This window comes from Streptomyces geranii (genome assembly GCF_002954775.1).
Taxonomy (GTDB): domain Bacteria; phylum Actinomycetota; class Actinomycetes; order Streptomycetales; family Streptomycetaceae; genus Streptomyces; species Streptomyces geranii.
The window spans coordinates 227,116-457,184 of sequence record NZ_PJME01000004.1; the positions used below are offsets into that span (position 1 = coordinate 227,116).

Sequence of the window (230,069 nt, forward strand, 5' to 3'; positions counted from 1 at the left end):
CGCCAGCAGACCGGCGCAGACGAGACTCGCGTGTGCGAATGCCGTGCGGGGACTGCCCGTTGACCCCGTGGTCCCGTGCAGATAGCTCCCGGAGACGGCGCTCAGGGCGACGGCCGCCGCGATCCGCTGGGCCATCTGGAGGATGCCGCCCGCTACTCCGGCGGCCTCGGCCGGGGCGTGCTGGAGGACCAGGGCCTGGTTGGGGGCGATGGTGAGCCCGGCGGCGGCGCCGGACAGCAGTTGTACGGCGGCCAGTCCCAGGGGAAGCGCGGCGCGTGGCGCGGTGAGGGCGACGGCCGCGCCGCCGAGGAGGGTGAGGATGCCGAGTGCGAGACCGAGCGTGACGGTGTGCGGGCCGAGCCGGCGCACCACACGCCAGGCCACGGCCGAGGACACCCCCATGGCCACGGCCGAGGGGAGGGTGACGAGGGCGGCGGTGAGCGCGGACAGGCCGAGGCCGCTCTGCAGGAACATGGTCAGGACCAGCGTCGCGGCCAGCGAGGAGCCGAAGGAGGCCATCGCGACGGCCGTGCCGAGGGTGTAGGGGCGTGAGCGCGGCAGCGACGGATGGACCAGCGGCACCCGGCCGGATCGCATCCGTGAACGTTGCTCCAGGGCCAGGCAGCAGGCGAGTCCGACCGCGCCGCCGGCCCACAGCGCGGCCTGCGGGGCGCTGTCCGGCGTACTGATGAAGGGCAGCATCAGGGCCAGCGTGAGCGCGCCGGTCCAGGCCAGGCCCCACCAGTCGAGGCGGCTGCGTCCGGCGGTGCGGCGCGGCGTCGGAAGCCAGCGGAACGCCAGCCAGAGGGTGACAAGGCCGCACGGTGTGTTGAGGAGCAGACACAGCCGCCACCCCGGCTCGGGGCCGAAGGCCGCGACCAGGGTGCCGCCCAGCGCCGGTCCGAGCGCCGCGGCGACGCCGCCGGTGACGGCGTACAGGCCCAGTGCGCGGGCCCGGTCCAGGCCGCGGAAGACGTCCTGGATGGTGCCGATGACCTGGGAGTTGACCAGCCCGGCCCCGGCGCCCTGCACCAGCCGGGCCGCGATCACCACGTCCGGCCGGGTCCCGGTGGCGGCGACCGCGCCGAACAGGACGAACGCCGACAGCCCCACGAGGAACAGCCATTTGCGCCCGTGCACATCGCCGAGGCTGCCGCCCGGCACCAGCATCAGGCCGAAGGTCAGCGAGTAACCGGCGACGATCCACTGCACATCGGTGGCGCCCGCGTCCAGCGACCGGCGCAGCGCCGGTACGGCGATGTTGAGGACCGACTGGTCGAGCAGGGTCGTGGCCCCGGCCGCCATGCACACCATCAGCACCCGCCGGGCGGCGCGATCTTCTCCCGGGAGCATGCGCACATGGTCACACCGGTCACCGTCTCCTGTCTCCGGTCACGGTGTCCTGTTCGCAGAACGGAAACACTCCGTTCGCAGGCGGCGAGGATTCACGCTCCCGCAATGATCAGTGCCGGGCCCGGCTGGTAGACATGCGGAGCGTGCCGTCGCTCCCGCTCCGCCGCTCGTCGCGCTCCCACCAGGAGTTCCCGTGAAGTTCCTGCTGAACGACATCGTCGCCAACACCCCCGACGCCGCCACCGGCATTCGGCCCACCCAGCGTGACCGTCTCCGCTCCGTCGTCGAACGGGCTGTCCAGGCCGAGGAGTTGGGCCTAGACGCCGTGTCGGTCGGGGAGCGGCACGGTGGCTACTTCCTGTCCTCCTCACCTGCGGTCCTCCTCGCCGCCATCGCCGAACGCACCAGCAGGGTGCGGCTGTTGACGGGCGTCACCGTGCTCAGCATCCTCGACCCGGTGCGGGTCGCCGAGGAGTTCGCGACCCTCGACAACCTCTCCGACGGCCGCGTCGAACTGATCGTCTCCAAAGGCAACCACCCCGACCAGTACGGCCTGTTCGGCCTCGACGAGTCCCTCCAGTGGGACTACCTCGCCGAGAAGTACGAGCTGCTGCGCCGCCTTTGGGAGCCGGACCCCGTCACCTGGTCGGGCCGGTTCCGCACCCCGCTGACCGGTGTCACCACCCAGCCGCGCCCCCTCCAGCCGCGCATCACCGTCTGGCACGGCAGCGCCACCAGCGAGCGTTCCACCGACCTCGCCGCCCGCCACGGCGACCCCCTGTTCACCGCCAACGGCTTTCACCGCAGGGCGCGTTACGCCCGTCTCGTCGACCACTACCGCGAGCGCTGGGCCCACTACGGCCGGGCCCCGGAGGACGCCGTGGTCGCCGCCAGCTTCCCGAGCCTGCTGGTCGCCGACACCTCGCAGAAGGCGCTGGAACTCTTCCGCCCGGTGTGGGAGGCGTTCGCTTCGAGCCCCACGTTCAAGCACAACAAGTCCGAGATCACCACGGTGGAGGAGTTCGTCGGGGAGGGCTCGGCGCTAGTCGGAAGCCCGGCCCAGATCATTGACAAACTCGGCGAGTACCACGAGCTGTTCGGCCACGAACTGACCGGCGTTTCCGTCGAGCACACCCCGGCCGGCCTCAAGGAGGAGACCCTGGAACGGTTCGCCACCGAGGTCGCCCCGACGGTACGCGCGGTTCAGCCGAGCCGGGTCTGGGCCGACTGAGCGCCGGGCACCGACCGTGGGCGTCCCGCACAGCCGCCGCCCCTCCCCGCGCCCCCTCCCTGATGCCTGAACATCCGGCCGACCCACAGGAGTTGCAGCCATGGCCGCCACCACCTCCGCCGCGCGCAGGAACGCCGCCGAAGTACCCGTCGAGGGGGAAGCCGAGCCGCTTCTCGACACCGCCCCCGATGCCCAGCCCGGACTGCGCGAGTACCTGGAGGTCAAGCGGGCCGCCCTGCTCGCCAAGCGGGAGGCCCAGCGGACGGACCCCCTGACGGAACCACACAGGCTGCGCGCCCGTACGAAGGCGGAGGAGCGCAGCGGCGTACGGCGTATCCGCATCCGGCACCACCAGATCCTCAGCGACTCCCCGCTGGACTTCGCCGGGTACGACCTCGGGCCCGCCTCCCCGGAGATCCAGCTCGGCGTGCTGTCCAGCTGCCTCACCCACATCTTCCTCATCCAGGCCGCCGACCTGCGGATCCCGCTGGATTCCCTGGAGGTCGAGGTCCAGGCCGACCAGGACCCGCGCGCCGGCCAGCCAGGCTTCGAAAAGGTGCCGATCCACCCCCACAACATCGCCTACACCGTGCACATCACCTCACCCGCGGGCAAGGACCGCATCCGCGAGCTGCACGAAATGGTCGAGCGCAAGTGCCCGATCTACAACCTGCTGATCAACCCGCAGTCCATCACCGGCCGGGTCGTGCTGACGGGCAGCCCGGAGGAGGTCTGACGGTGCCGAACCGAGCCGGGTCATGACGTCGGTCGCGTCTCCTGGGCCTCCGGGGTCTCCTGAGCTTCCGGGGTCCCCGAGGTGCGCTGGGCATCCGGGGTGTTCTGCGCGGGCTTCCGCGCCAGGTGTGCGGCGACGGCCATGACGACGACGGCGGTCAGGACGATCCCGGCGCCGACGTAGAGCGGCGAGGTGTAGCCGAGGCCCGCGGTGATGGCCAGGCCGCCGAGCCAGGCGCCGAGGGCGTTGCCGAGGTTGGACGCGGACACATTGGCACTGGCGGCCAGCGCCGCGCCGTGGGCGTAGTCGGTGACCCGGGTGATCATGCCGGGCACACCGGCGAAGCCGAACACGCCCAGCAGGAAGGTCAGTACGACCGAGGCGGCGGGGTGGGCGGCCAGCAACCCGAACAAGGTCAGGGTCACGGTGAGCCCGAGCAGCGCGAGCACCAGGGCGCGGTCGCGGTCGTGGTCGGCAGCCCGGCCGCCGACCAGGTTCCCGACGACCAGGCCGGCGCCGTACACCATCAACAGCCAGGCGACGTCCCCGGACGAGAAGCCGCCGACCTCGGTGAAGGTGTAGGCGAGGTAGCTGAACGCGCCGAACATCCCGCCGTAGCCGAGCGCGGTGGCCGTCAGCGTCAGCCAGACCTGCCAGGACCGGAACGCCCGCACCTGGGCACGCAGGCTGGTGGGTGACGCCGGAGTCGGAGTCGGCGCTGACGCTGGCGCTGGCGTCGAGTCGCCGCTCTTCACCAACGGCCCGTACCCGTACCGGGACTTGGGCCCAGATGCAGCGCCGTCCGCCCGGCCAGGTACGAGGGCGGCGATCCCCGCCAGTGCGAGCACGCCGATCGCGGTGACCGCCCAGAAGGCGGCCCGCCAGCCCCAGCGCTCGCCGATCAGCGCACCGAACGGCACGCCCAGCACGTTCGCCAGTGTCAGCCCGGCGAACATGACGGCCACCGCGCGGGACTTCTTCTCCGGTGCGACCAGGCCGCGCGCGACCAGCGAGCCGATGCCGAAGAACGAGCCGTGGCACAGTGCTGCGACGATCCGCCCGAGCAGCATCACCCGGTAGTCCGGCGCGACGGCGGACAGCAGGTTGCCGACGACGAACAGCGTGACCAGCCCGACCAGGACCCGCTTGCGGGGCAGCCGTACCGTCGCCGCCGTCAGGACGATCGCGCCGACGGCGACACTCAGCGCGTACCCGGAGATCAGCCGCCCCGCCGCCGCCTCGGACACCGCGAAACTCGCCGCCACCTGCGGCAGCAGCCCGGCGATCAGGAACTCGGTCAGCCCGATCCCGAAACCGCCCAGTGCCAGGGCGACGAGCCCGACCGGCATTCGCCGCACGCCACCGCCGGCCGCGCTGAATTCGCTCATCGCCACACCCTCACGCCTGGCGGCGGACCCGGTCCATGGACAAAGACCGACAACGCTTGGACATAGGACGGTCCCTCGCGTCGAACTGGAGTGCGCCAATGGCCACAACCCGCACCCGCACCTGGACCCGCACATGACGTCCCGTGCGGCTCTGCCCTCAGCAGACCGGGTGGACGGCACAACGAGGCCTGCCCAGGATGGCCGTATGGGGAAAACCGCGGCGGTGCGTCGACTCGACCTGGGGTACTTCATCCGGCCGGCCTCGGAGACAGGCGGCCCGGAACCGAGAGTCGAACCTGTGCTCGCCTACCTGGTGAGACATGACCGCGGCCTGCTCCTCTTCGACACCGGCATCGGCAGCGCCGACCCCGGGACCGAAGCGCACTACCGACCCCGACGCCGTCCGCTGCGAGAGGCGTTGTCGGCGGCGGGAGTCACCCTCGGCGACATCTCCCTGGTCGTGAACTGCCATCTCCACTTCGACCACTGCGGTGGCAACCCCCTCTTGGCGGGCAAGCCGATCCTGGTCCAGAAAACGGAGTTGGCCACCGCCCGCCGAGGCGGCTACACCATCGACGAACTCGTCGACTTTCCCGGCGCGGTGTACGAGGAGTTGGCCGGTGAGGCCGAGATCTGGCCGGGTGTCTGGATCGTCCCGACCCCCGGACACACCCAGGGGCATCAGTCGTTGGTCCTCCGGCAGGCCGACGGCACGGTGATCCTCGCAGGCCAGGCGCACGACTTCGCATCCCTGTTCGCCTCGGGCGTGCTGGCCCGCCAGGCCGCCCTCGACGGCGTCGAAGAGCCGCTGCCCGCCTATGAGCACTGGCTGGACCGGCTCGCCGAACTCGACCCCCGACGTGTCTACTTCGCCCACGACTGCTCGGTCTGGGAGCCTGCAGCCCCCGCCTAGACGGCCGCTACGCCCAAGTCGAGCCGCTGCCCGCCCTGTTCGGCGTCGCCCGGTGCTGGGTGGCGGGCGCCTCACCGACGGCCGCCCTGCAGAAACTCCCCCGGACCTCGGACGCGACCCCGGAGACGGTCGGCAGCCTCGGTGCCTGGCCGTCCCTGCTGGTGGTCGCGGTGGGCACGGCGGACACGGTGGCGTTGCTGCTGCTGGCCGGGGTGACCTGCACCCGGGTGTGGGGCGGAAGAGCGGCCCCTGACGCGCCGACCGGGCTACCGGTCGGCGAATCCGTCGGCCAGGGTCCAGCGCAGGGTGGTGTCCCTCCCGAAGACGACCTCGCGTCCGTCGTCGGAGACGGAGACCTTCTCCCAGCCGTCGAAGTCCTTCGTGACGTCGATGTCCCAGTCGGTGAGGTCGCCCGTGCCGACGGCGGCGAGGGATGCGGCCGGGGGCTCGCCGTCGTAGCAGTAGGGGCCGAAGTCCGCGACGGCCGCGACCGTCCCGCCGTTCGCGCGCAGCTCGATGCCCTGGCACGCGTCCACGTCGGTGCGGTGGATGACCGTCGCCGCCGTCCAGGCCTTCGCCTTGGGGCTGTAGTGCTGCTCGACAAGACCCTTGCCCTGCCGGTAGTACATGGCCACCCGGCGGCCGTCGTCGAGTCTCACTTCGGCGTTGTACGGGCTGGGACCGTCGCTCCAGGGCAGATCGCTCCGCTGCAGTTCGGAGGCGTAGGTGGAGGAATCCTGGAAGGGGCTGGGAGACGGGTCGTCAGCCACCGGGTCCGCGTGCCCGCAGGCCACCACCGCCGTCATCACCCAGACGCACAGCGAACCCCAGGCCAGCGCCTGGCCAGCAGACTTACGCACGCGCACCCTCTTCTCCGTTTCTCCGATCACCTCACCTCGGCGCAGCATAGGCGGCCGGCCTTCGGCCGACGGGTCACGGACGACGCCCACGGGTCGGCGCCTCGCCCCGTACGGCCAGCGCCTGGAGCCGGTACTCGGTCGGCGGCACCCCGTATGCGGTACGGAAGGCGCGGCTGAAGTCGGCGGGGCGGTGGAGGCCCCAGCGGGCGGCGATCGTGTGTACCGGGGTGGTGCGGAGGGCGGGGTCCGCCAGGTCCCGGCGGGCGCCCTCCAGGCGTTGGCTGCGGATCCAGGCCGCCACCGTCTCGCCCCGGCCCTGTTGCTGGAAGAGGCGGTGCAGATAGCTGAGGGAGATGTGGTGGGCGGCGGCGATCACCGGCGGGGTGAGCTGCGGGTCGTGGAGGTTCTCCAGGATGAAGGCCCGTATGTGCGCGGTCAGGGTTCTGTCGCGGATCTCCGGGGGCAGCGCCGACTCGGTGTCGAGCACCTGCGCGAACCAGGCCCGCAGCAGGTCGAGCAGGGCCGCGCCCAGGCGTGGTGCGTCGGCCGGCTGAAGGGAATCGGCCTGCTGGTTCAGCCCGGTGAGGAACCCGGCCAGCAGGGCGCCCACCCCCTCCTGCCCCGACAGCCGCCTGCCCAGCAGCTGTCCGACCTGCTCCGGTGGCATGGGCAGCAGCACCTTGGGGAACTCCACGCCCACCCCCGTGACGACCCGACGGTCCCGGTCGTCCGGCGGCCTCACGTCGTACGGGCGCGAGGTGTCGATCACGTACAGGTCCTGCGGGCCGTGCGTATCGGCCCGCCCGGCGTGGTCGACGCCCAGCCCGCCGCCGAGCACCAGCGACACGTGGTAGAACTCCGGGTCGGACTGCCGCACCATCCGCGCGTCCCGCAGAAACCGCGTCGGCCGGAACGACGCCGGCCACACCGTCACCTGCCCAAGCTCCAGCAGGCGTTGCTCCGCCCAGAAGTCGGTGGCGTACTCACTGCTCATGTCACTGGGCGCGTGTGTCCGGCCGATCAGCTCACGCCAGTAGTCGAAGCGGTCCTCTGCTGCCACGTCCTCGCTGCGGAACTTTGCCCCGATCATCGCCGCTCGTCTCCCTTCGTCCGGTGCGGGCGGAGTGGGTGTCCGTCAGACCGATTGTTCTCCACCAGGTGGCGGATCGCTGCGGCGGGGCGCCCGGCGTCGGCCGGAACGCCCCGCTGGTGCGTGTCGGTCAGGAGGGCGAGCCGGCGTCGACGGGGGTCAGCTTCGTGGTGCTCAGGGTCGTGGCGGCACTGGTGGGGCTGGCTGCGTACAGGTAGAACCTCTCCCAGGAGCCACTGACCGCGCTCGAACGGGCCCGCAGCACATTGGCGTTGTAACCCGTGTAGTCCGCTTCGGCGGAGACGAAGCGCCCGTTCGCCACCGAACGGAATGACCAGGACTTCGTGTCCTGGTCGTAGCAGGCGTCGAACTTCTCCCACGACCCGGTGATCGTGGTGGACCGGGCGCGCAGCATGGCCTGGTTCTCGCCAGATGTGTCGATCTCCGCGGCGACGAAGCGGCTGTTACCCAGGTTCCTGAACGCGACCTGGTCTGTGGTGGTGTTCTCCCACACCTGGAACTTCTCCCAGGAGCCGTTCGAAGAGGCAGCCCTGGCGCGGAGCATGCCGTAGTTGCCGTCCTCGTAGTCCAGTTCGGCGCTGACGTAGTTGCCGGTACGGGCGGACCGGATCGTGATGTACGAGGCGTCGATCGAGTGGCCGCACGTCACCGCCGAGGCCGAGACGTCGGCCGCGTTCGCGGAGGTGGATCCGAGTGCCGTCAGGCCCAACAGGCTGGTGACGCTGAGGGCGAGCGAGATGAGCTTTCGCACGTGATCTCCTACGGAGTCGATTGAGAGAGGTCCGGTGTGCTTCCCTGACCGATCTCAGCGGGCCAGGAGTTGTCCGGCAGCCCCTCTTCGCCACTTCGGACAATCGTGTTGTGCCATGTCAGGGCGCCCGGTTCGGTGGTCAAGTGGCTGAAGGGGAGGCGTTGTTGTGGTGTTCTGGCGCGTCTAGCGTGTCGTGGTCATGTCGGTTCGGGGGTGGGGGAGTGGTTGGGGTGGGGCGGCGGGAGGGCGTGCTGGAGCCGGGGGGCGGTCCGGTGCAGGCGTTGGCGCACGACTTGCGGTTGCTGCGGCGCAAGGCGGGTGGGATCACGTACCGGGCGATGGCGGAGCGTTGCGCGTACTCGGCGGGGACGCTGGCGGATGCGGCGGCGGGGCGCAGGCTGCCGTCGTTGCCGGTGTTCCTGGCGTATGTCGGGGCGTGTGGTGGGGAGTTGGGGGAGTGGGAGCGGCGCTGGCGTGAGACGTCGGGGGAGGAGGCCGCGCACCCGGTGCGGTGCGAGGGTGACGGTGAGGGGGTGGCGCCGTATCGGGGGCTGGCGCGGTTCGAGCCGGGGGACCGGGAGTTGTTCTTCGGGCGCGGCCAACTGGTCGGCGATGTGCTGGAGTTGGTGGGCAGGGCGCGGTTCGCGGCGGTGGTGGGTGCTTCGGGGACGGGGAAGTCGTCGTTGTTGCGGGCCGGGTTGATTCCCGCGTTGCGGGAACGGCCGGGGGTGGTGGGCGGGTTGGCCGCGGTGCGTGTCCTGACCCCGGGGGAGCATCCGTACCGTACGCATGCGCGGCGGCTGGTGCCCGGGGACGGGGTGGGGGACACGCTGGTGGTGGTCGACCAGTTCGAGGAGGTCTTCACCCTCTGCCACGATGCGGCCGAACGCGCGCGTTTCATCGACCGGTTACTGTCCTGTGCCGACGACGGCAGCCGGCTGCGGGTGGTCATCGGTGTGCGGGCGGACTTCTACGGCCGCTGCGCGGTCCATCCCGGGCTGGCTGCCGCGTTGCGGGACGCGGGTCTGCTGGTCGGGCCGATGGGGCCGGCGGAACTGCGCGAGGCGATCGTGCGGCCGGCCGCGGCGGCGGGACTGATCGTCGAACGCGCCCTGACCGCCCGTATCGTCGCCGAGGTCGCCGACGAACCCGGTGCGCTGCCGTTGATGTCCCATGCCCTGCTGGAGACCTGGCGCCGGCGTCGCGGACGGGCTCTGACCGAGGCCGCCTACGACGCGGCGGGCGGACTGCGCGGGGCCCTCGCGCAGACCGCCGAGACCGCCTACGCCGCCTTCTCACCCGCCGAGGCCGACCACGCAAGGCGGGTGCTGCTGCGGATGGTCAGCCCCGGCGAGGGTGTCCAGGACACCCGCCGTCCCGTCGAGCGGACGGAACTCGGCCCCGACAGCGGCCCGGTCCTGGAACGTCTGGCCACAGCCCGTCTGATCACCCTCGACGCCACCACCGCCGACCTTGCCCACGAGGCCCTCATCACGGCCTGGCCACGCCTGCGTGGCTGGGTCGACGAGGACCGTGAACGCCTGCGTCTGCACCGCCACCTCACCGACGCCGCCCGGTCCTGGGACCAACTCGGCCGCGACGCAGGGGCGTTGTACCGGGGTACCCGGCTGGCCGCTGCGGAGGAGGTGTTCGCGTCGGCGGACGTCCGCGCGAGTCTTACCCCGTTGGAGGCGTCCTTCCTCGACGCCAGCATCACGGCGCGTGAGGAGGAGCGCCGTGCGGTCATCCGTACGGCCCGGCGTCTGCGGGTCTTCGCGGGTGCCGTGTCCGTCCTGCTCGTCCTGGCCGTTCTCGCGGCGGGACTTGCCTACGGGCAGCGGCAGAACGCGCTGGCGCAGCAACGCACCGCGCTGTCCCGTCAGTTCGCCGCGCAGGCGACGGCGCTGGCGGACAAGAATCCGGATCTGGCGGCGCTGCTGGCCGTGGAGGCGTACCGGACGAGCCCCACGCGGGAGGCCGAGGCCCTGCTCTACGCCATGGACAGCAGGCCACTCGTACGCGCGTTCACCGGCTGTGTCAGGTGCCGTGGCGCGGTGTTCCGCCCGGACGGTCGAGTCCTGGCCGTTGATTCGACGGGGGTACGGCTGCTGGACCCGGCCACCGGCCGGGTCACCACCGCCCTGGCGGACTACGAACTCCCCCTGGAACTGCTGGCGTTGAGCCCCGACGGGCGCACCCTCGCCACCAGCGACAGCTCCCGTTCCGTGCGGCTGCGTGATCTGGCCACCGGCCGTGACCTGGCCACCTTCCGCAACCTCGAAAGGCCGCCCACGGAGCTGGTGTTCAGCCCCGACAGCCGTACCCTCGCCACCGTGGTCGGCCGCGGATCCGTCCTGCTGTGGGACGTGGCGGGCGGCCGGGCGAAGGCGGTCCCGCGCAGACCCGCCGACGAGCGGGTGCGCACCGTGCGCTTCAACCCGGCGGGACGCGCGCTCGCCGTCGGCTACGGAAAGTCCGGGCTGCGGGTCTGGGACGTGGCCACCGGCCGCACCCTGCTGTCCCCCGCGCCCGATCTCCGTGATGTCTGGGCGCTGGCACTCAGTCCGGACGGCCGCACCCTCGCCACCGTCGAGGGCGAACAGGCCACGCGCCTGTGGGATCTGACCACCGGCCGGGCCAGAACGATCCGCGTCGACCGGATCGACAGAGGAGTGTCCATCCTCTTCAGCCCCGACAGCACCACCCTGCTCACCAGTGGCAACGAGGCCGCGATGTACCTGTGGGACGTGGCCACCGGCCAGAGCCGGGCCGTCTCCACCCACCCCTCCGGCTATCTCTCGTCCATGGCCTTCAGCCCCGACGGACGCACGCTGGTCGTGTCGGAAACCGAAGGTCCCGTACGGCTGTGGGACACCACCGGCCGGGCCCGAGCCACGCGCACGGACCCCACCCAGACGGTCAGCTTGGTCGCCTTCGGCCCGGACGGCCGGAGCGTCGTCATCGCGCACAAGGGAACAAGCCGCAGGAAGGCCGAGGACACCGGATACAGCCTCTGGGACCCGGCGGCCGACAGCACCCGACTCCTGTACCGCCCGACGGACTTGGACGTGTACTCCAGCGCGTACGACGCGCGGGGAGGCGTGCTCGCGCTGGGCGGCGACGACGGCACCGTACGCCTCCAGGACGTGACAACCGGCCGGACGCGGGCCACCCTCACCACCCACCACGGAACCGTGACACGCGTGCGGTTCAGCCCGGACGGCTCCTCCCTCGCGACCGTGACCTCGCGCGGAGGCGACTGGCGCAGCACGAGCGAGGTGCGGCTGTGGGACCTGTCCACCGGCGGGACCACCACCACCTTCGACGAACGTTCCGCAAACTCCCTCGTCTTCAGCCCGGACGGCCGCTACGTCGCCACTCACCACCAGGACCGCATCAGTGTGCGGGACACCGCTTCGGGCCGGGTCGAGGCGGCCATCCGCATCAACGGAACCGCGCGCGGCGTCCAAGGCGTGGCCATGGCCCCGGACGGCCGTACCCTCGCGGTGGGCCTCGACGACGGTTCCGTACAGCTCTGGAACATGTCGGCGGGCGACTTCGAGGCCACCCTCGACAACAGGACCACCACCGGCACCGACACCATCACCGCGCTCGCCTTCAGCCCCGACGGACGTACCCTCGCCGTCGGTCACGACGGTGCCGGGCAGTCCGTACAGCTGTGGGACGTCGCCACCCGCTACCTCCGCGCCACGATCCAGGGAGACCGGGACATGGCCGACCCGCTCGGGTCCGCTTTCGATGTGCTGGCCTTCAGCCCGGACGGCCGGACGCTCGCCACCGCCAGTGTCCACGGAACCGTTCGTACCTGGAACGCCACGATGCCCGCCCCGGCCGCCGTGATCCGCCGGATCCAACGGGCCGTCAACCGCGAACTGACGCTCCAGGAACGCTCGGTGTACCTCCCGGGTCAGGGGACGGAAGCCGCCCTGCCGGGTTCGACGACCAGGACTACCAAGGGCCGTGGTCGAGCAGACCCAGCGTCAGGGCGGCCAGCGCGGTGGCGAGGAAGACGATTCCGCCGACGATGTTCCGGGAGCCCACCCGCAGATGGGCGATGATCGCGCCGACGAAGTAGAGCACGAGGCCGGAGGCGGCGAGGGTGCCCAGGAGCGGCACGGCGAGCCCCGCCAGCAGGCCCACGGTCCCCGCCGCCAGCAGCATGCCCAGCACCGGCACCCACTTCCGGTCCAGGCCCTTCATGTCCGCCTGGGTCTTGGGGTATTCGTGGCCGACCAAGTAGGTGACGGCGGCGGCGCCGTTGAAGACCGTGCCGAGGACGGTGACCGTGAGGTAGGCGGCGAACAAGTTCTCTTCCGTTTCTCTGGGGAATGGTGCGGCCGGCACCCCGCTGTGGGATGCCGTTCCCCTGGACGACGGATCGGCGCCGCGATTCGTGACATCGGAGGCTGTCGGCGTCTTCTACGGCTCCGGGAACACCAGGCGTACGCCGTACAGTTGCTCGGCGGCGCGCAGGGCCGGGACGAGAGTGGTGCGCAACGCCCGTACGGCGGCTGCGTGTTCGGGGGCCGCCAGGAAGCGGGTGCGCAGCTCGGTGCGGGCCGGCTCGCGCACCGCCTCGACCGGGCGCATGCAGGCGGCGTACGCCTGGCCCAACCGGCTCTCCTGTGCGGGGAGTTCGCTCGCGTCGGCGCTCTGCATCAGCCGGTCGGCGAGGGCGAAGTAGGCCTGCTCGTCGGCGGCTTCGATGCCGTGGCGGGCGAAGCAGTCCGGCAGGGTGCGCAGGGCGCGGGCGGTGGCGGTGGCGTCGTCCTGGCTCAGTGAGGCGATCGTGCCGAACCACTGTCCCTGCACTTCGGCGTACCGGTCGCGCAGGGCCTGGGCCTTCGCCGTTCCCCGGGCGAGGCACGTCCGTGTCTCGGCCGCCGTTCCGGTCCGGTCCGGGGCCGGGCTCGACGGCGGCGCGGGCACGGTGGCGCTCTCGCTGAAGCCGTGGCGGGCGATGAAGTCCAGGTCGGGGACGTCGGAGAAGCGGATGAAGGCGACCGGGATCCGGCCGGGCAGGGCGAAGCCGTGCTCGCGGGCGCAGGAGGCCGCCACGGCCTGCCGCACCTGCTGGGTGAACACGTCAAGCCCCTGTGTCCAGCGGGACTCCGCGCCGGTCGCGGGCAGGACCATGCGTACGGGGTCGGCAGGCAGGGTCTCGCTGAGCCGCGCCGGGGTCACGGTGGCCGCACGGGGGCCGTAGACGGGCCGCTCGGCCGGAGCGGCCGTGCACGCGGTGGCCAGGGTGAGTGCGGCGAGGACGATCGCGGTGAGCGGCGGGCGGGGCGAACGGAACATCCGGATCCTCGGGTTCATGGGTCCTGCCTGCGGAGGAGCGGTGCCGTGATCGGCTCGGGCCACGGCACCGCTGGAGCCGGACCGGTCTCAGTGCGTGATCACGACCCGGTCGCCACCGCCGAACCAACTGTCCACCGAGAAGCGTGCGTTGTCCTTGACGCTGGAGCACAGGACGTAGGTGTCGGTGGCGTACGTGCCGTTGTTGATCCGCAGATAGCCCGCGCTGCAGGTCTTCCAGGTACTGGTGGAGGTGTAGTAGAGACGGCCGGCGTACCAGTCGTACGTCGTGGCCGTCAGGTTCTGCGCCTCGGTCAGGTTGAGGTCGCTGCAGGTGCTGGTGGCCGACTTGAGCGCCTGGCTGCCGTTGTCGTCCTCCCAGTCGCCGGTGATGAGCACCACGTTCCGGCACGCGTCCGGCGCCGCGGACGCGGTGGGCGCGAGCACCAGAGAACCGGCGGCACAGGCGAGCGCGAGCGCACTCGCGGCGATGGCTTTCCTCATGTTTCCCCCAAGATCGGGTCGGAGCGGATCGGGCACCCGAAACGCTCGCAGACCCCCCTCCCCGGCGACCACGCTCTTCGACGCAGCTCTAAAGTCCCGTGTCACACGCCGGAATTGGCGCTTCCGGCGGTGCGCGGGACCTCGGTCGGCCTGAGCAGCGCGGCGCCCAGCGGGGTGAGGGTGTGCAGCACCGTGTTGTGGTGGCGGTGGCTGAAGACCAGGCCCGCGTCGCGCAGCACGGTGGTGTGGTGGGAGACCGTGGGCATCGACACGCCCAGCAGCGCGGCCAGTTCGGAGGTCGTAGCGCCCAGTGCGAGGGACCGCAGCACGGTCGCGCGGGTCCGGCCGAGCAGTGCGGCGAGCGAGGCGTCGGGCGGGCGTTCGGGCGCGGGGGCGCGCAGACCGTGCACGGGGTAGACCAGGAGCGGCTGGAGGGCGTCGTCGGCCATCGAGATCGGCGTCCGCCAGCAGAAGTAGGAGGGGACCAGGCGCAGTCCGCGGCCCGCGAGGTGCAGGTCGCGGTCCTCGACGTAGTCGACGTGCAGGACCGGCGGGTGCCAGCGGACGGCGGGCGACAGGCCGGCGAGCAGCCCGTCGAGTCCGGTCGCGAGGGAGTCCCGGCCGCGCAGGGCGCGATCCGAGGCGACCGTGGCGAGCACACGGCTCTCGTGGGGCGCGATGACCGCGTCGTGGTAGGCCCGCAGGAGCCCGGCCAGGTCCTCCCGGGCCGTGCGCTCCACCAGCCGGAGTGTCCAGTCGGGGGCGCCGCTCGACCGGTCCAGCATCCGTATCTCCTGGGCGACCCGCTCCGGCGGTGTGTCGACGATCGCCGCGAGCCCCCGCTCCAGCCCGTCGGCCGCGTCGTGCGGGGTGAGGAAGTCGGGCATGTAGAGGGCCCTGGGCAGCACGGGGACGAGTAACCGGCTTACGGCTGCGCCGAGTTGGGTGCCGGCGAGGACGGTCCGGGTCTCGCGGTACCAGTCGGCGTACGCCCAGCGGCCCCGCGTGGTCTGCAGCCGGTGCAGGCTGCAGGCGATCTCCCAGAGCGGGTCCGGGGCGCTCGCCACCCGGACGCGGGTCAGGTCCTGCGGCGTGAAGTGGATGCGCAGCACGAGCACCGTCCCCAAGCCGAGTCGTCGTCCCACAGTGGAAGCAGCTTGGGGCACAGGGAACCTAGGGACAACAAAGAGACCACCAGGACGGTACTTCCGGGGGCCGGTGTTCCGGCAGGCCGCGCGCGGGGTACCGACCCCGGCGGGCCGGTCGGAGTCAGCTGTCGAGCAGGTCCCGTGTCCGCACCGGGCCGCCCGACTCGAAGGACCGGTTCGCGGCCAGGCCCGTGACCAGGGAGCGGGCGCCGTCGGTGGCGTTCGCCGCCCGGCCCAGGGGGTCGGGGGCGGGCTCGCCGAAGAGGTCCGCGAGCATCCGTACGTCGCCGCCGCCGTGGCCGCCCTCGCCGGTCGGTACCTCGATCTCGCGCGGCGGCTCCCAGAACCGGCGCAGTGTCAGCTCCGTACGGCCCGCCGTGTCGCCCGCCGACTCGCCGTGCAGCACCGCGCTGTCACCCGGCACGGCCACCTCGGACCGGGTCCAGGTGGACTCTTCCACCAGCAGTTCCAGCCGCCCCTCGCTGCCGTTGAAGGCGATCCGGTAGCCCTCCCAGGGGGCGTACGCCGTGAGGTGGTAGGTGAGGGTTGCGCCGGTCGCGTACCGCACGAGGACCGCCATGTCGTCCTCGATGGTGACGCCGGGGCCGAACACGTTCTGGTCGCGGTGGTAGCCGTCCTCGGCCTCCGCGTCGAGGTACAGCGCGCTGAGCAGGGGCGAGTCCTTGAGGTGTACGGCGAAGGGGTCGTCCTTCGCGGCCGGGGAGCCGTGGGCGCGGGTGTAGTCCCGGGCCAGGCCCCGGCGGGCGCCCGCCTCGTCGCCGTAGAAGAACAACCCGCCCTGCGCGTACACGGTTTCGGGTTCGGTGCCCAGCCACCAGTTGACCAGGTCGAAGTGGTGGGTCGCCTTGTGGACCATCAGGCCACCGGAGTTGGCCTTGTCGCGGTGCCAGCGGCGGAAGTAGTCGGCGCCGTGCCGCAGGTCGAGCAGCCACTCGAAGTGCACGGAGCCGACCTCGCCTGTCGCGCCGGACGCGAGCAGTTCCCGTACGGCCGAATGCACCGGGTTGTAGCGGTAGTTGAAGGCGACCCGCACCTCGCGGCCGGTGCGGTGGACGGCGTCCAGGATGCGGCGGGCCTTGTCGGCGTCGGTCGTCATCGGCTTCTCGGTGACCACGTCGCAGCCCGCCTCAAGGGCGCGCACGATGTAGTCGTCGTGGGTGCGGTCCACGGACGTGACCACCACGAGGTCGATCCGTTCGCGGCGCAGCAGTTCGCCGAAGTCCTCGGCGGCGTACGAGGGTACCGAGGCGTCGATCCACTCGTTGTGGACCGCCATCCGGTGGGAGTTGACATCGCAGAAGGCCGCCGCTTCGATCCGGTCCGAGTAGGGACCGGCGAGCGCCTGGGTGAAGAGCCGGGCGCGGGCGCCCAGTCCCACCACGGCGGCGCGGCGACGTGCGGTGTCGGCAGGCATGCGGTCTCCGATCGGATGGGGGAGAACTCGGAGGACAACGACCGGCAGGACGGGGGCGGGGGACATGGCCGGCAGCGCGGCTACCGCGCCGGCCGACCCCGCCAACAGTACGGGCACCAACGGCTGCTCCGGCAGCGAGCGGAACGCCGCCCCGGCGACCGCCCGCCAGCCCGCTGCGCGCGGCCGGCCCTCGTCCGCCGGGCGCGGACACGGCCCGCCGGTGGTCCGGCGGGCCGTGTCGGTGGGGGAGCGGGGGTGGTGGTAAGAGGGCTACATGTGGACCACGGGGGCCGCGTCCGGGTTGTGGACGGGGGCGCCGCGCCGGTAGAGGAGGACGCTGATGACGAGTCCGACGGCGAAGAAGGCGGCGGACCACCAGTAGGCGGTGGAGTAGCCCTCCAGACTGGCCTGGGCGATGACCGTGGGGTCCTTGGGGTTCCTGCCGTCGATGTAGTCGGTGACGGCGCTGGAGAAGAGGGTGTTGAGGAGCGCGGTGCCGAGGGAGCCGCCGACCTGCTGCATCGTGTTGACGGCGGCGGAGGCGACGCCGGAGTCCTCGGCGCGGACACCGTCGGTGGCCAGGCTCATGGCGGGGGCCATGATCAGGCCGAAGCCGAGTCCGGCGATGACCAGCGGCGGCATGATGTGGGCGGTGTAGGTGCTGTCGAGGTCGAGACCGGTGAGCCAGACCATGCCGGCCGCCGCGATGCCCATGCCCAGCGGCACGACCGGCTTGGGGCCGAAGCGGGGGACGAGCACGGTGGTGGCGACGGTCGAGGCGACCATCAGCCCGGCGACCATCGGCAGGAAGGCCAGGCCCGTCTTCACCGGGGTGTAGCCGAGGCTCTGCTGCAGGTAGTAGGTGAGGAAGAGGAAGACCCCGAACATGCCGGCCCCGATGAGCAGGACGGAGACGAAGGAGGCGCCGCGGTTGCGGTCCAGCAGGATGCGCAGGGGCAGCAGCGGGTTCCTGGCCCTGGTCTGCCACCAGGTGAACGCGGCCAGCAGGATGCCGCCGGCGACCAGGAAGCCCCAGGTCCGGACCGAACTCCAGTCGTGGCTCTCGGCGTTGGAGAAGCCGTACACCAGACAGAACAGACCGCTGCCGACCAGGAGAGCGCCCGGGACGTCGATCTTGGCCGTCTTGTCGCGGCTGGTGCGCTGGAGGAGGAGCACCCCGCCGACGAAGGCGGCGGCGGCGAAGGCGAGGTTGACGTAGAGGGTCCAGCGCCAGGTGAGGTACTCGGTCAGTACGCCGCCCAGCAGCAGGCCGACAGCGCCGCCGGCGCCCGCGATGGCGCCGTACACGCCGAACGCCTTGGCGCGTTCCTTGGCGTCGGTGAAGGTCACGGTCAGCAGAGACAGCGCGGCCGGGGCGAGGAGCGCGCCGAACAGGCCCTGCCCGGCCCGGGCGACGATCAGCATCTCGAAGCTGGTGGCGGCACCGCCGAGCGCGGACATCCCGGCGAAGCCGACGAGGCCGACCAGGAAGGTCATCTTGCGGCCGAAGAGATCGGCGATACGTCCGCCGAGCAGCAGCAGGCTGCCGAAGGCGAGCGCGTAGGCGGTGACGACCCATTGCCGGTCGCCGTCCGAGAAGCCCAGGTCCTGCTGGGCCGAGGGCAGCGCGATGTTCACGATGGTCGCGTCCAGCACGACCATGAGCTGGGCGATGCCGATGACGACGAGGATCCACCATCGGCGGGGAGGGGGTGCCTCGGCGGACGGGGATATGGACACGGCGGGGGTGCCGGACGCGTCGGTCGTGGTGTGGGACATGACGGAACTCCAGAAGTGGTCGGACGGAGGGAGGGGGTGGTGAAGAGAGGGGGTGGTGCGAGGTGGGACGGCTGCTGGAGGGAACAGCCGACGGGGTGGAGATGGGATGAAGGGAGGGTCAGGCTGCGGGGACGCTCCGGTGGCCGTCCCTGGCCGCCCGCCAGTTGACGACGGGGCCCGGGAGGACGGCCGCGATGGGATCGCGCCCGTGGCTGGGTCCGGGTCCGGGTCCGGGTGCATGGCCAGGTCCGGGGCCAGGTTCAGGCTCGGGTTCGGACAGCGCGCGGATCCGGGCCTCTCCCGCCGAGGCGGGGGAATAGGTCTGCCAGTAGCGGGCCTCGCGGTTGAGGCTGCCGACGAGCGGCATGAGGTCGGTCGCGGCGGGCAGCGGGATGCCCAGGCGGTCGGCCGTGCTGTCGCCGAAGGTGCGCCGCAGCACGCCGTGGGTGAGCACGCGCAACTGCTCCTCCGCCAGGACCGCGCCCGGCGCGGCGGCCATCGCGCGGGCCTGTGCCTCGACCACGGCCGCCGTCAGTTCCCGTGAGCTGTCGTCGGGCGCGGGCGAAAGGGTGTCGAGCCGGTCCCGCAGCCGACGGGCACCGGCGTGGTCGGTCACGTCGCTCCAGAGCCGCTCGTCGAGCCCGAGGAGATGGGCGACGTGGGACCAGTACCCGTACAGGGACCGCTCCTCGTCGGCGGTGGTGTCGATGCCGACCGCCGACAGGGCCTGGAAGGCGACGAGGGTGAAGCCGAGCCAGGTGCGGGCCAGGTCCAGCCGGCCGACCGGCAGTCCGGGTACGCCCGCGTCCCAGGCCCGCAGCGCCCTGGCCCGCATACGGGCGTGGCGCAGCCGGACCTCGACCGTGGCCACGTATCCCGGCCCTCCGCGCAGCAGCCCGCCCGGCCGGATGGTCTGCCTCGCCCATACGCCGGTCTCCGTGAGCCTGCGCGTCGCCGTGTTCGCCGGGCGGGCCGCGCGGGTCAGCGCGCGGGCGACGGCCGGGGACGCGTGGACGTACGTGAGGGCGCTGGTGACCGAGCAGAGGCCGAACCACATCGGGGGCACGGACAGGCTCACCACGTCACCCCGGTGGGGCAGCAGCGGGTTCGTCCCTGGAGGCGGGGACTCCACCTGCCTGAGCAGGGCGGCCACGGCTTCCGGCGGCCGGGCGTCCAGGTTCGCCAGGCCGTGCCGGAGGCCGGCGTCGAGGGCGTGCTGCGCCCGCGGGCCGACGAGGTCCAGTTCGGCGACGACGGCGTCGGCGAGGGGGTCTCCGGCGGTGAGCAGGGTCACCAGGTCTGTGGTCATGTGGCTCACTCCCAAGTGGGGGGCGGACAGGCCGGGCACGTTGCGCCCGACTCGGCCTCGGGGTGGCGCGAGGCTGTCTGACACACGTCAGATTACTCGTAATCTGACACCCGTCAAGTAGAGTGTTCGCGGACCTCTGGTGGGTCTCAGTCAGGGAGGCAGCGATGGGAGCAAGAGCCGAATCCGCCCGCGGACCGGGACGGCCGGGTGCGGGTACCCCTGCGGTGCCGGAAGGGGAGAGCGTCCTGCTGCGGGGCCTCGAAGCCTTCGCCGAGCTGGGCTACGACCGGGCATCCGCGCGCGAACTGGCCCGCCGCCTCGGGGTCAGCCACAACTTCATCAACGACCGGTACGGGTCCAAGGCGGCGTTCTGGCGGGCGGTCGTCGACTGCGCGTTGGGGGCGCAGCTCGCGCGCATGCCCCGGCCGGACCCCGCCGCCGACGAGGCCGGGCAACTCCGGCAGTTCATCACCGGCTTCTACTGGAACGCCGTGGACACACCCCTGATCGGCCGGCTCATGGTGGACGAGTTCACCCGCGACACCGAGCGGCTGGACTACCTGTTCGAGCGGTACATCGACCCGATGCTGGAGCTGATGAGGCCGGCCGTCGAGCGGCTCGTGACCTCCGGACGGATGGCGCCGGTCCCGGCGGACGTCCTGTTCTTCGCCATCATGGGCCCCGTCTGCGGGATGCTGGAGGTGCCCTTGGCGCTGCGTCTGGGCAGACCCGAGAACGCCTCGCCGCAGCAGCTCGCGGCCACGGCGGAACTGCTGGCGGAGCTGGTGGTCAACGGCTTGCTGGCGACAGGCGGGGGAGTTTCGCGGAGCGGCGGAGGCCTCAACTCACGTGCTTCGTCAGCCGGTGCGCCTCCTCCAGGAGCAGCCGGCCCAGAACCTCCTGGCGATCGGGGCGGAAGCGCGGCTCGATCCCGGTGAGCGTCAGCGCCCAGCCCGGCGCCCCCGCGCTGTCGAACACCGCAGCCGCCATGCCCCACGAGCCCTCGACGATGAGCCCGGGGTTGAGCGCCCAGCCGTGCGCGCGCGTCGCCGACAGCCGTTCCCTGACCCGCGCGTCCGAGTACGGCTCGCCCCACCGCGCGGCCAGGTCCGCCTTCCGCAGGTGGTCGTCCACCTTGCTGTCCGGGAGGTAGGCCAGGACCGCGATCCCGGCAGAGGCGACGCCCAGCGGGAAACGGGCGCCCTCGTGGAGGACGTACGACCGGATCGGGAAGTCGCCGTCCTCCCTCAGGAGCACCACCGTCTCGTCTCCGCGGCGGACCGAGAAGAAGGCGCTCTCCCCGGTCTCCCTGGCCAGCCGGAGCACGCTCGCGCGCGCCTCGTCGCTGAGGTCGTAGCGCGGCGCCGACGCCATGCCGAGCACGTACGTCTCCGGACCGAGAAACCAGCGCCCCGAGCGCGCGTCGCGGTCCACCAGCCCCTCGGCGGCCAGCGATTCGAGGAGCCGGTGCGCCGTCGCACGCGGCAGGTCCGCCTCCTCGGCGACCTGGGTCGTGGTGGCCCCCGACGCGGTGTGGCGGGACAACTGCCGCAGCAGCGCCGCCGCACGCGCCACGACACTCGGCGATTCGCTCATGTCTCTCAGATTAGCGTCCACTCAGTGGACGCGGTTCACTGCGATGTCCGTCGAGTGGGAGATGTGAGGACCTCCATTGACTGTTTCCGGCCCCTGTTGCCATAAAGAATCATGACCGCTGGGTGGACGCTCAGTGGTCGTCGTCTTCCGGAAGGGCAACGGCCATGACCATGCTGCGAGCCAGTGCGCGGGACGCGCTGGCGGAAACGCTCCGTGACGGGATCACCATCGCGGTGGGCGGCTTCGGGCTCTCCGGCAACCCCGTCGACCTCATCGAGGCCGTACGCGACTCGGGCGTACGCGACCTGACGATCGTGTCGAACAACATGGGCGTCGACGGGAAGGGCCTGGGGCTGCTCCTGGAGAGCAACCAGGTGTCCAAGGTCGTCGCCTCGTACGTCGGGGAGAACAAGCTGTTCGCCCGGCAGTACCTGGACGGGACGCTGGAGGTCGAGTTCTGCCCCCAGGGCACGCTCGCCGAGCGGCTGCGCGCGGGCGGCGCCGGGATCGCCGGCTTCTACACGCGCACCGGCGTCGGCACGCTGGTGGCCGAGGGCAAGCCGCACGCGGAGTTCGACGGCCGGACCTGGGTCCTGGAGCGCGGCATCGTCGCCGACCTCGCCCTCGTCCACGCGCACACCGCCGACGCGGCGGGCAACCTGCGCTATCGGCGGACGGCCCGCAACTTCAACCCCCTGGTGGCGACGGCCGGGCGGGTCACGGCGGTCGACGCCGAAGTGGTGCTCGACGGACACCTCGACCCCGACGACGTGATGACTCCCGGCATCTACGTCGACCACGTGGTCCGGGCCGCCGACCGGCCCAAGGAGATCGAACGGCGCACGGTACGGCAGCTGACCGCCGTCGGACAGGAGGCCTGACATGCCCTGGACCAGGGACGAGATGGCGGCCCTCGCCGCGCGCGAACTCAGGGACGGCGACTACGTCAACCTCGGCATCGGCATTCCGACACTGGTGGCCAACCACCTCCCCGAGGGCGTGAACGTACTGCTGCAGAGCGAGAACGGCCTGCTCGGCATGGGGCCCTTCCCGTACGACGGCGAGGAGGACGCGGATCTGATCAACGCCGGGAAGCAGACGGTCACCGCCGTGCCCGGGGCCTCGGTCTTCGACTCCGCGACCAGCTTCGGGATGATCAGGGGCGGCCATGTGGACATCGCCGTCCTGGGCGCGCTCCAGGTCTCCGCTACCGGGGACCTCGCCAACTGGACGGTCCCGGGCAGCTTCGTCAAGGGCATGGGCGGCGCCATGGACCTGGTGGCCGGCACCCGCCGGGTGGTCGTGCTCACCGATCACGTGGCGCGGGACGGCTCGCCGAAGATCGTCGAGAAGTGCACGCTCCCCCTGACCGGACTGGGCGTCGTGCACCGCGTCATCACCGACCTCGCGGTCCTCGACGTCACCCCCGACGGTCTCGTCGTACGCCGACTCGCCCCGGATGTCGGCCTGGACGACCTCCGGGCGGTCACCGGGGCACCCGTGGAAGCGGCCGTCTGACGGGCGTCAAGTAAGGTGTGGACGTCCGTGGACCGCGAGGCGCGCGGGCGAGACCGAGGAGACGCGGAGGCAGGGATGGGCGGCGCGAAGGCCGAATCGGTGCGACGCCCGGGACGCCCGGGTGCGGACACCCCCGCCGTGCCCAAGGAACAGAACATCCTGCTGCGGGGCCTCGAAGCCTTCGCCGAACTCGGCTACGACCGGGCCTCCGCACGCGAACTGGCCCGCCGCCTCGGCGTGAGCCACAACTTCATCAACGACCGCTACGGCTCCAAGGCGGCGTTCTGGCGCGCGGTGGTGGACTCCGCGATGGGCGCGCAACTGTCGAGCATGCCGCCGGTGGACCCCTCGGCGGACGACGCCGAGCAGCTCCGGCAGTTCATCACCGGCCTCTACCGGACCTCGGTGGACACACCCCTGCTCGGGCGGATCTTCGTCGACGAGTTCTCCCGCGACACCGAGCGCCTGGACTACGTGTACGAGCGCTACATCGGGCCGACCCTGCAGACCGTGGTGCCCAGCATCGACCGCCTCGTGGCCTCCGGCCGCATGGCCCCCGTACCGATGGACGTGCTGTTCTTCGCGATCCTCGGTCCCATCTCGGGAATGCTGGAGGTCCCGCTGGCCCGGCGCCTGGGCCGCTCCGAGGCCGAATCGCCCGAGCAGCTCACGGCCACGGCGGAACTGCTGGCGACGCTGGTGGTCAACGGACTCCTCGCGACGGGTTCGGGCGGCCACTGACCTCACACCACCGTGACCGGATAGGGGCGCCGGAACGTATGGCGGCCCGCGCCGATCTCCAACGGACCCTCGCCGTCGGGCAGTTGGACCTCGGCGCGGGTGTTCGGCGGGATCAGCGCCTCGACCACGAGAGTGTGCCCGCCGGCTCCCTCCCCGTCCTCCTCGACGCGCCAGCCCGCCTCCGCCCTGCCGTACGGCGTGTCGTGCGCCGCCTTCGCCCAGGTCAGGTCGCCGCCGGGCACCGGGGCGATACGCAGCCGCCGCCAGCCCGGTTCGGCGGCGGCCAGGCCTGCCGCCGTGCGGTGCAGCCAGTCGGCCACGGCGCCCAGCGCGTAGTGGTTGAACGACGTCATCTCGCCCGGGTTGACCGTGCCGTCGGGCAGCATCGCGTCCCAGCGCTCCCAGACCGTGGTGGCGCCCATGGTCACCGGGTACAGCCAGGACGGGCACTCCTTCTCCAGCAGCATCCGGTAGGCGAGCTGAGGCTCACCCGCCGCGCACAGGGCGTCGCAGATCAGCGGCGTACCGGTGAAGCCGGTGGCGATCCGGAAGGACGCCCGGCGCACGATGGCCGCCAACCGCTCACCCGCGCCCCGCCGTTGACGCTCCGTCGGCAGGAGCGAGAAGCACAGCGCCAGGGCGTACGCGGTCTGCGCGTAGGAGGCCAGCAGGCCGTCCGGCGTCACGAACCGGTCGGCGAACCGCTCGCGCACCGCCCGTGCGTGCTCCCGGAAACGGGTCTCGTCGGCGTCGTGACCGAGGAGCGCGGCGGTGTCGGCCAGCACCTCGGCGGTACGGACGACATACGCGTTGGCCACCAGGTCGCCGTCGGTGCGCGCGTCGCCCGGCCGGTCCGGGGGCGCCGCCGGGTCGAGCCAGTCGCCGAGCTGGAACTCCTGCCGCCACAGCCCGCCGCCCGCCGCCACGAGCCGGACGGTCGCCTCGCCCCAGGCCAGCATGCTCGGGTACTGCGTGCGCAGCAGCTCCAGATCCCCGAACCGCTGGTACAGCGTCCACGGCAGCTGCACCGCGACATCCGCCCACACCGCCTGCGGGCCGAAGTCCGGGAAGACGTCCGGCAGTACGTCCGGCACGACGAGGGGCGGTGTGCCGTCCGGCCGGGCCGACTGCTCGGCGGACAGGTCGCGCAGCCAGCCCGTCAGCATGCCGGAGCAGTCGTGGAGGAAGGACGCGGTGGGTCCGAACACCTGGAGATCGCCGGTCCAGCCCAGGCGTTCGTCACGCTGCGGGCAGTCCGTCGGCACGTCGACGAAGTTGCCGCGCATGCCCCAGACGACGTTCTCGTGCAGCCGGTTCACGAGCGGGTCGGAGCACTCGAACCAGCCGGTGCGGGCCATGTCCGTGTGCAGCACCACGGCTTCGATGTCGGCGGGGTCCAAGTCACCGGGCCAGCCGTCGACTTCGGCGTAGCGGAAGCCGTGGAAGGTGAAGTGCGGCTCGTACGTCTCCACGCCCTCACCGCGCAGTACGTAGCTGTCCGTGGCCTGCGCGAACCGCAACGGCCGGGTGCTCAACTCCCCGTCCTCCAGGACCTCCGCGTGCCGCAGGGTCACCGTGTGCCCGGCCGGGCCGGAGACCCGGATGCGCAGCCGTCCGACCAGGTTCTGGCCGAAGTCCAGGACGGTCCGCCCGGAGGGCGTGGTGAGCACCCCGACCGGGGCGAGGGTCTGGACGCGTCGGACCGGCGGACCCGTCGGCGCCACCAACTCGGCTGCGGGAGGCGGGAGTTCACGAACAGGGAGCCAGCCGGCCGAGTCGTGTCCCGGCGCGGACCAGCCCGCGCGCCCCAACCGGGCGTCGTACGCCTCGCCGTCGTAGATCTCCGAGCGCAGGAGTGCCCCGGTTGCCGTGCTCCACCGTTCGTCGGTGCCGACGGTGGCCGTGGTCCCGTCGGCGTACACGACCTCCAACTGGGCGAGCAGCGCCCGCTGTTCGCCGTAGAGGTCGCGTCGGCCGCCGCCGAAGCCGAGGCGTCCGGTGTACCAGCCCTCGCCGAGCAGCGCGCCGAGGGTGTTCGAGCCGGGGTGGAGGAGGGAGGTGACGTCGAACGTCTGGTAGCGCAGGCGGTGTCGGTAGGAGGTCCAGCCGGGGGACAGGACGTGGTCGCCCACCGGCCGTCCGTTGATCTCGGCCGAGTAGACGCCGTACGCGGTGATGTACAGCCGGGCCGAGGCGACCGGGCCGGTGAGGTTGAGGTCGCGGCGCAGCAGTGCGGCGGGCAGCGGCTTCCCGGCGGCGGGGCCGAGGTCGGGCGTGACGGGGCGGGCCGTCCAGTCGGCGGGGTCCAGGAGACCGGCCTCGACGTGGGCGACCGGCGACCAGGGCGAGGGCTCGGTGTCGCCCTCGCCCCACACCCGCACTCGTACGCCCGCCCGTTCACGGGAGCGGAGGGGCCCGCCGGGCCACGGCACCAGGACCGACTCGCCGGACTCGACCCGCCCGGTGTCGGCGGTGACGGTGCCGTCGGCGGCGCTGATCTCCACCTGGTGGGCGGCCTGCCGCCAGTCGGGCGCGTCGGTGAGCGTCCGCCAGCTCAGCCTGGGCGCGGGCTCGCCGATGCCCAGGGGCTCACGGTGATGCTCGAAGACGGGCGGTGTGACGGTGAGGCGCACGGTGGTCAACTCCGGGGCGGGGCAAGGCGGTCATGGGTGACGTGGGCGTACCGATCCTCAGCGTGGTGGCGGGTCCTCACCCCGGTAGCGGAACCGGTCGAAGGCGACGGAGCCTTCGGTGGCGTACATCCCGACGACCCGGCCGGTGAAGGCGGCGGCGGTCTCCGCCGAGACGTAGCGGCCGTCCAGCGCGGCCAGTTCCACCCGGCCCGCGTCCGTCTCGAAGGAGAGCCGGACCAGGTCGGGGCCGAGGGCGTCGGGCCCTGTCCCGCCGAGCGGCTCGGTCTCGATCCGTACCGTCACCTCGCCGGTTGTCGTTGCCGTCGTCGGGAGCGGGTGTTCCCAGTTCTGGCCGATCCCGCCCACCCGGGCCCGCGCCCGGGCGACACCGGCGCCCACCTCGATGTCGTAGTGGTGGAGTTCGTCGATGCGCAGGCTGAGCCCGCCGATCCCGCCCGAGCAGTCCACCCGTACCGAGAACTCGGCGGCCTGGTGCTGCTGGCGGCGGCCGACGAAACGGGGGCACGGGTCGTCCATGGTGGAGCCGTCGGCGTGCACGACCAGCCGCCCGGGGCGTTCGGTGAGCGAGGACCAGTCGGCGGCCGGGGTGCGCACCGAGAGCCATTCCGGGGCGAGGGAGGGGGCGGTGAAGTCGTCGGTGTGTTCGACCGGGGGGCCGGGCGGGCTCGGCTCGACCGGCCGGATCACCGGCCAGCCGTAGACCCACTCCACCGGGGCGCTGAACGTCTCGCGGCCCATGGGGGAGAAGGCCCGGGTCAGCCCGCGTGGCCGCATGCCCAGCATGACCATCGCCCAGCCGCCGTCGGGTGTCCGTACGAGGTCGGCGTGGCCGGTGTTCTGGATCGGGCGGTCGGTGCTGCGGGCGCTGAGGACCGGGTTGGCGGGGCAGCCCTCGAAGGGGCCGTCGGGGCGGGTGGAGCGGGCGATGCTGACGGCGTGCCCGCGTTCGGTGCCGCCCTCGGCGATCAGCAGATACCAGGTGTCGTCGATCTCGTAGAGGTGCGGGGCCTCGGGGAACATCAGTCCCGTCCCCGACCACAGCGACCGGGGCTCTTCGAGGGCCCGGCCGGTCTCGGGGTCTATCCGGACCTGCTGGATGCCCAGGTGGTCGCCGGGGCTGTCACCGTCGAGGCGTAGGCCGGAGTAGGTGACGTAGCAGGTGCCGTCGGCGTCCCAGGCGATGTCCGGGTCGATGCCGGACACGCCCTGCATGACGATGCCGTCGGACCAGGGGCCCTCGGCGCGGTCGGCCGTGAAGAGCAGGCTCCCGCGTCCCATGGCCTCGGTGACGACCAGCCAGAAGCGGCCGTCATGGTGGCGGATGGTGGGCGCCCAGGCGCCGCCCAGCGTGGGTATCTTCGCCAGGGCGAGCTGGCCGGGGCGGTCCAGGGCGTTGCCGATCTGCGTCCAGTGCGCGAGGTCGCGGCTGTGGAAGACGGGCAGGCCGGGCAGGTACTCGAAGCTGGAGCAGACGAGGTAGTAGTCGTCGCCGGCCCGGGTGACGCTGGGGTCCGGGTGGAAGCCAGGGACGGTGGGGTTGGGCAGGGGTATCGCTGTCATGCCGGGTCGCCCTTCGCTCCGGTGGTGTCGACGGAGCCGACGGAATCGGTGACGGAGCCGACGGAGTCGTCGACCGGTTCGCCGGCTTCGGCGAGTCGGCGCCGTTCGGCCCTGCGGGCCGCCTGCCGTTCCGGGTCCGGTACCGGCGCGGCGAGCAACAGGCGCTGCGTGTAGGGGTGTTCGGGAGTGCTGGTGACGGTGGCCGCGTCGCCGGTCTCGACGATCTCGCCCCGGTACATGACCGCCACCCGGTGACTGATGTGCCGTACGACGGAGAGGTCGTGGGTGACGAACAGATAGGCGACGCCGGTGCGTTCCTGGATCTCGACGAACAGGTCCAGCACCCGGGCCTGGGTCGACAGGTCGAGCGCGCTGACCGGTTCGTCGCAGACCACGATCCGCGGGTCCCGGGAGAGCGCCCGGGCGATGGCGACGCGCTGGCGCTGGCCGCCGGAGAACTCCCGGGGCAGCCGCTGACCGGCGTCGGCGGGCAGCCGCACCTGGTCCAGCAGGTCCTTCACCCGCCGCTCGGCCTCCGTACGCGAGGTCCCCGCGACCATCAGCGGCTCGCTGAGGATGTCGGTCACCGTCATCGCCGGGTTCAGGGAGGTGTACGGGTCCTGGAACACGACCTGGATCTCGCTGCTGAGCGCCCGGCGCTGCTTCTTGTCGAGGCCGGAGATGACCCGGCCGCCGTACCGCACACTCCCGGAGGTGACCGGGGCGAGGCCCAGGATGGCGCGGCCCAGGGTCGTCTTGCCGGACCCGGACTCGCCGACCAGCCCGAGGGTCTCACCGGCGCCGATCGTGATCGACACGCCCTTCAGCGCCCTGAACGGCGCCTTGCGCCAGCCCTTCGCCGGGTACTCCACGACCACCTGGTCGGCGACCAGCAAGGGCTCCGCCGAGGCGGGCGCGGGGGTCGGCGCGGGCCGGTCCTTGTCCAGTGTCCCGGTCATGCCCGGCCCTCCTGATGTGCGGTGTTCGTGGAGCCCGCGGTGGTGGTCGCGGGGGTGCGGCCGGGTGCGGGTCGTGGCTCGGCGTCCTCCAGCGTCGACGCCAGGAGCATGCGGGTGTACGGGTGTTGCGGCGCGGCGAACAGTTCGGACGCGGGCGCCGACTCCACCACGGCGCCGGTCTGCATCACCGAGACCCGGTCGCAGATGTCGGCCACCACCCCGAAGTCGTGGGTCACCAGGACCATGCCCATGTTCCGTTCACGCTGCAGCGACCGCATCAGGTCCAGCACCTCGGCCTGCACGGTCACGTCCAGTGCCGTGGTCGGCTCGTCGGCGATCAGCAGGTCGGGGTCGCAGGACACCGCCCCGGCGATCAGGACGCGCTGGGCCATACCGCCGGAGATCTGGTGCGGATACGAGGCGAACACGCGCTCCGGGTCGGCGATACCTACCCGCTCCAGCAGCCCCAGGGTCTTGGCCTTGGCCGCCGCCCGCGACAGCCCGAGGTGTCGCCGGACCGGCTCGACCAGCTGCGACCCGATACGGAAGGAGGGGTCGAGGTTGGACATCGGCTCCTGCGGCACGTACGCGATCCGGCGACCGCGCAGCCGGTTCATCTCGGCGCGGCCGAGACGGGCGAGGTCGGTGCCTTCGAACACCAGCCGCCCGGTGGAGACCTGGGCCTCCGGCGGCAGCAACCCGAGAACGGCGAAGGCGGTCTGGCTCTTCCCGGACCCCGACTCCCCGACCAGCCCGAGGACTTCCCCCCGCCGCACGGTCAGCGAGACCCCGTCGACGACGGTCTTCTCACCGCCGGCGGCCGGATAGGAGACGGTCAGCCCGTCGAGGACGAGCAGGGCGTCGGTGGCGGTCCGGGAGCCCGGTCGGGCACCGGCCATGGAGCCGGTCTCGGTGCCTGTACCGGTGGCTGTCCCGGCGTCCGGCCGGGAGTCTGTCCGGGGCTGCTGCTCGGCGTCCGGACCGGTGTCCGCCACGGACTTCGTTCCGGCGTCCGCCGTGGAGATTGTTCGTGCGTCCGGCCCGGCGTCTGGCTGGGGCGTGGAGTCCGGCCCTGTGTGCGGCTCGGAGCCCGCCGTCGCCGTGTCTGTCCCGGACCTCGGTCCGTTGTTCGGTCCGGGGGTCGGCGTCGAGGTTGCCTGGGGATTCGTCCCGGTCTCCGGTGCCGAATCCGTTGGGGAGGCTGCTTCGGAGCCGGCCCGAGTCTCCGTACCGGATCCCGTTCCCGTTCCCGTTCCCGTTCCCGAGTCCGAGTCCGAGTCCGAGTCCGTGTCCGTTCCGGGCGTCTCCTGGGCGACCGTCCGTGCCGCCGTCGGCTTGCGCTTGCGGGTTGTTCGGCGGGAGCGGCGGGTGGTGTTCGCGCTCGCGTCCAGTGCGTCCCGTAGCGCGTTGCCCAGCAGGCAGAACGCGGCGACCGTCAGGGCGAGGGCGGCGCCGGGCCACAGGAGCAGGATCGGTTTCGTGTAGATGTTCGCGAAGGCGTCGTTGAGCATCGAGCCCCAGCTGGCCTCGCTCGCCGAGCCCAGGCCGAGGAACTCCAGGCCGGACTGGATGACGATGGCGAGCCCGAGCATCTGGGCGGCCTGGATGATCGTCGGCGCCTGCACGACGGGGAGGATGTGGCGGCGTACGATCCGGCCGTCGGTCAGGCCGGAGACGCGGGCCGCGTCCACGTACAGCTCCTCGCGCACCGAGATGACCGACGCGCGGATCAGCCGGAACACTCCCGGTGACAGGAGGACGCCGAAGACCGCCATGCCGACGTAGGTGTTCTGGCCGATCGCCGACATCACGACCAGCAGGACGACGATCGCCGGCACCGCCATCAGCAGGTTGGCCAGCCAGCTGCCGACGGCGTCGAACCACCGGCGGTAGTAGCCGGCCACCAGACCGGCGGGGACGCCTATCACCAGGGCGACCGACACCGCGATCAGGGCTCCCAGGAGGCTGGTGCGTCCGCCGTAGAGGAGGCGGGCCAGGACGTCGCGGCCTACGCCGTCGCCGCCCAGCAGATGCTTGCCGCCGGCCGGGGCGAGCGTTTCGGTGAGGGAGGAGCGGGCCGGGTCCTGGCTGGTCAGCAGCGGTGCGAAGACGCTCGCCAGCGTGATGACCGCGAGGATCACCAGGCAGGCGACCGCCACGGGGTTGCGCAGCAGCCGGCGTACCAGGCCCGCCCGTACCGGGGTGGCCGTGGCGACGGCGGTCAGGTCCGCCTCGGACTGGGGGAGGGTCATCCGACACGCACCTTCGGGTTGAGCCAGCCGTACGCCACATCGAGCGCGATGTTGACCACGACGACGATGGCGACCATGACCACGACCACGCCCATGACGACGGGGGTGTCGCCCTGGGAGCCCGCGCTGGTCGCCTGACTGCCGATCCCGTTGAGACCGAACACCTTCTCGACGACCACCGCGCCGCCGACCAGGCCGATGAACTGCAGGGCCAGCACGGTCAGCGCGGCCGGGGCCGCGTTCCGCAGCGCGTGCCGGAACAGCAGGCTGCGCTCGCTGATGCCACGGGCGCGCAGGGTACGGACGTAATCCGCGCGCAGAACGTCCACCATGGAGCCGCGTACCTGCTGGGCGGTGGCGGCGATCGCCCCGACGGCGAGCGACAGCGCGGGCAGGGTGATCGACTTGAGCCAGCCGCTCGCCGAGTCCGCCAGAGGGATGTAGCCGGTCGCGGGCAGCCAGCCCAGGTCGACGCCGATGACCACGGCGAGGACCAGGGCGACCAGGAAACTCGGTACGGCGAAGCCCACCACGGCGAGCAGCTGCACCAGTTGGTCCAGCGCGCCCCGGCGGACCGCGGCGGCGACCCCGAGCAGGGTGCTCAGCACCGCGGACAGCAGCAGCGCGGCCAGCACGATCGACAGCGTGACCGGCAGCCGGTTGGCGAGCGAGTCCGTCACCGACTCCCCGCTGAACCACGAGGTGCCGAGATTGCCCTGCACCGCGTCCGTCAGCCAGTGCCAGTAGCGCTCGACCATGGGCTGGTCGAGCCCCAGCTCGGCGGACTTCGCGGCCACCTGCTCCTTGGTCGCGGTCTGTCCCACGATCTGCCGCGCCGGGTCGGAACCGGTGAGGCCCATCAGCGCGAACGTCGTGGTCGCGATCACCACGACCAGCGCCAGTCCGGCGGCGACGCGCCGGGCCACGAAAACGATCACTGGTCTCTCCTCCTTTCCTTCCTGCTTCTCCCCCTGGCCGGCCGGGTCAGCCGGCGGGCTTGAAGTTGTAGATCGGCGGCACGGCGGCGAACTGCTGCGGGGTGAAGGTGACGTTCTTGCTCGTCGCGTAGTTGTTCTGCACCGAGTCCCAGGGCGCGTTCCAGGCCTGGTCGACGAGGTAGGTGTTGATCTCCTTGAACAGCGAGTCCTGCGCCGCCCCGGTGGCCGCCTGCGCCTTCCCGATCAGGGCCTCCAGCTTCGGGTCGTCGGTGTGCAGCGGGTTCCACAGCGAGGCCTTGGCCACCTGGAGCTGGATGGTGTCCCAGGGGCGGAAGGAGGCCAGCACCATGTACGACATGGGGTACTTGCCGGCCAGCAGCTTGGTGAGGACCTGGTCGGTCGGCACCTTGTCCAGCTTGACCTTGACCCCGATGTCCGCCAACTGCTGGGTCATGGCGGCCTGTTGGTCGGGGAATACCGCGGAGAAGTCCGGCATGGTGACGCTGAAGCCGTTCGCGTAACCCGCCTCCGCGAGCAGCTGCTTCGCCTTGGCCGGGTCGTAGGTGTACTTCGAGTCCAGCGACTTCTCGAAGGCCGAGCCGGCCGGGTTGAAGATCTGGGTCGTCGCCTGGCCCAGACCGCCCTTGGCGGTCTTGACGATGGTCTCCCGGTCGAAGGCGTAGTTCAGCGCCTGCCGGACCCGGACATCGCCAAGTGCCTTGACCTGCTTGCCCGCCCGGTCCCAGATGTACAGGCCCTCGACGTCGCCGGAGGTGTACTTGGTGATCGTCAGCCCGCTGCTCTTGGCCGGCGCGACGTTCTTGGCGTTGGTCAGCACCGCGCCGTTGATCTGTCCCGAGCGCAGCGCGTTGAGGACGGCGGTGGGGTCGGTCAGGGGCTTGAGGACGATCTTGTCGTAGGGGAACGCGGCCTTGTTCCAGTAACCGGGGTTGCGCACGAAGGTGTACGTGCTGCCCGTGGTGGTCGCCGACTTGTCCAGCGTGTACGGGCCCGAACCGACCGGCCCCGACTTCAGCGTCCCGGCGGTGATGGCCTTGGGGCTGGCGATCATGCCGGCCACGTTGCCCAGGTTCGCCAGCAGGGAGGGGTCGGGAGCCGAGAGGTTGATCGTGAACGTGGACGCGTCGGTCACGTCCACCCCGCTGATGCCCTTGAGCTGGCCCGCGGCCTCGTTGGTGCCGTCCTTGGTGTGCAGCAGGTTCGCCTTGACCGCGGCGGCGTCCAGCGCGGTGCCGTCGGTGAACTTCACCCCGGTGCGCAGCGTGACGGTCAGCTTGGTGTTGGTGGCGTCGTACGACCACTTGGTGGCCAGGTTGGGCTTGACCTCGGCGGTCGGGGAGATCCGGAACAGGGAGTCGTAGACGGGCTGGTAGTACTGCGTGTTGTTGCCGAGCCCGGCGTCGGCCAGGTCCCAGGGCTGGGCCTGGACGAGGGGCGCCAGGGTCAGCGTGCCCCCGGTGGCACCTCCGCTGCCGCTGTCCGATCCGGATCCGCAGGCAGTCGCGCCCAGGGCCAGGGCGACCGCCACGGCCGTCAGCGTCATTCTTCGCATGGGTAGCTCCGCGTTCGTGGAGGGCGGCGAGGCAGAACCGCCCGCGGTGACTGATGGAGAAGGGGGGAGGGAGGAGGGGGGAGGTGCGTTGCTGGGGGAGCGAGGTGGGGCGGGGGCAGGGGCGGGGCGCGTGTTCTCATCGGTGTCTCACTCCTCGGTCACTGCTCGTCACCCCTCGGTCGCCCGGAGGCGGACCGCGATGTACGGGCGGGCGGGCAGCGGCAGGGTGAAAGCGCCCTCGTACGTGCCCGGGAGCCGGGTGACGGTCATGTTCCAGGTGTCGATGACCTCGGCCTCGTAGCGCACGCCCGGGGTCAGCGCGAAGGTGCGGTGCCGGGGCTGCATGAAGCCGAAGTAGACGAGGCGGTAGCGATCCTCGATGCCGCCGGCCGGCACGTCCCAGTCCGTGGGCAGCGGGTCGATGCCGTCGCCCGGGGTCTCTTCGAGGATGTCCCGCAGGAAGGCGATACGGGCCGGGCTCTCGCCCTTCAGCTCGCCGCCCTTCGACCACCACAGGACGTCGTCGTCGGAGAGGTAGGTCTCGCCGTGGGTGACGTATCCGCCGCGCACCGTGGCCTCCCAGAAGCGCCGGACCAGTTCCTGGGGGGTGAGGTTGCCCCAGCCCTGGTCGATGTCGCCCTCGTAGCCGACCTCGTCGATCACCACGGGCTTGCCCCAACGGGTGCGCCATTCATCGGTGTTCTCGGCGGTGCGGTAGACGTCGACGCGCTGCACGCTGGAGTGGGTCACCCAGTCGACACTGTTGTCCCAGAACTCCCGGCAGTTGTGGACCCCGAGCAGATGACCGTGCGGATCGCACTCCCGCACGGTCGCGGCGGAGCGGGCCCAGTGGCCGGAGTCCTTGGCCCACATCAGGTCGTACTCGTTGGCCAGCGACCACCACACGTTGGGGTACGCCGCCAGCCGGGACACCACGTACCGCAGATAGCGCTCGTCGGCGACGGGCCCCATGTCGGAGAAGCCCCAGCGGTCGTACGGGTGGAAGAGGATCAGGTCGGACTCGATGCCCAGTTCGCCGAGCTGGGCGATGCGCTGCTCAAGGTGCCGGAAGTACGCGGGCACGGGCCGCCGGAAGTCCCAGCCCTCCTCGGGCGAGCCCTCGAACGGGTAGAGCGGCGGCTCGTTGGTGTTGTGGAGGTAGGCCTTGGGGAAGACGCACATCCGCACCTTGTTGAAGGGGCTGTCGGCCAGACTCCGCAGGGTCTGTTCCTCCAGCTTGTCGCCCTGGTGGGTCCAGGCGTACGCGGTGGTGCCGACCGGCAGATGGCGGGTGCCGTCGGCGTGCCGGAAGTGGAAGGTGCCGTGCACGCGCACCGGGCCGTGGGCCCCGGCGGTGGCCGGTCCGCAGGCGAAGGCGCCCTCGACCGCGTCCAGCGAGCGGGCGTTGCTGGTCGTACGGAACGACCAGTCGCCCTCCTCGTCGGGCAGGAACCGGACCCGGTGGACGCCGTCGCCGTCGTAGAAGCCGTGGGCGGTCAGGACGCGGTCGCCGTGCCGGAACTCGACGCGCAGCTCGACGTCCGTGAAGGGGTTGCCGTGCGAGGGCCCGTGGAGTTCCAGCTCGAAGGTGCTCCAGCGGGTGGCCGTCCCGGCAACCACCAGCCGGGCGCTGCCCACCTGTACGTCCGCCGGCTCGTAGTCGGGGGACGGGGTGACCCGCTGCTCGGCCGGGTGGGGCGGCTCGGCGGCGGACTCGTCGACGGCGGCCAGCTCCGCGTAGAAGGCGTCACGGGCGGCGGGGTCGGCCCGCATCGACTCCAGGAAGCCGGTCACCTGCTCCAGCGGGGCGTACCGGAGCTGGATCTCCAGGGGCGCGTTGACGATTCCGCTGAGGTGTTTGCGTACGACGGCTTCGGCCTGCTTGTTCCGCAGGACCTCTCCGAGGAGGGAGGAGGGACCGTAGGGCATTGCTGCACTCCTGGATGTGTGGTTCTAACCGAGCAGTGCCGTACGGACGATCCGCTGGACGGCCATCGCGTCGTGGGCGGCCTGGGCGGCGCGCAGCGCGTCCAGGGGCAGCAACTCGGCCTTGGCCTCCAGCGCCCGCAGGGTCGCCACCGACTCCCGAACCGCCTCGCCCGCGTCCTCCCGGTAGGGGAACAGGTCCAGCTTCAGCGGCTTCTCCCAGCCGATCTCCCGTACCACGTGCAGGAATTCGAGCGTTTCCACGAGGTGCAGCGCGCCGGCCGTCAGGTCGTCGTCCCACTCGCGGTAGTTGTCGTCCAGCTCGATGTCGACCAGCCGGCCCATGGAGTGGGCCAGGGTGAGCGCCTCGGCCGGGTTCTCCTTGGCGAAGAGGGAGTGGCCGAAGTCGACGACCAGGCCGACGTTGTCCACGCCCATCTGCTCGATGGCGAGCAGGCTCGCGGCGGCGGTGGACCAGAAGAGCCGGTTGCGGGGCTCCTTGAGCTTGTACTCGATGGCGAAGGTGACGTCCGGGAAGGCCCGTGCCACGTCCCGGATGCCCTCGATCGCGTGGCGGCGCAGGGTCGCGTAGTCGACCTGGAAGGGGTAGTCGTAGCCGTCCTGGCCGGGCCAGAACTTCACGTAGCCCGCGCCCAGTTGGCGGGCCGCCTCCACCGACTCGTGTGCCAGGTCCAGCGCCCGGGTGCGGGTTGCGGCGTCCGGCGCGGTGAACGAGCCGCTGCGGAAGCCGCGGTCGTAGATCACGGGGGTGACGCAGACCGCCGACAGGCCGTGTGCCGTGAGGGACTTGCCCACGTCGTCGACCGTCGTCCCCTGGTCGAAGGGGTAGTTGAGGTCCAGGCCGACCAGTTCGCCGGAACGGGCGGCCAGTTCGATGGTTTCCAGTGTGGGGACGACGGGGCCGTAGCCGTCCGTCGCGTACCGGTCGATGATGCGGCCGAAGGTCCACATGCCACCGGTGAAGGTGCGGGGAGCCGGATGGGGAGCCACAACAACTCCTTCTGAATATTTATTCACGCAATGTTACCTTTGATGGCCGGGACCGTAAAATCTGCCGACCGCCGGTGTCAAGAGTGGCGTAGCTATGAATATCGGGCGGACCGTGCGTGCTCAATGTGCTCATTCCACCCTTGCGTTCGACCCCTTGACGGCCTCGGGTGGCGAGGCGCATCATCGCGGCGAGTAGAAATTAAAGTGCTGAATGGATATTCATATGCTCGCTGTCGATCACTCCACCGCGGCGGACCATCACGCACTGCGCCGGGCCGTCCGCGCCGCGGAACCCCCGGAAGCGGTGCGCCTGTTGCGGACCCTGTCCACCGAAGTCCGTCTGACGATCGTCGACATGATCAGCCGGGCCCGGATGGGTCACATCGGCGGTGACCTCTCGGTGACCGACATCCTCGTGACCCTCTTCGGCGCCGTCCTCGACGTCGACCCCGAACACCCGAGGGCACCCGGCCGGGACCGGCTGATCCTCAGCAAGGGCCACTGCGCCGCCGCCCTGTACGCCACCCTGGCCCGCTGCGGATACTTCCCGGCGGCCGAGCTGGCCACCTACATGGCCCCGTACTCCGCCCTCAACGGCCACCCCAACCGCCAGAAGGTCCCCGGCGTCGAGACCAACACCGGCCCCCTCGGCCACGGCTTCCCGGTCGCCGTCGGCTGCGCCCTCGGCGCCCGGCTGCGCGGCGACGGCGCCCGTACCTTCGTGGTCCTCGGCGACGGCGAACTCCAGGAGGGCAGCAACTGGGAGGCCGCGATGTCCGCGAGCCACCACGGCCTGGACCGGCTCTGCGCCGTCGTCGACCGCAACCGGCTCCAGCAGGGCGCCCGTACCGAGGACACGGTCCGGCTCGACCCGCTGGCCGACAAATTCGCCGCGTTCGGCTGGGAGGTCCGCGAGAGCGACGGACACGACCACGGCGCCCTGCTCGACGCCTTCGCCCCCTCCACCACCGGCCGGCCGGTCGCCGTCATCGCCCACACCGTCAAGGGCAAGGGCGTCTCGTTCATCGAGGACCGCGTCGAGTGGCACCACAAGGTGCCCACCCCGGACCAGGTGCACGCCGCCATCGAGGAGCTGACCCGTTGACCGAGACCCGCACCCCGGCCCGCACCGACGCCCCGGTGACCCCTGCGCCGGGCCCCGATGCCCCGGTGTACGACTGCCGCACGGTCTTCGCCGAGGAGCTGGCCGCCCTCGCCCGCGAGGACGAACGCGTGGTCGTCGTCTGCAACGACTCCGTGGGCTCCAGCAACCTCGTCGGCTTCCGCGAGGAGTTCCCCGACCGGCTGATCAACGTCGGCATCGCCGAACAGAACATGGTCGGCGTCGGCGCGGGCCTCGCCAACGCGGGCCTCGTCCCCTTCGTCTCCGCCGCCGGACCCTTCCTCACCGGACGGGCCCTGGAGCAGATCAAGGCCGACTGCGCCTACAGCGGCTTCCGGGTGATCCTCTGCGGCCAGAGCCCCGGCATGGCGTACGGCGAACTCGGCCCCACCCATCACTCCGTCGAGGACCTGTCCTGGCTGCGTGCCGTGGCCGGCCTCACCGTCGTCGTCCCCGCCGACCGCGCCCAGACCCGGGCCGCCCTGCGCTGGGCGTACGCCCACGAAGGCCCCAGCTATCTGCGCATCCCGCGCTTCAAGGTCCCCGACGTCACCCCGCCCGACGCCCCCTTCGAGCACGGCCGCGCCCAGGTGCTGCGGGAGGGCGACGACGTCACCCTCGTCGCCATCGGCACGCTCGTCTCCCGCGCCCTGACCGCAGCCGAGCGGCTCGCCGCCGAGGGCGTCTCCGCGCGCGTCCTCAACGTCCCCTTCGTCGATCCGCTCGACACCGCCGAGATCCAGCGGGCCGCCGAGGAGACCCAGGGCCTGGTCGTCGCCGAGGAGGCCACCCTCAGCGGCGGTCTGGGCGCCGCCGTGGCCTCGCTCACGGGACGGCACCGTCCGGTCCCGCTGAGACTGCTGGGCGTCACCGGATTCGCCCCGACCGGCAGCCCCGAAGGGCTCCTGGAACACTTCGGACTCACCGCCGACGGCGTCCACGCCGCCGCCCGCGACGTCCTCGGCCTGCCATCCTCGACGTCATGAACCAGCCGCTGCTGCTCGCCGTCGACCAGGGCACCTCCGCCACCAAGGCGCTCCTCGTGGACGCGTCCGGTGCCGTCGTCGCCTCGGCGTCAGCCCAGCTCGCCATCGACCACCCGCGCCCCGGCTGGGCCCAGCAGTCGGCCGAGGACATCTGGGACAGCGTCCTGGAGGCCGTGGCGAAGTGCCTGGCCGGACAGGACCCGAGCCGGGTCGCCGGAATCGGCCTCTCCAACCAGCGCGAGTCCTGTCTCCTCTGGGAACGCGCCACCGGACGCCCCCTCGGCCCGGTCATCGGCTGGCAGGACCGGCGTACGGCCGACCGCTGCGCCACCCTCCTCGCCGACGGCCTCGACGCGGACGTCCGCCGCACCACCGGGCTGCCCCTGGACCCGATGTTCAGCGCGCTCAAGGCCCAGTGGCTGCTCGACACCCACGACCCGGACCGCACCCGCTCCCGGCGCGGCGAGCTGTGCCTCGGCACGGTCGACTCCTGGCTGCTGTGGCGCCTGGGCGGCGGCTGGGAGCACCTGATCGAACTGGGCAACGCCGCCCGCACCCAGCTCCTCGACGTCCGCCGCCGCGACTGGGACGAACGGCTCCTCGACGTCTTCGGCATCCCCGCCGGGACACTGCCCAGGATCACCGCGTCGACGGGCCCCTTCCCCGCCGTACGCGATGTCCCGCCCCTCCCCGACGGCACCCCGGTCCTGTCCGTGCTCGGCGACTCGCACGCCGCCCTGTTCGGGCACGGCGTCTTCGTCCCCGGCAGCGTCAAGGTCACCTACGGCACCGGATCGTCGGTCATGGGCCTGATCCCCGGGCCCGAGCGCGCCGAGGGCTCCCCGCTCTGTCTCACCCTGGCCTGGGACGACGGGACGCCCGCCTACGCCCTGGAGGGCAACATCCGCTCCTCCGGCGCCACCGTGCGCTGGCTTGCCGGACTGCTCCGGCTCGGCGAGGCGGAACTGGCCGGTCTCGCGGCACCCGACTCGGCGGGCGTGCACCTGGTCCCGGCCTTCGGGGGACTGGCCGCCCCCTGGTGGGACAACGACGCCACCGGCCTCCTCTCCGGGCTCACCTTCGCGACGGGCGTGCCCGAACTGGCGCGGGCCGCCCTGGAGTCCGTCGCCTTCCAGATCGAGGACGTGGTGGCCGGGCTCGACTCCGCGACCGGCCGCGTCACCGCGCTGCTCGCGGACGGCGGCGCCACCGACAACGCCGCCCTCATGCAGCTCCAGGCCGACACCTCCGGACGTATCGTCCGCCGACCCCGCAACCGCGACCTGTCCGCACTGGGCACGGCACACATGGCGGGCTGCGCCCTCGGCATGTTCACCAAGACCCGGCTCGCCGGTCTGCCCCGGGGCGAGGAGGTGTACCGCCCACGACGGCCCGACGACGAGCGCGAGCGCGCACTGGGCGCCTGGCACGAGGCGGTGGCCAGAGCGCGCGCCGACGCCGGTACGGCCCCAGGGAGCCTCACGACGGACTCCGAGGGTGTCGGCACGGACCCCGGGAGTGCCACGGCGTCCCGCGCGCGGGTGGCCGTAGAGGATGAGCACCGCGACTCCCGGCGCCGGGCCCAGTAGGGTGCGTCCTGTGTTCCAGCATGCCGACCTGAGCAGCCACGAGTCTGCCGACAAGCTCAGGCTGATCGTCCGCGTAGCGCGCATGTACCACGAGCGCGGGCTGCGGCAGGCCGAGATCGCCAAGGCTCTCGGCCTCTCCCAGGCAGGCGTGTCCCGACTGCTGCGCCATGCGGCCGAGCGGGGGGTCGTCCGTACGATCGTCGTGTCGCCGCCGGGCATCCACAGCGAACTGGAGGACGCGCTCGCCGCGCGCTACGAGATCACCGACGTGGTCATCGTCGACAGCGACGACCTGCCCGACCACCCGCGCACCCTGCTGCGGGCACTGGGCTCGGCAGCCGCCACCTATCTGGACGCCGCCTTCCGGCCGGGTGACGTGGTCGGCGTCTCCACCTGGAGCGAGACCCTGCTCGCGGCCGTCGAGGCGATGCAGCCCTCCCGCATGCAGGGCGCCGAGAAGGTCGTACAGCTGATGGGGGGCATGGGAGACCCGCAGGGCCAGGTGCAGGCGACCCGGCTCACCGCCCGGCTCGCCGAACTCATAGGCGCGGGACCGCTGTTCGTCCGGGCCCCGGGGCTGGTCGGCTCGGCGCAGGCCCGCCTGTCACTCCTCCACGACCCGGCGGTGCTCGAAGTGGGCCAGGCCTGGGACCGGCTGACCGCCGTCCTGGTCGGCATCGGCAGCCTCCGGCCGTCCCCCCTGCTCCAGCTGAGCGGCAACGCGGTCGCCGAGGCCGAGATCACCCGGCTGCGCCAGCTCGGCGCGGTGGGCGACATCTGCCAGCGCTTCTTCGACGAGGACGGCGTCCATGTCGACGCGGGCCTGGGCGAGCGGACCATCGGGGTCTCCGTGGACCAGCTCCGCAGCGTTCCGCGCCGGATCGCCGTGGCGGGCGGCGACCACAAGTACACCGCCGTACGGGGCGCGGTGCGCGGCAAATGGATCACCGCACTGGTGACGGACATCAAGACGGCGCGTCGGCTGCTCGACGAGTCCTGACCCCCGCCCGCCCGGTGGGCACCGGACCACAACCGGACCTCAAGCGTTACGCCCCCGAACCAGCCTCCGAACGGGGAGGCAACGCGCCCGGCCGATCGTGGAGCCTTCACGAGCCGCCGGCGGGAAGTCTCCGCCGGGACAGCGAGGAGGCCGCGCGTTGGGGACCGAGCAGTTGTCCATGTACGGATATGCGACCAAGGCCGAGGTCCTCGCGGACGCGCGGCGGTACTGGAACCCCGGCAAGACGGAGTTCTGGCAGGACGAGGGCGTACCGCTCGTCATCGGGGAACGGTCCGGATACCGGCTGACGGACGTCGACGGCCACGAGGTGATCGACGTCCACCTCAACGGCGGCACCTACAACCTCGGCCACCGCAACCAGGAACTGGTGGCCACGCTCACCCACGCGCTGCGCCATCTCGACATCGGCAACCACCACTTCCCCACCCCCGGCCGCGCCGCCCTGGCCCGGCGGCTCGTCGAGGCGACGCCCGGCGCCGACAAGGTGGTCTTCGGGTCCAGCGGCGGCGAGGCCGTCGACGTGGCGCTGAAGAGCGCGCGGTACGCCACCGGGCGGCGCGGGATCGTGTCGGTCGTCAAGGCCTACCACGGGCACACGGGGCTGGCGGTGGCCGCGGGCGACTCCCGGTTCTCCCGGTTGTTCGGGTCGGACAGCCCCGCCGAGTTCGTGCAGGTGCCCTTCAACGACCTCGCCGCGATGACGGCCGCGCTCGCCGGGCACGACATCGCGGCGGTGATCATGGAGACCGTCCCGGCCACCTACGGCTTCCCGATGCCCGAGCCCGGCTACCTGGCCGGCGTCAAACAGGCCTGCGAGGCCACCGGCACCCTCTACATCGCGGACGAGGTGCAGACCGGCCTGGGCAGGACCGGCGACCTGTGGGGCATCCACGGCGAAGGCGTCGTCCCCGACATCCTCGTCACCGGCAAGGGGCTCGGCGGCGGCCTCTACCCGATCAGCGCCGCCCTGCTCGGCCCGGCGGCGAGCGGCTGGCTGGACCAGGACGGCTTCGCCCACATGGCCACCTTCGGCGGCGCCGAACTCGGCTGCGCCGTCGCCGACCGGGTCCTGGAGATCACCGGGCGGGCCGACACCCGCGAGAACGTCCGCCTGCGCGTCGACCAAGTCGCGGCCGGACTCGCCGAACTGCGCGCCGACCTCCCGCACGCGCTCACCGGCATCCGGCAGAAGGGCCTGGTCATCGGCCTGGAATTCGGCGCCACCGGCGCCAAGCCGGTGATGACCGAGCTGTACCGGCAGGGCGTCTGGGCGATCTTCTCGACGCTCGACCCGGCCGTCCTCCAGTTCAAGCCGGGACTGCTGCTCACCGAGCAGGAGACCGCCGAGATCCTCGGCCGACTGCGGCTCGCCGTACGGAAGGTGGCCGCCGCCCATGACTGACACCCTCGCCACCACCCACCCCGGCCTCACCTGGGACCGCCAGGTCGGCGCCGCCCTCACCGCCTACGGCCGGGCCGGCACCCTGGCCGAAGCCCGGCTGCTGAGCCTCTCCGAGAACGCCACCTACCTCTGCACCTTCACCGACACCCCCGAACCGCTCGTCCTGCGCCTGCACCGGCCCGGGTTCCGCACCCTCCCGCAGATCCGCAGCGAGCTGATGTGGATCGAACGGCTGCGGGCGGACGGCGCGGTCGCCACCCCCGCCGTGCTGCCGACCCCGTCCGGCGAACGGGCCGCGAGCTTCCCCGGCGCGGACGGTACGGTCCAGCACGCGGCCCTGTTCGAATTCGCGCCCGGCGCCGAACCCGACACCACGGACTTCACGGACGTGATGGAACTGGTGGGCCGGGAGACCGCCGCCCTGCACACCCACGCGCTGGAGTGGCGACGCCCCGACGGCTTCACCCGGCCCGACTGGGACCTCGACAACCTGATCGGCGCCGCCTCCCTCTGGGGCCGCTGGCGGGACAACCCGGACGTGGCGCTGACCTCCGGCGGCATCCAGGTCCTGGAGCGGGCGGAGGCGAAACTCACCCGCGAACTCACCACCTACGGCACCGGCGCGGCCGTCTTCGGCCTCATCCACGGCGACCTGCGCGCCGCCAACCTGCTCGTCGCCCCCGACGCGGTCCGGCTCATCGACTTCGACGACTGCGGCACCGGCTGGTTCCTCTACGACCTGGCCTGCGCCCTGTCGTTCGCCGAGCACGATCCGCGGGCGGCGGGCTGGGTGGCCGCCTGGCTGCGCGGCTACGAGTCACGGCGATCGTTGCGCGATGAGGACGTACGGGCCGTGCCCGCCCTGGTGATGCTGCGCCGGCTGATGCTCGTCGCCTGGGTCCACAAGCGCGGGGACACCCCCTTCGCCGCCTCGCTCCGGCCCGCGTTCGCCGCCCAGACGGTGGAACTGGCCCGCGGCTACCTGGCCGACGGCTACCTCACCGCCGTACGCCATGGCCGCTGAACCCGCCGACACCCCGCTCGGACCGGCCGCCGGGCGGATCGCGGAGGGTGTGCTCGCCATGATCGGACGCGGCGAGGTCCGGATGGGCGGACGGCTGCCCACCGAACGCCGGCTGTCCCAACTCTTCGGCGCGAGCCGGGAGTCGGTCCGGCGGGCCCTGCAACGGCTCGAAAGCCAGGGCGAGGTGCGCCGGGTGCGCGGCCGGGGCGGCGGGACCTTCGCCCTGCACGCCAACCCGAACTGGCCCGTCTACGGCTGGAGTCGCCTCGCGGACGGCGACCGGCGGGTGGTGGCCCGGCAACCGGGCGTCGACGTGAACGTCCCCGAACTGCTGCGGCACCAGCACTTCGAGGTCGCGACCCGCGTCCTGTCCGCCGAGCAGCGGCGGGCCGGCACCGAGGTGCGTACCGCGCTGGGCCTGCCGCCCGGCTCCGAGGCACTGGCGATCGAGCGGGTGCGGTTCGCGGACGGCGTCCCCCTGTCGTGGGAACGCCTGTTCGTGCCCGCGCGGCGCTTCCCCGGCCTCCTCGACCTGGACCTGACCGGCTCCCTGTCCCAACTCCTGCGCGACCGCTACGGCGTCACGGCCGCCGAGGTCCGCGAACGCATCCGGGTCCGCCTCGCCGAGGACCACCACACGCACCACCTGGACGTGTCCGTGGGCCAGCCGCTGCTGGCGATCACGCGCGTCTCCCACGACCAGTACGGCGAGCCCCTGGAGTTCTCCCACGACCTCTTCCGGGCCGACCGCACCGAACTCCACGTCTCCTCGACGCACGGCGCCGGGTGACGGCCCGTCGTTGAACCCGCAGACGCCCAGGAACCGAGACCACCAGATCACGAGGAACGACATGAACGCCCAGCACCGATCCCGTTCGGAATTCCAGTTCCAGGCCAGGAAGGTCGCCGTCGTCGGGGGTACCCGTGGTATCGGCGCGGCGATCGTCTCGACGTTCGTGCGCGCCGGGCACGACGTACTGCTCACCGGGCGGACCGTGCCGGACGCCGTCGTGGAGAAGTTCCGTTCCGAGGCGACGCGGGAGGGGCAGACCGTCGAGGCGCTCGCCCTGGACTCGGCGGCTCCCGACTCGGCGGAGCGGCTCGCGACGGCGGCCTCGGCGCGGATCGGCGGGCTCGACGTGCTGTGCCTGAACGCGGGCGTCTTCCCGAACAGGCCGCTCGCGGAACTGACGTACACGGATATCCGTGAGGTGTTCGCGGTCAACGTGGAGAGCCAGATGCTGGCCGTCGCCGCCTGCCTGCCGCTGCTGCGGGAGTCCGCGGCTGGCCGGGTCGTGTTCACCTCGTCGATCACCGGCCCGGTCACCGGCTTCCCAGGCTGGAGCCACTACGGCGCGAGCAAGGCGGCCCAACTCGGCTTCATGCGCACGGCGGCGCTGGAACTCGCGCCCCACGGCATCACCGTGAACGCGGTGGCCCCGGGGAATGTGGCGACGGAGGGTCTGGACGGGATGGGGGAGGACTACTTGGCCCAGATGACGGCGACGATCCCGCTCGGGCGCCTGGCCCGCCCCCAGGAGATCGCCGACGCGGTCGAGTTCCTCGCCGGTGAGCGGGCGTCGTTCATCACGGGCCAGGTCATCACGGTCGACGGCGGCCAGACCCTGCCCGAGTCGCCGGAGGCGGTGCTGCCACTCCCGACGGGGTCGCCTCGCTGACACGCCGATGCCGGGGCACTCGTGGACGACGCAGATCATTGATGCGCTCGTAGGTTGAGTCTTTGGTGCCTCAGGCATGTCGAGAAGACGTCACCGGCTCCGTCCCAGGGGTATCAGCGGCTGCCACCGGCCGCGCGGGAAATAGTTGGTAAATAGCAGGAAATGGGAAGAGGTCGGCATGGGAATTCAGCGGATGGACAACGTCGGCATCGTCGTCGAGGACCTGGACGCCGCCGTCGCGTTCTTCGTGGAACTCGGTATGGAACTGGAGGGCAGGGCGGAGATCGAGGGCCTCGTCGCCGACCAGTGCACCGGACTCGACGGCGTCCACTGTGACATCGCCATGGTCCGGACCCCGGACGGTCACAGCCGGTTGGAGCTGGCGAGGTACCGCAGCCCGGCGGCGACCAGCACCGGCCCGCGCGACAAGCCGCACAACATCCTGGGCACGCACCGCGTCATGTTCGCCGTCGACGACATCGAGGACACCGTTGCCCGTCTGCGCCCTCATGGCGCCGAACTCGTCGGTGAGATGGCCCGGTTCGAGGACAGCTATCTGCTCTGCTACCTGCGCGGCCCGGAGGGCATCATCGTCGGACTGGCCGAGCAACTGCGCTGAGGGTTCGCCTCGCCGAAACCCCGGTCATTGCCCGGGTACCCTTCCGGGATGACGCAGCGCCCCACGCCGGACGAGCGGCGGCCCCCCAACCAGGGACCGAAGGCTGCCGCCCGCAACCGGGCCGCTCTGATCGTCGCCGCCCGGGAGGTCTACGCGGAGCACGGACTGCATGCCCCGCTGTCCCTGATCGCGCGTCGGGCGGGAGTGGGCCAGGGCGTGCTGTACCGGCACTTCCCCGACCGGGCCGCCATCTCCACCGCGGTCCTGGAGGAGAACGTACGCCAGGTCGAGGAGGCGGCGGCAGCGGAGAACGCGAGTCTCCCCGGGGTGCTGGGGGTGATGACCTGGCATGTGACGGAATCAGCGGCGTTCATCGGCATCCTGCTCGTCGACAGCCATGGCGAAGGCGAAGGCGAAGGCCCAGGAGAAGGCGAAGTCGGAGGCAAGGGCGGAGGCCGAGGTGACGACTCCGACACCCGTACCCGCACCCGTACGCACGCGCTTGCCCTCTCCGAACGGGTCGAGCGAGCCCTGCGCGGGCACCTGCCGGACGGTCACCCCCTCGCGGCGGCCGACGATCTGATGCTCGCCGTCTCCATGGTCTCCGGTGCCGCCACCGGCCACAGCCGCGAGGAGCGGGAGCGCCGGGCGCTGGCGTCCTGGCGGCTGCTCGGCGTCGAGGTGGGACCGGTGCGGCCCTTCCAGGGGTGAGTACGGGGGCGGAGCGGTGTCAGCCGCCGTTGGACTGCCGGACGCCTTCCGCCAGCGCGTCGAAGGAGTACAGGAACCCTCCGGCGGGCCCGCTGACGGTCATGTAGGCCTTGGTCCCGCCGGGCGTGATCGCTACGTTCGTCGCCGACTCCAGCCCCGCGGCCCGGCCGGGAGGAACCTCGACCGTCGCCAGACGCTCGCCGTACTTGTCGTACACGACCATCGCCGCACGGCCGTGCAGGCCCTGGTAGAGATTGCCGTCCGCGTCCACCGCGATCGAGTCGGTCTGGGCGATCCCGCCGTCGACGCGGATGGCGGTGTGCCGGGAGGTCACCTTTCCGGCTCCGTCGAGGCGAAGGTAGGAGATCCGGTTCTGGGTCAACTCGCTGACCCACAGCCCGCGGTAGCCCACATCGAACGAGACGCCGTTCGTCGCGGCCAGTTCCCCGGCCACAACGGTTGCTGTCCGGCCGTCGCGGTCGATCCGGACGACGCGACCCAGCGGCTCGTCCCCGGACGGGGCACGTGAGTCGCTGACGTACAGGTTGCCCGCCTCGTCGAAGGCGATGTCGTCGGCGTTCATCCGCGCCCCGTCGACCTCACCGGAGAAGAAGGTCCGCGGATCGCTCCCGTCCGCGGCCAGGCTCACGATGTCGCCGTGGACGTAGTCGGTCAGGTAGATCCGTCCGTCGTACGGGCTGAACTGCGCCGAGGTGTAGGCGCCCCGGTCGTCGGTGTGGACCGGCCGCGAGGTCTTCTTCGCGACGTCGACGCGTATCACCTTCGGCTTGCCCGCCGGAGCGGTGACGTCGACGACGAGCAGTCTGCCGTTCGCGTCGAAGGTGGGGCCCTCCAGCAGGGTCATTCCGGTCTCTTCGTGCACCTTCGTCAGTTGCATGACCTGCTGGGCGCGGATGGTCCTGCCCGCGCCGACGGAGGCCGTGCTGTCGCCGGGGTCACCCGTGTCCGTACCGCATCCGGTGAGGGCCAGGGTGGCGAGCGCGGTGAGTAAGGCGAGGGACGGGATCGGGAGCCGTCGCATGGGGATCGACCTTCCTTGTCTGCTGTGGGCTGTGGGCTGTGGGCTGTGTGGGGGTGCTGTTGCCGGGGGTGGGTGCGGGTGCGCCGAGGGTCCGGAGGCGCTGTGTCCTGATCTCGCGGTGCTCCCGTCCCTCCAACCGGACACCACTGTCCGGTTGTTGCTACGGTAGCGGACGGCCGCCCGCTTGAGTGCGGGTGGCCGGCAGGGCAGCAGATCGACAGGATTGAGGTCCCCCCATGACGACAACCCCTCAACAACTACCCGCCGCCGCCGAACTCGCCGCGCTGAGGCAGCGCTACCGCCTCGAACGTGAGCGTCGTGTCCGCCCCGACGGCGCCCGCCAATACCGTTCCGCCGACGCGGAGTTCGGCTACTACGCCGCCGATCCCTACGTGGGCGAGGTGGCCGGACGCGAGCCGCTGCGCGACACCGTCGACGTCGCCGTGGTCGGCGGCGGCTTCGGCGGCATCCTCGCCGGGGCGCGGCTGCGCCGGGAGGGTGTGGAGAGCGTCCGGATCGTCGAGAAGGGCGGCGACTTCGGGGGCACCTGGTACTGGAACCGGTACCCGGGCGTCCACTGCGACATCGAGTCGCACGTCTACCTGCCGATGCTCGACGAGACCGGATACGTCCCCGAGTGGAAGTACGCCCCAGGCGAGGAGATCCGTCGCCACGCGATGCGGATCGCGCGCAAGTTCGACCTGTACACGGACGCCCTGTTCTCCACCTCGGTCACCTCACTGACCTGGGACGAGGAGTTGGGCGCGTGGATCGTGGCCACCGACCGGGGCGACGAGTTCCGGGCCACGTACGTCGTCACCGCCACCGGCACCCTGTCCGAGCCGAAACTCCCCGGGATCCCGGGCATCGAGGACTTCCAGGGCCACACCTTCCATACCTCGCGCTGGGACTACGCCTACACGGGCGGCACCCCGGACGGCGGCATGACCGCCCTCGCGCGCAAGCGGGTGGGCATCGTCGGCACCGGCGCCACCGGCGTCCAGGTCATCCCGATGCTGGCCGAGGACGCGGCCCACGTCTACGTCTTCCAGCGCACCCCCTCGACGGTGGACGTACGCGCCAACCGCCGTACCACCGCCCACGATGTCGGCGCCGACCACGACGGCTGGGCACGCGAACGCCGCGAGAACTACCTCCGCATCGTCTCCGGGGAGACAGCCGAACGAGACCTCGTGGCCGACCAATGGACAGTGTCGGCGGGCTTGTTGGAGAAGCTCCTGCCCAGTTTCCGCCGCCAGGGCGAACGGCAGGACTTCGAAGCGGTCTACGAGGCTGCCGACGCAGCCAAGATGAACGAACTGCGCGCCCGCGTCGAACAGACCGTCACCGACCCGGACACGGCGCACAAGCTCAAACCCTGGTACCGGTACGCCTGCAAGCGCCCCACCTTCTCCGACCGGTACTACCCGGCGTTCAACCGGGCCAACGTCACCCTGGTCGACACCGCGGACACCCACGGCATCGAACGCGTCACCGCTGACGGGGTCGTGGTCGGCGGCACGACGTACGAACTCGACTGCCTGGTCTTCGCCACGGGCTTCTCCGTCGGAACGTCCGGCATCCACTCCGGCAAGCTCCCCGTCCATGGCAGGAACGGAACCCAACTCCTGCGCGCCTGGGCGCAGGAGGGCCCGCGCACCCTGCACGGCTTCACCAGCAACGGCTTCCCGAACCTGATCCAGCTGGGAATCCTGCACAACGCCAGCAGCGTCAACTTCACCCACATCCTGGACGAACAGGCCGTCCACGCAGCCGCCCTCGTCGCTGCCGCCGAGGCAAAGGGCGCGGTCGTCGAACCGTCCCGCGAGGCCGAGGACGCCTGGATCGCCGCCCTGGCCGAAGACGCCCCCGACCACGAGTGGTTCCACGCGGAGTGCACCCCCGGCTACTACAACCGCGAGGACCGAGGCCGCCCGAACGGCCCGACGGCCTACCCGCACAGCGCGGTGGCCTTCCACGAGATCCTGAAGCACTGGCGTGAGCATTCGATGGACGAGATCCTTCGGGCCAGGGCCTGCACGCGAGCGTAGAAATCCGCCGGGCCGGCCCATCGCGGCCTGCTCGGGCGATACGAGGGGGAATTGTGGAACACGGAACGCACAGAGGTGTTCTGCGGAGATGTGCGGCGGTCCTGTTCGGCCTGCTCGGACTCCTGGCGGGCCTGCTGGTGGCGCCGACCGTGGCGCAGGCCGCCCCGACGCTCCCGGGCGGCAAGGCGAACTGGGTCGTCTCCGTCGGCGGACTCGACATCCCGGGCAACAACAACTACCGGAACTGGGTGCGGCTGGGGTACTACACCTTCCAGGCGGACGGCACTGTCACGACCGACTTCTGGGCCTGGAACCAGCGGGATCAGCCCATCCGCGTCCCCGCCGTCACCGACGCGAACTGCGGTGCTCCCGTTCCCACATGCGACGTCCGGACCGTCGACGGCTTCGGCAGCCGTCCCGGCCAGGGCTTCAAGGGGACGTACGCGCACGCCGCCGGGGGCCGGGTCGTCGTGACGTGGACCAAGGACAGGTCCGGGGCCGCTCTCGACGATCCGCTGACCGAGTCCTGGATCCTGGAGTCGGCGCAGCTGGCCGGCGGGGGTGTGGCACGGATGCGCAGCTCGAACTACTACGCCGAGCAGTTCGATGCCACTGTCCCCGGGCCCATTGACCAGTTCTCCGACTACGGAGCCACTTTCGGGATCGCGTACGGCTCCAACGCCGGCATGTCGAGCCGCGTGCCCATGGAACAGCTGCTCACCGACGACGAGTACAGCACGGAGAAGTACAAGGGCTCCTTCATCACCGCCAACGGCGGTGTCGTGCGACGTGAGGGGACAGGCGGCGACTGGACGTTCAGTGGCGAGGGCGCAGGCGCCACCAACTCGGGGAAGCCGTGGCAGGCTTGCGCGGGCGACGCCGAGTGCATGGGCTATCTCCAGCCGGGAACCAGTTGTCAGCCGCAGGGCGGGAACAACTCCAAGAACCGGGTCCGCTACCTGGCCGAGTTGGGCACCGGTCGGCAGAACACCGAGGAGTACTGGTGCGAATCACTCCTCGGTACAGGCGACAAGACGTGCTACACGTACAACTCGCATCCCCGGCCCATGCTCCAGGTCATCGACGACGCCGGACGCTTCCAGGGCTGGGTGGGCGTGGAGGCGTTCACACACGTGGAAACCCGTGATCCGCAGACAGCGACAAAAGAATGGAGCGGACACTACTGGGGTGTCTTCGACATGGTGTCGGAATCCCAGCTCCGGCCCGACCTCTCCGAGCCCGGCACGGTACGGAAGTTCCGGCTGGCCCATGGCAACAGCGGCGTCGACAACGGCACGCTGGACTGGGGAGCCCGCAGCGTCACCTTCGCGGGGACCAACCATGTGGTCAGCGGCTGCCGCAAGGTCGAGATCATCGCGATGACGCCGAACGGGCTCACGGATGTCGCGACGACGTCCAAGCTGTGCGCAGGAACGGCGGACAGACCCTTCTCCGGCACGGTGACCATCGACGTACCCGGCGGCCCCAACCGCGTCCAAGTCGCCTATCTGGTGTCGGACGACGGATCGGAGCCCAGCACGCCGAAGTACACCATGCTCTGCAGCCGCAGCGGCTGCGCCTACACCGGCTACCAGGAGCCCACCCCGAACTTCCGGGTCGCCCACGGCCAGAGTTACGCGGTCGGCGAGCTGAACTGGTCGGCGCGCAGCGCGGTCTTCTCGGGCGACAACCATGTCGCCAGCGGCTGCCGGTACGTCGAAGTGATCGCCTCGGCTCCGGACGGCACCACCGACCGGGGCACCTCCAGCCCGCTGTGCGTCGGCATGGAGGCCGACAACACCCGGCCGTTCAACGGCACCGTCACCATCGACCTGCCGGGCGGTCCGAGCAATGTGCAGGTGACGTACTGGGTGTCCGAGGACGGCGGCCTCACCTACTCGACCAAGGAGACGGCGACCTGCACCCGGGTGCGGTGCTACACCACGGAGGAGCGTGACCCGATCACCGAGTTCCGGGTCGCCTACGGCAACAGCGTCGCCACCGGCAGGGTCACCTGGCTCGAACGGTCTGTCAGCTTCTCGGGCAACAACCATGTAGTCACGGGCTGCCGCTACGTCGGACTCGCTGCCATCGCGTCCGGGATCGACCGGCGTGCCAATTCCAGTCCGCTGTGCGTCGGAACGGAAGCGGACAACACCCGGCCCTTCGCCGGCACGATAAGTCTCTCGGAGGTGGAGGGCGGCGCCGCATACGTCGACATCTCGTACCTGGAACCGGTCACGGGCGGGAACCCCCGGGTCCTGGACACGGCGAGGTGCACACCCGACGGCTGCGTCTAGGAACGGGTCTCGGGTACCGGTCTCCATGAAGGGCAACTGGCCGGGCGATCGTGATCGGGGCTACGCACATCTCGGGGAGTCAGGTGAGGAGCCGGATGCCGGGAGTATGGGCACTCGTGGCGAGTGGATGGTCACAGTGGGTACAAGTGCTGGTTACCGGCCGCACCATGTTGGTTTGAATGGTGAACGTTCCCGGCTGTTGGGATTTTGGGCAGTAGTACCCGGCGTGCAGGCGGACCCAGGGTGCACCTGTCAGGGCTGTGGCCGACTGGTCCCGCTTTGCGTCGTGGAACGGCGCCCACCAGTAGTCGACAGTGGTCCGAAGCGTCGTCCGCTCCCGTTCGTCGGTGACGTCGAAGCCGGCGATCCGTGCGGCACTGGGATGCTCCGGGCGTTCCCTGTCCGACGAGCAGATTGCGTGCTCCTGGCCGTGCAGGAAGGAGGTCGTGCGCCCGGTGCGCCCGCAGATGAAACAGTCCAGGCTCAGCTCCAACTTCCGCTGCCAGTGCAGGTTGTGGAGGCTCTCGCCTCGGATGGGGCAGGTCAGTTCGGCGGTGATCTCTACGCTTCGCAGCACATGGCGATCATTTCAGACAGCTTCAGGCTGCCGTCGGTCATGGGCAGGCCGGTGCAGAGGGCTGTGCCCTTGCCTCGCGATCGCGGCCAAGCCGCGCTTTCTGTGCTTCCTGTTCTTCGTCCTCCAGGCCGACTGGCAACCGGATACATCCACGGTCTGTTTTGCTGTTGTCCTGGTCGCTGGATTGTGGCTGACTGGCGGCGATACAGAGGGGGAGTGGGCATGGGTAACTGGGCTGCGATTGTGCAGTACTTCAACGGTGAGTCGCACAGCACCGAGTTCATCTGCCACGGGCGGGAGACGAAGGCCCAGGCGCTGGAGGAGCTCCGCGCTGTCCTCCATACATACGTACCGAGCAAGAACATCGTCGAGAAGCGGCGCCGTGTGTACCGCTTCGCCGACCACGAGTCGTACCTGGTGGTGATCAAGGGCAGGCTGACTGAGTGGGAATGCACCCTGCGCGTCGTGGAGTTGATCTCGGACTCGACCGATCCGGCCGTGGCGGAGAAGGTGCGGTGGGAGCAAGGCGCAGCGGACGTGGCTGACGGTCCGCAGGACCGGCTCCCGCCCGGCTACTGACCGGCAGGTCGAACTCCACGGGGATCGGCCGCCGATCGACTGGTGGGAAGCCAACGTGTACCGCAGTTGATCCCGGTATCGCTCGTCTGCCGGACGGTAAGACTGTGGTCCCCCAACGTGGGGGAGACCCGAGACCGGGTCGGTTTTGTGGTTCCAGCCTGTCCAGACCCCGTTGGTCCGGACGGCGAACCGGCACCGCCCGGTTCTGCAGTGCTGCCTCTCCTGCCTGAAAGTCGCACGGGCGCAGCAACAAGGCCTCCTTCGCGCCAAGAGCACCCCCGTCTCCGTACTCGGGTCTCGCCGCGATCGAGCCTCCGGTGGGCCTGGCGGAAGGGGCGCCTTCCTTCCGGAATCAGACGCTCCGGTGGCCCGCTCCGAGGTAGGCACTGATCCCCGTGCCGCCTCGCCCGGTCCCCGTGTCGCCCCCTGTCGCCCGCCGTCGGCTCGGGAACCCTGCCCCTTCCGGCGCCCATCGCCAGGCCCCTGAACCGACTCGTCCGACGTCAACGTTTCGTCATGTGTCGACGCACTGTGATTAATCCTGCGTCAGGAGCAGCGGTGGCGAGGTGCTGGTTCCCGTTAGGGTCGTAGTGAGCGTGTGCTTTTTGTGCAGGCAGTCGGAGCAGGTCGCTGTCGGCCGGGCCCGGTCGAGCGGGTGGAATCGGGGATGGGGCGGGATGGGTCGGGGAGTGGCGGGGCGGGCCGCCGTACTGGATGTCGGGTGCCACAGCGCGCTGCTGACGGTGGCCGGGTGGCAGCCGGGGACCGGGCTGGAGCAGGTCTTCTCGTACAAGGTGCGGCTGCGGCTGCAGGAGGCGGTCGACCGCCGGGGGCGTATGCGTGAGGCCGGGATCGCCGATGTGCAGCGTGCCGTGGCCGAGGCGATGGGTGCGGCCCGGGGTAGCCGCCCGCCGACCGTGTTTCCTTTCGGGACCTCGGTCATCCGGGACGCGGCCAATCGGGACCAGGTGATCGCGCGGGTCGCCCGTGCCACAGGTGTCCGGCTGCGGGTCCTGGCCGGTGAGGAAGAAGCCCGCCTGGCTTATGTGGCCGCGCGGAAGTGGGCGGGGTCCGAGAGCGGCCCGCTGCTGATGCTGGACATCGGCGGTGGCACCGTGGAGCTGGCCATGGGCCGGGGAGCGCAGCCGAGCAGTGTGCTGTCGCTGCCGCTGGGTGCACGGCGGATCACCAGGGACCGGCTCCCGGGCGGTGTCCTCGCCTCCTCGGGGCGTCTGGAGGAGGTCCGGGAATATCTTGGGCATGCCCTGAGCACGACGCCGGGGCTGCCGGTGGCCGCGCGGGACGGGCGGGTCGTCGCCTGTTCGAAGACCTTTGAGCAGCTCGCCCTGCTGGCCGGAACGTCACCTCGGCGCGGGAAGGCCCATCGTGGGCGGCAGTTGACGCTGTCCCAGTTGCGGCCGTGGATTCCGGTGCTGGCCCGCACGGACCCCGCCCGGCGGATCCGGCTGCCGGGCATCTCGCGGCATCGTGCGGGGCAGGCGCTGGCCGGCGCGTTGGTCGCCGAGGCGCTGCTCAAGGCGTGCGAGGCCGAGAGTGTCGACATCTGTCCTTGGTCGACCAGGGAAGGGTTGCTGCTGGAGGATCTCGGCGTGGTTGCCGCGGCGCCCCGGCACGACTTCCCCTCCCCGGTCGGCCGACCGGTGGCTCGTGGTCAGGTCAGTTGAGGGTCCAGCGCTGGTTGGTCTGACCGTTACAGGTCCACAGGAGCAGCTTGGTGCCGTTGGCGGTCGCCGCTTCCTCGGCGTCCAGGCACAGCCCTGACAGGTCGTTGGTGATGGTGCCGTCGGCGTGGACGGTCCATTTCTGGTTGGTGCCGTCGTTGCAGTCCCAGATGATCACCTTGGTGCCGTTGACGGTTCCGGCGGCGTTGGCGTCCAGGCACTTGTTGCCGTAGACGACGAGTTCCCCGCGCGAGGTCTGGGTGAAGGTCTCGTTCCGGCCGCCGAAGCAGTCCCACAGGATGGCCTGGGAGGCGTCTGTGATGGTGTTCTTCTCCAGGCCGGCGCAGCGGTTCGAGGCGGTGCCGACCAGGGCCACGCCGTTGGTGCCGGGGATTCCCTGGACCCGGATCGCGTCGATGTCGGGCTCGGTGCTGCCGGAGACCGTCGCGAAGCGCACGGTGTTGGTGCCCTTGGCGAGGTGGGCCAGCACCGACACGGTCCGGTACGTCGTCGCCGAGCCGGTCGGCGGGAAGGAGACCACCGACGTGTACTGGCCGTTGACCTGGACGGTCGCCTTGCGGGCCGTGCCGCCGCCGTTGGCGTAGGTGATGTCCACCAGCTTGGTGCCCGCCGCGCCCGTCGTGACGGCGCCGAAGGTGGGCGTGGTGGCCGTGGTGGTGTCCTCGTAGGTCGACCCGGACGCCTCGGTGCCGGAGACGGTGAGCAGGACGGCGTCGCCCGCCGGGACGGTGGTGGAGTAACCGGTCGCGTACGAACCGGCGCCGGTGCCCGTCCAGGCGTTGCGCACCGACGCCGAGGCGCCGGTCAGCCCGAGGTCGGCCCAGCGCACGGTCATGGACGCCGACGACGACGTGCGGTTGAGCAGCAGCACCGCGCGCTTGCCCGTGCCGGCCAGGACCTTGCCGTACACCTGGAGGTTGCGGGTGTCCTCGGCGACCTTGACGCCCTGCAGTCCGCGCGGGTCCTGGTCGATGGCGACGACCTCGCGGTTGGTGAGGATGTCGCGGGTGGCGGTGCTCATCGTGGCGAGGTCGTTGCCGGCCAGCAGCGGGGCGCCGGAGATCGCCCACAGGCCCATGTGCAGCCGGTTCTGGGCGGCGGTGAGGCCGCTCATGCCGACCATCAGCATGTCGGGGTCGTTGTAGTAACCGGTGTGCTGGGCGGCCGGGTGCAGGCCCCGGTCGAAGTTGGTGAGCATCATGCCGGTGGTCGGGGTCTGGCCCCACAGGATGACATCGGTGCTGGTGCGCCACAGGTCGCCGTAGCCGGTGGCCCAGTTCCACGGCAGTCCGCTGCCCCACTCGCAGAAGGACAGCACCAGCCTGTGGCCGGTCACGGCGGTGGCGGCCTCGTTGGCGGCGGCGATCGCCTTGTACGTCGTCTCCGGGTCGAGGCCCTCCACCCGGCCGCCGCACCAGTCGATCTTCACGTAGTCGAAGCCCCAGCGCTGGAAGGTCTCCAGGTCCTGCTGGTAGTGACCCTCCATGCCGGTGTTGGGGGCTGCGGGGCGGGTGGTGGGGTAGTAGTAGCCGCAGCCGTTCTTGCCCGCGTCCGTGTAGATGCCGGCCTTCAGGCCCTTGCTGTGGATGTAGTCGGCCATGGCCTTCATGCCGCCGGGCCACAGGGTCTCGTCGACGGCGATGGAGCCGTCCGCGTTGCGGTCGCCCTGCCACCAGCCGTCGTCCAGGTTGACGTACTCGTAGCCGGCCGCCGCCATGCCGGAGGAGACCAGGGCGTCCGTCTGCTGCTTGATGACGGTGGAGTCGATGCTGCTGGCGAAGCTGTTCCAGGACGCCCAGCCCATCGACGGCGGTGTGACCCCGATCTGGCTGGTGCTGACCGCGACGGGCTCGGCGGACAGCGGCGCCGACGGCTCGTGGCCGGTCAGGGCTGTCAGGCCGGACAGTCCGAGGGCCAGTGCGAGGGCGCGCACGGTGATGCGTCTGGCCCAGCCACGCGGGGAGTTGCTCGGCATGCGGGTGCCTTCCATGGTCTGGATAGTGTGCTGGCGGTCGGGTGGAGGCCGTGGCCTGTCGGAAGGTGGTCAGTTGGCTGGGCAAGGGTCCGTCAGGCGTTCTGTCGTGCCCGTGCCCGTGCTCGTGCTTCTGCCGTGCGCCCTGCGGTGAGTCGTTCTCGCCCCGGAGGGACAGCGACTCACCGCAGGGCGGCGGGAGGAGGGTCAGCGCTGGGTGAGGAAGGTCAGCGCTGGGTGTAGATGAAGCCGACCTTGTCGACCTCGTCGCCGGTCCGGCCGTGGAACCCGGCGATCTGCCAGCCCGACGGCGCGGTGCGGGTCACGCAGTCCGAGGTCGTGGTGCCGCCGGCCAGGGTGCGGCCGAGGTTGGTCGTGAACTTCGCGTAGAAGATCCGCGTCTGGTCGTTGTACTTGGCCTGGCACAGGTACGCGGTGGTCACGTACTCGGTGCTGCCCAGGGTCAGTGAGGAGGCGGTGCCGCCGGTGCCGCCGTGGGCGAGCGTGGTGCCGTTCGACAGGGTCACGCTCACCTGGTCGACCCGGGAGCCGGCGCGCAGCGCGATGGTGGTGGCGCGGGCGGCGGCGGGCACGCTGTCGATGTCGTTGTAGTAGTCGCCGTGCGGTCCGCCGAACTGGTCGCTGAGCTGGAACGCGGAGTTGCGCGACCAGGTGAAGCCCGCGGTGAGCGGGTCGTGGTCGGAGAGCATCAGGTTGGTGCCGGACTCGAGGAACTTGGAGTGCTCGTTGTTGTACGACGTGGCGTTCAGCGAGACCAGCTTGCTGCCCCGGTAGAGGATCTTGTCGACGACCTCGCAGGTGTTGGGGACGGTGGTCCCGGTCTGGTCGCAGACCAGGGCGTCGCTGCCCTTGGTCGGGGCCACGCCGCCGCGGATCAGCTGGACCCACGCGTCGGTCAGGCCGTTAGCTGCGGCGAACTCGGCGATGGTGTCGCCGGATCGCGTGTAGCGGGTGTTGGTGTCGCCCATGACCACGACCGCGTTGCCGGCGGAGTGGGTGCCGATGAAGGCGGTGAGCTGGCTGAGGTTGTCGGCGCGGGCGGCGAGGTCGTCGGCGTTGGTCCCGGCGTTGGTGTGCAGGTTGTAGAAGTCGACGTACACGCCCTCGGCGAGGCGCTCACGCATGAAGGTGAAGCCCTTGGGAGTCAGGCAGTCGCCCGAGCCGTACGTGCAGGTGTTCCAGCCCACCCGCTCGAAGTCGTCCCCGTCGTAGGAGATCTTCGAGAGGGTGTTGAGGCCGCTGCCGATGCCGGCGCCGCCGCTGGTGGCGGTGCGGTAGGCGTGCGCGGTGTCTGCGGCGTAGAGGTAGGCGTGGTAGTTGAAGTCCTCCTGGACGTTGACGATGTCGTACGGCGCGATCCGCTGGCCGATCGTCGTCGTGGAGGTCTCGCGGTCGGTCGACGCGCTGGAGATGATCTCCGGCAGTCCGGCCACGTTGTAGGTGAGGACGTTGAAGGTGCCGGAGTCGGCGGCCGACGCCGAGGGGGCTGCCGCGGTGAGCCCGCCGAGGACGGCTGCCGCCGTCGTCAGACAGGCGAGGAGTTTACGCATGGGGGTGTGGCTCCTGGGGAGGGAAAGCGGTTGCAGTGGGGACGGGGCTGAAGTTACCGCTGGTTACCTGGGGTCTGTCGAGACTTCGGGCGTACTTTCACAGGAGCCGCCGTCCGTACATGGACGGTTCGGATCCGCGTCGGGCGTGGTTCACGGCGTCGGGAGGGAGCTGTCCTTCGCCGTGCACGGTCGACGTGTCGAACGTTGTTCGCGCTGCCGGTCGACCGTCGGGGGCGGGAGACACCGCCGTCGACAACCGGGCAGGCGTGAACGTAGCGGTGGGCCGAGGTGATCGTCAACGATTTCGCCGACTTTCACAGTGATCCCCGGCTTTGCGGGAGAGGGCGGCCACGTGGACGTCCAGGCCGAGTTCGCGCAACCTCGTCAGCAGGGGACGTGTACCGCTGTCGGCGTCCACGACGAGCACACGCGGCGGTCTGGGGGACGAATTGCGGGTCCACGAGGTGGCGCGGGCGGCCCCCGGGTCGCGGAACCCGGGGGCCACGTCGTCAGGAACCGACGCGCTCGACCGTCGTTGTGCCGGAGCCGACCGGACCGATCCGCAGCACGGTGCCGGTGAGGTCGGTGACCCGTCCGACCGTCGCGCGTCCGCGTCCGCCGGGCGCGTTCGCCCGCACCCGGTAGTCCGCCGGGTCGGCGTCGCCGATCTCCACCTCAAGCACCGCGCGGGAGTTGGGCGGCACCGTCACCCGTGTCGTGTGGGCGTCGGCCGACCGGTGCACGGCCACCTCGACCGGACCGCGCACGGACGGGACCCTTCCCGTCACGTCGGTCAGGGCGCCGGTCCTGGGCCGGATCAGGAACTCCGCCGCCCCCGGGGCGGTGACACGGACGCCGAGCACATGCCGGGGGATCGCGTTCGCCGGAGCCGAGGCCCAGGCGTGGGAGAGCGTCATGTTGGACTTCAGCGCCGGGTCCCAGGCCTCGGTGACGATGGTCGCCTTGAGCGTGTCGAGCATGTGCAGCCAGGAGTTGGTGGCCGTGGACGTGAGCAGGGCGAGCGCGGCGTCGGCGCGGCCGAGCCGGAAGAGGGCGTCCAGGAGGAACTGCGCCCCGTAGACGCTCACCCGCATACCGCCGGCCGCGAGGGTGTCGCCGAGCCGGGCCCGTACCTCGTCGTCGAGGGTGTCCGCGACGCCGAGCGCGACCGGGAAGGCGGTGGCGTGCTGGGCGCTGTGCGTGGTGCCCTCACCGTCCAGGAACCGGCCGGACGCGCTGTCCAGCAGGGCCGTACGCATGGCCGTGGCCAGGGTGTCGGCACGTGCGCGCAGGGCCGTCGCGTCGTCGGCCTTGCCGAGCACCGAGGCACACTGCGCGAGGGCGTCGAAGGCCGCGTACTGGAAGGCGTTGACGACGGTGTTGACGTTCGTGAAGACGTAGCCGTCGCGGCTGGCGGTCGGCCAGTCGACGAGGTCGCCCAGATCCTGGCTGCTGCTGCCGGGCGCCTTGCGGACCAACCCCCGTGAGTCCAGGTACGAGGTGAGGTTCTTCGCCGCCAACAGGTCGTAGTCCTTGGCGAGTTGACGGTCGTCGCCGGTGGCGAGGTAGTCCTCCCAGGCGGACAGTGCGCACATCAGCCGGTACTCGGTGGGCCAGGTGCCCTTGCGGACCAGGTAGTCGTTGGACCAGCGGGCCAGCGCGTAGGAGCGCTGGACGCCGTACTCGGAGAGCTGGTTGATCAGCGCGTCGCCCTCGTACGGGCCGCGTTCCCGGGTCGGCGTGTCGGTGTAGAGGTCGCCGCGCGTGGCCTCGATGGAGTACCGGCACAGCTCCCAGACCCGGTCGAGATCGGGGTCGGAGCTGCTGAAGGAGGCGTCGGTGTCGTCCCAGTCGAGCCGCCACGCCCGCCCGGTGACGACGGCCCCCGACAGGTCCAGGCCCGTGCGCAGTTCGGCCCAGCGGAAGCCCCGGTAACCCCAGTGCTCGACGCTCTGCTCGCCGTCGCGCAGGGTCCACACCTCGCGGTAGGTGTTGGTGGCGCGCAGCTGGTACTTGACGGTGCCGTCGGAGTTCAGCTCCTCGCCGAGCCGCACCTCCACGGTGTCGCCCGCGCTCCCGGTGACCTCCAGGGACAGCCCGCCGACGATCTCCCGGCCGAGGTCCACCAGCCAGCGGCCGTCGGCGACCTTCGTGACGGAGGCCGGGGTGACGTCGTGCAGTCCCGGTGTCTCGATCGGCGCCGGGACGAGCCCGCTGATCGCGGTGCGGACGACGGGGGTGAGCCAGCCGCTGTCGTCGAAGCCGGGCCGGGTCCAGCCGACGGGCTCCTGACGCAGGTCCCAGTACTCCTGCGGAACGGTGAAGTAGCTGCTGCCCGCACTGCCCTTCGCGGGCAGCAACCCGGCCTGGCGACGCGCCTTCCAGTGGTCGCCCGAGGAGACGGTGGTCCGGCTGCCGTCGGTGTACGTGATCTCCAGCTGGGCCAGGAACCTCTGCTGCGAGGTGGTCCAGCACAGCGCGGCGAGCGCGTTCGGGCCGCCGTCCGCCCGCAGGGTCGAGGTGATGTCGAACGCCTGGTACGCGGTCCCGCTGCCGGAGCGCACGGAGGCGTGCCCGACCACGGTGCCGTTGCTCCACACCTTGGCCACGTACTGCCGGGCCGGGTCGGGCGAGGTCGCGGCGACGTAGAGGACACCGGCGGCGATCTTCCTGCCCGCGGTCGTGCCGTACTCGTGGCGCAGCAGCGCCCAGGTGTCGTCGGCCCCGTAGGAGGAGAGCGAGGAGGCGCCGGTGGGGAAGGTGAGCGTGCCGCCGGAGACCGTACCGGCCGAGAAGGTGCCCTTGGCGGAGGCGAAGTCGTCGTCGAGGAGGACGGTCCCGTCGGCGGCGGTGAAGGTGACGCGGTCGTATACCTGTGACTCGGTCAGGCCGTTGCGCAGACCGATGTTGCCGGAGGCGTAACGGGTGTCGGTCGTGGTGTCCACGACGGTGCCGTTGACGCTCGTGGTGAAGGTGGAGCCGGTCATGGTGACGGAGAGGTCGAGCCACTCCCCGGTGACGACGGCGGACGGCAGCCTCACCTCGCCGAGGACGGTGTAAGTGCCGTTCACACAGACGTGCTTGCGCAGCACGCCGGGGCTGCCGGCGCGCAGCTGCCACATGTAGTTGTTGGCGGTGCTCGCGGCGCGGAACCACACCCCGGCGGCCACGGCGGTGATCCTGAGCCGGGCGGCGAAGGTCCCGTCCGTCATGACCGGCCCCGACGGCACCCAGATCGGCTCGGCCTCCCACTGGTCCTCGACCGAGGTGGCGAGCAGCACGGGCGCCGACCAGGAGGAACGCTGCTCACCCCAGCTGGCGACCCGCCACCAGTAGGCGGTACGGGGCTGCAGGGCCGGCCCCTCGTACGGTACGGCGGTGGAGTCGGCGGACCTGCGCATCCCCGAGTCCCAGACGAGCCGGCGGTCCTTGAAACCGCCCGGAGCGGTGGCCAGTTGCAGCTGGTACGCGCGCTGCAGGGTGCCCGCGCAGAAGTCGGGCACCTGCCAGCTGAACCGGGGGCTCTGCCCGGCACTCGTGACGAGTGCCTGCGGGAGCAGGTCGGCGAGCATCCCGGTCGGCACGGGCGGCTTGCCGGGGAGCGCCGGGACCCGCGCGTCGCCGGCCGCGAATGCCTGCGGCCCGGTCAGCACGACGGAGGCGGCAGTGGTGCCACCGAGTTGGAGAAGTCTTCGACGCGACAGGTCCCAGGACATGGTGCACCCTCGGCTCGTGAAAGGTTTCAAGGCGATTGCCCGGAGGTTAGGGTTCCGCGTCCTCCTGGTCAATGCCTGAGGTGAGAATGCGTCCGGCTTGTGTATGAATCGATTTAATCGAGGTTCGCGTCGTGTTCTCGAACGGGTTCAGTCTCACTGTTGGTCAGCTGCTGGTCAGCTGTTCGAGGAAGTGAGGCTTCTGGCTGTCTCCCGGATGGTCGGGTGGCGGTACAGCTCGCGCAGACGCAGGGACGGCAGCCCGCGTGCGCGCAGTGCCGCGCCGATGCGTACGGCGAACAGGGAGTTGCCGCCGAGTTCGAAGAAGTCGTCGTCCAGGCCGACCGGCCTGCCGAGGACCTCGGTCCAGATCTCTAGTAGGCGATCGGTGAGGTCGTCGTCCGTGGCGGGGGCGGCGTCCCGCGTCGGCGCGACGGGGGTCACGGGTGCGGGGAGTCGTGCCGTGTCGAGTTTTCCGTTGGCCGTCAGGGGGAGTGCGTCCAGGGCGGTGATCGTGGCGGGGAGCATGTGGTCGGGCAGGATGCCCGCGGCCCGTTTGCGGATCGTGGACGGGTCGCCGCCGGCGAGGACCACGTACGCGTGGATGCCGGCGGTGGCGGCATCGGCCGGGTCGTCGCGGCGCACGGTCACGGCTGCGGTCCGTACATCCGGGTCCTCCAGCAGGACGGTGCGGATCTCGTCGAGTTCGATCCGGAAGCCGCGGATCTTGACCTGGCTGTCGATCCGCCCGAGGTGTTCGAGTCGCCCGTCGGGGCGCAGCCGCCCGAGGTCGCCGCTGCGGTACATCACTCCGCCGGTGAAGGGGTCCGGCACGAACCGACGGAGCGTCAACTCCGCCTGGCCGAGGTATCCGAGGGCGACCCCGGCGCCGCCGACGCAGATCTCGCCTGCCACGCCGGGTGGCAGGAGTCGGCCCGCGTCGTCTGTCACGTACAGGTGCCAGCCGGGCAGGGCGTGACCGACGGAGCGGGTGGCGGCGAGGGCCAGTTTCCGGGTGAGGGTCTGCTCGGTGACGTGGACCGTCGTCTCGGTGATGCCGAACATGTTCACCACGCGGCAGACGGACTCCGGGTGCCGGTCGAACCACGGCAGCAGCATCCGCGCGTCGAGCGGCTCGCCGCCGAACACCACCAGACGGACCCCGACCCGGGTGTGGTCGAGGGCCAGCAACTGGCCGAAGGCCGACGGGGTCTGGCTCAGCACGGTGACCTTCTCGGACAGCAGCAGGTCGCGGAAGCTGTCGGGTTCCCGGGAGACGAAGTACGGCACCACGACCAGCCGTCCGCCGGTCAGCAGGCAGCCCCAGATCTCCCACACGGAGAAGTCGAAGGCACTGGAGTGGAACCACGTCCACACATCCGACCCGCCGAGTCCGTACTCGTCGCGGGTCGCGTCGATCAGGGCGACCACATTGCGGTGCGGTACTTCGACGCCCTTGGGGCGGCCGGTGGAGCCGGAGGTGTAGATGACGTAGGCGGCGGTCTCGGGAGCGACGGTCGGGAGGGTGACGGTGTCGCGGAGCTTCGGCGTCGCGTCGAGCAGGTCGTCGGGTGTCACGGGCACACAGCCCGGTACGTCCGGGAACTCGGGCAGCCGGGTGATCACCACACCCAGTCCCGCGTCCCGCGCGGTGTGGGCGATGCGGTCCGCCGGGTAGGCGGGGTCGACGGGCACGTAGGCCGCGCCGGTTTTCAGCACGGCGAGCAGGGAGACGACCAACTCGGCGGTGCGCTCCAGGCACACGCCCACCCGGTCCCCGGACTCGACGCCCCGTTCGCGCAGGCCGTGTGCCAGGAGGGTGGCTCGCTCGTCGAGTTCGCGGTAGGTCAGTCCCGCGCCGCCGTCCGTCAGGGCGATGCGGTGCGGCGTCGCGGCCGTGATCCGCGCGAACGCCTCCGGCAGGCTCAGCTGTGTGGTGACCAGACGGCGGGGCGGCCGGCCGAGCGCCGCGACACGGTCGCGTTCGGCCTCGTCCAGCAGTTCGACGTCGTGGACCCGGGTCTGTGGCGCGCTCAGTATGTGCTGGTGCACGCGTACGAGGTGCTGGGTGAACTGCGCGGCCATCTGCGTGGAGACGTGGGTGCCCAGGTGGTCGCAGCGCAGTCGCCAGCCGTCGGTGTCCTTGAAGACGGACACGGTGAGGGGGAACGGAGGCGCCAGGCAGGGGACGTACGCGCCGGGCACCTCAGCCTCGTCGAAGAGCAGGCCGACGAGCGCGGGACCCTCCGCGGGTGAGGGCCTCAACTCGCCGAGTGTGGGCGCTTCTTCGACGGTGAGGGAGCCGTGGTCCGTGCCGATGACGGGGGTGCTCTCGGGGTCGTAGCGGCGCAGGGTGACGGCGAGGGCCGCGAGCCAGGTCGCCTCGTCGCCGCCGTCGGTGAGGGAGAAGAGGTGGGGGACCGTGGGGCCGCCGTCCGCCAGGCCCCAGGCGGGCGCGGGGGCGGGCGGGGTCGCCGGTGCGTCGGAGGCGTCGTGGTCGGTTCGCGGTGCGACGGAGTCACCGGCCGTCAGCCGTCCGAGGGCCGTACGGTCCCAGCGGTCGCGTGGGGCCACGACGATCAGGTCGGCCACGCCGTCGGCGTACCGGAGCAGGACCCTGCGTATGTCCTGGGCCGGGCGGGCGAGTTCGGCCTCTCGGCGACGCTCGGCGAGCGGGTCGGTAGCCGGTACGGGGACGTCCTCGGTCCACAGCCCCGGAGCTGCCGCCGGGGCCTGGGAGCGGTCCGAGCGGACGCGCACGGCGTGGCAGCGGGCTGCGGGCTGGAGGGGGCCTGACACGGTGGTACTCCTTGTCGTTCAGGGGAGGTCGGACGGTGTGCGGGCTCGGTCAGCGGATGCTGAAGCCGCCGTCCACGGTCAGGACCGATCCGGTGATCTGCCGGGATTCGTCCGAGGCCAGGAACACGATCGCGGCGGCGACGTCCTCCGGCTCGATCAGCGCGTTCATGGGCTGGGCCTCGGTGAAGGTCTTCTCGTGCTCGTGGACCGGGACTTCGAGTGCCCTGGCGATCTCGGCGAGCATCCGCCCCTCGGCCCCCGCGTCATCGCGGACCGAGCCCGGGCAGACCGCGTTGACGCGGACCTTCGTCGGCGCGTAGTCGAGTGCGGCGGCCTTGGTGAGGCCGACGACGGCGTGTTTGGCGGCGACGTAGGCGGCGAAGTGGCGGTAGCCGACGAGCCCGGCGGTGGAGGCGACGTTGACGATGCTGCCCGCGCGCCGGGCGCTCATCGCCTTGCCGACCTCGCGGATCACCCGCCAGGCCCCGGAAAGGTCAACGTCGATCATCAGGGACCACTCGTCCTCGTCGATCTCGTGCACCGGCTTGCCCGAAGGGGCCGCGATACCCGCGTTGTTGACGGCGACATCGATCCGCCCGAACCGGTCCTCGGCCCGCGTCACCGCCTCCCGTACGGCACGCAGGTCGCGGATGTCGGCCGTGGTGGTGAGGACGGCGGCGCCCGCCTCCCGGCACAGCGCGGCCGTGTGCTCCAACTGGCCCGGTGTGCCCAGCGGGTAGGGCACGCCGGGCAGGTCGGCGCAGATGTCCAGGAGGGTGAGATCGGCGCCCTCGGTGGCACAGGCGACGGCCGCTGCCCGGCCCAGTCCACGGGCGGCACCGGTGACGAGGACCGACTTGCCGTGCAGACGCATGGTGAACTCCTTGCAGAATCAGGCGCGTTGGGGGAGCAGTTGGAGCAGGGCGGGGAGTACGGGGCTACAGGACCGTCGAGACGATCAGCCGGACCAGCGCGGGCGCGGCGTCGGTGAGGTACATGTGGCCGCCGGGGACCTCGACGTGCTCGAAGTCCCGGCCGGCGACCTTGCTCCAGGACTCGGCGTCGTCGTAGCCGACGAGGTCGTCCTCCTCGCCCCGGACGACCGTGAGCGGGGAATCCAGCGGGAGGCCGGTGGAGGGCGTGTAGTTCTCGTGCATCTCTACGTCCGCGCGCAGGGCGGGCAGGATCATCTCGCGCATCTCCGGGTCGTCCAGGGCGGGATGGTGGTAGCCGGCGAACTCGCCTACCTGGGCGAGGAACTCCTCGTCGGACAGACCGGTGGCCCGCCGCTCGCGCCCCCGGGCCGGTTCGGGCGACCCGCTGACGAACAGGTGGACCAGTTCGACGCCGGGCTCGGCGGCCAACCGGTGGGCGAGTTCGTAGGCGAGCACCGCGCCGAGGCTGTGCCCGAACAGGGCCACCCGGCCCCCGTCCGAGCCGAGCCGCTCCCGCAGTTCGGCCATGAGGCCGTCGACGGCCTGGTGGGCGTCCCGGTAGGGCTCCTCGTCGATCAGCCGCTCCCGGCCCGGCAGTTGGAGCGCCACGATCTCCAGAGAGCCCCCGGCCAGTGCCGTCCAGGGCCGGAAGAAGGAGGCGCCCGCCCCGGCGTACGGCAGGCAGATCAGCTTGGTCGTGTCATGCGTGGTCATGGGTGAGGGCCTCTCCTTGTGAGTGGGGTGCTTCGTGCGTGCCTTGTGGGCGAGGGGTTCCGGAGCGAGGGTCGGACGCGAGCAGACTGGCCAGCTCCGCCGCCTCGACGGCGATGCGCAGCGCCCCGGCGGCACGGTCGGGGCCGGGCAGCCCGGGGCCGACCGGCATCACGTTGAGCGTGGTGGCGCCCGCCTCGGCGAACGCCGTCATCCGCTCGGCGATCCGCTCACGCGGCCCCAACAGCGAGGTGGCGTCCAGGAATTCGAGCGGTACGGCGGCCATGGCGCCCGGGTAGTCACCGGCCAGGAACCTCTCCTGCACGGCCCGCGCCTCGGCGCCGTAGCCCATGCGCTCGGCCAGCTGCGTGTAGTGGTTGTCCTCCCGGCCGCCCATGCCGCCGAGGTACAGCGCGGCGTACCCCCGCACCCGGCGTGCGCAGGCCCGCCAGTCGGGGCCGGTCACCAGGGGTACGCCGGGGGCGATGTCGAAGCCGTCGAGGGTGCGCCCCGACTTCGCGAGGCCGGCCTTGAGGGGCCGGAGCTGCCGGTCGGCGTGGGCGGGGGAGAAGAACACCGGGAGCCAGCCGTCGGCGATCTCCCCGGCCAGCTCCAGGTTTCTCGGCCCCAGGGCGGCGAGGTAGACCGGGATCCGCTCGCGCGGTGGCCGGATGGTGAGGGCGAGCGCCTTGCCGGGGCCGTCCGGCAGCGGGAGCGTGAAGTGGCGGCCCGCGTACTCCAGGGGCTCGCGGCGCAGAGCGCGGCGCACCAGATCGACGTACTCCCGTGTACGGCCCAGCGGTGAGCCGAATCCGACGCCGTGCCAGCCCTCCGAGACCTGGGGCCCGGACACACCGAGGCCGAGTCTGAGCCGACCGCCGGAGAGGGTGTCGAGGGTGGCCGCGGTCATCGCCGTCATCGCGGGCGAGCGGGCCGGGATCTGCAGGACCGCGCTGCCGACGTCGATGCGGCTGGTGCGGGCGGCTATCCAGGACAGCAGGGTGACGGCGTCGGATCCGTAGGCCTCCGAGACCCACACCGCCGAGTAGCCGAGGTCCTCGGCGAGGTTGGCGAGCGGGAGGCTGGAGGCGTCGTTGCCGCCGACCCAGTAGCCGAGGTTGAGGCCGAGCCGCAGGGTGGGGCGCGGGGTGGGGACGGTCATGGGGGCTCCTGTGGGGCGGGCGCGCGGGTCGTCCGGGTGTCGCGGACGCGGTCGGGTCAGCGGCTCGTGCGGGCGCGGTAGCACCAGGTCGACAGGGTGACGAAGACGGCGATGAGCAGCGCCGAGCAGGCCGCCGTGTACAGCGCGGGATGCTGGGCGGGCCAGTCGTGCGGCACCCGGAAACCCGGCGGGGGAGTGTTGCCGAAGAAGTGGCGCAGGGCGTTCGCGAGCGAGGTGATCGGGTTCCAGACGGCCACGGTGGACAGCGGGCCGGGCAGCGAGGAACCGGAGACGAACGCGGAGGAGATGAACGTCGCCGGGAACAGCCAGATCAGGCCGAGACTGCCGGCCACCTGGGCGTTCGGCGTGACGAGGGCGACGAACACGCCGATCCAGGACATCGCGAAGGAGAACAGCAGCGCCAGCAGGAACCCGGCGGCCACCTCGAACGGGCCGGCGTGCGGGCGCCAGCCCATCAGCAGCCCGCAGGCGGTGGTGACGGCCATGCTCGCCACACAGGTCGCCAGGTCGGACGTGGTCCGACCGAGCAGCAGCGCCACCCGGGAGATCGGCAGGGTGCGGAAGCGGTCGACCATGCCCTGCTCCAGGTCCCTGGAGAGCCCCACCGTGGTGAAGGTGGTGGTGAAGGCCACCGTCTGGGCGAGCAGCCCGCCCAGCATGTACGAGCGGTAGGCCGGGCCGCCCAGGCTGTTGCCGAAGACGTACCCGATGAGCATGGCGTACACGACCGGCTCGACCAGACACGTGATCAGCAGTCCCGGAGTGCGCCGCAGATGCAGCAGGTTGCGCAGGGCCAGGTCGGCGCTCTCGGCGAGCACGCGCAGGACGGGACTCCGGCGGGCTCGGGTGGGGGAGGCGCCGGTCGGCGGGGCGCCCTGTCCAGAGGGGCTGGCCGTTCGCGTGTCGGTGGTCGCCGTCATAACGCCGCCCCCTGTCGGTTGCGGCTGGTCAGGCCGAGGAACACGTCGTCGAGGGTGCAGCGGCTGAGGCCGATCTCCAGCACCTCGACCTGCTCGCCCTCAAGTGCGGTCAGGGCGCGGGCCAGTGCGGCCCGGCCGTCGGCGGCCGGCGCCTCCACGCGCCTGGCCCGCCGGTCCACCGTCGGGGTGGCGCCGGTGGCCTCCCGTACGGCGCGTGCCGCCGCGTCGAGCTGGCAGTCCTCGGCGACACACACGACGAGCCGGTTGCCCGCGGTCGCCTTCAACGCGTCGCTGGTGCCCTCCGCGACGACCCGGCCCCGGTCGATCACGGTGATCCGGTCGGCGAGGCGGTCCGCCTCCTCCAGGTACTGGGTGGTCAGCAGGATGGTGGTGCCACCGGCGACCAGTTCGCCGACCGCCTCCCAGGTGTCGAGCCGGCTCTCCGGATCGAGCCCGGTCGTGGGCTCGTCCAGGACGACCAGGGGCGGGGAACCGACGAGCGCGGCGGCCAGATCCAGCCGTCGGCGCATACCGCCCGAGTAGGTACCCGCCGGGCGGCCCGCCACGTCGGTGAGGCGGAAACGAGACAGCAGGTCGTCCGCCAGACGGCGGGCCGTACGGCGGCCCACACCGCGCAGTTTCGCGATGAGATACAGGTTCTCGAACCCGGTGAGCAGTCCGTCGACCGTCGAATACTGGCCAGCTATTCCGATCGTGGACCGGACCTTTTCCGGCTCCGCCGTCACATTCCAGCCATTCACCAGAACGTGGCCGGAATCCGGCTTCAGAAGGGTCGTCAGAATCTTCACCAGCGTGGTTTTTCCGGCTCCGTTCGGACCCAGAAGTCCCAGGACCTCGCCCGGATGTACCTCCAGGTCTATACCACGCAGGGCATGGCTCTCCCTGAATTTCTTTCTCAGTCCCTGTACGGCGACGGCCGACGTGATTGGGGTATGCACAGATCCGTTCTACGGCCACCGGTGATCGAAGTCGATCATGAAGCGTTCAAGGTTTCTTGTGTGTCTCATGGCATTTCTTGGCGATTTCGTGAATGTATCGCTACTGGTTCGAGGACCGTCATTCCGTACGGTTTCCGTCGTGCGAGAATTACTCACGACACTGAGGGAACAGGCAGCGCGTAATCCGCAGCAGCCGGCCGTGACCTTCGTCTCCGACTTGAACGACCTCAAACGATCCGTGCGCACCCGCGCAGAACTCGATCTGCATTCCAGGCGCATCGCCTCCTGGATACAGGAGCGGCTCTCCCCGGGCGACCGGGCCCTCCTCCTCTATTCCCCGGGAATCGAGTTCGCCACCGCCTTCTCCGCCTGTGTGCACGCCGGTGTCATCGCCGTCCCGGCACCCTTGCCGGGCCGCTACCGCCACGAGCGCCGCAGACTCGCCGCCATCGCCCGCGACGCCGGGGTGCGCGCCGTCCTGACGCAGGAGAGCGATCTCCAGGACGTCGAGAAGTGGATCGCCGAGGAAGGCGTCGTCGGCGCGGTCTGCCACCCGACCGACGCCGGGGACGGAGACCCGGACGCCTGGACCGCCCCCGAGGTGTCGCCCGACACCCTGGCCCTGCTCCAGTACACCTCGGGTTCGACCGGCGATCCCAAGGGCGTCATGGTCACCCACGGCAACCTGGCCGCCAACGTGGACCGCATGGCCGCCATGTTCGGCAACGACAGCAACACGACATACGGCGGCTGGATACCCCTGTACCACGACATGGGGCTGATCGGCCTGCTGCTGCCCGGCCTCCTGTGCGGGAGCGGATACGTCCAGATGGACCCCATGTCCTTCCTGCGCCGCCCCTACCACTGGCTGCGCATGCTGGACGCCTGCGACGTCAACTTCACCGCCGCACCCGACTTCGGCTACGAGATGTGCGTACGCCGGGTCACCGACGAGCAGTTGGCCACACTCGACCTGTCCCGGCTCAAGGCGGCCGACGGCTCCGAGCCCGTCCGCGCCGACGTGGTCACGGCCTTCACCGAACGGTTCGCCGCCGCCGGACTGCGGCCCGACGCGCTCATCCCCGTGTACGGCCTGGCCGAGGCGACACTCATGGCCTCCGGCACCTCCGGCCGGCCGGCCCGGTGCACCGATGCCGACGCCGCCGCCCTGGAGAACCGCGAGCTGAAGCCCGCCACCGGCACGCGGCCGTCCCGCGTCCTCGTCGGCTGCGGGGCGCCGAGCGGATCCGACGCGCTGATCGTCGACCCCGACACCGGCGACGCCCTGCCCGACGGCCGCATCGGCGAGATCTGGCTCGACGGCCCCTGCGTCGCCGCCGGTTACTGGGAGAACGACGACGCCACCGACGCCACGTTCCACGCCCGCACGAGCGACGGACGCGGCCCGTTCCTGCGCACCGGCGACCTCGGCGGCCTGATCGACGGCGAGCTGTACATCACCGGCCGCCGCAAGGACGTCCTCGTCCTGCACGGACGCAACCTGCACCCCGCGGACATCGAATACGAACTGCGCTCCCAGCACGAGGAGTTGGCCGGTCTGCACGGGGCCACCTTCATGGTCGGGCACGACGACGCCGTGGCCACCGCCCCCGCGATCGTCGCCGTGCACGAGATCCGCGCCCACTGGGGTGCCGAACGGCTCGGCGAGATCGCCGTCGACATGAAGCAGACCATCGCCCGCGAGTTCGGCGCACCGGTCGCCGCCGTAGCCCTCGTCAGGCCCGCAGGCGTACGACGCACCACCAGCGGCAAGGTCCAGCGCTCCGCGATGCGCGCCCTCTACCTCACCGGCGAACTGGACACCCTGCACCTCGCCGAGGACCCACTCCTCACCGCCGCCCTCGCCGACCACCGGCGGGTGACCGCACGATGACCACCACGGCCGACCTGGAGACCCTGCTCGCCACCCACGAGGACGACGTCCTCGCCCCCGACACGCTCGCCGGACTCGACGACCGCGAGGAGTTCCCCGACGACGCCGTCCGCCTCCTCGACGCCGCCGGACTGCCCGCCCACTACGTCCTCACCCCCGACGGCGACTTGAGCCGCACGGTACGACTGCTGCGGGCGGTCTCCCGCCGCGACCTGACCGTGGCCATCGCGCACGGCAAGACGTTCCTCGGGTCCGCCCCGGTGTGGGTGGCCGGCACCCCGGACCAGGCGGCCCGGCTCGCCGAGCGCGTACGGGCCGGCGAGGCGGTCTGCTGGGGGCTGACCGAGCGCGACCACGGGGCCGACCTGCTGGCGAGCGAGTTCGCGGCGGTGGCCGACCCGGACATGAACGCGGCCGATGGCACCGGCACCGACAGCGGCACCGACACTGGAAATGCCAACGGTCATGAAGACACCGGCAACGGCGGCAGTGTCGGCTGGCGGCTCACCGGCGAGAAGTGGCTCATCAACAACGCCACCCGCTCCACCCTCGCCTGCGTCCTCGCGCGCACCGACCCGGCGGGCGGCGGACGCGGCTTCAGCCTCTTCCTCGTCGACAAGAACCAGTTGCCGGAGGGCAGTTGGCGCAACCTGCCGAAGATCCGGACGCACGGCATCCGTGGCGCCGACATCAGCGGGTTCGCCCTCGACGACGCCCCGGTGCCGGCCGACGCACTCGTCGGTGAGCGGGGCGACGGGATCGCCGTGGTCCTCAAGACGCTCCAGCTCACCCGAATCGCCTGCACGGCGCTCTCCCTCGGCGCAGCCGACCACGCCCTCCGCCTGGCCCGCGACTTCGCGACGGGACGCGAACTGTACGGCCGCCGCCTCGCCGACGTCCCACATGTCCGCCGCATCCTCGGCCGGGCAGCCGCCGGCGCACTGACCGTCGAGGCCGTGAGCCTGCTGTCCGCCCGCTCGGTGCACACCCTGCCCGGTGAACTGAGCGCGATCTCGGCGCTCACCAAGGCGTTTGTCCCGACCCTCACCCAGAACACCCTCACCTCCCTGGGCGAACTCCTCGGCGTACGCGGCTTCCTCACCTCACCGCCCGGCGACGGCTTCGCCAAGCTGGAGCGCGACCACCGTATCTGTGCGATCTTCGACGGCAGTACGGTCGTCAACCGAGCCGCCCTTCTGAACCAAATGCCGCGCCTGGCACGGAAGTTGAGCCACCGCCGCACGGACGCCGAAGGCCTGCGAGCAGCTGCGGACCTGACCGCCCCCCTGCCGCCGTTCGACCGCGACCGGCTGACGATGCTGTCGGTGACGGGATGCAGTGCGGTGCAGGCCCTGCCTGACCTGGCGGCGCGCATACGTGACCAGGGACCACCGCGGGCGGCCCCGCTCATCGACCGACTGCTTGCCCAACTCGACCGCCTGGAAAGGGAGTCGGCCGACTTCGTCCCGGTCGCGGGCGGACTGCCCAGCACGGCGTTCGGCATGGCCGAGACCTACGAACGCGCCTACGCCGCTGCCGCCTGCCTCCTGCTGTGGCTGGAGAACCCGCCCCTGCGCACGGGCCGACTCGGTGCGGACGGCCTGTGGCTACGGGCCTGCCTGACCGTCCTGCTCGACGAGGAGGGCGGCGACGGCAGCCAAGGCAGCGGCGGCGGCGATGACGGCAGCCACGACACCGACCACGGCGACGGGACCCACGGCAGTCACGGCGCCGATGACAGCGACGCCACCGCCCTCTTCGACGCCCTGGCCGACGTCGTACTCACCACACCCGCAACGGAGTTCACCCTCTGGGGAGGTGCCGCATGACCATCACCACGACCGGCCTCGCCCCCAAACGCGCCGACGAACTCGAACACCTCCTCGGCAGCCTCGCCGACCCGGCCAACCCCACCGGCGCCACCGCGATCCTCGCCGCCGACGAACGCGCCGAGATGCTCACCGCCGGAGAGTCCCTGCTGCACTCCTACGGCCTGAACGCCGAGTTCGTCCCGCCCGAACTCGGCGGACGTCTCGAACGGGCCGACCACCTCGCCGAGGTGATGCGCTCCCTCTACCGCCGTGACCCCGCGCTCGGCCTCGGCTACGGCGCCAGCTCGCTCATCGCCGGTGTCACCCTGTGGACCGCGGGAGCCGCACCCCAGCGCGAACACGCCGCCCGCCTGCTCCTCGACGGCCACCGAATCGCCATCGCCTTCCACGAACTCGCGCACGGCAACGACATGGCCGGCACGGAGTTCGAGGCGACCGCCGCACCGGACGGGCTGCGCCTGAGCGGCCGTAAGGAGGTCGTCACCAACATCGCGCGCGCCGACGCCATGGTCGTCCTCGCCCGCACCGACCCCGGCTCAGGGCCGCGCAGCCACTCCCTGGTCCTCGTCGACCGCGCGAGCGCCGACCCCGCCCGCCTGACCGATCTGCCGCGCTTCAGCACCGTGGGCATGCGCGGAGTCCAGCTCGGCGGGCTGCGCTTCGACGACCTGCCCGTGCCCGCCTCCGCCGTCCTCGGCCCGGTCGGCTCCGGCCTTGAGACGGCCCTCAAGGCCCTCCAGATCACCCGCACGGTCCTGCCCGCGATGGCCACCGGCATCCTCGACACCGGACTGCGCCTCACCGTCGACCACCTGAGCGCGCGCCGACTCTACGGCGGCCCCGCCACCGCCCTCCCGCACGTCCGGTCGGTGCTGGCCGGGGTCTTCGCCGACCTGCTGCGGGCCGAGGCCCTCGGCGCGGTCGGGGCCCGCGCGCTGCACCTGGTGCCCGGTGCGGCGAGCGTGTACGCCTCCGCGGTCAAGTTCGAGGTGTCCCGGCTGCTGCTGGAGGCCATGGACCGGCTCGCCGAACTCCTCGGCGCCCACTTCTATCTGCGCGAGGGCCCGACCGCGCTGTTCCAGAAGCTGCTGCGCGACCTCGCCCCCGTCGGTTTCGGCCACATCGCCCGGGCCGCCTGCCAGATGAGCCTGCTCCCGCAGCTTCCCCTGCTGGCCCGCCGCACCTGGACCCGGCACGGCACGGCAGCCCCCGCCGACCTGTACGCTCTCGCGGAGCCGCTGCCGCCGCTGCCGTACGACCGGCTGGCCCTGCACGCCGGGGGCCGCGACCCGATCGCCGGTTCGCTGCACACGCTCCTCGACGAGCCCTGGGCGCCCGAGGACGCCGACCTGCGGGACGCCGTCGCCGCCGATCGCGCGAAACTGGCCCAACTTGCCTGTGAGTGCGGTCAGTTGTCGCCGGTGGAATTGGGTGTCGGCGCCCGCCCCGAGTACTACGACCTCGTCACCCGGTACGTCCGCCTGCTGTCCCGGACCGTCTGCGTCCAGGTCTGGCGGCACGCCGAGCCGGGGAACTTCCTCGCCGACCCCGCCTGGCTGCGCGCGGCCCTGCACCGCTCGGCCCGCGAGCCGCACCGGCCGGGCCCGCTGCCCGCCCAGGTCGAGGACACGCTCCTCACCGAACTCCTCGACCGCCGCGACACCGGCCGCTCCTTCGGCCTGACCGGAAGACCGCTCGCCGTCTGAGGCCCACCGGCCACCTCAACTCCGTAACTCCGTAAGCGGTCCTGCCCGTTCGCCCTCGTCGACGCGGCTTCGCCGCCCCGCGCCCCGGACCGCTCCTCAACTCCCCCCTCCGAGAAAGCGAACCCCCCTCATGACCGCTGGCAACCGTGACGTGCACACCTGGCTGACCGAGCGCGTGGCGACCTATCTGCGCCGTTCGCCGCAGGACATCGACACGTCCAGGCCGCTGGCCGACTACGGCCTGGACTCCCTGACGGCGCTGGCCATCACCGCCGACATCGAGGACGAGTTCGAGGTGACCGTCGACGACGCGCTGACCTGGGACCACCCCACGGTCGACGCGCTCAGCGCGGCCCTGTCGGGGCTGGTCGGCGAGAAGCGGGTCTGACGATGAACACTGCGCCATCCCCGCTGTCCCTGACGGCGGCACAGCACGGCGTCTGGGTCGCCCAGCGGCTCGACCCCGACAGCCCCATGTACACCTGCGGCATCTACTTCGACGTCCCCGGACCGGTGGACCGTGCCCTGCTGGCCCACGCCGTGGAGCGGGCAGTGGCCGAGACCGAGGCCCTGCGGGTCCGCTTCCACGAGACCGACGACGACGTACGCCAGATCCTGGACCCGTCCGTGACCGGCGAGTTGGCGTACGTCGACGTGAGCGGCGAGAGCGACCCCGCCGCTGCCGCGCGGGCCTGGATCGACGCCGGGCAGACCCGGCCGATCCGTCTGGACGCCGACGGCGAGCGGCTGTTCCGGCACACCCTGCTGCGGCTGGGACCCGACCGGCACTGGTTCCACTTCGCCTACCACCACATCCTCCTCGACGGCCGCGGCCAGGTGCTGCACCTGCGCCGGGTGACAGAGACGTACTCGGCGCTCGTCGCGGGCGAGGAACCGCCCGCCTCCGGCTTCGCCACCCTCGGCGAGGTCCTGGCCGAGCAGGACGCATACCGCGCCTCCGGGCGCCGGGAGCGCGACGCCGCCTACTGGCAGGGCGAGTTCGCGGATCTGCCCGACTCCACGGAACTCGGCTCCGGCACCTCCGCCCTCGCGCCAAGCCTGCCCAGCGCCAGCGGCCGGCTGCCGAAGGAAGTGACCCACCGCCTGCGCGACTTCGCCGGGTCCCGCTGGTCCCTGCCCGTGATCGCCGCCATGGCCGCCTACACCCACCGGGTCACCGGCGCCCACGACGTCCTCGTCCGGGTGTTCATGGCCGCCCGGCTCAGCCCGCACGCCCTGGCGACGCCCGCCATGCTCGTCAACGAGGTACCGCTGCGCGTTACCGTCGACGGCTCCACCAGCTTCACGGAACTGCTCGACCGGGTCACCGCCCGCCTGAGCGAGGCCACCCGGCACCAGCGCTATCCCCAGGAGGCGCTGCGCCGCGACCTGACCGCCGCCGCCCACCCGGGAACTCTCGGCGGCCCGTCCGTGAACATCCTGTCGTTCGCCTCCCCGCGCGTGCCCTTCGGTGCAGTCGAGGCCGAGGCCCGGCAGCTGGGCTCCGGTCCCGTACGGGACCTGGCTCTGCACGCGTTCGGTGATCCCCGGGTCGCCGAGGGCATCGAACTCGTGCTCAACGCCCACCAGGACCGCTTCACGCCTGACACGGCCGCCGAGCACCGTGCGCGGTACGTCCGGCTGCTGGCCGCCGTGACCGAGCACCCCGAGCTGCCCATCGGCGCCCTCGACCTGCTCGACGACGCGCAGCGGGAGCGCTTCCACGCCCGGAACACCACCGGCCGCGCGACCGATCAGCGCTCGCTGGTGGAGCTGTTCGAGGACCAGGACCCGGCCGCCGAGGCCGTCGTCTGCGAGGGCGAGCGGCTGACGTACGGCGAACTCCACGCCCGCGTGAACCGCCTCGCGCACGCCCTGCGCGCGAGGGGCGTGGGACCGGAATCGCGGGTGGCGGTGAAGCTGCCCCGTTCGGTGGACCTGATCGTCGCGCTGTGGGCGGTGCTCAAGAGTGGTGCGGCTTACGTGCCCGTCGAGACCGGCTACCCGGCCGAGCGGATCGCCCACATCCTCGCGGACGCCCGCGTGTCGTTCGTGCTCGACGAGGACAACGTACGGGTCCTCGGCGAGGGCGAGCCCGACACGAACCCCGGCGTCGTCCCGCGGGGGGACCACGCCGCGTACGTCATCCACACCTCGGGCACCACCGGTCGCCCCAAGGGTGTCGTCGTCACCCACGCCGGCATCTCCAACATGTTGGCCTGGATGCAGGACGAGTACGGGCTGACCCCGGCGGACCGGGTCGTGCACAAGACGCCTGTCGGGTTCGACGTGTCGGTGTGGGAGGTCTTCTGGACGCTCACACATGGCGCGAGCCTCGTCGTCGCTCGGCCCGACGGGCACCGTGACCCGGCCTATCTGGCCCGTCTGGTTCGCGACGAGCGGGTCACCGTCATCCACTTCGTCCCGGCGATGCTCGGCCCGTTCCTCGACGAGTACGTGCCTGTCGACTCGCTGCGGATGGTGAGCTGCGGCGGCGAGGCCCTGCCCGCCGGGCTCGCCGAACGTTTCCACCGTGAATGCGGTGCCCGGCTCCACAACTCCTACGGGCCCACCGAGTTCTCGGTGACCGCCACCTCCCACGCCTGCGCCCCCGGCGTGCCCGTCACCATCGGCACCCCCACCCACAACTCCCGCGCCTACGTGCTCGATCCGGCCCTCCAGCCGGTCCCGGACGGCGTCACCGGCGAGCTGTACCTGGCGGGCGTGCAACTGGCTCGCGGTTACCTCGACCGCCCCGGCGCGACCGCCGAGCGGTTCGTCGCCGACCCGTACGGCCCGGCTGGCACCCGGATGTACCGCACCGGCGACCTGGTCCGTCAACTGGCCGACGGAGAAATGGAGTTCGTCGGTCGCGCCGACGATCAGATCAAGATCAACGGTCAGCGGGTCGAACCGGCCGAGGTCGAGGCCGCGCTGGCCGCCGTGCCCGGCGTCGACCAGGCAGTGGTCCTCGTCCACGACTCGGCGGCGGGCTCACGGCAACTCGTCGGCTACGTCTCCGGCATGCCGGAGACCGACCCCAGGGCCCACCTCGCGGAGCGGCTGCCCGCCCATATGGTGCCGGTGAGCGTGTTCGTCCTGCCGTCGATCCCGGTGACCCCCAACGGCAAGATCGACCGCCGCGCACTGCCCGCTCCGGCCGGGCCGGTGAGCGGACGTGTCCCCGTCACCGCCACCGAGCGCACCCTGCACACTCTCGCCGCCGCACTCCTCGGCCGCCCCGAACTGGGCGTGGACGACGACCTGTTCACCCTCGGCGCGGACAGCATCCACGCCATCCAGCTGGTCAGCCGCGCCCGCCGTCAGAGCCTGCACTTCACGCCCCAGGACGTCTTCGACCACCCGACCGTCGCCCGCCTCGCCACCGTCGCGACCACCGCACCGGCGTCCGCGCCCGTCGAGGACGACCCGGTCGGCGAACTCCCCGAGACACCGATGGCCCGGCGCCTCGCCGAACGCGGCGGCCCCACCGCCGGGTTCGCCCAGTCCCTCCTCCTCGCCGCCGGGCCCGGCCTGTCGTACGACCGGCTCGGCGCGGCCCTGCAACGCGTCCTCGACCGCCACGACGCCCTGCGCCTGCGAGGCCGGCACATCCGTCCCGTGGGTGCCGTACGGGCCGAGGACTGCCTGACCCGCGCCCGGGACGAGGACGTGGCCGCGCACAAGGAGGCCGCCCGGCGCGAACTGTCGCCCGAGGACGGCGAGATGGTCCGGGCCGTGTGGTTCGAGTCGGGCCAACTGCTGCTCGTCCTGCACCACTTGGTCGTGGACGGTGTCTCCTGGCGCATCCTGCTGACCGACCTCGCCGAGGCCCTCGCGGACGGCGACCTGTCCCCGGCAGGCACCTCCCTGCGCCGCTGGGCCGACCACCTTCAGGCCCCCGGCGACGAACTCCCGCTGTGGACCGACCTGTTGTCCATCCCGGAACCCGTCCTCGGCGCCCGCCCCCTCGACCCCGCCCAGGACGTCCACGGCGCCGCCCGCTCGATCACCGTCACGGTCCCGGCGGACCTCACCGGCACCCTGCTGACCACGCTGCCCGCCGCCTACCGGGCGACCCCGGACGACGTCCTCCTCGCCGCGCTCTCGGCCGCCGTACAGCGCCACCGGGGCGAGGGACCGGTCCTGGTCGACCTGGAGGGCCACGGACGCGACCACCTCCCCGACGGCATGGACCTGTCCACCACGGTCGGCTGGTTCACCCGTATCCACCCGGTCCGCCTCGCCGCCGGGACCGAGACCGGCCCCGCCCTGCTCAAGCGCACCAAGGAGGAGTTGCGCGCGGTCCCGCACGGCGGTCGCGGCCACGACCTGCTCCGCGACCGTCTCACCGGTCTGCCGGCACCCCAGATCTCCTTCAACTACCTGGGCCGCCTGGACGCACAGGACCTCGGCGGCTGGCGCCTCGCCGACGACGCGACGGCCGTGGAACTCCTCGCCGACGACGGCCTCGCACTCACCCACGCCCTCCAGATCGACGCCCACGTCCGCGACGGCGAGCTGACCGCCGAGTGGACCTACCCCTCGGGCGTCCTCACGGAGACCGAGGTCCGCGCCCTCGCCGAGGCCTGGACCGAGGCCCTCACCGAACTCGCCGTCCACACGCGAGGCGGGCTCACCGTCTCCGACGTACCGCTCGTCCGGATCACCCAGGAGGAGCTGGACCGGTTCCGCGGCGCCACCGACGTACTGCCGCTCTCCCCGCTCCAGGAGGGCCTGCTCTTCCTCGCGCTGTACGAGCCCGAGGACCCGTACGTCGGCCAGCTCGTCCTGGAGATCGACGGCGGCTTCGACGCCGGACGGATGCGGGCCGCCGCCACCGCGCTGCTGCACCGCCACCCCAACCTGCGCGCCGCCTTCCGCAGCCGCTCGACGGGCGCTCCCGTGCAGGTCGTCCCCGCCGAGGTCAAGGTGCCGTGGGAGGAGCGCGACGAGGAGGATGTCGAGGCGTTCCTCGCCCGTGACCGGGCGCGCGGCTTCAGCGTCGTACGGCCGCCCCTGCTGCGGTTCACCGCCCTCGGGAACCGGCTCGTCCTGACCCACCACCACCTGTTGCTGGACGGCTGGTCCCTGCCGCTGCTGGTCCGTGACCTGTTCAACCTGTACGGCGGCGCCGACCTGCCTCCGGTCGCCCCCTACCGCGACCACCTGGCGTGGCTGGGCGGCCGGGACCACGAGGCCTCCGCCGAGGCGTGGCGCGAACACCTCACCGGTCTGACCGCACCCACCCTGCTCGCCCCCGCCGACCGCGCCTCCGACGGCCACGACGTCCACGAACTGGTGCTGCCCGAGGCGCTCACCGAGGCACTGTCGGCGACCGCCCGCGCGCACCGGATCACCCTGAACACCGTCGTACAGGGCCTGTGGGCCCTGCTGTTGAGCGGCTTCAGCGGCCGTGACGACGTGGTGTTCGGCGCGACCGTCTCCGGGCGCCCGCCCGAGCTGCCCGGCGCGGAGTCGATGGTCGGGCTGTTCGTCAACACCCTGCCGGTCCGCGTGCGGATCGACCCGGACGAGTCGTTGGCCGCGCTGCTGGCCCGCGTCCAGCACGAGCAGCGTTCGCTCGACGCCCACCAGCACGCCTCCCTGGCGGAGTTGACGCGCGCGTCAGGCTTCGACGCGCTGTTCGACACCATCGTCGCGTTCGAGAACTACCCGATGGACGACGGCATCGAGGCCGGCGGACTGCGCCTGGCCCACGCCGACCTCGTCGAGCGCACCCACTACCCGGTGAGCCTGTCCGTCTTCCCCGGCGAGCGGCTGCGGCTGAGGTTCTCCTGCCTCACCGGCGCCTTCGACGCGCCGGCCGTCGCGCGCGTCGCCGACCACCTGGCAGACCTGCTCGGCCGGGCGGCAGCCGAACTGGACGTCCAGGTCGGCGAGTTGGCGGCGGTGAGTGAGGAGGACCGGCTGCTGGTCACCGGCGTCCGTACGGCCGACGCTCCCGCGAAGGTCGTGGCCACCGCCACCGGCGCCGAACCCGTTTCGCCCGAGGAGCGGAAGCTGTGCGCCATCGTCGCCGACGTGCTCGGCGTCGAACAGGTCGGCGTGCACGACGAGTTCTTCGCGCTCGGCGGCACCTCGATCCTGATGATCCGTCTGGTCCACCGCGTCCGCGACGAGTTCGGCGTCGACCTGTCCCTGCGAGATGTCTTCGCCGGGCCGACCGCCGCAGGCGTCGCCGAACGGCTGACCCGGCTGGCCCCGCAGGCCAAGCGCATCACGGCCGAGGAACGGCCCGGCCGCGTCCCGCTGTCGTTCGCCCAGGAACGCATGTGGTTCCTCCAGCGACTCCAGGGCGCCTCGGGGACGTACAACATCCCCATCCAGGTCCGGCTCACCGGCCCGCTCGACGCGGACGCGCTCGGCGGTGCGCTCGCCGACCTGGTCGCCCGCCACGAGGCGCTGCGCACCCTGTACCTGGAGGACGCCGACGGCCCGTACCAGGTCGTCCTGCCCCCGGACACCGGCTTCACCATGGAGGTCGTACGGGACGCGGGCCCCGCCCCCGACCTGGCCGCCTCCGCCGCCCGCTCCTTCGACCTCACCCACGACCTGCCCCTGCGGGCCACGCTCTACCCGACCGGCCCCGACACCCACGTCCTGCTCCTCGTGGTGCACCACATCGCCACCGACGGAGCCTCGCTGCGGCCCCTCACCGAGGACCTGTCCGCCGCCTACCGCGCCCGGCTCGACGGCGACGCGCCCCGGTTCCCCGAACTCGCCGTCCAGTACCCGGACTTCGCGATCTGGCAGCGCGAGACGCTCGCCGCCGACCTGCCGCGCCAGATCGACTTCTGGAAGGAGCACCTCGACGGCCTCCCGCCCGAGGTCACCTTCCCCGGCGACCGGCCGCGCCCGGCGGTGGCCACCCACCGAGGCGACCACGTCGAGTTCCCGGTCGGCCCCGAGCTGTACCAGCGGATGCTGGACCTGGCCGGCCGTACCCGCACGACCCCGTTCATGATCCTCCAGGCCGCCGTGTCCCTGCTGCTGACCCGGCTCGGCGCGGGCGAGGACATCCCGCTCGGCGGTGTGATCGCCGACCGGCCCGACTCGGTGCTCGACGACGTGGTCGGCGTCTTCATCAACACCCTCGTCTACCGCATGGACACCTCGGGCGACCCGACCTTCGAGGAACTCCTGGTCCGCGTCCGCGAGACGGGCCTCGCCGCGTACGCCCACCAGGGCGTCCCCTTCGAGCGCCTCGTGGAGGAGCTGAACCCGGAGCGCTCCCGCTCCCGGCACGCCTTCTTCCAGGTCATGCTGGCCTGGCTGGACCTCACCGAGGCCCGCTTCGACCTGCCCGGCGTCACCGCCGACCCCGGCCCGGTGACCAGCGGCACCGCCAAGTTCGACGTGCACTTCGACTGCCACGTCCACGAGGACGGCGGGCTGCTGTGTCGCCTGGAGTACGCCACCGACCTGTACGACCGCCGGACGGCCCGGAGCTTCGCGGCCCGCTTCGTACGCATCCTGGAGGCGGTCACCGCCGACCCCGGACAGCGGCTGTCCCAGGTGGACGTGCTCGGTACCGACGATCGCGCCCTGGTGCTGCACGGCTGGAACGACACCAACCTCGCCTGGGACGACGGGCGTTCGATCGTGGAGCGCTTCGAGGCCCAGGACCCGGCCGCCGAGGCCGTCTTCTTCGAGGGCGAGCGCGTCACGTACGGCGAGCTGAACGCCCGCGTGAACCGTCTCGCGCATGCCCTGCGCGACCGGGGCGTCGGCCCCGAGTCGAGGGTCGCGGTGATGCTGCCGCGCTCGGTGGACCTGATCGTGGCGCTGTGGGCGGTCGTCAAGGCGGGCGCCGCGTACGTGCCCATCGACACCGGCTATCCCGCCGACCGGATCGCGTACATCCTCGACGACTCCGGCGCGGCCCTGCTCGTATCCAACCGGTCGGTTGACGGGTTCGACCGGATCGCGCCCGACGGTGGCTCATCGGTGACCGAGAACCCGGGCGTTCCCGTCCACGGCGACAACGCCGCCTACGTCATCTACACCTCCGGCTCCACCGGCCGCCCCAAGGGCACCGTCAACACCTACGCGGGCCTGGGCAACCGCCTGTGGTGGATGCAGGACGACCACGAACTGACGCCCGGCGAACGGGTGTTGCAGTCCACCCCGGTGAGCTTCGACGTGTCGGTGTGGGAGGTCTTCTGGACCCTCACCCACGGCGGCACCCTCGTCGTCGCCCGCCCCGACGGCCACCGCGACCCGCTCTACCTGGAGCGGCTGATGCGCGAGGAGCACGTCGGCGTCGTCCACCTCAGCTCCTCGATGCTGGGCGCCTACCTCGCCGAGACCCGGCTGCCGGACTCGGTCCGCCTGGTCGTCTCCGGCGACGAGGCGCTGCCCGCCGAACTGGTCCGCCGGTTCCACGAGCACTCGGCGAACGAGGATGCGGTACTCCTCAACGCGTACGGCCCCACCGAGGCCGCCGTCGACGTCACGACCTGGCCGGCCGGTCCGGACACCGAGACCGTGCTGATCGGCGGTCCTGTCCCCAACACCCGTATGTACGTGCTCGATGCCGACCTCGCACCGGTCGCGCCGGGCGTGCCCGGCGAGTTGTACTGCGAGGGCGTCCAGCTCGCGCGCGGCTACCTCGACCGGCCCGCCCTGACCGCCGAACGGTTCGTCGCGAGCCCCTACGGCCCGCCCGGATCCCGCATGTACCGCACAGGCGACGTGGCCCGCTGGACGGCCGACGGTGAGCTGGAGTACCTCGGCCGCGCCGACAACCAGGTCAAGCTCCGCGGCTTCCGCGTCGAACTCGGCGAGATCGAGGACGCATTGACCGACCATCCGGCCGTCGCCCAGGCCGCCGCAGCCGTCCACGGCCAGTGGCTCGTCGGCTACGTCGTCCCCGCCGATCCGGGCGCCCTAGGGGGCCAGGGCGTCCCGCTCGACACCGACACGGACGCCGACATCCGCGACCGGCTCGCCTCCCGGCTGCCCGAATACATGGTCCCGGCCCAGATCGTCACCCTCGACGAGCTGCCGCTCACCCCCAACGGCAAGCTCGACCGCAAGGCACTACCGGCCCCCGACCTCACCCACACCGGCGGGCGGGCACCGCGCACCCCGCAGGAGGAGATCCTCAGCGGCCTGTTCGCCGAGGTGCTCGGCGTGCCCGAGGTGTCGATCGACGACGACTTCTTCTCCCTCGGCGGCCACTCCCTCCTGGTCACCCGGCTGGCCGGCCGAATCCGCGCCGCCCTCGACGTCGACATCGAACTGTCCGTGCTGTTCGAGGCGACCACCGTGGCGAAGCTCGCGGCCCGGCTCACCGGAAGCGGACCGCGCCGCACCGGCATCACCGCCCAGCCGCGCGAAGGGCGCCTGCCGCTGTCGTACGCCCAGGAACGGCTCTGGTTCCTGCACCGCTTCGAGGGCCCGTCCCCGACGTACAACCTGCCGGTCGCGCTCCAGCTGACCGGCGAACTCGACAAGGCCGCGCTCACCGCCGCCCTGGCCGACCTGGCCGCACGGCACGAGGCCCTGCGCACGGTCTTCGCCGAGGACGCACACGGCCCCCACCAGATCGTGCTGCCGTCCGTGCCGCCGCTGAGCGTGGTGGGCGTCGACGAGGAGGGGCTCGCCGCCCGACTGGCCGAGGCTGTCGGCACCCCGTTCGACCTCACCGCCCAACCGCCCCTGCGGGCAACCCTGTTCGACCTCGGCGAGAGCGCGTACGTCCTGCTCCTCGTCCTGCACCACATCGCAGGCGACGGCGCCTCCATGGCCCCGCTCGCCCGCGACCTCGCCACTGCCTACGCGGCCCGGACCCAGGGCGAGGAACCCGACTGGGCCCAACTGCCCTTCCAGTACGCCGACTTCGCGGTGTGGCAGCGACAGACCCTGGGGGAGTCCGACGACCCGGAGAGCGTCCTCTCCCGCCAGCTCGACCACTGGCGGACCACACTCGCAGGGCTGCCAGAGCAGTTGGAACTGCCCTTCGACCGACCCCGGCCCGCCGCCCCCACCCATCGCGGCGACACGGTGCCCTTCGCCGTCGCGCCCGAGGTCCACCAGGCCCTGGTCCGGCTCGCCCGCGAACACCACACGACCGTCTTCATGGTCGTGCACGCGGCCCTCGCCACTCTCCTCCACCGGCTCGGCGCGGGTGACGACATCGTCATCGGCTCGCCCGTCGCGGGCCGCGCGAACGACGCCCTGGCACCCCTGGTCGGCTACTTCGCCAACAACCTCGTCCTGCGCACCGACCTCACCGGCGACCCCGACTTCACCGAGGTGCTGCGCCGGGTACGGGCCGCCGACCTGGCCGCCTACGCCCACCAGGACGTGCCGTTCGAGCGGCTCGTCGAAGCGGTCAACCCGGTGCGCTCCACCGCCCGTCACCCCCTGTTCCAGACCGGCCTGAACTTCAACAACGCCGACCAGCAGACGGCCCTCGACCTCGCCGTCGAACTGCGCGGACTGTCGGTGAGCGTACGGCCGGTGGCCTCACCGGCCGCCAAGTTCGACCTGTCGTTCTTCCTCACCGAGCGGCCCGAGGGCGGGGTGAGCGGGCTCCTGGAGTTCGCCACCGACCTGTTCGACCGCGACTCGGCCGCACGGATCGCGGACCGCTTCACCCGGCTGCTCACCGACGTCAGCGCCGAACCCGGCCGCCCTGTCGGGGAGTTCGACGTCGTGGACGAGGCCGAGCGGCGCCTGCTGCTCACCGACTGGAACGCCACCGACCACGAGGTCCCGGCCCATACCCTCACCGACCTGATCGAAGCCCAGGTGGCCGCTACGCCGGACGCCCCCGCCGTCGTCTTCGGCGCGACCGCGCTGTCGTACGCCGAACTCGACGCCCGCGCCGACCGGTTGGCCCGCCGCTTGAGCGCCCTCGGTGCCGGTCCCGAGCGGTACGTCGCCGTACTGATGCCGGTCTCCGAGGAGATCCCGGTGACCCTGCTGGCCGCTCTGAAGACCGGGGCCGGCTATCTGCCGCTGGACCCGGCGCACCCGGCCGACCGGCTCGCCTTCATGCTGGGCGACATCGCGCCGGTCGCGGTCGTCACCACGGTCGAACTGGCCGAGTTCGTAAGGCCGTTGACCGTCGTCGCTGTCGTCCTGGCGGACGATCCCGCGCTCGCGGACCAGCCCTCCTCCCCGCTTACTGAAGTGGTGCGTCGGCCCGAGCACGCCGCGTTCGTCATCTTCACCTCCGGCTCGACCGGGCGCCCCAAGGCGGTCGTCGTCGAACACCGTTCACTTGTCGCCTACTTGGCGTGGGCGACGGCCGAGTACGCGAGCCTGCGCCGCCGTGTCCTGGTGCACTCGCCGGTCTCCTTCGACCTCACCGCCACCGGCATGTTCGGCCCGCTGATCTCCGGCGGCACCGTGGAGTTGGTCCGCTGGACGTCCAGTGGACCGGACCCGGACGCCCAGGTCACCCGGCCCGACTTCGTCAAGGCCACCCCCAGTCATCTGCACCTGCTCGGCGCGGTGCCCGAGGAGTACTCGCCCGAGGGTCAACTCGTCCTTGGCGGCGAGTCGTTGCTCGGCGACGTGCTGGACGCCTGGCGTGCCCGCCACCCCGGGGTGACCGTCCTCAACGAGTACGGCCCCACCGAGACCACCATCGGCTGCAGCCTCTTCCGCATCGAACCCGGCGACGCTGTGCCGCCCGGCGTCATCACCATCGGAACGCCCGCCTGGAACACCCAGATGTACGTCCTGGACGCCCTGCTGCGCCCGGCCCCCGTCGGCACCGCGGGCGAGCTGTACGTCGCGGGCGACCTCGTCACCCGCGGCTACCACGGCCGCCCCGGCCTGACCGCCGGACGGTTCGTCGCCAACCCGTACGGCCTGCCCGGATCCCGGATGTACCGCACCGGCGACCTGGCCCGCTGGACGGCCGGGGGACGGCTGGAGTTCGTCAGCCGCGTCGACGACCAGGTGAAGATCCGGGGCTTCCGCATCGAACTCGGCGAGGTGGAGGCCGTTTTGACGGCCCAGCCCGGCATCGACGCGGCCGTCGTGGTCGTCCGCGAGGACACCCCCGGCGACAAGCGCCTCGTCGCCTACGTCGTGCCGGAGCAGGAATCGGAGTCGGATCATTCGGTGGATTCGGTGGATTCGGTGGATTCGGTGGATTCGGCGGGCTCGGCGGGCTCGGCGGGCTCGGTGGACTTGGCGGACCCGGCCGCGCTACGCGCTGCCGCCGCGCGGGCCCTGCCCGACTACATGGTCCCCGCCGCGTTCGTCGTGCTGGAGACCCTGCCGCTGACCGACAACGGCAAGATCGCCCGCAAGGCGCTGCCCGCCCCGGACTTCGGCACCGAGGGCTCCCGCCGACCCTCCAGCGAGGGCCTGGAGCAGCGGGTGGCGGACCTCTTCGCGGCCGTCCTCGGCGTGCCCGACGTGGGCGCCGACGACGATTTCTTCCGCCTCGGCGGCCACTCCCTGCTCGTCGCACGGCTGGTCAACCGCGTCCGGGCCGAGCTGGGCGCCGAGCTGTCCATCCGGGACGTCTTCGAGCACTCGACCGTCGCCCGACTCGCCGAACTGCTCTCCGACCGCCCGACGAAGGCCCCACGGCCACCGCTCGTCCGGCGCGCAGGAACCGATCGGCCCGAGCGGGTGCCGCTGTCGGCGGCGCAACGGCGGATGTGGTTCCTTGACCGGCTCGACGGCCAGACGCAGACGTACACCATCCCCGTCGTCCTGCGCATGACCGGCAACCTCGACCCGGACGCCTTGCGGGACGCCTTCGGCGACCTGGTCCGCCGCCACGAAGTACTGCGCACGGTGATTGCCGACGGGCCGGACGGACCGCACCAGGCCGTCGTCGACACCGAACCGCCTTTCGCCATCCGGTCGTTGAGGCCTGTCGACTTCGCCGCAGCGGTGGCGGAGGCCGCCCGGACGCCCTTCTCCCTCGACCACCAACCACCCATCCGCGCGGAGCTGTTCACCGACGGCGACCGCGAACACGCCCTGCTGCTGCTCCTGCACCACATCGCGGGCGACGGTGCGTCCATGCGGCCACTCGCCGACGACCTCTCCACGGCCTACGCCGCCCGACTCGCAGGCCACGCCCCCGACTGGGCTCCGCTGCCCGTCCAGTACGCCGACTACGCGCTGTGGGAGCGCGAACTGCCCGCGAACCGGCTCGACTTCTGGACGCGGGAACTGGCCGGAATCCCCGACCAGACCGAGCTGCCCACCGACCGGCCCCGGCCCGCCGTCGCCTCCCAGCACGGCGGCACGGTGCCCTTCACCGTGTCGGCCGCACTGCGCCGCCGTATCGACGCGCTCGGCCAAGGCCGGGGCGCCAGCGCCTTCATGGTGCTCCACGCCACCCTCGTCACCCTCCTCAACCGACTCGGCGCAGGCGACGACATCGTCATCGGAACGCCCGTCGAGGGCCGCCCGGACACCGCGCTCGAAGACCTCGTCGGCCTGTTCGCCAACACCCTGGTCCTGCGCGTCGACACTTCCGGTGACCCCACCTTCGACGAACTCCTCGACCGGGTGCGAGCGGCGGACGTGGCGGCCTACGATCACACCGACGTGCCCTTCGAGCGGCTGGTCGAGGTCCTCAACCCGGCGCGCTCACGCTCCCGACACCCCCTGTTCCAGGTCATGCTGACGGTGAATCAGGAGGCGGTAGCGCCCACGCTGCCCGGACTTGAGGTGACCGTCGGGGACGTGCCGGGCGACCGGGCCAAGTTCGACCTGTCGCTGACCCTCACCGAGAGCGGGGAGGGCGGCTGGTCGGGATGGGTCGAGTACGCCTCCGACCTGTTCGACCGCGCCACCGCCGAGAGCGTCGCCGCCCGCTATCTGCGGCTGCTGGAGGAGGCGACAGCCGACCCTGCCCGACCTCTGCACGCCCTGCCCCTGCTCACCTCCGCCGAACGTGAGGACGCGCTCGCTCGTCGGGGCGGTACCGTCCGGTCGCTGCCCGCGGCATCGCTGCCGGAGCTGTTCGAGGCGCAGGTGGCGCGTACCCCGCACGCCGTTGCCGTCGTCGCGGACGGTACGGAGTTCGCGGACGGGACGCGGTTCTCGCAGGGTTCGAAGTTCGCGGACGGTACGACGCTGACGTACGACGAGCTGAACCGGGGCGCCAACCGGCTCGCCCGGCACCTGGCCGCGCTCGGGGCCGGACCGGAGACCGTCGTCGCCGTGGTCCTGCCGCGCCGCCCGGAGGTGATCGTGGCGCTCCTCGCGGTACTGAAGACCGGGGCCGCCTACCTGCCCATCGACCCGGCCAACCCCCAGGCCCGGATCGACGCTCTCGTCGCCGACGCGGGTGCCACGATCGTGCTCGACGAGGACGCGCTCGCCGCAGTCCCGGACACCGGCGCGGACGGCGACCTGGGCGTCCCGGTCCACCCCCGCCAGGCCGCCTACCTGATCTACACCTCCGGATCGACCGGCCGCCCCAAGGGCGTGGTCGTCGAACACGGTTCGCTCGCCGCCTATCTGAGCGAGGCCGTGGCGATGTACCCGGCCGCGTCCGGCGAGTCCCTGGTGCACACGTCCCTCGCCTTCGACATGCCGGTGACCACGCTCTTCACGCCGCTGATCACGGGCGGACGGGTGCGGTTCGGGGAACTGGACGAGGACACGCCCACCCCCGACCTGCTCAAGGTCACCCCCAGCCACCTACGGGTGCTGGAGTCGCTGCCCGACCGCGTCAGCGACGCCCGGAACCTGGTCATCGGCGGCGAGGCCCTCGACGCCACGGCCCTCCAGGCGTGGCGCGAGCGGCACCCCAAGGCCGTGGTGATCAACGAGTACGGCCCCACGGAGGCGACCGTCGGCTGTGTCGTCCACCGGCTCGAACCGGACGACGTCCTCGGCGCGGGACCGGTGCCCATCGGCCGCCCCATCGCGGGCGCCCGCGTCTACGTGCTCGACGACCACCTCCAGCCCGTCCCCGACGGCGTGTGGGGCGAGTTGTACCTCGCCGGCAACGGCCTGGCCCGTGGTTATGCCGGACGGCCCGGCCAGAGTGCCGAACGCTTCGTCGCCGACCCGTACGGCCCGCCCGGCACCCGCATGTACCGCGTGGGCGACCGGGCCCGCTGGAACCGCGCCGGGGTGCTGGAGTACGCCGGACGCGTCGACGACCAGGTCAAGATCCGGGGCTACCGGATCGAACCCGGCGAGATCGAGACCGCGCTGACCGCGCTCGACGGGGTGGCCCGGGCGGCGGTGATCGCCCGAGAGGACCGCCCGGGCGACCGTCGGCTGGTCGCCTACGTCGTGCCCCGAAAGGGGCGCGGGGAACTGCGCGGCCAGCCCCAACGCACCCGCAGTGAACAACCGGCCCAACCAGCGGAGCGCCACCCCTCGCTCGACCCCGACGACCTGCGAACCCGCCTCGCCGCGACACTCCCCGCCCACCTCGTACCGACCGCGTTCGTCGAGGTCGACGCGATCCCACTGAACGCCAACGGCAAGCTCGACCGCAGGGCACTGCCTGCCCCGCCCGAAACCGCCGCCGGTACCGGCCGGGCGCCGCAGACCGCACAAGAGGCCCTGCTGTGCGGGCTGTTCGCCGAGGTACTGGGAGTACCCGAAGTCTCCGCCGACGACGACTTCTTCGCACTGGGCGGTCACTCCCTGCTCGCCGTCCGACTGGCCGGCCGTATCGGTGAGGCGCTGGCGGTCCGCTTCAGCCTGTCGGCGCTGCTCGAAGCGCCGACCCCGGCGGGACTGGCCCGCCACCTCACGGAGGGCGGCCAGCACGCAGTCTCGTCGGTGCCGGACTCGGAGTCCGAGCTGAGCCCCGCCCTGCGCTTCACATCACGCACACCCCTCGCGGATTCGCCCGACTCGCCCGACGCACCGCCTGCTGGTGCTCCCCGGGAGATTCTGCTGACCGGGGCCACGGGGTTCGTCGGAGCCTTCCTCCTGGCCGAGTTGCTGCACCGGACACCAGCGCGGGTGCACTGCCTCGTCCGCGCGCGGACCGACGCCGAGGCGGCAGAGCGGCTGACCGAAGTCATGCGGCGCTACGGCATCGACCTCGGGTCGACGCCGGACCAGCCACGGCTGAATGTCGTCCGGGGAGACCTGGCGGCAGCGGACCTGGGCCTCGACGCCGCGAACTGGACTGAGCTGCGCGAGCGGATCGACACGATCGTCCACAGCGGCGCGAACGTCCACCACCTCTCGCCGTACGCCCACCTCAAACCGGCCAACGTGGAGGGCACTCGGACCCTGCTGCGCCTGGCCGCCGAAGGCCAGCCGAAGGCGTTCCACCACCTCTCCACGCTCGGTGTGTTCACGCCCGGCCACAACTCCCGGCTGGTCACGGAGGATTCACCGATCGACGGCGAGAACCACCCGTTCGGCAACGGGTACGCGGCGAGCAAATGGGTCTCGGACCGGCTGGTGGAGCGTGCCTTCGAGCGGGGGGCCACCGGCGGCATCCACCGGCTCGGCCGAGTCTGGGCGCACACCTCGACCGGTGCCGTCAGCGCGGACGACATGTTCTCCCGGCTGCTCACGAGTTGCGCCGCGCTCGGCTGCCATCCGGTCGGACCGGAGCTGGCGGAAGCGCTGCTCCCCGTCGACGTCCTGGCCCGCGCCGTCGTGGAACTGATCCTGACCGGGCCGGGAACCGCCCGTGTCCACCACCTCCACCACCCGCGCAGGGTCACTGTCGGTGCCTTCATGAGCGGCTACGACCGGCTGCGCGGGACGGAGTCCGAACCGGTAACGCTCACCGAGTGGCTGCACCGCCTGCGGCGCGCGAGCGAACGAGGACAGGACCTCCCGATCCTGCCCTACCAGGCGTATCTCGAAGAGCACGCGAGCCGCGCACCGGACCCACGGCAACCGACCCTGGAGTTCGAGAACGACAGGACGCTCCAGCGCCTGCGGAATCTGGCGGTCGCGATCCCGGACATCGACGAAGCCGCGATCTCCCGCTACTGGGACTTCGTCGAACGGTGACGTGAGCCGCCCGGACCATCAGCCGACACCGTGGCCCAACTCTCCTCCACCGGGAGGCACTTCGCCTCCCGGCTCCCGAAAGGAACACCGAAACGTCATGACGACCAACCCCTTCGAGAACCCCGACGGCACCTACCGGGTCCTGGCCAACGACGAGGGCCAGCACTCCCTGTGGCCCGACTTCACCGCAGTGCCCGCCGGTTGGACCACCGTCTTCGGTCCGGACAGCCGTACCGCCTGCCTGGAGTACGTCGAACGCGAGTGGACGGATCTGCGTCCCAAGAGCCTCGTCCGGGCCATGGGCGAATGAGCCGCCGGATTGAGCGGATCAAGCGGATCAAGCGGGTCGAGCGGATCGATCGGATTGAGTGGAACGAGTGGAAGGGAACACGCACGTGAACAGCGTCGGTATGACGCAGGCACCGTACGCCCCGGCGACCGCCGACGGCACGGTGCGGTACGACTCCCGCACCCTCGCCCGGCTGGGCCAGGTGGCGTCGGACCTGCTGGACCACGCGGGGGACCGGGTCGACGACCCGGCCTGGGTGGACCACGCCCGCCACGCCTGGGAGGACGGCCCCGCCGAAGTACGGCGTACCGTACGGGAGTTCCGCAGGCACTCCGGACCCGACGGGAGTCTTGTCCTCGGCCGGCTCCCCATCAACGCCCGGGCACTGCCCCCGACCCCTATGGTCAAGGGCTCCGTCCAGCACACGCCCTCCCTCCCTGCCGCGATGCTGCTGCTGTTCGCGGCGGGGCTCGGCGACCCGGCCGCGTTCGCGGCGGAGAAGTCCGGGGCGCTGGTCCAGGACGTCGTGCCGGTGCCCGGCCAGGAGGAGGTGCAGGGAAACGTCGGCTCGGTCGAACTCACCTTCCACACCGAGAACGCCTTCCACCCCCACCGCCCCGACTACGTGATGCTGATGTGCCTTCGCCCCGACCACGAGGGCGTCGCCGAACTGCGCACCAGCTGCGTACGCCGGGTCCTGCCGCTGCTGAAGCCCGGCACCCGGGAGGCGCTCGGACGCCCCGAGTACGTCACCGAGGCACCGCCGTCCTTCGGCCCGGCCGGCGAGGGCACCGCGCACGCCGTGCTCACCGGCGACCCGGACGACCCCGACTGGTGCTTCGACGAGGCGGCCACCCGAGGTGTGACCCCGCAGGCCCGGTCGGCCCTCGCCGAACTCGCCGAGGTGGCGCACCGCACGTACACCGGGGTGCTGCTGCGCCCCGGCGACCTCGCCGTCGTCGACAACCGGGTGACCCTGCACGGCCGTTCGGCGTTCACACCGCGCTACGACGGCCGCGACCGCTGGCTCCAGCGGACCTTCGCCTTCAGCGACCTGCGCCGTTCCCGCGACCACCGTCCGGGTGACGGAGCGGTGTTGGTCAAGTGACCCCTCAAGTGGCGTCGTCCCGCGACGCGTTACGAGAACCGTTGACATGAAAGGTACGTGCTGACATGGCCGAGACCGAGCGGACGCCCCTCACGGTGTTCGAACGTCACGAGTCGAACGTACGCAGCTACTGCCGCGACTTCCCGGTGGTCTTCGAACGAGCCGCCGGACACCACCTGTGGGACACCTCGGGGCGCCGCTACGTGGACCTGCTGTGCGGGGCCGGCTCGCTCAACTACGGCCACAACCCGCCCGAGATCGTCGAACGGGTCACGGCCTACCTCACGGCCGGTGGCCCGGTGCAGTCGCTCGACCTGCACACCACCGCCAAGGCCGACTTCCTGGAACGCTTCACCACCCTCATCCTCCAGCCACGCGGCCTCGGCGACCACGTCGTCCAGTTCCCCGGACCGGCCGGAACGCTCGCCGTCGAGGCCGCCCTGAAGCTGGCCCGCAAGGTCACCGGGCGCACCGAGGTGATCGCCTTCACCGGCGGTTTCCACGGCGCGTCCCTCGGCGCCCTCGCCGCCACGACCTCCCCGCTGCTGCGCGGGGGAGCGGGGGTACCCCTGACCGACGTCACGATCCTCCCGTACGGCGACGCGGCCGAGCCCGATCCGTTCGCCGCCCTCGAACACGCCCTCGGCCCGGGTGCGGCGACGCCTCCGCCCGCCGCGATCCTGCTGGAGACGGTCCAGGGCGAGGGCGGACTGCACACCGCGCCCCGCGCGTGGCTGGCCCGAATCCGTGAACTCGCCGACGCCACCGGCGCGTTGGTCATTGTTGACGACATCCAGGCGGGCTGCGGACGCACCGGCACCTTCTTCAGCTTCGAGGACGCCCCCGAACTCCGCCCCGACCTGGTCTGCCTGTCGAAGTCCCTCAGCGGCATCGGGCTGCCGATGGCGGCGCTGCTGATCCGGCGCGAGATCGACCGCTGGGCCCCCGGCGAGCACAACGGCACGTTCCGTGGCCACAACCTCGCCTTCGTGGCGGGCTCCGCGGCACTGGACCACTGGACCGACCCGCACTTCACCCACCACGTCACCGAACTGGCCGCCGCGATCTGCACCAGCCTCGCGAGCATCACCGACGCCCTCCCGGTGGGTGCCGCCGAGGTCGTCGGCAAGGGAGCGATGAGCGGACTGAGATTCCCCGCCTCCGCGACGGCAGACCGGATTCGGGCGGCGCTGTTCCGCGCGGGCATCGTCGCCGAGACCTCGGGGTCGGGGCATGTACTGAAGCTCCTGCCACCCCTGACGATCTCCCTCACCGAGTGGAAGGAAGTGGCGGACACCTTGGGCGACACCGTCCAGGCACTGGCTACGGCGTAGCCCGCCCTACGGTCTGGGGACGAGCCGGGCCGAGCGGCCGTGGCCGTCCCCAGACCGTGCCCGTCCCCAGCACCGCGCAGAGACGTATGGCTAGAGGCGTACGCCGCCCCCTGTCACCAGGCGAAGGCCTCCGGAGACGGTCCCGGTCCCGGGAAGATCTCGTCCAGCCCGGCCAGCAGTTCCTCGCTCAGCTCCAACTCGATGGCGCGCAGGGCGGATTCGAGCTGTTCCGCCGTGCGCGGGCCGACGATCGGGCCGGTCACGCCGGGGCGGGTGAGCAGCCAGGCCAGGGCCGCCTCGCCGGGCTCCAGACCGTGCTTGTCGAGCAGGTCCTCGTACGCCTGGAGCTTCGCGCGTACCTCAGGGCCGGACATGGTGCCCGCGGCCAGCCCCTCGCCGCGTCGGCCGCCCTCGATCTCCTTCCTCAGCACACCGCCGAGCGCACCGCCGTGCAGCGGCGACCACGGGATGATGCCGAGGCCGTACTCCTGAGCGGCCGGGATGACGTCCATCTCGGCGCGGCGCTCGTAGAGGTTGTAGAGGCACTGCTCGCTGACCAGGCCGATGGTGCCGCCGCGCCGGGCGGCGGTCTCGTTGGCCTGGGCGATCTTGTAGCCGGGGAAGTTGGAGGACCCGACGTAGAGGATCTTGCCCTGCTGGACCAGTACGTCGACGGCCTGCCAGATCTCGTCGAACGGGGTGTCCCGGTCGATGTGGTGGAACTGGTAGACGTCGATGTAGTCGGTCCGGAGCCGCTTCAGCGACGCGTCAACGGCACGCCGGATGTTCAGCGCCGACAGCTTGTCGTGGTTCGGCCACGCGGCGTCGTCCTCGCCCATGTTGCCGTAGACCTTGGTGCCGAGGACGACCTTGTCGCGCCGCTCGCCGCCCTTCGCGAACCAGTTGCCCATGATGCTCTCGGTACGGCCCTTGTTCTCGCCCCAGCCGTACACGTTCGCCGTGTCGAAGAAGTTGATGCCCGCGTCCAGTGCCGCGTCCATGATCGCGTGACTGTCGGACTCGTCGGTGTGCGGACCGAAATTCATGGTGCCGAGGACGAGTCGGCTGACCTTGAGTCCCGTGCGTCCGAGCTGCGTGTACTTCATGACTGCCCAGCCAACGTCGTGGAGTGCGCTCTAGGCAAGCGCCCAACTCCCGTTCCCGCACTGCTTTTACGCATCCTTGCCTCGCCGTGGTCGGCGCGCTCGGTGAACGTCCGGGAGCCGGAAGCGTTCGTCAGGCCCATGTTCTAACAGGATTATCATCGAAATTGTTAACAATTCTGGGATCCGGTCGGCAGTCTGAGACGCGAACGAGCAGCACGGTCCGATCTACAAGGAGTTTTCGCGTGGACATCAACCGCAGAACTGTTGTCCGGAGCGCCACGGGCGTCGCAGCCCTGGCCGCGTTCGGAGTCGCCGAGGGCGTGGCGGGCCAGGCCTTCGCCGCGACCCCGTCGTCGAGCGGTTCGTCGACCACGTCGTCCGCGTCGACCACGCCGTCCGGGTACTCGCTGGAGTTCGATTCCACCGCCTGGTCGTACGACGCGACCAACGACGTGTACTACCAGCTCGGGAAGATCTACGTCACCGCCCCGGCCGCGACGGACTACGAGCACCTGTCGATCTACGTACCGGGCGCCTATCTGAAGGCCACCGCGAACAGCGACGGGACCACCTACACCGCGACGGTCGACCCGAAGGGCACCGTCGGCGCCTACTCGGGACGCACGGCGCCGATCGTGATCCCGGTCAACACCCCCGGCTACGCGGGGCAGAAGCCCGCCACGTCCTACAGCTACAGCAGCGTGTCGCAGTACCTCGCGGCCGGGCACATCTACGTATGGCCGGGCCTGCGCGGCCGGGACAGCTCGACCAGCACCCGCTCGGACGCGGCCCCCTGGGGCGTGACCGACCTGAAGGCCGCGGTCCGCTTCCTCCGGTACAACCGGAGCGTCCTGCCCGGCAGCACCGACGACATCGTCCTGTTCGGCATGAGCGGCGGCGGCGCCCAGGACACCGTCGCGGGCGCCTCCGGCGACAGCCCCCTGTTCCAGCCCTACCTGCGCACGATCGGCGCGGCGATGGAGGACGCCAAGGGGCGGCCCCTCAGCGACGCGGTCGCCGGCGTCATGGCCTGGTGTCCGATCACCAGCCTGCACGAGGCCAACCTGTCCTACGAGTGGAACATGGGCCAGTTCGCCTCGACCGGCACGCGTGCGTCCGGTACGTGGACCAGCGCCTACTCGGCGGACCTCGCGAAGGCGTGGCCCAAGTACCTCAACCGCCTGGACCTGCGCGACGAGCGGGGCAGGCGACTGAAGCTGACCGAGTCCAGCAGCGGTACCCACCTGGCAGGCAGCTATTACGACTACCTGATCGAGGTGATCACCACCTCGCTGAACCACTTCCTGGCCGACAACACCTTCCCGTACACGGTCACGACGATGGGCGGCCCGCCCGGATCGGGCTCGACGGGGTCCTCGACCACGTACGCGACGGTCGCCGACTACATCGCCCACCTCAATGCCAACAGCAACTGGGTCACGTACGACTCCACGACCAACACCGTCACGGTGTCCGGCCTCGAAGGCTTCGTCAAGAGCCAGAAGACCGCGAGCAAGCCGGTCGGCGCGTTCGACGGGTACTCACGCGGGCAGACCGAGAACAACGTCTTCGCGATGGGCCTCAACGCGCCGTCGCACTTCGCGCCGCTCACCCGTGACGTCATCAAGGCGAACCAGGCGACGTACGCCACCTACTCCGACTGGAACTCCGCCTACGGCTCCTCGGCGTACGACAGCGACTTCGCCCAGAAGGACAGCGTGGGCAAGGACATGGCCTGGCGGGGCGACGCGTACAACCCGCTGTACTACCTGCTGCCCGCCTTCGGCGGCCATCGCCGGTCGAAGGTGGCGCCGCACTGGCGCATCCGCACCGGCATCATGCAGGGCGACACGGCCAGTACGACCGAGATCAACATCCTGCTGGCCCTGCGCAACTACGGCATCCGTGACGTCGACTTCGCCACCGTGTGGGCCCAGGGCCACACACAGGCCGAGCGCACCGGCGACTCGACGACGAACTTCATCAACTGGGTGGAGTCCGTCGTCAAGAAGTGACCGTCGCTCCGGGCAGCCCGGCGCACCGGCCACAGGCGGCTTCCCGTCAGCCGCGCCGTGGCTCCCGAACCACCGCGATCCCACCCGGTGCGAGCGTCACCGAGCCAGGTGCCGGTCTCCCGGTGAGGAGTTCGACCGCGTCCTCGGCGACGGCGATCCGCGCGCCGTCGCCCGAGTGGTCGATCAGGAACAGGTAGTCCGCGGCGGGCGACCGGCGGCGCACCACTTCCACTCCCTCGGGCGCCGCGCGGACGGGTTCCACGCCCGCCTCGGTACGGATACGGGTCAGGAGGGAGGCGAGGGTGGCCGGGTCCGGACGGGTGGCCAGGTACCAGGCGGCGCCCTCGCCGTACGAGTGCCGGGTCACGGCGGGTACGTCCGCCAAAGGGCCCTCCGTGTACGAGGCCACGGCCTCCGCGCCCTCCAGCCGCAGTCGTTCGGACCACAGTGACGCCGTGCCGCCCCCGCTCAGGCCGAGCGTCTCGCCCGCCGGAAGCGGGAAGTACTCGTCCGACCTGATGCCGAGGGCCTCCCGGAACGCCCCCGGGTAACCGCCCAGCCGTACATGGCAGTTGGCGTCCACGGCCCCGCTGTGGAAGCCGACTGCCAGTGTGCCGCCGCGCTGCGCGAAGCCGGTGAGGTTGGCGGCGCCCTCGTCGTCGACCAGGTACAGGCTGGGTACCAGTACCAGCCGGTATCCCTCCAACCGCGCCCCGGGGCGTACGAAGTCCACCGCCACGCCCGCCCGCCACAGCGGCTCGTACCAGTCCCGGACCAGCCCCTCGAAGCGGACCTCCGCGCTCGGCTGGGCGGGAGCCTCCAGGGCCCAACGGGCCTCCCAGTCCCAGACGATGGCCACGGAAGCCGTGCCCGTGCTGCCGCGCACCTCGGCCAACGCCTTCAGATCCGCGCCCAGTTGGACGACGTCACGCCAGATCTGACTGTCCGTGCCGGCGTGCGGGACCATCGCCGAGTGCCACTGTTCGGCGCCCGCCTTCGACTGCCGCCACTGGAAGTAGGCGATGCCGTCGGCGCCGTGGGCCACATGCGCGAGGGCGTTGCGGCGCAGCTCACCCGGGCCCTTCGCGCGGTTGACGTGCTGCCAGTTCAGCGCCCCGGTGGAGTGCTCCATCAGGAACCACGGACCGCCCGCCAGCGAACGCATCAGATCACCGTTCAGCGCGACGTCGATCTCCGGCTCGGGGTCGTCGTACATCAGGTAGTGGTCGTTGGCCACCACGTCCAACTCCGGGGCCCAGCGCCAGTAGTCCATCTTGTCGGCGCCCCGCATCACCATGAAGTTGGTGGTGGCGGGGATCGCCGGAGCAGCCGCGCGCAGCACGTCGCGCTCCGCCTTGTACAGCGACAGCAGCTCGTCGCTGCAGAAGCGGCGCCAGTCCAGCAGCTGGGTCGGGTTGGGACCGGCGGCGGTCGCGCGCGGGGGCAGGATCTCGGCCCAGTCGTAGTACCACTGGCTCCAGAAGGTGGTGCCCCAGGCGTCGTTGAGCGCGGCCAGGTCGTCCCCGTACTTCGCCCGCAGCCAGCGGCGGAAGGACTCCGCGCTCGCCTCGCAGTAGCAGGCGGGGTTGTGGCAGCCGTACTCGTTGTGGACGTGCCACATCACGACCGCCGGATGCTCCGCGTACCGCTCCGCCAGCGCGCCCGCGATCCGCAGGGCCGCCTCCCGGTAGGCCGGGCTGGACGGGCAGAAGGTCTGGCGGCTGCCGTACGACAGTCGGCGGCCGTCCCTGTCCACCGGGAGCGACTCCGAGTGTGCGCGGAAGAACCACGTCGGGGGCGCCGCCGTCGGGGTCGCGAGGTCGGCCGCGATGCCGTTCTCGTGGAGGAGGTCCAGGAGTCGGTCCATCCGGGCGAAGTCGTAGACGCCCTCGGCCGGTTCGAGCAGCGCCCAGGCGAAGATGCCGACGCTGACCATCGTCACCCCGGCCTCGCGCATCAGGCGCATGTCCTCGGCCCAGACCTCCTCGGGCCACTGCTCGGGGTTGTAGTCGCCGCCGTACGCGATGCCGGGGACGGAGAGGGCTGGCTTCGGGGTCACTGGGCGGCTCCGGAGGAGATCAGGCGGACGGAGTGTGAGTGTCCGGGATGCGGCGCGTCGTCCGTCGGGCCGGTCACTTGAGTCCCGACGTGGCGGTGCTCGTGATGAAGCCGCGCTGGAGGACGAGGAAGAGCGCCAGCACGGGCACGATGTACATCACCGAGCCCGCCGCCACGAGGGTGAAGAGCCCGCTGCCGTGTTCGTTGACATAGCCGGTGGCGATCTTGACGGAGAGGGTGGTGCGGTCGTCGTCCAGGAGGAGGGCGGGGGAGATGTAGTCGCCCCAGCTCCAACTGAACGACAGGATCAGGCCGGTGGCGATCACAGGCCAGGACTGCGGGAGGAAGATCCGCCAGAAGATACGGATCTGCCCGCAGCCGTCGAGGACCGCGGCCTCCTCCATCTCCTTGGGCATGTTGGTGAAGAACTGCCGGAAGAGGAAGATCAGATAGGGGGCGCCGCACAGGCCCCACAGGATCCACGGAATGTACGTGTTGACCAGGCCGACCTTGGCGAACAGCAGGTAGGTCGGGATGAGGGTGATGATCTGCGGGGTCATCATCGTCGCCAGCATGAGACCGAACACGAACCGCTTGCCGGGTGCCTGGAGGCGGGCGAAGCCGTAGCCGGCCCAGGCCGAGGCCAGGGTGATCAGCACCGAGTAGAGGCCCGCGATCGTCAGGGAGTTGCGGGCGTAGCCGAGGTAGTCGAAGAGGGTCAGGGCCTGGGAGAAGTTGTCCAGGGACGGGTGGTGCGGCCACCAGTGGATGGGGACGGCACGCAGCTCGGACGGGGCCTTGAACGCGGTGATCAGGAGCCAGCCGAAGGGGCTGAGGAGGAGCACCAGCGCCGCGATCAGCAGCAGGTAGACGACTTTGCGTCGGGCCAGGACCATCAGTTGTCTCCGATCGTCCGGGTCTTGGGCTTGGCCTGTTCGGGGTCGACGGAGTAGAAGACCGCGCCCTTGCTCAGGCGGAAGACGAGCAGAGTGACGAGCATGATGAAGAGGAAGAGCACCCACAGCAGCGCGGAGGCGTAGCCGTAGCGGCCGTTGGCGAAGAACTGGGAGAAGACGTCGATCATGATCAGGTAGTTGCTGTCGGGGACCGCGGAGACGCCCTTGGGGGAGGGGTCGAGCGAGATGAGCAGCGGGACGAAGGTCTGCAGCGTCATGATGAGCTGGGTGACCACCTGGAAGAACAGCACGGGGGAGAGCAGCGGCAGCACGATCCGGGTGAAGGACTGCCACTGGCTCGCCCCGTCCACCCGCGCCGCGTCGAGCAGTTCACCGGGGATGTCCTGGAGCCCCGCCAGCGAGATGATCATGACGTTCCCGCAGCCCCACACCGTGAGCATGATCAGCACGTAGCGGGCGTACGGATCTCCCAGCCAGGTCAGTCCGTTGACACCGAGCAGGTCCAGCACACCGTTGGCCGAGCCGGAGTCACGGTCGAAGATCAGCTTGAAGGTGAGGGCGGCACCGACCGGCGGCACCACGGCGGGCAGATACAGCAGGGTGCGGAACAGACCGCGGGCCCGGATCGGCTGGTTCAGCAGCACTGCGAGGACCAGTCCCGCGACGATCGTCAGCGGCACGGTGATCGCGGCGAACAGGCCGGTGCGGGCGAAGGACGCCAGGGTGTCCGGGTCGGCGAAGACCTCCCGGTAGTTGGCCAGGCCCACGAAGCGGGCGTTGGGGGAGAGGCCGTCGGAGTTGGTGAAGCTCAGCCACAGCGCGTAGCCCAGCGGGAAGACCGTCAGGCCCAGGAAGCCCAGCACCCAGGGACCGGCGAACACATAGAAGGCCCCGGCCCGGCGGGCCTGCTGCGAGCCGTGCCGGGGAGCCCGGCGTCCGCCGGGCTCGCCGCCCGCCGGACGGGCCGGGGAGGGCGCGTCCGGCGTGGCGTCCGGTCCGGTGAGCTGTTCGGTACTCACCCCACCAACTCCTTGCCCCGCGCGAGCTGTTCGTTCATCCGCGAGTTCAGCGCGTCGGCGATCTTCCCGGGCTTGGTGCCGGACCTGATCGCGTCGGGCAGCACCTTGCTGAGCACCCCGTTCAGGGCGTCCGTCTGCGCGTACGGGCTGACGGGCAGTACCGAGAAGTACGCCGCCTCCTGTTCCTGGACCGCGTATGCCTGCTTCTGGAAGGCGTTCTCCTTGGGCATGCTCGCGCGCAGCGAGTCCAGGGAGGGCAGGCCCCAGCCCGCCGCCGCCCGGTCCTTCGCGGGCTGTCCGGCGAAGTACCACTCGAAGAGCTTCCAGGCGGCCTCCTTGTTCTGCGCGTCCTTGGGCATCCAGAAGCCGGTGCCGCCGAAACAGGGGCTGACACGGTGGCCGCCGAGCTGCGGCGCGGGCGCGAACCTGGACACCTCGGTCAGCTTCGGTTCGGCGGCGATCACTCCGCCGAACCAGAAGCCGCTGCAGCTCATCGCCATGCGGCTGGCCTGGTAGGTGGGCCCGTCCCAGCCGTCCGGGTTGGGGTTGAGGAGGCTCGGGCCGATGTCGGCCTTCGCGTACCTGGCGTACCACTGGATGGCCTTGAGCGCCTCGGGCGAGGAGAAGTCCACCGAGGCCATGTCGTCGGCGAAGACGCTGCCGCCGGCCGACGCGGTCATCCACATGAGCTGGGAGAAGACGCCCATGCCGGTGGCGTTGAGTCCGTACACCTTCACTTTGCCGAGCCGGCGCCTGGTCAGCCGCTCGCCGAGGTCCAGCCACTCGTCCATGGACAACGGCTCGGTGTCGCTGGGCAGTTCGAGGCCCGCCTCCTCGAACATGTCGGTGCGGTACCAGAACATGGAGTCCTGCGAGTAGTCCTTGGCGAGGCCGTAGCGGGGGCCGGTGCCCTGCTTCTCGCCGTCGAAGCGCCACACGTCGTTGGCGGAGGCGAGATCGGAGACCTTCAGCACCTCGCTCTTGGCGAAGTACGGGTCCAGGTCCGTCATCAGCCCGCGTGCCGCGAAGTACGGCGCGTCCGTCGCGCCGATGCCGCGCACCACGTCCGGCGGGTTCTTGCTCGCCAGCATGGCGTTGAGCTTGGTGACGTCGTAGGTGATGATCCGGAGCGTCACGTCCAGCATCTTCTCGATGCTTCGCTTGGTCTTGGCGTCCCACTCGTCCACGAGGGTCATGACGGTGAGGGTCTTCCCGCCGCCCCCGGAACCGCTCCCGGAGTCGACGGAGGCGGCGCAGCCGGGCAGGGCCGCGGTGGCGAGCGCGACACCGGCGGAAGCGGCGAGGAAACGGCGCCGGTCGAGAGGACCTCTGGCTGAAACGGGCATGACGATGATGCCTTTCGTGCGGGATGCGTACGGGGAGATGCGCGACGACGGACGGATCGGGCAGGGCAGGGCCTGGGCAGAGCAGGGCAGGAAGGGGCTTGGGAAGGGCAGGGCCCGGGAAGAGGGAAAGCGCTGTTCAGCACCTGGACGCCAGGGATCTCCCGCCGTGCTTCACCACGCGCCTCACACACGATGAGGTGCCACCGGCGCACAGGTGTGAGTGTCGACGGACCGGTTCTTCAGCCGTATGGCGTCGCGCCCCGAAAACGCTCGCCTGCGGAAACCGGTCGGGAAAACTTCGGCGAACCGTAGGACGGGCCCGAGGACGGTGTCAAGAGGTCGGAACGCCCTCCCGCCTTCGACGGTTTCACCCGTCCGATTCGCCGGCACAACCTTCCCGCAACACTCTTGACGCATACGGCGTGGCGGTGGCACCGTCCATTTGTATCGCTACAGGAAACCGGTTGTCATACCTCCGCGACGTCTCGGACGAGCCGTCCACGGACGGGGGGCGCCGCACACCCCGCGTGCGCTCCGCAACCCAGCGCCCCGAACCTTTCCCTCCCCTCCCACGATCCGCACCCTTGCAGGAGTCTGTCCGTGCCCAACGCCACCGCGGTCATCAACCTCGACATCGAGGGCCCGACGATCAGCCGCCATCTCTACGGCCACTTCGCCGAGCACCTCGGCCGTTGCGTCTACGGCGGCTTCTGGGTCGGTGAGGACTCGCCGATACCCAACGAAGGAGGCATCAGGCTCGACGTCGTCGAAGCCCTGCGCGCCCTGGACATCCCCAACCTGCGCTGGCCGGGCGGCTGTTTCGCCGACGAGTACCACTGGAAGGACGGCATCGGGCCGCGCGAGCAGCGGCCCCGCATGGTCAACACCCACTGGGGGAACGTCGAGGAGAACAACCACTTCGGCACCCACGAGTTCCTGGCCCTGTGCGAACTCCTCGGCACCGAGCCCTACATCAGCGGCAACGTCGGCTCCGGCACCGTCCAGGAGATGAGCGAGTGGGTCGAGTACCTCACCCGCGACGGCGACAGCCCCATGGTCCGGCTGCGCAAGGCCAACGGCCGTGAGGAGCCCTGGCGCGTGAAGTACTGGGGCATCGGCAACGAGACCTGGGGCTGCGGCGGCAACATGCGCGCCGAGTACTCCGCCGACCTGGCCCGGCAGTACGCCACGTACTGCCGCGACCACGGCGACAACAAGCTGTACCGCATCGCCTCGGGCGCCTCCGACGACGACTACAAGTGGACCGAGACCCTGATGCGGCAGATCAGCTGCTTCGGTTGCGAGGCCACCCCGAAGAACTTCTTCCAGGGCGTCTCCGTGCACTACTACACGATGGCCGGCGCCTGGGAGGCGAAGGGCAGCTCGATCGATTTCGACACCGACGACTACTACCGCACCATGGTCGCGGCCCGCCGCATCGACGACATCCTGACCGGTCACTCCAACGTCATGGACATCTACGACCGCGGCCGTACGGTCGGCCTGGTCCTGGACGAGTGGGGCACCTGGTGGGACGTCGAACCGGGTACCAACCCCGGGTTCCTGTTCCAGCAGAACAGCCTGCGCGACGCCCTCGTCGCCTCCACCCACTTCGACATCTTCCACAAGCACGCGGCCCGGCTGTACATGGCGAACATCGCGCAGACGGTCAACGTGCTCCAGGCGATGATCCTCACCGACGGAGAATCGCTGGTCCTGACCCCGACCTACCACGTCTTCGAGATGAACAAGGGTCACCAGGACGCGACTTCACTCGCCGTGCACCTGAACACGGACGACGCCCGCCGTCAGGTGGGGGACACCCAGCTGGACACCCTCTCCGTCTCGGCCAGCGTCAAGGACGGACAGGTGCTCATCTCCCTGTCCAACCTGGACGCCGACGAGCCGGCCGAGGTGACGCTCGACCTGCGCGGCGCCACGATCGGCGAGCCGGTCGCCCGTCTGCTGACGGCCGCCAAGCTCCAGGACCACAACACCCCTGAGGCCCCGGCGGAGGTCGCCCCGCGCCCGTTCGACGGCCTGACCGTCACCGACCGGGGCCTGACGCTCACCCTGCCGCCCCATTCCTTCCTCACCGTCCGGGCTCCGCTGAGCTGACCCGCGCGTCACCTGTGTCGCAGCGGCCCGGCTGATCTCCTCTCTCCTCCCTTGTCTCTGTCTCTTCGCACCCGCAAGGAGTCACGCATGTCCACACCCCTGTCCCGCCGCAACGCCCTCCAGGCAGCCGGCGCCACCGTGCTCGCCGCCGGACTCGCCGAGGTGACGGCCACCTCGGCCCGGGCCGACGAGCCGGCCGGAGCCCCCGCGCCCCAGCTGGTCACCTACCCGATCCCGGCCGGTGTGGGCACGCAGGCCAGCTTCAAGGCGCGGGTGCGCACCGCGCCCGACGGCGAGTGGCAGACCCTCACCTGCTACGCGCCCGGCGTCAAGGAGATCAACCCCACGACCGGCTCGGGCAAGGTCTGGGGCTCGTCGATGGTGTACTTCGACTTCTCCGGCTCGGTGGAGGTCGAGGTCACCTACCTCAAGGGCGGCACCACCAAGGCGAGAGTGCGACCGGACTCGTACGGCATCACGCCCGAAGTCGGCGGCGACACCGTGGTGTTCACCCTCGACGAGCCGAAGGACGTCGTCGTCCAGATCAACGACGAGATCTTCGACTGCCTGCACGTCATCACCAACCGCGTCGAGAAGTGCCCCCCGTCCGCCGACGACCCGGACGTCCTCTACTACGGCCCCGGCCTGCACAGCGTCACCGGCAACATCCTCACCGTCCCCAGCGGCAAGACCGTCTATCTGGCCGGCGGCGCCGTCCTCAAGGCACAGATCGACGTCAAGGGCGTCGAGAAGGTGACCGTCAAGGGCCACGGCGTGCTGCTGGCGCCGAACTCCGCGGTCGGCGGGCTGCGCATCGAGAACAGCAGGAACTGCCGGGTCGAGGACGTCGTCTTCCTGGGCAGCGGGATCGGCTTCGGCCAGGCGGAGAACGTCCGCGTCAGGAAGACCCGCGTGTTCACCTGGGGCCAGTGGGGCGACGGCTACCCCATCTACTGCTCGAAGAACCTGACCTTCGACGGCTGCTTCGCCCGCACCTCCGACGACTGCTTCTCCATCTACGCCCACCGCGGCGACTTCTACGGCGACACCCGCGGCCTCACCATCAAGAACTGCATCCTGTGGGCCGACGTAGCCCACCCCATCAACGTCGGCACGCACGGCAACAGCGACAACCCCGAGACGATCGAGAACCTGCTCATCAAGAACGTCGACATCCTCGACCACCGCGAGCCCCAGATGAACTACCAGGGCTGCATTTCGTTGAACGCCGGCGACTCCAACCTGATCAAGAACGTGCGCGTCGAGGACGTACGGGTCGAGGACTTCCGCTGGGGCCAACTCCTCTGCTTCCGGGTCATGTTCAACACGAAGTACAACACCTCGGTCGGCCGCGGCATCGAAGATGTCTACATCAAGAACCTCACCTACACGGGCACCCGCGCCAACCCGTCCCTCTTCCTGGGCTACGACGCCGAACACCCCGTCAAGAACGTCACGTTCGAGAACCTCGTGGTCAACGGCGTGGTCATCGCGGACACGATGCGCAAGCCGACCTGGTACTACACCACCGACACCGTGCAGTGGTACGCCAACGAGCACGTGACCGGCCTGAAGTTCCTCACCACCGCCGAGGCGGCGGCAGCCGCCGCGTCATGACCGACCCGCTGACGACGTTCGTTCCTGGGGAGAGCCGGCGCCTCCCCCGGGCCGCGTTCGCCTCGGACTCGCCCCGGCTGGTCCTGGACGGCGACTGGCGGTTCCTGCTGTCGCCGTCGTCCGACCGGGCACCCGAGGGCATCGAGCGGGCGGACTTCGACGACTCGGAATGGGCCGAACTGCCCGTCCCCGCCCACTGGCAGCTGCACGGCCACGGCGCCCCGATCTACACCAACATCCGCTACCCCTTCCCCCTCGACCCGCCGCACGTCCCGGACGAGAACCCCACCGGTGACTACCGCCGCACCTTCGACCTGTCCGAGGAGTGGAACGGCCCGGGAGCCGTCCTGCGCTTCGACGGCGTGGACTCCGCCTTCACCGCCTGGCTCAACGGACGGCGGCTGGGCCGGTCCACGGGCAGTCGGCTGCCCACCGAGTTCGACGTCACCGGCATCGCCCGGCCGGGCCAGAACCTCCTCGCCGTCCGGGTCCACCAGTGGTCCCCGGGCAGCTATCTGGAGGACCAGGACATGTGGTGGCTGTCCGGGATCTTCCGCTCCGTCACCCTGCTCGCCCGCCCGGCGGGAGCGCTCGACGACTTCTTCGTCCACGCCGACCACGACCACCTCACCGGCCGGGGCACCCTGAGCGTCGACACCGACACACCCGCCCGGCTGACCGTCGAAGAACTCGGCCTGCGCGACGTCCCCGCCGAGGGGCCGTACGACATCGAGGCCGTCGAGCCCTGGACGGCCGAGGTCCCCCGCCTGTACGCCGGGGAGTTGCGCGCCGGGGGCGAGACGATCCCCCTGCGGATCGGCTTCCGTACCGTCTCCGTCGAGGACGGGGTGTTCCGGGTCAACGGCCGCCCCGTGCTGCTGCGCGGCGTCAACCGGCACGAGTTCCACCCCGACAGCGGGCGCGTCCTCGACGAGGCGACCATGCGCGAGGACATCGTCCTGATGAAGCGCCACAACATCAACGCCGTCCGCACCAGCCACTACCCGCCGGACAGCCGATTCCTTGACCTGTGCGACGAGTTGGGCCTGTGGGTGATGCTCGAATGCGACCTGGAGACGCACGGCTTCTCCCTCGTGGGCGACTGGCGCGGCAACCCGAGCGACGACCCGCGCTGGCGCGAGGCGTACCTGGACCGGATGGCCCGTACGGTCGAGCGGGACAAGAACCACCCCGCCGTCGTGATGTGGTCGCTGGGCAACGAGGCCGGTGACGGCCAGAACCTCCGGGCCATGGCCGAGTGGGCCGAGCGGCGCGACCCCGACCGGCCGTTGCACTACGAGCAGGACTGGGGCGGCGGTTACAGCGACGTGTACAGCCGGATGTACACCTCTCACGAAGAACTCGACGCCATCGGCAGGCGCGCGGAGGAGCCCCTGCCCGACCCGGTCGCCGACGCCCGGCGCCGCGCCCAGCCGGCCGTGGTCGTCGAGTACGCCCACGCCATGGGCAACGGGCCCGGCGGACTCGCCGAGTACCAGCGGCTGTTCGAGAGGTACGAGCGCTGCATGGGCGGCTTCGTGTGGGAGTGGATCGACCACGGGCTGCGCCAGGGCGGCCATTTCGCCTACGGCGGCGACTTCGGGGAGGAGCTGCACGACGGGAACTTCGTCTGCGACGGCCTGGTGTTCCCCGACCGCACGCCCTCGCCGAGCCTGGGCGAGTACAAGAAGGTCGTGGAGCCGGTGCGGATCACCATGGCACCGGACGGCATCGGGATCGCCAACCACCACGACTTCCGCGACCTTTCCCACCTCACCCTGGCTTGGTCCCTGGAGCACGACGGCGAGCGGACCGCCGCCGGGACCCTGCCCCTCCCGCCGGTCCCCGCGGGCGGCCCGCCGGTGCGGTTGCCGTACCCCGTCGAGGACACCACCGGCGTACTCACCGTCAGCGCCGTCCTCGCCGAGGACGAGCCCTGGGCCCCGGCCGGGCACGAGGTCGCCTGGGCCCAGCGGATTCCCGCACCGGTGCCTGTGCGCCGACCGACGCGTGTGTCCAGGCCCGACCCCGGCCTGTTCGACGCCCGCACCGGCCGGCTGACCCGGATCGGGCAACTGCCCGTCCTGGGCCCCCGGCTCGACCTGTGGCGGGCGCCGGTCGACAACGACCGGCTCGGCCACGATCCGGTGGCGGACACCTGGCGGAGCGTCGGCCTGGACCGCCTTCGGCACCGGCTGCTCGGCATCGACACCGAGGGCGACGCGACGGTCGTACGTACCCGGGTCGCCCCGGCCGCCACCGACCTCGGCATGTACGCGACCTACCGCTGGGAGGACACCGAGGACGGACTGCGCCTCACCGCCGGCATCGAGCCGGACGGCGACTGGCGGGACCTGCCGCTGCCCCGGATCGGCCTCCGCATGGCCCTGCCCGCCTGGATCGACGCCGTGACCTGGTACGGACTCGGCCCGGAGGAGGCGTACCCGGACAGTCGCCTCGCCGCCCGGCTGGCCCGGCACCACCGCACGGTCGACGCGCTGCAGACGCCGTACGTCTTCCCCCAGGAGAACGGCAGCCGGGCCGACGTCCGATGGGCCCGCCTCACCGGACCCCACGGCGGACTGCTCGTCACCGGTGCGCCGGCCTACCACCTGACCGCCCGCCGCTGGACCAGCGAGGACCTCGACACCGCACGGCACACCGACGAACTCCGCCCCGGTACGGCCGTCCACGTCAACCTCGACCTCGCCCAGCACGGGCTGGGATCCGCCGCGTGCGGCCCCCGCGTCCGGCCGGAACACCGACTGACCGCCCGGCAGGCCACCCTCGCCGTCACCTTCCGGGAGCTTCCCGGCAGGTGAGCACCGAGCAACCCCCCCCCACACACACACACGCACAGCTCGGCCAAGCAGTTTCCCCCCGCCCGATCAGAGCCGATCGGGCCCGTTCGATCGGAGTCGCACATCCCATGAGCCGCGACGAACTCCCCCCACCCGCCGCCCAGTTGTCGCACACCGGACCGAGCCGACGGGGCATCCTGCGCGCCGCCGGAGGACTCACCCTTGCAGGTGCGCTCGGCGCCGCCACCGTACGGTCCGCCTCCGCCGCGCCCACCGTCTGGAACCACCCCGGCGGGATCCACCACCCCGGCGACATCAACCGCGCCCGGGTGAAGGTCGCCGCCTACGCCGAACCCTGGTACTCGGGCTGGCAGTTGCTGACCGCCAACGCCCACTCCGCGTCCACCTGGACGGCCAACCCGCAGGCCATCGTGTACCGGGGCGGGAGCAACACCCAGAACTACCCGATCCTCTACAACGACATCGCCGCCGCATACCAGAACACCCTGCGCTGGCTGATCACCGGCGACACGGCGTACGCCGACTGCGCCGCCGCGATCTGCAACGCCTGGTCGAGCACCCTGACCTCGATCCAGGGCAGCACGGACGGCATCCTCGTCGCCGGGCTCCAGGGCTGGCAGTTCGCCAACGTGGGCGAACTCCTGCGTGACTACAGCGGGTTCGACCTCGCCGCGTTCCAGCAGCTGATGCTCAACGTGTTCTACCCCATCAACCACGGCTTCCTGCGCGACCACAACTTCACCTGCATCACGCACTACTGGGCCAACTGGGACCTCTGCAACGTGGCGTCCCTGCTGGCCATCGCCATCCTCTGCGAGGACGGCGACAAGTTCGACGAGGCGGTCACCTACTTCCGGAGCGGCGCGGGCAACGGCGCCATCGGCAACGCCGTGCCGTTCCTCTACACGGACGACGACGGCTACGAACTCGGCCAGTGGCAGGAGTCAGGGCGCGACCAGGGCCACTCCGTCATGGGCATGGGCCAGATGGGCGTCATCTGCGAGATGGCCTACAACCAGGGCGTCGACCTCTACGGCTACGACGACAACCGGTTCTTCAAGGCGGCCCAGTACGTCGCCAAGTACAACCTCGGCCTGGACGTGCCCTACACGACCTACAGCTGGGGCAGCGGCACCAACTGCGCCTACAACGAGCAGACCGTGATCTCCGACGCGAGCCGCGGGATCGTCCGCCCGGTGTGGGCGATGCTCCACTACCACTACAACCGGATCAAGGGCCTCGACGACAAGTACATCGCGGCCATGTCCAGCGACCTCGTCGGCATCGAGGGCGGCGGCGGCAACTACGGTTCCACCAGCGGCGGTTACGACCAGCTCGGCTTCGGCCAGCTGATGTACGCCAAGTAGCGCCCGTCGCGAACACAGAAGAGAGAAAAGACCGATGGTCATGAGTGATTCCGGCCGCCCCGTCGAGACGGTCGTGGAGGTGGACACCCGAGGACCGGGAACCGCCATCTCGCCCGATCTGTTCGGCGCGTTCTTCGAGGACCTCAACTACGCGGCGGACGGCGGTCTCCACGCCGAACTCGTGCAGAACAGATCCTTCGAGTACGGTCCCGCCGACCACCCCGACTGGCACGCCCTCACCGCGTGGCAGCTGCTGGAACGGGACGGCGCGGCCGGATCGCTCACGATCGCCACCGACGACCCGCCGCACCCCGCCAACCCGCACTACGCGGTACTCACCAGCACCACCTCCACCGGAGCGGGCCTGCGCAACGAGGGGTTCGACGGCATTCCGGTCCGGGCGGGCGAGCGCTACGACGTCAGCGTCCTCGCCCGCCTGGCCGACGGCACCGCCGACCGGCTGGTCGCCCGCATCGAGAGCCGGGACGGCGGCACGGTCCACGGCGAGGCCGAACTGGGCGCCGTGCACGGCTCCTGGCAGCGCCACACGGCGGTCATCACCTCGGCGGCCACCGACCCCGACGCCCGCCTCACCCTTACCGCCACCGGACCCGGCACCCTCCACCTGGACCTCGTATCGCTCTTCCCGCATGCCACCTTCAAGGGCCGGCCGGGCGGACTGCGCGCGGACCTGGCCCAGGCGATCGCCGACCTCAAGCCCAAGTTCCTGCGTTTTCCCGGCGGTTGCCTCGCCCACGGCAACGGGCTCGGCAACATGTACCGCTGGTCGGAGACGGTCGGCCCGTTGCACGAGCGCAGGCAGCAGTTCAACATCTGGCACTACCACCAGTCGATGGGCCTGGGTTACTTCGAGTACTTCCAGTTCTGCGAGGACATCGGCGCCAAGCCGCTGCCCGTCGTCCCGGCCGGCGTCTGCTGTCAGAACAGCCACGTCGGCGACCGGACCGGCCAGGCGGGCCTCCCCGAGGAGGAGATGGACGCCTACGTCGCCGAGGTGCTGGCCCTGGTGGAGTGGGCCAACGGCCCCGCCGACTCGCGTTGGGGATCAGTGCGCGCCGCCGCCGGACACCCCGAACCCTTCGGCCTGGAGTACCTCGGCGTCGGCAACGAGGACACGATCACCGACACCTTCCGCGATCGCTTCTCCCGTATCCACGACGCCCTGTGCGAGCACCACCCCGAGATCACCGTCATCGGCACCCTCGGCCCGGCCACCTTCGGCGAGGACTGGGAGAAGGGCTGGGCGTTCGCCCGCGAGCGGGGCGTACCCGTCGTCGACGAGCACGCCTACAAATCACCGCGCTGGATGCTGGAGAACTCCCGCCGGTTCGACGCGATGGACCGGCAGGGCCCGCACCTGTACATCGGGGAGTACGGCAGCTGGCGCAACAACGGCCGCAGCGCGATCGCCGAAGCCCTCTACATGATCGCCATGGAACGCAACGGCGACGTCGTCCGCCTCGCCTCCTACGCCCCGCTGCTCGCCAAGCGCGACCACACCCAATGGCTGCCCGACCTGGTCTACTTCGACAACACCCACGTCTGGACCACCCTCAACTACCACGTCCAGCAACTGCATTCGGTCAACTCCGGCGACACCGCCCTGCCCGTCACGGTCACCGGAGCGCCCGAGGCGCCGCCCGCCCGGGAGAGCGACGGCCCCGGCGTCCGCGTCGGCGCGGGAGAGGACACGCGCACCGAGTTCGGCGAGGTGGCCATGGACTCCCCGAGCACGCACGCGGACGTCGCCGGGGAAGTGTCGTACGCCTTCTCCGTGCGAGCCCGGAAGTCGGACGGCGCCGAGGGGTTCGTCGTGGACTTCACGGGGGTCACCTCCGGGCACCGGTACCGGTGGAAGCTCGGCGGCTGGGGAAACCGGGCCACCTGGCTCCAGCGTGTGGACGACGAAGTGGAGGACGACCTCGGTGAGCGCGTGCCCGAAGGTGTGGTCAGCGGGCAGTGGTACGAGCTGTCGGTGGCGGTCGACGGCACCCGGGTGCGCTGCTTCCGTGACGGCGAGCTGCTGCACGACATCGACGACGTACGGCCGGAGCCGGAGGTCTTCGCGGTCTCGGCCGTGCGTGACAGCGCCTCGGGACATGTGATCGTGAAGATCGTGAACACCACGCCGGAGCCGGTCGCGGTTCGGCTGCTGCTGTCCGGCGCTGTGCAGGGCACCGGGTACGAGCGCACCACGCTCACCGTCGACCCGGACGCCACCAGCCGTTTCGGGCCCGCCCCGGCCGCCCCGGTCCACGACCGCGTCACCGGACCCGTCCTCGAAGTCCCGCCGCACTCGTTCACCGTCCTGCGCACGGACGCGCGGCCTAGCATGCAGGTGGGTTCCGGGACGGCAGAGGCAGGGCAGGGGCGAGCGTGGTAACGATGCAGGACGTGGCGAAGGCAGCGGGAGTCTCGCCGATGACCGTCTCCAACGTCATCAACGACCATCCGAACGTCCGCCCCGCCACCCGCGAGAAGGTCCTGGAGGCGATGGCCCGGCTCGACTACCGGGTCAACGTCGCCGCCCGCAATCTGCGCAAGGGCCGCACCGGAGTCATCGGGCTCGCCGTCCCCGAGGTCGGCAGCGCCTACTACGGACGGCTGGCCGCCGGGATCATCGCCGCCGCCGAGCGGCGCAATCTCCGGGTGAGTATCGAGCAGACCGCCTCCCGGGAGAACGAGCTGGACGCGCTGTCCCTGTCCCGCAACCACCAGTACGACGGGCTCATCCTCAGCGCCGCCGGGCTGAGCCAGGCCGACGCCGAACGCCTCAAGGTGGACCACCCGGTCGTCGTCCTCGGCGACCGCATCTTCGGCGGTCCCGTCGACCACGTCGCCATGCCCAACCTGGAAGCGGCCAGGGCGGCCACCGGGCATCTGATCGAACGGGGCTGCCGGCGCGTCGCGATCCTGTGCGGGGCGCTGGAGGAGGTCGACACCTCCAGCCTCCGGCTCACCGGCTACCGGCAGGCACTGGAGGCGGCGGGACTGCCGGCGGATCCCGGGCTGATCCAGCAGGTGGACCGGCTCGGCATGCGCGACGGGGCCGAACGCGCCCGGGAGATGACGGCGAGCGGCCTCGACTTCGACGGCGTGTTCTGTGTGACCGACGCCCTCGCCATGGGCGTGCTGCGAGGCCTGGCCGACGCCGGGATCGGGGTGCCCGACCAGGTCAAGGTGATCGGCTTCGACAACGTCCCGGAGAGCGAGTTCCTCGTCCCCTCCCTCTCCACGATCGACCCGGACCACGACGGCATGGCCGAGCGCGCGGTCGACCTCCTGATCGGACGCATCGAGCAGACCGAACCCGAACCCGGCCCCGAACACCAGGACTTCGTCGGTGGCTTCTCCGTCGTGATCCGTGAGTCGACGGGCGGTCCCCGGTGAACCCCGTGGCCGCCGCGCCGCTCTTCCGCGACCCGATACACGACGGCGCCGCCGATCCGGTGGCCATCTGGAACCGCCGGACCGAGGAGTGGTGGCTCGTCTACACCAACCGCCGAACCACCGCCCCCGGCCCCGGTGTCGCCTGGGTCTACGGCACCGACCTGGGCGTCGCCGCGTCCGCCGACGGAGGCCGCACCTGGACCTACCGGGGCACGCTGCCCGGCCTGGAGACCGAGTGGGGCCGTGACACCTTCTGGGCACCGGAGATCATCTGGCACGACGGGCTCTACCACATGTACGTCACTTACATCCGGGGCATCCGCGACGACTGGAACGGCAAGGCCGCCATCCGCCACTACACCAGCCCCGACCTGCTGGACTGGACCCACCACGGCGCCCTCGACCTCGGCTCCGACCGGGTCATCGACGCCTGTGTGTTCCCACTGCCGGACGGCGGCTGGCGCATGTGGTTCAAGGACGACACCCGGGGCTCGCTCACCTGCGCGGCCGACAGCCCCGACCTGTACGAGTGGCGGCCCACCGGGCTCGCGGTCGGTCACCGCCCGCACGAGGGCCCCAACGTCTTCGCGCTCGGCGGCTACTACTGGATGCTCGTCGACGAATGGCGCGGGCAGCGTGTGCTGCGCTCGGACGACCTCACCACCTGGGTGCGCCAGGGCCTGATCCTCGACAGACCGGGCAGCCGCCCCGACGACGCGACGATCGGCCTGCACGCCGACGTCGTCGTCCAGGACGGGACGGCGTACGTCTTCTACTTCACCCATCCCGGCCGTACCGGCGCCGTCACCGACGACGACGGCACGTACGCCACCCGGCGCTCGTCCCTTCAGGTCGCCGCCGCCCGGGTTGTCGACGGGACCCTGCACTGCGACCGCGACCGGACTCCCGCACTCCAACTGGGTCCCGCGTTTTAGGACTTGCCGTCACCGGGTCACGCGTGACGGCGGGAGTGCCGGTTGCCGGTGACGAGGCGGTAGAGGAGGAGCAGGACGAGGGAGCCCGCGATCGCCGCGATCCAGGTGGAGAGGTCGAAGAAGCCGTCGATGGAGTCGACGCCGAAGACCACCTTGCCGAGCCAGCCGCCGAGCAGACCGCCGACGATGCCGATGAGCATCGTGACGATGATGCCGCCGGGGTCCTTGCCCGGCATCAGGAGCTTGGCGATGGCGCCCGCGAGCAGGCCGATGATGATCCACGCGATGATGCCCATGATGAGTCTCCGTTTTCTCGGAAGGGGCTGTGTCAGTTTCTCGTGTGCACCGATCGGGACCGGACAAACGCCTCCGGTCGCGTTCCGTGCTGTGTTCTGCGGTTCTGCCGTTCTGCGGTTCTGCCGTTCGGTCGTTCCTTCGTGCCGCTGTCCTTCAGACGTCGCGCCAGCGCGCGTTGGCCCAGGAGAAGGCTCCGAAGGCCAGGAGACCGAGGGCGATCAGCGCCAGCAGCCAGGGGCCGGCGGGGGTGTCGGCGAACGTACGCAGGGTGTCGTCCATGCCCTTGGCCTTGCCGGGCTGGTGCTGGACGGCCGCGGCGATGGCGAAGCCGCCCGCCGTGGCGAAGACGATGCCTCGGGCCGTACCGCCGAACACGCCGAGGATGGCGACCGCTTGACGTGTCCTGCGGGACATCTCCGCCGTCTTCAGGTGCTTCTCGAACTTGCGCAGGAGGGCCCGGACCGCGATCCACAGGCCGGCGGCGGTCACCGCGGCGCCCGCGACACCGACGATCCATTGTCCGCCGGGCCAGTCCAGCGCCTTCGCGGTGACGTCTCGGGAGTCCTGGTCGGAACTGCCGCTGCCGCTGCCCTTGTCCCCGGCCGCGTAGGAGAGCACGGAGTAGCTGACGAATCCGTAGAAGACGCAACGGCCCGCTGCCATCGCCCTCTTGCCCGCCTTTCCGCCGTCGGGACCAGCCTGTCCGAAGGCGGCCTCGGACAGCCGCCACAGGGCCATTCCGGCCAGGGCGATCCCGAGCAGCCACAGCAGGACGGTGCCGAAGGGCTTCTGGGCGATCTCGGAGACCGCGCCGCCCCGGTCGGCCTGCTCCCGCTCGCCGGAGAAGGCGATCCGCAGGGAGAGAACGCCGATCAGCGCGTAGATGACCCCACGGGCGACGAAGCCCGCCCGGGCCGCCGCCGCGACCGCCTTGCTGTTCGCCGCACGGCGGGCCTGACCGCGTCCGCGTGCTGTTGCCGATCCAGTAGCCATGCCGTAGCGGGTGCCCCCGGACGGGGATGTCATCCCCGGGGCGGCAGGTAGATCGCGGATACCCGGGCACCCGGCCGGAGTACGTGTACACGTCCGCGGCGCACGTGGTTGTTCCGCGGGCCAAGGCATACCCGGCGGCGCTGACTGCGCCGAAAATGGAACCGAACCTGGAAATGACCCCGTCGAGCGGGGTCGCCGCCGGAGCCTTCGCGCTCGCCGTCGGCCTGGTCCTCGCCGCCGGACGAGAGCGAGCGGCTCACCCCGCACCAACCGCCCGGGAACGGTACGTCGGGCAGCAGGCGCGGCGCCTTCGGGTACGTCCCTTCCCCGAGCGTGTACTGGATCTCCGCCAGCCGAGCCGCTGATCAGGCTCAGGAGCTGATCAGCGGCTCGCCGGACCTAGTGCGCGGTATGCCGGGGGTCAGGAGCCGCCGCGCTCGCGTGGGATCCTCTCCCCGGCCTCGATCGCCACGGGCAGCTGGTTCTCGGCCGGGGGCAGCGGGCAGGTGGCCAGGTCGGTGTAGGCGCACGGCAGGTTCGTGGAGCGGTTGAAGTCCAGGACGACCGTGCCGTCCTCGGCGGGCGCGGCGACGGCGAGGGCCCGGTTCGCCGCGTACGTGGTGACGCCGGAGGTCGCGTCGGTGAACAGCACCAGCAGGCTGCCCGGTGCGCGTCCGGCGAACGCGGTGAGGGCCAGCGGGCGGCCGTCCACCTCGAACTCGACCTGGCCCGGGGCGTCGTACACATGCTCAAGGCCCTCCACCGCCGCGCCCACGGTCGTCGGACGCGGCTCGTCGAAGGCCGTGTAGCGGCCGGTGACCGCCCAGCGGGGGTGCGGGGCGTAGGCCGGTGTGCCGGTGAACTCGGTGCGCAGGGGGGTGTCCGGGTGGCGGGGGCGGACTATGTCGTGGCCGCCGCGCTTGGCGACCTCGATCACGGCGTCGCCCCAGACCGCGTTCACCCCACCGCGCTCCGGGAGCACCCCGAAGTTGTGCTCGCCGTGGACGGGGGTGCCGTCCACGACCAGTTCCTCGCCCTCGTCGAGGCGTACGACGACGCCGTCGGCGCCGGTCGACCAGGCGCCCGGGGCGTCCGGGAAGCGCTGCGGTTCGTCGGTGAGCCAGTGCAGGCCGGTGATGGCGAGGAACCCGTGCGGGTCGGCGAGCCGCGCCTCCTGCCCGGTGTGCCACTCCTGCCAGTCCTGAGTGAAGGCCGACAGTTCTGTACCGGTGTCCTGAACGGTCATGCGTGTGTTCCTCGGCTTTCGCTACAGCTGCGTGATGTGCGTGATGTGCGTGGGGATGCGCGGGCACGCCCGAGCCCTCGGGCGCGGGTGTGTGCGCGGGGCGGGAACGAAGGAATCGGCGGGGAAGTCTGCGGCGATTCAGCGGCGCGTAAGTGGCCGGACGGCACAGATCGCGCTGGCCTGTCGACAGAGGTCGACGTGCCGGCGGGACACGAGGCGCAGGTCCGGGTTCACACCAATCAGGATGACAGCGGGCGTCGGCAAGGGTCAACCGTCCCCGGGGAGGCGGCCGAGCAGCGAGGCCAGCGACTCCTGCGGCTGCTGTCCGGCGGTGTCGACGACGAGGCGCGGGCGGTCCCACGGCTCGTACGGGCGGTCCGCGATCTGCTGCCAGTCGGGCAGCGGCAGGCCGGGGATGTCGACCGAACGGGAGGTCACACGGCGCCGGTGCTCCACCGGGTCCGAGCAGACGACCTCCACCTCGGCGACGACGACTCCCGCCCGGACCCCCACGTCCCGCCAGCTGTCGCGGGTGACGGCGAGCGGGTTCACCGACTCGGCGACCACGGTCAGCCCCTGCCTGAGGTGCTCCTCGGCCAGGGCGTACCCGACGGCGTACCCGGCGGGCCCGATGGGGTGTTGCGCCAGGCCGGAGCCGACGATGGCCTGTTCGATGGTGTCGACCCGCAGATGGATCCCGCCGAACCGGGCGGCGAGGAGGCGCGAGAGTGTGGTCTTGCCGGTGGCGGGCAGCCCGCCGACGATGATCAGCATCCCGCTCATTCTGTCGGAACCGCCGTCGGCGTACGGCGGCGCAGCCGGTCGAGGAGGCGCAGGCCGGTCTCCCCCGCGAACCACTCGGCGTGGCCGACCAGATACTCGTACGCCAGCCGGGCGTTGGGCGCGGAACCGGTGATGCCGTGGAAGTAGCCCAGCTCGGACAGCGCGAACTCCGCGTGTACCAAGGGGAGCAGTTCGGGCAGGGCAGCCGACTCGGCTGCGCTGAGCGGGCGTTCGGACTCGTAGCCGTCGAGGAGCGCGTCGACGTCCTGCTCGCGCACCGGGAAGCCGGGCTCCAGCCACTGGACGGCGTTGCGTTCGATGGCCGTGGCCACGTCGTGCACGGCGGTCGTGCGGTCGCTCATGCCGAAGTCGAGCACGGTCGAGACCTCACCGGCGGTGTCCCACAGCAGGTTCGAGGCGTGCCAGTCGTTGTGCGTCCAGAGCGGTTGGAGGTGGGGGAGGTGTGGGGCCAGCCGCTCGTGCAGGGGCAGGAGGACCCGTCGGGCGTCCGCCCGCCAGGGGAGGTCCGTGAGCGCCTCGGCCAGCAACGGCCGCTCGGCTACGTACCGTTCGAGCGCGGCGAACGCGTCCTCGGCCGCGAAGACCGTGAACGAGGCCACGAGGGGCTGCGGGGCGCGGCGCGGGGCGTCGAGGCCCTCCGCCGCCAGATGCAGCCGGGCCAGCGCCGCGCCTGAGGCCCGCGCGTGGGTACGGGACCGGAACGGCGACCAGGACAGCGCGTCCCGGTACAGATCCGTGCCGGCACCGGCCGAGTGGACCTCGTACACCCACTCCTCCCGGCTCACGACGTCCAGCACCTCCACCACCGGCGCCCCGCGCTCACGCAGATGCCGCAGGAAGGCGTGCTCCTCGGCCAGCCCCTCGGGGGTGCGTACGGAGCGGTGGTGCCGCTTCACGAACAGCCGGCGCCCTGCGCGCTCGACGACGGCCGCCGCCGAGAGCGGACGCGGACTGCGCCACACCACCCGCGCGGGACCGACGACTTGGACGACCTCGGCCTCGGTGAGCGGCGGCCAGTCGGGCTCGACCGGTTCGGTGCCCATGCCGTGGGCGAGATGCGAACTCACTGGACACGCACCGGAGTTGTGCCGCGCAGGGCGTCGAGGACCCGGCGTTCGGTGGCCGCGAACTCCGGGTCGGCCAGGGCGTCCAGACCGCGTGGCCCGGAGCGCGGGACCTCGACCCGCTCGACCACCGTGGCCGGGCGGGGCGACAGCACGTGCACGGTGTCGGCGAGCAGGACGGCCTCGCGGATGTCGTGCGTGACCAGGACGACGGTCCAGCGGTAGCGCTGCCACATGTCGGCCAGCCACAGCTGCATCTCCGTGCGCGTCAGCGAGTCGAGCGCCCCGAACGGCTCGTCGAGCAGCAGCACCGGCCGGTCAAGGACGACCGTGCGCAGCAGCGCCGCCCGCTGGCGCATACCGCCGCTGAGCTGGAAGGGGTACGAGGACTGGAAACCGTCGAGCCCGAAGGCGCCGAAGAGTTCGCCCGCCCTCCGCCGTGCCTCCCGCTTCCGTACGCCCTGTGCCTCAAGTCCCAGCGCCGTGTTGTCCAGCACGGTCCGCCAGGGGAACAGCAGGTCCTTCTGCGGCATGTACGCGACCTTGCCCGAGGCGACGGACGCGGGCTCGCCCTCGACCAGCACCTCGCCCGAAGTCGGTGTGTCCAGACCGGAGATGAGATTGAACAGGGTGCTCTTGCCACTGCCGCTCGGGCCGATAACGGCCGCGAACTCGCCCGGTTGGACGGTCAGTTCGAGGTCGCGGAGTACGTCGAGCGTCCCGAACGCCTTTCCCGCGCCGCGCACTTCGAGGCTCACGACCGGTCCTCCTTCGCCAGGGCCCGTTCCCAGGGCAGGACGAGCCGTTGGAGCAGATACGTCGCCCCGAACAGGGCCACGCTCAGCAGCGCCGTCACCGCGACCGCCGCGAAGACGAGGTCCGTGCGGAACGCGCTCTTCTGCGCCTGCATATAGATGCCGAGGCCTTTCTCCGCCCCCGCGTACTCGGCGAAGACCGCGCCCACGACGGCGTACGTGATGCTCACCCGCAGCCCGGTGAAGAAGTGGGGGAGCGCGGTCGGCACCCGGACGAGGCGGAAGGTGCGCCAGCGGCCGGTGCCCAGTGAGCGCAGCAGCCGCATCGCGTCGCGGTCGGTCGCGGCGAAGCCCGCCGCCAAGTTCGCCGCGAGCGGGAAGAAGGTCGTCAGGGTGACCACGAGCATCTTCGGCAGCAGCCCGAAGCCGAACCAGATGATCAGCAGCGGTGCGACGGCGACGATCGGGATCGTCTGCGAGGCCACCAGGAGCGGGTACAGGCCCCGGCGGGCCACGGCCGAGAAGTCCAGGACCACCGCCACCAGCCAGGCGGCGGTGAAGGAGAGCGCGAAGCCGAGCAGCGTCTCCTGGAGGGTGGGCAGCGTCTGGTCCCACAAGTCGGTACGGTTCGCCCAGCCCTCGGACAGCACGCGGCCGGGACTGGGCAGCACCGTCGGGTCGACGCCGGCCGCGGTCACGTAGCGTCTCGGGCGCGGTCGACCCGTACGGCACGATCTTGAGATCGATCCCGGCATCCTTGAACCAGCCCTTCTGCTGGGCGACATAGATACCGGTGTGGTTGGTGTTGGGCGTCCAGTCGAGGGCGAGGGTGACCTCGGTGGTGCCGTTCGCGGCGGCGGCGGACGTGGAGTCCTCGGCGGCGCAACCGGTCGCCGTCGCGGTGAGGACGGCGGCGGTGGCCAGGGAGAGCAGGACGGTCGTACGGGATCTCATGGGTTCCTCGGAGGGTGCGCGAGCGGCGGGGGAGGGAGCGGGGGTGCGTTCCTCACGCCCGACACAGCGCGCTGCTGACCCGCATCAGGTCCACCGCCATACGCCTCGTCAGTTCCCTTGCCTGGCAGGTCACTTGGCGCTCACCGCGGTTGTGCGCACGGGGGCTGCGGCGAGGAACTCGTTCGTGTACGAGGCCTGCCAGCCGCGGGTGTGCGCTATCGCGCCGTGCCGGGCGAGCCAGTCGGCGTAGGGGCCCATCCGGTTCTCGTCGATCACGCCCCAGCGGCCGTCGGGACCGGTCCAGGTCGGGGCGACCAGGGCGAGCGAGCGGGCGATCAGCGGGCGGGAGAAGTAGGGGATCACGCGCTCCAACAGGGCGCGGGTGTCGGCCTGTTCGGCAGCGGCGGCGGCGTAGCCACGGGCCGTGGCGGCCAGGAAGGCGCGCACCAGCTCGGGGTGGGCGGCGGCGAAGGACTCGCTCGTGCCGAGGAGGTAGCTGTGGTAGCGGGGGGCGCCGATCTCGTCGACCGGCCAGGTCAGCCGCTGCTCCTCGGGCAGGTCGCCGCGCAGGGCGTCCCAGGACCAGTAGGTGCCGAAGGCGGCGTCTGCCTCACCGGCCGCGATGTCGTCCACGGTGAGTTCGCGGTAGCCCGCGTCCACGGTGATCACCGCGTCCGGGTCACCGCCGTCGGCCGCGACGAGATGCCGGACCATGGCCCGGCCGCGCGGGGTCGGGTTGTAGGCGAGACGGCGGCCCGCCAGATCGCGGGGGCGGGCGATGCCGGTCGACCGGGCGGTCTGGATCGCCTCCAGGGCACGGTGGTTGACGGCTGCGACGGCGATCAGCGGCTGGGCGTCGGCGGCACGGCGCGCGAGCAGCCGGTTCGGCGGGAAGAGACCGAAGTCCACCTCGCCCCGGGTCAGATACTCCAGGGTGTCGCCGCGTCCCGGGTCCTGGACGGCGAGTTCCACGTCCAGGCCCGCCTCGCGGTACCAGCCGCGCTCACGGGCAACGTACAAACCGGCTGAATTCGGCCAGGGGTGGAAGTAGTCGAGCATGACTCGGACGTGCGACATGGAGGTACTCCGCATACGGCACACAGGCGCGCGAGCCCGGTGGAGAGAGCAGGGAGGGAGAAAGAAGGGGGGAGGAGGGCCGGCCTGGGTCAACAACAGGAGCGGGTCGCCGCGACGGACGCCGGGGGACACTGCTGCTCGACTGCTGAAAACATGCGGTACTCCTACGCGGGCACAGAGGCTCAAGTGTTGCGGTCGGCGTCCCCATGGGGACCCGGCCGGCCAGCGCCGACACGAATCCCAGACGCCCTCTCAGCCCAACCGGGTAGGGGCTCCCGCGTAGATGGCCGAAACCATAACCCCGGGCAACCGATGCTGTGCAAACGGATTCCAAAATGTGGGACGTCCATGTTCATGAGTTGAGAAGCCGCAGCTCAGATGCCCCGGCGGACGTGCCCCGGGTTAGCATCCCCGCCATGACCGACCCCCTGCTCCCCGGCCCGCTGGTGGACGACACCTGGCTCGCGGCCCGGCTGGACGACCCTCGGCTGGTCGTCCTCGACGCCACCACCCTGCTGCCCTCGCCCCGCCACGACGGTGATCACCGCTCCGCCAGTGGCCGGGCCGGATGGGCCGAGCGGCACATCCCGGGCTCGCGCCACGCCGACCTCACGGGCGACCTCTCGGACCACGACGCGCCGTACCACTTCGCCGTCCCCGCCCCCGGGGCACTCGCCGCCGCCCTCCAACGGCTCGGCGTGCGCGACGGCTCGGAAGTCGTCGTCTACGACAACGGCGGCGGCATCTGGGCGGCCCGGCTGTGGTGGATGCTGCGGTCGATCTCCGTACCGGCGGCCGTCCTGGACGGCGGCTGGCAGGCCTGGGAAGCGGGCGGCCGTCCGGTCGCCCACGGCGACGACGACACCGGTGCCGTTCCGGGTGCGGCGCACCTCACACCCGTACCCCGTCCCGAAATGTGGACAAGCCTTCGCGAGGTGGAGGCCGTTCACCGTGGCGAACGCCCCGGTGTGCTGGTGTGCGCGCTGCCGCCCGGCGGTTTCGACGGGTCCGCCGTCACCCGCTACAGCCGTCGCGGTCACATCCCCGGCAGCCTCAGCCTGCCCGGACGCGGCCTCCTCGACGGCACGGGCCGCTTCCTGCCCGCCGCCGAACTGTCCGCGCAGGTGGGAGCCGCTCTTCAGGACGCAGGGTCGCCCGTGGTCCTCTACTGCGGCGGCGGCATCTCGGCCGCCGGAACGGCCCTCGCCCTTACGCTCCTGGGTCGCGACGACGTCACCCTGTACGACGGTTCGCTGGAGGAATGGACGCAGGATCCGTCCCGTCCGGTCACCACGGGCGGGTGACTCCGGCAGGCGGGGAGGGGCAGTTGACCGTCTCACCTGATGGTCACTTGCATTGACAAGCTTTGTCGGGACATGCCTAACTTGCGGCGCAGACCAAGATGCCCAGGGGCAGCCCCGGGGCCGGAGAAGTGATGGTGACAGCGATGAACGCAGCTGACGGGACGGCCGCACCGCGGCGCCTCGGCCGCCTTCTGCTGTGCACGAACCGCTCCGTCGACCTGCTGCGCGTCAACAGTGCGCTCTGTACGGCCACTTGCCGCACTCTCTGTCGAGGCTGACGGCTTTCTGAGTCTCTGACGACCCACCTCGTCTCTGACGACCACCGCTCTCGCGGTGTGCCCTCTCCCCGCCCAGCCTCCGTTCCGCGTACCACCCCGTGCGTCGTCTCGTGCCGAGCCGCGTCCGGGCGGCGCGGTGCTGCCGCCCCCGCGGTTCTGGGTGTCCGAAACAGCTGGAGCCCTCCATGAGCGAATCTCCCGGCGTCGCCGTGTCCGCCGAACAGGCGCCGCCCGCCGAGGCGATACCCCGCCCCGACGACCCCGCCGCCCCCGCCGACCAGAAACCCCTGGCCGCGCAGCGGGTGCTGCCGATCCGGCGCCCCGGCCGCTGGATCGCCACGGCCGTCGTACTCGTGGTGGTCGCCCAGATCATCCATGGGCTGGCGACCAACCCGTTCTACCAGTGGGACCGGTTCGGGTACTGGTTCCTGCGCCCGACGATCCTCGACGGTCTGCTCATCACCCTCGAAGTGACCCTCTACAGCGCGGTGTTGGGCCTGGTCGGCGGCATCCTGCTCGCCCTGGCCCGGCTCTCCAGGAGCCCGGTGCTGCGCGCGGTGAGCTGGGTCTACATCTGGCTGTTCCGCTCGGTCCCGCTCATCGTCGTCCTGCTCTTCCTCTACAACTTCAGCGCGCTGTACGCGACGTTGAGCCTGGGCATCCCCTTCGGCCCGGCCTTCTTCACCTTCGACGAGTCACGCCTGGCCACCGACATGGTCGTCGCCGTCATCGGCCTCAGCCTCAACGAAGCGGCCTACGCGGCGGAGGTCGTCCGCGGCGGCATCCTCTCCGTCGACCAGGGCCAGCACGAGGCGGCCTCGGCACTCGGCCTGCCGAAGCGCTACCAGTTCGCGAAGATCGTCTTCCCGCAGGCGCTGCGCTCCATCACCCCGAACTACGTCAACCAGCTGATCGGCCTGATCAAGGGCACCTCCCTGGTCTTCTACGTGTCCCTGCTGGACCTCTTCGGCAGCGTGCAGAGCATGGGCAGCACCTACCCCGGCGACATCGTGCCGCTCCTGCTCGTCGCCACCGTCTGGTACCTGATCCTCACCAGCGTCGTCTCCGTCGTCCAGTTCTACGTCGAGCGGTACTACGCCCGGGGCGCCACCCGCACCCTGCCGCCGACCCCGCTGCAGAAGCTCCGGGCCGGGGTCACCGACCTCCGTGCCCGCATCCGCAAGGAGGCCGCCGTATGACCGCCGGAACGCTCGACGACACGGCCGCCACCGTGGAGGTGCACGACGTGCACAAGTGGTACGGCGCCCACCGGGTCCTGAACGGCGTCGACCTCACCGTGCGGCCCGGCGAGGTCACCGTGATCCTCGGCCCGTCCGGCTCCGGCAAGTCCACCCTGCTCAGGGTGATCAACCACCTGGAGAAGCCCGAGATCGGGCACGTCAGCCTCAACGGCGAGCTGATCGGCGTACGCCGGCACGGCGACCGCCTGAAGGAACTGAGCGAGCGGGTGATCCTCACCCAGCGCAGCCGCATCGGCTTCGTCTTCCAGAACTTCAACCTCTTCCCGCACCTGACCGTGCTCGACAACGTGGCCGCCGCCCCCGTCGCGACCGGCAAACTCGGCAAGGCGCAGGCCCTCGAACTCGCCCGGGAACTCCTCGGCCGCGTCGGCCTGGCCGACAAAGTGGCCGCCTACCCACGGCAGTTGTCCGGCGGCCAGCAGCAGCGCGTCGCCATCGCCCGGGCCCTCGCCCTGCGCCCCGGCGTCATCCTCTTCGACGAACCGACGTCCGCCCTCGACCCCGAACTGGTCGGCGAGGTGCTGGCCGTCATCAAGGACCTGGCGGGCAGCGGCACCACCCTCGTCATCGTCACCCACGAGATCGGCTTCGCCCGGGAGATCGCCGACCGGGTGGTCTTCATGGACGACGGCCGGATCGTCGAACAGGGCCCGCCCGCCGAGGTGTTGGACCACCCCAAGCAGGAGCGGACCAAGGACTTCCTGAGCAAGGTCCTCTGAACCACCAGAGCCGTCCGAACTCCCCAAGCACGCGGTCCGGCCCCGGACCGCCCCCCCCACACCCTCACCGCACAACCGACACAAGGACACAAGGACACCCCATGCGCACCCTCAGCCTCCGCAGCAGAATCCTCCGCGGTGTGACCGCGTCCGCGGCCGTCGCCTCCCTCGCGGGCGGGCTCGCCGCGTGCGGCGGGGACAGCGACGCGGCGACCAGGACCGACAGCGTGTCGACCGGCACGGTCACCGTCGGCGCCCTCTCCAACGGCGCTGCCAAGGAAGCCGAGTTGAAGGTCGCCGAGGTCAAGTCGATCAGCGCCGAGCTGCCCAAGTCGGTCGCCGACAGCGGCAAGCTGGTCATCGGCGTCGGCGCGCTCCCGGCGGGCTTCCCGCCGCTGGCGTACGTCGGCGACGACCAGAAGACCCTCACTGGCGCCGAGCCCGACCTCGGCCGACTGGTCGCCGCGGTGCTCGGGCTGAAGCCCGAGGTGAAGAACTCGACCTGGGAGAACCTGTTCGTCGGGATCGACAGCGGCAAGGTCGACGTGGCGTTCTCCAACGTCACCGACACCGAGGAGCGCAAGAAGAAGTACGAGTTCGCCTCCTACCGCGAGGACAACCTCGCCTTCGAGGTGCTGAACAAGAGCACCTGGAACTTCGACGGCAACTACGAGAACCTCGCGGGCCAGACCGTCTCCGTCGGCGCCGGCACCAACCAGGAGAAGATCCTCCTGGAGTGGAAGGCGAAGCTGGAGAAGGAGGGCAAGAAGCTCAACGTCAAGTACTTCCAGGACAACAACAGCCTCTACCTGGCCCTGTCCAGCGGGAAGATCGACTCCTACTTCGGCCCCAACCCCGGCATCGCGTACCACGTCACCCAGGTCGCCAAGACGCCCAACCCGACCCGCAACGCGGGCAAGTTCTCCGGCGCGGGAGCGTCGCTCCAGGGCCTGATCGCGGCCACCGCGAAGAAGGACAGCGGCCTGGCCAAGCCGGTCGCCGCGGCGATCAACTACCTGATCGAGAACGGCCAGTACGCCAAGTGGCTCGCCGCCTGGAACCTCTCCAACGAGGCCGTCCCCACCTCCCAGGTCAACCCGCCCGGGCTGCCCCTCGACAACTCCTGACCCGCACCCGCCCCACCCGTCCCAGGGACTCCGCCGTGTCACGGCGGAGTCCCGGCCGTGCCCGACCACGTTCCGGATACGCGTTCCAGATACGGAGACTCGCACCGACATGTCCACCAGCGTCCACCACGCCACGTCCCCGAGCCCGACGGAACCGCACATCCTCGACAACGCCGCCTGGGCAGCGCTGACGGGCCCGCACGCGCACCTCGCCGAACGCGTCGGCCGGGCCGCCCGCTACCCGACCGACGTTTCCCCGTTCGCCGCACTTGAGGACCCCACCGACCCCCGCGCCTGGGACGACCTGGCCGCACTGGTGGGACCCGACACCGTCACCCCGGTCACCGCGTTCCAGTCCGTCCCCGACGGCTGGGAGGTCGAACAGACCGGCGACGGCGTCCAGTTGGTCGACACCTCGCTGTACGCCGAACCCGCACCCGAAGCCGTACGGCTCGGCCCCGACGACGTACCCGAGATCCTCGACCTGATCGCCCTCACCCAGCCCGGCCCCTTCCTGCCCCGGACCGTCGCCCTCGGCACCTACCTCGGAATCCGGGACGGCGGCCGACTGATCGCCCTGGCCGGCGAACGCCTGCACCCACCGGGCTGGACCGAGATCAGCGCCGTCTGCACCCACCCTGACCACCGAGGCCGGGGCCTGGCCACCCGCCTGGTCCGCGCGGTCGCGGCGGGCATCAGAGAACGCGGCGACACCCCCTTCCTCCACGCGGCGGCGAACAACACCAACGCCATCCGGCTCTACGAGTCGATCGGCTTCACCCTGCGCCGCCGGACCCGCTTCGCACTGGTGCGCACGCCGGGCGCCCGCCCGGAAGAAACGGCATAGCGGTGCTGTTGTGCCCGCTGACGGGAGACCGGCACCTCTACGAGGCCCACGACCGTCAGACCGACACGAACCCCGGACGCACCGGGCCGGAAAGGGCGGAGGCGAAGCACATGAGCCACTGCGCCGTGCATCCCGCCCCACCCCGCCACCCGAGGCTGTTCTCACGGCGGCACATCGACCTGCTGCGCGTCGCGGGCGCGCTCTGTCGTTCCTGACCTGCTGTCTCGCTCTTTCGTACGGTCGCTCAGGAAGGCGTCATCTTCGTGTCCTCGTCACTTTCTCCACTGCATCTCGCCGTCGCCCTGGACGGCGCCGGCTGGCACCCCGCGGCCTGGCGTGAGCCCATCGCCCGGCCGGGGGAGTTGTTCACCGCCCGCTACTGGGCCGACCTGGTCGCCGAGGCCGAGCGCGGCCTGCTCGACTTCGTCACCATCGAGGACGGCCTGGGCCTCCAGTCCTCGTCCCTCACCGAACCGGACGGCCGCGCCGACCAGGTCCGGGGCCGCCTGGACGCGGTTCTCATTGCCGCGAGGGTGGCTCCGCTGACCCGGCACATAGGCATCGTGCCGACGGCCGTCACCACGCACACCGAGCCGTTCCATCTGTCGAAGGCCATCGCGACGCTCGACTACGTGAGCAGTGGGCGGGCGGGCCTCCGCGTCCAGATCAGCGCCCGCCAGAACGAGGCCGCCCACTTCGGCCGCCGCACCTTCCCGCCGTTCCGCTTGGAGGACTACGGCACACCCGCAGTGCAAGAAGTGGTCGGTGACCTCTTCGACGAGGCGGCTGATTACGTGGAGGTGGTGCGTCGGTTGTGGGACAGCTGGGAGGACGACGCGGAGATCCGGGATGCGGCGACGGGGCGTTTCATCGACCGGGAGAAGCTGCACTACATCGACTTCGAGGGCCCGCACTTCCGTGTGAAGGGCCCCTCGATCACCCCGCGCCCGCCGCAGGGCCAGCCGGTCGTGACGGCACTGGCTCACGAGACCATTCCGTACCGGCTGGTGGGCCGCGCGGCCGATGTCGGGTACGTGACGCCTTTCGACGCCGGCCAGGCGCGTGCGATTGTCGCGGAGGTCCGCGGTGAGCAGGTGTCGGCTGGGCGTGGCGATGAACTGGTGCATGTCTTCGGTGACTTGGTCGTCTTCCTGGACGACGATCCTGCGGAGGCTGTGGCCCGGCGGGAGCGCCTGGATGGGCTGGCCGGGTACGAGTACAAGAGCGATGCCCTGATCTTCGCTGGTACGGCCGCTCAACTCGCCGATCTGCTGGAGGAGTTGGCGTCGGCCGGGCTGTCCGGCTTCCGGCTGCGGCCTGCTGTCGCCGGGCACGATCTCCCGGCGATCACGCAGAAGTTGGTTCCCGAGCTTCAGCGTCGGGGTGTGTTCCGGCAGTCGTACGAGGCCGACACCTTGCGTGGGCTGCTGGGGCTGTCCCGTCCCGCCAACCGCTATGCCGCTGTCTGAGCGGGAAGGATTCTCCGAGATCATGAGCAAGCCGCTGAAGCAGGTCCACCTGGCCGCGCACTTCCCCGGTGTCAACAACACCACCGTGTGGAGCGACCCCAAGGCCGGCAGCCACATCGAGTTCAGCTCCTTCGTCCACTTCGCGCAGACGGCGGAGCGGGCGAAGTTCGACTTCCTGTTCCTGGCCGAGGGGCTCAGGTTGCGGGAACAGGGCGGGAAGATCTACGACTTGGACGTCGTCGGCCGCCCCGACACCTTCACGATCCTGACCGCGCTCGCGGCCGTCACCGAGCACCTCGGCCTGACCGGGACGATCAACTCGACGTTCAACGAGCCGTACGAGGTGGCCCGGCAGTTCGCGAGTCTGGATCATCTGTCCGACGGGCGGGCGGCGTGGAACGTGGTCACGTCCTGGGACGCGTTCACGGGGGAGAACTTCCGGCGGGGCGGGTTTCTGCCGCAGGACGAGCGGTACTCGCGGGCGAAGGAGTTCCTGCAGACCACGAGCGAACTGTTCGACTCCTGGCGCGGGGACGAGATCCTCGCCGACCGGCAGACCGGCACCTTCCTGCGGGACGCGAAGGCGGGCGCCTTCGTCCACTCAGGGCAGCATTTCGACATCGAGGGCCAGTTCAACGTTCCCCGCTCGCCGCAGGGCCGGCCGGTGATCTTCCAGGCGGGTGACTCCGACGAGGGCCGCGAGTTCGCCGCCTCCACCGCCGACGCCATCTTCAGCCGGTACGCCACGCTCAAGGAGGGCCAGGAGTTCTACACGGACGTCAAGGGCCGCCTCGCCAAGTACGGCCGTGAGCCGCAGGAACTGCTGATCCTGCCCGCTGCCACCTTCGTCCTGGGTGAGACGGACGCGGAGGCGGAGGAACTGGCCCGGGAGGTGCGTCGCCAGCAGGTCAGCGGGGCGACCGCGATCAAGCACCTGGAGTTTGTCTGGAACCGTGACCTGTCCGGCTACGACCCTGATGGACCACTCCCCGACATCGACCCCGACCTGGGTGAGCACACGGTCTCGCGGGGCCGGGCGCAGGTGCGCATGTATCGCGACCCGCTGGCGACCGCCCGTGAGTGGCGGGAGCGTGCCGAGGCCAACAACTGGTCCATCCGGGACCTGGTGATCGAGACGGGCAACCGGCAGAACTTCGTGGGCACTCCGGCCACGGTCGCCGCCACGATCAACGACTACGTCCAGGCGGATGCCAGCGACGGCTTCATCCTTGCCCCGCACATCACGCCCGGCGGGCTGGACACCTTCGCCGACACCGTCGTCCCCCTCCTCCAGGAGCGCGGCGTCTACCGCACCGAATACGAGGGCACCACCCTCCGCGACCGCCTCGGCCTCGCCCACCCCGACACCGTCAAGGCAGGGGAACGGGCGGCGTCATGAAGTTCCTGGCCATCACCCTGATCGTGCACGCCCCGCATCCGGTGACGGGCGTGCGGAAATCCACTCAGGACCGGTTCCGCGAGGTGCTCGACAACGCTCTGCTCGCCGAGGAGTTGGGCTTCGACGGCTTCGGTGTCGGGGAGCGGCACGAGCGGCCCTTCATCTCCTCCTCGCCGCCCGTCGTCCTCAGCCACATCGCCGCCCTCACCTCCCGGATCCGGCTGTTCACGGCCGTCACCACGCTCAGCCTCCTCGACCCGGTGCGGGCCTACGAGGACTACGCGACCCTCGACCATCTCTCCGGCGGACGCCTCGAACTGATCATCGGCAAGGGGAACGGGGCCGCCCAGCGGGACCTGTTCCACGTCACCCCCGACGACCAGTGGGACCGCAACGCCGAGAGCTACGAGGTGTTCCGGCAGATCTGGCGCCAGGACAAGGTGACCGCCCAGACCCGTTTCCGCCCGGAACTCAAGGACGCGGAGGTCTGGCCCCGCCCCTTCCAGCAGCCGGTCCGGGTCTGGCACGGCAGCGCCACCAGCAAGGAGTCGGTCGACCTGGCCGCCCGCTACGGCGACCCGCTCTTCTCCGCCAACGTCACCAACCCCATTGAGCCCTATGCCGAGTTGATCCGTTACTACCGTGAGCGCTGGGAGCACTACGGCCACGATCCGGCCGCCATCGCGATCGGCGCCGGGACTGCGGGTCTCTACACGGCCCCTACCTCCCAGGAGGCGATCGCGGCCTACCGGCCCGTGTTCGAGGGCAACCTGGCCTTCCAGAAGCGGCTGGGTCTGGAGCCGGTGTTCCCGACCCTGGAGGACTTCGTTGAGCGCAGTTCCGCGCTGATCGGCAGCCCTCAGCAGGTCATCGAGAAGGTGCACCGCTACCACGAGCAGTTCGGGCACACCGTGCTGCATCTGCACGCGGACGCAAGCGGGTTGACGGACCGTCAGCACCGGGACTCGCTCGAACTCTTCCAGTCGGACATCGCGCCCGTGCTGCGCCGCGAGATCCCCGACCCGCCGTTCCCCTGGGCCCCGGTCCTCGCCGAGTCGGAGTCCGTATCCGAGCCAGGGTCCGAGCCCGAGTCCGTATCCGAGTCCGCGCCTGCCGATCGCTGAGGAGTCCTCCGTACATGTCCGACATCCCGCTCGGCGTCCTCGACCTGATCCCGATCTCGTCCGGCTCCAACGCCACCGAGGCGCTGCGCAACTCCATCGACCTGGCCCAACAGGCCGAGAGCTTCGGGTACGCCCGCTACTGGTACGCCGAGCACCACCTCAACCCGGGTGTCGCGGGCACCTCGCCCGCCGTCGTCCTCGCCCTGACCGCCTCCGCGACCTCGACCATCCGGCTCGGCTCCGGCGCCGTACAACTCGGTCACCGCACGGCCCTGTCCACCGTCGAGGAGTTCGGCCTGATCGACGCGCTGCACCCGGGCCGACTCGACCTGGGCCTCGGCCGCTCCGGTGGGCGTCCGCCCGGTGGACCCGCGACGCCGGTGCCCGGCGCGACCCCGGTGACCGACGGCCGTACTCCCAACGGTCTGCGCATCCCGCCCCGGTTCTCCTTCGAACATCTGCTCGGCTCCCCGCGCGTCGCCCTCCAGCGCAAGCTGCTCCTGCTGCCGAACGCCGAGTCGCAGGAGTACGGCGAGCAGATCGACGACGTCCTGGCGCTGCTCGCGGGCACGTACCGCACCGCGGACGGCGTCGAGGCCCATGTCGTGCCCGGCGAGGGCGCCGACGTCGAGATCTGGATCCTGGGCAGCAGCGGCGGTGAGAGCGCGGAGGTCGCGGGCCGCAACGGGCTGCGGTTCGCGGCGAACTACCACGTCAGTCCGGCCACGGTGCTGGAGGCGGCCGAGGGCTATCGCGCCGCGTTCCAGCCCTCCGACGTCCTGGACAAGCCGCACGTCAGCGTGTCCGCCGATGTCGTGGTCGCCGAGGACGACGAGACCGCCCGCGAACTCGCCACCGGCTACGGCCTCTGGGTCCGCAGCATCCGCAACGCCGAGGGCGCGATCCAGTTCCCCACACCCGATGAGGCCCGCGCCCACGAGTGGTCCGACGCGGACCGGGCCCTGGTCCAGGACCGCGTCGACACGCAGTTCGTCGGCTCCCCGGCCAAGGTCGCCGACCAGCTCGAACAGCTCCAGGAGGCCACCGGCGCCGACGAGTTGCTGATCACCACGATCACCCACGGCCATGCGGACCGGGTGCGGTCGTACGAGCTGCTGGCCGAGGAGTGGCGCAAGCGGTAACGGGGAGGAAGCGGGGCACCGGCGGGGCGTCGTCCTACGGGACGATCACCGCCGGTGCCCCGCTGCCGAAGGCAGGCCGACCCGTCACGACTGTTCGTACGAATGCTGCGCCAGGCCGGCGCGCAGCCGCGTCAGCCGGTCGATCTCGGCGTCGAGGGCCGCGATCCTGCGGTCGATCACCCCGGAGCCGGGGATGTCGGAGTCCGGGGGCCCGCACCGGCGGCGCGGGTTCTCGACCAGCACGCCGATCCGGTCGGCGACGCCGCGCAGATCCTCCACGGTGAGCCCGAGCGCCAGCAGCTCCCGGATGACGCGGACGCGGGCCACCTCGTCGGGACCGTACTCGCGTTGTCCGGTGGCGGTGCGGCGCGGGGGCGGCAGCAGACCGCGCTCCTCGTAGAACCGCAGCGCCCGTGGGGTCGTGCCCGCCGCTGCCGCCGCATCCCCGATCCGCATTCCGCCCCCGCATCCCAGCGCCCGTCGCCCGTCGCCGCGAGCGAGCGCCGCGACCCGTCACCGTGGCGGCAGCTCCACGACCACGGTCCCGAAGTGCCGCCCCTCGAACAGTTCCTGCAACGCCCGAGCCGCCCGTTCCATGCCCGGGACCCGCACATGCGGGAAGGTGATCTCGCCGGAGCGCAGCCAGCCCCCGAAGCGCCTGGTCCACTCCTCCGTCACCTCGGGATGGTCCTGGCCGCTGTAGCCGTACAGCGAGACGCCCTGGTTGACGAGCCGGAAGGTGTCGATCTCAGCGAGCGCGCTGCCACCGTCCCCCTGCGGCGCCAACTGCCCCGCCAGCGCGCCGATCAGTACGAAGCGGGCGCCCCTGCGCGCGGCGCGCACAGCCGCCGTCAGCTGCTCGCCGCCGACGTTGTCCAGCAGTACGTCGATGCCGTCCGGCGCGGCCTTGGCGAGCTGTTCGTCCACCGAGCGCCCGGGCCCCGGCACCACGACGGCGTCGTAGCCCAGTTCGGCCCGTAGTCGCTCGGCCTTCTCCGGCGACCGCGTGCTCCCGATGACCCTGCCGGCGCCCAGGAGCCGGGCGACAGGGCCCGCCAGTGTGCCGACCCCTCCCGCCGCTCCCGTGACGAACACGGTCTCCCCGGGCCGGACTTGGGCGAGCCGGGTGAGTGCTCCGTAGGCGGCCGACCCCGACGACAGCTGGGCCACCGGGTCGGGCAGGGCGTCGTCCAGGGGAGCGCAGTCGGCCGCCGCCAGCAGCGCGTGCTCGCGCCACCCGAGCAGGTGCGTGACCATGTCCCCCGGACGGAAGGGACCGCCGGGCGCGGCCACCACGACCTCACCGACAGCGGGCCCGAACAGCGTGTCGCCGACGTTGATCCGGGGCAGGGGTACGCCGTCCGGCTGTCCGCCGATGAGAGTGCGCAGCCCGGGGAAGACGAGGAAGTACCTGTTGCGGACGACGACTTGCCCTGGACCGGGCACGGGGAACGGCCGCTCCGCGAGCGTGAAGTGCTCGGGTCCGGGGAGCCCGGCGGGGTCGTCGGTCAGCATGATCTCGTGGGTCGTGGACGGCAGGGATGTGGCCATGTCGGGGCTCCTGTACGGGGGTTGAGGGCGTGAGCGCGTGCCGTCACGGCCGGTCGGGTCCGGCCGTCGGCGCGCAGACGCTAACCCCTGACCCGCACGTCAGGGGCAAGGGACGCGAAGGCTCCGTTGACACCGTCCGTCCCGCGTGTTTGCATCCGGGCATGCCGTCGCCAGCGCCGTTGACCCGCCGCCGCGCCGTGGACCTCGTCCGCGTGGCCGCCGCGCTGTGTCCCATGACCGGCTGCGCACACGCCTCCTGACGTTCCGTCAAGCGCCCTTCAGTACACGCCAGTTGCGTACGTGGCATCCGCACCGACGGCTGCCGCCCCTGCCCCGGCCCTGGTGCGCGCCGACCCCTGCCGAGCTGTTCCGCCCCCCCCATGACGAGGAACCGCCATGCTGCCTTCCCGTACCCCCACCGGTCACCACGACGAAGCCGACTACGACCAGCGCCGTCTCCGCCAATGGCTCGCCGGTGAGGCCAGAGCCGACGGGGTCACCCGCCGGCGACTGCTCAGCCTGCTCGCCGCCACCGCCGCCGGAACCGCGCTCGGCACCGCACGACCCGCCCACGCCGCCGACACGCCGATCGTCAAGCCGTTGCCGCCCGAGTGGTTCATCCCGCGCGGCACCAACGCCGAGACCCGCTGGGAGGCCCTGCGCGGCACCGGCCACCACACCCCCAACGAACTGTTCTTCGTCCGCAACCACACCACCACCCCCGTCCTCGACGCCGACGAATGGCGGCTGCGGCTGTGGGGGAGCGGGCTGCGCGGCACGCCCGGCGAGGACCGGCCGGTGGAGTTCGGGTACGACGACCTGCGCGCCCTGCCCGCCGTCACCCGTACCGCCTTCGTCGAGTGCGCCGGGAACGGCCGCTCCTTCTACACGAGCCAGCAGGGCCAGACGGTCACCGGCACCGCGTGGACCCTCGGCGCGATCGGCGTCGCCCGCTGGCGCGGGGTGCGGCTGGGCGACGTACTGCGCAAGGCCGGACTGTCCCGGAACGCCGTCGACGTGCAACCGCGCGGTCTCGACGCCGAGTTCGTCAGCGGCGGCGAGAGCCTGGGCCGGGTGCGTCGGCCGCTGCCGCTGGCCAAGGCGCTGGACGACGTACTGCTCGCTTACGAGATGAACGGCGAGCCGCTGCCGTACGACCACGGGTACCCGGTGCGGGTGCTGGTGCCGTCCTGGATCGGGATCGCGTCGATCAAGTGGGTCGGCGACATCGAGGTGTCCGCGCAGCCGCTGTTCTCGCCCTGGAACACCGCCTTCTACCGGCTGTTCGGCTCCGCCTACCCGGAGGGCGGCAGCGCGCCGCTCACCCGGCAGACCGTGAAGAGCGCCTTCGAACTGGCGAGTGGGGCCACCTTCGCGGCGGGGGAGAGGCATGTGCTGCACGGGCGGTCGTGGTCGGGTGCGGGTGCCGTCGCCCGGGTCGATGTCAGCACCGACGGTGGGGTGAACTGGCGTCCGGCTCGGTTGCACGATCGGCCTCGGGCGGCCACCTGGACGCGGTGGTCCCTTGGGTGGCGGCCCGACGTACCTGGTGCCACGCACCTGCTGGCCCGGGCCACGGATACGGCGGGGCGTACGCAGCCGGATGTGGCGGTGCCGAACACGCAGGGGTACCTGTTCGATGCGGTGGTCCGGCATCCGGTGAGTGTCGTGTAGGGGTTGTCGGTCGGGTGCTGCGCCTTCGTGGCTGGTCGCGCAGTTCCCCGCGCCCCTTTGGGGCGCGCTGCTGAACTGCTAGTCGACCAGTTCCCGTACTAGTGCCGCCACTTGTTCCACCTCGATCAGGAAGCCGTCGTGGCCGTAGGGGGACTCGACCACGCGGAGGCCGTCCGCCGAGCCGATTCCTGCGGCGAGTTCGGCCTGTTGGGCCAGGGGATACAAACGGTCCGAACTCACCCCGGCAACAAGGGTGTTGGCCGTCACCCGGCGCAGGGCCGTGCGCGTACCGCCCCGGCCGCGGCCTACGTCGTGCGTGTTCATGGCGTCGGCCAGTGCCACATAGCTGCCCGCGTCGAAACGGCGTACCAGCTTGGCTGCGTGGTGGTCGAGATACGACTCGACCTGGTAACGGCCGCCGTTCCAGGGGTTCTCCGTGCCCTGGGGCGTGCGGCCGAAGCGGATCTGCAGTTCCGGCTCGCTGCGGTAGGTGACATGGGCGATGCGGCGGGCCAGGCCGAGTCCGGCGTACGGTCCCTGACCCGTGGCGTGGTAGTCGCCGTCGTGCCAGTGCGGGTCGCTGCGGATGGCGTGCAGCTGCATGCCGGCCCAGGCGATCTGCTCCGCGCTCGCCGCGGCCGTGGTGGCCAGCAGGAGCAGGGAGTTCGTGCGTTCCGGACGCGACACCGCCCACTCCACGGCCCGCATTCCGCCCATCGAGCCGCCGACGACCAGGGCCCAGCTGTCGATGCCGAGCGCGTCGGCCAGGTCGGCCTCCGCCGCGACCTGGTCGCGCTGGGTCAGGGTGGGGAAGGCGCCGCCCCAGTGCCGCCCGTCGGGGCGGGCCGAGGACGGTCCTGTGCTGCCCTGGCAGCCGCCCAGCACATTGGGCGCGACGACGAACCAGCGGTCCGTGTCCAGGGCCAGACCGGGTCCGATGAGGCCGTTCCACCAGCCGGGGGTGGGGTGACCGGGTTCGGCGGGACCGGCGACATGGCTGTCGCCGGTGAGCGCGTGCAGCACCAGTACGGCGTTGGAGCGGTCCGGCGCGAGCCGCCCCCAGGTCTCGAACGCCAGTCGTACGCCGGGCAGTTCACCGCCTGCCTCCAACGGCAGCGGCGTCTCCCGCACGTGCCACTGACGGCGACCCGGAGGGTCCCCCTCCCGCCAGGCCCCGGTGGGCGGTGGCGGGAGAGGGACCCCGGAGGTCGTCAGTACGGTGTTCAGGACGCGGCCTTCGCGGCGCGGAAGCCTGCCTCCAGGTCCGCCTTGAGGTCGGCGAGGTTCTCGATGCCGACCGACAGCCGCACCAGGCCGGGCGAGGTGCCCGTCGCCGCCAACTGCCCCTCGTCCAACTGGCTGTGGGTGGTGGACGCCGGGTGGATGATGAGGCTGCGGACGTCACCGATGTTGGCGAGATGGCTGAACAGCTCGACCGCGTCGACGAACCGCTTGCCCGCCTCGACCCCGTCCCGCAGCTCGAAGGCGAGGATCGCGCCGGCGCCGCGCGGCAGGTAGCGCTGCCCCGCCTCGTACCAGCGGTTGGACTCCAGTCCCGGGTAGTGGACGGCGGCGACCTCGTCGCGCTGCTCCAGCCACTCGGCCAGGGCCTGGGCGTTGGCGGAGTGCCGCTCGATACGCAGGCTCAGCGTCTCCACGCCCTGGAGGAGCAGGAACGCCGAGTGCGGGGAGAGCGCGGGGCCGATGTCCCGCAGCAACTGGACGCGCAGCTTGATGGCGAACGCGCCCGGGCCGAGCGCCGGCCAGTACTGCAGGCCGTGGTAGCTGGGGTCCGGCTCGGTGAAGTCGGGGAAGCGCTCGGGGTGCGCGCCGAAGTCGAAGGAGCCGCCGTCGACGACGACACCGGCGATCGTGGTGCCGTGGCCGCCGAGGAACTTGGTCGCCGAGTGGACGACGATGTCGGCGCCGTGCTCAAGGGGCCGCAGGAGGTAGGGAGTCGGGACCGTGTTGTCCACGATCAGCGGGACGCCCGCCTCGTGCGCGACGTCGGCGACGGCCTGTACGTCGAGCACGTTGCCGCGCGGGTTGCCGAGGGTCTCGGCGAACAGGGCCTTCGTGTTGGGCCGGATCGCCGACCGCCAGGCCTCGAAGTCGTCCGGGTCGTCGACGAAGGACACCTCGATGCCGAACTTGGGCAGCGTGTGCCGGAACAGGTTGTACGTGCCGCCGTACAGGGACGTACTGGAGACGATGTGGTCGCCCGCGCTCGCCAGCGTCAGGATCGCGAGGGTCTCCGCGGCCTGTCCGGAGGCCAGCGCGACGGCGGCGACACCGCCTTCGAGTGCGGCGATCCGCTGCTCGAAGACGTCCTGGGTGGGGTTGTGGATGCGGGTGTAGATGTTGCCGGGCTCGGCGAGGGAGAACAGGTCGGCGGCGTGCTGGGTGTCGCGGAAGACGAACGACGTCGTCTGGTAGATCGGCGTCGCGCGGGCCCCGGTCGTCGGGTCGGGGGCGGCGCCGGCGTGGATCTGCTTGGTCTCGAACGACCAGGCCGAGGTGTCGGGGCCGGCCGGCTCGTCCTCGGGGGTGTGACCTGCGGTGACGGAGTCGATGGGCTGGCTCATGGTTCTCCCTTGTGCGGGGCGTGCGGGGGTGTGCGAGGGGCACGGAAGGCTTTCCGGGATGCCTCAGGAGTGCTTCAGACGTGCTTCAGGGGTGCCTCGGACGACCGCGCGGCTGCCGCCCGGACCGGCAGGGACCGGGGCAGGGCGAAGGCAGCGCGGAGCGATGGCGAAAAGAGGGAACGGGTACCGGAGGGCGAGGTCAGCTCACGGCGGGACAACACGCGGTGGTGACAAGCCCGTAGTCAACGTGGCGACGAGTCACGAGCACGGTCATGGAGTCAGATAACCACAGCAAGGCCGCGAAGCACCAGCGCGTCAGGACCGTCTCACGAGGCAAGACGCATGGTGGACGCACCTTCTTCCGTGTGCTTTGATCCGGCCATGGAGACCACTGGCACGGCACACACGGTGCTGCTCGACCCCTTCTGGGTGAGCCGCCGCGCCGACCAGTTCGACCAGGTCTGTTGCTGACCGCCCCACACCGGTTCGCGACGCCCGCTTCTCTCTCCGCGCTTCCCTCCACCGGCAACTCCGCCCGTTCCCAGGGCGGTTCGCTGCTGCCGCTAAGGAGCACCATGGCTCAGCCCACAGCCCTGCCCGTCATCGATCTCGCCCGGTTCCGCGCCCCTGACACCGACCGCGAGACCTTCCTCGCCGAACTCCGCGCCGCCGCCCACGAGGTGGGCTTCTTCTACGTCACCGGACACGGCGTCCCCGCCGCCGTACGGACGAGGCACTCGACGCCGCCCGCGCCTTCTTCGCCCTACCTGAAGAGGAGCGGCTGGCGATCGAGAACCTCAACTCCCCTCAGTTCAGGGGCTATACGCGTACCGGAACCGAGTACACGGCCGGCAGTGCCGACTGGCGTGAGCAGATCGACATCGGCCCCGAACGCGTGGCCGTGGACGTCGGACCCGGCGACCCGGACTACCTCCGCCTCGTCGGGCCGAACCAATGGCCCACCGCGCTGCCGGAGTTGCGCGACATCCACGCCTGCACCCGGCTGTCCAACCCGACCACTGCAGTCGCCGAGGAACGCATCGCCTCCCTGGAGGGCGGCGCGGCGGCCGTAGCGGTGGCCAGCGGCCAGGCCGCGACCGCCCTCGCCCTGCTGAACCTCGCCCGCACCGGCGACCACATCGTCGCCTCGTCCTCCCTCTACGGCGGCACCCGCACCCTCCTCGAACACACCTTCGCCGACTTCGGCATCAAGGTCACCTTCATCGACGACCCGGACGACCTCGAAGCCTGGGCCTCGGCCATACGCCCGGCCACCAAGGTCCTCTTCGGCGAGAGCATCGGCAACCCGCGCGGCAACGTTCTCGACATCGATGCCATCGCCCGTATCGCCCACGAGGCCGGCGTCCCGCTCGTCATCGACAACACCGTGCTCACGCCCTACGCGATGCCCGGCCCGTACCCGGGCAGCCGCAGCGCCCGCTCGGGGTCGGCCGGTGAGAAGTGCCGGTTGCGGAAGACCTGGCCGGCCACCCCGAGCGCGATGTCCTTCTCCGAACAACGGGCCGTCGCGGTCAGTACCGCCGCACCCGCAGCCCCGGCCAACTCGCTGTAGACATGCAGGAGTTCGGTCTTCCCGCTGGCGACAGGGCTGCTGACGGAGGTGACGCTCCCGCGTCCGGCGAGACAGTCGGCCAGCAGCTCTCGCAGTCGCGTCACCTGGGTCTCACGTTCGACTAGAAGCACGGCAGGCTCCACATCCCACACGTCGCAGTGGCGTTGTAGGTAGCTCGGACATCAACGCCGTCGGTGACATCCATCCCGGTGCCGACCAGTGGGGACTGGCGGCGACCGGTAGTGAAGGGAGGCGAGGGGTCCGTTCCGCTACGGTGCGGACGCGGCGCCCGGAAGCAGCCGCGCACGGATCAACTCGCCGATACGGTCCTGGTGTTCGGCCAGGAAGAAGTGACCGCCGCCGAAGGTCAGCACCTCGGTCGGGCCGCTGGTGTGGCCCTCCCAGGCGCGCGCCTCGTCGGCCGTCACCTTCGGGTCCGAGTCGCCCACCAGCACGGTGACCGGCGCCTCGACCAAGGGGCCCGGCCGATGGCGGTAGCGCTCGATGGCCCGGTAGTCGCCGCGCAGCGTCGGCAGGATCATCGCGACCAGGTCCGGCTCGTTCAGCACCTCGGGCGGCGTGCCGCCCTGTCGGACTATCTCCGCCAACAGTTCCTGGTCGTCGGCGAGATGGAGCCGCTCGTCACGCGTGGTGGACGGCGCTCGTCTGCCGGAGACGAACAGCGCGGCCGGCCCCGACCCCGTCGACGCCGTCAGGCGGCGGGCCGTCTCGTACGCCACCACCGCGCCCATGCTGTGCCCGAGGAAGGCGGGCGGATCGCCCCACCACGGCTTCAGCACCCGGGCGAGCGTGTCGGCCAGGGACTCGATGTCCTCGATCTGCGGCTCCGCCCGGCGCTCCTGGCGCCCCGGGTACTGCACGGCCAGCACCTCCACCCGGGGGTGCAGCAGCCGGGAGAGCCCGAAGTAGAAACCGGCCGACCCGCCGGCGTGCGGGAAACACACCAGTCGGGCGGGCGCGCCCGGGGCGGGGTGGAAGCGTCGTATCCACAAGTCGGTGTCGAGGGCCGTCGTCATGCCGGTGATCCCTGTCCTTCCTGGCTCCGGTCGGGCCGGGGCAGTGCGGCGAGCAGTTCACGAGTGTACGGATGGACCGGGCTGTCGAAGATCTGCCCGCCCTCGCCGCTCTCCACCAGCCGCCCGTCCTTCATCACGATCACCCGGTCACTGACGTGATGAATTACCCCGAGATCGTGCGAGATGAACAGCAGAGCCACCCCCAACTCCCGCTGGAGACCGGCCAAAAGGTCCAGAACCTGCGCCTGGACCGACACGTCGAGCGCGGACACCGGCTCGTCGCACACGATCAGCCGGGGCCGGGTGGCCAACGCCCGCGCTATCGCGACGCGTTAGCGCTGCCCGCCGAACAGCTCCAGCGGACGCCGGTCCCCGAGCCGCGCCGACAGCCCTACCTGGCCGAGCAGTTCGGCCACCCGCGCGGAACGGTCCCGGCCGCGCCGCACCCCCGCCCTGGCCACGCCCTCCCCGACGATCCGCTCCACGTTGTGCCGGGGGTCGAAGGAGCCGAACGGGTCCTGGTGGACGACCTGGAGCCGCAGCCGCCGGTCCCGGCGCTCCCGTTCCGGCAGCCCGCTCCACGCCCCGCCCTCGAACCGCACGGTCCCCGCGTCCGGTTCCACCAGCCCCAGCACGATCCGGGCGGTGGTCGTCTTGCCGGACCCGGACTCCCCGACCAGCCCGAGAGTCTCCCCGACCCCGATCCGGAAGGGAAGCGGCTCGCCGGGGTGCCAGCAGAGCGTCCGGTGCCCGTCCGCGTCCGCCGGGGTCACCGGCAGCTCCGTACGACAGCGGGTGTCGGCCGCCGCACACCGGGCAGCCGCCGGGCCCCGCCTCCTCGCCCTGCTCCGGAGCTGTGACGGACAGCGCGCTCCCTTTGGAGCCGATTGTCGGCAACTGCTGGGCGGTGGTGAGCAGGGTCTCGATCTCACCGGCGGCACGCTTGTACCGTCCGGTGGTGGCCAACGACCTTCCCAGGGCAGGGGGTAAGCGCTCATGGGCGAAGGCGTGCACCTGGCTCTGCGCGGCGCGTGCGACTCCGAGGTAGATGGCGGAGGACAGGAGAAGCAGGACGCTGCCGGGGAGGGTGCCCGGGGCGGGATCGGCGCCGGGCGGGGCGAGTTCGTGGACGTACTCGGCGGGGATCTCGACGTCGGTGAAGGCGACCTCGTGGCTGCCGGTGGCGCGCATCCCCAACTGGTGCCAGGTGGGTACGATTTCGATGCCGGGGGTGTCGGCAGGGACGATGAAGTTGCCTACGCGGGGCGAGGGTTCGTCGGTCGCGGCCCACACCAGGAAGTAGCTGAGCCCCTCCGCCCCGGTGACGTACCGCTTGCGGCCCCGGATCGACCTGCCGGTCGAGGTGCGCCGGGCGGTGGTGGCCGGCAGCCCGCCCCGCGAGGAGGAGCCCATCTCGGGTTCCGCTCGGGCGTGGTTGAGGAGGGTGGGCCGTACGGCTGACTCGGCGAGCACGCGTGCGTACATCTCCTCCGGCCAGGGACTGCGGCTCTGGAGCAGATGCGGGACGATGGTCATCCCGGAGATGAGGGCGGTCGACGGATCGCCGTGACCGAGCGCCAGCAGAATCCTCGTGACCTCGGTGAAGGACGCCGCGGAACCGCCGTACCGAGGATCCACCCCGGCGGTCAACAGTCCTGCCTCGTGGGCCAGTTGGATCGGCGCGCGGGGAAAGGCCCCGCTGCGGTCGTACTCGGCGGCGGTCGCCGCGAGTGCCGTGCTCACCTCGTCCAGTCGGTCGAGAGCGGCGGGTAACAGTCGGCTTTCGGTGGCGGAACTCATGTCTATGTCTGTCCCTTGTGACTGGGGTAGCTGTCCGGACACGTGGGGTGAGCGGCACAGAGCAGCGGAGGGCGGCCCGATGCCGCACGGTGTGCGGAACCGACGTATTACGGGAGGAGGTTGTGTCAGGACCGAGAGCCGAGACCGAGACCGAGGTCGACGCCGACGAAACGGACCATGAGCGCGAGGCTCAACGACAACTGGTCGACTTAACCCTGCCGAAATCCACGACCCGGCACTGCGTCAGGCAAAGCATCAGACAGTCGCTCCGTCCCCGCAGGCATACGGAGACACTGGCCGGACACCGGCCGAACTCCGTAGCATTCGCAGGCCTGAACATGCCTCTGAGCATGAATGACGTTGGCCTGTGCGTCCAATGCCGAATTCTGATCAAAACCGATTGTGCCCGCTGATCGGTACGACAGCGGGATGTGCCTTGCTGGAGCGGGGGATGCGTTGGGGCGGTGCTCCTTGTTTGGATCACCGCCCCCTGACTCGCGACTGCTCGAAGCGGTTCACGCCGTACGGCGCAGCACACCTGTCTTCCCGCCCAGGGCGACCGAGAAGAGGTCCGTCACCTGGGCCAGGGCCTCGGCCGTGGCCGGGGCGACGATCGGGGTGCTGTGGTCGTCGGGGGCTATGTCCTTGTCGAGGGTGAACCAGCCGGGGACGATGTGGGACGCGCCCATGGAACTCAGTACGGGGCGCAACGCGTAGTCGATCGCCAGGACATGGGCCGTGCTGCCGCCGGTGGCCAGGGGCAGGACCGTCTTGCCGGTCAGGGCGTACTGGGGGAGCAGGTCGAGGAGGGACTTCAGCAGGCCCGAGTACGCGGCCTTGTACACCGGTGTGCCGATCACCACCCCGTCCGCCCGCTCGAAGAGTTCGGTGGCGGCGACGATCGCCGGGTGCTTGAAGTCGGCGCCCAGCAAAGCCTGTGCGGGCAGATTGCGTACGTCGAACGGTGTCACGTCGTGGCCCTGTGCGCGGAGCCGGTCGTCCAGGTGGCGCAGCAGGCGTGAGGTGCGGGACGTGGGGGAGGGGCTGCCGGAGACGGACAGGATGGCGGCCATGGGAGAGCCTTCCGGGATCGGGATTCAGATGTGGCGGAGGGGGAGCGGGACGCTCGTGCGGCGGGCGCTCACCAGCTCACCAGGCGCTCGAACGCACGCTGACCAGTGGCCGCAGTTCGTTGCGTACCGTTTCGAGGAAGGTGACGACCTCGGCCGCCGCCGAGCGGTGCTGGAGGTCGTTGAGCACGTCGTGGTGGGCCCCGTGGACGACCGAAAGACGCGCGCTGGGAAGGGACTTGGCGGTGCGTTCCAGCGCCTCGTGGTCCGCCAGCGGGTCGGCGTCACCGACGAGGAGCAGCACCGGGACGTCGACCGCGCCCTCGTCCAGGGCAGCCAGCACCGACTCCGGGACCGCGTCCGCCAGCGCGCCGCGCCGGACCTCCGGGTCCTGGGTGAGCGTCCCTCGGTGCGCCGGGCAGGACGTGCGTACGTCGAGTTCGTCGTCCCACGTGCCCGCGGAGGTGGAAGGGGAGGTGGAGGTGGAGTCGGCGGTACGTCCCGGTAGGCCGGCCAGGACCACGGCTTCGGGCCGGGCAGCCGTCGGAACGTCCTGTCTGCCCAGCAGCGCGGCCACCGCCGCCGCCCCCGAGTCGGCTCCTACGAGGATCACGGGCCGGACCACACCGTCCTCGCCCGCCGTCCCTTCGACGGCCTCGGCCAAGCCGGACGCGAACGCCGCCAACGAGGCCTCTGGATCCGCCTGTTCGAGGAACGGCGCGTCGATCACCCGTACGCGATAGGCGTCCGCGGCGAGTCGCTTGCCGAAGCGGACGTAGGTCGCCCGGGTCTCGCCACGGCCCGGCACCACGATGACGGTGCCCCGGACCCGGAGGCCCTCGGGGCCGAAGTAGTCGCTGTGGTAGGTCATTTCACGCTCCTGCGGATGCGGATACAGAGGTAATGGAGGTAGGGGTGGAGGTGGAGGTCAGTGCTGGCTTTGTGTTGTGTGCCGGGGTCCAGCCCAGTGCCGGTGCCACCTCGGTCGCGATGAGTTCCAGCGCCCGGATCGCCGCGTCGTGGTCGGGAACCGCCGGGTTGAACTGGGTGATCAGGTCCGTCGCGACCGGCAGGACCTTCTCCTCCCGCAGCGCCGCCACGATGTCGTCGGGGTGGCCGTAGAAGGAGTGGTAGCGGCGCAGCGCCTCCTCCGCGTCCAGCCCCTTGGGGAACGCGCCGCTGTCGGCCATCCGGAGCGCCGACCTGTGGATGTCCTCGCTGATGTGCGCCAGCGCCGTACGCCGGTCCTTGGCCGGGAACACGAACCGGGAGAGGCCGATGCGCGGGCGGCGCGGCTGCCCCCAGGCGTCGAGATAGGCGTCGGCCCAGGGGCGCTGCACCTCGTCGGTGGGCGCGTCGAAGCCGTAGGCGGCCCGGTTCAGCAGCAGGTTGGAGCCACTGTGCGCGGCGTACTCCGCACCTCCCGCGCTGAACACGCCCTGCCAGATCCGCTCTTCGAAGTCACCGGCCGCCGGCTGGATACGGAAGCCGGGCGCACGCACCTCGCGGTTGGCCAGCGCCTCCCGCAGCACCGCCAGGTGCTCGCTCGTCAACTCCCGCTTACGGGCGACGTCCTGGCGGAACGCCGCGTACTCCAGGTCGTTCGCCCCGCTGCCCACGCCGATCTCGACCCGGCCGCCGCTGAGCGTGTCGACGGTGGCGACATCCTCGGCCAACCGCACCGGATCCTCCAGCGGCAGGATCGTCACCGCCGTGCCGAGCCTGATCCGGGTCGTGCGCGCCGCCGCATGTGCAAGGAAAGTCCACGGCGAGGAGAGCCCGCCGCCCCCGAGAGGGACATGGTGCTGCGCGACCCAGCCGACGTCGAACCCCAACTCGTCGGCCACGACGAAGAGTTCCTGCGCGTTGCGGTAGGTGCGGGCGAGGTCGCCGTCGCGCCCCTGGACATGGGTGAGGAAACCGAGCCGGAAGCGAGGGCGCTCGCTCGTCATGGTTGGTGGCCTTTCGTGTCAGGCGGTCAGGGCGGTCGGGCGATCAGGCGTCCAGACGATCAGGCGGTCAGACGGCGGTCGTGGCCGCGCCCGCCGCCAGTACGCCGGTGTACGCGTGCTCCGCACCGGCCCGCCCCAGCACCAGGTCCAGCACCTCGGCGGCACCGCCCTCGGGCAGCCGTACGCCACGCCAGACGACGTGCTGGTCGGGCCGGATCAGGACGTTCGCGGTGCCGTACACCGCACGTGCCGCCGGGTCGGTGAGGTGGACGACCGTGAAGGGCAGGCCACGGGTGGCGGCCTCCGCCGCGAAGGCCCGCTCCACTGTCCGGTCCTCTGTGAGGACCAGCAGGCCGAAGGACGTGCCCAGGCGGTCGTAGAGCGTGCCGCCACCCGGGTCCACGGGACCGTCCGGCGCGCGGTGGCCGGGTCGCGGATCGTCCTCGTAGACGTCGGCCTGCCAGGGCGGCTCCTCGTCGAGTTGGCCCCGCTCGTACCAGACGGCCGCCGAGGCGTCGTACCGCTCGTCGAAGGCGACCCCGTCGTAGCCGAAGTGGTCCGCGCGCAGCCGCTCGGTGATCTCCGTACGGCGGCTGTCGGCCTCGGCGCCGTGGTCCGTGTCGTCGGGAATGCCGCCGGCCCGGATCTCCGCCAGCGTCGCCTGCGTACGGCGGGACCGTTCCAGGGAGTGGTCGGCGACCCGCCAGTTGTGCGGGCGGCGCTCCTGGTCGTAGCTGTCGAGCAGGGACTCCGGGGCGTGGCCGTCGATGACGGCGGCCAACTTCCAGCCCAGGTTGACCACATCGCCGATGCCCTCGCCCAAGTTGCCGCCGGGCGTGCGCACATGGGCGGCGTCACCGGCGAGCAGTACGCGTCCGCGCCGGAAGGTCTCGGCGATCCGGGTCGCGTGGTAGAAGGTCGTCGCCGACGCCAGTTCGAGATCGGCGTCGAACCCGAACGCCGCCCGCGCCACCGTCAGCAACTCCTCCTCGCTCGGCTCGTGTTCGAGCGGGTAGGGCCCGGCGTACACCCGCCACTCACGGGAACTGATGGCGGCCAGGAAGCCCGACGCCTCGGCGTTGACCACAATGTTGGTGGCGCTCGGCGCCGGACCGGCCCGCCCGGCGATGTCCCCGGTGCGCACGACCAGCCGCAGCCGCTTCTCGGTGGCGTGCTCCCCCTCCCGGTCGATACCGGCAAGCCGTCGGGTGGTGCTGCTGCCTCCGTCGGTGCCGAGGACGTAGGCGGCCCGGACGGTACGGGACGCCCCCAGGTCGGTGTCGACGACCTCGGCGGTGATCCCCTCGGCGTCCTCGTGGAGTGCTGTCAGCTCCCAGCCGCCGGCCACGCTCACGCGCTGCTCGGCCAGGTGGTCGAGGAAGACCTGCTGGAAGACCGTCTGAGGTCGGCGCAGGGCCTCGTCGGCGGAGTGGCCGAGGCGGCTGCCCCGGTCGGTGAAGGACGGGCTGGGCACGGACACCAGTTCGTGGCCGACGAGGGACGTGACCAGCCTCGTACCCCGGTGCCACTCCGGCGGATAGGTCCAGGCGTCCCGGACCCGCTGGAGCAGTCGCCAGCGGCGCAGATGCTCCACGACACGCGGGGTGTGGCCCATCGCCCCCGCCCGCACCAGACTCGCGGTGCGGGCACGCTCGACGACGGCGACCCTGACCCCGCGCGAGGTCAGCTCGACCGCCGCCGCGAGGCCCACCGGACCCGCGCCGACGATCAGTACGTCGACCGCCGCCGGGGGAGTGGCGGACGGGAAGCGGACGGTGTGGACGTCACGGCCCCCCGTCACCGACAGTTCGGCCACCGCCGGGTCGGCCGACGACGGGTTGGCCAACGGCAGTTCGCTCACCGGCAGTTCACTCATGGCGCTGCCCTCAGTCGCTCACGAGCTGAGGCTCGCGAGTGTGCGTGTGCCGGTTGGCGGGGATCGGCAGGCCGAGGTTGCCGCGCAGGGTGTCGGACGTGTACTCGGTGCGGAACAGGCCGCGCTTCTGGAGGAGCGGGACGACACCGTCGACGAAGTAGTTCAGCTCCTCCTCGGTACGGAAGGCGAGGTTGATGCCGTCGAAGGCACCGGCCTCGAACCACTGCTGGATGCTGTCGGCCACGGTCCGCGGGTCCCCGACGAACGGCGACTGACGGAACTGGTTGACGGACTCCGCCACTTGACGCAGCGTCAGCTTCTCGGCGCCGGCCCGCTCGATGAGTTGCGCGGCACCCGTGCGCCCGCCCTTCTCGGCGAGGTGGGCGACGTCCGGGAAGGGCGCGTCCAGGTCGTAGACGCTGAAGTCGTGGGCTCCGAAGGCGCGGCCCAGCAGGGCGAGGTTGCGGTCGAAGTCGTCGTCCTCCTCGAAGATCTCCCGCTCGCGGCGCTTGGCGGCCTCGTCGGTGGCGGCGACGACCGGGCCGCCGTGGATGAGGATCTTGACGTGGTCGGGGTCGCGGCCGTAGGCGGCGGTGCGCTGCTTGATGTCGGCGTAGTAGTCCCGCGACGACTCCAGGGTGCCCCCGGGCGCGAAGATGCCCTCGGCGACCTGCGCGGCGAGATCACGGCCCTCCTCGGACACTCCGGCCTGGAAGATCACCGGCTGGCCCTGCGGGGAGCGGGACAGGTTCAGCGGACCCGCGATCTTGAAGTGCTCGCCCGCGTGGTCGAGTTCGTGCAGCTTGGCCGGGTCGAGGAAGAGACCCCGCTCCACGTCGGCGGGGAACGCGTCGTCCTCGTAGGAGTCCCACAGACCACGCGCGACCTTGACGAACTCCAGGGCGCGGCCGTACCGGGTGGCGTAGTCGAGGTGCTCGTCGAGCCCGAAGTTCTTGGACGTGCCGGTGTCGAAGCTGGTCACGACGTTCCAGCCGGCCCGGCCACCGCTGATGTGGTCGAGCGAGGCGAACCGACGGGCCAGGTTGAAGGGCGAGTTGTACGTCGAACTCGCTGTGCCCACCAGGCCGAGGTGCTTGGTGTGGGTGGCGACCGCCGACAACAGGGTCAGCGGTTCGAGGCGGTTGAGGTAGTGCGCCGGGTAGGTCGAGTTGATGAACTGGCTGTCGACGATGAACAGGGCGTCGAACAGGGCGTGTTCGGCAGCCTGGGCCAGCCGTATGTAGTAGTTGATGTCGATGCTGGCGTTCTTCGCGACACGCGGGTCCTTCCACAGGCCGTGCTGGCCCGGGCCGCCGACGCCGTAGGGGTGGAGCGCGAGATGGAGGGAGCGGGGCATGACTGTTCCTGTTCTGTCGAGATCTGCTGAGTACTGCCGAGTTCCTGCTGGGTTCCGCTGAGGGCTCAGGCGTGCAACAGGGCGCGCAGGGCGGCGCGTTCGGCCCGGTCGGCAGCGGCGGTGTGCAGGGTTGGCGCCGAGCCGACGAGCAGCCGCGTGTACGGGTGTTGAGGCGAGGCGATGACATCGCGGGCGGCGCCGACCTCGACCAGCTCGCCCCGGTACAGCACCGCGATACGGTCGGCGATCCCGGCGACGGAGCCGAGGTCGTGGGAGATGAAGACGAGGGCCACGCCTTCGGCGCGGAGTTCCTTGAGGATCTGCAGGATCTGGACCCGGTTGGCCGAGTCCAGCGCGCTGACCGGCTCGTCGAGGATGACCAGGCGCGGGTCGGTCACCAACGCCCTTGCCACGGCGACGCGTTGGCGCTGGCCGCCGGAGAGTTCGCCGGGCAGCCGGTCGAGCAACTCCTCGTCGAGGCGGACCCGGGAGAGGAAGGCCCGTATCCGGGTCGCCGCCTCCTCGCGGGACACGCCCTGGAGCAGCAGGGGTTCGGCCAGCGAGGCCTCGATGGTGAGATCCGGGTCGAGACTGCGCAGCGGGTCCTGGAAGACGTACTGGATCACGCCCTTGCGGCGCAGGGCACGCCACTGGCGTGGACTGTACGAGCCGACGTCCTCGCCGTCGACCACGATCGACCCGGCCGAGGCGCGGACCAGCCCGAGCACGGCCCGCGCGAGCGTCGACTTGCCCGAGCCCGTCTCCCCGATGATCCCGACCGTCTCACCCGGCGCGACGCTCAGGGAGACCCCGCCGAGGGCGCTGCGACGCCGGCGGCGCAGCCCGTAGTGCACCTCCAGACCGTCGACCTGGAGGACGGGTTCTGCGGACGGCACTGCTGAAACCGGATCTGCGGACGGCGTTGTCGCAACCGGCTCGACGGGCGCGGCTGTCGATTCGGTGCTCACGCGTCCTCCTGGGAATCGGGCGTGGGGGCGAGCTGGGGAGCCAGGAACTTGTCCAGCCCGTACTGTTCGTGCTCGGCGATAAGGAGCCGGGTGTATTCGTGCTGCGGATCGTGCAACACCTGCCTGGTCGGCCCCTGTTCGACCACCTCGCCCTGCCGCAGCACGAGAACCTCGTCGCAGAGCTGGGCGACGACGGCCAGGTCGTGCGAGACCACGACGAGAGCGAGCCCGGTCTCCTCGCGCAGGTCGGCCAGGAGGTCGAGGATCTCGGCCTGGACGGTGACGTCGAGCGCGGTCGTGGCCTCGTCGGCGATGAGGATCCGGGGTCCGGCGGCGATCGCGGCGGCGATGAGCACCCGCTGGAGCATGCCGCCGGACAGCTCGAAGCTGTACTGGCTGTAGACCAGTTCCGGGTCCCGCAGATGCACGGCACGCAGCAGCGCGATCGCCTGTCGACGCGCCTCGCCCCGCTTGACCCCCTTCTTGACCCGGATGACCTCGGCGACCTGCGCGCCCACCCGGATCGACGGGTTGAGATAGGACGCCGGGTCCTGGAAGACGGCGCTGATGGTGGCGCCCCGCAGGGCCGTCCACTCGGCGGAGGACAGGCCCGCGATGTCACGCCCGTCGATCTCGATCGAACCGGCGCTGACCTCGAAGTGGGCGGGCAGGATGCCCAGCGCGGCCCGGCAGGTCAGCGTCTTCCCGCTGCCGGACTCGCCGACGATGCCGACGGCCCGCCCGGGAGTGAGCACGAAGCTCACGCCGTGCACGATCTCCCGGTCGCCCGCCCGGTCGCTGATGCGGACGTCCCGCACCGACAGCACCGGCGCCGGATCGGCCGCGACCGAGGTGTCCTCGGCCCGTTCTGCTTCTGCCTCGACGTCTACTACATGGAGCTTCTCGGACAGCGTGGTCATCACGCACCTCCGGCGGGAGCGGGTTCGGCCTTGTCGAGCCGGTTGGCGCGGGCCTTGCGGTTGTTGACCAGCGCGCGGCCCGCCTCGCCCGAGACGTCACGGATCGCGTCGGCGAGGAGGTTGCAGGCCCAGACGGTGATCATGATCAGGACGGCGGGGGCGAGCGGTGCCCACGGCCGGCGGCTGAGATAGGCCAGATCGGAGGCGAGCAGACCGCCCCAGGTGGGCGCGGGCGGCTGGACGCCGATCCCGAGGAACGTGAGGCTCGACACGATCACGAACCCCACGCCGATGGTCTGGGCGAGCGCCACCGCGATGGGCGGCAGCACCTTCAGCCAGACATGCCGGCGTACGACCCACCCCACGGAGGCACCGGCGATGACCGCCGCCTCCACGTACTGCGAGCGGGCCACGGACAGGGTGGCGGCGCGCGACACCCGGTAGAACAGTGGGGACACCAGCACCCCGGTGACCAGCATCGCCTGGCTGATGCCGTTGCCGAGCAGCGCGATGACCGCGACGGCGAACAGCAGGAACGGCAGCGCGACCAGGGTGTCGGCCAGGCGCAGGGTGATCCACTCGAAGGCCCGGCCGAGATACACCGACAGGATGCCGGGGACCGCACCGACCACCAGGGCCGTCAACGCGACCTCCAGCGAACCGAGCACGCTGATCCGGGAGCCGTCGAGGAGCCGGCTCAGCACGTCCCGGCCGAGGTAGTCCGTCCCCAGCCAGTGCGCGCCGGAGGTGCCCGTGAGGGTGTCGGCGCTGGTCGCCAGCGGATTCTGCGGAGCGAGCACCGGACCGAGTACGGCGAGGAACGCGACCAGGACGAGGACGACCACGGCGATCCGGCCGGACGGCAGGGCGAGTACACGACGCACCATGGTTCACACTCCCCGCTGCGATGCGGGCGTCACACGCGCCAGCACCAGGTTGACGACCAGGTTGAACACGACGACCAGCACGATCGACACGACCAGCACGCCCTGCACCGCCGGCACGTCACCGGCCTGCGCGGAGTCGTTCGCGAACCGCCCGAACCCCTGGAGCCCGAAGATCCATTCGGTGACGACGGAGGCACCGACGAGCGAGGGGAACTTCAGCCCGAGGGTGGCGAGCGCGGGCCCGAGACCGTTGCGCAGCACATGGCGGAAGAAGATCCGCCGTGGGCTCAACCCCCGTACCACCGCGCCCGTCACATAGTTCTCCGAGTAGGCCGCGACGAGGCTGGAGCGCAGCTGGCGTGCCACGTCGGCGACGACGTCGAAGCTCAGCGCGATGGCCGGCAGGGTGATGTGGGCGAGCCAGGGGCCGAAGCCCTGCTCCGCCGGGATGTACCCGGCGGAGGGGAACAGCCCCAGCCCGACCGCGAAGACCGCGACCAGCACGATGCCGACGACGAAGGCCGGCATTACCGAGATCGCCGTGACGAAGCCGGTGACCGCGCGGTCGATCCAGGTGGTGCGGCGCAACGCGGCGAGCGTGCCGAGGCCGAAGCCCGCGACCACGCCGATGAGCAGCGCGAAGGTCGCCACCGACAGGCTCACCCCGAGGCCGAGGCCGATCAGGGTGGAGATGTCGGCGCCGTTGGTCCAGCTCGTGCCGAGCTGTCCGTGCAGGACGCCGTTGAACCAGTCCCCGTACTGGACCAGGAAGGGCCGGTTGAGGCCCCACTGCTCCTCGATGCGGGCGATCGCCTCGGGTGTCGCGTCCTCGCCCAGCTGGATCCGCGCCGGGCTGAGCCCGCTGAGCGCCCGCAGCGCGAACGTCACGAACGTCGCGACCAGGAAGACGGGCACGAAGATCGCGATCGACCGGGCGAGGGTGACCAGGACGCGGCCCACTGTGTGCCGCGCCCTGGCCGCGGCGACCGTGCGACGGACGTCGGGTACGGCCGGAGCCTCCGTCGTCGTCATGGGTTGCCCCCTCTCAGTGATGAACTGGCGGTGGTGGATGTGCACTTGGGCGTACGACGGGTCAGCTGCCGTCGATGGTCACGCCGGTCCAGTCGATGTGGGCCGGGTTCTTGGGCAGGTCGGAGATGGACTTGCTCTTGGCGATGAGGTTGGGCGAGGAGTACGTGAACACCAGCGCCTTGCTCTCCAGTCCGGCCCGGGTCGCTGCCTGAAGGGTCTTGGCGTAGTCCGGCGAGTCCAACGGGGTCTGGCGGACCTTGGCGATGGCCGCCTCGAAACCGGCCGGCTCGTACGGCGAGCTGAGGTTGAGCGGGCCGTTCGGGCCGAAGTGCGCGGTGAGGGTCTGCGCGGCGGAGTCCCGGCCGGTGGTGCCGTACAGGGAGAAGACCAGGCTCTTGGCGAAGAACGGCGTCGCCCAGTTCTTGTCGATCTTGATGGTGACGGTGATGCCGACCTTCGCCAGCTGCGACTGGACGATCTCCGCCTGCGGGTCCTCCGCCGGGATGACCAGGTTCAGCTTGATGTCACCGGACTTGAAGCCGGCCTCGGCGAGGAGCTTCTTCGACTTCGCCGGGTCGTAGGCGTAGTTGTTCTCCGACTCCGGGTCGTAGGCCACATATCCCTTGGGGAAGGGCTGGTTGGTCACCGAGCCGTAGCCGAAGGTCAGCTTGTCGACGAACTCCTGACGGTCGATCGCGTAGCGGACCGCGTCGACCACCTTGTCGTTGTTGAACGGCGCCTTGTTGACGTTCAGGCTGAGGTTGGCGGCGTTGAAGCCGGGCTGGACGAAGACGTCGAGGCCGGCCTTCTTGGCGGCGTCGGCCTGACCGGGCGCGATGTCGGCGAAGTTGTAGACGCCGGTCTGGAGTCCGGAGACGACCGTGGAGGCGTCGGGGGCCGAGGTCAGCTCGACGTTGTCGATGTGGATGTTCTTGGCGTCCCAGTAGTCCGGGTTCTTCTTCAGGACGGCCTTGGTGCCGGGCACGAGCTGCGTGACGACGAACGGGCCCGCGCCGACCGGGTTCTGGTCCAGCTTCTCCGGCGACTCGGCCGCCTTCGGGCTGGCGATCTGGAGCACGCGCTCACCGAGCAACTGGGGGATCTGGTAGTCGACTTGGCTGAGGTGGAGCACCGCGTCCAGGCCGTTGGCGTCCACCGACTTGATGGAGGTGAGGTCGCCGAAGAGCGCCGAGTTCTTCTGCTTCTGCGCCCGCTCGATGGCGGCCTTCACGGCAGCAGCGTCGACCGGCTCGCCGTCGCTGAACTTCAGCCCGGACCGCAGGTGGAAGGTGATCTGGTCGCCCTTGGCGTTGTACTCCCAGCTCTTCGCCAGGTCCGGGACAGCCTTGCCCTCCTCGTCCGTACGGGTCAACGAGGCGTAGACCAGAGCGAGTTCACGGAACTGCGCGCCACTGCCGCTGACTACCGGGTCCCAGTGGGTGGGGAAGTAGGAGGAGGTCCACTTCAGCCCGCCACCGGCGCTCGCGGCGGCGGTGTCTCCGCCGCAGGCGGCGAGAGCGGGAACGAGCAGGGTGGCGAGGGCGGTTCCCAGGGCGGCGGCACGCAGCCGGCCGGGGCGACGGGCCGGTCTCGGGAGGCGGGGCGTGGGCGTGAGTCGTCCGGACATCTCAGTTCTTTCTTCGAGGGTCCCGGCCCGTGGCAGGGCAGGGCTACGGGCTCGGGCACAGGGACGGATCCCGCCGCGTGGCACGTCGGCGCATGACCGGTCGGACATACGCCGGTGCGCTGCGGTGCGCACAGGGGCATGCCGGACTCGGGGCAAGAGGCGTCGGCGGGTTCGCGGAGGAGAGCCGGGAAGCGTGAGGAAGAGACGCGACGAGGCGCGAGGAGAAGGGCGCGAGATGACGGGCGCTGTGCGGTGGCGCGGCGGGAGGCCGGTGCCGGCGGGAGCGGTCAGGCGCCTGTGGGCCGTGGGCGGCTGTCGGTCAGCGACAGAGAGCGCTGGAAGTGCGCCGCAGGTCCACGTAGCGGCACACCACACCGGGGTGCGTCGTAAGCATGGGCACATCCTGGGGCCGGTCGTGAGCGGCTGTCAATGGACACCTTTTGGTGTCTCATTGGGCGGGACGGCGGCGCCGCACCCCGTGACCGCTGATCAGAGGCCTGTCAGGGCGCGGCGGGAGTACCGCGCCGGGTCGCCGGGTGTGTCACGGCCTCCTCGGGATGCAGCCACAGAGGCCCGTTCCCGGTCTCGACGCGCACGGCCTCCGAGGGCGGCCACGGACCGCGCGTCAGCAGCTCGCGCTCCGGTTCGGTGAGACTCCGGTACCGCGCGAGCGCCGCCGCCGGATCGAGCGGCGCCACCGGCGCGACCGAGACCCCGGGCGCCAACTCGCCGACGGCGCGGGCGTATTCGCCGTACGACCGCCAACCGGGCACCGCACGCACCCCGCCCGCCGAACGCACCAGCACCGTCGGCAACGCGTACCGGTGCCCGCCGTCGGGGGTCTCCTTGGCGGCGCCGGGATGCGGCGACCCGGCACGCACGGAAAGCACCTCGGCGACCGGCCTACGCGCCTCGGCGTGATCGGCGCGCACCCGATCGCGTACCGCGTCCGACGCGGCGTCGACCGCCAGCCGCGCCAGGTCGAGCCCCGGCACACCGCGTACGGCGGACAGCGCGAGGTCGGCCGTATCGGCGGGCTCGCCGACGACGAAGACGGTCTCCCGCAGCCGCCGCAGCACCCGGTCGGCCACGTCGTCCCCCTGAGCCTCGGCGGCCTTGGCGACGAGCGAGGACGGCCATGAACTCGCTGCCACGCGGCGGAGGTTGGCCGCTCGCGGCGCGTGCGTGTGGCCGCTGATGTCCTCGACGTAGCGGGCGTACCAGGCCGTCTCGGCGGCCGGATCGGGTGCCGGGTCGTCGTCGTGGTCGTCGAACAGGACGCAGTACACGCGACGCCAGCGCACCCGGCCGGCCAGCGCGGCCCGCAGCCCGCGCAGCACGGGCTCGGCGCCCCAGGACCACGGACACAGCGGGTCGGTGTACTCGACCACCTCCACCTCGTCCGCCGACACCTCGTCCGGTACGGCCGTCACGCCGCTCCCTTCCGGCTCAACCGCCCGGCCACTCCGTCCGGCAGCAGCGCGGTCAGCGTCGTACCGCCGAGGATCGCGGCGGCCTCCGCCTCGATACGACGCCACACCTCGGGCAGGCCGGTGGCGGGACCGGGATAGTCCAGTCCGGACAGTGACTCGCCCCGCAGGGTGATCAGTTCACCGTCCACGGCACGCGCCACGTCCAGCAGCGTGATCTCGTCTGCGGGGCGGCCGAGCCAGTAGCCGCCCTCGCAGCCGCGCTGGCTGCGCACCAGACCGGCCTTCCGCAGTTCGCCGACCACGGACTTCAGAAAACGGAACGGAACCTGCTGCGAGGAGGCGATGGCCTCGCACGTGAGGGGGCGGGCAGGATCGCGGGCGAGCTCCAGAAGGGCCCGCGTGGCGTAGTCCGCCTTCGCGGAGATATGCATGCGCACATAATGCCCGACGCGCGGCCCGAGGCGAGGCTCTCGGCGGCTCCCGCTCGAACATTGCGGCAACATTGCCGCAGGTGAACCGCAATGGACACCTCTTGACATCCTTTTCGGGGCGGCTCTAGCGTCCGACCCATGAGCGAGCCGTTGACGACCCCCGGCGAGGGTTTCCACCCGCATCTCCACGACACCGCGACACCGCCGGGAACCCCCTTGCGCACCCGGCTGCACCACATCCGCGCCGACGCGCTCGACGGCGACACCGCCCAGACCGGAGGCATGCGCCGCTTCGCCGCCGTCAGCGGCCGGACGGTCGGCTCGGAGAAGCTGTGGATGGGCCAGACCCACGTCGCCCCCGCCACCTCCTCCTCCGACCACCACCACGGCGAGTCCGAGACCGCCATCTACATCGTCAGCGGCCACCCCGAGTTCGTCTTCGTCGACGACTCGGGCCCGCGGCCGGAGGAGATCCGGCTGCGCACCTCCCCGGGCGACTACATCTTCGTCCCGCCGTTCGTCCCGCACCGCGAGGAGAACCCGGACCCGGCGGCGGAGGCGGTCGTCGTGATCGCCCGCAGCACCCAGGAGGCGATCGTGGTCAACCTGCCACAGCTGTACGCCCTTCCGGCCGCGGAAGCCTGACCCGCACGCACACCGACCGGTCCGCTCGCGGGCCGATTCACGGGCTGGTTCACGGGCCGATATGGACGTACGGCGCCCACACGGCCGGTGAAGGGCGGTTCACGGCGCTCCTGAGCCGGCGCACCGCCGCGTGCAGCAGTTCCGCCGTGCCCGAGGTGCCGTCCCCGGCGGCCAGCGCCTCGTACACGTCCTTCGTGACCTGGGGTGCCACCGCGTCGTAGATGGGCCACAGGGTGGCGACGACGTGCCGGAAGCCGGCCAGCCGCAGCGAGGAGGCGAGATGGATCGCCTCGTCGGGCAGGGCCGCCCCGCCGGCCGCCGTCCGGCACGCGGAGAGGTACGCCAACTCGGCGCGGGCGGGCCGCAGTCGGGCCAGATCCAGCACCGTCAGCGGTTCGTCGGCCAACAGGAGGGCGTTGCGGGAGGGGTCGGCCAGGTCCTGGTGGCCGTGGCACGCGAAGTGCACCCACGAGTGACGGCCCAGTTCGTCGAGGACGCTGGTACGGGTGGCCCGGGGACCGGTGACGACGGTGGCGCGGGACCCGAACAGCCCCCGTAGCGCGTCCGTTTCGGGTTCCACCGCGAGACGGGGCGCCCCCGGTGTCTCGGGCACGGCCACGACGAGGACGCGTGGGTCCGGCGGTTCGGGCCGGGCGCGGGCGGTGATCAGGTCGCGGAGGGTGGGGGTGTAGGAGGAGACGACGTGGTCCAGGGCCGACTCGTCCGTCCCCGGGCGGAGCGCCGCGTGCAGCGGCAGGAACGCCAGCAGGCCGGTGGGGCACCACCACAGGCGCCGTACCGGGCCGACCGCCGCGAGCACCGGGCCGGTGACCGCAGTCCACAGCCACTCCAGCAGACCGGTGACCGTCAGATGGGCCCGCGTGACTGCCGCGAGGCCGACCGGCGGCGCGTCGAAGGTGTCGAAGACGTCGTTGAGGTGCTCCACCAGCCGCTCCGGGTCGAGACCGGGCAGCGGTACGACCCGCACCCGGCCGTCGCCGATCACCAGGGCGTCGCAGCGCAGCGCGCTCAGATTGACGACGACCACCGGCCCCTCGGCCGCCGCCACCGACAGTTCCGCGAACGAGCGGGGCTTCAGGAAGCCCTCGAAACCGGGCAACGACCGTACCTCGGCGACCAGTCGGTCCCACTGCCGGGCCGACGCGGTACGGTCGCCCGCGCCGGCCGGAGCGAGCCCGGCGAAGTCGTGGTCGAGCTGTACGTCGAGCGCGGCGCGGACCTCGGTGAGCCGGTCGACGAGGTCGGGGCGCACGGCGCGCAGGGCGGTGAGATCCTCCCGGGTGTCCAGGATCTGCGACCACAGGACGGACCTGCCCTGCTCCAGCAGTTCGACCGCCCGCTCGGGGCGGCCCACGGCGACGGCAGCGGCGGCGGCCACGGACGCGACGCCGGTCAGCTCGGTGAGCCTGCGCTCCTGGTCGGCGCGCGGAATGCCCCGCCAGGCCAGCAACGGCATGAGCAGCACGGCCTGTTCGAGGAAGACCAGCGCGGCCTCGGCGTCCCCCCGCTCCAGGGCGAGCGCACCCGCCTCGCGCGCGGCCTGGACCCGCACGGCGGCCGGGGAGACGGCCGACTCGGCGGCGGTGCCCAGGAGTCGCTCCGCGTCGGCCCGGTCCTGGGTGTCGCCCGTGTGCCGGGAGCGGGCGGCGAGGGCGCCCGCGAGGTTGATGAAGTGGGCGCTGCGGCGCGGGTCCGACTCCGGTGTCGCCTCGACGGCCGCCCTCGCGTGGGCCACGGCGCCGTCGAGGTCGGCGAGCGAGGCGGTGACTGCGCCGCGCCGGGCCAGCACGCCGCCGAACGCCGAGAGATAGCGGTGCCGCCGGGCATGACCGGCGGGCAGCGCGGCGAGCGCCTGTTCCATGGCGGCGGCCGACCTGTCGATGTCGTCGGCGGCGCCGGAGAGTTCGTACCGCACGACGAGGGCCTTGGCGAGGTTGATGAACACCATGGGCCGCTCGGCGGCGGCGGGCCCGGTGTCCGCCGCGCGGCCCAGGAAGCCGATGGCCTCGTCGAGATCGGGGGCGTGCCCGCTCCTGCGGTAGCGGTACTCGAGTGCGTTGCCCAGGTTGAGGAGGGCGCGGATCGCCTCGGTGCTGCCCGGCGCGGCCAGCGCGTGGGCCTCGTGGTAGGCGGTGATCGCCCGGTCGAGGTCGGTGCCCGAGCCGGTCAGGTCGTAGCGGATCAGCAGCGGCACACCGAGGTTGTTGAGGTCCCGGGCCGTCACCGGACCTGAGCCGACCGTACGGTCCGTCAGTTCCGACACCTCGATCGCCTCGTCGAGGTCGGCCGGATCGCCGGTGAGTTCGTAGCGCTGGAGCAGGATGTTGCCCAGCATGGTCCGCGCCTTGGCGGCGCCCGGCGTGCCCGGTACCGAGCGGGACGCCGCGTCCCGGACGGCGGCGACGGCCTCCCGCAGATCGTCCGGGGAGCCGGTGTGCTGGTAGCGCTCCAGCAGGGCGTCACCGAGGTTCGACTGGGACCGCTCCCGGTCGCCGTGCTCCGGCGGGGTGAGCGAGGCCGCCTCCCGCACCAGGGCCACGGCCTCGTCGAGCACCTCGGGGGCGCCCGCGTGCCGGTGCCACATGAGGAGGGCGGTGGCGAGGTTGCCCAGCCAGTCGGGCCGCCCCGGATCGTCGGGGGTTGTCACGGCGACGGCGCGGCGTGTCCAGCGGACCCCCGCTTCGAGGTCGGCGACGTCGCCCGTCCTGTCGTAGCGGTAGTAGTGACTGAGACCCAGCACGGACAGGGTCCGCGCCTCGACGGCGCCGCCGCTGCCGCCGGTGGGGCCGCCCGCCTCGTCGACGGCGCCGGTCAGCGCGTCGATGGCCTCGTCCAGATCGGTGACCGCGCCGGACACGTCGTACCTCTGGGACAGGGCGGAGCCGAGGTTCTCCAGACAGTACGCCCGCAACTCCGCGCCCGGCGGCACGAGTTGGACCGCGTGCCGGGCCGCCGCGACCGCCTCGTCGGCGGCGTCGGTGTCGCCGGTGAACCCGAGCCGCTGGTCCAGGAGCACACTGAGGAGGGTGTGCGGCAGGGCGCGCTGCGCGGGCAGTTCGGCGTCCGCGACGAGTACGGCCATCTCGCGCAGCGCCGTGATCGCCTCGGAGTTGTCCTCGACCGACAGCCGGGCGCCCGCGCGGGCGTGCAGCGTGCTGCCGAGCAGGAAGAGGGCGTACGCGCGCTCCAGGTCGGCCGCCGGATGGGCGGCCACGTCGAGGCGGGCGTGGTCGACGCGCTCGTCGATGTCCCGGTCCGCGGGCAGGTCCACGCTCAGCCGACGGGCGGTGAGACTCCGGGACAGCTCGGCGATGTGCCCGAAGTCGCCGCTGTCCGGGTCGAGTTCACGCAGCGCGGCGGTGGCCGCCCGGGCGAATGCGCTGCCTGCGGCGGAGGTGTCGTCCTCGACGGCCGCGGTGGCGAGCGCCTCGACGAGGAAGCTGTGCAGCGACCCCCGGAACTCGTCGCCGGGCACGCCGGAGCCGAGGGCCTCGTGGAGCAGCGCGAGGGCGTTCGCGAGATCGTCCGGGTCGCCCGTGCGGGCACCCCGCGTCGACACGTACCGGCCGAGCAGCCCCGTGGCCAACGGCCGCATCCGGTCGCCGTCCTGCATCAGGTCACGGGCGAAGCCCATCGCCGCCACGGCCCGGTCGTGCGACACGCCGGACGCGTCCGGCCCGTCGTCGAGATGGGCGAACCACCACACCTGGGCCAGGGTGAAGAAGAGGTGGATGTAGCCGTCACGCCACTCGCCGTCGTCGTCGAAGTCCAGGGTCGTCTCCTCGCCCGCGACAGCCCCGTCGACGAGAAGGAGTACGTCGCCCAGCGCCCCCGGCAGCGCGTCGGGAGCACGCTCGCGCAACCGGTCGCCCGCCCGTACGGCGGCGCCCAGTTCCTCGGGACCGAGGCCCGCGTGGAAGCGGTACCAGTGGTACTTCGTCAGCGCGGCCAGGGAGTCGTCGTCCTCGGCACCGGGCCCGCCGCGCAGCGCCTCGGCCGTGACGACCGCCTCCGGTGAGGTGAGCGCCTCGTCGTCGCCCGCCTCGTACGCCTCGATACGCGCCCACAGCGCGGCCGTCCGCTGCTTCCCCATCACAGGCCTCCCCCGCCCGGCGACACCCCGCACACCCCGCACTCAATGTACGGGGCTGGACGCGGACCGTGACGGCTTGATACCTCAAAGGGTCATGAGCGACGAGAAGTTCGACATCCTGCTCGACGCGTCGAGACCCGCCGAGCCCCTCCCGGACGGCATCCCGGTCCTGGACCTGCCGCCGGGCCACCGGGTCGACGACGCGGCGGACGCCCTGGAGTCCCTGTTCCTGACCGACCGCACCCTGGAGGACGTCGTCCTCTGCGTAGGCGGGCGGATCGTGGGGATCACCACCCGCGCCTACCTGACCGGCCTCGGCTCACCGGTACTGCGCTCGGTGGGAGACGGCGACGGGGCGACCCTGCCCGGCGAGTCGCTGCGGTACGAGATCCTGCGCTACCGCTGCCCCTCCTGCGACGTCCGCCTCAACCGCGTCCACGTCGACACCCGCTCCGCTCCACGGTGCCCGAACGGCCACGGCGACCTGGAACTCCAGCGGTGAGACTCGACACCGCCGTCCGGCCGGGCCTCGAAGGCGCCCGGTTCTTCCTGGTCGACCACCTGCCCACCTACGCGGCGGCGCTCTTCGTCCTGACCCTGGTCTGGGCCGGAGCGCCGGGCAGCGCCCCGGAGTTCGACCGCGCCTGGCGGACGGCCGCCGACCTGGGCACGGGCGAAGTCCTGCTGGTGGCCCTCGCCGTCACCCTGGGCGCGGCCCTCGGCCACCCCCTCCAACTCGCCGTCGTACGACTCCTCGAAGGCGGCTGGCCACGCTGGACCGCGCCCGCCGCCCGGGCCGCACGCGTACGCCAACTGCGGCGCAGGGCACGCCTCGCCGACCGCGCAGAACTGCCCGAGGACACCGGCGCCGAGTCCTCGAACGCCGAGATCCAGGCCGCCGGACTCGCCGGCACCCGGCTGCGCCGAGCCTTCCCGCCCGCGGAACTGATCCGCCCCACGGCGCTGGGCAACGTCCTGGCGGCCATGGAGTGGCAGGCCGGCGAGCCGTACGGGCTCGATGCCGTGGTCGCCTGGCCACGGCTGTACCCCGTACTCGGCGAGCCGACCCTGATCGTCGTGACCGACCGGCGCAACACGCTCGACGGGGCCGCCCGTCTGTCGGTCACGATGGCGGCCACCGCCGTCACCTCCGCCGCGCTGCTCCTCCCGGCCGCGGGCTGGTGGACGTGCCTGGCCCTGCTCCCGCTCGCCGTCGCCCGGGTCGCCTACGCCGGCGCGGTCCGTGCGGCCCTCGCCTACAGCGAGTGCGTCCGCACGGCCTTCGACCTGCACCGCTTCGACCTGCTGACGGCCCTGCACCTCCCGCTCCCGGCGGACCCGGAGGCGGAACGCGCCCTCAACCGCGAACTCTCCTCGGCCTGGCGCCAGGGCACCCCCACGACCAGCCACTACGACCACCCCGCCCCACAGGACCCCGCCTGAGGGACGGGAAACAGGCCAGACCGAAGAGAAGCAGCCCGTGCCGCCGCCCGCTAGACGTCGAGCCAGACCGCCGCGTCCGTCGCCAGCACACCACCCTCGACGGAGGCACTGGCGAGGAGCACGGAGGCGTGCTCGGGGAGCGCGTACGGGGTCGCGGACAGGTTGACCACGCAGACGAAGCCCGGCTCGCGGCGGAAGGCCAGCACGCCGGGCGGCGCGTCCAGCCAGGTCAACGTGCCGTCGCCGAGGGCGGGATGGGCGCGACGCAGCCGAAGGGCGTCGCGGTACAGCTCCAGCATGGAGCCCGGTTCACCGGTCTGCGCCTCGACCGTGAACCCGCTCCAGTCGGCGGGCTGGGGCAGCCAGGGCGAGCCGGTGGCATCGTCGGGACTGAAGCCGTACGGCGGCTGCCGCCCGGACCACGGGATCGGCACCCGGCAGCCGTCCCGCCCGGCGTCGGTGTGTCCGGAACGCTCCCAGATGGGGTCCTGGAGGACGTCCTCGGGCAGATCCTCGACCTCGGGGAGACCGAGTTCCTCGCCCTGATAGATGTAGGCGCCGCCGGGGAGGGCGAGGGTGAGAAGGGCGGCGGCGCGGGCGCGGCGCGTGCCCAGGGCCAGGTCGAGGGGGCCGCAGGGGGTGTAGCGCGCGCCGCCGGACCAGCCTTCGGCGCTGCTGCGACCGTAGCGGCTGGGGTGGCGCGTGACGTCGTGGTTGGAGAGCACCCAGGTGGCGGGTGCCCCGACGGCGCCGAGCATGGCGAGGGAAGCGTCGATGACCCCGCGCAGGTCATCCGGGTCCCAACTCGCCTTGAGATAGTCGAAGTTGAACGCGGTGTGCAGGGCGTCCGCGCGGACGTAGGCGGCCAGGCGCTCCGGAGTGTCCGCCCACGCCTCGGCGACGAAGCACCGGTCGCCCTCGAACTCGTCGGCGACCTTGCGCCAGGCGCGGTAGATGTCGTGCACCTCGTCACGGTCCCAGTGCGGATGGTCGACGTGCCGGTGCGGCTCCCCGTCCACCGGGTCCAACCGGGCGGGCGCGTCGGGGAGTTCGGGGTGCTTGACGAGTCCGTGGGCGACATCGATACGGAAGCCGTCCACGCCCCGCGCGAACCAGAACCGCAGGATGTCCTTGAACTCGGCGTGGACATCCGGGTGTTGCCAGTTGAGGTCGGGCTGTTCGGGGGCGAACAGATGGAGATACCAGTCGCCGTCGGGCAGCCGGGTCCACGCCGGGCCGCCGAACTCGGAGACCCAGTTGTTCGGCGGCAGCGAACCGCCGGGACCCCGGCCGGCCCGGAAGACGTACCGCTCCCGCTCCGGACTGCCGGGACCGGCGGCCAACGCCTGCTGGAACCAGATGTGTTGATCGGAGGTGTGGTTCGGCACGAGATCGGGGACGACCCGGATCCCGTGCCGATGCGCCTCCGCGATCAGCTCCTCGGCCTCCGCCACCGTGCCGAACAGCCCGTCGATCGCACGGAAGTCGGCCACGTCGTAACCGTGGTCGGCCATCGGCGACTTGTACCAGGGGTTGATCCAAATGGCGTCCACCCCGAGCGACTTGAGATACGGAAGCCGGGAGCGGATACCGGCGATGTCACCGACGCCGTCGCCGTCACCGTCGGCGAAACTGCGGATGTAGACCTGGTAGATGACGGCGCTGCGCCACCACGGCGAGGTGTCGGGAAGGGACATACGGCTGATCGCTCCTTGGAGGCGGGGGAGTGGGGCGGTCCGGCGAGCTGCCGTCAGCAGCAGCCCGCCAGGGTGTTGGCACTGGGCCCGGCCACCGGCGTCAGCCCGTAGTAGACCCGCGGAGCACCGTCGAGCGTAAGGGTCACCTTGCCCTGGGCGGGCGCCAGTTGGCGGCTGCGGCCGATGGCGTCCACCTCACGCACGGCACTTCCCGCAGTGGCTTTGAGGACGGTCTTGGTCGGCCAGGGGTCGGCCCAGACCTCCGGGGCGGGGAAGTGCCAGTCGGTGCGGGTGCCGGAGGTGTTCAGCAGATAGCCGTCGGCCCGGTTCCACAGGACGACCGCCGGACCGTCGGGCGTGTCGAACCACAGGCCGAAGGTCTGCGGGTCGGGGAAGCTCAAGTGCCCCTGGAACGTGGCCTGGTCGAGCGCTCGGGCCGCCGTCGCGTACGCCAGGAGCGACGGCTTCGGGCTCAGGTCACGGTTCATCAGCCCGTAGTGGTACTCGACGTTGTCCGGATCGGCGATCTGCGGCATGCCCAGCACACTGTCGTGGAACTGGTACCAGCACACACAGGTGACCCCCTCGGCCTTCGCCAGCGCCAGCGTGAGCAGGACGTTCTCGGCGGCGTGCCGGTAGGTGTCGTGCCACCAACTGTTCGGCTTGGTCGGCGCGTACGCCTCCGTCAGCCAGATCTCCTTCTCGCCGTGCTGCGCCATCAGCGCCTTGAGCTGCTTCAGCCCACCGTAGAAGTTCCAGTACGTGCCCGACGAACCGGTGCTCCAGTCGGTGCCCGACGGAATGTAGTCGGGGGTGAAGTTGCCGCGCCCGGGGTGGTAGGCGAACGCGTCGATCAGGTCCCAGCCGCCGGCCGCGATGAAGTTCTCCACCCAGGGCTTGTCCATCCCGGCGAGACCGTTGTTCATCAGCTTGACGGTATCGCCGGTCACGGCCCGTCGGTCGAAGACCGGGCGCAGCGCCTTGTCCAGGTAGGCCTGGGCGGCCGTTCCGGTGTTGAACGGCCGGTTCAGCTCGTTGCCGACCTCGAAGTACCCGGCCCCTGCTCCCTGCGCCACGGCCAGCTTGTCGGCCGCCCAGGCCGCCGCGACCGTGTCGGTCGCGTCGAGGGACGGCTGCAGCTCGATGTTGTGGCGCATACCCCGCGCGTCGAACGCCGAGGGCGGCAGACCCGGGCCGCCGTCGTAGGCGATCCGGACCAGCGAGATACCGGCCCGCTGCCAGAGGTCGAGCAGGGCGTCGGCGCTCGGCCGTTGCAGCCAGGGGTAGTTGGCGATCCCGAACATGCTGTCCGCGCCCGCCTGGTAGGTGAACGGCTCCAGGGTCGCGAGGTTGGTCCGGGCGAACGCCTCGTCGTCCCCCGACCGTACGACGACCTCGGCGAACGCGATCCCGGCGGTCGGCGCGGCCACGGTGAAGGTGTGCTGCCAGGTGCCCGCCGCGTCGATGCTGCCGGACACGGTGGTCGCGGCCAGCTGCGTGCCGTCGAAGTCCCTTACGGACAGCTCCAGTTCGGCCGTACGAGCCGCGCCGCCATTCGCGACCAGGGCGGTCAGCTGCATGGGCTCACCCGGGCTGTCGTACAGGTTGAAGTCGCTGTCGGTGGTCAGCTCCAGGCCGAGTTCGACGCCCCGGCCGATGGTGGCCGTCGCCGACGGTCTGGTCGCGGAGAAGAAGAAGTCGGCCCGGCTGGTCCAGCCGCCCGCCGGGTCGGCTGTACCCGGGGCGTGGATCCAGGTCGAGTTCGTCCAGGCCTGGCGCGAGCGGTCCAGCAGGAACAGACCGTGCAGGCTGCCCCAGGTCGAGGTGTGGGCGACACCGGCGGGCTCCTCGTACGGGATGCCGCCGCCGGAGTCCCGTACCCACTCGGTGATCGCGATGTAGTCGTCGGCCTCGGTCGGCGCCTGGATCGCCCGGCTGAACAGGAAGCCGTCCGGCAGTAGGGTGTCCGCGCCGGTGATCCGCCACTCCAGTCGGGCGTGCCCGGTGGAGACGCTGAACCAGCCGGTGACGGTGGCCGTCCCGGCGGCTGCATCGAAGGTGTAGTCCATCCGGATCGCCGGTGTCCCGTCCGCCAGGGCGGACAGCACGGGCGTGCCGCCGGTCGACAGCTGGATGCCGGTGAGCTGGTCCTTGATCTGGAACTTCGACCCGGCGCTACGGGTCACACCGGCCGCATCGCGGATCGCGAGCCGTCCGCCGACGCTCGCCAGCAGGCTGATCCCGCCCGCGGTGAGGGTGACGTCGCCGGCCGCCGCATGGGCGGTCACGGCGGTGGGGTCGGCGATCAGCACGACGCCGGCCGCGAGCGCCGCGCCGAGAAGACCGCGACGGCTGAGGTGGGCGCCCTCGGCATGTGAGGTTGTCATCGTCTGCTCCTGTCTGGCCACACACCGTTCTGATAATGCCTATCTTCAACGGCGTGACACGGACGTTCTCAACGACACAGGCCGTTGGTCAAGGGGTATTGCGCTTTTGTTTCGGGCGGTTTAACGTCACCGACGTCCGCTGAAGTTACGCATTATCAACGGAGGATCGATGCCAACGAAGCCGCGCCGGGTCACCCAGCGCGAGATCGCCGAGATCGCGGGGGTCAGTCAGACCACCGTCTCGCTGGTGCTGAACGACCGCGACGGCACGAACGTGCGCATCCCGGAGGAGACCCGGGCGCGGGTCAAGCGGGCACTTGAGGAGGCGACCTACGTCGCCGATCCGGCGGCCCGCCGACTGGCCGGTCTGGACAACCAGATCATCGGCGTCTTCACCTACGAGGCGGCCCTCTCCCCTGAGAGCCTCGACTTCTACGGCCCGCTGCTGAACGGCATCGAACGCGCGGCCGAGGAGATCGGCTGGGACCTGCTGCTCTTCACGTCCTCGCCGGTCGAGAACGGCACCCGCAGCCTGTTCCACCGCAAGACCCGGCTCCGGCTCACCGACGGCTGTGTCCTGCTCGGCCAGCAGATGGTCGGCTCCGAGCTGGAACGCCTGGTCGCCGAGCAGTTCCCGTTCGTCGCGGTCGGCCGCCGGGACGAGACGGCCGCGCCCGTGCCGTACGTCGGCGTCGACTACGTCACCCCGGCGAACGCCCTGATCGACCTGGGTGCGGACAGCGGACACAGTCAGGCCCTGTACGTGCACCGGGGCCGGGACACCGCCACCGCGCGGGACCGGCGCGGCGCGGTCGAGGCGGCCTCGGCGGCGGGCCGGATGTCGTTCATGCTGGTGGGGGAGGAGCGCGTCGCCGACCTGCCCCGGCTGGCCCGGGCCACGGAGGCCACGCTGATCATCGCCGAGGACGCCTTCCTCACCGAGGACGTCATCCTCGCGCTCGTCGAAGCCGGGGTGGACGTGCCCGGCGAGATCTCGGTCGCCGCCTTCGGCGAGGTACGCGGTCATCGCAACGACGGCCGGGCACTGACGGGCTTCCGCGTGCCCCGCAAACAGGTCGCCGCCGAAGCACTCGAACTGCTCCAGCAGCTCATCACCACCGACCCGGCGGAGTGGGCCGGGCTCGACACCCAGCGGCTGCTGGTCGCCGAGGTCGAAACGGGCGACACCATCGCCGTCCGATCGGCGGGCCGGTCATGAACAGGGTCACCACAGAGGTGGCGGTCATCGGCGGCGGACTCGGCTCGGTGGCAGCCGCTCTCGCCCTGCTCCAGCGCGGACACCGGGTCGTGCTGACCGAGGAACACCTCTGGCTGGGCGGCCAGTTGACGTCCCAGGCGGTGCCCCCGGACGAGCACATCTGGGTCGAGCAGTTCGGCGTGACCGCCCGCTACCGCACCCTGCGCGACAACATCCGGCGCTACTACCGCGACCACTACCCGCTCTCGGACGCTGCCCGCGCGGACCGCGAACTCAACCCGGGACGCGGCCGGGTGAGCCGACTGTGCCACGAGCCACGAGTGGCGCTCGCGGTGATCGAGGCCCTGCTCGCGCCCTACCGGTCGAGCGGCCGGCTGACCGTCCTGCAACCGGCGGTCCCGGTCGCCGCCGACGCTGTGGACGGCGTGGTCCGCACGGTCACGGTCGAGAATCCACGCACCGGCGCGCAGACCGTCATCAACGCGGAGTACGTCCTGGACGGCACCGAGACCGGCGACCTGCTGCCGCTGACCGGCACCGAGTACGTCGTCGGCGCCGAGGCCCGCTCCGACACCGGCGAGCCCAGCGCCCCCGAGACCGCCGACCCGGCCAACGTCCAGTCGATCGCCTGGTGCTTCGTCTTCGACCACGCCCCCGGCGACCACACGATCCCCCGCCCCGACGACTACGACGACTGGCGCTCCTTCGAACTGCCCTACTGGGGCGCCCCGATGCTGTCGTTCACCGCGCCCAACCCGCGCACCCTGGCGCCCGAGCAGCGCACCATGATCGTGAACCCGGGCCAGGACGTCTCCGGCGACCCCCGCTTCGACGCCGGTGACCAGGACCTGTGGCAGTTCCGCCGGATCGCCGCCCGGCAGACCTTCGCCGACGGCCTGTACGACAGTGACATCGTGCTCGCCAACTGGCCGCAGCTGGACTACGTGGGCGGCTCGATCATCGACACCGACGAGCGGGACCTGCATCTGGCGGCGGCGAAGGCGCAGTCACGGGCCTACGTCCACTGGCTGCAGACCGAGGCTCCGCGCCCCGACGGCGGCCGAGGCTGGCCGGGGCTGCGGCTGCGCGGCGACCTGGTCGGCACCGACGACGGGTTCGCGCAGGCGCCGTACATCCGGGAGTCCCGCCGGATCAAGGCGCTGACGACAGTCCGGGAGCAGGACATCTCGGTGAAGGCCAGGGGGTTCGACGGGCCCGCCCGCTTCGACGATTCGGTCGGGGTCGGGATGTACCGCATCGACCTGCACCCCTCCACCGGCGGCGACAACTACATCGACGTCGAGTCGGCGCCGTTCGAGATCCCGCTGGGCGCGCTGGTCCCGGTCCAGACGCAGAACCTGATACCCGCCGCCAAGAACATCGGCACCACCCACATCACCAACGGTGCCTACCGGCTCCACCCCGTCGAGTGGAACATCGGCGAGTCGGCGGGCGAACTCGCCGCGTTCTGCCTCGACCGCGCACTGAGCCCGCAGCAGGTCGCCGCCGAACCCGCACTCGTCGAGCAGCTCCAGCGCCGCCTGACCGAGGCCGGCGTCGAACTCCACTGGCCCGAGGTCGTCGGCTACTGAGCCGGACCGGCACGCGGACATGACCAGACCGGCACCCGCACACGACCGGACCGGCACTCCCGTACAGAGCAACCACCCTTGAAAGGTAGGACCACCCATGACCAGAACCGGAAGCAGAAAGGTGCTGAGCGCTGTCGCCCTGACGACGGTCCTCGCACTGAGCGCGGCCTGCGGCGGGTCGGCGGCCGAGACCTCGGACAAGCCGGCGGCGCTGCGGATGACGGTCTGGACCTCGGACAAGGACCAGCTGAAGCTGTTCGACAGCATTGCTGCCGCCTACCGGGCCGACCACCCCGACGTCTCGAAGATCACCTTCGAGAGCCTCCCGTTCGCCGACTACAACACGACGCTCACCACCCAGATCGCCGGCGGCAACGCCCCGGACCTCGCCTGGATGGGCGACCTGTCCCGGGACCTCATCGCCTCCGACGCGCTCCTCGGGCTGACCGACAGGTTCAAGGCCACCCCGGGCTGGAAGTACGACGACCTGCTCGGCAGTGTGACCTCCGAGTTCAGCCACGACGGCACGCTGTACGCCTACCCGTTCTCCAACTCGCCGTTCGCCCTGTACGTGAACACCGATCTGCTGGCCAAGGCGGGACAGAAGATCGATCCCGCGAATCTGACCTGGGACCAGGTCGCGGCGGCCGGAGCGGCCGTCCACGCCAAGACGGGCAAGGCCGGTTTCGTCGTCCGCGACTTCGACTACAAGGCGTGGAACACACTGGCCACCGTGTGGACCGGCTGGGGTGCGTCGGCGTGGAGCGCGGACGGCAAGACGTGCACCTTCGACAGCCCGGAGATGCAGCAGGCGTTCACGTTCCTGCACGACGCGGCGTTCAAGACGCAGGCGATGCCGGGTCCTGGCACCACCGCCGACTTCTTCGCCGGTGACGCCGCCTTCACCGTCGCGCAGGTCTCCCGCGCCTCGCTGCTGACCGGCTCGTTCAAGTTCGGTCTGTACCCGCTGCCTTCGGGCCCCAAGGGCAAGTACTCGGTCCTCGGTCAGGCCGGGATGGGCGTACTGGCCTCCAGCAAGCACCCGAAGCAGGCGGCGGACTTCCTCGCCTACCTGACCAACCCGGAGAACGCCGCCAAGCTGGCCCAGTACTTCCCGCCGCCCCGCAAGTCCCTGCTGACCGGGGACAAGCTCGCCGCGAACAACAAGGTCCTGAACGCCGAGCAGTTGCAGGACGCGGTGGTCGACCAGCTCCCGGACGCGGTCACGCTGCCCAACCACACCAGCCCGGCGGAGATCGCCCAGAAGGGCAAGACGGCACTCGACGCGATGTGGCGTGCCGACGCCGACATCCCGGCCGTCCTGCGCTCGGTCTGCGCCGCGATCGATCCGATCCTGGCGAAGTGACCAGGACACGGGCCGCCGGACCGGCCGGGCCGGTCTTCTGGACGTCGCGCCGACGGGACGTACTGACCGGCTATCTGTTCATCCTTCCGCAGCTCGTCGGGGTCGCGGTGTTCGTCCTGCTGCCGGTCGGCATGGCGATCTGGTACAGCGTCAACGACTGGAACGTCTTCACCGGCAAGCAGACCTTCGTCGGCGGCGAGCACTACGCGGCCCTGGCCGACGACCCGCAACTGCCCAAGGTGCTCCTGGCGACACTGCTCTTCTCCGGCGGAGTCGTGATCGTCAACATCTCGCTCGGCCTGCTGATCGCCGTCCTCCTCAACCGGAGGTTCCGCGGCGTCACGGTGTTCCGGACGCTGTTCTTCTCCCCGGTGGTCGTCTCGGTGGTCGCCTGGACCCTGGTCTGGGGCTTCCTCCTCCAGGACAACGGCGGCATCAACGGCCTGCTCGGCACCATCGGCATCGACGGACCGAACTGGCTCCAGAAGGGCGACACCGCGATGGTGTCGGTGATCCTCACCCAGGTCGTACGCAGCGTCGGCATCAACATGGTGCTGTTCCTGGCCGCCCTCCAGGGCGTACCGAGAGAGCTGTACGAGGCCGCACGCATCGACGGCGCCAACAGCCGGACGGTCTTCACCCGGATCACCCTGCCGATGATCTCCCCGACGGTGCTGCTGACGGCCATCGTGACGGTGGCCGGGGCACTGCAGTCCTTCGCCCAGATCGCCGTCCTGACGGGCGGCGGGCCGGGGCTGTCGACCACCGTCCTCGTCTACTACGTGTTCCAGCAGGCCTTCGAGTTCAACGACATCGGCTACGGCTCGACGCTGGCCCTGATGCTGCTGTCCTTCGTCATGCTGCTCACCTTGCTGCAATGGCAGCTGCGCCGTAAGTGGGTGTTCTATGAGGACTGACAGAGTCCGGTCGGTACTGCTGGTGATCGCGCTGAGCGTGCTGGCGATCCCCTTCGTCGTACCGACGGTCTGGATGGTCGCCGCGTCGGTCAAACCCCTGGCGGAGATCTTCCAGGCGCCGCCGTCCCTGTGGACCGACTCACCGACCCTGGCCGCCTACCGCGAGGCGTTCACCTTCCAGCCCTTCGCCCGCCAGTACTTCAACAGCGTCTACATCGCGGTCCTGGTCACCCTGATCACCCTGCTGGTGTCCAGCCTGGCCGGATACGCCTTCGCCCGGATCCGCTTCCCCGGCGCGAACGCCCTGTTCCTGGTGGTGCTGACCGGGATGCTGGTACCGAGCGAGGTGACCATCGTGCCCCTGTTCCAGCTGTTCAAGTCGGCCGGAATGATCAACACGCACTGGCCGCTGATCCTGGTGACCGCACTGGCCGGGCCGTGCGTCCTTGCGACGTTCATCATGCGGCAGTTCTTCATCGCCCTCCCCGTCGAACTGGAGGAGGCCGCCCGCCTCGACGGCCTCGGCCGCCCCGCGATCTGGTGGCGGATCTGCCTGCCGCTGGCCCGGCCGGCCCTGTCGGCGGTGGCGATTCTGACGTTCCTGGCCTCCTGGAACCTCTACCTGGAACCGACGGTGTACCTCACCTCACCGGACCTGTTCACCCTGCCCCAGGCGCTGACCCGCTTCGCCGACTCCTACGGCGGCCCGATGTGGAACACCCAGCTCGCCGCCGCCACCCTGACGGTCCTGCCGATGCTGCTCGTCTTCGTCCTGGCCCAGCGCCACTTCATCGAGGGGCTGTCCCACTCGGGCCTCAAATGAACACCCCCTACGCCCTGCGACCGGCGGACCCGCTGCCCGTGCGTACGCGGCGGATCCGCCGGCGGTGCCACGAGTCGGTGCCGAGGGCGGGGACGGGATCACCACCCGGATGTGATTACCACCAGTTACCGATCACACCGGGACCGTCCGCGCTCCTGACCACCGACGGTGGTTCAGTGGTTCGTTCCCGAGGCCCAGACGGCCTGGCTGCCGTCGTACACGACAACGTTGCCGTCGTCCTGGACGACCAGGCGCGAGCCCGGATGACCGGCCGTGTTGGAGGCCCACACCGCCGTCAGGGACGCCGTGTAGACGACGAAGTTGCCGTCGCCCTGAAGGGTCGCCGACCAGCCCCGGCCCACGGTGTTCGAGGCCCACCGGGCCCGGTTGAACTCGTCGTAGATGACGAGGTTGCCGTCGGTCTGCATGACCAGCCGTGCCGTGTTCGAGCTGAGCGACTGGCCACGGCTCAGGGTGAACGGCGCGTACCGTGTCTGGTTTGCCTGTATGACCTGCACCGACTTCTTGCCGGTGCCAGTCGCTGGAGCGTCGTTCGAGGGTGCCGCGCTTGCCTGGCTGCCGAGCGTCAGGGTGGCGATGACGGCGGTGGCGAGGAGTGTGACGACTCTCTTTCTCACGAGCGAACTCCTTGAGTCAGATAGTTCATCCAGCGGTGCCCGATCCGGGTACCGCCCACGAACTCTGACACCACGGCCGCGCGGAATGGGCCGCTCCGCACAGCCATGACGAGTTTGTATCCCCGCTTTGACCTGAAAGCCGGGGCACCGGCCGACCTGCCGCACGCCACTCCTGCGCGGAGCCGTCCCGTCGTCGAATCCGTCACTCCCCGTTCATCCACGCCCGCGTCCCGAACGACGCGCACGCCCGGGAGGCCACCACCGCCGCACCGCGCAGGGCATCGGCGAAGTCCCTTGAGTCCAGGGGGTCTTGGCGAAGAGCGAGGTGATGGGTGAGTGCTCCGTGCAGGACGTCGCCCGCGCCCAGGGTGTCCGCCACCGGGACGGCGGGCACCTCCACCGAGCCCTCGCTGTCGGGACCCGCCCACCTGATGGGCCGCGCCCCCTGACTGACCGCCGCCCACCGCACCCCGTGCTCCCGCAGGAACCGCAGGGCGTCCGCCGGCGTGCGGGTGCCGGGCGGGCGGAAGTCGCCCGAGCAGACGGCCACGTCGATCAACGGCAGCAGATTCTCGGTGCCGGGCTTCCAGCTGCCCGCGTCCAGCACGGTCCAGCGCCCGGCGGCACGTGCGAAGTGCGCGGCGGCCAGGGCCAGTTCCCCGTGGTGCCCGTCGAACTCGACGATGTCGCAGGCCGCCACCAAGGCGTCGAGACCGGCGGGCGGGACGAGCCGGTGGCCCGTCGCGTTGGTCGAGACGACGGCACGGTCCCCGCTGGACGCGGTCACGAGGACGGAGGACACGGCAGGCGGCTCGACGGACCCGGCCGCGAGATCCGACACGCCCACACCCAGCCGGTCGAGATCCGCCGCGACGGCGAGCCCCAGCGGATGGGAACCGATCGCGGTGAGCAGCCTCGCCGTACCACCCAGGTGAGCGAAGGCCACGGCCGCGTTCGCCGCCGGGCCGCCCGCCGCCACCGTCTGCTGACGCGCCGTCAACTTCTGGTTGGCGCCGGGCACATGGTCCACGAGCTGGACGACATCAAGAGTGCACAGCCCGACGAACAGCCCTCCAGGACGTCCCTGCTCTGCCGACTTCACCCACCAGCACCTCCTCATGCCCGGTCAGGCGGTCAGTGTACGAACGGCCCGGGCGGAAGCGTCCGGAGAGTCACCGGTCGGGGCGGCTTCCGGGCAAGGTGATGTGCCCCGACCGGGGGCGACCTCGCTCTCCACCGGCGCACCAGGCAGCCGCCGCGACGCATTCCGGAACCGCCACAGGTCTTGTCAACAGGGCCGACGACGTGCGAGTGTCCGGCCATGGTTACGTAACCATGGCCGGTTTGTATGGGTCCGGGAGCCGTCAGTATCCGGATCCAGGTTCGTCGGTGCCTCGGCTCGGCCGGTGAACCCGCACTCCGTCCGCAGCGATATCCGTCACTGGAGACGACATGACCAAGACCCGGACGAGGTCTAGAAGACTGGCCAGCGTGATCATGGCCGGTTTTGGCGCCACACTCATGTTCCTGACCGCCCCGGCTCCCGCCCTCGCCCAGTCGGCCCCTGAGGCGAAGACCGCCTCGCACGCGCCGGGCAAGCCCGCGGCGAAGGGCGGCACCAGTGACTTCCGCGGAGTGAACTGGGCCGACCCGCGCGACAACTACGCCGCCGACGCCGTGGTGCCGAGCGGGCTGTCGCTGACCGACAACTACCGCACCGTGTACCGCACCACGGACCGCATGGTGCGCGGCTTCAAGAAGAACCTGGGCGCCAACACCCTGCGGCTGCCGATCAACCCGTCGTCCGTGGGCACCACTTGGTGGAAGTCGTACCGGGCGACGATCGACGCGGCCACGGCCTACGGCGACAAGGTCATCGTCAGCTACTGGGAGGCCAACACCAGCAAGGACGGGCTGGTCGACGACACGGCCGCCTGGAAGAAGATGTGGAACACGGTTGTGCGGGAGTACAAGCACAACCCGCGCGTCTACTTCGAGCCGATGAACGAGCCGCACGGCTACACCCTGGACCAGTGGGTGTCCGTCACCAGCGGCTGGCTCGCCCAGCACAAGGACGTCCCGCGCGGCCGGGTCGTGATCAGCGGCACCGGCTACAACGACAACGTCACCGGCGTCGGCGCCGCCCGCGAACTGAAGGGCACGCTGCTCTCACTGCACTTCTACGGCTACTGGGCCAGCCACACCACGCAGGCCGACTGGACCGCCGACCTCGAAGCCCGCATCGGCAAGTACGCGAGCCGGACCGTCATCGACGAGGCCGGCTCCCCGATGACCATCGGCCTCAACTACGGTGCCTGGAACGGCAACATCTACACCTCGTACCTCGCTGCCGTGACCAACACCGCCCGCAGCAAGGGCATGGGGCTCGTCTACTGGCCGGGGCTCAGGTTCAACGACGCCTACTCCATCGAGTCGCTGGACGCCAAGGGCAACCTCGTCGACAACAGCGCCACCGGGGTCGCCCTGCTGCGCTGGGGCTACGGCTTCGGCAAGACCCCGCCCGTCAACGACCTGCCGCCCGCGCCCCCCGGCGAGGTCCTGCGCGGAGTGGGCTCCGGCCGCTGCGTCGACGTACCCGGCTTCAGCACGACCAACGGCACCCAGCTCGACCTGTGGGACTGCAACTCCGGCGGCAACCAGATCTGGAACTGGAACGCGGACAAACAACTCACCGTCTACGGCAACAAGTGCATGACGGTGGGCGGCACCGGCGCGACGGCGGGCGACCCCGTGGTCATCAACGACTGCGCCGGTACGACGGCCCAGCAGTGGAACGTGAACGCGGACCTCTCCGTGACCAGCGTCGCCAACCCGGCGCTCTGCCTGGACGCGGCCGGAGGAGGCACCGGCAACGGCACCTCGGTCGACGTCTGGTACTGCAACGGCAGCAGCAACCAGCAGTGGAACAGGAGCTGACACCGGCACCGCATCCCGCCGACAGCCGACCGGCGCCGCCGCGCTTCGCCTCAGGGCGAGGCCGGCGGCGCCGCCGTGCTCGCCCGGACCACCAGCCGGGTCGGCACCAGCGTCTTGTCGACCACATCGGGCCCCGTACGGCCGATCTTGCCCAGCAGCTTCCGCAGACTGAGCCGCCCGACGGCCGCGAAGTCCTGTCGTACGGTGGTCAGTGGCGGCCAGAAGGCGTGCGCCTCCTCCATGTCGTCGAACCCCACCACGCTGACGTCCTCGGGAATCCGCCGGCCCAGCTCGTGCAGGGCGCGCATGACACCGAGCGCCATGTGGTCGTTCGCCGCGAAGATCGCCGTGACCTCCGGCCGCCGCCCCAGCTCCAGCCCGTGCCGGTACCCGGACCTGGTGGTCCAGTCCCCGTACAGCACCGGGGGCGGTACGACTCCGGCGTCCTGGAGGGTGCGCCGCCAGGACTCGACCCGGTGGGCCGCGGAGAACGAGGTGGGGGGCCCGGCGATGTGCCACACCTGCCGATGCCCCAGCTCCAGCAGATGCTCGGTGGCCTGCCGGGCGCCGAGCGCCTGATCGGTGTCCACGACGGTGTAACCGGGACCGGTGTCGGAGTCGACGACGACCATCGGGACCCCGGGCGGAAGACTGAACTCGGAGTCGTCCAGCAGATGCGCCTCGAAGATGAGGATGACCCCGTCGACGGCGGCCTCGCTGAGCCGGTCGTACGCACCGGAGACCCTGCCCATGGTCGGGTCCGCGACGGGGATGAGGGTGACGGCGTACTTGGCGCGGGCGGCCTCCTCGGCGATGGCGTCGAGGGTGCGCGTGTTGCCGAACGTCCTGAGCGTGAAGGTGATGACACCGATCGTGTTGAACCGCCCGCTCTTGAGCGCACGCGCGGCCCCGTTCGGCCGGTACCCCAGCGCCTCCATCGACGCCACGACCCGCTGCCGGGTCGTCGGGTCGACATTGGTGTGACCGTTGGACACCCGAGAGACGGTCTGCGGCGCGACGCCGGCGTGCCGCGCGACATCCGCCATCGACGGCCGGGGCCGTCCGGACATGGGCTCGCCCCCAATCGCCATGATCCCTTTTTCCCTGTCTCCAGGACCCTGACACCAGCCTAGTACTCCGGGTCGGTGACTCTCAGTGCGGGACCGTGACGGCGTCGGGGTGATCCCTGACGTACGCCCGTACGACCGACTCGAAGCTCTCGTCCGGCCGCAGGCCGAGCGCGAGGGCACGGGTGCTGTCGAAGACGGCCGGCCAGGAGCCCACGATGGCCTCGACGGCGGGATCGGGCGCGACCGTCACCAGGTCGGCGACGGCGTCACCGGCCACCCGGCGCAGCGTGGCCAGCATGTCGGCGACCGTGACCGTGAGCGCGGGCAGGTTGACCGGCAGCCCGCCGTCGAGGGTGGCTTCGGTGATACGGAGGATGCCCTCGACGGTGCGACGCGGCGAGGCGAGGGCGACGCGCAGCTCGGGGCCGACCGGGCAGACGGCGGGCAGCCCGGCGAGCGGCTCGCGGACGATGCCGGACAGAAAGCCGGAGGCGGCGGCGTTGGGCTTGCCCGCCCGCACCGAGACGGTCATCAGCCGCGCCACCCGCCCGTCGACGAAGCCCCGCCGGGTGTACTCGGCGATCAGCTGCTCGCAGACGCGCTTCTGCGCCCCGTAACTGGACTGCGGCGTGGGCAGCGTCGACTCGCTGACCACGGGCGGCAGGGGCAGTGCGGGATCGGAACCGTAGACCGCGATGCTGCTGGAGAACATCAGGCGCGGCACCGGGCCGCCCGCCGCCGACTGCGCGCGGGCGGTGTCGAGCAGCGCGCGGGTGGTGTCGAGATTGGCGCTCATACCGAGGTCGAAGTCGGCCTCGCACTCGGCGGAGACCGCCGAGGCCAGGTGGATGACGACGTCGACCGGCTGTACGAAGATCTCCTCCAAGTGCTGGTGCAGGTCGCCGTGCACGACGTCCACCAGCGAGTCGGTGACCAGCGCCGACTCGGCCGGGACGACCCGGTCGGCGAGCACGAGGCGCTCGATGGGAGCACCGCACAGGGTCCGCCGCTTGAGCAGCGCGCCGGCCACCCGCTGTCCCAGGAAGCCGAACCCGCCGGTGAGAAGGACCCTCATGCGCACGCTCCTCGATACTCCGTTGCCCGCTCCGGCCCGGCGGCGCACCGGTACCGAGGACAGCAGAAGTCTTCCGCACCCACCAGCCCCCGACACCGGCACCGACGCCGGAACCGGCGGCGGGCGGTCAGGAGGCGAGGGCGTCGATGAGTGCCTTGGTGACCTCCGCGGTCGTGGCCGTGCCGCCCACGTCGCGGGTGAGGATGCCCGCCGCCGTGGTCGCCTCGATCGCCCTGTTGAGGCGGGCGGCCTGGTCGGGCAGGCCGAAGTGGTCCAGCATCAGGGCGGCGCTGCCGACCGCGCCGATCGGGTTGGCCAGGCCCTGGCCCGCGATGTCGGGCGCGGAGCCGTGGACGGGCTCGAACATGCTGGGGAAGCGCCGCTCGGGGTTGAGGTTGGCGCTGGCGGCCAGACCCAGGCTGCCCGCGAGGGCGCTGCCGAGGTCCGAGAGGATGTCGGCGTTGAGGTTGGAGGCGACGACGACGGAGAGGTCCTCCGGCCGCAGCACGAACTTCGCGGACATCGCGTCCACGAGGACGCTCTCGGTCTCGACGTCCGGGTAGTCGGCGGCCACCCGCTTGAACACGTCGTCCCACAGGACCATGCCGTACTGCTGCGCGTTGCTCTTGGTGACGGAGGAGACCTTCCTGACCGTCCGGGTACGCGCCAGGTCGAAGGCGAACCGCATGATCCGCTCGCAGCCGACCTCGGTGAACAGGGCCGACTGGACGGCGACTTCGCCGCCGTGGCCACGGGCGGACAGGTTGCGCCCGCCGAGGCCGGCGTACTCGCCCTCGCTGTTCTCACGGACGACGACCCAGTCCAGTTCGGTGTCGTCGGCCTTGCGCAGCGGGCTGGTGATGCCGGGCAGGAAGTGCACGGGGCGGATGTTGGCCCACTGGTCGAAGCTCTGGCAGATCTTCAGACGCAGGCCCCACAGGCTGATGTGGTCGGGGACGTTCGGCCAGCCGACGGCACCGAAGTAGATGGCGTCGAACGGCCTGAGCCGCTCCAGCCCGTCCTCGTCCATCATCCTTCCGGTGCGCTCGTAGTACTCGCAGCCCCAGGGGAACTCCTCCCAGTCGAAGGCGAACGCCCCCCGGGAGTCCGCGGCCAGCGCGTCCAGTACGGCGCGGCCCGCGGCCACGACCTCGGCGCCGACACCGTCGGCGGGAATGGCGGCGATACGGAACGTGCGGGATGCGGTGGTCATGGCTGCCTCCGGCTGACTGTGGTGGGGTCGCTCCCGAGTCAACACAGGGCGGTCGTACGGCGTCCAAGACCAGGTTTCGATGCGACGTATAGGCGCTGCCGATCGGTTCGGCGTCAGGCCCCGGACATCAGGCGCCCGCGGCGCGGCGGCGGGCCAGCGAGCCGGTCAGCTGGAGGAAGGCGCGGGCGGCCGGGGTGAGGTGCGCGGGCAGGCTGACCATCGCCACGTGCAGGTGCGCGGTCGGCTCGATGGGGGCGACCACGGCCCCGCACCGGCGGGCCAGCCGGGTCCAGGACGAGGGCAGGACGGCGACGCCCACGCCGGTCAGGACCAGCGGCAGGATGGACGTGCGGTGGTCGACGACCGTCACGATCTGGGCGCCGGTGCCGCCCGCGGTGACGTCGTCGACGATGCTGCGCATCAGACTGCCGGGGCGCGAGGCGATCAGCTTCTGCCCGGCGAGGTCCTCGGGTCGGACGGTCACCTCGTCCTCGATCGTCCCGCCGGGAGCGGCGACGACCACGAACGGCTGGTCCTCGACATGCAGGATGTCCAGTCCGGTCGGAGCGACCGGGGCGGCGCTGCCCAGCAGGCCCAGCTCGCAGGCGCCGCTGCGGACCAGGGAGATCACCTCGTCGGGGGTGAAGGCGGCCTGGGTGCTCACCGTGACGGACGGATGCAGCTCCGCGAACCGCTGGACGAGAGTGGTGAGGGGTTCGATGCCGGGCGAGGGCATCGTGGCGACCTCGACGGTGCCGCCGTGCAGCCCGGCGAGCGCGGCGGCCGTGTCCCGTACGGCTGTCATGTCCCGCAGGACGCGCCGGCTCGGTTCCAGCAGCTCCCGGCCGGCCTCGCTCAGTACGACGCCCCGGCCCACCCGGTGGAAGAGGGCCACCCCGAGGTCGGCCTCCAGGTTCGCCATCGCCTGGGACAGTGACGGCTGGGCCACGTGGAGCGCGGCGGCGGCCCTGCTGAAGCCGCCGTGCTCCACGATCGCGAGGAAGTACTCCAACTGCCGGGCGTCCACGATGCCTCTCGGAGCGTTCGGGGCTGCTGCCGGGGCTGTCTGCTCGTCCCCGTCGCGGACCGACGGCCGGCCGCGTCACCTGCCGTCTTCCACCCTGTCACACGTGTTCACACATGATCCAGCGCCCGGCGGGAGTCCTCCCCTCCGTCCGGCAGGGCATCGTCCGGCTCCGCTGCGGCGGACGTCGGCGGTTCGCCCGCCCTGCCCGCCAGCACCGCCCGCGCGCGTTCGAGGTCCAGGCCGTTCTCCCACTTCGCGACGAAGAGGGTGGCGACGGCGTTGCCGAAGAAGTTCACCAGGGCCCGGCACTCCGACATGAACTTGTCGATGCCGAAGATCAGCATGATGCCCGCCGCCGGCACGGAACCGACCGTCGACAGCGTCGCCGTGAGCGCGATGAAGCCACCGCCCGCGACGCCCGCCGCGCCCTTGGACGTCAGCAACATGACGGCCAGCAGCCCGAGTTGCTGACCGGGGGAGAGGGACGTGTCCGTGGCCTGGGCGATGTAGAGCGTGGCGAGCGACAGATAGATCGCGGCGCCGTCCAGGTTGAAGCTGTAGCCGGTCGGCACCACCAGACCGACCGTGGACCGCTCCGCGCCCATGAACTGCAGCTTGCGCATCAGCCCCGGCAGCGCGGGCTCGGCGGTCGAGGTGCCGAGGATCAGCCAGAACTCCTCCTTGAAGTAGCGGAAGAGCTGGAAGATGTTCAGCCGTACGTAGAGGGCGAGCACCCCGCCGAGCACCACCACGACGAACAGGGCGGAGGTGACGTAGAAGAGGATGATCAGCGAGCCCAGGCTGGTGAGCGTGGACAGGCCGAACTTGCCGATGGCGTACGACATCGCGCCGAAGGCGCCCAGCGGTGCGGCCTTCATCACGAAGGACAGGACCTTGAAGACGACCTCGGTCAGCCGGCCCACGCTCGCGATGATCGGCTCGCCCGCCGTGCCCACCAGCTTCAGCGCGATGCCGAAGACCACGGCCAGGAAGATCACCTGGAGGATGTTCCCCTCGACGAACGGGCCGAAGAAACTGTTCGGCACGATGTTGGTGAGGAACTCCCACCAGTGCTGGTGCTCACCCGTCTTGACGTACTCGCTCGCGTCGCCGGACGTCTGGAGCGTCGACGGATCGGCGTGCACGCCGTCGCCGAGCCGGAAGAGGTTGATCGCGACGAGCCCGGTGAGCAGGGCGACGATCGTGCCGATCTGGAAGTAGGCCAGCGCCTTGACGCCGGTGCGCCCGACCTTCTTCAGATCCGCGACGCCAGCTATGCCGCCGATGATGGTCAGGAACACGATCGGCCCGATGAGCATCTTCATCGCGGTGATGAACGTCGTGCCGATCGGCTCCATGTCGGTGGCCAGGTCCGGCCACTTCCACCCCAGTACGATGCCGATCACGATCGCCACCAGCACCTGGACGTACAACTGCCGGTACCACGGCTTCGCCGCGATCCGCGCGGCCTGCACGGCTCGTTCGTTGCCCGGGGTATGCGTCATTGCAACCTCCCTGATCGCGCGACACCGAGCCCGATCGGCACGCGCCGGCTTGGGCCACAGTGAACCGGGCCCTCGCGGCAGGGGTCCACGACCAAAAATCGATGTCCCGTATAGGCGGGCCCTATGAGTCCCCGCTCCGGGAGCGCGTCCCCTGGAACGAGCCGCGCGCGGTCGGCCGTGGCACCGCGCCGCGCCGCTCAGCTGACCACGATCGCGGTCCTCCCGTTCCCGCCGGACTCCGTCGCCAGGCAGTGCCCACGGCTCGCACAGGACACGTTGAAGAGGTCCATGTTGTCGCCCGCGGGGAAGCCGGAGACCGTGGTGCGGGACCAGTGGGCGCCGCCGTCGCGGGTCGCGGTGACGGCCTGGGTGTCGCCGCCCAGGACGCAGTACGTGGTCGAGGACACGCAACTCGCGTCCCAGGCGATCCGGGTGAGCCCGCCGCCGTCGACGGTCCGCCAGGTCCTCCCGAAGTCCGTGCCGAACTGTCGGCGGACAGCCGCAGCACCCACCCCCTCGGCACACTCAGCGACCGCGAACGGCAGATCGCCGAACTGGCCGTGGCGGGACTGCGCACCCGCGAGATCGCGGAGCGGCTCTTCCTCAGCCCCCGCACGGCGGAGACCCACCTGTCCCGCGTGTACCGCAAACTCGGCGTCTCCTCCCGGCTGGCCCTGTCCGACCTCCTGCGTCAGGCGGGCTGGGCGGGCTAGTCGGGCCAGGTGGGCCGGGCGGTTCGGCGAGGCGCGACCTCACCCCGGCGGGACCGCCGGCTACGCGGACCTGGCCGGCCGCCGGACCGCCGAACCGGCACGGTGCGGACCACACCTGGGATGCGCTAAACTGGATCTTGAGCCGATCGGCCCAACTCGGGCCGCCTGGCAGTGCGTTGGTCGTCCAAGGAAAGACGCCCCGCTTCCTGCGGGGAAATGCAGGTGCAAGGCCTGCCCAGCGCTCGACACACAGGGCCCGTCCGTACACCGGACGGGCCCTGTTCGTTGCCCGGCCCCCGCCGGAACCCGCTCGGCAGCGAAGTTCACCGTTCCGGCGTGCGCCGCACCCGAGGGTGTGGCACCGTGAGGGGCAGTTCGGCCCGCCGCTCTCCCCCGAAGCGGCGGGCCGTTCATGTTCAGCGGGCTCGTCCAGTCGCCGCGGTGCCGCCGAGTACGGTCTGCGCATGGTTGATCAACAGAACCCCGCTCCCTCAGCTCACGACTTCGCCACCTGGGCGCCCCTGCTACGGCTGCTGCGGGCGGCCCATGCGGAGCGGCTGGCCGTCCCTGGCGCTCGCGTGGTGGGCAGTATCGGACAGGGCGGCTGGAGCGTGCCGCTGAAGCGGCGGTCGCCGCCGCCCGGCCGGGCCGCCCAGATAGAGGACATGCAGGAGGAGTACGACGCGGTGGAGCGGGTGCGCGACGCTCTGGCGACGGACGGTGTCGACGGCGTCTCGTTCGCGGTGGAGGTCGAGCCCACGGGCAGGACTCTGCTGCACCTGCTCGGGCCCAACGCGGCAGTGGGGCCCGGCAGTGGCGTGCATCCGGGGGCGCTCCTCCTGGTCGAGGGCGCGCTCCCCGAGCCCTGGCGCCGCCTGCCGGACCCGGCTCCCGGGGCCGTGACGGCGGCGTCGGCGGACCCGGTGCTGCTGGAGCGGACACTGCGCGAACGGCTGCCCGGAGCCGTCGGTGCCACGGAAGCCGAGATCGCCGCCGCGGAGGCCCGTCTCGGCATCCCCCTGCCCGACGAACTGGCAGCGCTCTACCGGGTGACACGGGCCGACTGGAAGGACTGGGAGAACGACGAGGAGGCGGACCGCCGCCACTGCGAGGCGGCCCGGTGCGAGCTCTTCGGGCTGGCGGACCTGTACGTCGCCGAAGCGACGGACCGCTACTGCGTCTGGCAGTTCGCGGCGATGGAAGCGATCGACAACCGGCCCGACGCCGCTGTGCAGGGGCTGGTCGGCTCGCCCGGCTGGATCGTCTTCGGGCACAACGGCGGCGGCGACCTGCTGGCCGTCGATCTGACACCCGGCCCGGGCGGACACACCGGACAGGTCATCTTCCTCTCCCATGAGGAGAACATCGGCGCCACCCTCGTCGCCGACTCCCTGACCGACCTGATACTGGACCGGCGCAGCGCGCAGGCCACTACTGGGGAGGCAGGGAAGCCGCCGGCCGTTGCCTGGGTCAACGCATCGAGCCTGCGAAGCGTCGAGGCCGCCGCGCACCCCGGCCTGGAAGCCGTGTCCATCGGCGTGTGGGACGGTCCGCCGTTCAGCCTCGCGCCCCTGAGGGGACTGCCCAGGCTGCGGACCCTCACCGCCTACCCGGACACACTCGCCGATGTCCTGGAGATCGCCGAGCTGAACGGGCTGGAGTTCCTGCAGCTCGCGCCGCAGGACTGGCGCACCCTCCTCGATGCCCGAGCAGTCCCGCCCGGCCTGCTGGCCGCCCATATCGAGGCACACCACGACGCTGACCCCCTGGCCGTCGCGGACCTCGCCGACGAACTCCTCGCCCTCTGGAACCGACCCCTGATCACCCGGACCGTCGTCGAGGGCGACCTCGGCCCCGTGAGGTAGCCGGCGGAGCCGTACCACCCTCCCGGTTGATCCCCCTGCTGATCCCCCCGGTTGACCCGCGGAGCCATTCGTACGTGCTTTAAGCGACGCTGCACAAGCCGCGTGAAGGGCGCCCGAGGACCGGACGGATGGGTAATCGGACGGCTGCGATTGCGGAACGGACGGCGGACGCGGCGCCGCGCTCCCGGGGTGGCGTACCTCGGCCCCGCACGGGTGCCCGTACTGGCCGGCGCCGGGCTGCTGCTCGTCGTGACGCTGCCGAGACCGCGCCGACGCCCGCTCTACGACTTCACCTCGTCGCCCCGCCGCCCGCTTCCGGGCCGTCGGCCCCAGGCCCGGCCTTCGGGGACGGGGCGTGAGATCGGGCGTAGACGGTGATGCGCGCCCCGTGGACACGGGTGGTTCGGTACTCGCGGAAGTGGCGCCGCAGGGTGCTTGTCTTCGCTTCCTCCTGCGGATTGGTGAGCGCGTGCGCCCCCGCCGCGCGGACGGCGACTATGCGGTCGAATTCGAGCATGCGGGCCGCGATGTCCGGGGCGGGAAGCTCGACACCCGCGAGGGTGTTCGACGAAACCGGATCCTGTGCCAGCGCGAGATCGACGAGCGAACGGGTGTCCTCGGGGTCGGCCCCGGTCAGGAGCCGGTGCTGGCCGGAGAGATAGAGCAGCCCGTCGCCGGGACGGCCCTGCTCGCGAACGGCGGCGCCGATGGCGGTGGCGTCGTTGCTCCGGCTCTGAGGCGTCCGCAGGGCGAGGCTCGGAGGGACGAGCGAGGTCAGTGCGGTCAGTACGGCGACCACCGCGATCCACGCGTAGCGGGGAGAGCGCCGCAGCCGGTGGAAGTAGTCCAGCCAGGCGCCCAGCAGCAGGGCGACTCCGATACTGCTGTAGAGCACGTACCGGTCGACGAAGACCGGCTTGGCCAGTGAGGCGATCAGGAGCAGAAGGCCCGGAAGAACGACGATCGGTACCGCCAGCGCGGAGAGCCGCACCGGCCCTCCGGCCCCCAGGGGTGCCAGGGCGCAGGCCAGGCCCACGGCCACCATGGCCAGGAATCCGGGAAGCCGTACCGGCCCGTCGATCCAGTACAGCTGCCCCGACTGCCCCGCACTGCCGATCGCCAGCGGCAACAGCCCGGCCACCACGCCCGCGACAGCCGCACTCCAGGCTCTCAACACGGGTCGCGGCACACGGGAGACGATCAGAGTGACGCCGTGTGCGACCAGGGCGAGGACCGCGAACTCGTGGAGGAGGCAAGCCAGCAGCATGGTCGTGCCGTAGAGCGCCCACCGCCATCGGGTGCGATGCGCGACCCCGGCCACGAGCGCGTAGGTGGCCCAGGTGACCAGGGCACAGACCATGGCGTACGAGCGGCCCTCCTGCGCGTACTTCTGTACGTGGGGGAGGAGTGCGAACACCAGCCCGGCCAGCAGTCCGGCACGGGGTCCCGCCAGCCGCAGCCCCAGCAGCGCGACTCCGCTCGCCGCCACGGACATCGCCAGCACGGACGGCAGCCGCAACGTCAGCAGCCCTCGTCCGAAGATGTCGAAGACCTCGTGCATCACGGCGTAGTGGAGGGCGTGGACCAGATCGACCTGCTGGACGGTGAGCCATATCTGCGAGAGATCGCGGTGCGCGAGCTGATAGGTGACGGACTCGTCGCCCCACATGGTGTTCTGCCTGCGGATGCCCCAGAGTCCCAGAACGAGGGTCAGTACGAAGGGTGCGATGACGACGACGTACTTGGCCGGGCCCGGTGAGTGTCGGCGGGCGGGTACGGGCGGTGAGACCGTCCTGGCCACGGCGGGGCCACGTTCGGCAACGGACATCGGTGACAGGGCCTTTCAGCGGCGGCGGGGAAACTCCGCCAGCGTGCCCGGGCCTCGTTGACCGGATGCTGATCCAACCTGACCGACCGATCAGGAAGGCGGGCCCGCGCTGTGCGAGGCTGCACCGCATGCGCATCCTGGTGGTCGAAGACGAGGTGGACCTTGCCCACACCCTGCACACCGGTCTCACCGCCGAGGGCTACAGCGTCGACCTCGCCCATGACGGCCGGCAGGGACTGTGGATGGCCCGGACCGGTGAATACGCCCTGGTCGTACTGGACTTGATGCTGCCCGGACTCAACGGCTACAAGGTCTGCGCCCAACTGCGCCGGGAGGGCAACGCGACCCCCATCCTGGTGCTCACCGCCAAGGACGGCGACTGGGACCAGGCGGAGGCACTGGACACGGGTGCCGACGACTACCTGGCCAAACCCTTCTCCTACCTCGTGCTCGTCGCCCGCCTGCGGGCCCTGACCAGACGAGCCGCGACGGTCGTCCCGCCCGTCCTCGCCGTGGGCGACCTTTCGTTGGACGTGGCCGGCCGGGTCTGCCGCAGGGCCGGCGCCCGGGTGGAACTCACCCCGAGGGAGTTCGCCGTACTGGAGCTGCTGGCCCGCCGGGCGGGCCAGGCGGTCTCGAAGTCGGATCTGCTCTACCACGCGTGGCCGGACGAGGCCGAGGACCCCAATCTGGTGGAGGCGCGGGTCAGCGCACTGCGCAAGAAGGTGGACTCCGCGTTCGGCCGACGGTCCCTGCAGACCGTACGGGGCAGCGGCTACCGGCTGGTGGACGACCGTGAACGCGACTGAGCCGCGCCTGCGTTGGTGGCCGCGTTCGGTACGGGCGCGCGCGGCCCTGGCCGCCGCCTCGGCCGCCGCCGTCATCCTGGCCGGCATCGGCTGGTGGATACACCACGACGTCTACCGCGAGGGCACGCGGATCGCCGAGAAACAAGCCGAGACGCAACTCCTGTCTCTCGCCGATCAGCTGAAGGAGGGCGTGGTCCCCGTGCGCCGAAGCGCGGTGCCGTACGAGGTGGTCGCGACCGGCCGACGTACCGCCGTCGCCTACGGCGGTGGTATGGAGGACTTCGCTCCCGGCACCCGCCATGTGCTGCCCGCCCCACCGGAGACTGCGCGGTCCGGGGGCTGGACCATCCGGCCCCTGCGCATACCGGAGCGTCGAGCCGACAGCCCCGGGGACAGATTCGACATGGCCGGCCGGACCTACACCGTCATGTCCATGGACATCGGCGCCGACGAACTGAGCGGCGACGAGGCCGCCGCCCTGGGCGTCGCCGCCGACGCCGAGCTGCGGGTCTACGTGGTGGTGCTCCCGCACACCGCCGAGGCGATCACCAAGGCCACCGGCCGCCTGCTCCTGCCCGCCGGGCTCGTCAGCCTCGTACTGATCGCCGCCGTCGCCTACTTCGCCGTCCGCATCGCGCTGCGGCCGGTCGAAGCCATCCGCGTCCTCACCGCCTCGGTCACCCCGAGCGACCCGCGCGAACGTGTCACCGTCCCCGCCACGGGACACGAGATCGCCGCCCTGGCCACCACCATCAACACCACCCTCCAACGCCTCGACAACGCCGCCGCCCAGCAACGCCGCTTCGTCGCGGACGCCGCCCACGAACTACGCAGCCCCCTCACCACACTGCTGGCCAGCCTGGAGGTCGCGCTCGCCTACCCGGAACGCACCGACTGGCCCGCCGCGGCCACCACCGCCGCACGCCAGACCCGCCGCCTCCAGGCCCTCGCGGAAGACCTGCTGCTCCTCGCCCGCCTGGACACCCGTACCCCCACCACCGACCCGGACACCGTCGACCTGACCGCCCTCGTTGCCCGGCTGACCGAGCAATACCCCCTCGCCGAACGGCCGTTGACCCTCACCTGCGACAGCACCGCCTCCGCACACGCCCACGGGAACCCCGGCGAATACGAACGCCTGCTGCGCAACCTCATCGACAACGCCGCCCGGCACGCCGCACACCGCATCCAGATCACGATCCGCAACCAGGACGACTGGGTCGACCTCACGGTCCACGACGACGGACCTGGCGTACCCACCGAGGACGCCGAGCGTATCTTCGAGCGCTTCGTCCGGCTCGACGACGCCCGCTCCCGCGACCACGGCGGCACCGGCCTGGGCCTCGCCATCGCCCGAGACCTGGCCCACCGCCACCGAGGCACCCTCACGCTCGCCCCGCGGACCCTCGGCGCGTGCTTCCGGCTGCGCCTTCCCCGGGCCCCCACCCCGGCCGAGAACTGAGGCGCTTCACCCCGCCACCGGGGCGGGCGAGGCAACACGAAGGGGCTGCCCCGACCGGGGCAGCCCCTTCGCACGCGGAGCGAGTGGCGTGTGGTGTGCGTCAGTCGCGGTCCGCGCCGGAGGTGCCGCGTTCCGCGACCGGGGCGAGGAGCGTCTCGATGGCCTGCATGAGGTCGGCGTCGAGCTTGACCCCGGCGGCCTTGGCGTTCTCGGTGACCTGCTCGGGGCGGGAGGCGCCGATGATGGCGGCGGAGACGTTGGAGTTCTGCAGGACCCAGGCCACGGCCAGTTGGGCGAGGGACAGCCCGGCCTGCTCGGCGAGCGGCCTGAGCTGCTGGACCCGCTCCAGGACGTCGTCCCGCAGGAACCGGCCGATGAAGTCCGCGCCGCCCTTGTCGTCGGTGGCGCGACTCCCGGCCGGCAGCGGGGCGCCCGGCGCGTACTTGCCGGTCAGGACACCCTGGGCGATGGGCGACCAGACGATCTGCCCGAGCCCGAGTTCCTCGCAGGTCGGCACGACCCCGCCCTCGATCACCCGCCACAGCATCGAGTACTGCGGCTGGCTGGACACCAGCGGGATACGCAACTCCCGGGCGAGCGCATGGGCCTGACGGATCTGACCGGCGGTCCACTCGGAGACACCGATGTAGTGGGCCTTGCCGGAACGGACCACGTCGGCGAACGCCTCCATGGTCTCCTCCAGCGGCACCGTGGGGTCGTAGCGGTGCGCCTGGTACAGGTCGACGTACTCGGTCTGCAGCCTGCGCAGCGAGTTGTCGATCGACTCCATGATGTGCTTGCGGCCCAGGCCCTTGTCGTTGGGTCCGGGGCCCGTCGGGAAGAAGACCTTGGTGAAGACCTCCAGCCCCTCCCGCCGCTCGCCCTTCAGAGCCCGGCCGAGAACGGATTCAGCCCGGGTCTGCGCGTAGACGTCGGCGGTGTCGAAGGTGGTGATCCCCACGTCGAGGGCGGTTCGTACGCAGGCGAGCGCCGCGTCCTCCTCGACCTGGGAGCCGTGGGTGAGCCAGTTGCCGTACGCGATCTCACTGATCGTCAGACCGCTGCGGCCGAGCTTGCGGAATTCCATGGGGCGACTTTACTCAGGGCCCGTCAGCGGTCTCACAGCGATCGCCTCCGGACGGAGTGATCAACCGCATCGTGCTCAACCAGGCGACGCCCTACGCGCTGCCGCCCGAATGGTTCGACGGCGCGGTGCTGTTCTGCGAGGAGGCGGGAGGCATGGGGGCGTACGTGTGGAGCTATCTGCAGGTACTGCGGCAGGCAGGCATCCTCGATCGGATCTCCGGCATGGTCGTGGGCATCCCGGACGGGATCGAGGGGATCGACGGACCCGACTCGCCCGACGCGTCCCCGACCCTGCGCGAGATCGTCCTCGACGTCCTCAGCGACCGTGACATCCCGGTCCTCGGCAACGTCGAGTTCGGACACGCAGGCCCGAACCTGCCGATGCCGGTCGGTATCCGCGTCGCCCTCGACGCGCAACAGCGATTCTTGGCACTGCTCGAACCGGCGGTACGCCCGCTCACGGCGTCGGCGTGGGCGCCGGGCGGCTGTGCGGAGCGGGGACAATGATCGGTATGACGTCTCTCCACTCCAACCCACTGTTCTCTCGGCTTGCCGACGCCGAACGGATTCTCGTCGCGGGCGCGGGCGGCGGATTCGACGTCTACTCCGGCCTGCCGTTGGCTCTTGCCCTCGTGCACCAGGGCAAGCAGGTGCAGCTTGCGAACCTCTCCTTCAGCGCACTCGAAGGTCTTCCGATCGATGACTGGGTCGCCCCCGACCTGGCCGCGATCACTCCCGACTCCGCTCTGCACCAGAGCTATTTCCCCGAGCGGACCCTCGCCCAGTGGCTGCGCGAACACGGCTACCCGTGCACCGTGTACGCCTTCCCCCAGACCGGGGTGCGCCCGCTGCGAGCCGCCTACCAGGCACTGGTCGAGCGGCACTCCGTCGACGCCGTGGTGCTGGTCGACGGCGGTACGGACATCCTGATGCGCGGTGACGAAGCCGGACTCGGCACTCCGGAGGAGGACCTGGCCAGTGTGGCGGCGCTGGCCGCGCTGGACGACATACCGACCCGCCTCGTCGTCTCCGTCGGCTTCGGCGTGGACGCGTACCACGGGGTGAACCATGTGCAGGTACTGGAGAACATCGCCGCGCTGGAACGGGACGGCGCGTACCTCGGTGCGTTCTCGATACCGCGTGCCACCCGCGAGGGCGCTCTCTACCTCGACGCGGTGACGCACGCTCAGCGGCACACCCCGGAGCACCCCAGCATCGTGAACGGCTCCATCGCGGCGGCCGTGCGCGGCTCGTTCGGCGACGTCCGCTTCACCGACCGCACCCGGGGCAGCGAACTGTTCGTGAACCCGCTGATGTCCCTGTACTTCGCCTTCGACCTCCCGGGCCTGGCCGCCCGCTGCCTCTACCTGGACCGGATCGAGGACACCCACCTGATGCGCCAGGTCCATTCGCGGATCGCCGAGTTCCGCGACTCCATAGTCACCCGCCCACCCCGCGGCTTCCCGCACTGATGACCAGAACGACTCCAGAGCGGCTCCAGAGTGACTGCCGACGGGCCGCTGTTCGAGATCCCTGCCCTGTGTACCTTCATGGCAGGCACGGGGTCCGCACCGACGACCTCCGACCTGCGACGGCACTGTCCTCGCCCGCACCGGGCGAGACTGATCGGAAGGCACGCTGAACATGACCGGGCAACGCGACCGTTGGGCGGAACTGACCGGCGGACAGGCCGGAGAGGAGTACGCGAAGCGCTTCGCGCGGCTCGCCGAGTCGGGGCACGACATCCACGGCGAGGCCACGTTCTGCGCCGCGCTGCTGCAGCCCGCCGCCCGGATCCTCGACGCGGGCTGCGGCACCGGCCGGATCGCGATCCGGCTCGCGGAGTTGGGCCACCGTTGCACGGGCGTGGACATGGACCCCTCGATGCTCGCCGTTGCCCGCCGCGACGCCCCCGCACAGGAGTGGCTCCTCGGTGACCTGGCCCGCCTGGACACACTCGGCCTGAACCCGGGCTTCGACCTGGCGCTCGCCGCCGGAAACGTCATCCCGCTGCTCGCCCCCGGCACCGAACAAGCCGTCGTCCGGCAACTGGCCAACGCCCTGCGCCCCGGCGGCCTGCTGGTCACCGGCATGGGCTTGGACGCGGCACACCTGCCGCTGCCGGAACCGACCGTGACCCTCACGGACTTCGACCACTGGTGCACGGAGGCCGGACTGACCCTCCGACAGCGCTACGCCACCTGGAGCGGCGACCCCTACCACCAAGACGGCGGCTATGCCGTGAGCGTGCACTCCCTTCCCACCACATGAGTCCCGGTGACCCTTCGGTCACCGCCCCGCATCAAGAGAGCGTCAACTCCCCCTCCAGCCAAGGTATTTGCCCTACAGTCCTGGGACGAGGGAGCCGCGAGCGGGGGAGCCGGACCATGGTGACGGTGGCGGAGAACATCGACGATGTCATCGACGGCCTTGCCGGGATCGTGCGTGAGGCCGTCCGTACCGGAGACCGGATCGGATACTTCGCCGCGCTGTACCGGCAGGTGACCGTCGAGGTCCGAAAGGCCATCCAGGAGGGGCAGTTCGACGACGGCCCCCGTATGGACCGCTTCGACACGCACTTCGGCAACCGCTACTTCGAGGCGTACGACGCCTGGCGTCGCGACCGAAGCGGGCCGCGCTGTTGGCGCGAGACGTTCGGGCTGCTGGACGACTCCGACACCGTCATCGTCCAGCACCTGCTGCTCGGCGTGAACGCGCACATCAACCTCGACCTGGCCGTCGCCGCCGCCCGGACCGCCCCGGGCGCGGACATCCAGGGGCTGCGGCGGGACTTCCTGCTGATCAACGACATCCTCGGGCGGGTCGTGCTGGCCGTACAGGACTCGGTCGACGCCCTGTCGCCCCTGCTGTCGCTGCTGGACAAGGTCGGCGGCCGGACCGACGAGCAGATCCTCGACTTCAGCGTCCGACAGTCCCGAGAGGAGGCCTGGTACAACGCCGTCCTGCTCGCCGGCCAGAGCGAACGGGAGCGCGCGGTCACTATCGAACGCCTCGACGTCCGGGCCGCCGTACTCGCCCGACTGATCGCACGTCCGGCTGGTATCGTCCGGCCGGCCCTGGAACTGATCCGGCGGACCGAGAGCGGTGACGTGCCGGTCGTCATCACCCATCTGGACACGGCGATGAAACGCTCCTCCGACTGAACGTTCCTCCGACTGAACGCTACTCCGGCTGAACGTTCCTCTGGCTTATGGCCAGGGAGCGGCGGTCTCAGGCGTAGTCGTAGACGGTGGCGGCGACGTCGCGCTCACCCAGCGTCCTGCCGATGATCGGCTCGATACGCTCCCACTTGCCGCCCGCGAGGCCGCAGCCGATGCGGGGCATGTGAACGGAGGCGTTGTGGGCGAGGGCGTGCTCGGCGACCGCCTCCAGGCAGCGCTCGACGGCGTCGTACCGGATGGGCGGGCCGCCGCTGCCCACCTTCATCCCGCGCTGCCCGACCATGTTCGCGACCCAGATGTCGGATCGGACCTGGACCAACTGCACTGCTCCGAGGGCGAAGTCGTTGCCCGCGCGCTCGCGGTGCCAGCGGCGGTACTCACGCTCCGGCTCGGGCCAGTGACGTGAGATCGCCAGGACGAATCCCTTGCCCCATCCGCCGAGGTCGTTGCATATATGGGCGATGATCTTCGGGCCCTTGGCCTGGGGATTGGTCGCGTCGCCCGCGACGATCTTCAGTGGTTTCACCGGGCGATGGTCGCCCGGTCCATGACCGAGGTCAATGCATTTCCCCCGTGCCGCTCCCGTGCCGCTCCCGTCGCGCACCGCACAGCGGGCTGCCGACCAGCGGATCGCCTCCACTGGTCGGCTCGATCGGTCGAGCGGCCGGTCGGTCGCTCTACGGCTGTGCCTGCCACTGCTGGCAGTAGTTGTTCAGCCACGACCACAGGCGTACGTCGGTGCCGTCGGCGCTCCCGCAGTCCGCCACGTCGGCGACCTTGCCGCTGTTGGGGTTCGTCAGGCGCTGCCATCCGCTGTCGGTGTCGGTGAGAGTCCAGCGCTGGCAGGCGTTGTCCCACCAGGTCCACTGCTGGATGTTGGTCCCGTCGGCGGTGCCGCAGTCATTGACGTCGAGCACCTTGTCGCTGACCGTGCTGACGATCCGGCTGGTGCCGTCGCCCAGCGGTTCGATGCGCCAGCGCTGGTTGGCGCCGCCGGTGCAGGTCCACAGCTGGACGTTCGCCCCGTCGGCGGTCGACCAGCCGTTCACGTCGAGGCACTTGCCGGTCGCCCGGTTGACCAGCGTGAAGTCGTTCGGCGTGTAGATGAAGCCGACCTTGTCGACCTCGTCGCCGGTGCGCCCGTGGAACCCGGCGATCTGCCACCCCGAGGGCGCGGTGCGCATGACGCAGTCCGACGTGGTGGTGCCGCCGGCCAGCGTACGGCCCAGGCTGGTGGTGAACTTGGCGTAGAAGATCCGCGTGTGGTCGTTGTACTTGGCCTGGCACAGGTACGCGCTGGTCACGTACTCGGTGCTGCCGAGGCTCAGGGACGAGGCCGTACCGCCGGTCCCGCCGTGGGTGAGTGTCGTCCCGTTGCTCAAGGTCAACCCGACCTGGTCGACCCGGGAACCGGCGCGCAGGGAGATCGCGGTGGCCTGGGCGCCCCACGGCACGCCGGTGACGTCGGTGAAGTAGTCGCCGTGCGGTCCGCCGAACTGGTCGCTGAACTGGTAGGCGGGGTTCGTCTTCCAGCTGAAGGACGCGGTGATCGGGTCGTGGTCGGAGAGCATGAGCCCGGTGCCGGACTCCAGGAACTTGGCGTGCTCGTTGTTGTAGCTCGTCGAGTCCAGGGTGACGAACCTGCTGCCCCGGTACAGGATCTTGTCGACGACCTCGCAGGTGTTGGGCACGGTGGCGCCGGTCTGGTCGCAGACGAGCGCGTCGCTGCCCTTGGTCGGGGCCACGCCGCCGCGGATGTTCTTCACCCAGGCGTCGGTGAGACCGTTGCTCGCGTTGAACTCGGCGATGGTGTCGCCGGAGCGGGTGTAACGGGTGTTGGTGTCGCCCATCACCACCACGGCGTTGCCCGCCGAGTGGGACTGGATGAACTCGGTCAGCTGGTTGAGGTTGTCCGCGCGGGAGGCCAGATCGCCGTCGCTGGTACCGGCGTTGGTGTGCAGGTTGTAGAAGTCGACGTACACGCCCTCGGCGAGGCGCTCACGCATGAAGGTGAAGCCCTTGGGGGTGAGGCAGTCACCGGAGTCCCACTGGCAGGAGTCCCAGCGGACCCGTTCGAAGTCGTCCTCGTCGTAGGAGATCTTCGAGAGGGTGTTGAGCCCGCTGCCGATACCGGCGCCGCCACTGGTGGGCGTGCGGTAGGCGTGGTTCGTATCGCCCGCGTACAGATAGGCGTGGTAGTTGAAGTCCTCCTGCACCTGCACGATGTCGTACGGCGCGATCCGCTGGCCGATCGCCGTTGTGGAGGTCTCGCGGTCGGTCGACGCGCTGGAGAGGATCTCCGGCAGCCCGGCGACGTTGTAGGACAGCACGTTGAACGTCCCGGACTCCGCTGCGACGGCGGGCGGCGCCGTCGCGATGGTCGCGCCGGCCAGACCGGTGAGGACGAGGGCTCCTGTGGCCAGACAGGAGAGAAGTCTTCGCATCGGTGTCTCCTCGGTGATGCGTTACGGACACCGGGCAGCTGCGTGTCCGGCGCATGCCAAAACGGGCGTTTGGGGCATGCGTCGGCAACGGCCTGGTGCCGCAGGGGAATTGGGGAACGCGGGGGTTCGCCTGTGCTGTGGGGGAGTGCAGGCGCGGTGCGACTGTACTCGCCGGTAGAGGCTGATGTAAGCGCTTGTGAAGGTCCTCTTCGGACTCACAGGAACGCGGGGATTCCGGCGGGATCACGTACGGAACCAGCGGAGCCGCCGACGCGGCACGCCGCCACCCCGGCGTCCCGTCGTTTGCCCCGCCGTGGCTGGTTCTCTAGGCTCCTCCGAAGATCGCGTACAGGGGAGGCCGAGCAGTGGAACCGCAGGGCGGCGGGCCCGAGGGCGAGAAGGACGAGGGTGACGAGGGGGCGTTCCCCGACTGGTTCGTGGAGAGCTTCGCCGACTACTGGCAGAGCATGGGCTCCTCACGCATCGAGGGCCGTATCGCCGCCCACCTGATGGTCAGCGACGCCACCGAGGGCGTGTCGGCGGAGGAACTGGCCGAGGCGGCCGGTGCCAGCCGCGGCTCGGTGTCCACGTACACCCGCAGTCTCGTCGCGCGGGGCTTCGTACGCCTGGTGCGGCGTCCGGACGACCGGGCCCACTACTACGTCATGGACGAGGACGTCTGGGTCGGTTTCCTGGACAAGGAGCAGGCCTACCTGCGCAGCCAGAGCGCGCTCGCCGCCAGGGCGCTGGCCCGGACCACGCCCGGCGGCCCCGCCCACGAACGCATCCGCAACATGCGGGACTACCTGAGCTGGCTGCTGGAGGTGCAGCAACTGCCCGCCGCGTGGCGGAGGTTCAAGGCGGAGCGGGACTCATCGGAGGGCTAGAGCGGAGCGAGCCCCTGTTGCCTGAGCGGGCGCTGAGCCGCCGGGGCATCCGGTGCCGAGTGTCACTGCGAGCCCGTCGCCGCCAGGGTCGCGGTGATGGGTTCGAGTTCGGTGATCAGTTCGTCGAGTTCGGCGGGGGACAGGGCGTCGTAGGGCGGGGTGGCGAGTTCGTCGGTGAGGGTTTCGACGCGTTGCTTGGTCGCGCGGCCGGCGTCGGTGAAGTGGCCGTCGGTGTCGACGAGTCCGCGTTCGCGCAGGCCGTCCATGACCGTGGCCAGGCGCTCCTTCGGCAGGTGGTGGATGCGTCCGAACGACTCCGCGGGGTGGATGCCCTGTTCCAGAGCGGAGAGCACGTGGGCCTCCGTGCCGCCGATGCGCGCGCCGACGAGCGCGGCGATGTGTCCGTCGCCCCGGTGCTCACGCAGCATGGTCGCGGAATGCCACAGCCGGGCGACGGGGTCGCCGGGTGCGTCGAGGGTGCGCATGCCGGCGTACATCACCCGGCCTTCGGTGGGGGCGCTCGTCGCGGCCTTGGTGGTCAGGTCCGCGGCGCGCACCAGGCCCGGGGAGTCGGCCAGCTCGTCGCCGAGGATGCGCCGTAGGGAGGCCGCGCTGCCCCGCTCCCGCGCGGCGACGGAGGCCTCGGGCGGGATCGTCTCCCAGGCGCCGGGGATGTGCCGTGCGGCTTCCCCGTCGGCGAAGTTGTAGAAGGCCGCGTGCACGACCCCGGCCGGCACCCGTCCCAGCGGTGCCGCGCGGCTGGCGAAGTAGCCGTCCCAGTAGGTGCGGTGGCCGAGTGCGGCCAGTTCCTCGTTGCACTCGTCGGCGAGGAAGGTGACCAGGCAGATCGGCTCCAGGAGCTGGAACATGCGACGGGCGATGTGGGTCGTCGGGTGCGGGCGCGTCTTGTCCATCGGGCTCTCCCTCTGTCGGGTGTGCCGTCTTGGACCGTCCGGCGCACCGGAACTCATCGGTGAGCGGAGGGACGGACAGTTCGCGTCGCGGAGGTCACCTCTTGGTGAGTGAAACGCCCTGGCGCCGGAGGGTGCGGTGGCGGCCCAGGGGCAGGACGAGCGGGGCGCCCGACACCGGGTCCTCGATGACCTCGGCGCGCAGTCCGAAGACGTCCGCCACCGTCCGGGCGGTCACCACCTCGGCCGCGTCGCCCGTCGCGTACAGGGCTCCGTCCTTGACGGCGACCAGGTGGTCCGCGTACCGGGCGGCGAGGTTCAGGTCGTGGAGCACCATGACGACGGTGGTGCCCCGGTCGTGGTTGAGGTCGGTGAGCAGGTCGAGGACCTCCACCTGGTGGGTGACGTCGAGGTAGGTGGTCGGTTCGTCGAGGAGGAGGACGTCGGTCTCCTGGGCGAGGGCCATCGCGATCCACACCCGCTGGCGCTGCCCGCCGGACAGCTCGTCCACCGGGCGGTCGGCGAGTTCCAGGACACCGGTGGCCTCCATCGCCCGTGCGACCGCCGCGTCGTCGGCGCGGGTCCAGCGGCTGAGCAGCGAGTGGTGCGGGTTGCGTCCGCGCGCGACCAGGTCGGCCACCGCGATGCCCTCGGGGGCCGCCGGGGACTGGGGGAGCAGGCCCAGGGCGAGGGCCACCTGGCGGGTGGGCGTGCGGTGGATGTCCTTGCCGTCGAGCAGCACGGCTCCGCGCTCGGGCGCGAGCAGCCGGGCCATGCCGCGCAACAGGGTGGACTTGCCGCAGGCGTTGGCACCGACGATCACGGTGACCCGGCCGGGCGGGACGCGCAGGTCGAGGCCGTCGATGACGGTCCGGCCGCCGTAGCCGAAGCGGGCGGCCTCCACGGTGAGGGTGCGGGTGGCGGTCACAGGGCTACAGCGCTCCTTGGGTACGACGGGACCGGACGAGGAGCCACAGCAGACAGGGTGCGCCGAGGGCTCCGGTGACGACGCCGACGGGAAAGCGGGTGTCGAAGGCGAACTGGCCGATCAGATCGGCGGTCAGGACGAGGGCCGCGCCGGTGAGGGCTGCGGGCAGCAGAGGGGAGCCGTTGCCGCCGGTCAGCCGGTGGGCGACGGGGCCGGAGAGGAAGGCGACGAACGCGATGGGCCCGGTCGTGGCGGTGGCGAGCGAGGTCAGACCGACCGCGCACAGCACGAGCACCAGACGGCTGGTCCCCACGCGCGTGCCGAGAGCACGGGCGCTGTCGTCCCCGAGCTGAAGCGCCGTCAGGGAGCGGCCCGCCAGCAGCAGTACGGCCGACAGCGGGAGCACTCCGGTGGCCAGTGGGCCCACCCCGTCCCAGAACGCCGAGCCGAGGCTCCCGGTCAGCCAGCGCATCGCCTCCTGCACCTCCCAGGCCGGGGCGCGCAGCAGGAGGTAGGAGACCACGCTGTTGAGCAGGGCGCCGACTCCGATGCCGACGAGGACCAGCCGGACCCCGAGCACCCCCTGGCGGTAGGTGAGCAGATAGATGACGAGCGCGACCGCGAGGCCTGCGGGTACGGCGATCAGGAACACCGGCGTCCCGCCGAGCCCGAGGACGACGATCGCGAACACGGCGGCGGCACTCGCGCCCGAGCTGATGCCGATGACATCGGGGCTGGCCAGCATGTTCCGCAGCAACGTCTGGAAGGTGGCCCCGGCCAGCCCGAACGCGAACCCGGCCAGCGCGCCGGTGAGCACCCGGGGCAGCCGCAGCCGCCCCACCGTGAAGGACGCGCCGGGCACGGTGTCGCCGAGAACGACGCGCAGGGCGTCGTAAGGCGGATAGACGGTATGACCGACACAGAGGCTGGTGACGAACAGGACGGCGAGCAGCACGGTCAGCCCGGCGACGACCGTTCGCCTACGACGGATGCGGCGCAGCCGGCCGCGACGGACCAGGGCGACGGACGACGGGCTCACACCCAGCGCCCCCTCTGATGCTGACGCGTCCTCACCAAACACCCCCTCTGGCCCTGACGCGCTCACACCGACCGCCCCCTCTGAAGTACTCGTACTCACAGCTCCCGCACCTTCTGCTGACGGGCCACGGCGATGAACACGGGCGCCCCGATGACGGCCGTGACGATGCCGACCTCCATGTCCCCGGGCCGGGCCACGAGTCGTCCGGTCACGTCGGCCAGGGTCACCAGTGCCGCGCCCGTCAGGGCGGAGAGCGGCAGGACCCAGCGGTTGTCGGGCCCGGTCAGCAGGCGGACGGTGTGCGGTACGACCAGACCGACGAAGCCGATGGGGCCCGCCGCGGCGGTCGCCGCGCCGCAGAGGAGGACCGCTCCGGCGGCGGCCGACAGCCGGGTACGCGCGACCCGTTCGCCGAGCCCGGCGGCGAGGTCGTCGCCGAGGGCGAGCGCGTTGAGCCCCCGGGCCGAGGCGAGGCTGAGGACGAACCCGGCGGCCAGCAACGGCAGCACCTGGAGGATGCCGTCCGCCGAGGCCCCGCCCACCCCGCCGATCTGCCAGAACCGGAAGGTGTTCACGACGTCGAGACGCGGCAGCAGCACCGCGCTGACCAGGGAGGAGAGTGCGGCGGTGACCATGGTCCCGACCAGCGCCAGCTTCACCGGGGTCGCGCCGCCGCGCCCGCGCGACCCGATGACGTACACGAGGGCGGCAGCCGCCCCGGCTCCGGCGACCGCGAGCCAGACGTACTGCCCGGGCGTGCTGATGCCGAGGTAGGCGATCCCGCAGACCACGGCGAGCGCGGCGCCCGCGTTGACGCCGAGGATGCCGGGGTCGGCCAGCGGATTGCGGGTCAGGCCCTGCATCACCGCACCGGCCGTGCCGAGCGCCGCGCCGACCAGCAGCGCGAGCCCCGTGCGGGGGACGCGCTGCCGGACGGCGGCCCGGGCGAGGGAACCGTCCTCGCCGTGCACGAGGGCGGCCAGTGCGTCGCCGGGGGAGACCGTTCGCGCGCCGAGCATGACGGACAGCGCGGCGGCCACGGCGACCAGCAGCACGCAGGCCGGCAGCCACACCAACGGGCGTGTGCTCACGTGAGGTTGGCCGCCGCGTCGGCGAGCAGGCCGGCGTACTCGTCGGTGACGGCCGGGATGGTGAGCGCGGTGGGCGGGGACAGCGCGGCGGCCAGTTCGGAGTTGTCCGCCAGGACGACGACCGCACCCTTGGCGACCGCCGGGATCTTGCCGAGCAGCGGGTCCTTCTGGAGCCGGGCGAGGAGCTTGTCGTCGCCGTAGGTGACGATGATGTCGACGTCGTCGAAGACGTCGGCCTTCTCCGCGCTGAGGGTGGCGTAGAACTCCTGGGTCTTCGCCGACAGGTCCGTCAGGCTGGCCGGGTACTTCATGCCGAGGTCGACGGAGAACTGGTTCCGGGCGTCGTGGGTGGTGTAGTAGCCGACGGTGCTGAAGTCCTTGGGGTCGAAGTAGCCGACCAGCGCGGTACGGCCCGCGATCGTGGGGTGGCTCGTGGCCGCCTCGTCGATCGTCTTCTCCAGGCTCGCGACGAGTGCGTCGCCCTCGGCGGCGAGGCCCAGCGCCTCGGCGTCGAGCCGGACGGTGTCCCGCCAGGTCGTGCCGTACGCGGTGTCGGGGTAGGCGACGGTCGGGGCGATCTCGCTGAGGGTCGTGTAGTCGGCCTTGGAGATGCCGGAGTGGGCGGCGAGGATCACGTCCGGCCGGGTGTCGGCTATCGCCTCGAAGTCGAGGCCGTCGGACTCGTCGAACAGCGCCGGGGTGTCGGCCTTCAGCTCCGTGAGCTTCTTGGTGGTCCACGACAGCACGTCGTCGCCGTCCTGGTCGCCGTACGCCTGCTTCGGGATGCCGACGGGGACGACGCCGAGGGCGAGGGCGGCGTCGTGGTTGCTCCACACGATCGTGGCGACCCGCGTCGGCTTCTTCTCGATGACCGTCGTACCGAGGGCGTGCTTGATGCTGACGGGGAACGCGCCGGTGTCGGCAGAGGCCGAGCCGGAGGCGGCGGCGTCCGACGAGCCTGCTGATCCGCCGGTCGATTCGCTGCTCGCGCAACCGGTCAGGGCGAGCAGGGCGGAGGTCGCGCACACGGCCAGGGTTCTTCTGAGGGGCAGGGACAGGAGTCTCATCGCGTCATCCGAGGGTTACAGGTGGCCGCTGAGCGGCGGGGGCGGAGGTGAGGCTAGCCTTACTTGGCTCATACTTTCAATTATTTTGAAAGATGGGTGGGGTTATCTACCGTGAATCCCTGCATTTCGGGCACGTTGGGTGTCGCTGGGCATTGACGCGTCCGAGATGTCGGCTCTACGGTTGCCGGAACGTTCCGGCAAGACAGAGGCTGAGTCCGCCATGAGCCATCCCCCGCGCTTCCCCTCGGTCGACGAGGCCGATCTGACGACGCTGCTCGCCGAACGGTTCGGTGTGCGCGGCACCCTCAAGGACCTCGGCAGCCAGCAGGACCGCAACTACCGGGTCCGCACGGATGCGGGCGACTACGTCCTCAAGCTCGCCAACCCCGCCTCGGACCCGGCCCTCTTGTACGCCCAGTGCACGGCGATCGACCGTCTGACGGACGTCCTGCCCGATCTGCGGCTGCCCCGCGCCCGCGCCGGAGTGGACGGTACGGCGGTCCAGTGGCTCACCGTGGACGGCGCGACCCTCGCCTGCCGGCTGCTGGAGTACGTACCCGGCGAACCGATCATGGACAGCCGCTACCTCGCCCCTCAAGTCGTCGCCCGGCTCGGCGAACTCGCCGGACGCATCGCGGCCGGGCTCGCGGATCTCGACGCGGCCCAACCCGGCGGGGCGGAACCCGGCGAGGCAGGGCATGACGCGGGGGAGCCGGATGCGGCGGAGCACGACCGGACCCGCCTGTGGGACCTGCGCAACGCCCCTGCCGTGATCGAGGAACTCGCTCCGCACCTGTCCGACCAGATGCGCGCCCAGCGCGTCCTGCGAGCCGCTCGTACCGCGTACGCCCTGGTGGAACCGCATACCGACGCGTTGCCGGTGCAGGTGATCCACGGTGACGTGACCGACAACAACGTGGTCTGCGAGACGACCGCCGACGGGCGCCCCGACCCGGTCGGAGTGATCGACTTCGGGGACCTGGGCCCGGGCTGGACGGTGGCGGAACTCGCGGTCACCTGCACCTCCGTGCTGCACCACCACGGGACGGGACCGGCGTCGGTGCTGCCCGCCGTGCGGGCGTTCCACGCGGTCCGGCCGCTCTCGGACGAGGAGGTGGCCGTGCTGTGGCCGCTGGTCGTGCTGCGGTCGGCCGTCATGGTGGTCAGCGGGCAGTACGACACCGTCCTGGACCCGGACAACCACTACGCCTCGGCCGCGCTCGACCGCGAGTGGGCCATGTTCGAGGCCGCGGTGTCCGTCCCGGCGGAGGTCATGACGGCCCAACTGCGGCACGCGCTCGGCCGCCCACCGACGCACTCCGCACCCGTGCCCGGAGACCGACTGCTGCCCGGACTGCCGGACGACGTGCACCTCCTCGACCTGTCGGTGTTCGGGGACGACCTGCACTCGGGCCGCTGGCTGGAGCCCGAGGCCGAACACGCCCTCGCCGCCGAAGCGTTGGCGGCAGGACGGGCGGCGGTGCGGACCCGGCACGGGGAGTTCCGGCTGACGCGTGCGCACACCGACGGCGGCACCTGCGCGCTCGGCGTGGACCTGTACGTCGCCGGGCCGCTGGAGGTACGGGCGCCCTGGCCCGGAACGGTGACCCGGCATACCGAGGGCGGCCTGATCCTCAGGGCCCTCGACGGCGACGGGCGGCCGGACCTGATCCTGGACGGCGTCGACCGCGAGGGTACGACGACCGGCCCGGTCGCGGCCGGACAGCGACTGGGCGCGGTGATCGGCCGAAACGGCTTCCATGTGCTGGGAGTTCAGCTCTCCCGACTGACGGGCGGCCGGACACCGCGCTTCGCCGACCCCGAACTCGCCGCCGGATGGCTGGAGTTCTGCCCGGACCCGACCACGCTGCTGACCGGCCAGGGCTCCGGCGAACCCCAGGACGCGGACGCCGACCGGGAGTTGCTGGCGCGACGTGAGCGTTCCTTCGCCACCGTCCAGGAGCACTACTTCGACTCCCCGCCCCGCATCGAACTGGGCTGGCGGCACCACCTGGTCGACACCCACGGCCGCCGCTACCTCGACATGCTCAACAACGTGACCATCCTCGGGCACGGCCACCCCGCCCTGAGCGACGCCGTGCACCGGCAGTGGCGGCGTCTGAACACCAACTCCCGCTTCCACTACTTCTCGGTGGTCGAACTCTCCGAGCGCATCACGGAGTTGCTGCCCGACGGACTGGACACCGTCTTCCTGGTGAACAGCGGCTCCGAGGCCGTCGACCTCGCGCTGAGGCTGGCCTGGGCGACCACTGGGCGGCAGGACGTGGTCGCCGTCGAGGAGGCGTACCACGGCTGGACCTACGCGAGTGACGCCGTCTCGACCTCGGTCGCGGACAACCCGAACGCCCTTGCCTCCAGGCCGGATTGGGTGCACACGGTCGCCGCGCCCAACTCCTACCGGGGCCGGTACCGGGGTGCGGAGGCGTGGCGGTACGGTCCCGAGGCCGTCGCCCGGATCACCGAACTCGCCGCGCAGGGAACCCCGCCCGCCGCCTTCCTGTGTGAGCCGTACTACGGCAACGCCGGCGGCATGGCCCTCCCCGACGGCTACCTGGCGCAGGTCTACGAGGCCACCCGCGCCGCCGGAGGGCTGTGCGTCGCCGACGAGGTGCAGGTCGGCTACGGCCGACTGGGCACCCACTTCTGGGGGTTCGAGCAGCAGGGCGTGGTGCCGGACATCGTGACCGTGGCCAAGGCGATGGGCAACGGGCATCCGCTGGGCGCGGTGATCACCCGACGTGAGATCGCCGACGCCTACCGCACTCAGGGCTACTTCTTCTCCTCCTCCGGCGGCAGCCCGGTCAGTTCCGTGGTCGGACTCACCGTCCTCGACACTCTGCGCGACGAGAACCTCCAGGCCAACGCCCTGGACGTGGGCGGCTACTTGAAGGGGCGGCTCGTCGAACTCGCCGACCGGCACCCGCTGATCGGCGCGGTGCACGGCTCGGGGCTGTACCTGGGCGTGGAGTTCGTGCGGGACCGTACGACGCTGGAGCCCGCGACCGAGGAGACGGCGGCGATCTGCGAGCGGCTGCGTGAACTCGGCGTGATCATGCAGCCGACCTCCGACCGGCAGTGCGTGCTGAAGATCAAGCCGCCGCTGTGCCTGACCCGCGACAGCGCGGACGACTTCGTCGAGGCCCTCGACGACGTACTGACGTACGGATGGTGACCTGCGATGTCGTCTAGGATTCCGACCGTGCTGCCCGGACCCGACACCCCGCCCACCATCGCCGACGTGGCGCGGGAGGCGGCGGTCTCCAAGACCACGGCGTCGGACGCGCTGCGCGGCCACGGCCGGGTGTCGGGCCCGACCCGCCGGGCGGTGCTGGAAGCGGCCGAGCGGCTGGGGTACGCGCCCAACCGGAGCGCCCGCAGTCTGCGCACCTCGGTGACCGACACCATCGCCCTGCACATCCCGGAGTTCCTGACCAGCGCCGAGTACTACATGTCGTTCGTCTTCGGCGTCGCCGAACAGGCCGCCCACGCCGGTCTGAACGTCACCCTGCTGTCCTCCGGGCACCTGCCGCACAGCGGCGCCGTCCCGCAGGTGGACGGCCTGGTGCTGTGCGACCCCGTCGCCGAGGACCCGGTGGTCGACCAGCTGATGAACAGCGGGCTGCCGGTCGTCACGGCCGAGCGGTACGTCGGGGACCGGCAGCCGACCGGGGTGATCTGGTCCGACCACGAGACCTCGATGACCGGACTCCTGGACCATCTGTACGAGGCCGGCGCCCGGCGGCCCGCGTTCATCGCCTCCGACACCACCTCCGACTGGGCCACCACACTCCAGCGCACCCACGCCCGTTGGTGCGCCGCGCGTGGCACACCGAAACTCGTCCGCAAGGCCCCGTTCGGGTCCGCGCCCGACGTGCTGCAGGGCGCGGTGCGGGAGATGCTCGCCGAGACGCCGGAGATCGACGCGATCGTGTGCGCGGCGGACGGCGCCGCCGCTGCCGTACTGCCCGAACTGCGCGCCGCCGGACGCACGGTGGGCCGTGACCTTCTGCTCGCCTCCTGCGTGGACAGCTCCTCCATGCGGACGGCGGAACCACCGATCACCGCGGTCGACCTCCGACCACGTGCCATGGGCGCCGAATGCGCCCGGCTGCTCTGCGAAATCCTGTCCGGCGAGACGCCACGGGGCACCGTGCGCGCCCTTCCCATCGAGATGCACGTCCGGGCCTCCACCCGCCCGTAGTCATTCATATGTGAATTACGTTTCCCGAACTCCCCGAGGGTGTTCGGTAATTCCCGCATGTCCTGCTGAAATCGCAGCTCAGACCCTGTGTTTCAAGTGGGTTTATTTCTTCTCCAGTCATTGACACGAATATTTGTCGAGGCTAACTTCACTGCACATGCCGGAACGATCCGGCAAACTCTCCGAAAAGGAGGAGCGAGAATGCGGAGATCAGCGATCATCGTCGGTTGTTCCGTCGCTCTGTCGGCCACTCTGACGTCGTGTTCCGCACCCGCCGCAACCGATGCGACCGATACCGGGAAAGCCTCGAAGTCCGGCTATCTCACCGCGTCCGACGCGTCCTTCAAGGGCACAGGACCGCTCACCGTCCAGCTCGACTACGACTCCGTGGAGGCCGGCGGCCTCGACCCGCAGACCGCCGCCACCGCCCGTTCCTGGTCCATCGAGTCGCTCGTCTACGAACCCCTGGTGACCGTCGACCCCAAGTTCGGCATCGAGCCGCTGCTGGCCAGCTCCTGGAAGCAGCCCGACGCCACCACCTACGTCTTCACCCTCCGCAAGGGCGTGACGTTCTCCAACGGACGAGCCCTGACCACCGCCGACGTCGTCGGCAGCCTCCAGCGCCTACTGAAGTCCAAGGCCGCCTACGCCGCCCAGCTCGGCCCCGTGAAGTCCGTGACCGCCACCGGCCCGACCGAGGTCACCGTCCAACTCGCCAAGGCCTACACGCCGTTCCTCGCCGCGCTCGCCAACACCCCGGCCGCGATCCTCCCCATGAAGGAGATCGACGACGGCTCGCTGGACCTGACGAAGGAAATGCTGGGCACAGGACCGTTCGTGGTGAAGAACCACAAGCAGGACCAGTACTGGAACTTCACCCGCAATACCGCCTACCGTGACACGAAGAAAGTCCGTGTCGATGATCTGAAGATCGAGATCGTGCCGCAGGAAGCGGCCCGTCTCGCCGCACTCCGCAACGGCAGCGCGGCCGTCGTGAACTTTAACAACATTGATTCCATGGACCAGTTGACGGGTACCCGGAACGCGAAGGTCGTCAGCCAGGCGAACAGCGATTTCTACTACCTGATCCAGAACTCCAAGAATCCGGACTCGCCGCTCGCCGACGAGAAGGTCAGGTTCGCGCTGAACAGTGCCCTGAACCGGACCGAGATCGCCTCCGTCGCCCTCGGCGGCCAGGCCCAGCCGACCGGCGTCACCCCGAGCGTCCTGCCCGGCGCCTGCGACCCCGCGAAGCTGCCCGCCGCGACCGTCAAGACCCCCGACGCGGCGGCGCTGAAGAAGGCGGGGACGCTCCGCCTCGCCGTCTACACCTCGGAGCCCGCCGTCGGCCAGATCGCCCAGGTGATCCAGCAGCAGCTCGCCAAGGCCGGCGTCACCGTGAAGATCCAGAAGTACGACGACACCACCTACGGCGCCAAGGTGTTCGGCGCGAAGCCCGACTTCGACCTGGCCGTCGGCTGGTTCGCCGGATACGTGGACGCCTCCATGGTGTCCCGCTGGTGGAACCCCGTGCTCGCGGGCTTCTCCGGCACCTTCCTCAACGACGACAAGACCCTCGACGCCCTCATCGACAAGGCGGCCGGCGAACCCGACGGCGCCACCCGCACCAAGACGCTCGCCGACCTGTGCGCCCGCGTCGACACGGCCGCCCAGATGCTGCCGCTGGTCACCCGACCCTCCGTCATCGGCTACCGCACCGACCAGGTCAGCCCGACCCTGCGCACCGCCGAGGGCTACGGCAACTTCCTGCGGGACATCACCTCGTACACCCTCCCGGCCGGGAAGTAGCCGGTCATGGACCACATCCGCTGGCTCCTGGGCCGGACCGCCGCCGCCCTGCTCACCCTGCTCGGCGTGTCGGTGCTGATCTTCGCGGCGGTCCGCGCGATGCCCGGCAGCTACACCGACCTGGTCCTCGGACCGCTCGCCACCCGGTCGGAGAAGGCCGCGGCGGCGGCCCGCTTCGGACTCGACCGGCCGGTGGTCGAGCAGTACCTGTACTGGCTCCGCAACGCCGTACAGGGCGACTTCGGCACCTCGCTGGCCGCCCGCACCCCCGTCGCCACCGAGTTCGGCGACCGGCTGCCGGTCACCGTCACCCTCACCGCACTCGCCCTCGCGCTCACCGTCCTCATCGGGATCCCGCTCGGCGTGTACACCGGCACCCGCGAGGGCGGCGGGCGCGGGGGAGCGGCGGGCCGGCTGGTCAGCGCCTTCGGGATGAGCCTGCCGGAGTTCGTGCTCGGCAGCCTGGTGGTGTTCCTGTTCACCCGCTACAGCCTCGGCCTGTCCGTCGGCACCTACGTCCCCTGGTCGCAGGACCCGCTCGGCTCCGTCGGCTCCCTGTTCCTGCCCGCCTGCGTCCTCGCCGTGTTCTGCGTCGCGGCCACCGCCCGCACCACCCGCGACGCGGTCCTCGGCGTGCTCGTCGAACCGCACATCGCCGCCGCCGTCGCCCGCGGCGAACCGAAGGGAGCCATCGTGCGCCACCACGTCCTGCGCAACGCGGCGGTCCCCGTCCTCACCCTGGTGGCCACCCTCACCGCCTACCTCCTCGGCGGCACGGTCATCATCGAGCGCCTCTTCAACGTCCCCGGCCTCGGCTCGTACCTCGTCGACGGCCTCGACCGCCGCGACTACGCGGTCGTCCAGGCCGGAGTACTGCTCGCGGCGGCCGTGTTCATCACGATGAACCTGCTGGTGGACCTGGTCAGCGGGCTGGTCGACCCGAGGATCGGCACGGTCGGGAAGAGGGCCGACGCATGAGGGCGGCAGCGGTGCGCGTACGCCGCGCGCTCGCCATGCGCTCGTACGACGGCCTGTTCCGCGCTGCTGTGTGGGTGCTCGGCGTCCTGCTCCTCGTCACCCTGGCGGGGCCGTTCGTCGGAGTCGGTGGGCAGCCCGACGCCATCGTGGGACCACGACTCATGCCACCGGGAGCGGGCTGGCCGCTGGGCACCGACAACCTCGGCCGCTCCCTGCTGCCCCGCCTCCTCCAGGGCATCGGCACCACCCTCCTGCTGTCCTGCCTGGCCGTCGCCTGCACCGCGCTCATCAGCACCGCGCTGGGGGTGATCGCCGGCTACCGGGGCGGCCGTACCGCCGAGGTGATCCTGCGGATCGGGGACGTGCTCTACTCCTTCCCCGCCATCGTGCTGGCCGTCCTGGTCGCCGCCGTCCTCGGCCCAGGCCGTACGGCCGCTCTGGCCGCGATCGTCCTGGTGACCGTCCCGCTGATGACCCGCATGGTCGGCACCGCCGCCCGCGCGGTCGCCCGCCGCGAGTTCGTCACCGCCGCCAGGATCAGCGGCGTCCGCGCCCCGACGATCATGCTCCGGCACATCCTGCCCAACGTCGCGGGCACCGTCGCCGTCCAGGGCACCTACGCCCTGTCCGTCGGGATCCTCGTCGAGGGCGGCCTCAGCTTCCTCGGCTACGGCGTCCAACTGCCGGACGCCTCCCTGGGGTTGCTGATCCAGGAAGGCGGCCTCTACATGGTCGGCGCCCCCTGGCTGATCGTCGCCCCCGGCGTCGTCCTGGTCGCCGCGATCATGGCGATCAACCTCGTCGGCGACAGCCTGCGCGACCGCTTCGAACCCCGGGAGACGAGGTCCCTGGTATGACCGCCGAGACCACACCGCTGCTCGTGATCGACGACGTCGTCGCCGAGTACCGCACCGGCTCCCGCGTCGTCCGCGCCCTCGACGGCGCCGACCTGACCGTAGGACGCGGCGAACGCGTCGGCATCGTCGGCGAGTCGGGCTCCGGCAAGTCCACCCTCGGACTGCTGACCGGGCGCCTCCTGCCGAAGGCCACCGCCTATCCGCGGGGCCGGGTCCTGGTCGACGGCGAGTCCGTACTGGACCTCCCGCCGGACCGACTCGCCCGACTGCGCCGCGAACGCCTGGCCTTCGTACCGCAGGACCCCGTCGGCGCCCTCGACCCGACCCTGCGCATCGGCCGCCAACTCCGGCTGGCCCTGCGCGACAAGCCGACCGACCTGGTCGCACTGCTGGAACGCGTCCTCATCCGCGACCCCGAACGCGTGCTGCGGCTCTACCCGCACGAGATCTCCGGCGGCATGGCCCAACGCGTCATCGTCGCGATGGCCATGGCCCGCAGACCGGCCCTGCTGATCGCCGACGAACCCACCGCCGCGCTCGACAGCCAGGTCCGCGAGGAGGTCCTGCGACTGCTGTTCACCCTCGCCGCCGAACACGGCACCACCGTGCTGTGGCTCAGCCACGACCTGGGCGGCGTCGCCCGCTGGTGCGACCGCATCGCGGTCATGTACGGCGGCCGGGTCGTCGAGGACGGCACCACCACCGACGTCCTCACCGCACCCCAACACCCCTACACCGCAGCCCTGTCGGCCGCCGACCCCGCCCGCGCCAAGGACGGCACCCGGCTGCTCACCATCGGTGGCACACCGCCCGTCCTCACCGAGTCCACGCCCGGCTGCGTCTTCTGCCCGCGCTGCACCTCGGCGGACGACACCTGCGCCACGGCCCGCCCGGCGCCCCGCACGGTCGAGGGGCGGACGGTGCTGTGCCATCACCCGGGCCCGGGCGGAACACCCGTACCCGTACCGGACGGACCGGCACCGAAGGCGGCCGTACCGGACGGACAGGAGGAGGCCTGATGAGCGGCGAGCCCGTGCTCGAACTCGACGACGTCGGCGTCGTCTTCAGATCCGGCCGACGCCACACCGTCACCGCGATGGCCGGCGTCACCTTCCGCATCGCTGCGGGCGAGACCCTCGGCCTGGTCGGCGAATCCGGCTCGGGCAAGACCACCACCGGCGCCGTCGCCCTCGGCCTGCGCCGGCCCACCTCCGGCACCGTCCGCTTCCTCGGCGCCCAACACGGCGGCCGACGCACCCGCGCCGGAGCCATCCAGGCGGTCCTCCAGAACCCCCACTGGTCCCTCAACCCCCGTCTCACCGTGGCCGATTCGGTCGCCGAACCCCTCTCCGCAGTCGAGGGCGGCCGACTGCGCACCCACCACCCCGCCGCCCTGCGCATCCTCGACCGGGTCGGACTGTCCGCCTCCTACGCCGAACGGCTCCCGCACGAACTCTCCGGCGGCCAGCGCCAGCGCGTCGCGATCGCCCGAGCCCTGATCACCCACCCGAAGTTCATCGTCTTCGACGAGGCGGTCAGCGCCCTGGACGTCTCCGTGCAGGCGCAGATCCTCAACCTCGTCCACGACCTGCAGAGCGAGCAGGGCTTCGGCGCCCTGTTCATCTCGCACGACCTCGCCGCCGTGCGCTACCTCGCCCACCGCGTCGCGGTGATGCGCGCCGGTCAGATCGTCGAACTCGCCGACGCCCACCGCTTCTACATCACCCCGCAGCACCCGTACTCACGACAGCTCCTGGAGACGCTATGACCGTGACCGACCGTCCGGGATCCCCGGCCCGAGCCATCCCGGCCCCGTCCTTCGGCCCGGCGAGAACCAACGACGACTTCGACCTCGTCCCGCAGCCGAGCCCCGGCCGGGGCACCGTGGAGTTCGACTTCCCCGGCGTGGAGGTCGGCACCGCCGAGTACGCCGAGGGCCCCACCGGCACCACCGTCGTCCATGTCCCAGCCGGCGCCCGGATGTTCATCGACGAGCGCGGCGGCGCCATCGGACTGTCATACGGCGACAAGCAGTTCGCCCACGCCATCTGTCTGTCGGGCGGCTCGCTGTACGGCCTCGGTGCCTGCGCCGGAGTCGCCGACGAACTGCGCGCCCGGGTCGAGAACCGGGTCGGCTGGACCGACCTCAAGTGCGTGTCGGGCGCGATCATCTACGACTTCGCCACCCGCGACAACGCGGTCGTCCCCGACGCCGCCCTCGGCCGCGCCGCACTCCGCACGGCCGTACCGGGCCGCTTCCCCGTCGGCCGGGCCGGCGCCGGGATCAGCGCCTCCGTCGGCAAGATCGACTGGACCCGCTGCGAGTTCGCCGGCCAGGGCGCCGCCTTCCGCCAGGTCGGAGACGTCAAGATCCTCGCCGCCACGGTCGTCAACGCGGTCGGCGTCGTCGTCGACCGCGACGGCACGGTCGTACGCGGCAACCACGATCCCGCCACCGGGACGCGCCGTCTGCCGCACCTCGACTACGAGGCGGCGTTCGCGGGCGAAGGACCCACCACCATGCAGGGCAACACCACCATCTCGGTGCTCGTCACCAACGTACGACTGGACGACCGGGCCCTGGAGCAGTTCGGCAGGCAGGTGCACGGATCGATGAACCGGGGCATCCAGCCCTTCCACACCAGCCTCGACGGCGACACCCTGTTCACCCTCACCACCGACGAGGTCGACCTGCCGACCACCCCCTCCCGGATCGGCGCCCACGCGCTGAACGCCGTCGGGCTCGGCTCCATCGCCGCCGAGGTCATGTGGGACGCGATCCTGAGCAGCGCCCGGTGATCGCTCGCCACCACCTCGACAGCACCGACCCGACGGAACGCGGCCACACCCTCGGCACCGCCGACGGCGACCGGATACGCGCCAACATCACTGCTTACCAGCGGCTGTTCGAGGCCGTACAGGTCGATCCCGCCCTGCTCCGGCCGTACGGGGAACAGGCCACGGACGCGATACGGGACTGGGCGCCCGCCCTCCACCGCGAACTGGCCGCCGTCGCACGGGCGGCGGGCGCGGAGGCATGGCAACTCGGCATGCTCAACGCCCGTACCGAGATCCTCGCCACCGTCGGCGCCACGGCGGAGGGCGAGTGCTCGACCGCCGTGTACGTCGGTGGTGCGGGCGCCCCGCACACCATCCAGACCTGGGACTGGCACGAGGAGTTCACCGACATCAAGACCCTCGTCCGGCATCCGACGGGCCGGGCCGGTGACGCCCGGATCTTCACCGAGGCCGGCATCCTCGGCAAGATCGGCCTCAACTCGGCAGGTCTGGGGCTGCACTTCAACATCCTCAGCCACGCAGCCGACGGAGAACGCATCGGCGTACCGGTCCATGTGGTGGCCCGCCGCATCCTGGACGAGGCCACCACTCTCGCCGAGGCCGTCGACATCGCCCGCTCGGCGGACGTCTCGGCGTCCACCGTGCTCACGGTCGTCACCTACGACGGACGGCACGCCGACGCCGCGTGCGTCGAACTCAGCCCGGCAGGCACCGCCGTACTGCCCCCCGACCCCGACGGCTACCTCCTGCACACCAACCACTTCCTCGAACCCCGTCTGGCCGAAGGGGAGTTGGCGGCCCCTGCGGGCAGCACCTACGCCCGCCTGAAACACCTCACCACCCGCCGCGAACTCCTCACCTCCACCGACCCGGCCCACTGGACCGAACTGCTCCACGCCCACGAGAGCGACGGCGCCCCCGTGTGCTGCCATCCGCAGCCGGGACTGCCGTTCCACCAGCAGTGGCGGACCCTGCTCACCGCAGGACTCGACCTGGCGGCGGGCCGGTTGAGGTGCCACGCGGGCGGACCGTGCACGGCGGGGGAGGAGTCGGCGTGGGAGTACCTGTGACGCGTCACGGCGGCGCCCGTCTGGAGACCATCTGCCGCTACCCGGTGAAGGGCATGACCGGGCAGCCGATGACGGACACGGTGCTCATCGCGGGTCGGGGGCTGCCGATGGACCGGCTGCTCGGCCTGTCCGGGGGAGTGATACCGGCCGAGGCGGACCGGAACGGCTGGATCAGCAGCGAGGCACTCCTGCGACTGAGGAAGAACGCCGAACTCTCGCGCTATCAACTGGCCGTGGAGGGAGAGGTGTTGTGGCTCACCGCCCCCGACGGGCGGCGGCTGCGGCTCGGGCTGGACGCCGACGGCCTGGCGGCGTCCAGCGAGCGGATCGGGGACTGGTTCCCGCCCGGACCACTCGGACCCGTCCGCTTCGAACGGCCCGGAGCGGCCCTGTGGGACTGGCCGGACGCCCCCCTGTCGATCATCAACCTCGACACCTTGCGGGCGATGGCGGAAGCGGCCGACGTCCCGGTCGACCCCCGCCGTTTCCGTGCCAACCTGTACGTCTCCGGACTCGGCGCCTGGCGCGAACTCGACCTGCCCGGACACCGGGTCCGACTGGGCGGCGCGGAACTGGAGATCACGTTCCCCACCGAACGCTGCCGCGCGACCATGGTCCGCCCCGGCTCGGGGAAACGCGACCTGAACATCCCGGCGCTGCTGGCCTCCCGCTTCGGTCACCTGTACTGCGGGGTCTACGCCAGGGTCGTACGCGGTGGCCCGATCGCGGTGGGGGACCGGTTCACAGACGGCGGACGGGGGCCGGGGCCCGACGGGCCGTCGCGCTACGCGGCACGGCTCGCCGACCCGGGCCGCCCCCGGTACGCCGAGCTGATCAGACGGACCGAGGAGAGCCCCACCGTCACCACCTTCGCCTTCCGCGACCCCGCCGGATCGCACTGCCGACCGGGCCAACACCTGAGACTCCACCTGACCGACGACGACAACGCCCCGCTGTGGCGCTGCTACACGATCACCGGCACCGACACCGCCGAACTGCGCATCAGCGTCAAGCGGGTCCCCGACGGCCGGATGTCACCCCGGCTGCATGACCTCCCGACCGGCTCACGCGTACTCCTCTCCGGCCCCTACGGCGAGGCACTCACCGCCCCCGACCCGCACCGCCCGCTCCTGCTGGCCGTCGCCGGGATCGGCATCACCCCTGTGCTCCCCGTTCTCCGCGACCTGCTCGACACCGCGTCGCGGCGACCGGTGACGGTACTGAACGTGGTCCGCACCGGCGCCGAGCTGCCCCTGTGGGACGAGACCGTCGAGCTGCTGAGCAAACTGCCTTACGGGAAGCCGCAGTTGTACGTCACGAACCCTGGCGAGCGGTTGCCGCACGGTGCGCGAGCCGGTCGCCCCACCGCCGCCGAGCTGCACACTCTGTCGGTGGCGGGAACGGTGGAGGCTCACGTGTGCGGCCCGGAGGGCTTCGTCGACACCGTCCGTACGGCACTGCTGTCCGCCGGAGTCCCCGGCGACTCCATCACCGACGAACGCTTCCACTCACCCCGCCCGGCGCGGTTGGTCGAGCAACCGCCGCCCGCCGCGGGCCCCTTCACCGTGCGGTACACGGCGAGCGGCACCCGCACGACCTGGACGCCGGACACCGGCACGCTCCTGGACGCGGCCGAGTCCGCGGGACTGCGGCTGCCCTCGGCGTGCAGGGCCGGAGCCTGCGGGGCCTGTCGCCAGTTGGTCACCGGCCCGGTGGCGCACCTGAGTGAACCGGCCGTACCGCTGGCCGCCAGCCAGGCACTGCTGTGCTGCGCGGTGCCGGTCGGCGATGTGCAGGTCCACGCGTGAGAGGGCGGGACACGAGGCCTTGACGGGCACTGGTCTCCTCGGCTGCGACGCCCGGGGGTCAGGAACGTCGGTCGGCTCCGCCCGGGGTGAGCATCGGACGGGGGTCCGCCTGCTGGAGTTCGGCGAGCAACTCGCTCTGCCCGGTGAGCAGTTCGGTCAGGATCCTGCGGGCCGCGCGCAGCAGCTCGGCGACGTCGCCGCCCGCCAGGGCGTAGCTGACGGTGGAGCCCTCGCGGATGGACACCACGATCCCCGAGCGGCGCAGGACGGCCAACTGCTGGGAGAGGTTGGACGGTTCGATCTCGATCTCGCTGAGCAGGTCGCGTACGGGGACGGGGCCGTTCTGCAGCAGTTCCAGGACCCGGATGCGTACCGGGTGGCCGAGCATGCGGAAGAACTCGGCCTTGGCCTGGTATAGGGGGACCTGCATGGTGAATCGCGCTCCCTGCCGCATGTCGACGGGCTGCAGCCGCACGCGGCGGCCCTGAACGTGCCACCGCAGACGGCCTGGCGGATCGATCCTGGTGCATCCGGCCCCGCACGCCCATGGGATTGACCTGATACGGATGTGCCCAGTTGAAGAACTCTTCAACTCATGGGCGTGCGGGGCTGTGGAATTCGCCGCCTTCTACACGTCCAGCTGGCCCTCGACACTCCTGAGCTGGTGGCGGGCCATCGCGAGGTTCGACTTGCCCTTGTCGAGCACCAGGTAGAGGAACAGACCGTTGCCGCCACGGCCCTTGAGCGGCCGGAGGACGTGGTACTGGCTGCCGAGTGTGATCAGGATGTCCTCGATCTCGCCCTTGAGCCCGAGGTGTTCCATGGTGCGGGTCTTGGCCCGGATCACGTCCGTGTTGCCCGCCGCCGCGATGGTCAGGTCGAGATCCTTGCCACCGCCGAGCGTGCCCAGCGCCATACCGCTGGTGTAGTCGACGAGAGCCGTTCCTAAGGCGCCCTCGATCGAAGTCATGATCTCCTTGAGGCAGATCTCCACATTGCTCATACCAGCATCTCCTCCGTGCCGCTGCGAGGCCCGGGCGTCGTCGCCCTCCTCACCAATGACCCGGGACCTTACGTAGGACTGGCGTCCGGCACTCCTGTTGTTCCGCTACCGACCGACACGGTCATGGAAAAGTCGGATGGCACCACATCCGCGACCGCTTCTGCTCGGCGAATGAGTCACGTAGACCCCCAGCGCCGCACGATCCCCGCACGGAGACGGGCGCCCCGACCACGAACCGAGCCGATGCGAGGGGATCGTAGGATGGACGCATCGGAGTAGAAACGCGCTCCGGGTGCCGGGCGAGAAGAACCGGCCGGTGAGCGCGCGCACACGCGGTATTCGGACGATCCGCCACTCCTTCCCCGGAAGGAGTGCGTCATGAGAGCAGTACGGTTCAGCCGGTTCGGCGGCCCGGAGGTTCTCGAAATCGTCGACCTGCCCGATCCCCGCCCCCGCGCCGGAGAGATACGTATCAGGGTCCGTGCCGCCGGGATCAACGCCAGTGACTGGAAGAAGCGCCAGGGCCTGCTGGACCGGGAACTGCCGCAGACCCTGGGTTACGAGGCCGCGGGCATCGTCGACGAGATCGGCGACGGTGTCTCGGGCGTCGCGGTCGGCGACCGGGTCTTCGGGGCCTCGCCCTACGGAGCCGCCCAGGCGGAGCTGGCCGTGCTGTCCCACTGGGCCCCGCTCCCGGCCTCGCTCGACCACGCGACAGCGGCGGCGATCCCGGCGGCGGCCGAGACCGCGGCACGGGCACTCGACCAACTCGGCGTCGCGGCGGGCTGCACGGTGCTCGTCAACGGGGCGTCCGGCAGCGTCGGGAGCGCCGCCGTCCAGCTCGCCGTGCGGCGCGGCGCACGCGTCATCGGCACGGCGAGCCCCGCCACCCACGACACCCTCCGCTCGCTCGGCGTCGAGCCGGTGGCGTACGGCGACGGAATGCCCGAGCGGGTACGGGCGCTCACGCCGCCGGGCGTGGACCTCGCGCTGGACGTGGCAGGCAACGGTGTCCTGCCCGACCTGGTGGACCTCGCCGGACGCCCCGAACACGTGATCACGGTCGCCGACTTCGCCGGCGCACGACAGACCGGTGTCCGCTTCAGCCGGGGCGACACCGGCCGGGCCACCTACGCACTGGCCGACGTCGCGCGACTGGCCGAAGCGGGCCGGTTCGCCGTCGAGGTCGGCCGGACCTTCCCCCCTGACGGAGGTGGCCGAGGCCCACCGCGTCGGCGAAGCCGGCACCGTACGCGGAAAACTCGTCCTGCTCGTGGAGTGAGAGCGGAGGCGAGCCGGCCGCCCCCGATCCGAACCGCCGCCGGGGATCAGGCCGCGACGAGTTCCTGCTTGCTGTCCGGCGTCTTGACCTTGGGCTTCTTGTTCGGCAGCGAGAGGCGGAAGACCTTGTGCCACGCGGAGAACACCTGCTTGGGCAGCGGCCCGGTGACGTACTCCAGCTCGTACTTCTCGAACAGTGCGCGCACCTTCACCGCGACCTCGGCGTACCGGTTGCTCGGCAGGTCGGGGAAGAGGTGGTGCTCGATCTGGTGGGAGAGGTTGCCGGACATGAAGTGCATGGCCTTGCTGCCGCTGATGTTCGCCGAGCCCATCATCTGGCGCAGGTACCACTGGCCGCGCGTCTCGCCCTTGATCGACCGGCGCTCGAAGACCTGCACGCCCTCGGGGAAGTGCCCGCACATGATCACGGAGTGGGTCCAGAGGTTGCGGACCAGGTTCGCGGTGAACGTGGCGGCGAGGGTGGTGAGGAACGACGGGCCCGACAGCAGCGGGTGGATCACGTAGTCCTTGAGCACCTGCTTGCGGATCTTGCGGCCCACGGCCTTGACCCGCGCACGGAACTCCGGGCTCTTGCGGCGGCGCTTGTGCAGGTTCTTGCCCAGCTCAAGGTCGTACGCCGCGATGCCGTACTCGAAGAAGCAGGCGTTGAGGAAGTTCCACAGCGGCTGACCGAGGTGGAAGGGGTGCCACCGCTGGTCCTCGTCGACGCGCATGATGCCGTAGCCGAGGTCGTTGTCCTTGCCGATCACGTTGGTGTACGTGTGGTGCAGCTCGTTGTGCGAGTGCTTCCACTGGTCGGCCGGCGAGACGTGGTCCCACTCCCAGGTGGTGGAGTGGATCTTCGGGTCCCGCATCCAGTCCCACTGGCCGTGCAGGATGTTGTGGCCGATCTCCATGTTGTCCATGATCTTCGCCACGGACAGCCCGGCGGTGCCGATGATCCACGCGGGCGGGAAGAACGAGAACAGCAGTACGCCCCTGCTGACCAGTTCGAGCTTGCGCTGCGCCGCGATGACCTTGCGGATGTAGGCGGCGTCCTTCTCGCCGCGGTCGGCGATCACCTCGTCGCGGATCGCGTCCAGCTCGCGCCCGAGCTCCTCGATCTGCTCCGCGGACAGGTGTGCGGTGGGGTCGATGGCGGTCAAGGTGTTCCTACCGTTCGATGTCGCAGGGGCCCGCCGCGGCGGACACGCAGGTCTGGATGAGTACGCCCGGCTCGGCCTCGGTGATCTCGCCGGTGCGCAGGTCGCGTACGGCGCCCGCCTTGAGCGGGGTGACGCAGCCGAAGCAGATGCCCATGCGGCAGCCGGACGGCATGAGCACGCCGGCCTCCTCGCCGATGTCCAGCAGCGGTGTGGCGCCGTCCGCGTCGACGGTCTTGCCGGTGGTGCTGAAGGTGACCTCGCCGCCGTCGCCGGTCACGACGACGCTGGGGCGGAAGCGTTCGGTGTGCAGCCGCTCCCGTACGCCGTGTGCGGTCCAGTGCTCCTCGGCGGCGTCGAGCAGGCCCGTGGGCCCGCAGGCCCAGGTCTCGCGCTCGGCCCAGTCGGGCACGAGTTCGTCGAGCCGGGCGATGTCGAGCTTGCCGTCCGTGTCGGTGTGCACCTCGGTGAGCCGCAGCTTCTTGTCCGCGACCAGGTCGTGCAGTTCGCTGCGGAAGATCACGTCCTGCGGCCGGGGCGCGCAGTGGACCATGACGACGTCGTCGAACCCGGTGTCGCGCAGCATGCCCATCACGGGCGTGATGCCGCTGCCGGCCGTCAGGTAGAGCACCTTGGCGGGCGTGGCCCGCGGCAGCACGAAGTCACCGGTCGGCTGGTCGAGCTGGATCAGCGTGCCCGGTTTCGCCCCGCGGACCAGGTGGTTGCTGACCTTGCCGTCCGGGATCGCCTTCACGGTGATCGTGATGCGGCCGTCCTTGCGGTCGGTCGGCGAGGTCAGGGAGTAGGCACGCCACAGGCGCACCCCGTCGACGTCGACCCCGACCCGCACGTACTGGCCGGCCGTGTGGCCGCGCCAGCCCCGTCCCGGTCTGATCACGACGGTCGCGGCGTCACCCGTCTCGGGGTGCACGGCCTCGATGCGCCCACGCAGGTCGGCGCCGGCACGCAGCGGGCTGACCAGGTCGAGATAGTCCGACGGCAGGAGCGGCGTCGTGACCGTCTCCAGCAGTTTCCACGCCCGGCTGCGAAGGGCTGTACTCGTCATGACTTCAGCTTGCTGCGCCTCAGGGCGTAAAGTCCTGTCCGTAGGGCGTGAATCTGGTCGACTGAATTGTTCGCAGGGAACAAAACGTGAGCCATGTAACCCGCAGGGCCGGCGAACTGGCCCTGGATGAGACGACGGTCACCGTACTTCGGGCCGCGCTGCGGAGCACCGCCGACGAGGTCGTCGAGGCGATCATCGACGAGGTCCCGCCCTACGCCAACGCCCTCTCGGGCCGGATGGGCGCCACCATCCGCCGGGCCGTCCGCACCGCCCTGGGACACTACCTGGACCTCGCGAGCGGCAAGGCCACGGGAGGTGACGCCGGTGACGCGGCGTACGAGCTGGGCCGCGGCGAGGTGCGCGACGGCCGCTCGATGGACGCCCTGCTCGGCGCCTACCGCGTCGGCGCCCGCGTGGCCTGGCGCTGCCTGGCGGCGGGCGCCGTACCCGCGGGTCTGCCCGCCGCCGAGGTCGCCAAGTTCGCCGAGCTGACCTTCGCCTACATCGACGAACTCTCCGCCGCGAGCGCCGCGGGCCACGCCGACGAACTGGCCGCCCGGGGCCGGGCCCAGGAACGCCACCTGGAACACCTGGCCCGCGACCTCCTCGCCGGTGCGGGCCCGGACGTACTGCTCGCCTCCGCCCAACGGGCCGGATGGCAGCCCCCGGTCTCCCTGACCGCGGTCCTGCTGCCCGCCGCCCAGGCCCGGCCCGCCTACCGCACCCTCGACCCGAACACCCTCGTCCTCGACGACCTCCCGGACGCCACCGGCGTACTGCTCGTCCCCGACGCCGACCGACCACACGTCCTGCGCCAACTGACCGACCGCGCCGCCGTGACCGGCCCGGCCCGCCCATGGACCCGAGCGTCCGCCTCGTACGCACGAGCCGTACGCGCACGCGCCCTCTCCTCCGACATCCGCGACACCGAGGACCACCTGCCCGAACTGGTACTGAGCGCGGACGCGGACGCACTCGCGGACCTGCGCGCCCGGGCCCTCGCACCGCTGCGGACCCTGCCCGCCGCGACCGCCCGGCGCCTGGAGGAGACGCTGCGGGAGTGGCTGCTGCACCAGGGCAGACGGGACGAGGTGGCGGCGGCGCTGTTCGTCCACCCCCAGACGGTCCGCTACCGGATGACGCAGCTGCGGGAACTGTTCCCGGACCTCGCATCACCCCACCGGGTCCTCGAACTGACCCTGGCGGTCGCCCTCCGCGCGGGCTGACAGGAAGGCCGACCGCGCACACCGAACGAGGGATGATGGGGACGGAACGACGGAACGTGAGATCAGGAGCTTCATGACGAATCGGGTTCACCGCCCCCGTGAGGACGCGGAGTTCGATTTCATCCTCGGGATGAGCGCAGTCCCGGTCCTCGCGTACTTCACCGGGACATGGCCCAAGGCGATCGAGCCCTGCCGGGTGATGGACCTGGTCGTGGGCGGCATCGCCGACGACTACACGGGCCGCCTGACGACCGTCCGCGCCGACATCACACGCTGCCCGGCGGCAACCGAGCGATACGGGATCACCGGAGCCCCGTCCTACGTCCTGCTGAAGGAGGGGCAGATGGTGGCGCACGGCACCGGGCCCGTGACCACCACCGAGGCACGGAAACTCCTGGACGACCACCTCTGAGCGACAGCCGCGGCACGCGACCGCGACGCCCGCCATGTCACGTCGGTGGGAACCGCGCACTTCGCCGGTGACGCGCGGCGGGGGAAGAGCCGGCGTCCGGGGAGCGCAGGGTTCACGGACCAGCCCGGCGAGGGCGAGGGAGCGGCTGTGCGCGGGCCAGGCGATGTGCGTGACGACGGGGGACGCGTCGGTCAGCGGGACGGCGGTATGCGCGGTCCACAGCCAGGCGCGGGCGGCGGCGGTGGTCGCGTCGAGGGCCGCGCGGCCGAAGGGCATTCAACGTTAGCCGGTTGTCCTGGTCGGTCGGCACCGGGGTGTGAGCCGCCCGTTGTGATCAGCCTCGGCCGGTAGGATCCGGCGGGTGGACGTGGTGATGGGGGCGCTGCCCCGGGGGCTCGCACTGGTGGAGCGCGTGGTCCGCGGGGAACTCGACCCGCGTGGCGGGCCGGGTGTGGTGCGGCTCGCCGAGGAGGGCGGGCTGGACAAGGGGCAGACGTCGCGGCTGCTGCGGGATCTCGTCGACTCCGGTGTGCTCGCCCGGGGTGGCCACGAGTTCCGCGCCGGGGCGGAGCTGCTGACTGTCGCGGGGGAGGGCGGTCCGTGGGGGGTGCGGAGCCGGGCGCTGCTGCGGGAGTTGGTGGTCCGGTTCGGGGCGTGCGCGTACGTGGACGTGCTCTGCGGGGCGATGGTGCTCTCGGTGCGGGCCGAGCTGGCCGCCTGGGCCGAGTTCTCCTGGGCGCGGGCGGGGCGGCTGACGCCGGTCTGGTGCACCGGTGCCGGGCGGGCACTGCTGTTCGGCCACTCCCGGGAGGAGGTCGCCGAGTTGCTGGGCGGCGAGGACTTCATCGGGGCGGGCGGTCCGTACGCACCCCGGTCGGTGGACGATCTGCTGGCACGGGTCACCGCCGACGCCGCGCGAGGGGTCGCGGTGTGCGAGAGCGAGTACGACGAGGACGTGCTGGAGGTCGCCGCGCCGGTGCGGGACCCGCGCGGAGTCATCGTGGCGGCGGTCAGCGTGGTCGTGCCGCATGCGGCGGTCAGGGACGACCGGGACGAGCTGGTCGCGGCGATCGGCGGCGCGGCGGCGCAGTTGGCGCCCCTGCTCGGCTGAGTATCAGTCTCCGGAGCCCGGGCCTGGGTCCGAGTCTGGGTCCGCCGAGCGCAGGGCGGCGGTCAGCCAGGCGCTCCAGCGGACCACCGACTCGGCGCAGGACGTCGTGGCGGGCTCCAGACGGTGGCGGGGGCCGACGACCTGGACGGCCGCGACGATCTCGCCCCGGAAGTCCCTGACCGGGGCGGCGAGCGAGTACAGGCCGGGCTCGGCCTCCTGGTCGACGACCGTGTACCCCCGTCGCCGGGCCGCGTCGAGCCGGGCCAGGAAGTCCTCCAGATCGGCCGGGGTGTTGGGGCCGTGCCGGACGAAGGCGGTGCGCGCGAAGACGGCCTCTATCTCGGGACGGTCGGCGTCGAACAGCAGTGCCTGCCCGGCGTCGCTGCAGTAGGCGGGATAGCCGCGGCCCACCCAGGACACGAACGAGGACAGGGCCGGCGGCATCGCCTCCAGGATCGTCACTGAGCTGGCGCCCCGCAGGACTCCCAGGTAGGAGCACTCCCCGGTGTCGGCCGCGACACCCTCCAGCGCGGTACGGCCGTCCCGCCGCAGCCGCGCCTCCGTGACCTGCTGGGCCCGTGCGTACAGCTCCCAGGCGACGGCGTAGCGCAGCGAGGCGGGGTCGCGGCGCAGGAAGCGGGCGGTTTCGAGGCTGCGCAGGACGCGGGAGACCTGGCTGCGCTCCCGGCCCAGCAGGGCGGCGACCTCGGCGGCGGTGTGCCCGCGCGGGTCGTGCGGCGGGTGTTCGGCGAAGAGGCGGAGTACGGCCAGGCCGCGCTTCAGGCTGCTGTCGGTGGTCATCGAAGGCCGAGCATAGCGCCGCCCGGCGGGGCTTCCCGGGCCGTACGCCGCGCTGTTCATTGCGGCCGTATTGCAGTCGTATTGCAGCTCACGTGCAGCATGAGCAACTCCACTTGATTATTTCGCATCCGGCCTTACGCTCCACTCATTCACCGGCACGTCAGGCCCACCAGGAGTTCCCCTTGTCCGCTCTCCGCCCGCTCGTCCTCATCGGCTTCGCGACACTGCTCCTGGCGGGCTGCGCCGACCCCGCCGGGCCGTCCGCCGCCGGGTCGGCCGACGAGTCGTCCGGCACCCCGGCCGCCACCTCCGCGATCGCGGAGGACGCCGCACTCGCCGCCAAGGTCCCGGCCGCGCTGAAGGCGAGCGGCATCACGATCGCCAGCGACGTCAGCTACCCGCCCATGGACTTCTTCGACACCGACAACAAGACGGTCATCGGTGCCGAGGCCGACCTCGCCAGGGCGCTCGGCACGGTCCTCGGCGTCAAGGTCACCATCACCAACGTGCCCTTCGACTCGATCATCCCGGGGCTGCAGGCGGGCAAGTACCAGCTCGGCCTCTCCTCCTTCACGGACACCGCCGAGCGGGAGAAGGTCGTCGACTTCGTCACGTACTTCAACGCGGGCACGTCGCTGCTGGTCCCGGCGGGCAACCCCAAGTCGCTCAAGCCCGAGGACGACTCCCTGTGCGGCCGGACCGTCGCCGTCGCGAAGGGTTCCACCCAGGCGCTGGTTGACCTGCCCGACCGTGCCAAGACCTGCAAGTCGGCGATCAAGGTCAGCACCTTCCCGGACGGCACCGGTGTGAACCTCGCCGTCACCAGTGGCCGCGCCGACGCCGCCCTCGCCGACTCCCCGGTCGCCGCCTACGCCGCCAAGCAGTCCGGCGGCAAGCTGGAGGTCGTCGGGGACTCCTACGGCAACGCGCCGTTCGGCATCGCGGTCCAGAAGAAGAGCGAGCTGACCGCTCTGCTCAAGTCGGCCCTGGAGAGCCTCGGCACGACCGGCGGCTACCGGCAGATCCTCGCCAAGTGGGGCCTGGAGTCCGGGGCTCTCGACGAGTTCCAGATCAACGCGGCCTCGTGATGGAGGAGTTGCCGATCATCCGCCGCCGCAGACCCGGCCAGTGGATCCTGACCTTCCTGGTCCTGCTCCTGGCCGGGGCGCTGGTCCAGTCGCTGATCACCAACCCGCGCTTCGGCTGGGACACCGTCGGTGCGTGGCTGTTCAGCCGGACCGTCATGAGCGGCCTGCTGACCACCCTCGAACTCACCGCCGCGGCCATGGCGATCGGGCTCGTCCTGGGCGTGGCGCTGGCGCTGATGCGGCTGTCGGACAACACCGTGGCCCGCACGGTCAGTTGGGCCTACATCTGGCTCTTCCGGGGCACCCCGCTGCTGGTACAGCTGCTGTTCTGGGGCTTCATCTCCGCGCTGTACCCGACGCTGTCACTGCACCTGCCGTTCCTGCCGCCGATCGGCGACGTCCCGGCGAACACCGTCATCACCACCTTCGCGGCGGCCCTGCTGGGCCTCGGCCTCAACGAGGCCGCCTACCTCGCCGAGATCATCCGGGCCGGCATCGTCTCGGTCGACCACGGGCAGACGGAGGCAGCGGAGGCGCTGGGCCTCTCCCGGGCCAGGACACTGCGCCGGATCATCCTGCCGCAGGCGATGCGGGTGATCATCCCACCGGTCGGCAACGAGACCATCTCCATGCTCAAGACGACCTCGCTGGTGAGCGTGCTGGCCTACACGGAACTCCTGTACTCCGTACAGATCGTGTACTCCAAGACCTACCAGACGATCCCGCTCCTCATCGTCGCCAGCATCTGGTACCTGGCCGTCACCACTCTCCTCAACATCGGCCAGCACTATCTCGAACGTCACTTCGCGAAGGGCAGCCACCGATGATGGTCCAGGCCACCGGGGTCCGCAAGGCGTTCGCCGGACAAGAGGTGCTGCGCGGCGTCGACCTGTCCGTGCCCCGCGCCACGGTCACCTGCGTGATCGGTCCGTCCGGGTCCGGGAAGTCCACCTTCCTGCGCTGCGTCAACCACCTGGAGCGGCCCGACGGCGGCCGGATCCTGGTCGACGGCGAACCCATCGGGTACGAGCCTTACGGACGCGGACTGCGCGAGCTGCGCCGCCGGGACGTGGCCCGCCAGCGCCGCCAGATCGGCATGGTCTTCCAGCGCTTCCACCTGTTCCCGCACCTGACGGCACTCGGCAACATCGTCGAGGGCCCGGTAGGCGCGGGCCGGCCCCGGGCCGAGGCCACCGACGAGGCGATGGCACTGCTGGACCGGGTCGGCCTCGCCGACCGGCGGGACGCCTACCCCGCCCAGCTCTCCGGCGGCCAGCAGCAGCGGGTGGCCATCGCCCGCGCCCTGGCGATGCGCCCGAAGCTGATGCTGTTCGACGAGCCGACCTCCGCACTCGACCCGGAACTCGTCGGCGAGGTCCTGGACGTCATGCGGGGCCTCGCCGCCGACGGCATGACGATGCTCGTGGTCACCCATGAGCTGGCCTTCGCCCGCGAGGTCGCCGACGAGGTCGTCTTCTTCGACGAGGGACGGGTACTGGAATCCGGCCCGCCGGAGCGGATCCTCACGGCCCCGGACCACCCGCGAACCCGCGACTTCGTCAAGCGGGTGCTGTGACCGGGGGTCCGATGAGCGAGTGCGCGGCGACCGGGAGTTCGGCGACCCGGGGCGTGGTGACCGGCGGTGCAGTGAACAGCGGTGCAGTGACCGGGAGTGCGGTGAGCGGGGGCGTGGTGTCCGGGGACGGTGCGAAGACCTTCCGTGAGGCCCTCGCCGCCGGACCGCTGGTCCTCGACGGCGGCATGTCCAACGAACTGGAGGCCCAGGGCCACGACCTGGGCGGCGTGCTGTGGTCCGCCGGTCTGCTGCGCGACGCCCCCGAGGCGATCACGGCCGTACACCGGGCCTACTTCGAGGCGGGCGCGCAGGTCGCCATCACCGCGAGCTACCAGGCCACGTACCCGGGCTTCGCCCGACTGGGCATCTCCCGGGCCGAGACCACGACGCTGCTGCGCCGCAGTGTGACCCTGGCCCGCGAGGCGGCTGCCGGGAGCGGCTGGGTCGCGGCCTCCGTGGGACCCTACGGCGCGATGCTGGCCGACGGCTCGGAGTACCGCGGCGACTACGGCCTCACGGTGGCCGAACTGACGCGCTTTCACCGTCCCCGGCTGGAGGCCCTGGCCGAGGCGGGCCCCGACGTCTTCGCCGTCGAGACCATCCCCGACATCCGGGAGGCCGAGGCGGTGTTGACCGCCCTCGACGGCCTGGGCATCCCCGCCTGGCTCTCGTACAGCAGCCGTGGGACGACCACGAGTGCGGGCCAGCCCCTGACCGAGGCCTTCGCCCTGGCCGGAAGCAGCCCCGCCGTCGTCGCCACGGGCGTCAACTGCGCCCCGTCCGCCGAGGTCGCACCGGCCCTCGCCCTGACCGCCGGTCTGCCCGGCGTCGCCTACCCCAACGGCGGCGGCGTCTGGGACCCGCGAGCCCGAAGCTGGCAGGGCACGCGGGACGAGATCGCGGACCTGGCCCCCTCCTGGGTCACCGCCGGAGCGGTGCTGGTCGGCGGCTGCTGCCGGGTGGGCCCCATCGGGATCAAGGAGTTGGCGGCCCGTCTACGCCCTTCGGGCGGAGGAAGCTGAGCTGAGCCGGCGTCACTGAGCACCACGGCAGATGGATACGGGCCGGTGCAGCGTCGTTCCACCAGACTGTCCGAAGGGTCAGGAGCTCAGATGCTCATGCAGCATCCTCCAACAGCCGTCCCTCCACACGATGGCGTTGGTGCCCCGACCCTGGCCAGAACGCGGTTCACCGTCGACGACGCCGGTCCAGGCAAACCGATAGCGGCATACCGCGACGTCCGCGGTGAGTACGGGCCACTCCAGATCCTGGATCTCGTACACCTCGTCGAGGATCTTCGCGAACGTCCTCTCGATCGCGGAGCGGATCTCGCCGATGCCCTGATATGAGCCGTCCGAGAACCAGTACGTGGCGTCCTCAGCGATGAACGACACGACCCGCTCGATGTCACGAGCGTTGTTGGCCTGCTCGTACTCACGCATGAACAGCACGAGCCCGGATTCCAGGGCCACTTGATTCGTCACGACGGTCATCATGCCGAGGACCACAGGCCATCCGCGAAGGCGCTCCTGGGCCCGGTCCAGGGGCTGCCTCTTCGACGTACACCAGACACGCTGGTGTGATCAGAGTTTGCTGCAGAACGGGGGCTGGGGGCAGCGCGCGAAGCATTGTCCGAACGCAGTGGTATGTATGCCCCATGAACATTGATCAGGCTGACCCTGCTGAGCTGGCAGGGCTCCGCGCGGCGTTCGACGTCGATGCCGGAGGCGAGTCGGCTCTTGGGTGGGAAGCAGTGCGTGCCTTCGAAGCAGAGCACGGGATCACGCTGCCTGAGCCATATCGGACCTTCGTCGCTGAGATAACGGAGAGTTCGTACTCCGGTCCCCCCGAATACGGACTGTTGCCGGTGGCAGAGTTGCCGGAAGACTGGGGAGGCGAGGCGCAGGAACGCGACCTGAGCAGGCCGTTTCCGCTGGCCGAGACATGGATGTGGGAGGACGATCCTGACCCGGCCGAGGACGCCGACGCCGTCCTTGAGCAGGTCTACAACCACGGCTCGCTCGTGCTCGGGACCGACGGGTGCGCGATGAACTGGCATCTCGTCGTCACCGGGCCCCACCGAGGGCACGTCTGGCTGATCAGCGACGTCGGGGCCGTCCCATTCGGCGCGGAGTTCGGATTCACCACGGCTGAATCCGGGTTTGCAGGATGGGTCCGACACTGGGCAGAGAACAAGCCCTGGTACGACGCTGTGTGACTCCCCATCGGGTCGGTGCGTGGTAACTGCAGCGTCGGCGAACCGGTGGAATTTCGACGGCGAGCGGTGCTCTGGGCACAGCCCCTGGTTACGGTCCTGTCCCGCCGTCCGAGCCCGCCGGAGACCCGCAGGGCTGGTCGTGAAGTAGCAAGATTTACTCAGCGGTTGGGACAAATGACCCTGGCACCGGAAGAGCTCCCTCTCCGAATATGTGGCCTGTGGGGTTGCTGTGATTCACGGGGCTGGTGCGGCAAGGCTTGTACGCATCGCCTTGCCCGGCCTTCGCACGGCGTCGACCGCTTCTCTCCCCACCCCGATGCGATGCCTCGCGGCGATCACGATCCAGGGAGCAAGCAATGGAAATGACCCCACCCCTCAGCGCTGGACGGGCGTCCGGTGGACGTGCGCACAAACGCCGTTCGCGATGGTTCAGCGGGAAGTTCCTGGCGTTCTTTCTCGCCGTGGCGACACTGCTGGGCGGCGGAACGTGGTTCGCCGCGTCCCAGGGACAGCGGGCGAGCGCCGCCGTCGACGACGGCAAGGTCTTCCAGTTCCCGACGGAGAAACTGGACACCGCGATCGCCTACTGGATGAGCCGGGGCTTCCCCTTCGGCCGACGCACCGACCGCATCGACATGACCGACCCCAACGACCCCACGAACACGGCGACGAACCGGGTCGGCTTCATCATGCGCGGGGGCTTCTTCCTCGACGCCGCGTCCGGGGATCTCACCGAGTTCATCCGGAACATCCCCGGGACGCAGGAGCCGCAGCTCCTGGAGTACGACATCGACATCCGGCCGACCCGGGGCACGAACCGCGGTGACGAGCGGATCGTCCGGGACAACGTCAACGGCTTCATCTTCTACACCCCCAATCACTACACGGACTTCCACCTCTACCAGTACCTGGAGGGCCCCAACGCCTCGGACGTCACGATGCCGGTGCCCGCCCCCGTGTGCCGGGAAAGCGGAGGCGCCATCACCTGCCCCAACCCGACAGCGGGCGCCGCCGATCTGAAGGTCACGGAGGAGACGCCCACCTCCGAGGAACTGGCGGACCAGCCCACGGAAGGACCGACGACCCCGGGCCCGGACAGCAACGACGCCCCCGTCAACAACCCGGAGTTCGAATCGACGAACAGCGACCTCCTGGGGATAGCGCAGCAGAGGGGCGACAACCAGGCGTCGGAGTGGGCGGTCCTCATCACCGCCCTCTGGAAACTCTTCCTGGACCCCAGCAACAGCAGCGGGTGTGTCAATTTAACGGCTGATCTTGTTTGTTGAGTGGTCAGTTGTTGCTCGGGGTCAGGCGACCCTCGAAGGCGATCTGGAACGCGTTGAGGGGTGCTTTCCAGCGCATGGTCCACCGCTTGCG

The 230,069-nt window shown here is 71.1% G+C and carries 182 protein-coding genes and 8 pseudogenes (1 of these 190 running past the window's edge); 93 read left to right on the forward strand and 97 right to left on the reverse strand.

Translation table 11 applies throughout. The features are described 5' to 3' along the window. Window positions 1-1,353, reverse strand: the 5' portion of a protein-coding gene (locus CW359_RS08050) for an MFS transporter (RefSeq protein ID WP_198655130.1). Its footprint begins 111 nt before the window's first position; 1,353 of the gene's 1,464 nt are visible here — the first part of the coding sequence; the start codon lies at window positions 1,351-1,353; the stop codon falls past the left edge of the window. Window positions 1,354-1,546: 193 nt separating this feature from the next. Here CW359_RS08050 and CW359_RS08055 point away from each other — a divergent pair, with 193 nt between their 5' ends. Both CW359_RS08055 and CW359_RS08060 read left to right on the forward strand, forming a co-directional pair. After that, window positions 1,547-2,584 (forward strand): LLM class flavin-dependent oxidoreductase, encoded by a 1,038-nt coding sequence (locus CW359_RS08055; RefSeq protein ID WP_105969083.1) that lies wholly within the window; start codon window positions 1,547-1,549, stop codon window positions 2,582-2,584. 100 nt (window positions 2,585-2,684) lie between these two features. Beyond that, a complete protein-coding gene (locus tag CW359_RS08060) occupies window positions 2,685-3,320 on the forward strand; it encodes an OsmC family protein (protein ID WP_232838284.1) in 636 nt (211 codons plus the stop codon). A gap of 20 nt (window positions 3,321-3,340) precedes the next feature. Here the strand turns inward: CW359_RS08060 and CW359_RS08065 are convergent, their stop codons facing one another. Then, window positions 3,341-4,669 carry an MFS transporter gene (locus CW359_RS08065; protein WP_105969084.1) on the reverse strand — a complete coding sequence of 443 codons (1,329 nt, stop codon included), beginning with the start codon at window positions 4,667-4,669 and terminating at the stop codon, window positions 3,341-3,343. A 244-nt stretch (window positions 4,670-4,913) separates the two neighbouring features. On the opposite strand from CW359_RS08065, the gene CW359_RS08070 reads away from it, so the two are divergent. After that, window positions 4,914-5,621, forward strand: a complete 708-nt coding sequence (locus CW359_RS08070) for an N-acyl homoserine lactonase family protein (RefSeq protein WP_105969085.1) — start codon at window positions 4,914-4,916, stop codon at window positions 5,619-5,621. A 7-nt stretch (window positions 5,622-5,628) separates the two neighbouring features. On the opposite strand, the gene CW359_RS45170 is transcribed toward CW359_RS08070, so the two are convergent. The 4 genes from CW359_RS45170 to CW359_RS08090 form a co-directional block, all read right to left on the reverse strand. Next, the gene (locus CW359_RS45170) at window positions 5,629-5,799 is read right to left on the reverse strand and encodes a hypothetical protein (RefSeq protein ID WP_157968510.1); all 171 of its coding nucleotides are present in this window, start codon (window positions 5,797-5,799) and stop codon (window positions 5,629-5,631) included. An 88-nt stretch (window positions 5,800-5,887) separates the two neighbouring features. Then, window positions 5,888-6,481 (reverse strand): hypothetical protein, encoded by a 594-nt coding sequence (locus CW359_RS08080; protein WP_232838285.1) that lies wholly within the window; start codon window positions 6,479-6,481, stop codon window positions 5,888-5,890. Window positions 6,482-6,554: 73 nt separating this feature from the next. Next, window positions 6,555-7,571, reverse strand: a complete 1,017-nt coding sequence (locus CW359_RS08085) for an AraC-like ligand-binding domain-containing protein (protein ID WP_105969086.1) — start codon at window positions 7,569-7,571, stop codon at window positions 6,555-6,557. A gap of 130 nt (window positions 7,572-7,701) precedes the next feature. Further along, window positions 7,702-8,343, reverse strand: coding sequence for a fascin domain-containing protein (locus tag CW359_RS08090; protein ID WP_105969087.1), 642 nt, complete (start codon window positions 8,341-8,343; stop codon window positions 7,702-7,704). Window positions 8,344-8,573: 230 nt separating this feature from the next. Between CW359_RS08090 and CW359_RS08095 the strand changes: the two genes are divergently transcribed. Next, complete coding sequence (locus CW359_RS08095; protein WP_232838286.1) at window positions 8,574-12,422, forward strand: nSTAND1 domain-containing NTPase; 3,849 nt, start codon at window positions 8,574-8,576, stop codon at window positions 12,420-12,422. Here the strand turns inward: CW359_RS08095 and CW359_RS08100 are convergent. The 5 genes from CW359_RS08100 to CW359_RS08120 form a co-directional block, all read right to left on the reverse strand. Then, complete coding sequence (locus tag CW359_RS08100; protein WP_105969088.1) at window positions 12,313-12,669, reverse strand: DoxX family protein; 357 nt, start codon at window positions 12,667-12,669, stop codon at window positions 12,313-12,315. The two genes, CW359_RS08095 and CW359_RS08100, sit on opposite strands and share 110 nt — an antisense overlap. Window positions 12,670-12,783: 114 nt before the next feature. Next, complete coding sequence (locus tag CW359_RS08105) at window positions 12,784-13,683, reverse strand: hypothetical protein (protein ID WP_105969089.1); 900 nt, start codon at window positions 13,681-13,683, stop codon at window positions 12,784-12,786. A gap of 69 nt (window positions 13,684-13,752) precedes the next feature. Further along, window positions 13,753-14,166 carry a hypothetical protein gene (locus tag CW359_RS08110; RefSeq protein WP_105969090.1) on the reverse strand — a complete coding sequence of 138 codons (414 nt, stop codon included), beginning with the start codon at window positions 14,164-14,166 and terminating at the stop codon, window positions 13,753-13,755. 101 nt (window positions 14,167-14,267) lie between these two features. Beyond that, a complete protein-coding gene (locus CW359_RS08115; protein ID WP_332874964.1) occupies window positions 14,268-15,311 on the reverse strand; it encodes an ArsR/SmtB family transcription factor in 1,044 nt (347 codons plus the stop codon). 124 nt (window positions 15,312-15,435) lie between these two features. Continuing rightward, on the reverse strand, window positions 15,436-16,749 hold the full coding sequence (locus CW359_RS08120; protein ID WP_105969264.1) for a Gfo/Idh/MocA family protein: 1,314 nt from the start codon (window positions 16,747-16,749) through the stop codon (window positions 15,436-15,438). Window positions 16,750-16,813: 64 nt separating this feature from the next. Here CW359_RS08120 and CW359_RS45175 point away from each other — a divergent pair, with 64 nt between their 5' ends. Next, complete coding sequence (locus tag CW359_RS45175; RefSeq protein ID WP_157968511.1) at window positions 16,814-17,014, forward strand: hypothetical protein; 201 nt, start codon at window positions 16,814-16,816, stop codon at window positions 17,012-17,014. A gap of 5 nt (window positions 17,015-17,019) precedes the next feature. On the opposite strand, the gene CW359_RS08125 is transcribed toward CW359_RS45175, so the two are convergent. Next, window positions 17,020-18,528: an MFS transporter gene (locus CW359_RS08125; RefSeq protein ID WP_105969091.1), complete on the reverse strand. Its 1,509-nt coding sequence runs from the start codon at window positions 18,526-18,528 to the stop codon at window positions 17,020-17,022. A 118-nt stretch (window positions 18,529-18,646) separates the two neighbouring features. Then, window positions 18,647-19,837 (reverse strand): oxygenase MpaB family protein, encoded by a 1,191-nt coding sequence (locus tag CW359_RS08130; RefSeq protein WP_105969092.1) that lies wholly within the window; start codon window positions 19,835-19,837, stop codon window positions 18,647-18,649. Between the two features lie 164 nt (window positions 19,838-20,001). Here CW359_RS08130 and CW359_RS08135 point away from each other — a divergent pair, with 164 nt between their 5' ends. After that, complete coding sequence (locus CW359_RS08135) at window positions 20,002-20,775, forward strand: TetR/AcrR family transcriptional regulator (protein WP_105969093.1); 774 nt, start codon at window positions 20,002-20,004, stop codon at window positions 20,773-20,775. On the opposite strand, the gene CW359_RS08140 is transcribed toward CW359_RS08135, so the two are convergent. Next, the gene (locus CW359_RS08140) at window positions 20,678-21,433 is read right to left on the reverse strand and encodes an IclR family transcriptional regulator (RefSeq protein ID WP_105969094.1); all 756 of its coding nucleotides are present in this window, start codon (window positions 21,431-21,433) and stop codon (window positions 20,678-20,680) included. The two genes, CW359_RS08135 and CW359_RS08140, sit on opposite strands and share 98 nt — an antisense overlap. A 164-nt stretch (window positions 21,434-21,597) precedes the next feature. Here CW359_RS08140 and CW359_RS08145 point away from each other — a divergent pair, with 164 nt between their 5' ends. The 3 genes from CW359_RS08145 to CW359_RS08155 all read left to right on the forward strand — a co-directional run bounded on the left by CW359_RS08145 (window position 21,598) and on the right by CW359_RS08155 (window position 23,692). Then, window positions 21,598-22,314, forward strand: a complete 717-nt coding sequence (locus tag CW359_RS08145) for a CoA transferase subunit A (protein ID WP_105969095.1) — start codon at window positions 21,598-21,600, stop codon at window positions 22,312-22,314. Window position 22,315: 1 nt separating this feature from the next. Continuing rightward, complete coding sequence (locus CW359_RS08150) at window positions 22,316-22,951, forward strand: CoA transferase subunit B (protein ID WP_105969096.1); 636 nt, start codon at window positions 22,316-22,318, stop codon at window positions 22,949-22,951. A 138-nt stretch (window positions 22,952-23,089) separates the two neighbouring features. Beyond that, window positions 23,090-23,692, forward strand: a complete 603-nt coding sequence (locus CW359_RS08155; protein WP_232838287.1) for a TetR/AcrR family transcriptional regulator — start codon at window positions 23,090-23,092, stop codon at window positions 23,690-23,692. Between the two features lie 2 nt (window positions 23,693-23,694). Here the strand turns inward: CW359_RS08155 and CW359_RS08160 are convergent, their stop codons facing one another. The 8 genes from CW359_RS08160 to CW359_RS08200 form a co-directional block, all read right to left on the reverse strand. After that, the gene (locus CW359_RS08160; RefSeq protein ID WP_105969098.1) at window positions 23,695-26,325 is read right to left on the reverse strand and encodes an alpha-L-rhamnosidase; all 2,631 of its coding nucleotides are present in this window, start codon (window positions 26,323-26,325) and stop codon (window positions 23,695-23,697) included. 57 nt (window positions 26,326-26,382) lie between these two features. Next, window positions 26,383-27,906 carry a glycoside hydrolase family 43 protein gene (locus CW359_RS08165; RefSeq protein WP_232838288.1) on the reverse strand — a complete coding sequence of 508 codons (1,524 nt, stop codon included), beginning with the start codon at window positions 27,904-27,906 and terminating at the stop codon, window positions 26,383-26,385. After that, window positions 27,903-28,865, reverse strand: a complete 963-nt coding sequence (locus tag CW359_RS08170) for an ATP-binding cassette domain-containing protein (protein ID WP_105969099.1) — start codon at window positions 28,863-28,865, stop codon at window positions 27,903-27,905. Before CW359_RS08170 ends, CW359_RS08165 begins: the two co-directional genes overlap by 4 nt. Continuing rightward, window positions 28,862-31,117 (reverse strand): dipeptide/oligopeptide/nickel ABC transporter permease/ATP-binding protein, encoded by a 2,256-nt coding sequence (locus CW359_RS46320; RefSeq protein WP_232838289.1) that lies wholly within the window; start codon window positions 31,115-31,117, stop codon window positions 28,862-28,864. Before CW359_RS46320 ends, CW359_RS08170 begins: the two co-directional genes overlap by 4 nt. Further along, on the reverse strand, window positions 31,114-32,055 hold the full coding sequence (locus tag CW359_RS08185) for an ABC transporter permease (protein WP_105969100.1): 942 nt from the start codon (window positions 32,053-32,055) through the stop codon (window positions 31,114-31,116). The genes CW359_RS46320 and CW359_RS08185 overlap by 4 nt, the downstream gene beginning before the upstream one ends. Before the next feature lie 46 nt (window positions 32,056-32,101). Then, entirely contained in the window at window positions 32,102-33,628 is a 1,527-nt protein-coding gene (locus CW359_RS08190) for an ABC transporter substrate-binding protein (RefSeq protein WP_105969101.1), read from the reverse strand. A gap of 168 nt (window positions 33,629-33,796) precedes the next feature. Beyond that, window positions 33,797-35,557: a DUF5605 domain-containing protein gene (locus CW359_RS08195; protein ID WP_105969102.1), complete on the reverse strand. Its 1,761-nt coding sequence runs from the start codon at window positions 35,555-35,557 to the stop codon at window positions 33,797-33,799. Window positions 35,558-35,581: 24 nt separating this feature from the next. Next, window positions 35,582-36,565 (reverse strand): sugar phosphate isomerase/epimerase family protein, encoded by a 984-nt coding sequence (locus tag CW359_RS08200; RefSeq protein WP_198655131.1) that lies wholly within the window; start codon window positions 36,563-36,565, stop codon window positions 35,582-35,584. Between the two features lie 223 nt (window positions 36,566-36,788). Between CW359_RS08200 and CW359_RS08205 the strand changes: the two genes are divergently transcribed. From CW359_RS08205 to CW359_RS08250, 10 genes are all read left to right on the forward strand, one after another. Then, entirely contained in the window at window positions 36,789-37,670 is an 882-nt protein-coding gene (locus CW359_RS08205) for a transketolase (RefSeq protein WP_105969103.1), read from the forward strand. Further along, window positions 37,667-38,674 carry a transketolase family protein gene (locus tag CW359_RS08210; RefSeq protein ID WP_232838290.1) on the forward strand — a complete coding sequence of 336 codons (1,008 nt, stop codon included), beginning with the start codon at window positions 37,667-37,669 and terminating at the stop codon, window positions 38,672-38,674. The genes CW359_RS08205 and CW359_RS08210 overlap by 4 nt, the downstream gene beginning before the upstream one ends. Then, window positions 38,671-40,263 carry an FGGY-family carbohydrate kinase gene (locus tag CW359_RS08215; RefSeq protein WP_105969104.1) on the forward strand — a complete coding sequence of 531 codons (1,593 nt, stop codon included), beginning with the start codon at window positions 38,671-38,673 and terminating at the stop codon, window positions 40,261-40,263. Before CW359_RS08210 ends, CW359_RS08215 begins: the two co-directional genes overlap by 4 nt. Before the next feature lie 10 nt (window positions 40,264-40,273). Further along, on the forward strand, window positions 40,274-41,263 hold the full coding sequence (locus CW359_RS08220) for a sugar-binding transcriptional regulator (protein ID WP_105969105.1): 990 nt from the start codon (window positions 40,274-40,276) through the stop codon (window positions 41,261-41,263). Between the two features lie 157 nt (window positions 41,264-41,420). Continuing rightward, the gene (locus CW359_RS08225; RefSeq protein ID WP_232838291.1) at window positions 41,421-42,686 is read left to right on the forward strand and encodes a class-III pyridoxal-phosphate-dependent aminotransferase; all 1,266 of its coding nucleotides are present in this window, start codon (window positions 41,421-41,423) and stop codon (window positions 42,684-42,686) included. Further along, window positions 42,679-43,710 carry a phosphotransferase enzyme family protein gene (locus CW359_RS08230; protein ID WP_105969106.1) on the forward strand — a complete coding sequence of 344 codons (1,032 nt, stop codon included), beginning with the start codon at window positions 42,679-42,681 and terminating at the stop codon, window positions 43,708-43,710. The genes CW359_RS08225 and CW359_RS08230 overlap by 8 nt, the downstream gene beginning before the upstream one ends. Beyond that, window positions 43,700-44,500, forward strand: coding sequence for a GntR family transcriptional regulator (locus CW359_RS08235; RefSeq protein WP_105969107.1), 801 nt, complete (start codon window positions 43,700-43,702; stop codon window positions 44,498-44,500). Before CW359_RS08230 ends, CW359_RS08235 begins: the two co-directional genes overlap by 11 nt. A 61-nt stretch (window positions 44,501-44,561) precedes the next feature. Continuing rightward, a complete protein-coding gene (locus CW359_RS08240) occupies window positions 44,562-45,389 on the forward strand; it encodes an SDR family NAD(P)-dependent oxidoreductase (RefSeq protein WP_105969108.1) in 828 nt (275 codons plus the stop codon). 178 nt (window positions 45,390-45,567) lie between these two features. Then, window positions 45,568-46,008: a VOC family protein gene (locus CW359_RS08245; protein ID WP_105969109.1), complete on the forward strand. Its 441-nt coding sequence runs from the start codon at window positions 45,568-45,570 to the stop codon at window positions 46,006-46,008. A gap of 48 nt (window positions 46,009-46,056) precedes the next feature. Then, window positions 46,057-46,719, forward strand: a complete 663-nt coding sequence (locus CW359_RS08250; RefSeq protein WP_105969110.1) for a helix-turn-helix domain-containing protein — start codon at window positions 46,057-46,059, stop codon at window positions 46,717-46,719. 19 nt (window positions 46,720-46,738) lie between these two features. On the opposite strand, the gene CW359_RS08255 is transcribed toward CW359_RS08250, so the two are convergent. Further along, window positions 46,739-47,761: an SMP-30/gluconolactonase/LRE family protein gene (locus CW359_RS08255; RefSeq protein ID WP_105969111.1), complete on the reverse strand. Its 1,023-nt coding sequence runs from the start codon at window positions 47,759-47,761 to the stop codon at window positions 46,739-46,741. A gap of 236 nt (window positions 47,762-47,997) precedes the next feature. On the opposite strand from CW359_RS08255, the gene CW359_RS08260 reads away from it, so the two are divergent. After that, window positions 47,998-49,812, forward strand: coding sequence for a flavin-containing monooxygenase (locus CW359_RS08260; RefSeq protein WP_105969112.1), 1,815 nt, complete (start codon window positions 47,998-48,000; stop codon window positions 49,810-49,812). A 53-nt stretch (window positions 49,813-49,865) separates the two neighbouring features. Continuing rightward, complete coding sequence (locus CW359_RS08265) at window positions 49,866-52,112, forward strand: hypothetical protein (protein ID WP_105969113.1); 2,247 nt, start codon at window positions 49,866-49,868, stop codon at window positions 52,110-52,112. Window positions 52,113-52,191: 79 nt separating this feature from the next. Here CW359_RS08265 and CW359_RS08270 read toward each other — a convergent pair whose 3' ends face one another. Then, window positions 52,192-52,689, reverse strand: coding sequence for a hypothetical protein (locus CW359_RS08270; RefSeq protein ID WP_105969114.1), 498 nt, complete (start codon window positions 52,687-52,689; stop codon window positions 52,192-52,194). 222 nt (window positions 52,690-52,911) lie between these two features. Between CW359_RS08270 and CW359_RS08275 the strand changes: the two genes are divergently transcribed. Next, complete coding sequence (locus tag CW359_RS08275; protein ID WP_105969115.1) at window positions 52,912-53,268, forward strand: hypothetical protein; 357 nt, start codon at window positions 52,912-52,914, stop codon at window positions 53,266-53,268. Between the two features lie 677 nt (window positions 53,269-53,945). Then, window positions 53,946-54,953, forward strand: coding sequence for a Ppx/GppA phosphatase family protein (locus CW359_RS08280; protein WP_105969269.1), 1,008 nt, complete (start codon window positions 53,946-53,948; stop codon window positions 54,951-54,953). Here the strand turns inward: CW359_RS08280 and CW359_RS08285 are convergent. The 9 genes from CW359_RS08285 to CW359_RS08325 form a co-directional block, all read right to left on the reverse strand. Next, complete coding sequence (locus CW359_RS08285) at window positions 54,946-56,961, reverse strand: ricin-type beta-trefoil lectin domain protein (protein ID WP_408647462.1); 2,016 nt, start codon at window positions 56,959-56,961, stop codon at window positions 54,946-54,948. The two genes, CW359_RS08280 and CW359_RS08285, sit on opposite strands and share 8 nt — an antisense overlap. A 209-nt stretch (window positions 56,962-57,170) precedes the next feature. Further along, window positions 57,171-58,514: a jacalin-like lectin gene (locus CW359_RS08290; protein ID WP_105969117.1), complete on the reverse strand. Its 1,344-nt coding sequence runs from the start codon at window positions 58,512-58,514 to the stop codon at window positions 57,171-57,173. A 509-nt stretch (window positions 58,515-59,023) separates the two neighbouring features. Next, entirely contained in the window at window positions 59,024-62,230 is a 3,207-nt protein-coding gene (locus tag CW359_RS08295; protein WP_105969118.1) for a family 78 glycoside hydrolase catalytic domain, read from the reverse strand. Between the two features lie 174 nt (window positions 62,231-62,404). Beyond that, window positions 62,405-65,026, reverse strand: coding sequence for a non-ribosomal peptide synthetase (locus CW359_RS08300; RefSeq protein WP_105969119.1), 2,622 nt, complete (start codon window positions 65,024-65,026; stop codon window positions 62,405-62,407). Between the two features lie 49 nt (window positions 65,027-65,075). Further along, window positions 65,076-65,900: an SDR family oxidoreductase gene (locus CW359_RS08305; RefSeq protein WP_105969120.1), complete on the reverse strand. Its 825-nt coding sequence runs from the start codon at window positions 65,898-65,900 to the stop codon at window positions 65,076-65,078. A gap of 64 nt (window positions 65,901-65,964) precedes the next feature. After that, the gene (locus tag CW359_RS08310) at window positions 65,965-66,675 is read right to left on the reverse strand and encodes a thioesterase II family protein (protein ID WP_105969121.1); all 711 of its coding nucleotides are present in this window, start codon (window positions 66,673-66,675) and stop codon (window positions 65,965-65,967) included. Continuing rightward, the gene (locus CW359_RS08315) at window positions 66,662-67,834 is read right to left on the reverse strand and encodes an LLM class F420-dependent oxidoreductase (RefSeq protein ID WP_105969122.1); all 1,173 of its coding nucleotides are present in this window, start codon (window positions 67,832-67,834) and stop codon (window positions 66,662-66,664) included. Before CW359_RS08315 ends, CW359_RS08310 begins: the two co-directional genes overlap by 14 nt. 56 nt (window positions 67,835-67,890) lie before the next feature. Continuing rightward, window positions 67,891-68,775, reverse strand: a complete 885-nt coding sequence (locus CW359_RS08320; protein ID WP_105969123.1) for an ABC transporter permease — start codon at window positions 68,773-68,775, stop codon at window positions 67,891-67,893. Next, a complete protein-coding gene (locus tag CW359_RS08325) occupies window positions 68,772-69,734 on the reverse strand; it encodes an ABC transporter ATP-binding protein (RefSeq protein ID WP_198655132.1) in 963 nt (320 codons plus the stop codon). Before CW359_RS08325 ends, CW359_RS08320 begins: the two co-directional genes overlap by 4 nt. A 139-nt stretch (window positions 69,735-69,873) precedes the next feature. Between CW359_RS08325 and CW359_RS08330 the strand changes: the two genes are divergently transcribed. The 8 genes from CW359_RS08330 (at window position 69,874) to CW359_RS08365 (ending at window position 94,859) form a co-directional block, all read left to right on the forward strand. Beyond that, on the forward strand, window positions 69,874-71,628 hold the full coding sequence (locus CW359_RS08330; RefSeq protein ID WP_105969124.1) for a fatty acyl-AMP ligase: 1,755 nt from the start codon (window positions 69,874-69,876) through the stop codon (window positions 71,626-71,628). Further along, on the forward strand, window positions 71,625-73,457 hold the full coding sequence (locus CW359_RS08335; RefSeq protein WP_105969125.1) for an acyl-CoA dehydrogenase family protein: 1,833 nt from the start codon (window positions 71,625-71,627) through the stop codon (window positions 73,455-73,457). The genes CW359_RS08330 and CW359_RS08335 overlap by 4 nt, the downstream gene beginning before the upstream one ends. Continuing rightward, window positions 73,454-75,166 carry an acyl-CoA dehydrogenase family protein gene (locus CW359_RS08340; protein ID WP_105969126.1) on the forward strand — a complete coding sequence of 571 codons (1,713 nt, stop codon included), beginning with the start codon at window positions 73,454-73,456 and terminating at the stop codon, window positions 75,164-75,166. The genes CW359_RS08335 and CW359_RS08340 overlap by 4 nt, the downstream gene beginning before the upstream one ends. A gap of 130 nt (window positions 75,167-75,296) precedes the next feature. Then, entirely contained in the window at window positions 75,297-75,554 is a 258-nt protein-coding gene (locus CW359_RS08345) for an acyl carrier protein (RefSeq protein ID WP_105969127.1), read from the forward strand. Between the two features lie 2 nt (window positions 75,555-75,556). Next, the gene (locus CW359_RS08350; RefSeq protein WP_105969128.1) at window positions 75,557-92,128 is read left to right on the forward strand and encodes a non-ribosomal peptide synthetase; all 16,572 of its coding nucleotides are present in this window, start codon (window positions 75,557-75,559) and stop codon (window positions 92,126-92,128) included. A gap of 97 nt (window positions 92,129-92,225) precedes the next feature. Continuing rightward, the gene (locus CW359_RS08355) at window positions 92,226-92,438 is read left to right on the forward strand and encodes an MbtH family protein (protein WP_105969129.1); all 213 of its coding nucleotides are present in this window, start codon (window positions 92,226-92,228) and stop codon (window positions 92,436-92,438) included. 85 nt (window positions 92,439-92,523) lie between these two features. Then, window positions 92,524-93,525, forward strand: a complete 1,002-nt coding sequence (locus CW359_RS08360; RefSeq protein ID WP_105969130.1) for a TauD/TfdA family dioxygenase — start codon at window positions 92,524-92,526, stop codon at window positions 93,523-93,525. Window positions 93,526-93,590: 65 nt separating this feature from the next. Next, window positions 93,591-94,859 (forward strand): diaminobutyrate--2-oxoglutarate transaminase, encoded by a 1,269-nt coding sequence (locus tag CW359_RS08365; RefSeq protein WP_105969131.1) that lies wholly within the window; start codon window positions 93,591-93,593, stop codon window positions 94,857-94,859. Window positions 94,860-94,972: 113 nt separating this feature from the next. Here CW359_RS08365 and CW359_RS08370 read toward each other — a convergent pair whose 3' ends face one another. Then, entirely contained in the window at window positions 94,973-95,965 is a 993-nt protein-coding gene (locus CW359_RS08370) for an aldo/keto reductase (RefSeq protein ID WP_105969132.1), read from the reverse strand. 242 nt (window positions 95,966-96,207) lie between these two features. Between CW359_RS08370 and CW359_RS08375 the strand changes: the two genes are divergently transcribed. Further along, window positions 96,208-97,980 (forward strand): esterase, encoded by a 1,773-nt coding sequence (locus CW359_RS08375; protein WP_105969133.1) that lies wholly within the window; start codon window positions 96,208-96,210, stop codon window positions 97,978-97,980. 46 nt (window positions 97,981-98,026) lie between these two features. Here CW359_RS08375 and CW359_RS08380 read toward each other — a convergent pair whose 3' ends face one another. The 4 genes from CW359_RS08380 to CW359_RS08395 form a co-directional block, all read right to left on the reverse strand. Continuing rightward, a complete protein-coding gene (locus CW359_RS08380) occupies window positions 98,027-100,039 on the reverse strand; it encodes a beta-galactosidase (protein ID WP_105969134.1) in 2,013 nt (670 codons plus the stop codon). 73 nt (window positions 100,040-100,112) lie between these two features. Beyond that, entirely contained in the window at window positions 100,113-100,934 is an 822-nt protein-coding gene (locus CW359_RS08385; RefSeq protein ID WP_105969135.1) for a carbohydrate ABC transporter permease, read from the reverse strand. Then, window positions 100,934-101,974 carry a carbohydrate ABC transporter permease gene (locus tag CW359_RS08390; RefSeq protein ID WP_105969136.1) on the reverse strand — a complete coding sequence of 347 codons (1,041 nt, stop codon included), beginning with the start codon at window positions 101,972-101,974 and terminating at the stop codon, window positions 100,934-100,936. The genes CW359_RS08385 and CW359_RS08390 overlap by 1 nt, the downstream gene beginning before the upstream one ends. Further along, window positions 101,971-103,320 (reverse strand): ABC transporter substrate-binding protein, encoded by a 1,350-nt coding sequence (locus tag CW359_RS08395; protein ID WP_105969137.1) that lies wholly within the window; start codon window positions 103,318-103,320, stop codon window positions 101,971-101,973. Before CW359_RS08395 ends, CW359_RS08390 begins: the two co-directional genes overlap by 4 nt. A gap of 600 nt (window positions 103,321-103,920) precedes the next feature. Between CW359_RS08395 and CW359_RS08400 the strand changes: the two genes are divergently transcribed. The 7 genes from CW359_RS08400 to CW359_RS08430 all read left to right on the forward strand — a co-directional run bounded on the left by CW359_RS08400 (window position 103,921) and on the right by CW359_RS08430 (window position 115,590). Next, the gene (locus CW359_RS08400) at window positions 103,921-105,438 is read left to right on the forward strand and encodes an alpha-N-arabinofuranosidase (RefSeq protein WP_105969138.1); all 1,518 of its coding nucleotides are present in this window, start codon (window positions 103,921-103,923) and stop codon (window positions 105,436-105,438) included. An 87-nt stretch (window positions 105,439-105,525) separates the two neighbouring features. Then, window positions 105,526-107,055: a glycoside hydrolase family protein gene (locus tag CW359_RS08405; RefSeq protein WP_105969139.1), complete on the forward strand. Its 1,530-nt coding sequence runs from the start codon at window positions 105,526-105,528 to the stop codon at window positions 107,053-107,055. Beyond that, window positions 107,052-109,877 carry a glycoside hydrolase family 2 TIM barrel-domain containing protein gene (locus CW359_RS08410; RefSeq protein ID WP_105969140.1) on the forward strand — a complete coding sequence of 942 codons (2,826 nt, stop codon included), beginning with the start codon at window positions 107,052-107,054 and terminating at the stop codon, window positions 109,875-109,877. The genes CW359_RS08405 and CW359_RS08410 overlap by 4 nt, the downstream gene beginning before the upstream one ends. A gap of 107 nt (window positions 109,878-109,984) precedes the next feature. Beyond that, window positions 109,985-111,244 (forward strand): alginate lyase family protein, encoded by a 1,260-nt coding sequence (locus CW359_RS08415; protein WP_105969141.1) that lies wholly within the window; start codon window positions 109,985-109,987, stop codon window positions 111,242-111,244. Between the two features lie 40 nt (window positions 111,245-111,284). Further along, window positions 111,285-113,648: an alpha-L-arabinofuranosidase C-terminal domain-containing protein gene (locus CW359_RS08420; protein WP_105969271.1), complete on the forward strand. Its 2,364-nt coding sequence runs from the start codon at window positions 111,285-111,287 to the stop codon at window positions 113,646-113,648. 2 nt (window positions 113,649-113,650) lie between these two features. Beyond that, a complete protein-coding gene (locus CW359_RS08425) occupies window positions 113,651-114,655 on the forward strand; it encodes a LacI family DNA-binding transcriptional regulator (protein ID WP_105969142.1) in 1,005 nt (334 codons plus the stop codon). 5 nt (window positions 114,656-114,660) lie between these two features. Beyond that, window positions 114,661-115,590 carry a glycoside hydrolase family protein gene (locus tag CW359_RS08430; RefSeq protein WP_232838292.1) on the forward strand — a complete coding sequence of 310 codons (930 nt, stop codon included), beginning with the start codon at window positions 114,661-114,663 and terminating at the stop codon, window positions 115,588-115,590. Window positions 115,591-115,607: 17 nt separating this feature from the next. Here the strand turns inward: CW359_RS08430 and CW359_RS08435 are convergent, their stop codons facing one another. Together CW359_RS08435 and CW359_RS08440 are read right to left on the reverse strand one after the other, a co-directional pair. After that, the gene (locus CW359_RS08435; RefSeq protein WP_105969144.1) at window positions 115,608-115,886 is read right to left on the reverse strand and encodes a GlsB/YeaQ/YmgE family stress response membrane protein; all 279 of its coding nucleotides are present in this window, start codon (window positions 115,884-115,886) and stop codon (window positions 115,608-115,610) included. Window positions 115,887-116,040: 154 nt separating this feature from the next. After that, complete coding sequence (locus CW359_RS08440; RefSeq protein ID WP_105969145.1) at window positions 116,041-116,880, reverse strand: DUF1206 domain-containing protein; 840 nt, start codon at window positions 116,878-116,880, stop codon at window positions 116,041-116,043. Between the two features lie 173 nt (window positions 116,881-117,053). Here CW359_RS08440 and CW359_RS08445 point away from each other — a divergent pair, with 173 nt between their 5' ends. Beyond that, a complete protein-coding gene (locus CW359_RS08445; RefSeq protein WP_105969146.1) occupies window positions 117,054-117,245 on the forward strand; it encodes a hypothetical protein in 192 nt (63 codons plus the stop codon). Between the two features lie 56 nt (window positions 117,246-117,301). On the opposite strand, the gene CW359_RS08450 is transcribed toward CW359_RS08445, so the two are convergent. From CW359_RS08450 to CW359_RS08480, 8 genes and pseudogenes are all read right to left on the reverse strand, one after another. Continuing rightward, a complete protein-coding gene (locus tag CW359_RS08450) occupies window positions 117,302-118,126 on the reverse strand; it encodes a DUF1684 domain-containing protein (protein ID WP_105969147.1) in 825 nt (274 codons plus the stop codon). 138 nt (window positions 118,127-118,264) lie between these two features. Next, entirely contained in the window at window positions 118,265-118,360 is a 96-nt protein-coding gene (locus CW359_RS47515; RefSeq protein WP_408647466.1) for a putative leader peptide, read from the reverse strand. A gap of 33 nt (window positions 118,361-118,393) precedes the next feature. After that, window positions 118,394-118,900: a P-loop nucleotide/nucleoside kinase family protein gene (locus tag CW359_RS08455; protein WP_105969148.1), complete on the reverse strand. Its 507-nt coding sequence runs from the start codon at window positions 118,898-118,900 to the stop codon at window positions 118,394-118,396. Between the two features lie 5 nt (window positions 118,901-118,905). After that, window positions 118,906-119,997, reverse strand: coding sequence for a phosphotransferase enzyme family protein (locus CW359_RS08460; protein WP_198655133.1), 1,092 nt, complete (start codon window positions 119,995-119,997; stop codon window positions 118,906-118,908). Then, the gene (locus CW359_RS08465) at window positions 119,994-120,752 is read right to left on the reverse strand and encodes an ABC transporter ATP-binding protein (protein WP_232838293.1); all 759 of its coding nucleotides are present in this window, start codon (window positions 120,750-120,752) and stop codon (window positions 119,994-119,996) included. The genes CW359_RS08460 and CW359_RS08465 overlap by 4 nt, the downstream gene beginning before the upstream one ends. Then, window positions 120,749-121,447, reverse strand: a complete 699-nt coding sequence (locus CW359_RS08470) for an ABC transporter permease (RefSeq protein WP_232838294.1) — start codon at window positions 121,445-121,447, stop codon at window positions 120,749-120,751. Before CW359_RS08470 ends, CW359_RS08465 begins: the two co-directional genes overlap by 4 nt. Before the next feature lie 19 nt (window positions 121,448-121,466). Next, a pseudogene (locus CW359_RS47520) lies at window positions 121,467-121,703 on the reverse strand (ABC transporter substrate-binding protein); the annotation flags it as partial. A gap of 129 nt (window positions 121,704-121,832) precedes the next feature. Next, the gene (locus CW359_RS08480; RefSeq protein WP_105969151.1) at window positions 121,833-122,780 is read right to left on the reverse strand and encodes an ABC transporter substrate-binding protein; all 948 of its coding nucleotides are present in this window, start codon (window positions 122,778-122,780) and stop codon (window positions 121,833-121,835) included. Between the two features lie 416 nt (window positions 122,781-123,196). Here CW359_RS08480 and CW359_RS08485 point away from each other — a divergent pair, with 416 nt between their 5' ends. The 10 genes from CW359_RS08485 (at window position 123,197) to CW359_RS08530 (ending at window position 133,451) form a co-directional block, all read left to right on the forward strand. Next, window positions 123,197-124,084, forward strand: a complete 888-nt coding sequence (locus CW359_RS08485; RefSeq protein ID WP_105969152.1) for a sulfurtransferase — start codon at window positions 123,197-123,199, stop codon at window positions 124,082-124,084. A 463-nt stretch (window positions 124,085-124,547) separates the two neighbouring features. Next, complete coding sequence (locus tag CW359_RS08490; protein WP_105969153.1) at window positions 124,548-125,561, forward strand: amino acid ABC transporter permease; 1,014 nt, start codon at window positions 124,548-124,550, stop codon at window positions 125,559-125,561. Then, window positions 125,558-126,343: an amino acid ABC transporter ATP-binding protein gene (locus tag CW359_RS08495; RefSeq protein ID WP_105969154.1), complete on the forward strand. Its 786-nt coding sequence runs from the start codon at window positions 125,558-125,560 to the stop codon at window positions 126,341-126,343. The genes CW359_RS08490 and CW359_RS08495 overlap by 4 nt, the downstream gene beginning before the upstream one ends. A 101-nt stretch (window positions 126,344-126,444) precedes the next feature. After that, window positions 126,445-127,470, forward strand: coding sequence for an ABC transporter substrate-binding protein (locus tag CW359_RS08500; RefSeq protein ID WP_105969155.1), 1,026 nt, complete (start codon window positions 126,445-126,447; stop codon window positions 127,468-127,470). A 109-nt stretch (window positions 127,471-127,579) separates the two neighbouring features. Then, entirely contained in the window at window positions 127,580-128,317 is a 738-nt protein-coding gene (locus CW359_RS08505; protein WP_105969156.1) for a GNAT family N-acetyltransferase, read from the forward strand. Window positions 128,318-128,427: 110 nt separating this feature from the next. Further along, window positions 128,428-128,532 (forward strand): putative leader peptide, encoded by a 105-nt coding sequence (locus CW359_RS47525; RefSeq protein ID WP_408647467.1) that lies wholly within the window; start codon window positions 128,428-128,430, stop codon window positions 128,530-128,532. A 48-nt stretch (window positions 128,533-128,580) separates the two neighbouring features. After that, window positions 128,581-129,786 (forward strand): LLM class flavin-dependent oxidoreductase, encoded by a 1,206-nt coding sequence (locus CW359_RS08515; protein ID WP_105969158.1) that lies wholly within the window; start codon window positions 128,581-128,583, stop codon window positions 129,784-129,786. Window positions 129,787-129,808: 22 nt separating this feature from the next. Beyond that, window positions 129,809-131,185 (forward strand): NtaA/DmoA family FMN-dependent monooxygenase, encoded by a 1,377-nt coding sequence (locus tag CW359_RS08520; RefSeq protein WP_105969159.1) that lies wholly within the window; start codon window positions 129,809-129,811, stop codon window positions 131,183-131,185. Then, the gene (locus tag CW359_RS08525; protein WP_105969160.1) at window positions 131,182-132,309 is read left to right on the forward strand and encodes an LLM class flavin-dependent oxidoreductase; all 1,128 of its coding nucleotides are present in this window, start codon (window positions 131,182-131,184) and stop codon (window positions 132,307-132,309) included. Before CW359_RS08520 ends, CW359_RS08525 begins: the two co-directional genes overlap by 4 nt. 14 nt (window positions 132,310-132,323) lie before the next feature. Continuing rightward, complete coding sequence (locus CW359_RS08530; RefSeq protein WP_105969161.1) at window positions 132,324-133,451, forward strand: LLM class flavin-dependent oxidoreductase; 1,128 nt, start codon at window positions 132,324-132,326, stop codon at window positions 133,449-133,451. A gap of 84 nt (window positions 133,452-133,535) precedes the next feature. On the opposite strand, the gene CW359_RS08535 is transcribed toward CW359_RS08530, so the two are convergent. Together CW359_RS08535 and CW359_RS08540 are read right to left on the reverse strand one after the other, a co-directional pair. Continuing rightward, on the reverse strand, window positions 133,536-133,907 hold the full coding sequence (locus CW359_RS08535; protein ID WP_105969162.1) for a MerR family transcriptional regulator: 372 nt from the start codon (window positions 133,905-133,907) through the stop codon (window positions 133,536-133,538). 57 nt (window positions 133,908-133,964) lie between these two features. Further along, window positions 133,965-135,002: an MDR family NADP-dependent oxidoreductase gene (locus CW359_RS08540; RefSeq protein ID WP_105969163.1), complete on the reverse strand. Its 1,038-nt coding sequence runs from the start codon at window positions 135,000-135,002 to the stop codon at window positions 133,965-133,967. Window positions 135,003-135,163: 161 nt separating this feature from the next. Between CW359_RS08540 and CW359_RS47530 the strand changes: the two genes are divergently transcribed. Next, the gene (locus CW359_RS47530; RefSeq protein WP_408647463.1) at window positions 135,164-135,262 is read left to right on the forward strand and encodes a putative leader peptide; all 99 of its coding nucleotides are present in this window, start codon (window positions 135,164-135,166) and stop codon (window positions 135,260-135,262) included. Between the two features lie 136 nt (window positions 135,263-135,398). Then, the gene (locus CW359_RS08545) at window positions 135,399-136,676 is read left to right on the forward strand and encodes a sulfite oxidase (protein WP_105969164.1); all 1,278 of its coding nucleotides are present in this window, start codon (window positions 135,399-135,401) and stop codon (window positions 136,674-136,676) included. 78 nt (window positions 136,677-136,754) lie between these two features. On the opposite strand, the gene metX is transcribed toward CW359_RS08545, so the two are convergent. Then, window positions 136,755-137,903 (reverse strand): homoserine O-acetyltransferase MetX, encoded by a 1,149-nt coding sequence (metX, locus tag CW359_RS08550; RefSeq protein ID WP_198655150.1) that lies wholly within the window; start codon window positions 137,901-137,903, stop codon window positions 136,755-136,757. Continuing rightward, complete coding sequence (locus CW359_RS08555) at window positions 137,900-139,261, reverse strand: bifunctional o-acetylhomoserine/o-acetylserine sulfhydrylase (RefSeq protein WP_105969166.1); 1,362 nt, start codon at window positions 139,259-139,261, stop codon at window positions 137,900-137,902. The genes metX and CW359_RS08555 overlap by 4 nt, the downstream gene beginning before the upstream one ends. A gap of 575 nt (window positions 139,262-139,836) precedes the next feature. On the opposite strand from CW359_RS08555, the pseudogene CW359_RS47295 reads away from it, so the two are divergent. Together CW359_RS47295 and CW359_RS47300 are read left to right on the forward strand one after the other, a co-directional pair. After that, a pseudogene (locus CW359_RS47295) lies at window positions 139,837-140,165 on the forward strand (2-oxoglutarate and iron-dependent oxygenase domain-containing protein); the annotation flags it as partial. A 60-nt stretch (window positions 140,166-140,225) separates the two neighbouring features. Then, a pseudogene (locus tag CW359_RS47300) lies at window positions 140,226-140,669 on the forward strand (aminotransferase class I/II-fold pyridoxal phosphate-dependent enzyme); the annotation flags it as partial. A 434-nt stretch (window positions 140,670-141,103) separates the two neighbouring features. Here the strand turns inward: CW359_RS47300 and CW359_RS08565 are convergent. The 4 genes and pseudogenes from CW359_RS08565 to CW359_RS47535 form a co-directional block, all read right to left on the reverse strand. Next, window positions 141,104-141,871: a thioesterase II family protein gene (locus CW359_RS08565; protein ID WP_105969167.1), complete on the reverse strand. Its 768-nt coding sequence runs from the start codon at window positions 141,869-141,871 to the stop codon at window positions 141,104-141,106. Next, window positions 141,868-142,182: an ABC transporter ATP-binding protein gene (locus CW359_RS46325; protein WP_232838295.1), complete on the reverse strand. Its 315-nt coding sequence runs from the start codon at window positions 142,180-142,182 to the stop codon at window positions 141,868-141,870. Before CW359_RS46325 ends, CW359_RS08565 begins: the two co-directional genes overlap by 4 nt. Window positions 142,183-142,203: 21 nt before the next feature. Next, entirely contained in the window at window positions 142,204-142,644 is a 441-nt protein-coding gene (locus CW359_RS46330) for an ATP-binding cassette domain-containing protein (protein WP_232838296.1), read from the reverse strand. A gap of 436 nt (window positions 142,645-143,080) precedes the next feature. Beyond that, window positions 143,081-143,284 (reverse strand): annotated as a pseudogene (locus tag CW359_RS47535) (acyl-CoA dehydrogenase family protein); the annotation flags it as partial. On the opposite strand from CW359_RS47535, the gene CW359_RS46335 reads away from it, so the two are divergent. After that, a complete protein-coding gene (locus tag CW359_RS46335) occupies window positions 143,193-143,441 on the forward strand; it encodes a hypothetical protein (RefSeq protein ID WP_232838297.1) in 249 nt (82 codons plus the stop codon). The pseudogene CW359_RS47535 and the gene CW359_RS46335 sit on opposite strands and share 92 nt — an antisense overlap. A gap of 23 nt (window positions 143,442-143,464) precedes the next feature. Here CW359_RS46335 and CW359_RS47540 read toward each other — a convergent pair. From CW359_RS47540 to CW359_RS08635, 13 genes and pseudogenes are all read right to left on the reverse strand, one after another. Beyond that, window positions 143,465-143,671 (reverse strand): annotated as a pseudogene (locus tag CW359_RS47540) (acyl-CoA dehydrogenase family protein); the annotation flags it as partial. 515 nt (window positions 143,672-144,186) lie between these two features. Beyond that, the gene (gene ssuE, locus CW359_RS08580) at window positions 144,187-144,744 is read right to left on the reverse strand and encodes an NADPH-dependent FMN reductase (RefSeq protein ID WP_105969168.1); all 558 of its coding nucleotides are present in this window, start codon (window positions 144,742-144,744) and stop codon (window positions 144,187-144,189) included. A gap of 76 nt (window positions 144,745-144,820) precedes the next feature. Continuing rightward, window positions 144,821-145,612, reverse strand: coding sequence for an alpha/beta hydrolase (locus tag CW359_RS08585; protein ID WP_105969169.1), 792 nt, complete (start codon window positions 145,610-145,612; stop codon window positions 144,821-144,823). A 1-nt stretch (window position 145,613) separates the two neighbouring features. Continuing rightward, complete coding sequence (locus CW359_RS08590; RefSeq protein ID WP_105969170.1) at window positions 145,614-146,693, reverse strand: LLM class flavin-dependent oxidoreductase; 1,080 nt, start codon at window positions 146,691-146,693, stop codon at window positions 145,614-145,616. Window positions 146,694-146,760: 67 nt separating this feature from the next. After that, on the reverse strand, window positions 146,761-148,569 hold the full coding sequence (locus CW359_RS08595) for an FAD-dependent oxidoreductase (RefSeq protein ID WP_232838298.1): 1,809 nt from the start codon (window positions 148,567-148,569) through the stop codon (window positions 146,761-146,763). Window positions 148,570-148,579: 10 nt separating this feature from the next. After that, window positions 148,580-149,926 carry an LLM class flavin-dependent oxidoreductase gene (locus tag CW359_RS08600; RefSeq protein WP_105969171.1) on the reverse strand — a complete coding sequence of 449 codons (1,347 nt, stop codon included), beginning with the start codon at window positions 149,924-149,926 and terminating at the stop codon, window positions 148,580-148,582. A gap of 65 nt (window positions 149,927-149,991) precedes the next feature. Beyond that, entirely contained in the window at window positions 149,992-150,822 is an 831-nt protein-coding gene (locus CW359_RS08605; protein ID WP_105969172.1) for an ABC transporter ATP-binding protein, read from the reverse strand. Between the two features lie 68 nt (window positions 150,823-150,890). Then, entirely contained in the window at window positions 150,891-151,814 is a 924-nt protein-coding gene (locus tag CW359_RS08610) for an ABC transporter ATP-binding protein (protein WP_105969173.1), read from the reverse strand. Further along, window positions 151,814-152,701 carry an ABC transporter permease gene (locus tag CW359_RS08615; protein ID WP_105969174.1) on the reverse strand — a complete coding sequence of 296 codons (888 nt, stop codon included), beginning with the start codon at window positions 152,699-152,701 and terminating at the stop codon, window positions 151,814-151,816. The genes CW359_RS08610 and CW359_RS08615 overlap by 1 nt, the downstream gene beginning before the upstream one ends. 3 nt (window positions 152,702-152,704) lie before the next feature. Continuing rightward, window positions 152,705-153,733 (reverse strand): ABC transporter permease, encoded by a 1,029-nt coding sequence (locus tag CW359_RS08620; protein WP_105969175.1) that lies wholly within the window; start codon window positions 153,731-153,733, stop codon window positions 152,705-152,707. A 61-nt stretch (window positions 153,734-153,794) separates the two neighbouring features. Continuing rightward, complete coding sequence (locus CW359_RS08625; protein WP_105969176.1) at window positions 153,795-155,360, reverse strand: ABC transporter substrate-binding protein; 1,566 nt, start codon at window positions 155,358-155,360, stop codon at window positions 153,795-153,797. A gap of 500 nt (window positions 155,361-155,860) precedes the next feature. Next, on the reverse strand, window positions 155,861-156,793 hold the full coding sequence (locus CW359_RS08630; RefSeq protein ID WP_105969177.1) for a DsbA family oxidoreductase: 933 nt from the start codon (window positions 156,791-156,793) through the stop codon (window positions 155,861-155,863). Next, window positions 156,790-157,224, reverse strand: coding sequence for an RrF2 family transcriptional regulator (locus tag CW359_RS08635; protein WP_105969178.1), 435 nt, complete (start codon window positions 157,222-157,224; stop codon window positions 156,790-156,792). Before CW359_RS08635 ends, CW359_RS08630 begins: the two co-directional genes overlap by 4 nt. A gap of 138 nt (window positions 157,225-157,362) precedes the next feature. Here CW359_RS08635 and CW359_RS08640 point away from each other — a divergent pair, with 138 nt between their 5' ends. Then, the gene (locus tag CW359_RS08640; RefSeq protein ID WP_105969179.1) at window positions 157,363-157,869 is read left to right on the forward strand and encodes a cupin domain-containing protein; all 507 of its coding nucleotides are present in this window, start codon (window positions 157,363-157,365) and stop codon (window positions 157,867-157,869) included. 49 nt (window positions 157,870-157,918) lie between these two features. Here CW359_RS08640 and CW359_RS08645 read toward each other — a convergent pair whose 3' ends face one another. Then, window positions 157,919-161,983, reverse strand: a complete 4,065-nt coding sequence (locus tag CW359_RS08645) for a CHAT domain-containing protein (RefSeq protein WP_105969180.1) — start codon at window positions 161,981-161,983, stop codon at window positions 157,919-157,921. A gap of 94 nt (window positions 161,984-162,077) precedes the next feature. On the opposite strand from CW359_RS08645, the gene CW359_RS08650 reads away from it, so the two are divergent. Continuing rightward, window positions 162,078-162,485, forward strand: a complete 408-nt coding sequence (locus tag CW359_RS08650) for a hypothetical protein (protein WP_105969181.1) — start codon at window positions 162,078-162,080, stop codon at window positions 162,483-162,485. Then, the gene (locus CW359_RS08655) at window positions 162,482-163,426 is read left to right on the forward strand and encodes a hypothetical protein (protein WP_105969182.1); all 945 of its coding nucleotides are present in this window, start codon (window positions 162,482-162,484) and stop codon (window positions 163,424-163,426) included. The genes CW359_RS08650 and CW359_RS08655 overlap by 4 nt, the downstream gene beginning before the upstream one ends. A gap of 50 nt (window positions 163,427-163,476) precedes the next feature. On the opposite strand, the gene CW359_RS08660 is transcribed toward CW359_RS08655, so the two are convergent. Next, window positions 163,477-165,123 (reverse strand): glycoside hydrolase family 13 protein, encoded by a 1,647-nt coding sequence (locus tag CW359_RS08660; RefSeq protein WP_105969183.1) that lies wholly within the window; start codon window positions 165,121-165,123, stop codon window positions 163,477-163,479. A 53-nt stretch (window positions 165,124-165,176) separates the two neighbouring features. After that, complete coding sequence (locus CW359_RS08665; RefSeq protein ID WP_105969184.1) at window positions 165,177-167,510, reverse strand: hypothetical protein; 2,334 nt, start codon at window positions 167,508-167,510, stop codon at window positions 165,177-165,179. Window positions 167,511-167,679: 169 nt separating this feature from the next. On the opposite strand from CW359_RS08665, the gene CW359_RS08670 reads away from it, so the two are divergent. The 5 genes from CW359_RS08670 (at window position 167,680) to CW359_RS08690 (ending at window position 173,427) form a co-directional block, all read left to right on the forward strand. Continuing rightward, window positions 167,680-168,729: a LacI family DNA-binding transcriptional regulator gene (locus CW359_RS08670; RefSeq protein WP_105969185.1), complete on the forward strand. Its 1,050-nt coding sequence runs from the start codon at window positions 167,680-167,682 to the stop codon at window positions 168,727-168,729. Then, window positions 168,726-170,321 carry an FAD-dependent oxidoreductase gene (locus CW359_RS08675; RefSeq protein ID WP_105969186.1) on the forward strand — a complete coding sequence of 532 codons (1,596 nt, stop codon included), beginning with the start codon at window positions 168,726-168,728 and terminating at the stop codon, window positions 170,319-170,321. The genes CW359_RS08670 and CW359_RS08675 overlap by 4 nt, the downstream gene beginning before the upstream one ends. 97 nt (window positions 170,322-170,418) lie before the next feature. Continuing rightward, the gene (locus tag CW359_RS08680) at window positions 170,419-171,687 is read left to right on the forward strand and encodes an ABC transporter substrate-binding protein (RefSeq protein ID WP_105969187.1); all 1,269 of its coding nucleotides are present in this window, start codon (window positions 170,419-170,421) and stop codon (window positions 171,685-171,687) included. Beyond that, window positions 171,684-172,604 carry a carbohydrate ABC transporter permease gene (locus tag CW359_RS08685; RefSeq protein WP_105969188.1) on the forward strand — a complete coding sequence of 307 codons (921 nt, stop codon included), beginning with the start codon at window positions 171,684-171,686 and terminating at the stop codon, window positions 172,602-172,604. Before CW359_RS08680 ends, CW359_RS08685 begins: the two co-directional genes overlap by 4 nt. Beyond that, the gene (locus CW359_RS08690) at window positions 172,594-173,427 is read left to right on the forward strand and encodes a carbohydrate ABC transporter permease (protein WP_198655134.1); all 834 of its coding nucleotides are present in this window, start codon (window positions 172,594-172,596) and stop codon (window positions 173,425-173,427) included. Before CW359_RS08685 ends, CW359_RS08690 begins: the two co-directional genes overlap by 11 nt. Window positions 173,428-173,600: 173 nt before the next feature. Here CW359_RS08690 and CW359_RS08695 read toward each other — a convergent pair whose 3' ends face one another. Together CW359_RS08695 and CW359_RS08700 are read right to left on the reverse strand one after the other, a co-directional pair. Beyond that, window positions 173,601-174,065: a hypothetical protein gene (locus CW359_RS08695; protein WP_157968512.1), complete on the reverse strand. Its 465-nt coding sequence runs from the start codon at window positions 174,063-174,065 to the stop codon at window positions 173,601-173,603. Between the two features lie 202 nt (window positions 174,066-174,267). Then, window positions 174,268-175,167: a PfkB family carbohydrate kinase gene (locus tag CW359_RS08700; protein WP_232838299.1), complete on the reverse strand. Its 900-nt coding sequence runs from the start codon at window positions 175,165-175,167 to the stop codon at window positions 174,268-174,270. Between the two features lie 350 nt (window positions 175,168-175,517). On the opposite strand from CW359_RS08700, the gene CW359_RS08705 reads away from it, so the two are divergent. Further along, entirely contained in the window at window positions 175,518-177,002 is a 1,485-nt protein-coding gene (locus tag CW359_RS08705) for a ricin-type beta-trefoil lectin domain protein (RefSeq protein WP_105969191.1), read from the forward strand. 50 nt (window positions 177,003-177,052) lie between these two features. Here CW359_RS08705 and CW359_RS08710 read toward each other — a convergent pair whose 3' ends face one another. The 6 genes from CW359_RS08710 to CW359_RS46340 form a co-directional block, all read right to left on the reverse strand. After that, entirely contained in the window at window positions 177,053-178,093 is a 1,041-nt protein-coding gene (locus tag CW359_RS08710) for a LacI family DNA-binding transcriptional regulator (protein WP_105969192.1), read from the reverse strand. Window positions 178,094-178,154: 61 nt separating this feature from the next. Further along, window positions 178,155-179,147, reverse strand: coding sequence for a D-erythronate dehydrogenase (gene denD / locus CW359_RS08715; protein ID WP_105969193.1), 993 nt, complete (start codon window positions 179,145-179,147; stop codon window positions 178,155-178,157). Between the two features lie 127 nt (window positions 179,148-179,274). Then, window positions 179,275-180,360: a tartrate dehydrogenase gene (locus CW359_RS08720; protein ID WP_105969194.1), complete on the reverse strand. Its 1,086-nt coding sequence runs from the start codon at window positions 180,358-180,360 to the stop codon at window positions 179,275-179,277. Window positions 180,361-180,487: 127 nt separating this feature from the next. After that, window positions 180,488-181,387 (reverse strand): LysR family transcriptional regulator, encoded by a 900-nt coding sequence (locus CW359_RS08725; protein ID WP_105969195.1) that lies wholly within the window; start codon window positions 181,385-181,387, stop codon window positions 180,488-180,490. Between the two features lie 107 nt (window positions 181,388-181,494). Further along, window positions 181,495-182,892, reverse strand: a complete 1,398-nt coding sequence (gene dctA, locus CW359_RS08730) for a C4-dicarboxylate transporter DctA (protein WP_232838300.1) — start codon at window positions 182,890-182,892, stop codon at window positions 181,495-181,497. Window positions 182,893-183,089: 197 nt separating this feature from the next. Next, entirely contained in the window at window positions 183,090-183,404 is a 315-nt protein-coding gene (locus CW359_RS46340) for a hypothetical protein (RefSeq protein WP_232838301.1), read from the reverse strand. Here CW359_RS46340 and CW359_RS46345 point away from each other — a divergent pair. Together CW359_RS46345 and CW359_RS08740 are read left to right on the forward strand one after the other, a co-directional pair. Beyond that, complete coding sequence (locus CW359_RS46345) at window positions 183,378-183,605, forward strand: response regulator transcription factor (protein ID WP_269805583.1); 228 nt, start codon at window positions 183,378-183,380, stop codon at window positions 183,603-183,605. The two genes, CW359_RS46340 and CW359_RS46345, sit on opposite strands and share 27 nt — an antisense overlap. 464 nt (window positions 183,606-184,069) lie before the next feature. Then, the gene (locus tag CW359_RS08740) at window positions 184,070-185,470 is read left to right on the forward strand and encodes an SMI1/KNR4 family protein (RefSeq protein WP_105969197.1); all 1,401 of its coding nucleotides are present in this window, start codon (window positions 184,070-184,072) and stop codon (window positions 185,468-185,470) included. Between the two features lie 289 nt (window positions 185,471-185,759). On the opposite strand, the gene CW359_RS08745 is transcribed toward CW359_RS08740, so the two are convergent. Beyond that, a complete protein-coding gene (locus CW359_RS08745) occupies window positions 185,760-187,298 on the reverse strand; it encodes a glycosyltransferase family 39 protein (protein WP_105969198.1) in 1,539 nt (512 codons plus the stop codon). A 128-nt stretch (window positions 187,299-187,426) separates the two neighbouring features. Here CW359_RS08745 and CW359_RS08750 point away from each other — a divergent pair, with 128 nt between their 5' ends. After that, window positions 187,427-188,107: a response regulator transcription factor gene (locus CW359_RS08750; protein ID WP_105969199.1), complete on the forward strand. Its 681-nt coding sequence runs from the start codon at window positions 187,427-187,429 to the stop codon at window positions 188,105-188,107. Continuing rightward, window positions 188,094-189,569, forward strand: coding sequence for a sensor histidine kinase (locus CW359_RS08755; protein ID WP_105969200.1), 1,476 nt, complete (start codon window positions 188,094-188,096; stop codon window positions 189,567-189,569). The genes CW359_RS08750 and CW359_RS08755 overlap by 14 nt, the downstream gene beginning before the upstream one ends. Window positions 189,570-189,669: 100 nt before the next feature. Here the strand turns inward: CW359_RS08755 and CW359_RS08760 are convergent, their stop codons facing one another. After that, the gene (locus tag CW359_RS08760) at window positions 189,670-190,656 is read right to left on the reverse strand and encodes an aldo/keto reductase family protein (protein WP_105969201.1); all 987 of its coding nucleotides are present in this window, start codon (window positions 190,654-190,656) and stop codon (window positions 189,670-189,672) included. A gap of 56 nt (window positions 190,657-190,712) precedes the next feature. Here CW359_RS08760 and CW359_RS08765 point away from each other — a divergent pair, with 56 nt between their 5' ends. From CW359_RS08765 to CW359_RS08780, 4 genes are all read left to right on the forward strand, one after another. Next, on the forward strand, window positions 190,713-191,162 hold the full coding sequence (locus tag CW359_RS08765) for a hypothetical protein (RefSeq protein ID WP_232838303.1): 450 nt from the start codon (window positions 190,713-190,715) through the stop codon (window positions 191,160-191,162). A gap of 5 nt (window positions 191,163-191,167) precedes the next feature. Next, entirely contained in the window at window positions 191,168-192,127 is a 960-nt protein-coding gene (locus CW359_RS08770; protein ID WP_105969275.1) for a DUF1152 domain-containing protein, read from the forward strand. A 172-nt stretch (window positions 192,128-192,299) separates the two neighbouring features. Then, window positions 192,300-192,926, forward strand: coding sequence for a class I SAM-dependent methyltransferase (locus CW359_RS08775; protein ID WP_105969202.1), 627 nt, complete (start codon window positions 192,300-192,302; stop codon window positions 192,924-192,926). Between the two features lie 116 nt (window positions 192,927-193,042). Then, window positions 193,043-193,819 carry a DUF5995 family protein gene (locus CW359_RS08780; protein WP_105969203.1) on the forward strand — a complete coding sequence of 259 codons (777 nt, stop codon included), beginning with the start codon at window positions 193,043-193,045 and terminating at the stop codon, window positions 193,817-193,819. A gap of 67 nt (window positions 193,820-193,886) precedes the next feature. On the opposite strand, the gene CW359_RS08785 is transcribed toward CW359_RS08780, so the two are convergent. From CW359_RS08785 to CW359_RS46355, 3 genes and pseudogenes are all read right to left on the reverse strand, one after another. Further along, the gene (locus CW359_RS08785; protein WP_105969204.1) at window positions 193,887-194,363 is read right to left on the reverse strand and encodes a macro domain-containing protein; all 477 of its coding nucleotides are present in this window, start codon (window positions 194,361-194,363) and stop codon (window positions 193,887-193,889) included. Between the two features lie 151 nt (window positions 194,364-194,514). Then, window positions 194,515-194,943, reverse strand: coding sequence for an RICIN domain-containing protein (locus tag CW359_RS46350; RefSeq protein WP_269805584.1), 429 nt, complete (start codon window positions 194,941-194,943; stop codon window positions 194,515-194,517). After that, window positions 194,935-196,281 (reverse strand): annotated as a pseudogene (locus CW359_RS46355) (jacalin-like lectin); the annotation flags it as partial. The gene CW359_RS46350 and the pseudogene CW359_RS46355, both read right to left, overlap by 9 nt. Before the next feature lie 365 nt (window positions 196,282-196,646). Here CW359_RS46355 and CW359_RS08795 point away from each other — a divergent pair. Next, on the forward strand, window positions 196,647-197,168 hold the full coding sequence (locus CW359_RS08795) for a GbsR/MarR family transcriptional regulator (RefSeq protein WP_198655136.1): 522 nt from the start codon (window positions 196,647-196,649) through the stop codon (window positions 197,166-197,168). Window positions 197,169-197,230: 62 nt separating this feature from the next. Here the strand turns inward: CW359_RS08795 and CW359_RS08800 are convergent, their stop codons facing one another. The 5 genes from CW359_RS08800 to CW359_RS08820 all read right to left on the reverse strand — a co-directional run bounded on the left by CW359_RS08800 (window position 197,231) and on the right by CW359_RS08820 (window position 202,204). After that, entirely contained in the window at window positions 197,231-198,082 is an 852-nt protein-coding gene (locus CW359_RS08800) for an SCO6745 family protein (protein WP_232838304.1), read from the reverse strand. A gap of 94 nt (window positions 198,083-198,176) precedes the next feature. Then, a complete protein-coding gene (locus CW359_RS08805) occupies window positions 198,177-199,007 on the reverse strand; it encodes an ABC transporter ATP-binding protein (RefSeq protein WP_105969206.1) in 831 nt (276 codons plus the stop codon). 4 nt (window positions 199,008-199,011) lie between these two features. After that, window positions 199,012-200,046 (reverse strand): FecCD family ABC transporter permease, encoded by a 1,035-nt coding sequence (locus CW359_RS08810; RefSeq protein ID WP_105969207.1) that lies wholly within the window; start codon window positions 200,044-200,046, stop codon window positions 199,012-199,014. Window positions 200,047-200,141: 95 nt separating this feature from the next. After that, the gene (locus tag CW359_RS08815; RefSeq protein ID WP_408647464.1) at window positions 200,142-201,137 is read right to left on the reverse strand and encodes a FecCD family ABC transporter permease; all 996 of its coding nucleotides are present in this window, start codon (window positions 201,135-201,137) and stop codon (window positions 200,142-200,144) included. Next, window positions 201,134-202,204, reverse strand: coding sequence for an iron-siderophore ABC transporter substrate-binding protein (locus CW359_RS08820; RefSeq protein ID WP_105969209.1), 1,071 nt, complete (start codon window positions 202,202-202,204; stop codon window positions 201,134-201,136). Before CW359_RS08820 ends, CW359_RS08815 begins: the two co-directional genes overlap by 4 nt. Before the next feature lie 220 nt (window positions 202,205-202,424). Here CW359_RS08820 and CW359_RS08825 point away from each other — a divergent pair, with 220 nt between their 5' ends. The 10 genes from CW359_RS08825 to CW359_RS08870 all read left to right on the forward strand — a co-directional run bounded on the left by CW359_RS08825 (window position 202,425) and on the right by CW359_RS08870 (window position 215,747). Further along, window positions 202,425-205,397: an aminotransferase gene (locus CW359_RS08825; RefSeq protein ID WP_105969210.1), complete on the forward strand. Its 2,973-nt coding sequence runs from the start codon at window positions 202,425-202,427 to the stop codon at window positions 205,395-205,397. Between the two features lie 27 nt (window positions 205,398-205,424). Continuing rightward, a complete protein-coding gene (locus tag CW359_RS08830) occupies window positions 205,425-206,426 on the forward strand; it encodes a LacI family DNA-binding transcriptional regulator (protein WP_232838305.1) in 1,002 nt (333 codons plus the stop codon). 201 nt (window positions 206,427-206,627) lie between these two features. After that, window positions 206,628-208,235, forward strand: coding sequence for an ABC transporter substrate-binding protein (locus tag CW359_RS08835; RefSeq protein ID WP_105969212.1), 1,608 nt, complete (start codon window positions 206,628-206,630; stop codon window positions 208,233-208,235). Window positions 208,236-208,241: 6 nt separating this feature from the next. Further along, on the forward strand, window positions 208,242-209,213 hold the full coding sequence (locus CW359_RS08840) for an ABC transporter permease (RefSeq protein WP_105969213.1): 972 nt from the start codon (window positions 208,242-208,244) through the stop codon (window positions 209,211-209,213). Beyond that, complete coding sequence (locus CW359_RS08845) at window positions 209,210-210,070, forward strand: ABC transporter permease (protein WP_198655137.1); 861 nt, start codon at window positions 209,210-209,212, stop codon at window positions 210,068-210,070. The genes CW359_RS08840 and CW359_RS08845 overlap by 4 nt, the downstream gene beginning before the upstream one ends. Beyond that, entirely contained in the window at window positions 210,067-211,089 is a 1,023-nt protein-coding gene (locus CW359_RS08850; protein ID WP_105969214.1) for an ABC transporter ATP-binding protein, read from the forward strand. Before CW359_RS08845 ends, CW359_RS08850 begins: the two co-directional genes overlap by 4 nt. After that, on the forward strand, window positions 211,089-211,838 hold the full coding sequence (locus CW359_RS08855; protein WP_105969215.1) for an ABC transporter ATP-binding protein: 750 nt from the start codon (window positions 211,089-211,091) through the stop codon (window positions 211,836-211,838). Before CW359_RS08850 ends, CW359_RS08855 begins: the two co-directional genes overlap by 1 nt. A 2-nt stretch (window positions 211,839-211,840) precedes the next feature. Beyond that, window positions 211,841-212,869 (forward strand): P1 family peptidase, encoded by a 1,029-nt coding sequence (locus CW359_RS08860; RefSeq protein ID WP_198655138.1) that lies wholly within the window; start codon window positions 211,841-211,843, stop codon window positions 212,867-212,869. Next, the gene (locus CW359_RS08865) at window positions 212,866-213,939 is read left to right on the forward strand and encodes a C45 family autoproteolytic acyltransferase/hydrolase (protein WP_105969217.1); all 1,074 of its coding nucleotides are present in this window, start codon (window positions 212,866-212,868) and stop codon (window positions 213,937-213,939) included. The genes CW359_RS08860 and CW359_RS08865 overlap by 4 nt, the downstream gene beginning before the upstream one ends. Beyond that, window positions 213,924-215,747 (forward strand): MOSC domain-containing protein, encoded by a 1,824-nt coding sequence (locus CW359_RS08870; protein WP_157968513.1) that lies wholly within the window; start codon window positions 213,924-213,926, stop codon window positions 215,745-215,747. Before CW359_RS08865 ends, CW359_RS08870 begins: the two co-directional genes overlap by 16 nt. Before the next feature lie 58 nt (window positions 215,748-215,805). Here CW359_RS08870 and CW359_RS08875 read toward each other — a convergent pair whose 3' ends face one another. After that, complete coding sequence (locus tag CW359_RS08875) at window positions 215,806-216,177, reverse strand: ArsR/SmtB family transcription factor (RefSeq protein ID WP_105969219.1); 372 nt, start codon at window positions 216,175-216,177, stop codon at window positions 215,806-215,808. A gap of 198 nt (window positions 216,178-216,375) precedes the next feature. Beyond that, entirely contained in the window at window positions 216,376-216,750 is a 375-nt protein-coding gene (locus tag CW359_RS08880; protein ID WP_105969220.1) for a hypothetical protein, read from the reverse strand. Between the two features lie 378 nt (window positions 216,751-217,128). On the opposite strand from CW359_RS08880, the pseudogene CW359_RS08885 reads away from it, so the two are divergent. Further along, a pseudogene (locus tag CW359_RS08885) lies at window positions 217,129-218,032 on the forward strand (NADP-dependent oxidoreductase). Window positions 218,033-218,078: 46 nt separating this feature from the next. Here the strand turns inward: CW359_RS08885 and CW359_RS08890 are convergent. Both CW359_RS08890 and CW359_RS08895 read right to left on the reverse strand, forming a co-directional pair. Next, window positions 218,079-219,197 carry a fatty acid desaturase family protein gene (locus CW359_RS08890; protein ID WP_105969221.1) on the reverse strand — a complete coding sequence of 373 codons (1,119 nt, stop codon included), beginning with the start codon at window positions 219,195-219,197 and terminating at the stop codon, window positions 218,079-218,081. A 7-nt stretch (window positions 219,198-219,204) separates the two neighbouring features. Beyond that, window positions 219,205-220,260, reverse strand: coding sequence for a ferredoxin reductase (locus CW359_RS08895; protein WP_105969222.1), 1,056 nt, complete (start codon window positions 220,258-220,260; stop codon window positions 219,205-219,207). 86 nt (window positions 220,261-220,346) lie between these two features. Here CW359_RS08895 and CW359_RS08900 point away from each other — a divergent pair, with 86 nt between their 5' ends. Further along, window positions 220,347-221,486, forward strand: coding sequence for a PucR family transcriptional regulator (locus CW359_RS08900; protein ID WP_105969223.1), 1,140 nt, complete (start codon window positions 220,347-220,349; stop codon window positions 221,484-221,486). 73 nt (window positions 221,487-221,559) lie between these two features. Continuing rightward, complete coding sequence (locus CW359_RS08905; protein ID WP_105969224.1) at window positions 221,560-221,898, forward strand: thioredoxin family protein; 339 nt, start codon at window positions 221,560-221,562, stop codon at window positions 221,896-221,898. Between the two features lie 114 nt (window positions 221,899-222,012). Here the strand turns inward: CW359_RS08905 and CW359_RS46360 are convergent. Continuing rightward, window positions 222,013-222,135, reverse strand: a pseudogene (locus tag CW359_RS46360) (LysR family transcriptional regulator); the annotation flags it as partial. A gap of 124 nt (window positions 222,136-222,259) precedes the next feature. Between CW359_RS46360 and CW359_RS08915 the strand changes: the two are divergent. Next, the gene (locus tag CW359_RS08915) at window positions 222,260-223,009 is read left to right on the forward strand and encodes an IclR family transcriptional regulator domain-containing protein (protein WP_105969225.1); all 750 of its coding nucleotides are present in this window, start codon (window positions 222,260-222,262) and stop codon (window positions 223,007-223,009) included. 3 nt (window positions 223,010-223,012) lie between these two features. Here the strand turns inward: CW359_RS08915 and CW359_RS08920 are convergent, their stop codons facing one another. After that, window positions 223,013-223,810 carry an IclR family transcriptional regulator gene (locus tag CW359_RS08920; RefSeq protein WP_105969226.1) on the reverse strand — a complete coding sequence of 266 codons (798 nt, stop codon included), beginning with the start codon at window positions 223,808-223,810 and terminating at the stop codon, window positions 223,013-223,015. Window positions 223,811-223,992: 182 nt separating this feature from the next. Between CW359_RS08920 and CW359_RS08925 the strand changes: the two genes are divergently transcribed. The 4 genes from CW359_RS08925 to mmuM are packed head-to-tail and all read left to right on the forward strand — an operon-like array spanning window position 223,993 to window position 227,496. Next, window positions 223,993-224,898: an ABC transporter substrate-binding protein gene (locus CW359_RS08925; protein WP_198655140.1), complete on the forward strand. Its 906-nt coding sequence runs from the start codon at window positions 223,993-223,995 to the stop codon at window positions 224,896-224,898. Next, window positions 224,898-225,725, forward strand: coding sequence for an amino acid ABC transporter permease (locus CW359_RS08930; RefSeq protein ID WP_105969227.1), 828 nt, complete (start codon window positions 224,898-224,900; stop codon window positions 225,723-225,725). Before CW359_RS08925 ends, CW359_RS08930 begins: the two co-directional genes overlap by 1 nt. Continuing rightward, the gene (locus CW359_RS08935) at window positions 225,725-226,474 is read left to right on the forward strand and encodes an amino acid ABC transporter ATP-binding protein (protein WP_105969228.1); all 750 of its coding nucleotides are present in this window, start codon (window positions 225,725-225,727) and stop codon (window positions 226,472-226,474) included. The genes CW359_RS08930 and CW359_RS08935 overlap by 1 nt, the downstream gene beginning before the upstream one ends. Before the next feature lie 11 nt (window positions 226,475-226,485). Next, window positions 226,486-227,496: a homocysteine S-methyltransferase gene (gene mmuM, locus CW359_RS08940; protein WP_105969229.1), complete on the forward strand. Its 1,011-nt coding sequence runs from the start codon at window positions 226,486-226,488 to the stop codon at window positions 227,494-227,496. A 78-nt stretch (window positions 227,497-227,574) separates the two neighbouring features. Here mmuM and CW359_RS08945 read toward each other — a convergent pair whose 3' ends face one another. Continuing rightward, window positions 227,575-227,958 (reverse strand): YybH family protein, encoded by a 384-nt coding sequence (locus tag CW359_RS08945; protein ID WP_232838306.1) that lies wholly within the window; start codon window positions 227,956-227,958, stop codon window positions 227,575-227,577. Window positions 227,959-228,131: 173 nt separating this feature from the next. Between CW359_RS08945 and CW359_RS08950 the strand changes: the two genes are divergently transcribed. Together CW359_RS08950 and CW359_RS08955 are read left to right on the forward strand one after the other, a co-directional pair. Beyond that, entirely contained in the window at window positions 228,132-228,692 is a 561-nt protein-coding gene (locus CW359_RS08950) for an SMI1/KNR4 family protein (protein WP_105969230.1), read from the forward strand. Between the two features lie 461 nt (window positions 228,693-229,153). After that, entirely contained in the window at window positions 229,154-229,978 is an 825-nt protein-coding gene (locus CW359_RS08955; RefSeq protein ID WP_105969231.1) for a hypothetical protein, read from the forward strand. Window positions 229,979-230,069 lie beyond the last annotated feature (91 nt).

Excerpts from the sequence above, each read along its gene's own strand:
- CW359_RS08060 (WP_232838284.1), top strand. The coding sequence starts at position 2,685 with ATGGCCGCCACCACCTCCGCCGCGCGCAGGAACGCCGCCGAAGTACCC.
- CW359_RS08065 (WP_105969084.1), bottom strand. The coding sequence starts at position 4,669 with ATGCCGGTCGGGCTCGTCGCCCTGGCACTGGGCGGTTTCGGGATCGGG.
- CW359_RS08070 (WP_105969085.1), top strand. The coding sequence starts at position 4,914 with ATGGGGAAAACCGCGGCGGTGCGTCGACTCGACCTGGGGTACTTCATC.
- CW359_RS08085 (WP_105969086.1), bottom strand. The coding sequence starts at position 7,571 with ATGATCGGGGCAAAGTTCCGCAGCGAGGACGTGGCAGCAGAGGACCGC.
- CW359_RS08105 (WP_105969089.1), bottom strand. The coding sequence starts at position 13,683 with ATGAACCCGAGGATCCGGATGTTCCGTTCGCCCCGCCCGCCGCTCACC.
- CW359_RS08110 (WP_105969090.1), bottom strand. The coding sequence starts at position 14,166 with ATGAGGAAAGCCATCGCCGCGAGTGCGCTCGCGCTCGCCTGTGCCGCC.
- CW359_RS08120 (WP_105969264.1), bottom strand. The coding sequence starts at position 16,749 with ATGCCTGCCGACACCGCACGTCGCCGCGCCGCCGTGGTGGGACTGGGC.
- CW359_RS45175 (WP_157968511.1), top strand. The coding sequence starts at position 16,814 with ATGGCCGGCAGCGCGGCTACCGCGCCGGCCGACCCCGCCAACAGTACG.
- CW359_RS08125 (WP_105969091.1), bottom strand. The coding sequence starts at position 18,528 with ATGTCCCACACCACGACCGACGCGTCCGGCACCCCCGCCGTGTCCATA.
- CW359_RS08130 (WP_105969092.1), bottom strand. The coding sequence starts at position 19,837 with ATGACCACAGACCTGGTGACCCTGCTCACCGCCGGAGACCCCCTCGCC.
- CW359_RS08135 (WP_105969093.1), top strand. The coding sequence starts at position 20,002 with ATGGGAGCAAGAGCCGAATCCGCCCGCGGACCGGGACGGCCGGGTGCG.
- CW359_RS08140 (WP_105969094.1), bottom strand. The coding sequence starts at position 21,433 with ATGAGCGAATCGCCGAGTGTCGTGGCGCGTGCGGCGGCGCTGCTGCGG.
- CW359_RS08145 (WP_105969095.1), top strand. The coding sequence starts at position 21,598 with ATGACCATGCTGCGAGCCAGTGCGCGGGACGCGCTGGCGGAAACGCTC.
- CW359_RS08150 (WP_105969096.1), top strand. The coding sequence starts at position 22,316 with ATGCCCTGGACCAGGGACGAGATGGCGGCCCTCGCCGCGCGCGAACTC.
- CW359_RS08165 (WP_232838288.1), bottom strand. The coding sequence starts at position 27,906 with ATGACAGCGATACCCCTGCCCAACCCCACCGTCCCTGGCTTCCACCCG.
- CW359_RS08170 (WP_105969099.1), bottom strand. The coding sequence starts at position 28,865 with ATGACCGGGACACTGGACAAGGACCGGCCCGCGCCGACCCCCGCGCCC.
- CW359_RS46320 (WP_232838289.1), bottom strand. The coding sequence starts at position 31,117 with ATGACCCTCCCCCAGTCCGAGGCGGACCTGACCGCCGTCGCCACGGCC.
- CW359_RS08190 (WP_105969101.1), bottom strand. The coding sequence starts at position 33,628 with ATGCGAAGAATGACGCTGACGGCCGTGGCGGTCGCCCTGGCCCTGGGC.
- CW359_RS08195 (WP_105969102.1), bottom strand. The coding sequence starts at position 35,557 with ATGCCCTACGGTCCCTCCTCCCTCCTCGGAGAGGTCCTGCGGAACAAG.
- CW359_RS08205 (WP_105969103.1), top strand. The coding sequence starts at position 36,789 with ATGCTCGCTGTCGATCACTCCACCGCGGCGGACCATCACGCACTGCGC.
- CW359_RS08215 (WP_105969104.1), top strand. The coding sequence starts at position 38,671 with ATGAACCAGCCGCTGCTGCTCGCCGTCGACCAGGGCACCTCCGCCACC.
- CW359_RS08230 (WP_105969106.1), top strand. The coding sequence starts at position 42,679 with ATGACTGACACCCTCGCCACCACCCACCCCGGCCTCACCTGGGACCGC.
- CW359_RS08235 (WP_105969107.1), top strand. The coding sequence starts at position 43,700 with ATGGCCGCTGAACCCGCCGACACCCCGCTCGGACCGGCCGCCGGGCGG.
- CW359_RS08240 (WP_105969108.1), top strand. The coding sequence starts at position 44,562 with ATGAACGCCCAGCACCGATCCCGTTCGGAATTCCAGTTCCAGGCCAGG.
- CW359_RS08245 (WP_105969109.1), top strand. The coding sequence starts at position 45,568 with ATGGGAATTCAGCGGATGGACAACGTCGGCATCGTCGTCGAGGACCTG.
- CW359_RS08250 (WP_105969110.1), top strand. The coding sequence starts at position 46,057 with ATGACGCAGCGCCCCACGCCGGACGAGCGGCGGCCCCCCAACCAGGGA.
- CW359_RS08255 (WP_105969111.1), bottom strand. The coding sequence starts at position 47,761 with ATGCGACGGCTCCCGATCCCGTCCCTCGCCTTACTCACCGCGCTCGCC.
- CW359_RS08260 (WP_105969112.1), top strand. The coding sequence starts at position 47,998 with ATGACGACAACCCCTCAACAACTACCCGCCGCCGCCGAACTCGCCGCG.
- CW359_RS08275 (WP_105969115.1), top strand. The coding sequence starts at position 52,912 with ATGGGTAACTGGGCTGCGATTGTGCAGTACTTCAACGGTGAGTCGCAC.
- CW359_RS08280 (WP_105969269.1), top strand. The coding sequence starts at position 53,946 with ATGGGTCGGGGAGTGGCGGGGCGGGCCGCCGTACTGGATGTCGGGTGC.
- CW359_RS08285 (WP_408647462.1), bottom strand. The coding sequence starts at position 56,961 with ATGGAAGGCACCCGCATGCCGAGCAACTCCCCGCGTGGCTGGGCCAGA.
- CW359_RS08290 (WP_105969117.1), bottom strand. The coding sequence starts at position 58,514 with ATGCGTAAACTCCTCGCCTGTCTGACGACGGCGGCAGCCGTCCTCGGC.
- CW359_RS08295 (WP_105969118.1), bottom strand. The coding sequence starts at position 62,230 with ATGTCCTGGGACCTGTCGCGTCGAAGACTTCTCCAACTCGGTGGCACC.
- CW359_RS08305 (WP_105969120.1), bottom strand. The coding sequence starts at position 65,900 with ATGCGTCTGCACGGCAAGTCGGTCCTCGTCACCGGTGCCGCCCGTGGA.
- CW359_RS08310 (WP_105969121.1), bottom strand. The coding sequence starts at position 66,675 with ATGACCACGCATGACACGACCAAGCTGATCTGCCTGCCGTACGCCGGG.
- CW359_RS08315 (WP_105969122.1), bottom strand. The coding sequence starts at position 67,834 with ATGACCGTCCCCACCCCGCGCCCCACCCTGCGGCTCGGCCTCAACCTC.
- CW359_RS08320 (WP_105969123.1), bottom strand. The coding sequence starts at position 68,775 with ATGACGGCGACCACCGACACGCGAACGGCCAGCCCCTCTGGACAGGGC.
- CW359_RS08335 (WP_105969125.1), top strand. The coding sequence starts at position 71,625 with ATGACCACCACGGCCGACCTGGAGACCCTGCTCGCCACCCACGAGGAC.
- CW359_RS08340 (WP_105969126.1), top strand. The coding sequence starts at position 73,454 with ATGACCATCACCACGACCGGCCTCGCCCCCAAACGCGCCGACGAACTC.
- CW359_RS08345 (WP_105969127.1), top strand. The coding sequence starts at position 75,297 with ATGACCGCTGGCAACCGTGACGTGCACACCTGGCTGACCGAGCGCGTG.
- CW359_RS08350 (WP_105969128.1), top strand. The coding sequence starts at position 75,557 with ATGAACACTGCGCCATCCCCGCTGTCCCTGACGGCGGCACAGCACGGC.
- CW359_RS08355 (WP_105969129.1), top strand. The coding sequence starts at position 92,226 with ATGACGACCAACCCCTTCGAGAACCCCGACGGCACCTACCGGGTCCTG.
- CW359_RS08365 (WP_105969131.1), top strand. The coding sequence starts at position 93,591 with ATGGCCGAGACCGAGCGGACGCCCCTCACGGTGTTCGAACGTCACGAG.
- CW359_RS08370 (WP_105969132.1), bottom strand. The coding sequence starts at position 95,965 with ATGAAGTACACGCAGCTCGGACGCACGGGACTCAAGGTCAGCCGACTC.
- CW359_RS08385 (WP_105969135.1), bottom strand. The coding sequence starts at position 100,934 with ATGGTCCTGGCCCGACGCAAAGTCGTCTACCTGCTGCTGATCGCGGCG.
- CW359_RS08395 (WP_105969137.1), bottom strand. The coding sequence starts at position 103,320 with ATGCCCGTTTCAGCCAGAGGTCCTCTCGACCGGCGCCGTTTCCTCGCC.
- CW359_RS08405 (WP_105969139.1), top strand. The coding sequence starts at position 105,526 with ATGTCCACACCCCTGTCCCGCCGCAACGCCCTCCAGGCAGCCGGCGCC.
- CW359_RS08410 (WP_105969140.1), top strand. The coding sequence starts at position 107,052 with ATGACCGACCCGCTGACGACGTTCGTTCCTGGGGAGAGCCGGCGCCTC.
- CW359_RS08415 (WP_105969141.1), top strand. The coding sequence starts at position 109,985 with ATGAGCCGCGACGAACTCCCCCCACCCGCCGCCCAGTTGTCGCACACC.
- CW359_RS08420 (WP_105969271.1), top strand. The coding sequence starts at position 111,285 with ATGAGTGATTCCGGCCGCCCCGTCGAGACGGTCGTGGAGGTGGACACC.
- CW359_RS08425 (WP_105969142.1), top strand. The coding sequence starts at position 113,651 with ATGCAGGACGTGGCGAAGGCAGCGGGAGTCTCGCCGATGACCGTCTCC.
- CW359_RS08435 (WP_105969144.1), bottom strand. The coding sequence starts at position 115,886 with ATGGGCATCATCGCGTGGATCATCATCGGCCTGCTCGCGGGCGCCATC.
- CW359_RS08440 (WP_105969145.1), bottom strand. The coding sequence starts at position 116,880 with ATGGCTACTGGATCGGCAACAGCACGCGGACGCGGTCAGGCCCGCCGT.
- CW359_RS08445 (WP_105969146.1), top strand. The coding sequence starts at position 117,054 with ATGACCCCGTCGAGCGGGGTCGCCGCCGGAGCCTTCGCGCTCGCCGTC.
- CW359_RS08450 (WP_105969147.1), bottom strand. The coding sequence starts at position 118,126 with ATGACCGTTCAGGACACCGGTACAGAACTGTCGGCCTTCACTCAGGAC.
- CW359_RS08455 (WP_105969148.1), bottom strand. The coding sequence starts at position 118,900 with ATGCTGATCATCGTCGGCGGGCTGCCCGCCACCGGCAAGACCACACTC.
- CW359_RS08480 (WP_105969151.1), bottom strand. The coding sequence starts at position 122,780 with ATGTCGCACGTCCGAGTCATGCTCGACTACTTCCACCCCTGGCCGAAT.
- CW359_RS08485 (WP_105969152.1), top strand. The coding sequence starts at position 123,197 with ATGACCGACCCCCTGCTCCCCGGCCCGCTGGTGGACGACACCTGGCTC.
- CW359_RS08490 (WP_105969153.1), top strand. The coding sequence starts at position 124,548 with ATGAGCGAATCTCCCGGCGTCGCCGTGTCCGCCGAACAGGCGCCGCCC.
- CW359_RS08495 (WP_105969154.1), top strand. The coding sequence starts at position 125,558 with ATGACCGCCGGAACGCTCGACGACACGGCCGCCACCGTGGAGGTGCAC.
- CW359_RS08500 (WP_105969155.1), top strand. The coding sequence starts at position 126,445 with ATGCGCACCCTCAGCCTCCGCAGCAGAATCCTCCGCGGTGTGACCGCG.
- CW359_RS08505 (WP_105969156.1), top strand. The coding sequence starts at position 127,580 with ATGTCCACCAGCGTCCACCACGCCACGTCCCCGAGCCCGACGGAACCG.
- CW359_RS47525 (WP_408647467.1), top strand. The coding sequence starts at position 128,428 with ATGAGCCACTGCGCCGTGCATCCCGCCCCACCCCGCCACCCGAGGCTG.
- CW359_RS08520 (WP_105969159.1), top strand. The coding sequence starts at position 129,809 with ATGAGCAAGCCGCTGAAGCAGGTCCACCTGGCCGCGCACTTCCCCGGT.
- CW359_RS08525 (WP_105969160.1), top strand. The coding sequence starts at position 131,182 with ATGAAGTTCCTGGCCATCACCCTGATCGTGCACGCCCCGCATCCGGTG.
- CW359_RS08530 (WP_105969161.1), top strand. The coding sequence starts at position 132,324 with ATGTCCGACATCCCGCTCGGCGTCCTCGACCTGATCCCGATCTCGTCC.
- CW359_RS08535 (WP_105969162.1), bottom strand. The coding sequence starts at position 133,907 with ATGCGGATCGGGGATGCGGCGGCAGCGGCGGGCACGACCCCACGGGCG.
- CW359_RS08540 (WP_105969163.1), bottom strand. The coding sequence starts at position 135,002 with ATGGCCACATCCCTGCCGTCCACGACCCACGAGATCATGCTGACCGAC.
- CW359_RS47530 (WP_408647463.1), top strand. The coding sequence starts at position 135,164 with ATGCCGTCGCCAGCGCCGTTGACCCGCCGCCGCGCCGTGGACCTCGTC.
- CW359_RS08545 (WP_105969164.1), top strand. The coding sequence starts at position 135,399 with ATGCTGCCTTCCCGTACCCCCACCGGTCACCACGACGAAGCCGACTAC.
- CW359_RS08555 (WP_105969166.1), bottom strand. The coding sequence starts at position 139,261 with ATGAGCCAGCCCATCGACTCCGTCACCGCAGGTCACACCCCCGAGGAC.
- CW359_RS08565 (WP_105969167.1), bottom strand. The coding sequence starts at position 141,871 with ATGACGACGGCCCTCGACACCGACTTGTGGATACGACGCTTCCACCCC.
- ssuE (WP_105969168.1), bottom strand. The coding sequence starts at position 144,744 with ATGGCCGCCATCCTGTCCGTCTCCGGCAGCCCCTCCCCCACGTCCCGC.
- CW359_RS08585 (WP_105969169.1), bottom strand. The coding sequence starts at position 145,612 with ATGACCTACCACAGCGACTACTTCGGCCCCGAGGGCCTCCGGGTCCGG.
- CW359_RS08590 (WP_105969170.1), bottom strand. The coding sequence starts at position 146,693 with ATGACGAGCGAGCGCCCTCGCTTCCGGCTCGGTTTCCTCACCCATGTC.
- CW359_RS08595 (WP_232838298.1), bottom strand. The coding sequence starts at position 148,569 with ATGAGTGAACTGCCGGTGAGCGAACTGCCGTTGGCCAACCCGTCGTCG.
- CW359_RS08600 (WP_105969171.1), bottom strand. The coding sequence starts at position 149,926 with ATGCCCCGCTCCCTCCATCTCGCGCTCCACCCCTACGGCGTCGGCGGC.
- CW359_RS08610 (WP_105969173.1), bottom strand. The coding sequence starts at position 151,814 with ATGACCACGCTGTCCGAGAAGCTCCATGTAGTAGACGTCGAGGCAGAA.
- CW359_RS08615 (WP_105969174.1), bottom strand. The coding sequence starts at position 152,701 with ATGGTGCGTCGTGTACTCGCCCTGCCGTCCGGCCGGATCGCCGTGGTC.
- CW359_RS08620 (WP_105969175.1), bottom strand. The coding sequence starts at position 153,733 with ATGACGACGACGGAGGCTCCGGCCGTACCCGACGTCCGTCGCACGGTC.
- CW359_RS08625 (WP_105969176.1), bottom strand. The coding sequence starts at position 155,360 with ATGTCCGGACGACTCACGCCCACGCCCCGCCTCCCGAGACCGGCCCGT.
- CW359_RS08635 (WP_105969178.1), bottom strand. The coding sequence starts at position 157,224 with ATGCATATCTCCGCGAAGGCGGACTACGCCACGCGGGCCCTTCTGGAG.
- CW359_RS08640 (WP_105969179.1), top strand. The coding sequence starts at position 157,363 with ATGAGCGAGCCGTTGACGACCCCCGGCGAGGGTTTCCACCCGCATCTC.
- CW359_RS08645 (WP_105969180.1), bottom strand. The coding sequence starts at position 161,983 with ATGGGGAAGCAGCGGACGGCCGCGCTGTGGGCGCGTATCGAGGCGTAC.
- CW359_RS08650 (WP_105969181.1), top strand. The coding sequence starts at position 162,078 with ATGAGCGACGAGAAGTTCGACATCCTGCTCGACGCGTCGAGACCCGCC.
- CW359_RS08660 (WP_105969183.1), bottom strand. The coding sequence starts at position 165,123 with ATGTCCCTTCCCGACACCTCGCCGTGGTGGCGCAGCGCCGTCATCTAC.
- CW359_RS08665 (WP_105969184.1), bottom strand. The coding sequence starts at position 167,510 with ATGACAACCTCACATGCCGAGGGCGCCCACCTCAGCCGTCGCGGTCTT.
- CW359_RS08670 (WP_105969185.1), top strand. The coding sequence starts at position 167,680 with ATGCCAACGAAGCCGCGCCGGGTCACCCAGCGCGAGATCGCCGAGATC.
- CW359_RS08675 (WP_105969186.1), top strand. The coding sequence starts at position 168,726 with ATGAACAGGGTCACCACAGAGGTGGCGGTCATCGGCGGCGGACTCGGC.
- CW359_RS08680 (WP_105969187.1), top strand. The coding sequence starts at position 170,419 with ATGACCAGAACCGGAAGCAGAAAGGTGCTGAGCGCTGTCGCCCTGACG.
- CW359_RS08690 (WP_198655134.1), top strand. The coding sequence starts at position 172,594 with ATGAGGACTGACAGAGTCCGGTCGGTACTGCTGGTGATCGCGCTGAGC.
- CW359_RS08705 (WP_105969191.1), top strand. The coding sequence starts at position 175,518 with ATGACCAAGACCCGGACGAGGTCTAGAAGACTGGCCAGCGTGATCATG.
- CW359_RS08710 (WP_105969192.1), bottom strand. The coding sequence starts at position 178,093 with ATGGCGATTGGGGGCGAGCCCATGTCCGGACGGCCCCGGCCGTCGATG.
- denD (WP_105969193.1), bottom strand. The coding sequence starts at position 179,147 with ATGAGGGTCCTTCTCACCGGCGGGTTCGGCTTCCTGGGACAGCGGGTG.
- CW359_RS08720 (WP_105969194.1), bottom strand. The coding sequence starts at position 180,360 with ATGACCACCGCATCCCGCACGTTCCGTATCGCCGCCATTCCCGCCGAC.
- dctA (WP_232838300.1), bottom strand. The coding sequence starts at position 182,892 with ATGACGCATACCCCGGGCAACGAACGAGCCGTGCAGGCCGCGCGGATC.
- CW359_RS08740 (WP_105969197.1), top strand. The coding sequence starts at position 184,070 with ATGGTTGATCAACAGAACCCCGCTCCCTCAGCTCACGACTTCGCCACC.
- CW359_RS08745 (WP_105969198.1), bottom strand. The coding sequence starts at position 187,298 with ATGTCCGTTGCCGAACGTGGCCCCGCCGTGGCCAGGACGGTCTCACCG.
- CW359_RS08750 (WP_105969199.1), top strand. The coding sequence starts at position 187,427 with ATGCGCATCCTGGTGGTCGAAGACGAGGTGGACCTTGCCCACACCCTG.
- CW359_RS08760 (WP_105969201.1), bottom strand. The coding sequence starts at position 190,656 with ATGGAATTCCGCAAGCTCGGCCGCAGCGGTCTGACGATCAGTGAGATC.
- CW359_RS08770 (WP_105969275.1), top strand. The coding sequence starts at position 191,168 with ATGACGTCTCTCCACTCCAACCCACTGTTCTCTCGGCTTGCCGACGCC.
- CW359_RS08775 (WP_105969202.1), top strand. The coding sequence starts at position 192,300 with ATGACCGGGCAACGCGACCGTTGGGCGGAACTGACCGGCGGACAGGCC.
- CW359_RS08780 (WP_105969203.1), top strand. The coding sequence starts at position 193,043 with ATGGTGACGGTGGCGGAGAACATCGACGATGTCATCGACGGCCTTGCC.
- CW359_RS08800 (WP_232838304.1), bottom strand. The coding sequence starts at position 198,082 with ATGGACAAGACGCGCCCGCACCCGACGACCCACATCGCCCGTCGCATG.
- CW359_RS08820 (WP_105969209.1), bottom strand. The coding sequence starts at position 202,204 with ATGAGACTCCTGTCCCTGCCCCTCAGAAGAACCCTGGCCGTGTGCGCG.
- CW359_RS08825 (WP_105969210.1), top strand. The coding sequence starts at position 202,425 with ATGAGCCATCCCCCGCGCTTCCCCTCGGTCGACGAGGCCGATCTGACG.
- CW359_RS08835 (WP_105969212.1), top strand. The coding sequence starts at position 206,628 with ATGCGGAGATCAGCGATCATCGTCGGTTGTTCCGTCGCTCTGTCGGCC.
- CW359_RS08840 (WP_105969213.1), top strand. The coding sequence starts at position 208,242 with ATGGACCACATCCGCTGGCTCCTGGGCCGGACCGCCGCCGCCCTGCTC.
- CW359_RS08845 (WP_198655137.1), top strand. The coding sequence starts at position 209,210 with ATGAGGGCGGCAGCGGTGCGCGTACGCCGCGCGCTCGCCATGCGCTCG.
- CW359_RS08850 (WP_105969214.1), top strand. The coding sequence starts at position 210,067 with ATGACCGCCGAGACCACACCGCTGCTCGTGATCGACGACGTCGTCGCC.
- CW359_RS08855 (WP_105969215.1), top strand. The coding sequence starts at position 211,089 with ATGAGCGGCGAGCCCGTGCTCGAACTCGACGACGTCGGCGTCGTCTTC.
- CW359_RS08875 (WP_105969219.1), bottom strand. The coding sequence starts at position 216,177 with ATGCAGGTCCCCCTATACCAGGCCAAGGCCGAGTTCTTCCGCATGCTC.
- CW359_RS08880 (WP_105969220.1), bottom strand. The coding sequence starts at position 216,750 with ATGAGCAATGTGGAGATCTGCCTCAAGGAGATCATGACTTCGATCGAG.
- CW359_RS08895 (WP_105969222.1), bottom strand. The coding sequence starts at position 220,260 with ATGACGAGTACAGCCCTTCGCAGCCGGGCGTGGAAACTGCTGGAGACG.
- CW359_RS08905 (WP_105969224.1), top strand. The coding sequence starts at position 221,560 with ATGACGAATCGGGTTCACCGCCCCCGTGAGGACGCGGAGTTCGATTTC.
- CW359_RS08920 (WP_105969226.1), bottom strand. The coding sequence starts at position 223,810 with ATGACCACCGACAGCAGCCTGAAGCGCGGCCTGGCCGTACTCCGCCTC.
- CW359_RS08930 (WP_105969227.1), top strand. The coding sequence starts at position 224,898 with ATGGAGGAGTTGCCGATCATCCGCCGCCGCAGACCCGGCCAGTGGATC.
- CW359_RS08935 (WP_105969228.1), top strand. The coding sequence starts at position 225,725 with ATGGTCCAGGCCACCGGGGTCCGCAAGGCGTTCGCCGGACAAGAGGTG.
- mmuM (WP_105969229.1), top strand. The coding sequence starts at position 226,486 with ATGAGCGAGTGCGCGGCGACCGGGAGTTCGGCGACCCGGGGCGTGGTG.
- CW359_RS08950 (WP_105969230.1), top strand. The coding sequence starts at position 228,132 with ATGAACATTGATCAGGCTGACCCTGCTGAGCTGGCAGGGCTCCGCGCG.